The organism is Streptomyces sp. NPDC058812 (assembly GCF_042744565.1).
In the GTDB taxonomy this organism is placed as follows: Bacteria; Actinomycetota; Actinomycetes; order Streptomycetales; family Streptomycetaceae; genus Streptomyces; species Streptomyces thinghirensis.
Genome location: NZ_JBHYOB010000004.1, coordinates 282,958 through 474,321, shown reverse-complemented (window position 1 = coordinate 474,321; position 191,364 = coordinate 282,958). Strand labels below are relative to the sequence as shown.

Annotated in this window: 182 protein-coding genes and 2 pseudogenes (1 of these 184 only partly in view); 117 read left to right on the top strand and 67 right to left on the bottom strand. The window is 71.0% G+C overall.

Annotated elements, in window-relative coordinates; genetic code table 11:
• Positions 1-107 precede the first annotated feature (107 nt).
• From ACFW48_RS11775 to ACFW48_RS11740, 8 genes are all read left to right on the top strand, one after another.
• A complete protein-coding gene (locus tag ACFW48_RS11775; RefSeq protein WP_386313033.1) occupies positions 108-755 on the top strand; it encodes an HAD family hydrolase in 648 nt (215 codons plus the stop codon).
• Between the two features lie 79 nt (positions 756-834).
• Positions 835-2,079: an MFS transporter gene (locus tag ACFW48_RS11770; RefSeq protein WP_386313031.1), complete on the top strand. Its 1,245-nt coding sequence runs from the start codon at positions 835-837 to the stop codon at positions 2,077-2,079.
• A complete protein-coding gene (locus tag ACFW48_RS11765) occupies positions 2,030-3,202 on the top strand; it encodes an acetoin utilization protein AcuC (protein ID WP_386313030.1) in 1,173 nt (390 codons plus the stop codon). Before ACFW48_RS11770 ends, ACFW48_RS11765 begins: the two co-directional genes overlap by 50 nt.
• Positions 3,203-3,422: 220 nt before the next feature.
• Complete coding sequence (locus tag ACFW48_RS11760; RefSeq protein ID WP_386313027.1) at positions 3,423-4,238, top strand: phosphatase; 816 nt, start codon at positions 3,423-3,425, stop codon at positions 4,236-4,238.
• Positions 4,239-4,367: 129 nt separating this feature from the next.
• Complete coding sequence (locus ACFW48_RS11755) at positions 4,368-4,580, top strand: helix-turn-helix domain-containing protein (protein WP_004984898.1); 213 nt, start codon at positions 4,368-4,370, stop codon at positions 4,578-4,580.
• Between the two features lie 108 nt (positions 4,581-4,688).
• The gene (locus tag ACFW48_RS11750; RefSeq protein WP_003948845.1) at positions 4,689-4,787 is read left to right on the top strand and encodes a 30S ribosomal protein bS22; all 99 of its coding nucleotides are present in this window, start codon (positions 4,689-4,691) and stop codon (positions 4,785-4,787) included.
• A 212-nt stretch (positions 4,788-4,999) separates the two neighbouring features.
• Positions 5,000-6,061, top strand: a complete 1,062-nt coding sequence (locus ACFW48_RS11745) for an NAD-dependent epimerase/dehydratase family protein (protein ID WP_386313025.1) — start codon at positions 5,000-5,002, stop codon at positions 6,059-6,061.
• Positions 6,062-6,075: 14 nt separating this feature from the next.
• On the top strand, positions 6,076-7,155 hold the full coding sequence (locus ACFW48_RS11740) for a lysophospholipid acyltransferase family protein (RefSeq protein ID WP_386313023.1): 1,080 nt from the start codon (positions 6,076-6,078) through the stop codon (positions 7,153-7,155).
• Between the two features lie 60 nt (positions 7,156-7,215).
• Here ACFW48_RS11740 and ACFW48_RS11735 read toward each other — a convergent pair whose 3' ends face one another.
• From ACFW48_RS11735 to ACFW48_RS11725, 3 genes are all read right to left on the bottom strand, one after another.
• Positions 7,216-8,460: a DUF5667 domain-containing protein gene (locus ACFW48_RS11735; RefSeq protein WP_386313020.1), complete on the bottom strand. Its 1,245-nt coding sequence runs from the start codon at positions 8,458-8,460 to the stop codon at positions 7,216-7,218.
• Between the two features lie 239 nt (positions 8,461-8,699).
• Positions 8,700-9,497, bottom strand: a complete 798-nt coding sequence (locus ACFW48_RS11730; RefSeq protein ID WP_193776438.1) for an ECF subfamily RNA polymerase sigma factor, BldN family — start codon at positions 9,495-9,497, stop codon at positions 8,700-8,702.
• A gap of 302 nt (positions 9,498-9,799) precedes the next feature.
• Entirely contained in the window at positions 9,800-10,732 is a 933-nt protein-coding gene (locus ACFW48_RS11725) for an HAD family hydrolase (protein ID WP_386313017.1), read from the bottom strand.
• A gap of 174 nt (positions 10,733-10,906) precedes the next feature.
• Between ACFW48_RS11725 and ACFW48_RS11720 the strand changes: the two genes are divergently transcribed.
• The 7 genes from ACFW48_RS11720 to hemB all read left to right on the top strand — a co-directional run bounded on the left by ACFW48_RS11720 (position 10,907) and on the right by hemB (position 19,050).
• On the top strand, positions 10,907-11,239 hold the full coding sequence (locus tag ACFW48_RS11720; protein ID WP_386313014.1) for a glutaredoxin family protein: 333 nt from the start codon (positions 10,907-10,909) through the stop codon (positions 11,237-11,239).
• 274 nt (positions 11,240-11,513) lie between these two features.
• Positions 11,514-12,284, top strand: coding sequence for a redox-sensing transcriptional repressor Rex (locus ACFW48_RS11715; protein ID WP_386313012.1), 771 nt, complete (start codon positions 11,514-11,516; stop codon positions 12,282-12,284).
• Complete coding sequence (locus tag ACFW48_RS11710; protein ID WP_386313011.1) at positions 12,281-14,017, top strand: glutamyl-tRNA reductase; 1,737 nt, start codon at positions 12,281-12,283, stop codon at positions 14,015-14,017. Before ACFW48_RS11715 ends, ACFW48_RS11710 begins: the two co-directional genes overlap by 4 nt.
• On the top strand, positions 14,014-14,985 hold the full coding sequence (hemC, locus tag ACFW48_RS11705; RefSeq protein WP_386313009.1) for a hydroxymethylbilane synthase: 972 nt from the start codon (positions 14,014-14,016) through the stop codon (positions 14,983-14,985). The genes ACFW48_RS11710 and hemC overlap by 4 nt, the downstream gene beginning before the upstream one ends.
• On the top strand, positions 14,982-16,679 hold the full coding sequence (locus ACFW48_RS11700; protein WP_386313007.1) for a uroporphyrinogen-III synthase: 1,698 nt from the start codon (positions 14,982-14,984) through the stop codon (positions 16,677-16,679). The genes hemC and ACFW48_RS11700 overlap by 4 nt, the downstream gene beginning before the upstream one ends.
• 302 nt (positions 16,680-16,981) lie before the next feature.
• Positions 16,982-17,950 carry a nitroreductase/quinone reductase family protein gene (locus ACFW48_RS11695; RefSeq protein ID WP_386313004.1) on the top strand — a complete coding sequence of 323 codons (969 nt, stop codon included), beginning with the start codon at positions 16,982-16,984 and terminating at the stop codon, positions 17,948-17,950.
• A 107-nt stretch (positions 17,951-18,057) separates the two neighbouring features.
• Positions 18,058-19,050 carry a porphobilinogen synthase gene (gene hemB / locus ACFW48_RS11690; RefSeq protein WP_386313002.1) on the top strand — a complete coding sequence of 331 codons (993 nt, stop codon included), beginning with the start codon at positions 18,058-18,060 and terminating at the stop codon, positions 19,048-19,050.
• Between the two features lie 46 nt (positions 19,051-19,096).
• Here hemB and ACFW48_RS11685 read toward each other — a convergent pair whose 3' ends face one another.
• Entirely contained in the window at positions 19,097-19,825 is a 729-nt protein-coding gene (locus ACFW48_RS11685) for a DUF4232 domain-containing protein (RefSeq protein ID WP_386312999.1), read from the bottom strand.
• A gap of 210 nt (positions 19,826-20,035) precedes the next feature.
• On the opposite strand from ACFW48_RS11685, the gene ACFW48_RS11680 reads away from it, so the two are divergent.
• From ACFW48_RS11680 to ACFW48_RS11665, 4 genes are all read left to right on the top strand, one after another.
• Entirely contained in the window at positions 20,036-21,451 is a 1,416-nt protein-coding gene (locus ACFW48_RS11680) for a helix-turn-helix domain-containing protein (protein WP_386312997.1), read from the top strand.
• A 93-nt stretch (positions 21,452-21,544) separates the two neighbouring features.
• Complete coding sequence (locus ACFW48_RS11675; protein WP_386312995.1) at positions 21,545-22,447, top strand: SAM-dependent methyltransferase; 903 nt, start codon at positions 21,545-21,547, stop codon at positions 22,445-22,447.
• 76 nt (positions 22,448-22,523) lie between these two features.
• Positions 22,524-23,762 (top strand): PLP-dependent aminotransferase family protein, encoded by a 1,239-nt coding sequence (locus ACFW48_RS11670; protein WP_386312993.1) that lies wholly within the window; start codon positions 22,524-22,526, stop codon positions 23,760-23,762.
• Between the two features lie 60 nt (positions 23,763-23,822).
• Positions 23,823-24,674 (top strand): arylamine N-acetyltransferase, encoded by an 852-nt coding sequence (locus ACFW48_RS11665; RefSeq protein ID WP_386312991.1) that lies wholly within the window; start codon positions 23,823-23,825, stop codon positions 24,672-24,674.
• Here ACFW48_RS11665 and ACFW48_RS11660 read toward each other — a convergent pair.
• Positions 24,663-25,526: a helix-turn-helix domain-containing protein gene (locus ACFW48_RS11660; protein WP_386312989.1), complete on the bottom strand. Its 864-nt coding sequence runs from the start codon at positions 25,524-25,526 to the stop codon at positions 24,663-24,665. The two genes, ACFW48_RS11665 and ACFW48_RS11660, sit on opposite strands and share 12 nt — an antisense overlap.
• On the bottom strand, positions 25,523-26,329 hold the full coding sequence (locus ACFW48_RS11655; RefSeq protein WP_386312986.1) for a peptidoglycan-binding protein: 807 nt from the start codon (positions 26,327-26,329) through the stop codon (positions 25,523-25,525). The genes ACFW48_RS11660 and ACFW48_RS11655 overlap by 4 nt, the downstream gene beginning before the upstream one ends.
• A gap of 300 nt (positions 26,330-26,629) precedes the next feature.
• On the opposite strand from ACFW48_RS11655, the gene ACFW48_RS11650 reads away from it, so the two are divergent.
• Positions 26,630-27,082, top strand: a complete 453-nt coding sequence (locus ACFW48_RS11650) for a peptidoglycan-binding protein (protein WP_386312985.1) — start codon at positions 26,630-26,632, stop codon at positions 27,080-27,082.
• A gap of 93 nt (positions 27,083-27,175) precedes the next feature.
• Here the strand turns inward: ACFW48_RS11650 and argS are convergent, their stop codons facing one another.
• Positions 27,176-28,942, bottom strand: coding sequence for an arginine--tRNA ligase (gene argS, locus ACFW48_RS11645; RefSeq protein ID WP_386312983.1), 1,767 nt, complete (start codon positions 28,940-28,942; stop codon positions 27,176-27,178).
• Positions 28,943-29,110: 168 nt separating this feature from the next.
• Here argS and lysS point away from each other — a divergent pair, with 168 nt between their 5' ends.
• The gene (lysS, locus tag ACFW48_RS11640) at positions 29,111-30,853 is read left to right on the top strand and encodes a lysine--tRNA ligase (RefSeq protein ID WP_386312980.1); all 1,743 of its coding nucleotides are present in this window, start codon (positions 29,111-29,113) and stop codon (positions 30,851-30,853) included.
• A 91-nt stretch (positions 30,854-30,944) separates the two neighbouring features.
• Here the strand turns inward: lysS and ACFW48_RS11635 are convergent, their stop codons facing one another.
• The 3 genes from ACFW48_RS11635 to ACFW48_RS11625 form a co-directional block, all read right to left on the bottom strand.
• Positions 30,945-31,436, bottom strand: coding sequence for a hypothetical protein (locus tag ACFW48_RS11635; protein ID WP_386312977.1), 492 nt, complete (start codon positions 31,434-31,436; stop codon positions 30,945-30,947).
• A gap of 37 nt (positions 31,437-31,473) precedes the next feature.
• Positions 31,474-31,854 carry a hypothetical protein gene (locus ACFW48_RS11630; RefSeq protein ID WP_386312975.1) on the bottom strand — a complete coding sequence of 127 codons (381 nt, stop codon included), beginning with the start codon at positions 31,852-31,854 and terminating at the stop codon, positions 31,474-31,476.
• A 178-nt stretch (positions 31,855-32,032) separates the two neighbouring features.
• Positions 32,033-35,425 carry an ALF repeat-containing protein gene (locus ACFW48_RS11625; RefSeq protein ID WP_386312972.1) on the bottom strand — a complete coding sequence of 1,131 codons (3,393 nt, stop codon included), beginning with the start codon at positions 35,423-35,425 and terminating at the stop codon, positions 32,033-32,035.
• Between the two features lie 517 nt (positions 35,426-35,942).
• Here ACFW48_RS11625 and ACFW48_RS11620 point away from each other — a divergent pair.
• Together ACFW48_RS11620 and ACFW48_RS11615 are read left to right on the top strand one after the other, a co-directional pair.
• Positions 35,943-36,488 carry a hypothetical protein gene (locus ACFW48_RS11620; protein WP_386312969.1) on the top strand — a complete coding sequence of 182 codons (546 nt, stop codon included), beginning with the start codon at positions 35,943-35,945 and terminating at the stop codon, positions 36,486-36,488.
• A 47-nt stretch (positions 36,489-36,535) separates the two neighbouring features.
• On the top strand, positions 36,536-38,749 hold the full coding sequence (locus tag ACFW48_RS11615; RefSeq protein WP_386312966.1) for a trypsin-like serine protease: 2,214 nt from the start codon (positions 36,536-36,538) through the stop codon (positions 38,747-38,749).
• Between the two features lie 84 nt (positions 38,750-38,833).
• On the opposite strand, the gene ACFW48_RS11610 is transcribed toward ACFW48_RS11615, so the two are convergent.
• The 3 genes from ACFW48_RS11610 to ACFW48_RS11600 all read right to left on the bottom strand — a co-directional run bounded on the left by ACFW48_RS11610 (position 38,834) and on the right by ACFW48_RS11600 (position 42,243).
• On the bottom strand, positions 38,834-40,279 hold the full coding sequence (locus ACFW48_RS11610) for a DUF2637 domain-containing protein (RefSeq protein WP_386312964.1): 1,446 nt from the start codon (positions 40,277-40,279) through the stop codon (positions 38,834-38,836).
• Positions 40,280-40,368: 89 nt separating this feature from the next.
• Positions 40,369-41,250, bottom strand: coding sequence for a DUF3558 family protein (locus ACFW48_RS11605; RefSeq protein ID WP_386312962.1), 882 nt, complete (start codon positions 41,248-41,250; stop codon positions 40,369-40,371).
• Positions 41,251-41,367: 117 nt separating this feature from the next.
• Positions 41,368-42,243 carry a DUF3558 domain-containing protein gene (locus ACFW48_RS11600; RefSeq protein WP_386312959.1) on the bottom strand — a complete coding sequence of 292 codons (876 nt, stop codon included), beginning with the start codon at positions 42,241-42,243 and terminating at the stop codon, positions 41,368-41,370.
• A 205-nt stretch (positions 42,244-42,448) separates the two neighbouring features.
• On the opposite strand from ACFW48_RS11600, the gene ACFW48_RS11595 reads away from it, so the two are divergent.
• Complete coding sequence (locus ACFW48_RS11595) at positions 42,449-43,642, top strand: RtcB family protein (protein ID WP_386312957.1); 1,194 nt, start codon at positions 42,449-42,451, stop codon at positions 43,640-43,642.
• Positions 43,643-43,663: 21 nt separating this feature from the next.
• On the opposite strand, the gene ACFW48_RS11590 is transcribed toward ACFW48_RS11595, so the two are convergent.
• Together ACFW48_RS11590 and ACFW48_RS11585 are read right to left on the bottom strand one after the other, a co-directional pair.
• Complete coding sequence (locus ACFW48_RS11590) at positions 43,664-44,443, bottom strand: SDR family NAD(P)-dependent oxidoreductase (protein WP_386312955.1); 780 nt, start codon at positions 44,441-44,443, stop codon at positions 43,664-43,666.
• 54 nt (positions 44,444-44,497) lie between these two features.
• On the bottom strand, positions 44,498-44,836 hold the full coding sequence (locus tag ACFW48_RS11585) for a YnfA family protein (protein ID WP_386312953.1): 339 nt from the start codon (positions 44,834-44,836) through the stop codon (positions 44,498-44,500).
• A gap of 170 nt (positions 44,837-45,006) precedes the next feature.
• Between ACFW48_RS11585 and ACFW48_RS11580 the strand changes: the two genes are divergently transcribed.
• The 4 genes from ACFW48_RS11580 (at position 45,007) to ACFW48_RS11565 (ending at position 48,993) form a co-directional block, all read left to right on the top strand.
• Positions 45,007-46,107 carry an LLM class flavin-dependent oxidoreductase gene (locus ACFW48_RS11580; protein WP_386312951.1) on the top strand — a complete coding sequence of 367 codons (1,101 nt, stop codon included), beginning with the start codon at positions 45,007-45,009 and terminating at the stop codon, positions 46,105-46,107.
• Positions 46,104-46,754, top strand: coding sequence for a CE1759 family FMN reductase (locus tag ACFW48_RS11575; protein ID WP_386312949.1), 651 nt, complete (start codon positions 46,104-46,106; stop codon positions 46,752-46,754). The genes ACFW48_RS11580 and ACFW48_RS11575 overlap by 4 nt, the downstream gene beginning before the upstream one ends.
• Before the next feature lie 61 nt (positions 46,755-46,815).
• On the top strand, positions 46,816-47,559 hold the full coding sequence (locus tag ACFW48_RS11570) for a response regulator transcription factor (RefSeq protein ID WP_386312947.1): 744 nt from the start codon (positions 46,816-46,818) through the stop codon (positions 47,557-47,559).
• Complete coding sequence (locus ACFW48_RS11565) at positions 47,560-48,993, top strand: ATP-binding protein (protein ID WP_386312944.1); 1,434 nt, start codon at positions 47,560-47,562, stop codon at positions 48,991-48,993.
• Positions 48,994-49,148: 155 nt separating this feature from the next.
• Here the strand turns inward: ACFW48_RS11565 and ACFW48_RS11560 are convergent, their stop codons facing one another.
• Positions 49,149-50,063: a sigma-70 family RNA polymerase sigma factor gene (locus ACFW48_RS11560; protein ID WP_386312941.1), complete on the bottom strand. Its 915-nt coding sequence runs from the start codon at positions 50,061-50,063 to the stop codon at positions 49,149-49,151.
• A gap of 85 nt (positions 50,064-50,148) precedes the next feature.
• Between ACFW48_RS11560 and ACFW48_RS11555 the strand changes: the two genes are divergently transcribed.
• A complete protein-coding gene (locus ACFW48_RS11555) occupies positions 50,149-50,607 on the top strand; it encodes a carboxymuconolactone decarboxylase family protein (protein ID WP_386312939.1) in 459 nt (152 codons plus the stop codon).
• Between the two features lie 95 nt (positions 50,608-50,702).
• Here the strand turns inward: ACFW48_RS11555 and ACFW48_RS11550 are convergent, their stop codons facing one another.
• A complete protein-coding gene (locus tag ACFW48_RS11550) occupies positions 50,703-52,226 on the bottom strand; it encodes an alanine/glycine:cation symporter family protein (protein ID WP_386312936.1) in 1,524 nt (507 codons plus the stop codon).
• 578 nt (positions 52,227-52,804) lie between these two features.
• Here ACFW48_RS11550 and ACFW48_RS11545 point away from each other — a divergent pair.
• Positions 52,805-53,575 (top strand): SDR family oxidoreductase, encoded by a 771-nt coding sequence (locus tag ACFW48_RS11545; RefSeq protein WP_386312933.1) that lies wholly within the window; start codon positions 52,805-52,807, stop codon positions 53,573-53,575.
• A gap of 75 nt (positions 53,576-53,650) precedes the next feature.
• On the opposite strand, the gene ACFW48_RS11540 is transcribed toward ACFW48_RS11545, so the two are convergent.
• The 9 genes and pseudogenes from ACFW48_RS11540 to ACFW48_RS11500 form a co-directional block, all read right to left on the bottom strand.
• Positions 53,651-54,550 (bottom strand): LysR family transcriptional regulator, encoded by a 900-nt coding sequence (locus tag ACFW48_RS11540; protein ID WP_386312930.1) that lies wholly within the window; start codon positions 54,548-54,550, stop codon positions 53,651-53,653.
• A gap of 152 nt (positions 54,551-54,702) precedes the next feature.
• Positions 54,703-54,966, bottom strand: coding sequence for a DUF1049 domain-containing protein (locus ACFW48_RS11535; protein WP_386312928.1), 264 nt, complete (start codon positions 54,964-54,966; stop codon positions 54,703-54,705).
• An 82-nt stretch (positions 54,967-55,048) separates the two neighbouring features.
• A complete protein-coding gene (locus ACFW48_RS11530; protein WP_386312925.1) occupies positions 55,049-56,068 on the bottom strand; it encodes a DUF389 domain-containing protein in 1,020 nt (339 codons plus the stop codon).
• A 13-nt stretch (positions 56,069-56,081) separates the two neighbouring features.
• Complete coding sequence (locus ACFW48_RS11525) at positions 56,082-56,519, bottom strand: hypothetical protein (protein ID WP_386312922.1); 438 nt, start codon at positions 56,517-56,519, stop codon at positions 56,082-56,084.
• Between the two features lie 139 nt (positions 56,520-56,658).
• Positions 56,659-58,433 (bottom strand): annotated as a pseudogene (locus ACFW48_RS11520) (alkyl/aryl-sulfatase).
• 423 nt (positions 58,434-58,856) lie between these two features.
• Positions 58,857-60,203 carry a glycosyltransferase gene (locus tag ACFW48_RS11515; protein ID WP_386312919.1) on the bottom strand — a complete coding sequence of 449 codons (1,347 nt, stop codon included), beginning with the start codon at positions 60,201-60,203 and terminating at the stop codon, positions 58,857-58,859.
• A gap of 67 nt (positions 60,204-60,270) precedes the next feature.
• Positions 60,271-60,432 carry a hypothetical protein gene (locus ACFW48_RS11510; RefSeq protein ID WP_386312916.1) on the bottom strand — a complete coding sequence of 54 codons (162 nt, stop codon included), beginning with the start codon at positions 60,430-60,432 and terminating at the stop codon, positions 60,271-60,273.
• A gap of 250 nt (positions 60,433-60,682) precedes the next feature.
• Positions 60,683-61,102, bottom strand: a complete 420-nt coding sequence (locus ACFW48_RS11505; protein WP_386312913.1) for an arsenate reductase ArsC — start codon at positions 61,100-61,102, stop codon at positions 60,683-60,685.
• 41 nt (positions 61,103-61,143) lie between these two features.
• Complete coding sequence (locus ACFW48_RS11500) at positions 61,144-61,803, bottom strand: low molecular weight phosphatase family protein (protein WP_386312911.1); 660 nt, start codon at positions 61,801-61,803, stop codon at positions 61,144-61,146.
• A gap of 75 nt (positions 61,804-61,878) precedes the next feature.
• Here ACFW48_RS11500 and ACFW48_RS11495 point away from each other — a divergent pair, with 75 nt between their 5' ends.
• The 3 genes from ACFW48_RS11495 to ACFW48_RS11485 are packed head-to-tail and all read left to right on the top strand — an operon-like array spanning position 61,879 to position 64,384.
• Positions 61,879-62,187: an ArsR/SmtB family transcription factor gene (locus ACFW48_RS11495; RefSeq protein WP_386312908.1), complete on the top strand. Its 309-nt coding sequence runs from the start codon at positions 61,879-61,881 to the stop codon at positions 62,185-62,187.
• On the top strand, positions 62,184-63,296 hold the full coding sequence (gene arsB / locus ACFW48_RS11490) for an ACR3 family arsenite efflux transporter (protein ID WP_386312906.1): 1,113 nt from the start codon (positions 62,184-62,186) through the stop codon (positions 63,294-63,296). The genes ACFW48_RS11495 and arsB overlap by 4 nt, the downstream gene beginning before the upstream one ends.
• Positions 63,293-64,384: an ArsO family NAD(P)H-dependent flavin-containing monooxygenase gene (locus ACFW48_RS11485; protein WP_386312903.1), complete on the top strand. Its 1,092-nt coding sequence runs from the start codon at positions 63,293-63,295 to the stop codon at positions 64,382-64,384. The genes arsB and ACFW48_RS11485 overlap by 4 nt, the downstream gene beginning before the upstream one ends.
• A 139-nt stretch (positions 64,385-64,523) precedes the next feature.
• Here ACFW48_RS11485 and ACFW48_RS11480 read toward each other — a convergent pair whose 3' ends face one another.
• Positions 64,524-64,889 carry an ArsR/SmtB family transcription factor gene (locus ACFW48_RS11480; protein ID WP_386312900.1) on the bottom strand — a complete coding sequence of 122 codons (366 nt, stop codon included), beginning with the start codon at positions 64,887-64,889 and terminating at the stop codon, positions 64,524-64,526.
• Between the two features lie 83 nt (positions 64,890-64,972).
• Here ACFW48_RS11480 and ACFW48_RS11475 point away from each other — a divergent pair, with 83 nt between their 5' ends.
• The 3 genes from ACFW48_RS11475 to ACFW48_RS11465 all read left to right on the top strand — a co-directional run bounded on the left by ACFW48_RS11475 (position 64,973) and on the right by ACFW48_RS11465 (position 67,023).
• A complete protein-coding gene (locus ACFW48_RS11475; protein ID WP_386312897.1) occupies positions 64,973-65,143 on the top strand; it encodes a hypothetical protein in 171 nt (56 codons plus the stop codon).
• Positions 65,144-65,172: 29 nt separating this feature from the next.
• Complete coding sequence (locus ACFW48_RS11470) at positions 65,173-66,570, top strand: NAD(P)-binding domain-containing protein (RefSeq protein ID WP_386312894.1); 1,398 nt, start codon at positions 65,173-65,175, stop codon at positions 66,568-66,570.
• 162 nt (positions 66,571-66,732) lie between these two features.
• Positions 66,733-67,023, top strand: coding sequence for a heavy-metal-associated domain-containing protein (locus tag ACFW48_RS11465; RefSeq protein ID WP_386312891.1), 291 nt, complete (start codon positions 66,733-66,735; stop codon positions 67,021-67,023).
• Positions 67,024-67,200: 177 nt separating this feature from the next.
• Here ACFW48_RS11465 and ACFW48_RS11460 read toward each other — a convergent pair whose 3' ends face one another.
• The 4 genes from ACFW48_RS11460 to ACFW48_RS11445 form a co-directional block, all read right to left on the bottom strand.
• Positions 67,201-67,761: a DUF4396 domain-containing protein gene (locus ACFW48_RS11460; RefSeq protein ID WP_386312889.1), complete on the bottom strand. Its 561-nt coding sequence runs from the start codon at positions 67,759-67,761 to the stop codon at positions 67,201-67,203.
• Between the two features lie 80 nt (positions 67,762-67,841).
• Positions 67,842-68,744, bottom strand: coding sequence for a F510_1955 family glycosylhydrolase (locus ACFW48_RS11455; protein ID WP_386312886.1), 903 nt, complete (start codon positions 68,742-68,744; stop codon positions 67,842-67,844).
• 111 nt (positions 68,745-68,855) lie between these two features.
• Complete coding sequence (locus ACFW48_RS11450; RefSeq protein WP_386312883.1) at positions 68,856-69,509, bottom strand: DUF305 domain-containing protein; 654 nt, start codon at positions 69,507-69,509, stop codon at positions 68,856-68,858.
• A gap of 123 nt (positions 69,510-69,632) precedes the next feature.
• The gene (locus ACFW48_RS11445; protein ID WP_386312882.1) at positions 69,633-70,034 is read right to left on the bottom strand and encodes a DUF6153 family protein; all 402 of its coding nucleotides are present in this window, start codon (positions 70,032-70,034) and stop codon (positions 69,633-69,635) included.
• Positions 70,035-70,527: 493 nt separating this feature from the next.
• On the opposite strand from ACFW48_RS11445, the gene ACFW48_RS11440 reads away from it, so the two are divergent.
• The 8 genes from ACFW48_RS11440 to ACFW48_RS11405 are packed head-to-tail and all read left to right on the top strand — an operon-like array spanning position 70,528 to position 78,787.
• On the top strand, positions 70,528-70,878 hold the full coding sequence (locus tag ACFW48_RS11440; RefSeq protein ID WP_386312881.1) for an NADH-quinone oxidoreductase subunit A: 351 nt from the start codon (positions 70,528-70,530) through the stop codon (positions 70,876-70,878).
• A complete protein-coding gene (locus ACFW48_RS11435; protein ID WP_386312879.1) occupies positions 70,869-72,182 on the top strand; it encodes a hypothetical protein in 1,314 nt (437 codons plus the stop codon). The genes ACFW48_RS11440 and ACFW48_RS11435 overlap by 10 nt, the downstream gene beginning before the upstream one ends.
• A complete protein-coding gene (locus tag ACFW48_RS11430) occupies positions 72,175-73,119 on the top strand; it encodes an NADH-quinone oxidoreductase subunit H (protein WP_386312877.1) in 945 nt (314 codons plus the stop codon). The genes ACFW48_RS11435 and ACFW48_RS11430 overlap by 8 nt, the downstream gene beginning before the upstream one ends.
• Positions 73,119-73,688, top strand: a complete 570-nt coding sequence (locus ACFW48_RS11425) for an NADH-quinone oxidoreductase subunit J (protein ID WP_386312875.1) — start codon at positions 73,119-73,121, stop codon at positions 73,686-73,688. Before ACFW48_RS11430 ends, ACFW48_RS11425 begins: the two co-directional genes overlap by 1 nt.
• A complete protein-coding gene (locus tag ACFW48_RS11420; RefSeq protein ID WP_386312872.1) occupies positions 73,685-73,990 on the top strand; it encodes an NADH-quinone oxidoreductase subunit NuoK in 306 nt (101 codons plus the stop codon). Before ACFW48_RS11425 ends, ACFW48_RS11420 begins: the two co-directional genes overlap by 4 nt.
• The gene (locus tag ACFW48_RS11415; protein WP_386312870.1) at positions 73,987-75,858 is read left to right on the top strand and encodes an NADH-quinone oxidoreductase subunit L; all 1,872 of its coding nucleotides are present in this window, start codon (positions 73,987-73,989) and stop codon (positions 75,856-75,858) included. Before ACFW48_RS11420 ends, ACFW48_RS11415 begins: the two co-directional genes overlap by 4 nt.
• 5 nt (positions 75,859-75,863) lie before the next feature.
• Positions 75,864-77,369 carry a NuoM family protein gene (locus ACFW48_RS11410; RefSeq protein ID WP_386312868.1) on the top strand — a complete coding sequence of 502 codons (1,506 nt, stop codon included), beginning with the start codon at positions 75,864-75,866 and terminating at the stop codon, positions 77,367-77,369.
• On the top strand, positions 77,366-78,787 hold the full coding sequence (locus tag ACFW48_RS11405) for an NADH-quinone oxidoreductase subunit N (protein ID WP_386312865.1): 1,422 nt from the start codon (positions 77,366-77,368) through the stop codon (positions 78,785-78,787). Before ACFW48_RS11410 ends, ACFW48_RS11405 begins: the two co-directional genes overlap by 4 nt.
• Positions 78,788-78,889: 102 nt before the next feature.
• On the opposite strand, the gene ACFW48_RS11400 is transcribed toward ACFW48_RS11405, so the two are convergent.
• On the bottom strand, positions 78,890-79,327 hold the full coding sequence (locus tag ACFW48_RS11400; RefSeq protein WP_003974483.1) for a hypothetical protein: 438 nt from the start codon (positions 79,325-79,327) through the stop codon (positions 78,890-78,892).
• Positions 79,328-79,856: 529 nt separating this feature from the next.
• Here ACFW48_RS11400 and hemL point away from each other — a divergent pair.
• From hemL to ACFW48_RS11355, 9 genes are all read left to right on the top strand, one after another.
• Entirely contained in the window at positions 79,857-81,173 is a 1,317-nt protein-coding gene (hemL, locus tag ACFW48_RS11395) for a glutamate-1-semialdehyde 2,1-aminomutase (RefSeq protein ID WP_386312863.1), read from the top strand.
• A gap of 41 nt (positions 81,174-81,214) precedes the next feature.
• Entirely contained in the window at positions 81,215-81,862 is a 648-nt protein-coding gene (locus ACFW48_RS11390; protein WP_386313073.1) for a histidine phosphatase family protein, read from the top strand.
• A gap of 139 nt (positions 81,863-82,001) precedes the next feature.
• The gene (locus ACFW48_RS11385; RefSeq protein WP_386312861.1) at positions 82,002-83,291 is read left to right on the top strand and encodes a hypothetical protein; all 1,290 of its coding nucleotides are present in this window, start codon (positions 82,002-82,004) and stop codon (positions 83,289-83,291) included.
• A 66-nt stretch (positions 83,292-83,357) separates the two neighbouring features.
• Entirely contained in the window at positions 83,358-84,053 is a 696-nt protein-coding gene (locus ACFW48_RS11380; RefSeq protein WP_386312859.1) for a TlpA family protein disulfide reductase, read from the top strand.
• 1 nt (position 84,054) lies between these two features.
• Positions 84,055-84,825, top strand: a complete 771-nt coding sequence (locus ACFW48_RS11375; protein ID WP_386312856.1) for a cytochrome c biogenesis CcdA family protein — start codon at positions 84,055-84,057, stop codon at positions 84,823-84,825.
• Between the two features lie 3 nt (positions 84,826-84,828).
• Positions 84,829-86,610, top strand: coding sequence for a cytochrome c biogenesis protein ResB (locus ACFW48_RS11370; protein WP_386312853.1), 1,782 nt, complete (start codon positions 84,829-84,831; stop codon positions 86,608-86,610).
• The gene (gene ccsB, locus ACFW48_RS11365; protein ID WP_386312851.1) at positions 86,607-87,746 is read left to right on the top strand and encodes a c-type cytochrome biogenesis protein CcsB; all 1,140 of its coding nucleotides are present in this window, start codon (positions 86,607-86,609) and stop codon (positions 87,744-87,746) included. The genes ACFW48_RS11370 and ccsB overlap by 4 nt, the downstream gene beginning before the upstream one ends.
• Positions 87,747-87,852: 106 nt before the next feature.
• On the top strand, positions 87,853-88,446 hold the full coding sequence (locus tag ACFW48_RS11360) for an RNA polymerase sigma factor (protein WP_386313070.1): 594 nt from the start codon (positions 87,853-87,855) through the stop codon (positions 88,444-88,446).
• Complete coding sequence (locus ACFW48_RS11355) at positions 88,443-89,372, top strand: CU044_5270 family protein (protein ID WP_386312849.1); 930 nt, start codon at positions 88,443-88,445, stop codon at positions 89,370-89,372. The genes ACFW48_RS11360 and ACFW48_RS11355 overlap by 4 nt, the downstream gene beginning before the upstream one ends.
• Here the strand turns inward: ACFW48_RS11355 and ACFW48_RS11350 are convergent.
• The 4 genes from ACFW48_RS11350 to ACFW48_RS11335 all read right to left on the bottom strand — a co-directional run bounded on the left by ACFW48_RS11350 (position 89,369) and on the right by ACFW48_RS11335 (position 92,725).
• Positions 89,369-90,784, bottom strand: coding sequence for a condensation domain-containing protein (locus ACFW48_RS11350; RefSeq protein WP_386312846.1), 1,416 nt, complete (start codon positions 90,782-90,784; stop codon positions 89,369-89,371). The genes ACFW48_RS11355 and ACFW48_RS11350 overlap by 4 nt on opposite strands.
• A gap of 129 nt (positions 90,785-90,913) precedes the next feature.
• On the bottom strand, positions 90,914-91,267 hold the full coding sequence (locus tag ACFW48_RS11345; protein WP_386312843.1) for a hypothetical protein: 354 nt from the start codon (positions 91,265-91,267) through the stop codon (positions 90,914-90,916).
• A complete protein-coding gene (locus ACFW48_RS11340; protein WP_386312841.1) occupies positions 91,264-91,818 on the bottom strand; it encodes a DUF6232 family protein in 555 nt (184 codons plus the stop codon). The genes ACFW48_RS11345 and ACFW48_RS11340 overlap by 4 nt, the downstream gene beginning before the upstream one ends.
• A gap of 181 nt (positions 91,819-91,999) precedes the next feature.
• Positions 92,000-92,725, bottom strand: a complete 726-nt coding sequence (locus ACFW48_RS11335; RefSeq protein WP_386312838.1) for a MerR family transcriptional regulator — start codon at positions 92,723-92,725, stop codon at positions 92,000-92,002.
• A gap of 200 nt (positions 92,726-92,925) precedes the next feature.
• Between ACFW48_RS11335 and ACFW48_RS11330 the strand changes: the two genes are divergently transcribed.
• The gene (locus ACFW48_RS11330; protein ID WP_386312835.1) at positions 92,926-94,458 is read left to right on the top strand and encodes a carboxylesterase/lipase family protein; all 1,533 of its coding nucleotides are present in this window, start codon (positions 92,926-92,928) and stop codon (positions 94,456-94,458) included.
• On the opposite strand, the gene ACFW48_RS11325 is transcribed toward ACFW48_RS11330, so the two are convergent.
• Positions 94,385-95,080, bottom strand: coding sequence for a hypothetical protein (locus ACFW48_RS11325; RefSeq protein ID WP_386313067.1), 696 nt, complete (start codon positions 95,078-95,080; stop codon positions 94,385-94,387). The two genes, ACFW48_RS11330 and ACFW48_RS11325, sit on opposite strands and share 74 nt — an antisense overlap.
• Positions 95,081-95,185: 105 nt before the next feature.
• On the opposite strand from ACFW48_RS11325, the gene ACFW48_RS11320 reads away from it, so the two are divergent.
• The 4 genes and pseudogenes from ACFW48_RS11320 to ACFW48_RS11305 all read left to right on the top strand — a co-directional run bounded on the left by ACFW48_RS11320 (position 95,186) and on the right by ACFW48_RS11305 (position 97,368).
• On the top strand, positions 95,186-96,142 hold the full coding sequence (locus ACFW48_RS11320) for a Scr1 family TA system antitoxin-like transcriptional regulator (protein WP_386312833.1): 957 nt from the start codon (positions 95,186-95,188) through the stop codon (positions 96,140-96,142).
• Positions 96,090-96,203, top strand: coding sequence for a DUF397 domain-containing protein (locus ACFW48_RS11315; protein ID WP_386313065.1), 114 nt, complete (start codon positions 96,090-96,092; stop codon positions 96,201-96,203). The genes ACFW48_RS11320 and ACFW48_RS11315 overlap by 53 nt, the downstream gene beginning before the upstream one ends.
• Positions 96,204-96,449: 246 nt before the next feature.
• Positions 96,450-96,695, top strand: a pseudogene (locus ACFW48_RS11310) (hypothetical protein); the annotation flags it as partial.
• 277 nt (positions 96,696-96,972) lie between these two features.
• Positions 96,973-97,368: a VOC family protein gene (locus ACFW48_RS11305; protein ID WP_386312832.1), complete on the top strand. Its 396-nt coding sequence runs from the start codon at positions 96,973-96,975 to the stop codon at positions 97,366-97,368.
• Positions 97,369-97,502: 134 nt separating this feature from the next.
• Here the strand turns inward: ACFW48_RS11305 and ACFW48_RS11300 are convergent, their stop codons facing one another.
• Complete coding sequence (locus ACFW48_RS11300; RefSeq protein WP_386312829.1) at positions 97,503-97,883, bottom strand: PLD nuclease N-terminal domain-containing protein; 381 nt, start codon at positions 97,881-97,883, stop codon at positions 97,503-97,505.
• Between the two features lie 88 nt (positions 97,884-97,971).
• On the opposite strand from ACFW48_RS11300, the gene ACFW48_RS11295 reads away from it, so the two are divergent.
• The 10 genes from ACFW48_RS11295 to ACFW48_RS11250 all read left to right on the top strand — a co-directional run bounded on the left by ACFW48_RS11295 (position 97,972) and on the right by ACFW48_RS11250 (position 106,950).
• On the top strand, positions 97,972-99,429 hold the full coding sequence (locus ACFW48_RS11295; RefSeq protein WP_386312826.1) for a menaquinone biosynthesis decarboxylase: 1,458 nt from the start codon (positions 97,972-97,974) through the stop codon (positions 99,427-99,429).
• Complete coding sequence (mqnP, locus tag ACFW48_RS11290; RefSeq protein ID WP_386312823.1) at positions 99,426-100,331, top strand: menaquinone biosynthesis prenyltransferase MqnP; 906 nt, start codon at positions 99,426-99,428, stop codon at positions 100,329-100,331. Before ACFW48_RS11295 ends, mqnP begins: the two co-directional genes overlap by 4 nt.
• Before the next feature lie 31 nt (positions 100,332-100,362).
• Complete coding sequence (locus ACFW48_RS11285) at positions 100,363-101,043, top strand: UbiX family flavin prenyltransferase (protein ID WP_386312822.1); 681 nt, start codon at positions 100,363-100,365, stop codon at positions 101,041-101,043.
• 67 nt (positions 101,044-101,110) lie between these two features.
• Positions 101,111-101,569, top strand: coding sequence for an Lrp/AsnC family transcriptional regulator (locus ACFW48_RS11280; RefSeq protein ID WP_121748517.1), 459 nt, complete (start codon positions 101,111-101,113; stop codon positions 101,567-101,569).
• 72 nt (positions 101,570-101,641) lie between these two features.
• Positions 101,642-102,805, top strand: a complete 1,164-nt coding sequence (gene mqnE, locus ACFW48_RS11275) for an aminofutalosine synthase MqnE (RefSeq protein ID WP_386312819.1) — start codon at positions 101,642-101,644, stop codon at positions 102,803-102,805.
• 150 nt (positions 102,806-102,955) lie between these two features.
• On the top strand, positions 102,956-103,597 hold the full coding sequence (locus tag ACFW48_RS11270) for a UdgX family uracil-DNA binding protein (RefSeq protein ID WP_386312816.1): 642 nt from the start codon (positions 102,956-102,958) through the stop codon (positions 103,595-103,597).
• Between the two features lie 16 nt (positions 103,598-103,613).
• Positions 103,614-104,138, top strand: coding sequence for a GNAT family N-acetyltransferase (locus tag ACFW48_RS11265; RefSeq protein ID WP_386312813.1), 525 nt, complete (start codon positions 103,614-103,616; stop codon positions 104,136-104,138).
• Positions 104,139-104,239: 101 nt separating this feature from the next.
• Complete coding sequence (locus ACFW48_RS11260) at positions 104,240-104,539, top strand: DUF4229 domain-containing protein (protein WP_386313062.1); 300 nt, start codon at positions 104,240-104,242, stop codon at positions 104,537-104,539.
• 315 nt (positions 104,540-104,854) lie between these two features.
• Entirely contained in the window at positions 104,855-106,189 is a 1,335-nt protein-coding gene (locus tag ACFW48_RS11255) for a dicarboxylate/amino acid:cation symporter (protein WP_386313059.1), read from the top strand.
• Positions 106,190-106,260: 71 nt separating this feature from the next.
• Positions 106,261-106,950: a TetR/AcrR family transcriptional regulator gene (locus tag ACFW48_RS11250; protein WP_386312810.1), complete on the top strand. Its 690-nt coding sequence runs from the start codon at positions 106,261-106,263 to the stop codon at positions 106,948-106,950.
• On the opposite strand, the gene ACFW48_RS11245 is transcribed toward ACFW48_RS11250, so the two are convergent.
• Complete coding sequence (locus ACFW48_RS11245) at positions 106,938-107,999, bottom strand: MaoC/PaaZ C-terminal domain-containing protein (RefSeq protein WP_386312808.1); 1,062 nt, start codon at positions 107,997-107,999, stop codon at positions 106,938-106,940. The two genes, ACFW48_RS11250 and ACFW48_RS11245, sit on opposite strands and share 13 nt — an antisense overlap.
• Complete coding sequence (locus ACFW48_RS11240) at positions 107,999-109,300, bottom strand: 3-oxoacyl-ACP reductase (protein ID WP_386312806.1); 1,302 nt, start codon at positions 109,298-109,300, stop codon at positions 107,999-108,001. Before ACFW48_RS11240 ends, ACFW48_RS11245 begins: the two co-directional genes overlap by 1 nt.
• A gap of 140 nt (positions 109,301-109,440) precedes the next feature.
• Between ACFW48_RS11240 and ACFW48_RS11235 the strand changes: the two genes are divergently transcribed.
• Positions 109,441-110,727 (top strand): acetyl-CoA C-acetyltransferase, encoded by a 1,287-nt coding sequence (locus ACFW48_RS11235; RefSeq protein WP_386312803.1) that lies wholly within the window; start codon positions 109,441-109,443, stop codon positions 110,725-110,727.
• Between the two features lie 254 nt (positions 110,728-110,981).
• Entirely contained in the window at positions 110,982-112,907 is a 1,926-nt protein-coding gene (locus ACFW48_RS11230; RefSeq protein ID WP_386312801.1) for an AMP-dependent synthetase/ligase, read from the top strand.
• Between the two features lie 25 nt (positions 112,908-112,932).
• Here ACFW48_RS11230 and ACFW48_RS11225 read toward each other — a convergent pair whose 3' ends face one another.
• Together ACFW48_RS11225 and ACFW48_RS11220 are read right to left on the bottom strand one after the other, a co-directional pair.
• Entirely contained in the window at positions 112,933-113,601 is a 669-nt protein-coding gene (locus tag ACFW48_RS11225) for a class I SAM-dependent methyltransferase (protein WP_386312798.1), read from the bottom strand.
• 132 nt (positions 113,602-113,733) lie between these two features.
• Positions 113,734-113,937, bottom strand: coding sequence for a cold-shock protein (locus ACFW48_RS11220; RefSeq protein ID WP_003974443.1), 204 nt, complete (start codon positions 113,935-113,937; stop codon positions 113,734-113,736).
• Positions 113,938-114,227: 290 nt separating this feature from the next.
• Here ACFW48_RS11220 and ACFW48_RS11215 point away from each other — a divergent pair, with 290 nt between their 5' ends.
• Together ACFW48_RS11215 and ACFW48_RS11210 are read left to right on the top strand one after the other, a co-directional pair.
• A complete protein-coding gene (locus ACFW48_RS11215) occupies positions 114,228-115,076 on the top strand; it encodes a menaquinone biosynthetic enzyme MqnA/MqnD family protein (RefSeq protein ID WP_386312795.1) in 849 nt (282 codons plus the stop codon).
• Positions 115,077-115,151: 75 nt separating this feature from the next.
• Positions 115,152-116,900, top strand: a complete 1,749-nt coding sequence (locus ACFW48_RS11210; protein WP_386312793.1) for a protein kinase — start codon at positions 115,152-115,154, stop codon at positions 116,898-116,900.
• A 97-nt stretch (positions 116,901-116,997) separates the two neighbouring features.
• Here ACFW48_RS11210 and ACFW48_RS11205 read toward each other — a convergent pair whose 3' ends face one another.
• Positions 116,998-121,656, bottom strand: a complete 4,659-nt coding sequence (locus ACFW48_RS11205) for an FtsK/SpoIIIE domain-containing protein (protein ID WP_386312791.1) — start codon at positions 121,654-121,656, stop codon at positions 116,998-117,000.
• A 285-nt stretch (positions 121,657-121,941) separates the two neighbouring features.
• Between ACFW48_RS11205 and ACFW48_RS11200 the strand changes: the two genes are divergently transcribed.
• A complete protein-coding gene (locus ACFW48_RS11200) occupies positions 121,942-122,241 on the top strand; it encodes a WXG100 family type VII secretion target (RefSeq protein WP_386312789.1) in 300 nt (99 codons plus the stop codon).
• 96 nt (positions 122,242-122,337) lie between these two features.
• Here the strand turns inward: ACFW48_RS11200 and ACFW48_RS11195 are convergent, their stop codons facing one another.
• From ACFW48_RS11195 to ACFW48_RS11145, 11 genes are all read right to left on the bottom strand, one after another.
• Positions 122,338-123,642, bottom strand: coding sequence for a hypothetical protein (locus tag ACFW48_RS11195; RefSeq protein WP_386312787.1), 1,305 nt, complete (start codon positions 123,640-123,642; stop codon positions 122,338-122,340).
• A 26-nt stretch (positions 123,643-123,668) separates the two neighbouring features.
• A complete protein-coding gene (locus tag ACFW48_RS11190) occupies positions 123,669-124,319 on the bottom strand; it encodes a hypothetical protein (protein ID WP_386312785.1) in 651 nt (216 codons plus the stop codon).
• The gene (locus ACFW48_RS11185) at positions 124,316-125,479 is read right to left on the bottom strand and encodes a putative T7SS-secreted protein (RefSeq protein ID WP_386312784.1); all 1,164 of its coding nucleotides are present in this window, start codon (positions 125,477-125,479) and stop codon (positions 124,316-124,318) included. Before ACFW48_RS11185 ends, ACFW48_RS11190 begins: the two co-directional genes overlap by 4 nt.
• Positions 125,476-125,775 carry a hypothetical protein gene (locus ACFW48_RS11180; protein ID WP_386312783.1) on the bottom strand — a complete coding sequence of 100 codons (300 nt, stop codon included), beginning with the start codon at positions 125,773-125,775 and terminating at the stop codon, positions 125,476-125,478. The genes ACFW48_RS11185 and ACFW48_RS11180 overlap by 4 nt, the downstream gene beginning before the upstream one ends.
• 305 nt (positions 125,776-126,080) lie before the next feature.
• A complete protein-coding gene (locus tag ACFW48_RS11175) occupies positions 126,081-126,719 on the bottom strand; it encodes a hypothetical protein (protein ID WP_386312781.1) in 639 nt (212 codons plus the stop codon).
• Positions 126,720-126,763: 44 nt separating this feature from the next.
• Complete coding sequence (locus ACFW48_RS11170; protein WP_386312780.1) at positions 126,764-127,396, bottom strand: hypothetical protein; 633 nt, start codon at positions 127,394-127,396, stop codon at positions 126,764-126,766.
• Positions 127,383-127,796 (bottom strand): hypothetical protein, encoded by a 414-nt coding sequence (locus tag ACFW48_RS11165; RefSeq protein WP_386312778.1) that lies wholly within the window; start codon positions 127,794-127,796, stop codon positions 127,383-127,385. The genes ACFW48_RS11170 and ACFW48_RS11165 overlap by 14 nt, the downstream gene beginning before the upstream one ends.
• Before the next feature lie 9 nt (positions 127,797-127,805).
• A complete protein-coding gene (locus ACFW48_RS11160) occupies positions 127,806-129,161 on the bottom strand; it encodes a hypothetical protein (protein WP_386312776.1) in 1,356 nt (451 codons plus the stop codon).
• Between the two features lie 4 nt (positions 129,162-129,165).
• Positions 129,166-129,465 (bottom strand): hypothetical protein, encoded by a 300-nt coding sequence (locus ACFW48_RS11155; protein WP_386312774.1) that lies wholly within the window; start codon positions 129,463-129,465, stop codon positions 129,166-129,168.
• A 275-nt stretch (positions 129,466-129,740) separates the two neighbouring features.
• On the bottom strand, positions 129,741-130,745 hold the full coding sequence (locus tag ACFW48_RS11150) for a hypothetical protein (RefSeq protein WP_386312772.1): 1,005 nt from the start codon (positions 130,743-130,745) through the stop codon (positions 129,741-129,743).
• A 14-nt stretch (positions 130,746-130,759) separates the two neighbouring features.
• Entirely contained in the window at positions 130,760-131,419 is a 660-nt protein-coding gene (locus tag ACFW48_RS11145) for a hypothetical protein (protein WP_386312771.1), read from the bottom strand.
• A gap of 784 nt (positions 131,420-132,203) precedes the next feature.
• Between ACFW48_RS11145 and ACFW48_RS11140 the strand changes: the two genes are divergently transcribed.
• Positions 132,204-132,899 carry a hypothetical protein gene (locus ACFW48_RS11140; protein WP_386312768.1) on the top strand — a complete coding sequence of 232 codons (696 nt, stop codon included), beginning with the start codon at positions 132,204-132,206 and terminating at the stop codon, positions 132,897-132,899.
• A 314-nt stretch (positions 132,900-133,213) separates the two neighbouring features.
• Positions 133,214-133,453, top strand: coding sequence for a hypothetical protein (locus tag ACFW48_RS11135; protein ID WP_386312766.1), 240 nt, complete (start codon positions 133,214-133,216; stop codon positions 133,451-133,453).
• Between the two features lie 246 nt (positions 133,454-133,699).
• On the opposite strand, the gene ACFW48_RS11130 is transcribed toward ACFW48_RS11135, so the two are convergent.
• Positions 133,700-134,440 carry a hypothetical protein gene (locus ACFW48_RS11130; protein WP_386312763.1) on the bottom strand — a complete coding sequence of 247 codons (741 nt, stop codon included), beginning with the start codon at positions 134,438-134,440 and terminating at the stop codon, positions 133,700-133,702.
• 635 nt (positions 134,441-135,075) lie between these two features.
• Between ACFW48_RS11130 and ACFW48_RS11125 the strand changes: the two genes are divergently transcribed.
• From ACFW48_RS11125 to ACFW48_RS11050, 16 genes are all read left to right on the top strand, one after another.
• The gene (locus tag ACFW48_RS11125) at positions 135,076-135,786 is read left to right on the top strand and encodes a hypothetical protein (protein WP_386312761.1); all 711 of its coding nucleotides are present in this window, start codon (positions 135,076-135,078) and stop codon (positions 135,784-135,786) included.
• A gap of 18 nt (positions 135,787-135,804) precedes the next feature.
• Entirely contained in the window at positions 135,805-136,662 is an 858-nt protein-coding gene (locus ACFW48_RS11120) for a hypothetical protein (protein ID WP_386312760.1), read from the top strand.
• Positions 136,659-137,966, top strand: coding sequence for a CpaF family protein (locus ACFW48_RS11115; protein WP_386312757.1), 1,308 nt, complete (start codon positions 136,659-136,661; stop codon positions 137,964-137,966). The genes ACFW48_RS11120 and ACFW48_RS11115 overlap by 4 nt, the downstream gene beginning before the upstream one ends.
• A 7-nt stretch (positions 137,967-137,973) precedes the next feature.
• Entirely contained in the window at positions 137,974-139,023 is a 1,050-nt protein-coding gene (locus ACFW48_RS11110; protein WP_386312754.1) for a type II secretion system F family protein, read from the top strand.
• The gene (locus ACFW48_RS11105) at positions 139,020-139,940 is read left to right on the top strand and encodes a type II secretion system F family protein (protein WP_386312752.1); all 921 of its coding nucleotides are present in this window, start codon (positions 139,020-139,022) and stop codon (positions 139,938-139,940) included. The genes ACFW48_RS11110 and ACFW48_RS11105 overlap by 4 nt, the downstream gene beginning before the upstream one ends.
• A gap of 88 nt (positions 139,941-140,028) precedes the next feature.
• Positions 140,029-140,289, top strand: coding sequence for a hypothetical protein (locus ACFW48_RS11100; RefSeq protein WP_043381290.1), 261 nt, complete (start codon positions 140,029-140,031; stop codon positions 140,287-140,289).
• Between the two features lie 47 nt (positions 140,290-140,336).
• Positions 140,337-140,786, top strand: a complete 450-nt coding sequence (locus ACFW48_RS11095) for a TadE family protein (RefSeq protein WP_121748547.1) — start codon at positions 140,337-140,339, stop codon at positions 140,784-140,786.
• Positions 140,787-141,236: a TadE/TadG family type IV pilus assembly protein gene (locus tag ACFW48_RS11090; protein ID WP_386312748.1), complete on the top strand. Its 450-nt coding sequence runs from the start codon at positions 140,787-140,789 to the stop codon at positions 141,234-141,236. It abuts the gene before it with no gap.
• The gene (locus tag ACFW48_RS11085; RefSeq protein ID WP_386312746.1) at positions 141,233-141,694 is read left to right on the top strand and encodes a pilus assembly protein TadG-related protein; all 462 of its coding nucleotides are present in this window, start codon (positions 141,233-141,235) and stop codon (positions 141,692-141,694) included. The genes ACFW48_RS11090 and ACFW48_RS11085 overlap by 4 nt, the downstream gene beginning before the upstream one ends.
• 62 nt (positions 141,695-141,756) lie before the next feature.
• Complete coding sequence (locus ACFW48_RS11080) at positions 141,757-142,425, top strand: hypothetical protein (RefSeq protein ID WP_386312743.1); 669 nt, start codon at positions 141,757-141,759, stop codon at positions 142,423-142,425.
• Positions 142,425-143,474 (top strand): hypothetical protein, encoded by a 1,050-nt coding sequence (locus ACFW48_RS11075; RefSeq protein ID WP_386312740.1) that lies wholly within the window; start codon positions 142,425-142,427, stop codon positions 143,472-143,474. The genes ACFW48_RS11080 and ACFW48_RS11075 overlap by 1 nt, the downstream gene beginning before the upstream one ends.
• 25 nt (positions 143,475-143,499) lie before the next feature.
• Positions 143,500-143,826, top strand: coding sequence for a hypothetical protein (locus ACFW48_RS11070; protein WP_337304357.1), 327 nt, complete (start codon positions 143,500-143,502; stop codon positions 143,824-143,826).
• A complete protein-coding gene (locus ACFW48_RS11065) occupies positions 143,823-145,247 on the top strand; it encodes a putative T7SS-secreted protein (protein WP_386312737.1) in 1,425 nt (474 codons plus the stop codon). The genes ACFW48_RS11070 and ACFW48_RS11065 overlap by 4 nt, the downstream gene beginning before the upstream one ends.
• A complete protein-coding gene (locus tag ACFW48_RS11060; RefSeq protein ID WP_386312735.1) occupies positions 145,244-146,566 on the top strand; it encodes a hypothetical protein in 1,323 nt (440 codons plus the stop codon). Before ACFW48_RS11065 ends, ACFW48_RS11060 begins: the two co-directional genes overlap by 4 nt.
• Entirely contained in the window at positions 146,563-147,249 is a 687-nt protein-coding gene (locus tag ACFW48_RS11055; RefSeq protein ID WP_386312732.1) for a hypothetical protein, read from the top strand. Before ACFW48_RS11060 ends, ACFW48_RS11055 begins: the two co-directional genes overlap by 4 nt.
• An 8-nt stretch (positions 147,250-147,257) precedes the next feature.
• Positions 147,258-147,851, top strand: a complete 594-nt coding sequence (locus ACFW48_RS11050) for a hypothetical protein (RefSeq protein ID WP_386312729.1) — start codon at positions 147,258-147,260, stop codon at positions 147,849-147,851.
• 40 nt (positions 147,852-147,891) lie between these two features.
• On the opposite strand, the gene ACFW48_RS11045 is transcribed toward ACFW48_RS11050, so the two are convergent.
• From ACFW48_RS11045 to ACFW48_RS11025, 5 genes are all read right to left on the bottom strand, one after another.
• Positions 147,892-148,035, bottom strand: coding sequence for a hypothetical protein (locus tag ACFW48_RS11045; protein ID WP_386312727.1), 144 nt, complete (start codon positions 148,033-148,035; stop codon positions 147,892-147,894).
• On the bottom strand, positions 148,019-148,354 hold the full coding sequence (locus ACFW48_RS11040; RefSeq protein WP_386312724.1) for a hypothetical protein: 336 nt from the start codon (positions 148,352-148,354) through the stop codon (positions 148,019-148,021). Before ACFW48_RS11040 ends, ACFW48_RS11045 begins: the two co-directional genes overlap by 17 nt.
• A gap of 57 nt (positions 148,355-148,411) precedes the next feature.
• Entirely contained in the window at positions 148,412-148,606 is a 195-nt protein-coding gene (locus tag ACFW48_RS11035) for a DUF397 domain-containing protein (RefSeq protein WP_386312721.1), read from the bottom strand.
• A 163-nt stretch (positions 148,607-148,769) separates the two neighbouring features.
• On the bottom strand, positions 148,770-149,819 hold the full coding sequence (locus tag ACFW48_RS11030; protein WP_386313058.1) for a hypothetical protein: 1,050 nt from the start codon (positions 149,817-149,819) through the stop codon (positions 148,770-148,772).
• Positions 149,816-150,475: a hypothetical protein gene (locus ACFW48_RS11025; protein ID WP_386312719.1), complete on the bottom strand. Its 660-nt coding sequence runs from the start codon at positions 150,473-150,475 to the stop codon at positions 149,816-149,818. Before ACFW48_RS11025 ends, ACFW48_RS11030 begins: the two co-directional genes overlap by 4 nt.
• 310 nt (positions 150,476-150,785) lie before the next feature.
• Between ACFW48_RS11025 and ACFW48_RS11020 the strand changes: the two genes are divergently transcribed.
• From ACFW48_RS11020 to ACFW48_RS11005, 4 genes are all read left to right on the top strand, one after another.
• On the top strand, positions 150,786-153,782 hold the full coding sequence (locus ACFW48_RS11020) for a BTAD domain-containing putative transcriptional regulator (protein WP_386312716.1): 2,997 nt from the start codon (positions 150,786-150,788) through the stop codon (positions 153,780-153,782).
• Positions 153,783-153,814: 32 nt separating this feature from the next.
• Positions 153,815-154,654: a prepilin peptidase gene (locus tag ACFW48_RS11015; protein ID WP_386312714.1), complete on the top strand. Its 840-nt coding sequence runs from the start codon at positions 153,815-153,817 to the stop codon at positions 154,652-154,654.
• Between the two features lie 78 nt (positions 154,655-154,732).
• Entirely contained in the window at positions 154,733-155,932 is a 1,200-nt protein-coding gene (gene mqnC / locus ACFW48_RS11010) for a cyclic dehypoxanthinyl futalosine synthase (RefSeq protein WP_386312711.1), read from the top strand.
• Positions 155,933-155,939: 7 nt separating this feature from the next.
• Complete coding sequence (locus ACFW48_RS11005) at positions 155,940-156,389, top strand: hypothetical protein (protein ID WP_386312708.1); 450 nt, start codon at positions 155,940-155,942, stop codon at positions 156,387-156,389.
• 13 nt (positions 156,390-156,402) lie between these two features.
• Here ACFW48_RS11005 and ACFW48_RS11000 read toward each other — a convergent pair whose 3' ends face one another.
• Complete coding sequence (locus tag ACFW48_RS11000) at positions 156,403-157,428, bottom strand: chitinase (protein WP_386312705.1); 1,026 nt, start codon at positions 157,426-157,428, stop codon at positions 156,403-156,405.
• A gap of 267 nt (positions 157,429-157,695) precedes the next feature.
• Between ACFW48_RS11000 and ACFW48_RS10995 the strand changes: the two genes are divergently transcribed.
• From ACFW48_RS10995 to ACFW48_RS10980, 4 genes are read left to right on the top strand one after another with little or no spacing between them, the layout of a single operon-like run.
• A complete protein-coding gene (locus ACFW48_RS10995; RefSeq protein ID WP_386312702.1) occupies positions 157,696-158,028 on the top strand; it encodes a hypothetical protein in 333 nt (110 codons plus the stop codon).
• A gap of 19 nt (positions 158,029-158,047) precedes the next feature.
• Positions 158,048-160,345 carry a bifunctional polysaccharide deacetylase/glycosyltransferase family 2 protein gene (locus tag ACFW48_RS10990; RefSeq protein WP_386312699.1) on the top strand — a complete coding sequence of 766 codons (2,298 nt, stop codon included), beginning with the start codon at positions 158,048-158,050 and terminating at the stop codon, positions 160,343-160,345.
• Complete coding sequence (locus tag ACFW48_RS10985) at positions 160,345-161,499, top strand: acyltransferase (protein ID WP_386312696.1); 1,155 nt, start codon at positions 160,345-160,347, stop codon at positions 161,497-161,499. The genes ACFW48_RS10990 and ACFW48_RS10985 overlap by 1 nt, the downstream gene beginning before the upstream one ends.
• Before the next feature lie 43 nt (positions 161,500-161,542).
• Positions 161,543-162,238 carry a demethylmenaquinone methyltransferase gene (locus tag ACFW48_RS10980; protein WP_386312694.1) on the top strand — a complete coding sequence of 232 codons (696 nt, stop codon included), beginning with the start codon at positions 161,543-161,545 and terminating at the stop codon, positions 162,236-162,238.
• On the opposite strand, the gene ACFW48_RS10975 is transcribed toward ACFW48_RS10980, so the two are convergent.
• Both ACFW48_RS10975 and ACFW48_RS10970 read right to left on the bottom strand, forming a co-directional pair.
• Complete coding sequence (locus ACFW48_RS10975; RefSeq protein WP_386312691.1) at positions 162,225-162,569, bottom strand: PASTA domain-containing protein; 345 nt, start codon at positions 162,567-162,569, stop codon at positions 162,225-162,227. The genes ACFW48_RS10980 and ACFW48_RS10975 overlap by 14 nt on opposite strands.
• A 97-nt stretch (positions 162,570-162,666) precedes the next feature.
• Positions 162,667-163,179 (bottom strand): GNAT family N-acetyltransferase, encoded by a 513-nt coding sequence (locus ACFW48_RS10970; RefSeq protein WP_386312688.1) that lies wholly within the window; start codon positions 163,177-163,179, stop codon positions 162,667-162,669.
• A gap of 47 nt (positions 163,180-163,226) precedes the next feature.
• Between ACFW48_RS10970 and ACFW48_RS10965 the strand changes: the two genes are divergently transcribed.
• Positions 163,227-164,561, top strand: a complete 1,335-nt coding sequence (locus ACFW48_RS10965) for a geranylgeranyl reductase family protein (RefSeq protein WP_386312685.1) — start codon at positions 163,227-163,229, stop codon at positions 164,559-164,561.
• Between the two features lie 18 nt (positions 164,562-164,579).
• Here ACFW48_RS10965 and def read toward each other — a convergent pair whose 3' ends face one another.
• Together def and ACFW48_RS10955 are read right to left on the bottom strand one after the other, a co-directional pair.
• Positions 164,580-165,242: a peptide deformylase gene (def, locus tag ACFW48_RS10960; RefSeq protein ID WP_386312682.1), complete on the bottom strand. Its 663-nt coding sequence runs from the start codon at positions 165,240-165,242 to the stop codon at positions 164,580-164,582.
• Positions 165,243-165,448: 206 nt separating this feature from the next.
• Positions 165,449-166,294, bottom strand: coding sequence for a C40 family peptidase (locus tag ACFW48_RS10955; protein ID WP_386312679.1), 846 nt, complete (start codon positions 166,292-166,294; stop codon positions 165,449-165,451).
• Positions 166,295-167,047: 753 nt separating this feature from the next.
• Here ACFW48_RS10955 and ACFW48_RS10950 point away from each other — a divergent pair.
• The 15 genes from ACFW48_RS10950 (at position 167,048) to recQ (ending at position 185,508) form a co-directional block, all read left to right on the top strand.
• Positions 167,048-167,407 (top strand): NADH-quinone oxidoreductase subunit A, encoded by a 360-nt coding sequence (locus tag ACFW48_RS10950; protein ID WP_114531077.1) that lies wholly within the window; start codon positions 167,048-167,050, stop codon positions 167,405-167,407.
• A 12-nt stretch (positions 167,408-167,419) separates the two neighbouring features.
• Positions 167,420-167,974 carry an NADH-quinone oxidoreductase subunit B family protein gene (locus ACFW48_RS10945; RefSeq protein ID WP_018528252.1) on the top strand — a complete coding sequence of 185 codons (555 nt, stop codon included), beginning with the start codon at positions 167,420-167,422 and terminating at the stop codon, positions 167,972-167,974.
• The gene (locus tag ACFW48_RS10940) at positions 167,971-168,720 is read left to right on the top strand and encodes an NADH-quinone oxidoreductase subunit C (protein WP_386312675.1); all 750 of its coding nucleotides are present in this window, start codon (positions 167,971-167,973) and stop codon (positions 168,718-168,720) included. The genes ACFW48_RS10945 and ACFW48_RS10940 overlap by 4 nt, the downstream gene beginning before the upstream one ends.
• The gene (locus tag ACFW48_RS10935; RefSeq protein WP_386312672.1) at positions 168,717-170,051 is read left to right on the top strand and encodes an NADH-quinone oxidoreductase subunit D; all 1,335 of its coding nucleotides are present in this window, start codon (positions 168,717-168,719) and stop codon (positions 170,049-170,051) included. The genes ACFW48_RS10940 and ACFW48_RS10935 overlap by 4 nt, the downstream gene beginning before the upstream one ends.
• Positions 170,048-170,920 carry an NADH-quinone oxidoreductase subunit NuoE gene (gene nuoE, locus ACFW48_RS10930; RefSeq protein ID WP_386312669.1) on the top strand — a complete coding sequence of 291 codons (873 nt, stop codon included), beginning with the start codon at positions 170,048-170,050 and terminating at the stop codon, positions 170,918-170,920. The genes ACFW48_RS10935 and nuoE overlap by 4 nt, the downstream gene beginning before the upstream one ends.
• The gene (nuoF, locus tag ACFW48_RS10925; protein ID WP_310871812.1) at positions 170,917-172,266 is read left to right on the top strand and encodes an NADH-quinone oxidoreductase subunit NuoF; all 1,350 of its coding nucleotides are present in this window, start codon (positions 170,917-170,919) and stop codon (positions 172,264-172,266) included. Before nuoE ends, nuoF begins: the two co-directional genes overlap by 4 nt.
• Positions 172,263-174,767 carry an NADH-quinone oxidoreductase subunit G gene (locus tag ACFW48_RS10920; protein ID WP_386312666.1) on the top strand — a complete coding sequence of 835 codons (2,505 nt, stop codon included), beginning with the start codon at positions 172,263-172,265 and terminating at the stop codon, positions 174,765-174,767. The genes nuoF and ACFW48_RS10920 overlap by 4 nt, the downstream gene beginning before the upstream one ends.
• Positions 174,764-176,140 (top strand): NADH-quinone oxidoreductase subunit NuoH, encoded by a 1,377-nt coding sequence (gene nuoH / locus ACFW48_RS10915; protein ID WP_386312663.1) that lies wholly within the window; start codon positions 174,764-174,766, stop codon positions 176,138-176,140. Before ACFW48_RS10920 ends, nuoH begins: the two co-directional genes overlap by 4 nt.
• The gene (gene nuoI / locus ACFW48_RS10910) at positions 176,133-176,774 is read left to right on the top strand and encodes an NADH-quinone oxidoreductase subunit NuoI (protein ID WP_386312660.1); all 642 of its coding nucleotides are present in this window, start codon (positions 176,133-176,135) and stop codon (positions 176,772-176,774) included. The genes nuoH and nuoI overlap by 8 nt, the downstream gene beginning before the upstream one ends.
• Positions 176,771-177,613: an NADH-quinone oxidoreductase subunit J gene (locus ACFW48_RS10905; protein ID WP_386312657.1), complete on the top strand. Its 843-nt coding sequence runs from the start codon at positions 176,771-176,773 to the stop codon at positions 177,611-177,613. Before nuoI ends, ACFW48_RS10905 begins: the two co-directional genes overlap by 4 nt.
• Positions 177,610-177,909: an NADH-quinone oxidoreductase subunit NuoK gene (gene nuoK / locus ACFW48_RS10900; RefSeq protein WP_003974374.1), complete on the top strand. Its 300-nt coding sequence runs from the start codon at positions 177,610-177,612 to the stop codon at positions 177,907-177,909. Before ACFW48_RS10905 ends, nuoK begins: the two co-directional genes overlap by 4 nt.
• Before the next feature lie 15 nt (positions 177,910-177,924).
• A complete protein-coding gene (nuoL, locus tag ACFW48_RS10895) occupies positions 177,925-179,898 on the top strand; it encodes an NADH-quinone oxidoreductase subunit L (RefSeq protein ID WP_386312654.1) in 1,974 nt (657 codons plus the stop codon).
• Positions 179,899-179,903: 5 nt separating this feature from the next.
• A complete protein-coding gene (locus ACFW48_RS10890) occupies positions 179,904-181,475 on the top strand; it encodes an NADH-quinone oxidoreductase subunit M (RefSeq protein WP_386312651.1) in 1,572 nt (523 codons plus the stop codon).
• The gene (gene nuoN, locus ACFW48_RS10885; protein ID WP_376669888.1) at positions 181,472-183,130 is read left to right on the top strand and encodes an NADH-quinone oxidoreductase subunit NuoN; all 1,659 of its coding nucleotides are present in this window, start codon (positions 181,472-181,474) and stop codon (positions 183,128-183,130) included. The genes ACFW48_RS10890 and nuoN overlap by 4 nt, the downstream gene beginning before the upstream one ends.
• Positions 183,131-183,486: 356 nt before the next feature.
• A complete protein-coding gene (recQ, locus tag ACFW48_RS10880) occupies positions 183,487-185,508 on the top strand; it encodes a DNA helicase RecQ (protein WP_386312648.1) in 2,022 nt (673 codons plus the stop codon).
• Positions 185,509-185,529: 21 nt separating this feature from the next.
• Here recQ and ACFW48_RS10875 read toward each other — a convergent pair whose 3' ends face one another.
• Entirely contained in the window at positions 185,530-186,468 is a 939-nt protein-coding gene (locus ACFW48_RS10875; RefSeq protein ID WP_386312645.1) for a M56 family metallopeptidase, read from the bottom strand.
• Between the two features lie 244 nt (positions 186,469-186,712).
• Entirely contained in the window at positions 186,713-187,945 is a 1,233-nt protein-coding gene (gene fahA / locus ACFW48_RS10870; protein WP_386312642.1) for a fumarylacetoacetase, read from the bottom strand.
• 404 nt (positions 187,946-188,349) lie between these two features.
• Here fahA and ACFW48_RS10865 point away from each other — a divergent pair, with 404 nt between their 5' ends.
• Both ACFW48_RS10865 and ACFW48_RS10860 read left to right on the top strand, forming a co-directional pair.
• Entirely contained in the window at positions 188,350-189,624 is a 1,275-nt protein-coding gene (locus tag ACFW48_RS10865; RefSeq protein ID WP_386312639.1) for a DegT/DnrJ/EryC1/StrS family aminotransferase, read from the top strand.
• Positions 189,617-191,364: the 5' portion of a lipopolysaccharide biosynthesis protein gene (locus ACFW48_RS10860; protein ID WP_386312636.1), read on the top strand. The gene runs 784 nt beyond the window's last position; only the first 1,748 of its 2,532 coding nucleotides appear in the window; its start codon is at positions 189,617-189,619; its stop codon lies off the right edge, out of view. Before ACFW48_RS10865 ends, ACFW48_RS10860 begins: the two co-directional genes overlap by 8 nt.

Here is a 191,364-nt window from a genome sequence, read left to right as displayed (position 1 = left end):
GTACTGCAGGGGGGACCCTGTGGGAGAGTAGGACGCCGCCGAACAATCATTGCGAGGAAACCCCGCACCGGGAACGGTGCGGGGTTTTCTGCGTTTACTGTCTTTGTATGCGCTACGACCTGGTTATCTTCGACAACGACGGCGTGCTCGTCGACAGCGAGCCGATCTCCAATCGGTTGCTGGCCGGCTATCTGACCGAGCTGGGGCACCCCACGTCGTACGACGAGTCGCTTCGGGACTACATGGGTGCCGCGATGCACCGCGTTCATGACCTCATCCTGGAGCGGACGGGCCGGCGGCTGCCCGGGGACTTCGACGACGTCTTCCACAGCCGGGTGTTCGCCGCCTTCGAACGGGACCTGGAGCCGGTGCCCGGGGCGGTCGGTGTGCTCGAGAAGCTCGCGGCGGACGGGGTGGCGTACTGCGTGGCCTCGTCCGGGAGTCATGAGCGGATCCGGGTGGGACATCGGAAGACCGGGCTGGACCGGTGGTTCGACGACGAGCGGATCTTCAGTTCCCAGGACGTGGGGCGGGGGAAGCCCGCGCCGGATCTGTTCCTGCACGCCGCCGAGCGGATGGGGGTCGCGCCGGAGCGGTGTGTCGTGATCGAGGACAGCCCGCTCGGGGTGCGGGCGGCTGTCGCGGCCGGAATGGATGTGTACGGGTTCACCGCCATGACACCGTCGGCGAAGCTCGCCGGGGCCAGCCGGCTCTTCGGCGACATGGGGGAGCTGGCCGATCTGCTGGTGCGCTGACAGGACTGGGCAGAGCTGAGCCGAATTCACCTTTGGCTGGATCTACCCACGGGTAGGCCGGAGCCCTACGCTCGCCGCCATGACTGATGTGCTGCGGCGCGGCAGGGTCTCGCTGGCGTTCGGCTTCTTCGCTCAGGGTGTCGCGTTCGCTCTGCTCGTGACGCGCATCCCGGCCATCCAGGAGCGGTACGGCGTTTCCGACGCGCTGCTGCCCGTCTTCCTGGCCGCCGTGCCGGTTCTGGCCGGTGTGGGGAGTGTGGTGACCGGGCGCCTGGTGCGGCGGGTACGGCCGAGTCGGTTGCTGCGCTGGTCCCAGCCCGTGGTGCTGTTGGCGCTGCTCGGTGTCGGGGCGGGGGACCGGGTGGCGGTGCTGGCCGTCGCGCTGGCCGTGTTCGGGCTTGCCGTGGGTGTGTTGGACGCGTCGATGAACATGCTCGGAGTGAGCCTGCAGCGGTCGTACGGGCGCAGCATCATGCTGGGGTTCCACGCGGTGTACAGCCTCGGCGGGATTCTGGGGGCCTCGCTGGCCTGGGCGGGGGCGCACTGGGACCTGGCGTTGTGGGTGTCGTATCTGCCGGTCGTGGCGGTGCTGGTGCCGGCCGCCTTGGTGGGCAGCCGGTGGTACGTCGACGGGGAGGTCCGTGGCGGGGAGCCCGGTGCGGTGGGGGCGCGGAAGGGGGAGGGCGCGGGCGTCGGGTTCAAGGTGCTGCTGCCGCTGTGTCTGGTGATGACGTTCGCGTACATCGGGGACTCGACCGTCTCCAACTGGAGCGCGAAGTACCTCCAGGACGTGCTGGGGAGTTCGGAACAGCTGGCCACTGTGCCGTACAACGTGTACATGGTGACCACGCTGGTGGGGCGTGCCGTCGGGGACTTCGGGGTGCGGCGGTTCGGGGCCGTGGCGGTGGTGCGGGGCGGGGCGGTCGTCGCGGCGGGTGGGTTCGCCGTGGTGGCGGGGGCGCCGGGGGCTTGGGTGGGGATGCTCGGGTTCATGTTGCTGGGGCTGGGGCTGTGTGTGCTGGTGCCGCAGACGTTCGCGGCGGCGGGGCGGCTGGCTGCGGAGAGGGACGGCCGGCCTGGGGCTTCCGATGCTGCGGTGGCGCGGCTCAATGTCTTCAACTACGTCGGATTTCTGGTCGGTTCACCGTTGGTGGGGGCGCTGGGGGATGCCTGGAGCTACCGGGGCGCCATGCTCGTGCCGATGGTGTTGGTGCTGGTGACGGTCGTGTACGCCCGGTCGTTCGAGGCTCAACCGGACCGATACGGTGGCGGGCATGAGCGGCCGCGCACAGCTGATGTGGGACGAGGCAGTAACGGGCTATGACTTCGGCCCGGATCACCCGATGGATCCGGTCCGGCTCGCCCTGACGCGAGGACTGGTCGGTGCCCTCGGGCTCGACCGGGAACTGGAGGTCGTCGCGGCGCGGCCGGCCGGGGAGTCGACGCTGCGGCTCGTGCACCGGGAGGACTACATCGGCGCGGTGAAGGCGGCGTCGGTGGATCCGGGGGCGGCGGACGGGTCGTACGGGCTGGGGACGATCGACGATCCGGCCTTCGCGGGGATGCACGAGGCGTCCTCGCTGATCGCCGGGCAGTCGGTGGGGGCGGCGGAGGCGGTGTGGCGCGGTGACGCGCTGCACGCGGTGAACTTCGCGGGCGGGCTGCACCATGCGATGCCGGGCGCGGCTTCGGGGTTCTGCGTGTACAACGACGCGGCGCTGGCGATCGCGCGGTTGCTGGAGCTGGGAGCCGAGCGGGTCGCGTACGTGGACGTGGACGTCCATCACGGGGACGGGGTGCAGGCGGCGTTCTGGGAGGATCCGCGGGTTCTGACGGTCTCGCTGCACGAGCATCCGCGGACGCTGTTTCCGCAGACCGGGTGGCCGGAGGAGACCGGCGCGGACTGCGCGGAGGGGTCGGCGGTGAACGTCGCGCTGCCGGCGGGGACCGGGGACGCGGGGTGGCTGCGGGCGTTCCACGCGGTGGTGCCGGAGGTGATCGCGGACTTCCGGCCGCAGGTGCTGGTGACGCAGCACGGTGCGGACACGCACTTCGAGGATCCGCTGGCGCACCTGGCGGTGTCGCTGGACGCGCAGCGGGCGGTGCAGGTGGCGTGTCACGAGCTGGCGCACGAGTATGCCGGGGGGCGGTGGGTGGCGCTGGGGGGCGGGGGATACGCGGTGGTGGATGTGGTGCCGCGGTCGTGGACGCATCTGGTGGGGATCGCGGCGGGGCGGCCGGTGGAGCCGGAGACGGTGATTCCGGAGGGGTGGCGGCAGGAGGTGTTCGCGCGGACGCGGCAGCTCGGGCCGATGCGGATGACTGATGGGCGGTGGCCGGTGGGGTGGGCGGCGTGGGAGGCGGGGTACGACCCCGCGGATCGGTTGGACCAGGCGGTGGTGGCGGCTCGGCGGGCGGTGTTTCCGTTGCGGGGGTTGTTGGCGTAGCGGGCTTGCCCATTCGGTTGCCGGGGTTGGTGCCGGCCGGGGTCGGGCGTCGCGGCCCGGCGTTGCGGGGTGCCTCCCCCACGCTCGGCTGCGCTCGCGCGGGAGGTGCTCCCACCGCCCACCCGTGCCGCCCCTGGGGGCGCGCAAGTGTTACGCCGGTCGTGGGTAAGTTCTCGCGTTCCTCGGTCCGGAGGTGGGAGGACCCGGCAGCATCGTTTCTGTGCTGACCCGTGGAGCTCTTCGGGCTCATCTTCTGGACGTTCGTCTTGCCGGGGTCGTGGCGACTTCCCGGGAGGTGAGTCTGCGGAGTTACCGGTTGTTCGCCGCACGGGATCCGCGGGTGCTGATCGGGATCGATCCGGCAGGGGGCTGGGGGCAGCGGGACCTGCTCGGGCTGATGGCGGATAGGTGTGGGGTTTCGGCCGATCCGCACGATACTTCGGGCCAGGATGTGATTGATCCCGATCGGACACTGGCCGCGCTGGATGCCTTCGCCGGCCGGCTCGCCGCGGTCGCTCAGCGTCGCGCACCGGTCCTCCTCGGCACCGGGCACCCTCATCGACTGCTCGGCTTCTACGCCGCCTTGGCCGAGGCGCTGTCGGCGGCGGGATGTGCTGTCCTCACCCCGGCGCAGGGTCACTGTGTCGACATAACGACCCGGTTCGGTCTACGCACGTACAACCTCGACTACGTACGGGGAGTCGCGTTGGTGCGGGAACCCGGCGCCGGGCGCGCCGGTGGTGAGCCCGGCGCACACACGCATTCGCCGCTCCCGGTTCGTACCGTGCTGGCTGCCGCGGCCGACGCCGGCGGGCCGCTTCCCGAGCTGGTGATCGGTGACCATGGCTGGGTCTGCGGAGCAGGTCAGCTGGGGTTCGAGGCCATCGGGCCGGCCGATACGGACGATCCCGCGCTCTTCGTCGGTGAGGCGGAGGGGACCGTGTCCGTCGTCGTTCCACTCGATGACGCCGTGCGGTCTGAGTACTACCGGCCGCTTACCCGCTACGTACTCAATCGGGCGTGTCTGTCACGGTAGGGAAGCGATGGGTGCACCTCTTCCCCATTCGCATCACCCGCCCCTACATTGGGGAGTGAGCACGCAGCGACGAAGAGTCACCGGAAGGGGAAGCCGGTGGCCGTCGAGTGCGGAAGGTTCAGGTGTGTCATGGCTGCAGCTGGCGAGAGGCCTCTGAACGAGGTTCAGTTCCTTACCGTGGCGGAGGTCGCCTCGGTGATGCGCGTGTCCAAGATGACCGTGTACCGGTTGGTGCACAGCGGTCATCTGCCCGCGATCCGGGTGGGACGGTCGTTCCGCGTCCCGGAGCAAGCGGTTCACGAGTACCTCCGCGAGAGCTACGTGGGGGTGGAAACGGCCTGACGACCTCGATTACGACCTCAGCGCTCGGGCGGGTAGGCTAGCCCCTCGTAGGTCGTGTGGGCCCATGGCGCCCAACAACCGAGTGATGAGAAGTGAGCGAGGGTAGTCGTGGGCTCTGTTATCAAGAAGCGGCGCAAGCGGATGGCCAAGAAGAAGCACCGCAAGCTGCTCAAGCGCACGCGCGTTCAGCGTCGCAACAAGAAGTAAGCGACGCTGCGCCGTCAGCGTGTCCTGTGGCCCCCCACCGCATCCGGTGGGGGGCCACAGTCGTATCCGGGGAGCCGGGGACGCGTACGACCGCGAATTCTCGTCACTTGCTGCATCCGGCGGTCATCACAGCGCGACACCGACCGGCTAAGTTGGCCCGCAGACGGGGAACGCGGCAGGCTACGGAGTAGGGCGGAAGGAAGGCGCTGATCTTGGGCAAGGTCGTGCTCGTGACCGGAGTGGCCCGTCAGCTGGGGGGCCGGTTCGTGCGGCGCATCCAGCGTGACCCCGACGTGGACCGGGTCGTCGGCGTGGACGCCGTCGCGCCGGAGCACCATCTGGGCGGCGCGGATTTCGTCCAGGCCGACATCCGGCAGTCGGCCATCGGGCGCATCCTCGCCGAGACGGGGGCCGACACGGTCGTCCACCTGGACGTCACGGGCACGCCGCTGGGCAGCGGCAGCCGTACGTCGGTCAAGGAGACCAACGTCATCGGCACGATGCAGCTGCTCGGTGCCTGCCAGAAGTCGCCGTCCGTGCAGCGGCTCGTGGTGAAGTCCAGTACGAACGTCTACGGGTCCGCGCCGCGTGACCCGGCCGTCTGCACCGAGACCACCGCGCCCAAGTCGCTGCCGAGCGGCGGCTTCGCCAAGGACGCGGTCGAGGTCGAGGGGTACGTACGGGGGTTCGCGCGGCGCCGGCCCGACGTGGCGGTGACCGTGCTGCGGTTCGCCAACATCCTCGGCCCTGGCGCGGACACGCCGCTCGCCTCGTACTTCGGGCTGCCGGTGCTGCCGACGGTGTTCGGCTACGACCCGCGGTTGCAGTTCGTGCACGAGGACGACGTGATCGAGGTGCTGCGGATCTCCTCGCACGAGCCGCGGCGGGGCACGCTGAACAGCGGCACCTTCAACATCGCCGGTGACGGCGTTCTGCTGCTCTCCCAGTGCTCGCGCCGGCTGGGCCGCCCCACGGTGCCGCTGCTGCTGCCCGCGGTCACCTGGGCGGGCTCTCTCGTGCGTACGCTGGGGATGACGGACTTCTCCCCCGAGCAGATCCGACTGCTCACCCACGGGCGGGCGGTGGACACCACGCAGATGCGCGAGACCCTGGGTTTCCGGCCGAAGTACACGACGGCCGGTGCGTTCGCGGACTTCGCGCGCGGTCGCGGTGCCGGGCTGCTGCCGCCCGAGGCCCTCGCGGGGGCCGTCGACCGGATCGCGGAGCTGTCCCTGCGGGGCAGTGGCCACCTCCCGACGCAGAGCGCCAACTGAGGAGCGCATCAACGATGGCGGACGCCAAGGTCATTCCGTTCGACGACGACCGGTCGCGGGGGAGCGGTGGGAACGCGGCGCGGCGCCGCGGCGCGGGGAGCCGCCGCAAGAGCACGGCGGAGTCCGTGCCGGTGCGTGAGGTGCAGCCCCTGCCGGTGCGGGGGGCCGCGCAGGATGATGTGCCGGTGACACATGAGTCATCCGAGTCATCCGAGTCGGCCGGGGCGCCCGAGCCGCGGGCACAGGATGCGGACGGTGGCCTGGAGCGGCGTATCGCGGGTGGTCTGGCCTTCCTGCGCCGCCGGCTCACCGGTGACTACGAGGTCGACGACTTCGGTTACGACGCCGAACTCACCGATCAGGTGCTGATGTCCCTGCTGCGGCCGGTGTACGAGAAGTACTTCCGGGTCGAGGTGAAGGGCGTGGAGAACATCCCGTCCGAGGGCGGCGCGCTGATCGTCGCCAACCACTCCGGGACGCTGCCGCTGGACGGGCTGATGATGCAGGTCGCCGTGCACGACCATCATCCGGCCGACCGGCATCTGCGCCTGTTGGCGGCGGACCTGGTGTTCGTGCTGCCGGTGGTCAACGAGCTGGCGCGCAAGCTCGGGCACACGCTGGCCTGTGCGGAGGACGCCGAACGGCTGCTCGGTCAGGGCGAGCTGGTCGGGGTGATGCCGGAGGGCTTCAAGGGCGTCGGCAAGCCGTTCAGCGAGCGCTACAAGCTCCAGCGCTTCGGGCGCGGCGGCTTCGTGTCCACGGCGCTGCGGCAGGGTGCGCCGATCGTTCCGTGCTCGATCGTCGGGGCGGAGGAGATCTACCCGATGATCGGCAACGCCAAGACGGTGGCGCGGTTGCTGGGCTTTCCGTACTTCCCGCTGACGCCGACCTTCCCGTGGCTGGGGCCGCTGGGTGCGGTGCCGTTGCCGACGAAGTGGACGATCCAGTTCGGTGAGCCGATCCCGACGGACGGCTATCCGCCGGAGGCGGCCGAGGACCCGATGCTGATGTTCAACCTGACCGACCAGGTGAGGGAGCAGATTCAGCACACGCTCTACAAGCTGCTGGTGCAGCGGAGGTCGGTGTTCTTCTGACGTGCGTCGGCGCGTCGGTGGGGGTGCCCTCTGTGCAACGCAGGGGGCACCCCCACCGGCTCAGTCGGCGTCCTCGCCCTCGATGCCCAGGCCTGGCAGGAGGCCCGGCAGGAGGGGCGGGAGGGTGACGTCCGGCTCGGCGGGCAGGGTGTTGTCGCCCGTCGGCGGGGAGGCGGTGCCGGTGTCCTTCGGCGGGTCGAGCAGGCCGCCTGTGCCGCCGCCGAGCAGGCCGTCGTCCTCCTTGCCGGAGTCGGCCGACTCGCTGGGGCTGCCGCTGTCCGTGCGTCCGCGCTCGGACGTACCGTCGTCGCCGTTGCCGGGGGCCGACGTGTGGCCGGAGCCGGGGGTGTCGGTGGTCGTCGACTCGGAGCCGCCCTGCCGGCCGCCGTCTCCGGTGTCGTCGTCCCGGGTGGGCGGCTGCGGCAGCATGGACTGCAGCGGTGCCACGTCGTCCTCTATGGCGTCGAAGACCGACGACACCTGCTCGCTGACGTCCCCGAGCTGCACGGGCAGGCGCTCGCGCAGTGCTCCCCAGGTCTCCCGGTGGGAGTGGGAGAAGGCGGAGAGAGCCTGCATGGGGGCCAGTGAGTCGGGGTCGCGGGCGTAGGCCGCGCTGAGTAGGCGATGGCCCTCGGACGCGTCGTGCCGCATGCCGGACAGGGCGCGACGGACCTCGCCGAGGGACTCGTGGTCGAGGGGCCCGCTGCGGTCGCGTTCCATCAGCCGACGGGCTTCGTTCAGCCGGGTGGACGCCAGGTCCAGGTAGGCCCGGCCGCGCTCGTCGTCCCCTTCGGCGAGGCCGAGGCGGAAGTCCTCTATGCCGCGCTTGAGGCCGTAGAGCGAGTCGCCGGGCAGGGCGTCCGAACTGGCGGCGGCGACTCCGCCGAAGGCTCCCGCGGCCACGCTCACGCTCAGTCCGCCCGCGGTGAGGCCCTTGGCCAGCCGCGAGCGCGGCCGGAACCTCTTCAGCGGGGCCGCCCGGTGGGTGCCGCGCGCCCGGCGTTGCTCCGGGACCGAAGTGTCCGCCGCCCCGCCGCCCGCGGTGCCCTCTTGCAGCATGGCCTCGAACGCGGCCACCAGCTGGGCTCGCTGGACGACCTTGACCTCGGGATCCAGCTGGGGTCGGGGCAGCGTCTCCAGACCGGTGGCGAGGGTCAACAGACGACCCTGCTCGGTCGGTTCCGCGGTGGCCCCGGCAGCTGCCGGTCCTCCGGACTGCTCGGCCGCCGCCCCGGGATCGGACTGCTCCTCCAGAGCCTGGGCGAAGGCGTTCGCCCGCCGGTGTGCCGATACGTTCGCGATCACTGGCGGCACCTCCTCTCGTCATGACGGTCGACTCCCCAGGGGGTCCTGAGGGTTGCACCCCCTGATCGGAATCACCCGATCGTGTGATCGGAGTCGGTCGGGGAGCGACCACAGGGAGCCTGCATCCCGCACAACGAGCGGCGCGGCACTTGGGTTACGGACGGTGGATGATCGGACCGCGAACCCAACCGACTTTCACCGACGGTGATTTGGAAAACGCGGAGGGTCGCGGTGGTGGGTCAGCGTGCGTCGTCCGGCAGCAGCCGGGCGAGGGTGCGCACGGCCCGGTACTGGAGCGTCTTGATGGCGCCCTCGTTCTTGCCCATGACGCGCGCGGTCTCGGCGACCGAGAGGCCCTGGAGGAAGCGCAGGGTCACGCACTCCTGCTGCTGCGGGTTGAGTCGGCGTACGGCGTCCAGCAGGGCGGCGTTGGAGAGCGATTCGAGGACGGAGTCCTCGGGGGACCGCTCGACCTCGTTGGCGTCGAGCATCTCGCCGGTGGTGACCTCCAGCCGGAAGCGGCTGGACTTGAAGTGGTCGGCGACGAGGTTGCGGGCGATGGTCACCAGCCAGGCGCCGAAGTCGCGGCCCTGCCAGGTGAAGGTGCCGATGCGCCGCAGGGCCCGCAGGAAGGTCTCGCTGGTGAGGTCCTCGGCGGTCGCCTTGCCGCCCACGCGGTAGTAGATGTAGCGGTACACGGTGTCGCTGTACTGGTCGTAGAGCCGCCCGAAGGCGTCGGCCTCGCCCGCCTGGGCGCGTTCGACCAGGTCCATCATGCGGGCGCTGTCGCTGTCCGCGGCGGGGCGGCGGTGGGTGGTTGCGGCGGCGGTCCCGGACGAGGACGACCGCGCGCGTCTGCCGACGGCGGCGCTTCCGTCGGCCAGTGCGTAGCACGGGCCGACGGGGGCGGTGGCCGCGGCGAGGGCGGGGACGGCATACGCGGTGGGGACGAAACCGCGCAACAGGTCTTGGGCTGATTTGACCGTTGCGCGCAGCGTAGCCAGGCCCGAGGCGTCAACCCCGACGTGTGGGTACACGGGACTCCCAGAGGCAGAGCTTCCATCACGTGCAGTACGGAACCATTCACCCGTCGTAGCGAAGGTGGGGCACCGGAATGCGTCTGAGGAGAATAACGCTTCGTGCAGGCACTGCTACGCCCAGTTGCTCAAATCATCGATTACGTCGCTTCTGTGCCCGATTGACGCTCGATCAGATGCTGCAGAGTGATCAATTAATGACCGGAACGGTTCGGGTTCCTGGTGACTACAGAGCGTGTTGTGGTCGATGTGAGGAAAGTGGACTGGAGAGGGTGTCCCGCGGGTACGTCACATCGATTGGGTCAACGGCGGCGGCGGTGCAGCGCGATGGCCGCCGCGGTGCCGCCGGCCACCGCGCCGACGCCCGCGGCCGCGGGGATGCCGACCTTGGCCGCCTTGCGGCCGGTGCGGTAGTCGCGCAGGCGCCACTCCAGTTCGCGGGCGTGCTTGCGCAGCTTGGAGTCCGGGTTGATCGCGTAGGGGTGGCCGACCAGCGACAGCATCGGGATGTCGTTGTGGGAGTCGCTGTAGGCGGCGCAGCGGGTCAGGTCCAGGCACTCCGCCGTCGCCAGTGCGCGTACCGCCTCGGCCTTCGCGGGGCCGTGCAGTGGTTCGCCGACCAGCTTTCCCGTGTAGACGCCGCCGATCGACTCGGCCACCGTGCCCAGCGCGCCGGTCAGGCCCAGGCGGCGGGCGATCACCTGGGCGATCTCCACCGGGGCGGCCGTGACCAGCCAGACCTTCTGGCCCGCGTCCAGGTGGGCCTGGGCGAGGGCGCGGGTGCCGGGCCAGATCCGCTCGGCCATGTACTCGTCGTAGATCTCCTCGCCGATCGACTTCAGCTCGGAGACGCGGTGGCCCTTGACGATCGACAGGGCGGAGTCGCGGGCGTCCTGCATGTGCTCCGGGTCCTCGAGCCCGGCCAGCCGGAAGTACGCCTGCTGCCAGGCGAACCGGGCGAGGTCGCGGGTCTCGAAGAACTTCCGCTTGTACAGGCCCCGGCCGAAGTGGAAGATCGCGGCGCCCTGCATCACGGTGTTGTCGAGGTCGAAGAAGGCGGCTGCCCTGTCGTCGCCGTGGACCGGGAACTCCGCTTCCGCGCCCGTGTCGGGGGCGGACGTGTCCTGTGCGGACTGTGCGGATTTACGGGCTGCCTCCGCCGAGGCCTCGCCTGCCAACACGCTCCGCGCCGTGGCGGAGCGCCTACGGGGGGTGAGCCATCGAAGAGCGGCCATGTCCGTGAGCATAGCCAGTTTGTTCGGAGGCTTCGGAGTCGAGAGGTTCGCAGGCTGTGAACTCTGGGCGACCGTGTCGTTAAAGAGCCGCCCGCGCGGGCGCGTCGGCCTTTCGGCCCGGCAGGCGGTCCGCCCGCCGCCGAGGGGTCGGCGTACGCCGCCGCGCGCGCGAGAATGGCCGGCATGAGTCCCCTCTTCCGCCGAAAGCCCTCGCAGCCCCCGGGGGCCCCGCAGCCCGCGCAGTCTCATGAGCACTCCGAGAACCATCTCGTCACCCTCATCCGCAAACCCGGCTGTCATCTGTGTGATGACGCACAGCTCGTCGTCGAGAAGGTGTGTGCCGACCTCGGTGTCCCCTGGGAGGGGAAGGACATCACCCAGGACCGCCAACTCCACGACGAGTACTGGGAACAGATCCCGGTCGTCCTCGTCGACGGCAGGCAGCACACCTTCTGGCGTGTGAACGAGGAACGGCTGCGCAAGGCACTGACCGAGCAGTCCAAGTAGTCCGGATGGTCGCTTAGGATCGATGGTGACTTGGTCTCGGGGGCGTTGATCGTGAGGAGCGTGTGCGGCTTTGCCCCCGATGGGAGAGGAACGCGTGCGCGTATGCGCCGGTTCCCGGTTCGTGCGCCGGGCGCGCGTGAGCCCGGTCACGTTGGCCGGGCAAATCGGACACCATCTTTGTGCACGCGTTCACAAAGACATAGCCTGCATTCGACGGGGCGGTCATGTAGGGACGTATGACCGCCTACAGCCCCGCTCTACCCGCAGGAGCACCGTGGCAACTGGCCGAACACACCGACCGGCGACCCGCAGCCGAGGGATTCCCGAGGCCACCGTCGCCAGGCTTCCGCTGTACCTCCGCGCCCTCACCGCGCTCTCCGAGCGCTCGGTGCCCACGGTCTCCTCCGAGGAGCTGGCGGCCGCGGCGGGAGTCAACTCCGCGAAGCTGCGCAAGGACTTCTCCTACCTCGGCTCCTACGGGACCCGGGGCGTCGGCTACGACGTCGAGTATCTCGTCTACCAGATCTCCCGCGAGCTGGGGCTCACCCAGGACTGGCCGGTAGTGATCGTCGGTATCGGTAACCTCGGCGCCGCGCTCGCCAACTACGGCGGCTTCGCCTCCCGCGGTTTCCGCGTCGCCGCGCTGATCGACGCCGATCCGGGAATGGCCGGAAAGCCCGTCGCCGGTATCCCGGTGCAGCACACCGACGAGCTGGAGAAGATCATCCAGGACGACGGTGTCTCGATCGGCGTGATCGCGACCCCCGCCGGTGCCGCCCAGCAGGTCTGCGACCGGCTCGTGGCCGCCGGTGTCACCTCCATCCTCAACTTCGCGCCGACCGTGCTGAACGTCCCCGAGGGCGTCGACGTGCGCAAGGTCGACCTCTCCATCGAGCTGCAGATCCTCGCCTTCCACGAGCAGCGCAAGGCGGGCGAGGAGGCCGCGGCCGACGCCGGCGTCGTACCGCCCGCCGTCGCCCGCAAGCAGCGGCCCGCCACCGACCAGGGACCCGACGGGGACGTGCCCGCCGTGATGCCGGCATGAGCCTCCTCGTCGTCGGACTGAGCCACCGCAGCGCGCCCGTCAGCGTCCTGGAGCGGGCGTCCCTGAGTGCGGACGCGCAGTTCAAGCTGTTGCAGGACACGGTCGCCGCCGAACCGGCCACCGAGGCCGCGGTCCTGGCCACCTGCAACCGCATCGAGCTGTACGCCGACGTGGACAAGTTCCACGCCGGCGTCGCCGAGCTGTCCACGCTGCTCGCCCAGCACAGCGGGGTCGGCCTGGAGGAGCTCACTCCTTATCTTTATGTGCACTACGAGGACCGGGCCGTCCACCACCTGTTCTCGGTGGCCTGCGGGCTCGACTCGATGGTGGTCGGCGAGGGCCAGATCCTCGGCCAGATAAAGGACTCCCTGGCCCGGGCGCAGGACCTGCACACCGCCGGCCGGCTCCTGAACGACCTGTTCCAGCAGGCGCTGCGCGTCGGCAAGCGGGCCCACTCCGAGACCGGCATCGACCGCGCCGGGCAGTCCCTGGTCACCTTCGGCCTGGAGCAGCTCTCCGCGGGAGCCGACGTCCAGCGGTGGGCGCGGGGCAAGAAGGCCCTGGTCATCGGCGCCGGCTCGATGTCCTCGCTGGCCGCCGCCACGCTGGCGCGGGCCGGGGTCGCCGAGATCGTCGTAGCGAACCGCACCTTCGAACGCGCCGAGCGCCTCGCACAGATCCTGACCGAGGGCGACGACACGGACGTGCTGGCCCGCGCGGTACCGATGGACTCGGTGCCGGTCGAGCTGACACGTGCCGACGTGGCCGTCTCCTGCACCGGCGCGACCGGGATCGTCCTCACGGCCGGAGCCGTGGCGGCCACGGTGGAGCGCCGGACCGGCGCCCCCGCCGCCGCGCTCGGCGACGCGCACTCCGACGCGCACGCCGAGGCGGACGCCGCCGTCGGCGTCGTACGGGAGGCGGCCGAGACGTCGCTGCCGGGCGCCGGTACGGACGAGAACTGTCCGCTCGACCTGTCCCCCATGCCGACCGGCTTCTCCGTCATGGGTGAGGCCGCGGTGGCCGGGATGGACGCGGCGACGCTGGAGCAGCACGGGGCCTGGGCCGCGGGCGGTGCGGTCGTGGACCGGACGCGTGAGGCCGGGCGGCCGGGCGCCGAGGCGGACGCCGAGCTGATCTCCGCGCTCGCCGCGACGGCCGCGAGTGTCGGGCGCATCCCCGAGCGGCGGCGGCCCGAGCCGGTCGCCGAGGTGCCGCGCCCGCAGCCCGTGCTCTTCCTGCTCGACCTCGCCATGCCACGCGACATCGACGCCGCCGTGCACCGGCTGGCCGGGGTACGCCTGGTGGACATCGAGTCGCTCGCCGACGCGTCGGCCGACGCACCGATGGCCGCCGACGTCGACATGGTCCGCCGGATCGTCACCGACGAGGTCGCCGCGTTCGGGGCGGCCCAGCGGGCCGCGCACATCACGCCCACCGTGGTCGCGCTGCGCAGCATGGCCGCCGACGTCGTGGCGGGCGAGATCGCCCGGCTGGAGGGGCGGCTGCCGGGCCTGGACGACAAACACCGCGCCGAGATCACCCAGACCGTCAAGCGTGTGGTCGACAAGCTGCTGCACGCGCCGACGGTACGGGTCAAGCAGCTCGCCGCCGAGCCCGGCGGTGCCGGGTACGCGGACGCGCTGCGCACCCTGTTCGACCTCGACCCCGAGACGGTGGCCTCCGTCTCCCGCGCCGAGAACAGCACTGAGAAGAACCGAGGGCCGGCATGACTGAGAAGGCACTGAGGCTGGGGACCAGGCGAAGTAAGCTCGCCATGGCCCAGTCCGGGCAGGTGGCGGACGCCGTGAGCCAGGTGACCGGTCGGCCCGTTGAGCTGGTCGAGATCACCACGTACGGGGATGTCTCCCGCGAGGCGCTCGCGCAGATCGGCGGCACGGGCGTGTTCGTGGCCGCGCTGCGCGAGGCGCTGCTGCGGGGTGAGGTGGACTTCGCGGTTCACTCGCTCAAGGACCTCCCCACCGCGCAGCACGAGGGCCTGGTGGTGGCCGCCGTACCGGAGCGGGAGGACCCGCGGGACGTGGTCGTCGCCCGGGACGCGCGCAAGCTCACCGACCTGCCCCGCGGGGCGCGGATAGGTACGGGTGCGCCGCGGCGCATGGCGCAGCTGAACGCGTACGCCCGCACCCACGGGATGGAGATCGAGACGGTCCCGATCCGGGGCAACGTCGACACCCGCATCGGATACGTCCGCAGCGGCGAGCTGGATGCCGTCGTGCTGGCCGCCGCCGGGCTGAACCGGGTGGGCCGCATCGACGAGGTGACCGACTTCCTGTCGGTCGACACGGTTCTGCCCGCCCCCGGCCAGGGGGCACTGGCGATCGAGTGCAGGGCGGGGAACACCGCCCAAGACGCTGACCTCGTCGCCGCGCTCGGCGAACTCGACGACCCGTTCACGCGGGTCGCCGTAACGGCCGAGCGGTCACTGCTCGCCGCCCTGGAGGCCGGCTGCAGCGCCCCGGTGGGCGCGCTGGCCGACCTCCTGGCCGACGGGCAGATTGTCAAGGAAATGCGCCTGCGCGGCGTCGTCGGCACGACCGACGGCTCGACGCTGGTGCAGCTGTCCACCACCGGTCCCGTGCCTGAAACGCACGAGGCGGCGATGGCACTCGGTCGCGAACTCGCCACCGAGATGCTCGCCCAGGGCGCGGCCGGTCTGATGGGGGAGCGAGCACATTGAGCCCCACCACCTTTCCCGCCGGTCCGGAACAAGGGCACGTCACCTTCCTCGGTGCCGGACCCGGAGATCCGGGACTGCTGACTCTGCGCGCCGTGGAGGCACTGGCGCACGCGGACGTCCTCGTCGCCGAGCACGAGGTGCTCGACGTCGTACGCACGCACGCGAGGCAGGGCGTGTCGGAAGTGCACACGGATACCGATCCGTCGGATCCGGGCACGAACGCGCCCCAGCTGAAGGTAGTTGACGGAGCGTCAACGACCTCGGGCGTCCCCGCCGTGCGGGATGCCGCACATCTTGTCATGGAGGCCGCGCGGGGCGGCAGGCGGGTCGTGCGTGCCGTGACCGGGGACCCCGGACTCGACGCGTACGCCGCCGAGGAGATGCTGGCGTGCGCCGCGGCGGGCGTGCCCTTCGAGGTCGTCCCCGGTATCGCGAACGCCGTCGGCGTGCCCGCGTACGCCGGTGTGCCGCTGCGGGACGCCGAGGGCGCGGACGTTCGGTTCGTGGACGCCCGTACGGCGTCGGACCGCTGCTGGACCGAGGTGGGCGCCTCCGACGGGACGGTCGTCGTGTCGACGACGCTCGACTCGGTGGCCGCGGCCGCCGGTGAGCTGGTGTCGGCCGGACGCAAGCCGGACACCCCGATGACGGTGACGATCGCCGGTACGACGACCCGGCAGCGCACCTGGTCCGCCACCCTCGGCACGGTCGCGCAGACGCTGAAGCAGGCGAAGGTGCTGCCGTCCCCGGACGGTGGCCGGCCGGTGATAGCCGTGGTCGGCGAGCGCTCCGCCTCCGCCCGGCGCGACCAGCTGTCGTGGTTCGAGTCCAAGCCGCTGTTCGGCTGGAAGGTCCTCGTGCCGCGCACGAAGGAGCAGGCGGCGTCGCTCTCCGACCAGCTGCGCTCGTACGGGGCGGTGCCGAGCGAGGTCCCGACCATCGCGGTGGAGCCGCCGCGCACCCCGCAGCAGATGGAGCGGGCGGTCAAGGGCCTGGTGACGGGCCGGTACGAGTGGATCGCGTTCACGTCGGTCAACGCGGTGAAGGCGGTCCGGGAGAAGTTCGAGGAGTACGGGCTGGACGCCCGTGCCTTCGCGGGCATCAAGGTCGCCGCGGTGGGCGAGCAGACGGCGAAGGCACTCATCGCCTTCGGCGTGAAGCCCGACCTGGTGCCGAGCGGTGAGCAGTCGGCCGCCGGTCTGCTGGAGGACTGGCCGCCGTACGACCCGGTCTTCGACCCGATCGACCGTGTCTTCCTGCCCCGCGCCGACATCGCGACCGAGACGCTGGTCGCCGGGCTGATCGAGCTGGGCTGGGAGGTCGACGACGTCACCGCCTACCGGACGGTGCGCGCCTCGCCGCCGCCGGCCACGACGCGGGAGGCCATCAAGGGCGGTGGCTTCGACGCGGTGCTGTTCACGTCGTCGTCCACGGTGCGGAACCTGGTCGGTATCGCGGGCAAGCCGCACAACGTGACGGTGATCGCGTGTATCGGCCCGGCGACCGCCAAGACGGCCGAGGAGCACGGTCTGCGGGTGGACGTCATGGCTCCCGAGCCGTCCGTCCACAAGCTGGCGGAGGCCCTGGCCGACTTCGGCCTGCGGCGCCGCGCGTCGGCTCTGGAGGCCGGGGACCCGGTGACGCGGCCGAGCGAGCGGCGGCCGGGGGCGCGGAGGCGGCGGTCCTCCACGTGAGGTGAAGCGAGGTGAGGCGGGGCGTTCCTTCGGGAGCGCCCCGCCTCGCTGTCGCCACCGCCGGGCGTTGACAGGCGGCGGGAGGGTGCGTGTAATGAGGGCGGTGCCGCGTGGCGCCGGTCAAAGAGCAGTGGGCCGGCCGGCGATCGGGCGAGCGCCCTCATTCAAGGGGTACGTGATGAGTTCCTGCTCCGCGCCCTGACATGACGTAGCGCATTCGCACGTCATCGTCCTTCTCGCTTCGCCCTTTTCCGGCACCGTGCCGCACGCCGCGGCCTGCCGTCATGGAGACACAGAACCGTATGCCCACGTCTTTTCGGCCTTCCCCGTCTTCCGAGCCTTCCGAGCTTTCCGAGCCTTCGGAGCCTTCCGAGTCTTTTCAGCAGTCCGTCATCGACGAGTTCCGCGCCAACGGGGGGAAGGTCGGCGGCCCCTTCGAGGGTGGGGACCTGCTCCTGCTGACGACCACCGGCGCCCGGTCGGGTGCCGCGCGGACCACGCCCCTCGGTTACGTCCGGCACGGGGACTCCTTCCTCGTCGTCGGGTCCAACCTCGGTGGCCCGCGGCATCCCGGCTGGTACCACAACCTGCTCGCCCGTCCCATGGTCGAGGTGGAGGTCGGCACACAGGCCTTCCAGGCCCTCGCCGTGCCCGCCGAGGGCGACCGGCGCGAGGAGTTGTTCGCGCACGTCGTGCGGGCGTCGCCCGGCTACGGCGACTACCAGGCCGGGACCGGCCGGCTGCTGCCGGTCGTGGCGCTGGAGCGCGCCGAGCCCGACGGCTGGGAGGGGCCCGCCGAGGTCCGCACCCTCGCCGACAAGCTCATGGAGGTCCACACCTGGCTGCGTGGCCAGTTGCGCCAGGTGCGGGCGGAGACCGACGCCCATTTCGCCGCACGCGCCGCGCACCGGGGGGCCGGTGAGGCGCCGGTGCCGGGGCTCGGGTTGCAGATCCGGCAGCGGTGCCTGGCGTTCTGTCAGGCGCTGGAGTTCCACCACGCCAGTGAGGACGGGCACCTGTTCCCGGGCATCGCCCGCCACCACCCCCACCTGACCGACGTCTTCGACCGGCTCGACGCCGAACACCGCACGGTCGCCCGCATCCAGGGCGACCTGGCGGCCCTGCTGGCCGGCCTCGCCATCGCCGACCCGCGGCGCTTCCGCACGGAACTTGCGGCGATGTCGGCCGAACTGAACGCGCACCTCGACTACGAGGAGGACGCGCTGCTCCCCTTGCTGGCCGATGTGCCGTGGCCGCCGGTCATGCCCTGACCCGGACGTCCGGGCCCTCGCGGTGACTGTCGGCTTCAGGACAAGGGCCGCGTGGGCCGACTGCCCGTCGGCAAAGGCACGGGTGGGGCGGGCGTAGCGTAGGAGGTATGTCGACGTACGGATCCTTTCCCGGCACCCGGCCCCGGCGGCTGAGGACCACTCCCGTCATGCGTCGGATGGTCGCCGAGACCCGGTTGCACCCCGCCGACCTCATCCTCCCGGCCTTCGTACGCGAGGGGGTGAGCGAGCCGGTGCCGATCGCGGCGATGCCCGGGGTCGTGCAGCACACCCGGGACACGCTGAAGAAGGCCGCCGCGGAGGCGGTCGAGGCGGGGGTCTCCGGGATCATGCTCTTCGGGGTGCCGGAGGACGGCAAGAAGGACGCGGCCGGGACGGCGGGGACCGACCCGGACGGGATTCTGCAGGTCGCGCTGCGGGACGTGCGGGCCGAGGTCGGGGACGAGCTGCTCGTCATGTCCGACCTGTGCCTCGACGAGTTCACCGACCACGGGCACTGCGGGGTGCTGGACGCCCAGGGGCGGGTCGACAACGACGCCACCCTTGAGCGGTACGCCGAGATGGCGCAGGTCCAGGCCGACGCGGGCGCCCATGTGGTCGGGCCCAGCGGGATGATGGACGGTCAGGTCGGGGTCGTCCGCGACGCCCTCGATCAGATCGGGCGCGAGGACGTCGCGATCCTCGCCTACACCGTCAAGTACGCGTCCGCCTTCTACGGGCCCTTCCGGGAGGCCGTCGGTTCCTCGCTCAAGGGGGACCGGAAGACCTACCAGCAGGACGCCGCCAACGTGCGGGACGCGATGCGGGAGCTGGCCCTCGACCTGGAGGAGGGCGCCGACATGGTGATGGTCAAGCCGGCCGGCCCCTACCTCGACATCCTGGCCAAGGTCGCCGAGGCCGCGGACGTGCCCGTCGCCGCCTACCAGATCTCCGGCGAGTACTCGATGATCGAGGCCGCCGCCGAGAAGGGCTGGATCGACCGCGACCGGGCCATCCTGGAGGCGCTCACCGGCATCAAGCGGGCCGGCGCGCGCAACATCCTGACCTACTGGGCCACCGAGGTCGCTCGCACGCTGCGCTGAGCGACGGCCTCGCCCGGTGCTTCGTGCAAGGGGTGCGGGCACCCCTTCAGTACCCGAGGGCACCGTCCATGCTGGTCTGCCAGTAGGTGACCGTCAGCGCGGTGTCGACGTACACGCCGCCGGACGGCAGGGCGACCGTGGCGATGGAGCCGTCCTCGAAGGGGATCGTGAGGGTGTTCGTCTCGTAGCCGTTCTCGCCGCTGCCGTCGCCGGACGACAGCACCACGCCGGCGTAGCCGGACTTGCCGGGCTCGACGCCGGTCAGCGACTGCGGCTTGGTCGCCTCCGCGACCGGCGGCACGGACTGGGCCTCACCGAAGCGCGCCGCCGGGTACGGCGGGAGCATGCAGGTCTTCGAGCCGGAGTTGGTGGCGGTCAGCAGGAGGTGGTTGAGGGGGCGGGACACCTTCGTCGCGGTGATCTTCACGTCGGAGGCGGAGCACTTTCCGGGCATGTCCCCGTCGTCCTGGCCGCCGGAGTCCGACGCGCCGGTGTTCGACGCGCCGGTGTTCGAGCCGGAGCCCGACGACCCGGAGTCCGACGACCCGGAGTCCGACGAGCCGGACCCCGACGAGTCCGAGCCCGACGAGTCCGAGCGCGTGGCGTCGCCGCCGCCGGTGGAGGGCTTGGCCTGTTCGCCGGCCGGGACGGAGGAGGACCCGGCCGGGGCGCCCGTGTCCGATCCGTCGCCCTCGCAGGCCGTCAGGGCGAGTGCGGCCAGCGCGACCGTGGTGGCGGCGAACAGGCGGGTGCGGCGGGTGGTGCGTGCGGACATGAGGGATCCCCTTCGGGTGGAGTCGAGGTGAGCCGCTCGACCGTTCGCCGGGAGCGGCTGCTTGGATGACCACAGCTTGGGTCCGGGGCCGTCCCGGTCGCCAGTGGTGCCGGGACATGCGGGACACTGGGACGCCGGGAGTGGCTCTGACCTGCAGGAACGGTGTCCCGCTGGGATGCCGTACGGGGATACGGGAAGAGGGGGAAACGGGTGGCGGGGGATGACTTCGCGGTACTGCTGCGGGAGCTGAAGGAGCGGTCCGGGCTCAGCTACGGGGCGCTGGGCAAGCGGCTGCACATGAGTGCGTCGACCCTCCACCGATACGTCAGTGGGGAGGTCGTGCCCACGGAGTTCGCCCCCGTCGAACGCCTCGCGCGCGTATGCCGGGCGACCCCCGAGGAACTGCTCGAACTCCACCGCCGCTGGATCCGCGCGGACGCGCTGCGCGGCGTGAAGAAGGAGGAGACCGAGGAGAAGGGGACCGAGGAGAAGGGGACCGAGGGGGAGGGGGAGGAGGCGCGGGAGGAGACGCCGGGGGAAAAGCAGGAGGAGGCCGCCGTCTCCGTCGCGGCGGAGAACGCACCGCCCGCACCGACCACGCCGCACGCCCCGACCGCCCCCGGCGCCTCGACCGCCCCGACCGCCCCCGGCGCCTCGACCGCCCCGACCGCCCCCGGCGCCTCGACCGCCCCGACCGCCCCGCCCACACCCGCCGAACCCGGTCCGCCCCGTCGCCGGGTCCCGCGCGCCGCGCTCTACGCCGCGACCGGCGTCGTCGCCGTCGGTGCCGCCGTGGCGCTCGTGGCGAACCTCGTGTCGGGCACCGACGACGGCGGGCGGCACGGTCCGGCCGGGGCGGCGGCGGGGACCTCCGCGTCGGTGTCCGGGACCGCGACCACCGGGTCGGCGTCCCCGGGCGCGAGCGCCTCCTCGTCGCCGTCCGGGTCCGCGTCCTCGTCCGGGCCACCCTCCGCGTCCGCGTCGCACCCGGGCACGGCCACGCCGAGCCGTCGCGCACCCGCCGACGGTCCCGTGCTCACCGTGTCGACCACCCCGTACCACTGGGACGTGCCCTGCGAGCACGCCTTCCTGATCGACCGCAGCCCGCAGAACGTGCCGGAGCCTCCCGCCCAGCAGGACGCGGTCGGCTGGGCCACCCCCCTCGGTGCGGTCTCCGCGAACCGGCAGACGGCCGTCCTCACCGTGCAGGGCACCGGTGCGGAGACGGTGGTCCTGAAGGACCTGCACGTCCGCGTGGTGAGCAGCAAGCCGGCGCTGGACTGGAAGCAGTACGTGATGGGCAACGGCTGCGGCGGCCAGGTGAACACCGGGTCCTTCGACGTCTCCCTCGACCTGGCCAACCCCCTGGTGACGCCGGTCTCCGGACAGCGCGACTTCCCGTACAGCGTCAGCGAGTCCGACCCCGAGGTCTTCAAGGTCAACGCGCACACCAGCGGCCACGACGTCAGCTGGTACCTGGAGCTGGAGTGGTCCAGCGGCGCCCGGCAGGGCACCATGCGCGTCGACGACCACGGCAAGCCGTTCCGCACCAGCGCCTCCCGGGACAGCTCCTACTACGCCTACCCCCTCGGCGGCGACGGCTGGGAGCGGGTCGAGGGCGACTGAGGCGGGCTGGGTACGGATGCCGGATCGCCGCCAAGTCGAGGCGGCGGCTAGGTTGTTGGCCACCACTCCGGTTCCCTTCGTCAGGAGACGCCCATGCCCGGTGACGCCCTCAGCCAGGACCCCGCGGAGCTGAGAAGGAGGATCGACAGCAGCAAGGCGCACCCGGCCCGCGTCTACGACGTCTTCCTCGGCGGCAAGGACCACTACCCCGCGGACCGCGACGCGGCCGCCGCCGGGCTCGCCGCCAACCCGCGCGGCTACCTGGACGTACGGCACAACCGCGACTTCCTGCGCCGCGCGGTCACCGCGCTGGCCGAGGAGCACGGCATCCGCCAGTTCCTCGACATCGGCACCGGCCTGCCGACCGCGGAGAACGTGCACCAGATCGCCCAGCGCACCGCACCCGAGTCGAGGGTGGTCTACGTCGACAACGACCCGGTCGTCCTCGCCCACGCCCGCGCCCTGCTCACCAGCGGTCCCGAGGGACGTACGGACTACGTCGACGCCGACCTGAAGAGCCCGGCGCGGATCCTCGAACAGGCCGCGCGGACCCTCGACTTCGACCGGCCCGTCGCCCTCTGCCTCGTCGCCATCCTGCACTTCGTCGAGGACGAGGAGGCGTACCCGATCGTCCGCGAGCTGATGGACGCGCTGCCCGCCGGCAGCCGGCTCGTCCTCAGCCACCTCACCGAGGACCTCAACCCGGAGAACATCCGCGCGGTCCAGCGGACGTACACCGAGCGGGGCTTCACCTTCGTGCTGCGCTCCCACAAGGACGTCGAGCGCTTCTTCACGGAGACCGGGCTGGAGCTCGCCGAGCCGGGTGTCGTACCGGTGCACCACTGGCGCCCGGACCACGCGGCGCCGGTGCCCGAGCAGCCCGAGGAGGCCTACCTCGCGGGTCTCGACGACATCGAGAAGGTCCGGTACAAGGACATCAACGACGTCACGGACGCCGACATCAACGTGTACGGGGGGCTCGCCGCCAAGGGCTGACCGCCCGGCGGTCGCACGGGTGTCCGGATCGCGGAAAGTCGCCTGTAGGCGGCACGTACTTCCCTAGGGTGCGGGCATGACCGTGACTGAGAACGCGTCCGCCCCGTCCGCCTCCCTGCCGCCCTTCGCCGCGCGGGCCCGGTCGATCGGCGGTTCGCCCGTACGGGACATCCTCGCCGTCACCGCCCGCCCCGAAGTGATCAACTTCGCCGGCGGGCTGCCGGCCCCGGAGCTGTTCGACGCGGAGGGCATCGCCGCCGCGTACCGGGCCGTCCTCACCGAGGCGCCCGCGCGGGCGCTGCAGTACTCCACCACCGAGGGCGAGCCCGTCCTGCGGGCCGTGCTCGCCGCCCGCACCTCCGCGCGCGGACTGGACACCGACGCCGACGACATCCTCGTCACCACCGGCTCGCAGCAGGCGCTGTCGCTCCTCGCCACCGCCCTGCTCGAACCCGGCGACACCGTCCTCGTCGAGAGCCCCTGCTACCTGGCCGCGCTCCAGGCCTTCGGCTTCGCGGGCGCCCGGGTCGTCGCCGTGCCCGGGGACGAGGACGGGATCGACCCCGAGGCGCTGGAGGAGCTGGTGCTGCGCGAGTGCCCCAAGCTGCTCTACACCGTCCCCACCTTCCAGAACCCCACCGGCCGCACCATGCCCGCCGCCCGCCGTGCCGCCGTGGCCGAGGTCGCCGTCCGGCGCGGACTGTGGATCGTCGAGGACGACCCGTACGGCGAGCTGCGCTTCGAAGGCGAGCGGGTGCCGTGGATCGCGTCGTACGGCGGCGCCCGGGACCGGACCGTGCTGCTGGGGTCCTTCTCCAAGGTCATGGCGCCCGGCCTGCGCCTCGGCTGGCTGCGGGCGCCCGCCGAACTGCGCCGGGCCTGCGCGGTGGCCAAGCAGGCCGCCGACCTGCACACCCCGACGGTCAACCAGCTTGCCGCCGCCCGGTACCTGGCCGACCGGGACCTGGACGCCCACGTCGCGCGGGTCGCCGCCGCCTACGGCGCACGCCGGGACGCCATGCTCGCCGGGCTGGCGGACGCGCTCCCGGCGGGGTCGGCGTGGACCCGTCCGGAGGGAGGCATGTTCCTGTGGGCGCGCCTTCCGGAGCGGTACGACACCACCGCCCTGCTCCCCGAGGTGGTCCGGCACGACGTCGCGTACGTCCCCGGCGCCCCCTTCCACGCCGGTGAGCCGGACCGCGCCACGCTGCGGCTGTGCTTCGTCACGCAGACGCCGGACGAGATCGCGGAGGGACTGCGGCGGCTGGGGGAGGGACTGCGGGAGGCAGGGCGGGAGGCGTCGCGGGAGGCGTAGGCCCCGGCCTAGGACCAAAAGCCGAGGCGTGGGCGCCGCAGCCGCGCATACGGTGAGGCCATGCCTGACAGAGCACGGACGACGACCGACTTCGACCTCGACGCCTACCTCGACCGGATCGGGTGGGAGGGGAAGCGGCTCGCCGCCGACGCGGACACGTTGAGCGGCATACAGCTCGCCCACCTGAGAGCTGTCCCGTTCGAGAACCTCGACGCCCTCGCCGGCACGGCACCCTCCCTCGAACTCGCCGACCTGACGGCCAAGCTGGTCCACGGCCGTCGGCGCGGCGGCTACTGCTACGAGCACAACACGCTGTTCGCGGCGGCCCTGGAGGCGCTGGGGTTCCGGGTGACCCGGCTGACCGCCCGGGTCGTCGTCGGTGCGGACCGCTTCGAGGACCGCCCGCGCACCCACATGGCCCTCCTGGTCGAGATCCCCGGCGACCCGCGGCCGTACCTGGCCGACGTCGGTTTCGGAGCCATCGGTTCCTTGCTGGAGCCGGTGCCGCTGACGGCGGACACGGAGTTCCACGACGCCGGCCGCCGGCACCGGCTGGTGCACGTACCGCACCGCGGGCCGCTGGAGATGTGGGTACTGGAGGCGTACCGGCAGGAGGCCACGGGAGGTTGGGAGGCCCAGTACGCCTTCACCCTGGAGCCCTTCGAGCGCTCCGACTACGAGATGATCAACTGGCACATCGCCACGAACCCGCGCTCTCCGTTCTCCCGGCGCCCGTACGTACAGCGCCTCACGCCGGACCGGCACGTGCTGCTCGACGGCGACCGCGTCACGGAGACCCGCGACGACGGCACGGTCACCGAGCGGAAGCTGACGGACGAGGCCGAGGCCCGCCGGGTGCTGGCGGAGGACTTCGGCATCGACGTGCCCGAGGGCCTGACGCTACTGGGGTGAGGGCGGCCGGGGTGTGCCGGACGGCTGCACGCGCGCGTCCACGCACTCCCGTTCACCGCCGCCGGACGCCGCCGGCCGGAAGCAGGTCCGGACCACGGCTCCGGGGCGGGTCTCCGTCATGGCGGTGTAGACGTAGGATTCCGCGTCGACGTCGTCCTCGATCTCCACGCGGCGGGTCGGGCCGCCCGCCGTCATCTCCAGCCGGTCGCCGACGTGCGTGCCCCACATACGGGCCCAACTGGCCCCGCACTTCTCGCTGTAGCGCACCTCGACCCGGGCCCCCGTGGTGGTGCGGTGCGTGGTGAGGGTGTCGGGGCCGCCGCCGCAGACCATGTGCATCGGGTCCTGGCCCTCGCAGGCGGTGCCTCGGCAGCGGGGGCCGGCGACGGACGGGGAGGAGGACGGACGGGGGTCGCCCTCGCGGTGCGGGAGCAGGAGGAGCGCCGACGTGACGCCGCCGACGGTCACGGCGCAGACCGACACGAGCACCGCCACGAGTCGGCCCCGGCCGCGGGTCGGCCGCCCGGCCCCGCTCGGCGGTGTCGCCTCCTGCCGTTGTGGTTGTGGTTGTGGTTCGGGTGGGGCAGGGACGGGGACCGCGGGTTCCCCCGCGCGTCCGCTCCACTCCGACTCCGCGATCTCCCACAGCGCCAGCAGCCGCCCGTCCGGTTCCCGGGCGAGCCGGCACAGGTCGTGCACGGCCTGGCGCGGCGGCATGGTCCTGCCGTTGAGATAGCGCTCCCACGACGACTTGCTGTACGCCGTGCGCTCCGCCAGCCCCGCCAGGCTCAGCCCCGTACGCGTCCGCAACTCCCGCAGCGCCGTGGTCAGCCGGGTGCGCGCCGGCGTCACGTCGGGGTCATCTCCCGCAGCGCCTTCCAGGTGTGCGGGCCGATGATGCCGTCCACGACCAGCCCGCCCCGCTTCTGGACCCGCTTGACCGCGCGCTGCGTCAGCGGACCGTAGATTCCGTCGACCTCCCCCGGCGAGAGGCCCGCCCGGCGCAGCAGACACTGCGCCTCGGCCACCTCCGGCCCGGCGTGACCGTACGCCAGGATGGCGTCCTGGGTGCGGCTGTTGCCCGCGTACCAGCGGCCGTCGGTCCGTTCCACCCGGCAGGTGTACGTCGCCGGTGACCGGGACGCCGACGCGGCGGTCGGGGCGGGGGACGCCGCCGTCGCACTGGCGCCGCGGTCACCGTCGCCGGAACCGGAGGTGCCGGTGAACCGGACGGTGAGCACGAGAGCCGCCGCCACGGCCAGCACCAGGGTCACCGTCCCCGCCACGACCGCGACGCGCTGCGACCGCCCGGTCGGCCGCTCCTCCTTGCGCTCGGGGCCCGGCGCGTCCGGGGTGCTCGCGGACTCGGCGGGCGCGGCGCCGCGTGTCCGCCCCCACCGTTCGGCGGCGACCTCGTGCAGCGCCAGCAGCCGGGCCGGATCGTCACCGGCGACGCGGGCCATCGCCTCGACGGCCTCCCGGGGCGGCAGCGATCTGCCGTTCAGATACCGCTCCCACGACTTCGCGCTGTATCCGGTCTTCGCGGCCAGTTGCCGCATGCTCAGGCCGCCGTGGTCCTTCAGCCTGCGTAAGCGCACCACCAACTGGCGAACGTGCGGGTGCAGTTCGGTGGGCAGCTCTTTCCAACGCGACATGTTCCCCCCACACGCGTCCGGGCTCGCTGGTCCAGGTCCCCCTCGATCTCATTCTGCATCAGTGACCACGCCGCAAACCGGACGGCGGTTCCGTACCCGTACGGAATCGGCCGCCGCCACAGCCGTCCCGCGGCACCGACTCCGCGGACGGCGTCCCCGCAGGTCAGGGGGTGGGACGTCCCGTGGGTGCGTCAGTTCTGCGGCAACTGTGGAGACTCGTGTCGCCGGGGCCGCAGTCTTGTCGCGGAGCCGGCCGGTGCGGTCGGCCCGACCGTCGCAAGCAATTCGGAGGGGAACAGCATGCGAGCTCTCACGAAGACACTCGTCGGTGTCACCACCGCCGTCGGGATCGCCGCGGGCGGCCTGGCCACCGCGGGCACCGCGATGGCGGCGCCCGCGCCGGCCCAGCAGGAGGCGGTGAGCGCCCAGGCCGTCGCCCCGCTCGCGGTGAACAACCTCGGCCTGAGCACCGCGGAGGCCAAGAAGGTCCAGGACTGGCTGAAGCGGTACTGGGGCTACACCGGTGCGCGGGACGGACAGCTGGGCACCAACAGCTGGAAGGCGTTCCAGCGCGGCCTCACGAAGTACTGGGGCTACCGGGACTCGATCGACGGGGTCGTCGGGCCGAACACGGTGAAGGCGCTGCAGCGTCTGCTCAAGGAGCACTGGGGCTACAAGGGCGCGATCGACGGTATCGCCGGTTCGGGAACCAAGGCCGCGTTCAAGCGGTTCGCCAACGGCAACCCCACCTGAGCACTTGCCCGACCACACCACCCGTACACGCCGCGGCCCGTCCTCCCACGGGGGAGAGGACGGGCCGCGTGCCGTGCGCCGAGGGGGACGGCGTCAGAGCCGCTCGGGCGTCCGGATACCCAGCAGAGCCATGCCCTGGTGCAGGGTGCGGGCCGTGACGTCGGACAGGAACAGGCGGTTCTCCGCCACGTCCCGCGGCGGCGCCGGCTTGATCACCGGGCACTTGTCGTAGAACGACGTGAACAGGGACGCCAGCTGGTAGAGATACGCCGTCAGCTTGTGCGGGGCGTACTCGCGGGCCGCCTCCGCCACCGTCTCCGCGAAGGCGTCGAGGTGCAGGCCGAGGGCACGCTCCGCCTCGTGCAGCTCCAGCTCCGGGTGGGCCCCGGGGCGTACGTCGCCGGCCTTGCGCAGGATCGACTGGATCCGGGCGTAGGCGTACTGGAGGTAGACGGACGTGTCGCCGTTCAGCGAGACCATCTGGTCCAGGTCGAACTTGTAGTCCCGGTTCGCCGACGTCGACAGGTCCGCGTACTTCACCGCGCCGATGCCCACCTGGGTGCCCCGCTCGGCGATCTCCTGCTCGGACAGGTCCTGCGCCTTCTCCCGGACGACGGCGGACGCGCGGTCGATCGCCTCGTCGAGGAGGTCGACCAGGCGGACCGTCTCGCCCGCACGGGTCTTGAACGGCTTGCCGTCCTTGCCGAGGACCGTGCCGAAGGCCAACTGCTGCGCCGTCACCTCGTCGTTCAGCCAGCCGGCCCGGCGGGCGGTCTCGAAGACCATCTTGAAGTGCAGGGACTGGCGGGCGTCGACCACGTACAGCAGCGTGTCCGCCTTCAGGTTGAAGACGCGGTCGCGGATCGCGGAGAGGTCGGTGGCCGCGTAGCCGTAGCCGCCGTCCGACTTCTGCACGATCAACGGGACCTGGTTGCCGTCCGGGCCCTTGACGTCCTCGAAGAAGACGCACAGCGCACCCTCGGAGCGGACGGCGACGCCCGACTCCTCCAGCATCCGGCAGGTCTCGGCCAGCATGTCGTTGTAGCCGGACTCGCCGACGATGTCGGGGTCGCGGATCTCCATGTCCAGCTTCTCGAAGACGGAGAAGAAGTAGATCTTCGACTCGTCGACGAACTTCTGCCACGCGGCGAGTGTCTTCGGGTCCCCTGCCTGGAGGTCGACCACCCGGCGCCGCGCCCGTGTCTTGAACTCCTCGTCGGAGTCGAAGTGCCTGCGCGCGGCCTTGTAGAGGCGGTCGAGGTTGGACATCGCCTCCTCGCCGCTCACCTCGCCGGCCTCGTGGTCCAGCTCGTGCGGGTGCTCCTCCAGGTACTGGATGAGCATGCCGAACTGGGTGCCCCAGTCGCCGATGTGGTGCCGGCGCACGACGCTCTCGCCGGTGAACTCCAGCAGCTGGGCGACCGAGTCGCCGATCACCGCGGAGCGCAGGTGGCCGACGTGCATCTCCTTCGCCACGTTCGGCTGGGCGTAGTCGATCACCGTCGTGCCGGGGTGCTCGGCGTGCGGGACGCCGAGGCGGCCGGTGTCGTCCGCGTACCGCGCGGCGAGGTTCCCGGTGATCGCCCGGTCGCCGATCGTGATGTTCAGGAAGCCGGGCCCGGAGACCTCCACGTCCTTGATCAGGTCGCCGGTGACGATGTGCGAGACGACCTCGGTCGCCAGCTCCCGCGGGTTCGCCTTCGCCTTCTTGGCCAGGGCGAGGATGCCGTTGGCCTGGTAGTCCGCCCGGTCGCTTCGTCGCAGCAGCGGGTCCGCGCCGGTGGCCTCCGGCCGAGTGGCCGTGAGCGCGGACGCGAGGTGCTGCTGGACGGAGTCGCTGAGGGACGTGACCGAGGCCATGGAGTGGTTCGCCGTTCTGCTCGGGGTTCCGGGAGTGACGCTAGCTACAGGAACCGAGTATCCCACGCGGTGAAAAGCGGTTTTCGCGGATGCGGGCCGGGCTGGGAGAATGGAGCGGTCAGCCGTGCGACCGTCCGGCTGCTCAGCAGAACTTTCAGGGAAGAGGACGTGCCGATCGTGGCTCAGAGCACAGAGACCACCGACTGGGTCTCCCGTTTCGCGGACGAGGTCATCGCCGAGTCGGAGCGCCGTGCCCCGGGCAAACCCGTCGTCGTCGCGTCCGGACTGTCGCCGTCCGGTCCCATCCACCTGGGCAACCTGCGCGAGGTCATGACCCCGCACCTGGTCGCCGACGAGGTGCGCCGCCGGGGCCACCAGGTGCGGCACCTCATCTCCTGGGACGACTACGACCGCTACCGCAAGGTGCCGGCCGGCATCTCCGGGGTCGACGACTCGTGGGCCGAGCACATCGGCAAGCCGCTGACCTCCGTCCCGGCCCCCAAGGGCTCTGCGCACCCGAACTGGGCCGAGCACTTCAAGGCCGCTATGACCACCTCGCTCGCCGAGATGGGCGTGGAGTTCGACGGGATCAGCCAGACGGCGCAGTACACCTCCGGTGTCTACCGCGAGCAGATCCTGCACGCCATGAAGCACCGGCGGGACATCGACGCGATCCTCGCCCAGTACCGGACCAAGCCGAAGACGGCCGGCAAGAAGTCGCAGAAGCCCGTCGACGAGGCCGAGCTGGAGGCCGCCGAGGGTTCCGGCGCCGCGGCCGAGGACGACGGCTCGGGCTCGGCCGCCGGGTACTTCCCGTACAAGCCGTACTGCGGCAACTGCGAGAAGGACCTGACCACGGTCACCGCGTACGACGACGACTCGACCGAGCTGACCTACGCCTGCACCGCCTGCGGCTTCTCCGAGACGGTCCGGCTCAGCGAGTTCAACCGCGGCAAGCTGGTCTGGAAGGTCGACTGGCCGATGCGCTGGGCCTACGAGGGGGTCGTCTTCGAGCCCAGCGGCGTGGACCACTCGTCTCCCGGGTCGTCGTTCCAGGTCGGCGGGCAGATCGTCGGCATCTTCGACGGCGAGCAGCCCATCGGGCCGATGTACGCCTTCGTCGGCATCAGCGGCATGGCCAAGATGTCCTCGTCGAAGGGCGGGGTGCCCACCCCGGCCGACGCGCTGGAGATCATGGAGCCGCAGCTGCTGCGCTGGCTGTACGCCCGCCGCAGGCCCAACCAGTCCTTCAAGATCGCCTTCGACCAGGAGATCCAGCGCCTGTACGACGAGTGGGACCGCCTCGACGCCAAGGTGGCCGACGGCAGCGCCCTGCCCGCCGACATCGCCGCCCACTCGCGCGCCGTCCGCACGGCCGCCGGTGAGCTGCCGAGGACGCCCCGGCCGCTGCCGTACCGCACGCTCGCCTCCGTGGCCGACATCACCGCCGGACACGAGGACCAGGCACTGCGCATCCTCAGCGAGCTGGACCCGGCCAACCCGCTGGGGGCGCTGGAGGAGGCCCGGCCGCGGTACGACAAGGCCGAGGCGTGGATCAACACCCACGTCCCCGCCGACCAGCGCACCATCGTGCGCGCCGAGCCGGACGCCGAGCTGCTGAAGTCCCTCGACGAACGGGACCGGGCCTCGCTGCGGCTGCTGCTCGACGGGCTCGCCGACCACTGGTCGCTGGACGGGCTCACCCACCTCGTCTACGGCGTGCCCAAGGTCCAGGCCGGCTTCTCAGCCGACGCCACCCCCAAGGAACTGCCGCCGGAGATCAAGACCGCCCAGCGGTCCTTCTTCGCGCTGCTCTACCACCTGCTCGTCGGCCGTGACACCGGCCCGCGCCTGCCCACGCTGCTGCTGGCGGTGGGCCAGGAGCGGGTGCGGGCCCTGCTCGGGGAGTAGGACCCGCTCCGACGGATACGGCGACGGGGGCGTCCGGCTTCGGCCGGGCGCCCCCGTCGCCACGCGGAGGAGGGGACGCGGCGGAGCGGTGTCACGGTGACGGCGTGCCGGCCGCCCACCCCGAGCCCACCGCGGCCAGTGCCGGCAGCAGGAAGAGCGCCAGGCCCATCGACCGGGGGAACCGCCCCCGGTCCCGTTCCACCTCGCGTGCCGTGAACGCCTTGCGCTGCGCCGCGTCCGTCCGCTTCGTGGACAGCGGGGTCAGCGAGCCCAGCAGCACCAGTCCCGCTTCCGGCCACCGCAGACGCGCGTCGCCGTGCACCGGGAGCGTCCACGACGAGACCCAGCCGCGGAACGGCAGCAGCGCCGCGACGGTCCCCCACACGAACCCGGTGCACGCGGCGAACGCGGCCGTCCACGACACCTGGGCGCCGAACCGGAGGAGCAGCGCCAGCACCGCGAGTACCGGCAGGGTGACCGCCGCCACCCACCGCTCCCGCCGCTGCGGCAGCCACCGCATCAACACGCAGGTGAGCACGAGATCGGACACCAGGAGGGCGAACACCCAGAGGGGCAGAACCACCGCGGTCTCCTCAGTTGTCGAAAGGGTCCGTCATCGCTCAGCCGATGAGGAAGGCCACCAGGACGGCCGTGGCGACGAAGGCGAGCAAGAAGACGGCAAGTTGTTTCTTCGTCACCTCGTCCGCGGGCTCGCCCGCGCGGTACAGAGCCATCTGGCGTGCCAGGTACCTGCCGTAGACCAGCCGGAGGATCACCAGGACGAGGGCGACCAGGGTGAACAGGAAGAGAGGTTGCTTCCCCTCGTAGCCGCGGGCCGCGGACTGCCCGACGACGGCGACGGCACCCGCCAGCGGGACGAGCACGGAGGAGATCCGCTGTGCGGTCGTGGCGGCCAGGGACTGCGCGGCCAACGCGAGGGCGACACCGGAGACGATGGCGAACACCCACCACTGGGTGACCGACATATCGGGTGTCAGCATGAGACCTCCTCTGTTGCCTGCGGTCCTCTGTTGCCTGCGGACCCTCTGTGCCAGGCGGTCTTCTGTGCCAGGCGGTCCTCTGTGCAGGCGGTCCTCCCGACCGCTCCGTGCTTCTCCGTGCGGGGCGAGGCGGAACAGGGGAACGCCCCGTTCCGCCCCGCCGGTGTGCGCTGCCTTTCTACCAGGTGAGCCAGCCGACGACCGTGGTCACCGAGTCCCCCACCACACTGGAGATCTTGGAACCGACCTCCTCGGCCACGGGGCGCAGTGCGTCGTCGACGCCGCCGAACTTGCTGAGCAGCGCGCCCTTGCCCAGGAAGATCCCGCCGACCGCGAACATGCCGAGCGCGCTGTGGAAGTCGCTGCCCTGCCAGTTGTCGGCGATGCCGTGCAGCAGGGCGCTCGCTCCCTGGAGGCCCCAGGAGACCAGGCCGACCGCGCCGGCGGCCGCCAGCAGGGCCGGGGCGGCGGGCGGGAACAGCAGGGCGCCCACGCCCAGTACGACGCCGGCCGTGCCGACGATCGCGCTCCAGTGCCCGGTGACCTTCGCCCACTGCTTGGCGGAGCCGATGTCCTCCGGCCACAGCTCCCAGTCCCAGTACCAGGGCTTGTCCTCGTCGGAGTTCTGGGAGGGGTTGGTCCCGTTCTCCTCGTCCTGCCTCGCCTTCTCGGCGGCCTGGCGCGCGGCTTCGGCGGCCTCGGCCCGCCGCTTCGCGGCCACGATGGAACGTGCCTCGCTGGCTGCCGCGGCGGCGGCCTGCTCGTCCTTTCCGGCTTCGATCGCCGAGGCCCGGGCGCTGGCCGCGGACGCCTGCGCTTCCGCCGCGTACGAGACCGCCTGCCGGGCGGACGCCGACGCCTGCCGCATCGAGTAGTTCGCCGTCCGGGCCGCGCCGCGGGCCACCGAGGCCGCCTGCTTGGCGCTGGCGGCGGACTTGGCGGCGTCGGCCGCGGACTGGTCGGCGGCGTCCGCGTTCGCCTTCGCCTCGATGGCGGATTCGGAGGCGTCCGAGGCGTATCCCTTGGCCTTCTCCGCCCACTCCGTCGCCTCCGACGCGGCCTGCCGGGCCTCGGCCGCCGCCTTGGAGGCGAGCGCGGCGTCCGCGAGGGCCTGCGCGGCCACCTTCGCGGCGTGTGCGATGGCCGCGCGGATGGCGGCGACGTGGGTGGCGTGGTCCTGGTCGAGGCGGGCGACGTTGTACTTGTCGCGGGCGACGAAGTACCGCCGCATACGGGCGGAGCCCTCGAGGACGATCTGCGCGGCCGACTTCATGTAGGGGCCGCCGGAGTCGAGGAGACGGAAGATCTCGACCTGGTCGTCCTGCTTGACCGCCTCAGCCAGTTCCACGTTGAGGAAGCGGTGCAGGGCCAGGGCGCTGCCGTCGTTCAGCGCCGCCTCGGCCTTCGCCTTGACGGCCTTGCCCGGGTCCTCGTTCAGGATCGAGAACACGGTGACGCGGTTGTCGGTGGCCGCCGCCTCGATGACGCCGGTGGCGAGGAAGTCGCCCGCGGCGTCCGGGTCCTCACTGGCCAGCGCCAGGTGCGCGGCCTCGGCGACCGCGGGCTTGGCCGCCTGGGCGATGGTCAGGACCGTCTCGCGGTCGTCCTGCCGCTGGGCGAGGAGGCGGTCGGTGTCGATCCAGTTGACGACGTCCTCGTCCGCCCCGGAGAGGGCGAACTCGGCGGCCTCCCGCGTCCAGCTGCCGGTGGCGTTCAGAAGCTGGACGGCGGCCTTGCGGCCCTCGATGACGGCCTTGGCGGTGTCCCCGCCCTTCAGTGCCGTCTCGGCCGCGGCGATGAGGTCCTTGATCTCCGTGCTGGTCTTGTCCGCCTGGGTGCGCTGGTTCTCGGCCCGGGCGGCGTCGTCGGTCTCGGCCTTCGCCCTCAGGCGGGCCTCCTCGACGCCGAGTTCGGTGTCCTGGGCGATGCGGGCCGTTTCCGCGGCGCGCGCCGCGGCCTCCACCTCCTGGGCCTCCTTGACGGCGTCGGCGGCCGTCGTGGCCGCCTCGACCGCCGCCTCCGCGTAGGCGGTGGACCGCTTGGCGTACTCGACGGCCTCGCCGGCGGCGTCGGCCGCCTCGTTCGCGGCGGCGGCCGCCTTGTCGGCGTGGTCGGCGGCGCTGTTCGCGGCGTCGCGTGCCACGCGCGCCGCGGCGGCGGCCCGGTTGGCGAGGGTCTGGGCGGTGCCGGCGGCGCGGGTGGCCCTCGCGGCTGCGGCGTTCGCCTCGGCGGCGGCCTGCCGGGCCTTGGCGGCCTGGGACTGGGCCACGCCCGCCGAGGCGGCGGCGTCGGCGGCGGCGTTGGCGGCCGCGGCGGCGTTCTGGGCGGCGCCGGCGGCGGCGGAACCGGCCGCCGACGCCTGCTGGGAGGCGATCGCGGCCTGGTCGGCGGCCTTCGCGGCGGTACGCGCCCGGTCGGCGGCACGGGTGGCGCCCTCGGCGGCGCGGCGGGCGGCGTCCGCCTTGTTCGCGTCCTTGGACGCGGCGATGGCGGCACCGTAGGCGCGGGAAGCGGCGTTGCCGGCAGCGGCGGCGGCAGCGGCGGCGGCCTGCGCGGCGCGGGCGGCGCGGGCGGACGCCGCCTGCGCGGTGCGGGAGGCGGAGATCGCCGTGTTCGCGGCCGAGGCGGCGCCGCGGGCGGCGTTCGCGGCGTCGTTCGCGGCCCGGGCCGACTTGCGGACGTCCTCCTTGGCGGCCCGCGCCTCCTCGGCCGCCTTCAGCGCGGCGGCCTTCGCCTCCTCCGCCGCCTTCTTGGCGTGGTCGGAGGCGGCCACCGCCTGCTCGGTCTTGAGCTTCGCCTGCTTGCCCTCCCGCTCGACGACGGCGACCAGCTGGTCGATCGTCGCGGCCTCCTCGTCGCGGGCCCGGGCGATGAACTGGCCCGAGACGAGGAACTGGTGGACGGCCGCGGCCGACCCGTCGCTCAGAGCCTGCTCGGCGTACTTCTTCACCTCGGGGGAGGCGGTGTTGAGGATCGTGAAGAGCTCGACCCGCTCGTCCTCCGCCCGCGCCGTGTACTGGGTGTCGTCCAGGAACGTGCGCAGAGCCTTCGTGGTGCCCAGGTCCAGAGCCTTGGTGGCCTCGCGCCTGACGCCCGGTCCGCTGTTGTTCAGCACGGTGAGCACCGCGACGCGCAGGTCCGTGGTGACGGGCTCGGCGTAGCCGGTGCTCAGGTAGGTGGCGATGGCCTCGTCGCCGGCGGTCAGGGCGGCCTGGGCCGATTCCTGCGTGGACTTGCCCGCGTGGGGCAGGCCCGTGAGAACGGCGAAGCGGTTGTCCTCCGCCTGCGCCACCGGGAGTTCACCGGTGAGGAAGGTGGACACGGCGGTCGAGGAGCCGACCAGGGCCGCGGCGGCGGCCTCGCGGACCGCGGTGCCGCCGATCTTGTACTGCCAGACCGCCTTGCCCCGGTCCGTGTCGGGCAGCCCGGTGTCCGACACGTCGGTGTCCGTCCCGGCGGCCCGGGCGGGTGTGGCGGTCAGGGTGGCGATGGCCGGCAGGGCGGGAACGGCCGCCGCCGCCCCGGCGGCGGTCGTGAGTATGCGGCGTCTGCTCCACAGTGACGCTGACAAAGTGAGCATCCTTCCCGGGATACGACGGTGCAGCTACGGATGCGACGGCCCGACCCCCCGCCGGTCGGCGGGCGGTGAAGGGCCGTCATCTGATTGCGGGTACGGACCGGAACATTACCCGGACAACACGAATTCGCCATTGGTTGGCCAGAAGATGAAAATTTCGGGAAGGGTAAGCGATCGAGCGCGAATTCTTCGAAGGAATGACAAGGGGTTATGAGGGATTTATAGAGCATTCACGCTTCCTTCACGGTGGCCCGTACAACCTTTTCGCGAGTGGTGTACGTCACGTCCGATCCGAGCCGGGTAACCCATTTATGTCGATTGGACCGTTGGACAAACGTCGAAGTGACGACTTCCATGCAGCAGGTCAATGGGGGTGGGGGTGCGGCGTGAGTGCTCGCCCTGTTCGCGGGGGATGTGCTTCAAGTGTTGAGCGATATCTGACTCTGTGTCCTTCCCGCCCTTTTTTGAACATGTTCCGGATATACGGTTCGAATCGACCACAAGGACTGTCATGAAGGCAAAGGCACGTAGCAGAATCGCGTCCGGAACCGGGCGCCTCATAGCGCGGACGGCCGCTGCCGCCGCCGCGGCGGGCGCGCTGGCCTGGCTCGTCGCCGCAGGCGGCGCGGGGGCCTCCGAAAAGGGGGACACCGCCGCGACGCGGGCGGTCGCCGAAGAAGCACCGGGATACGCCGTCGAGAACTTCGCCTACCCGCAGGCGGACAAGGTCCTCGAGGAGCAGGGCATCCTCCTCAAGCGCGGTGACGGCCACATCGTCCTCGCCGAGTGCGCCTCCGGCACCGGCCAGTTGGAGATCTACTCCCGGCAGGCGTCGAGTGTCTGCTTCGAGGTCACCGGCGCCAGCGGCTGGCTGACGATGGAGATTCCGTCGGTCTACGGCGTGAAGGCGAACGAGTACGAGACCGAGGTCGACATGACCGTCGGTGACGAGGAGAAGTCCTTCGACGTCCCCGCCAACTCCTGGAAGGCAGTGGGCGAGAGCGCCGACGAACAGGGGCGCCCGCACATGCTGGTGGAGATCAGGACCTCCAAGTAGCGACCAGCCGACCCAACCTGCCGGATCTGCCACCAAGGAACAGACACATGTCGCATACCAGACCCGTGCGCCTCGCCGCACTGGCCGCCTCGCTGATCGCCGGGCCGATCGCGCTGACCGCCGTACCCGCCGCCGCCGTGACGGGCCCCGCCGTTCCCGACTCCGACACCACCCGCGCCTACGCCGCCCAGGTCATCGTCGGCGACCACGACCGCGGCTGCTCCGGCGTCCTGGTCGACACCGAATGGCTGCTCACCGCGGCCAGTTGCTTCGCCGAGAACCCCGCCGAGAGCCTCGCGGTGCCCTCCGGGAAGCCGGCGCTGAAGACCACCGCCACCATCGGCCGCTCGAACCTCACCGGCACCGGCGGCGCGGTCCGCGACATCGTGGAACTCGTGCCCCGCACCGACCGGGACGTGGTCCTGGCCCGGCTGAACCGCCCGGTCACCGGCGTCGCCCCGATCGGTCTGGCCGCCACCGCGCCGACCGCGGGCGAGGAGCTCACACTCGCCGGTTACGGCCGCTCCACGACCGAGTGGGCACCGCTCAACCTGCACACCGGCACCTTCTCGGTGGACGCGGCCGACGCGACCACGGCCACGGTCACCGGCCAGGACGGCGTCGCCGCCTGCATGGGCGACACCGGCGGCCCCCTGGTGCGCACCGTGAACGGCACCCCGCAGCTGGTCGCCCTCGGCAGCCGCTCGTACCAGGGCGGCTGCTACGGCATCGACGAGACCGAGACCCGCACCGGCGGAGTCGTCGCCCGCGTCGACGACCTGGCCTCCTGGGTGCGGTCCAAGACCGGCGCCAACCGCATCACCGACTTCAACTGCGACGGCGCCGAGGACATCGCCATCGCCGACCCGCAGGCCACCGTCGGCGGCGACGCCAAGGCGGGCCTGGTCCGGATCGTGTACGGCGGGGGCAAGGGCACCGCCGAGATCTCCCAGGACCTCGACTGGGTGGGCGGCGGTTCGGAGGCCAACGACCAGTTCGGCGAGACCATCGCCACCGTCGACTACGACCAGGACGGCTGCACCGACCTTCTGGTCGGCATCCCCCGCGAGAACCTCGGCGACGCCGTCGACGCCGGAATGGTCGACCTCCTGCACGGCGCCCCCGGCGGCCTGGGCACGGGAGCGACCAAGGACACCAACTTCCAGCAGGCCACCGGCAACGGCTCCATCTCCGCCTCCACCCCCGAGACCGGCGACCTCATGGGCGCGGCCCTCGCCGCCGGCACCTCCGCCGCCGGCGAGCCCTTCCTGGTGATCGGCACGCCCGGTGAGGGCCTCAGCGGCGCCGCCAAGGCGGGCCAGGCGTTCTACGTGAGCCGCGGCACCAACGTCTCCGTCCACCAGGACAAGCTGAACGTGCCCGGCGCCGTGCAGGCGAACGACGGCTTCGGCGCCTCCGTCGCGGCCGACGCCAACCACATCGCGATCGGTGCCCCCGCCGAGAGCATCAACGGCGACGGGGCCGCCGGCAACCTCGCGGTCTTCTCCCACGAACTGAACTCCGAGAAGCGGCCCACCCCGCTCTTCGGCCTCGACCAGGACCTGGACACGGTCTCCGGCGGCGCCGAGGCCGGCGACCGCTTCGGCGCGGCCCTGGCCCTGGCCCCCTACCGCGCCTCGGGCTCGGCGACCGCCGACGGGTCGATCCTCGCGGTCGGCACGCCGGGTGAGGCCCTGAACGTGGAGGGCGTGAGCAAGGCGGAGACCGGCGCGGTCCTCACCTTCCGCGTCACCGCGTCCGGCTCCTACACCCAGCTCAACGGCCTCTCCTCCGGCACCGGCACCGACGACGTCTCCGGCACCTCCGAGGCCGGCGACCACTTCGGCACCACTGTGACGGCCATCAACACCGCACCGCGGGCGGTCAGCACCGAGGCGACCATGAAGCTGGCCGTGGGCATCCCGGACGAGGCACTCGGTTCGGTGCCGAAGGCCGGCGCCGTGCACATCTTCTCGCTGCTGGGCTCGCCCGGCGCCAACGACAAGTGGGTGGAGTCGGGCGACGGCGACGGCATCCCCGGGGCCCCCGGAGCCGACCAGCGGCTCGGTTCCAGCATCCACTTCACCGGCACCCACCTGTACGTCGGCATGCCGTACGGTCCGAGCAGCACCGGCGCCCTCCACGCGCTGCCGATGTCCAACGTGACCCTCGGTGAGCCGACCGCCCCGGTCACCGTGTACCGGCCGGGGCAGGGCGGCCTCCCGCCGGTCGGCACCGCCTTCGGCTACGCGGCCCGCTAGGGCCGGGCAGACCCTGGTACCACGGCACCGCGAAGGGGCGTCCGGTGAACCCACCGGGCGCCCCTTCGTCGTGCTCACCGCCGGTCAGGCGATGTGCTCGTCCTCCAGCTCCGCGCTGTGGCGGTTGGTGAAACGGCTCACCAGCCGCTTGGCCTCGGGGTCGGCGAGCGGCGTGCCGAACGTCGCCTCCACGTTGTCGCCGAACTCGCGGGGCGTCGGGTAGCTGCCGTTGATCGACTGCTTGAAGACCTGGTAGTAGGCGTCCTCGTCCGGGCCCTGCGGCTCCGGCGTGCCGCCACCCTCCCCCAGCTCACGGGTGCGGTGGGGGCCCACCGGTATGGGGAAACTGCCGGTGTCCTCCGGAGAGGGCTCCCGCACGGGCGGCTCCTCCTCGAACTGCTGCCGGTACTGCTCGGCCTGCCGCTGTTCCGCCTCCCACCGGGCGTACTCGTCCGGGTCGTACGCGGGGTCGTAGCCGCCGTGGTACTCGACGGACTGCGGGTCCCGGGCGTGCAGCCACAGGTTCTGGTTCTGGTTGTGGTTCTGGTCCACGGCGGGGTCCTGGTCCGCCGCCGGGTTCCGAACCGCCGCGGGGTCTTGGCTCGCTACCGGGTTTTGGCCCGCCGCGAGGTTTTGACCCACCGGGTTCTGGTTCACCGCGGAGTTCTGGCTCACCGCGGCCTCCTCCCGCCCGGGCTCCGGCGCCGGCTCCCGGCCGCCGACCAGCTCGGGGCGCTGCCCACCGGCGGGCTCCGCCTTCCGCAGGGAGTGCGCCGCCCCGGTGGGGACCCCGTCGTCCGCGAGCGCGTCGGCCTGCGGCGCCGGCGGCAGCAGCGCCGGTTCGATGCCCGCCGCAGCCAGGCCCGCCGGGGCAGTCTGCGCCAGGGGCACGCCGTAGCGGGCCAGGCGCAGCGGCATCAGCGACTCCACGGGCGCCTTGCGGCGCCAGCCACGCCCGAACCGCGAGCGCAGCCGGGCCTGGTACACCAGACGCTCCTGCTCCAGCTTGATCACCTGCTCGTAGGAGCGCAGCTCCCACAGCTTCATACGGCGCCACAGCAGGAAGGTCGGACCCGGCGAGAGCAGCCAGCGGGTGAGGCGGACACCCTCCATGTGTTTGTCGGCGGTGATGTCGGCGATCCGGCCGATCGCGTGCCGGGCGGCCTCGACCGACACCACGAACAGGATCGGGATCACCCCGTGCATGCCCACACCCAGCGGGTCCGGCCACGCCGCCGCGCCGTTGAACGCGATCGTCGCCGCCGTCAGCAGCCAGGCCGTCTGCCGCAGCAGCGGGAAGGGGATGCGGATCCAGGTCAGCAGCAGGTCCAGGGCCAGCAGCACGCAGATGCCCGCGTCGATGCCGATCGGGAAGACGTAGCTGAAGTTCCCGAAGCCCTTCTGCAGGGCCAGTTCCCGCACCGCCGCGTAGGAACCCGCGAAGCCGATCCCGGCGATGATGACGGCACCGAAGACGACCATGCCGATGAGGACGCGATGCGTCCGTGTCAGCTGTAGTGGCGCGGCCACCCGTACTCCCCTCCCAGTGCCTGTTGTTGCGCGCAACAGAGTGGCACATGTGTGCGGGGGACGGGTGGCCGGTGGGTCGATACGGTCCGTCAGCTCGACTTCGACGACGACTTGGACGAGGACTTCGACGACTTGGACGGCGACTTCGCGTCCGAGTCCGACGCCGGCTTGGACGGCGACGACGAGGTGCCCGACTTGCCGCCGCCGGTGTCGGCGGTGTTGGCCTTCGTCACCGCGGCCACCGCCTCCTTGGCCGCCTTCTGCGCGTCCTTGGCCAGGTCGTCGGCGTCCGGTGTCTTGTCGCCGGCCAGGCCCGCGCCGTTGTAGTCGACGGTGACGACGACGTTCTCGACGCGCGCCACGACCGTCTGCTGCTTGAAGGTGCCTTCCTTCTTCTTCAGGTCGTAGCGCACGGCCGACGCCTCGTCGCCCGTGCCGCTCACCGGCGCGGTCTTCACGCCCTTCGCGCCCTGCACGGCCTGGGCGTCCTTCAGCTGCTTCGCGTAGTAGTCGCGCGCCAGCTTGTCGCCCTCGCCGCGAGACGCGACCGACTCGAAGCGCAGCATCGACACGCTCAGCCAGCGGAACTGAGAGCCCTTCACGCCATTGTCGTCCAGGCTGTCCCAGGAGCAACCGGCGCGCGTCGCCGTGTCGTTGGACGCGCCCTCCTTGCCGGAGTCGGCCTTCGGCACCAAGTCTTCCAGCGTCTTCTTCGTCACCACCGAACACGGCTCCGGAAGCTTCCCGTACGCCGCGGCCCGGACCGTGGGGGAGGGCTTCGCGGACTTGGACGCGGCCGTCTTGTCCGCGGCCTTGTCCTTGCCGTCGTCGGAGCCGGAGTCCGAGGAGCAGCCGGCTGCCACCAGCATCACGGGGACGGCGGCCGCACCGACAAAGGCGCGGCGGAGTCGCTTCGCTCGCTGGTCTCGCTGGTCACGCTGGGCTCGTCGCTGCATGGTTCCTTCACTCATGGCACTCGTGGTTCCTGCGGTCGGAACGGGTCCGAGGGGCCACCGTACGCGGTGGGAAAACCACACGACCCTGCTTCAGGTGCATCGCGCGCGGACGCGGTTGAGCCCGAACCGGGCTCAACCGCTCAGTGAATCCGCCAGCTGGGAAGCCAGTTTCCGTGCCATGTCCTGCATTTCCTCGCTGTCCGGCACGACTCCGAGAGTCGCCGACTGCTCCGCGTACTCGATGGTCACCACGACGTTGGACGTGCGGAACGCCACAGTCACCGTGCGCCGCTTCGCCGTCGAACCGGAACTGCTCAGCTCGTCGTCCACGAACGCCTCGTCTCCCAGATCGTCGAGGAGCCGGGGCTGGAGTTCGGCGGGCGTGGCACCGGACGCGCTCGACGAGGGGGCGGCGGACGACGCGGAGCCGGAGGCCGAGGCGGAGGGCGTGCCGGACGGCGCGGTGGCGGACGGTGACCCGGATTCCGGCGCGGAACCGGACGCGGAAGCCGACTCGGACCCCGGCTCCGACTCGGACCCCGACTCCGACTCGACCGGTTCGGGCAGGTCGGCCGCTTCCACCTGCTTGGCGAAGAGCGTCTCGGCCTCGCTGTCGTCGCTCACGGAGGTGTCGTACGACACCACACGCTCGAAGTCGACGAAGAGGTGGTTGGTGGCGTCCGCCGAATCCACCTTCCAACGGCAGCCGACCTTGCGGTCGGTGTCGTACGCGAGTGTCGCCTCGCCCGCGTACGCCTTCTCCCGCTGCTCCTCGTCCGCGATCTCCTCGAGGCCGGGCAGGAGCGAGCCGAGCGCCTTGTCGCCGACCGCACCGCACGGCTCCGGAAGGGTGCGGTACTTGCCGGGCTCGGCCGCCTCGGTCGCGACACCGGGCCGGCCCGGGTTGGAGTCGTCCGCCGTGGCGCCGTCGCCCGAGCCGCCGGTGCAGCCGGCCAGCAACGCCGCCAGGACGGCGGCGACGCCGGGTACGTAGGCCTTCCGCTGCACGGTGCGGCTCCTCTCGCCGGGTGAGGCTGTGGTCGGTACTCCAGTGTCCCCGCTGGTTATTCGCTTGCCGCACGGGGGCGACCCCTGCAGACAATGTGTATCGCACGCGCTGCCGTGAACGCCGGTCGGTCGTCCCTTTGACTGCCCTTGGCGCCGGTTTTGCGCTTTGAGACTTCTGTTTGTTTTCCGGGGGAATGAGGGCGATATGTCGTACGTGGAGATGCCGGGCGCGAAGGTGCCGATCCGGCTGTGGACCGACCCCGCGACGGTCGAGGAGGGTGCGCTCCAGCAGCTGCGCAACGTCGCGACCCTGCCGTGGATCAAGGGCCTCGCGGTCATGCCGGACGTGCACTACGGCAAGGGTGCGACGGTCGGGTCCGTGATCGCGATGCGGGGCGCCGTGTGCCCGGCGGCGGTGGGGGTCGACATCGGCTGCGGGGTGTCGGCGGTGAAGACGTCCCTGACGGCGAACGACCTCCCGGGCGACCTGTCGCGGCTGCGCTCGAAGATCGAGCAGGCGATTCCGGTGGGGCGGGGGATGCATGACAGTCCCGTCGAGCCGGGACGGTTCCACGGACTGGCGACGGCGGGGTGGGACGACTTCTGGGGGCGGTTCGACGGGGTGGCGGAGGCGGTGAGGTTTCGGCGGGAGCGGGCGGCTCTGCAGATGGGGTCACTCGGATCGGGCAACCACTTCTGCGAATTTTGCGTAGATACGTCCGGTTCTGTATGGCTCATGCTCCACTCCGGCTCCCGCAACATCGGCAAGGAACTCGCCGAACACCACATGGGCGTCGCCCAGAAGCTCCCGCACAATCAGGGCTTGGTCGACCGTGACCTCGCGGTGTTCGTCGCGGACACCCCGCAGATGGCGGCGTACCGCAATGACCTGTTCTGGGCGCAGGAGTACGCGAAGTACAACCGCACGATCATGATGGCGCTCTTCAAGGACGTGATCCGGAGGGAGTTCAAGAAGGCCAAGCCGGTCTTCGAGCCGGAGATCTCCTGTCACCACAACTACGTGGCCGAGGAACGGTACGACGGCATGGACCTGCTGGTGACCCGCAAGGGCGCGATCCGCGCGGGTTCCGGGGACTACGGGATCATCCCCGGCTCCATGGGCACGGGTTCGTACATCGTGAAGGGCCTCGGGAACGCCGATTCCTTCAACTCCGCCTCTCACGGCGCCGGCCGGCGTATGAGCCGGAGCGCGGCCAAGCGCCGCTTCTCCACGAAGGACCTGGAGGAGCAGACGCGGGGCGTGGAGTGCCGCAAGGACTCGGGTGTCGTGGACGAGATCCCGGGCGCCTACAAGCCGATCGATCAGGTCATCGACCAGCAGCGCGACCTCGTGGAGGTCGTGGCGAAGCTGAAGCAGGTCGTCTGCGTGAAGGGCTGACGCCGGGGACGCCGTCCGGCGTCAGCCCTCCCGGTGCACCTTCGTGTTCGACGCCTGGGCGCGGGGGCGGACGACCAGGAGGTCGATGTTGACGTGGGCGGGGCGGGTGACCGCCCAGGTGATGGTGTCGGCGACGTCGTCGGCGGTCAGGGGGTCGGGGACGCCGGCGTAGACCTTGGCCGCCTTGTCCTCGTCGCCGCCGAAGCGGGTCAGGGCGAACTCGTCGGTCTTCACCATGCCCGGTGCGATCTCGACGACGCGGACCGGGCGGCCGACGATCTCCAGGCGGAGGGTCTCGGTGAGGACGTGTTCGGCGTGCTTGGCGGCGACGTAGCCCCCGCCGCCCTCGTAGGTGGCGAAGCCCGCGGTCGAGGAGACGACGACGATCGTGCCGTCGCCGCTCGCCTCCAGCTTGGGGAGCAGGGCCTGGGTGAGGTTGAGGGTGCCGAGGACGTTCGTCTCGTACATGCGGCGCCAGTCGTCCGGGTCGCCGGTGGCCACCGGGTCGGCGCCGAGCGCGCCGCCCGCGTTGTTGACCAGGACGCCGACCGTCTTGAAGGCGGTCGCGAACTCGTCGACGGCCTCGCGGTCGGTGACGTCCAGGGGGTACGCCGTCGCCTTGTGGCCGGCCGTCTGGATCTCCTCCGCCAGCGCCTCGACGCGGTCCTTGCGGCGGGCCGTGAGGACGACGCGGTAGCCGGCCGCGGCGAGCTGCCGGGCCGTGGCGGCGCCGATGCCGCTGCTCGCACCGGTGACGACGGCGATGCGGGAGGCGGCGGACGGGGCGGCTGCGGTGGCCATGGGCTGCTCCTGGTGCGTGATGAGGGCGGTGCGACCGGTCGCCGCCCAGCGTAGTCAGCCGCCGTTGCGCGGCGCCCACATGATCACGGCCATCCCGGCCAGGCAGATCAGCGCGCCGGTGACGTCCCAGCGGTCGGGGCGGTAGCCGTCCGCGACCATGCCCCACAGGATCGAGCCGGCCACGAAGATCCCGCCGTACGCGGCGAGGACGCGGCCGAAGTGGGCGTCGGGCTGGAAGGTGGCGACGAAGCCGTACGCGCCCAGGGCGAGGACGCCGCCGGTGGCCCACAGCCAGCCGCGCTGTTCGCGTACGCCCTGCCAGACCAGCCAGGCGCCGCCGATCTCGAAGAGGGCGGCGACGACGAAGAGGGCGGCGGAGCGGAGCACGAGCATGCGAGCAGCCTCGCACGGCGGGGCCGGGGCGCTCGCGTCCCCTTCGGCCGTTGCGTCACCTGCTGAGGCTGCTGGTGGCTGCTGGTGGCTGCTGGGGGCCGGAATAACGACTGCGGGCCGACCGTTGGGCGGTATAGTTGAACCGTCAACAACTCGGAGGTTGAGCGACCATGCAGTTCGGCATCTTCACCGTCGGCGACGTCACGCCGGACCCGGCCACGGGGCGTACGCCGACCGAGCGTGAGCGCATCAAGGCCATGGTCGCCATCGCGCTGAAGGCCGAGGAGGTCGGCCTCGACGTCTTCGCGACCGGCGAGCACCACAACCCGCCCTTCGTGCCGTCCTCGCCGACCACCATGCTCGGCTACATCGCGGCACGCACCGAGCGGCTGGTCCTCTCCACCTCCACCACCCTCATCACCACCAACGACCCGGTGAAGATCGCCGAGGACTTCGCGATGCTCCAGCACCTGGCCGACGGCCGGGTGGACCTGATGATGGGGCGCGGAAACACCGGCCCGGTCTATCCGTGGTTCGGCAAGGACATCCGCGAGGGCATCAACCTCGCCGTCGAGAACTACGCCCTGCTGCACCGCCTGTGGCGCGAGGACGTCGTGAACTGGGAGGGGAAGTTCCGTACGCCCCTGCAAGGGTTCACGTCCACGCCCCGGCCGCTGGACGGGGTCGCGCCGTTCGTCTGGCACGGGTCCATCCGGTCGCCGGAGATCGCCGAGCAGGCGGCCTACTACGGCGACGGCTTCTTTCACAACAACATCTTCTGGCCCGCCGACCACACCAAGCGCATGGTCGAGCTGTATCGGAACCGCTACGCCCACTACGGGCACGGCACCCCCGAGCAGGCGATCGTCGGCCTCGGCGGGCAGGTGTTCATGCGGAGGAACAGCCAGGACGCGGTGCGCGAGTTCCGGCCCTACTTCGACGTCGCGCCGGTGTACGGGCACGGGCCGTCGCTGGAGGACTTCACCGAGCAGACGCCGCTCACCGTCGGCTCGCCGCAGCAGGTGATCGAGAAGACGCTGGCCTTCCGCGAGTACGCCGGTGACTACCAGCGCCAGCTGTTCCTGATGGACCACGCGGGGCTGCCCCTGAAGACCGTGCTGGAGCAGCTCGACCTGCTCGGCGAGGAGGTCGTGCCGGCGCTGCGCGAGGAGTTCGCCAAGGACCGCCCGGCGAACGTGCCGGACGCGCCGACCCACGCGTCCCTGCTTGCCACCCGCGAGGACCCGGCCGAGGAAGGAGTACGGGCATGAAGCTCGTCGTCGTCTCCGCGGGACTGAGCGTCCCGTCGTCCACCCGGCTGCTGGCCGACCGGCTGGCCACCGCCACGGCCGGGCGGGCCGGCACCGACGTCCAGGTGGTCGAGGTGCGCGAGCTCGCCGTGGAGATCGCGCACACCTTCACCAACGGGTTCCCGGGGCGGAACCTGTCCGCCGCCTTCGACGCGGTGCGCGAGGCCGACGGCCTGGTCGTCGTGACTCCAGTGGTCTCGGCCTCGTACAGCGGGCTGTTCAAGTCGTTCTTCGACACGCTGAGCGCGACCGACGAGGACGCCCTCGCCGGGAAGCCCGTGCTGATCGGCGCGACCGGCGGCACGGCCCGGCACTCCCTGGTCCTGGACCACGCCCTGCGTCCGCTCTTCGCCCACCTCAAGGCCGTCGTCGTCCCGACCGGCGTCTACGCCGCCTCCGAGGACTGGGGCGCCGAGGGGCTGGACGGGCGGATCGAGCGGGCGGCGGGGGAGCTGGCGGGGCTGATGGCCGGGCTGTCGGGCGGGCTGTCGGGTGGGTTGTCGGGCGAGCTGCCGGCGGCCCGGGAACCGGCCGGGAAGCCGGCGGGCGACGCCTTCGAGGTCGTGCCCTTCGAGGAGCGGCTCGCCGCGCTGCGGACCGCCGGGTGAGATCTCGGTAAGAAGCCCGGCCGTCCGGTCGCGGGGCCCCTGGCCTTGGCAGACTGGACGCGTGCCCCGGACTGTTCTGCTCGCCGAAGACGACCGCGCGATCCGGCACGCCCTGGAGCGCGCCCTCACCCTGGAGGGCTACCGGGTCACCGCGGTCGCCGACGGCACCGAGGCGCTGGCGCGGGCCCACAGCGGCCGGCCGGACGTGCTCGTGCTGGACGTGATGATGCCGGGCATCGACGGCCTCCAGGTCTGCCGGGAACTGCGCGCCGAGGGCGATGCCACGCCGATCCTGATGCTGACGGCGCTGGTGGAGACCGCCGACCGGATCGCGGGCCTGGACGCGGGCGCCGACGACTACGTGGTGAAGCCCTTCGACGTCGAGGAGGTCTTCGCCCGCCTGCGCGCCCTGCTGCGCCGCACCGACCGTGAGGAGGCGGGCACCCCGGACGCCTCCGCCCCCGCCTCCGCCGCGGCCGACGCGCCGGAGGAGCCGGACGCCGCCCGCTACCTGGAGGCGGCCGGGCTGCGCATGGATCCGCGGGCCCGCCGTGCCTGGCGGGGCGGGCGCGAACTGGAGCTGACCCGCACCGAGTTCGAGCTGCTGGAGCTGCTGGTCCGCAACGTCGGCATCGTGCTCGACCACTCCACCATCTACGACCGTATCTGGGGCTACGACTTCGGTCCCGGCTCCAAGAACCTCGCCGTCTACGTCGGCTACCTGCGTCGCAAGCTCGACCAGCCGGGCGCGCCGCAGCTGATCCAGACCGTGCGCGGCGTGGGTTACGTGCTGCGGGAGGACTGAGTGGGCCCCTCCCCGCTCGGGCGCCGGCCCCGGCTGCTGTCGCTGCGGACGACGTTCGCGGTGTCGTTCGCGACGGTCACCGCCGTGGTCACGGTCCTCGTCGGAGTGCTGTCGTACAACGCCGCGGCCCGGCTGGTCCGGGTGGATCAGGAGTCCGTCTTCGCGCAGGTCGTGCAGGACCTGCGGGCCGAGGTGCGCGAGCGGCGGCTGTCGCCCGGCGACTTCTCCTCCTCCGCGCCCGGCCACGACATCGTGCGCCCGGCCCGTACGGATGTGCAGGTGCTCGGACCGGACGGCAAGGTGTCCGACCCGGCCGGTCCGCCGCTGCCGGTCACCGACGCCGACCGGCGGACCGCGCACGCCGCCGTGGCCGGGCGGACGGTCCAGCACGAGGACGTCGGGGTCGGGCGGGACGTCTTCCGGGTCGCCACCGTGTCGCTGGGCGGTGGCCGGGGCGCGGTGCAGGTGGCGCAGGAGTTCAGCGACACCGAGGACCTGCTGCGGGCGCTGCAGCGGCGGACGCTGCTGCTGATGGCCGCGGTGGTGACGGCCGCCGGGCTGTTCGGCTGGTGGCTGGCGCGGCGCATCACCCGGCGGCTGGTGCTCCTGACCTCCGCCGCCGAGGACGTGGCCCGCACCCGCCGGCTGGGCGTCCAGGTGCCGGTCACCGGGCCCGACGAGGTGGGCCGCCTCGGCCGCGCCATCGATCTGATGCTGGTCCGCCTCGCCCAGTCGGAGGAGGACCAGCGGCGGCTGGTCCAGGACGCGGGGCACGAGCTGCGGACGCCGCTCACCTCACTGCGGACCAACATCTCGCTGCTGCGCCGGATCGACGAGCTGCCGTCCGGCGCCCGCGAGGAACTGGTCGCGGACCTGGGCCAGGAGGCCCGCGAGCTGACCGACCTGGTCAACGAACTGGTCGAGCTGGCGGCCGGGCAGTCCGCCGGGGAGCCCCCGCAGCGGGTCGACCTGGCGCGGGTCGCGCGCGACGTGGCGAGCCTGGCCCGGCGCCGCACCGGGCGGGAGATCGGCGTGAGCGTCCGCGGCGAGACGGTGACGGAAGGCCGGCCCGCCATGCTGACCCGTGCGCTGTCCAACCTGGTGGAGAACGCCGCCAAGTTCGACCCGGGCGGCACCGGACCCATCGAGGTGGCCGTCGCCGGGCCCGCCCTGGAGGGCCCGATCCGCGTCGAGGTCCGCGACCGCGGTCCGGGCATCGCCGAAGCCGACCTGACCCGGGTCTTCGACCGCTTCTTCCGCACCGCCGACGCCCGTTCGCGGCCCGGTTCCGGCCTCGGCCTGTCCATCGTGCGGGAGGTGGCGCTGGCGCACGGGGGAGCGCCGTTCGCCTTCCGGCGGGACGGGGGCGGGTCGGTGATCGGGTTCACGGTGGGCGGAGGGGGCGCGGAGGAGGGGGACGACGGGCGTACGTAGCGTCCCACCGGGCGCGTGAGGGGTCCGGAAGCGGTCCGGAAGCGGTCCGGAAGCGGTGCGGAAGCGGGTGCGCGGCCGGCACCGGAAGGAAGGCCGCTGATGCCCGCTGACGTCCGCTGATGCCCTGGGGCAGGACGACGTCGGGGTGGGTTTCCTCACCTCTCCTCGGCCGGGGCCTTGCCGAGGCCGTCGCCCGGCACCGGGCCCGGCAGGTCCATGAGCGCGAGTTCGGCCGGGTCGACCACAGCGGTGATCGCGGTGATGCGGCCGTCGGCGACGGTGAAGTCGAGGAGGGAGAGCGGAGTGCCGTCCGCGCTCCAGGAGATGACGCCGGGGCGGCCGTCGACGGTCGCCGCATGTGCTCGTGCCCCGCCGCGGGCCAGGCGCGCGCGGGTGGCGACTTCGGTGGCGCCGATCGTGACGAACCGACCGGCCGGGGTGTGGACGGTGAACTCCACTTCGGGGTGGAGAACCTGCAGCAGCCGCTCGAACCGACCGTCGCGGGCCGCGGCCAGGAACGCCTGGACCACCTCGCGTTGCTGTCGTCCGGCGCTCGCCGGCTGCTGGGCGGTCTGTACTTTCCTGCGGGCGCGGCTGGTGAGCATCTTGGTCGCGTCGGCGGACTTGCCGAGAATCGTGCCTATCTCCCTGTGGGGCACGGCGAACACGTCGTGCAGCACGAAAGCCAGTCGTTCGTCCGGGCGCAGCGAGTCGAGGACCGTGCGGAGCGCGAGGCCGACGGAGTCACCGAGCGCCACGAGGTCGTCCGGTGCAGGGGCGTCGTCGAGCGTCACGGTGGATTCGGGCAGCCGGTCGTCGAGGGCGACCTCCGGGCGGGTCCGGCCGGACCGCAGGACATCGAGGCTGATGCGGCCGACCACGGTGGTCAGCCAGCCGCCGAGGTTGTCGATGGTGCCGGTGTCCTGGCGGGAGAGGCGCAGCCACGCCTCTTGGACCACGTCCTCCGCGTCGGCGTGTGATCCGAGGATGCGGTGGGCGACGGCTCGGAGCCGGTCGCGGTGGGACTCGAAGTCATCGACGCTCGGATCCAGGGGGTGGGCGTCGGCCATGTCGTTACCTTCCTGGGAGCTGCTCCGTCGTAGGGGTGACGGGCACCAGCCCCGGAACGTAACCCCGATCAAGGAGCACGCTCAGATGGAGAACCGGCTCAAGAACAAGAACACGAACAACCCCGATGTGTGGACCGCGATCCAACACCTCCACAAGGCGATCGCCGCCGGGGGCGTCGACCCGAAGCTGCTCGCGCTGCTCCACCTGCGCGCCAGCCAGATCAACGGCTGCTCGGCGTGCGTCCACGCCAGTGTCGCAGGAGGGAAGAAGGCGGGGGAGACCGACGAGCGGCTGCACAACGTAGCGGCGTGGCGTGAGGCGCCGTTCTACACCGATGCGGAGCGCGCGGCACTGGCGCTGGCCGAGGGCGCCACCCGGCTGCAGGATGGTGCGCAGGGCGTCACCGACGAGATCTGGGAAGAGGTCAACGCCCATTTCACCGAGGAGGAGATCGGCGCGATCAACCTGGAGATCGCGCTGACCAACTTCTTCAACCGGCTCAACCGCACCGTCAAGGAACCGGCCGGCCAGACCTGGGGCTGAGTCCGCGCGGCTCCTGCCCGCGAACAGGCTGGGAGACGGCGAAACGGGCCCGGCTCACCGAGGCGCGAGGTGAGCACGGACCCGTTCGTGGTCGGTCAGACGGTGGTCTTCACCGAGTCCTGGTCTTCGTCGTCGCCTCCGGTGCTCCCACCGGCGTTCCTGGCGCGGACGTACTCCAGGAAGGTGTTGAGTTCGCGCTTGACGAGGGGGGCGAGGAGGTAGAGGCCGATGATGTTGATGACGGCGAGGGAGAAGAGGACCGCGTCGGCCAGGTCGATCAGGGTCTGCAGCGTCAGCAGCGAGCCCGCGATGGCGAAGACGGTGTAGATGACCTTGTACGTCACCTCGCTGGTCCGGCTGCGGCCGAAGAGGTACGTCCACGCCTTGAGGCCGTAGTAGCCCCAGGTCAGCACCGTGGAGACCGCGAACAGCAGCACCGCGACGGTCAGGATGTACGGGAACCAGGGCATGACCGTCTCGAAGGCGTCGGAGGTGATCGTGACGCCGCCGATGTCCTTGCCCAGGCTGTCCGGGTTGGCGATGACGATGGTCAGGGCCGTCATCGTGCAGATGACCACGGTGTCGATGAACGGCTCCAGCAGCGCGACCAGACCCTCACTGGCGGGGTGCTTGGTCTTGACCGCCGAGTGGGCGATCGGTGCGGAGCCGAGACCGGCCTCGTTGGAGAAGGCGGCCCGCTTGAAGCCGATGATCAGCGCGCCGAGCACACCGCCGGCGACCCCTTCGGGGTTGAACGCGCCCTCGACGATGGTGGCGACGGCGTCCGGGACGGCGGTGACGTTGACCAGGATCACGACCAGGCACGCGACGATGTAGATGCCGGCCATGGCGGGCACGAGCCTGCTGGTGACGTTGGCGATGGAGCGGATGCCGCCGAGGAGCACGATGCCGACGAGCGCGGCGATCAGGATGCCGAAGAACAGGGCGCCGGCGGAGGAGCCGAGCGCGCCGTCCTCGCCGCCGGTGACCGAGACCAGCTGCGCGTAGGACTGGTTGACCTGGAAGAGGTTGCCGCCGAAGAGGCCGAAGAAGAGGATCATGAAGGAGGCGAGGACCGCGAGGACCTTGCCGAGGGTCTTGCCGTTCTTGCCGAATCGCTCGGCGAGGCCCTTGGGGAGGTAGTGCATCGGGCCGCCGGAGACGGTGCCGTCCTCGTGCACCTCGCGGTACCTCACGCCGAGGGTGACCTCGACGAACTTGGTGGCCATGCCGAGCAGGCCGCACAGGATCATCCAGAACGTGGCGCCCGGACCGCCGATGGAGACGGCGACGGCCACACCCGCGATGTTGCCGAGGCCGACCGTGCCGGAGACGGCGGCGGTCAGCGCCTGGAAGTGGTTGACCTCGCCGGCCGACCCCTTCTCGTCGAACTTCCCTCGTACGACGTCCACGGCGAGCTTGAACTTGCGGACCTGGACGAATCCGAACCAGCCGGTGAAGACCAGACCGGCGACGACGAGCCAGGCGACGATGAGGGGCAGGTCGGTCCCGCCGACGGGGACGGCGTAGAAGACCACCTCCCCCAGCCACTTGGCTATGGGCTCGAAGAATCCGCTGACTGCTTCGTCTACGGACTGGGTGACGGAGTCGAGTGACACTTTGCTACCTCGATGACGCGGGGCTGGCGGGCTGGGGAGTCTCGCCGGGATGAGCGGTCTCTGAGTCTCTGAGCGAACGTCGTTGTCCGGTGGGCGAACCCGTGCGCACGGCCTGGTTTCGGACCGTGATCGTTCCGGGCGGTGATGCGTGTGCGGGCCGCCCCCTCCGCAGGACGACAGTCAGCCGATCCACCTGCGGAGTTGCGCTGTTCTACCACGTCTTTGCCGGACCTTTGGTGACGTATCTCACGTGACGGTTCGTGACCAGCGAAAGTCCCAGCAGGTGAGACCGGACCGTTATCCGGGGTGCGGGATACGTGTTATGGGCACGTATGTGCGGGCCCGGCCGGCGTCCCCGGGGGAGGGGGACGGGGCGACGCCCGCGGGGGCGCGCGGCGTACTGCCGTAGGTAGTTGCCGTAGGTGGCTGCCATAGGAAGCCCCTATAGCAGCCGCTTGAATTTCGTCTTTGCCTCCCATTCTTTTTCGAACGTACCGTGAAGCGACTCGACGAGGTGCGATTTCCCGTCGAGCGGGCGAATTCAGAATGCGAACGCAAAATTGAGAGGACTGGTGGGCGTGAACGCGATCGGGAAGGGATCCGAAACGCGAGAACTCGCGGGAAAGCGGGCCCTGGTGACAGGTGGTACTCGCGGAATCGGAGCGGCCGTCGTGCGCCGGCTCCTCGACGCGGGCGCGGAGGTGCTCACGACCGCCCGGTCGGCGACGAGCACGGTGCCGGAGGGAGCCACCTTCGTGGCGGCCGACGTGCGGACCCGGGCCGGAGCGGAGGCGCTCGCCGCGGCCGCGCAGGAGGTGTACGGGGGAGTGGACCTCCTGGTCCACAACGCGGGCGGGGCGCGACCGCACGAGAGCGCCTCGGTCATCCCGGACGAGGAGTGGCAGGACGCGCTGGACCTGAACTACCTGGCGTCGGTGCGGCTGGACTCGCTGCTGGCACCGGGGATGCGGGAACGGCGTTCGGGAGTGATCGTGCACGTCTCCTCGGCCGCGGTGCCCCTCGCGCCACCGCCGTTCCTGCACTACACGGCGGCGAAGGCGGCACTGGAGAACTACAGCCGGGGTCTGGCCGCGGAGCTGGCCCCGTTCGGAGTCCGGGTCAACACCGTGACCCCCGGCAGAGTCGCCACTCCCGGCGGCGAACAGACGCGGGAGCAGTGGGCGCGCCTGGACCCGTCGCAGGGCGGGAACAGCACCGCCGTGCCGCTGGGGCGCGATGGTCAGCCCGACGACATCGCCCACGCGGTGCTGTTCCTCATGTCCGACCGGGCGAGCTGGCTGACCGGAAGTAATCTCGTCGTGGACGGCGGTGAATTCCCCAGGGGGTGACGCCGAATTCGGGGCGCCCGTCTCTTTCCCGCCGTCTCTTTCCCACCGTCTCCTTTCCGCCGTCCCTTCCCGCCGTCAGGAAACCGGTGAGAAGAAAGCGGATTTGTGCCAGGTCTCCTGACGCAGGAGTTCGAGCAGGGCCGTCTCCGCCGGGCCCGCGCCGTGCCGGAGCGCGGCGACGACGGGCTGGGACACGAGCGGGAACACCGGGCGCACGAGGTGATCGTGGCCGTGGGGCACGGCGGAGGCCGGAACGAGCGTCACCCCCAGCCCGTGGGCGGCCCAGCGCACGGCCGTCGCCGTCTGGGACACGCGGGCGACGGTGGTCGGAGTCAGCTCGTTGTCCCGCAGCACGTCCCGCAGCACGCCGTCGAGCGCGCTGTCGCGGTCGAACCTCACCCACGGCTCCCCTTCCAGTTCCCACAGCTCGACCCGGTCCGCGGCGAGCAGCCGGTGCCCGGCGCCCAGCACCACGACGAACTCCTCGTCGCCGAGGTGGTGGGCGTCGGCGGCACCCTCCTCGCACGGCGCGGCGACCAGGGCGAGGTCCACCACGCCCCGGCGCCCCAGCCGCTCCAGTTCGGCGCGGTTCGGCTCCTCGAAGACGGTGACCTCCAGCCGCGGGAACCGGCGCCGCAGCGCGCCCAGGGCGCCCGGCAACTGCCGCGTGCCCAGGCCCTCCTGCGCCGCGACCACCAGCTCGCCCACCAGCTCACCGGCCCCGGCCCGCGCGGTCGCCCTCGCCCGCCGCGACGCGCTCACCGCGATCTCCGCCTCCCGCAGGAACGCGCGGCCGACCACCGTGGGCACCAGACCGGTGGGCGTGCGGCTGAACAGTTCGACTCCGAGGTCCCGTTCCAGACCGCGGATCTGCTGGGACACCGACGGCTGAGCGACGTGCAGCAACTCCGCCGCCGCCGTCACCGAGCCCTCCTCGGCAACGGCCAGGGCGTACTCGTACTGACGAAGGCTCATCGGCTCCGGTCCCCTCCCTGCGGTGGACCGCGGTGCCGTGGTCCGCGGTCCATCCCGTGCGGTGATGAGTCCCACAACACGGGAGGAGGTGCCTTTACTCCTTTGGTCAGTGCGTCGATGCGGGCCTGGCGCGTTCCGCGACGTCACTTGCCTTACTTGCCCTTGCCGCGCAGCAGGAGCGCCCCGCAGAGGCCGCCGAGCACGAACATGATGAGGAGCGCCAGGTACAGGGGCATGGTGACCACGGGCACCACGAGCCGGATCCTGACCTCTCGGGTGTTCTCGGCGATGAGGACGATCGCGAGGGCGGCGAGGACCAGCACGGTGATCCGGGACGGGGTCAGGGCGGAGCCGCGTCCGGCGCTCTTGTGCCCATCGGCCCGGCCGGGCGGCTCCCGGGTGTCCTCTCGGCTCATGGTGCCAGGATCGGCGTGATCGGCCCGTGAGGCTCCGGTGGGTACGGCCACTCGGGTGACCGGCTGGACGGTCGGGCCGCCGTCAGTCGCGCCTGGACTGTCGCACGCTGCACGTGTCGGTGTCCGCCGGACACCAGTGGGTCCGGCCGCCCACGAGGTGGAGTTCGAGGTCGGCGTCGCGCATGCCGTGGGCGTCGAGCGCCTCGCGCAGGGCGGCGGGGGCGGGGTGCGGGGGCAGGCCGAGTACGCCGATGACGACGATGCCGTTGCGTGCCTCGACGGAGGCGATCTGCCACCTGCCCGTGGCGGCCCAGCGTTCGGCGACCGGCTCGGCCTCGGCGGCCAGCCAGCGGTCGCGGGCGACGCTGATCGTGCCGGTGGTGAGGGGGACGGCGACGAGCAGCAGGACGCAGGTCACCGCGGCCAGTGTGCGCCCACGGAAGCGGCCCACGTGGAGTGCCGCTTCCTCGGCCCCCGTGCGCACTCCGTAGCGCAGGAAGACGATCGTGCCGGTGGCGACGATCGCGGCGACGTTGGTGACGAAGAGCAGGGCCGACTCACCGGCGTCGTGGTAGCGGTGCACCGTGAGCAGCAGGCCGGTGACGGCCAGGGGCGGCACCAGTGAGATGGCGATCGCGACCCCGGGCAGGGCGTCGGAGATGTCGGCGCGTACGAGGGCGAATGCGCCGACCGTGCCCGTGGCCAGGGCGGCGAGCAGGTCGATGAGGCGGGGGCTGATGCGGGAGGACACCTGGCTGTTGGAGGCGAAGGCGTCCGGCGGGGAGACGATCCAGCCGAGCAGCATGCCGATCACCACGACGGTCAGCGCGCCGCCGAGTACCAGGAGCACGCTGCGGATCATCTGGTGGCGGTCGGCCAGCACCAGGGCGAGGGCACAGCCGAGGATCGGCGTCATCAGCGGTGCGACGATCATCGCGCCGATCACGGTGGCGCTGGAGTCGCCGACCACGCCGGCACTCGCGATGACGGCGGCGAGGACGAGCAGCCCCCAGAAGCGGGTCGAACCGGGGCTGCGCAGGTCGCGTTCGATGAACAGGGTGCCGGTCATCCGCCGGGCCGCGACGGCGTCGACGCGCGCCATGCCGGGTGCCCTCCTATCTGGCGCGGTCGGGGCGGTAGGCCGCGAGCGCCCAGATGACGAACACGTGGAGCGCCATCAGGACGAAGGACCATACGGGGGCGTACGGCAGGAACAGGAACTGCGCCACCAGGCCGAGCGCGGCCAGCGCGATGCCCGTGACGCGGGCCCAGGTCCGGCCGCCGAGGATGCCACAGCCGATGGCCACGGCGATGAGGCCCAGGACGAGCAGGATCCAGCCCCAGCCGGTGAGGCTGATCCGGTAGATGTAGCTGTCGAGACGGGCGTAGACGTCGTCCTCGGCGATCGCCGAGATGCCCTGGAAGACGTAGAGCACTCCGTTGACCAGCATGAGGATGCCCGCCAGAGCGATGCCGCCGGTGACCCAGGCGCTGTTGCCGGGAGGGCCGGAGGGCGTCGCGTACCGCTGCGCCGTGGACGGCTCGTCGCTCATGGTCGTACCCCTTCGGTCCGACGACCCGGAGGCCGCAGCCTGCCTCGACCCTGGCAGGCACCGTCGGCCGGTCACCACAGGGCCTGCGCCGTACGGGTGAAGGCGGTTCGCCGACACACCGCGTCACCGCGAGTTCGCGTCAGGGGGTGACGACGGCGAAGTCGGGGTCCGGTGCGCTGAGGTGGCCGAGGAGTGCGGACAGCTTCGCCGGGTCGCCGGTGACCGTGACGCCTGCCTGGCCGGCCAGCTCGTCGGGGGCTGTGGCGCCGAGGAGGACCGCGCGCAGGGCGGCTTCGGCGAGGGTGATCTCGACGTCCGGGCCGTCCGCGTCGAGTCCGTCGCCGGTGGTGTGGGTGAGAACGCCGTTGCGCAGTCGGAGGACGACGGAGCCCGCGTCCAGGAGGTTGAAGCGGACGGCGATGTCCGCGTCCCAGCTGCGTGGTCCGTCCACCCGGATGGCCAGCGAGTCGAAGGGGTGCTCCAGCGTCAGGGCGGCGAGCAGGTCGGGCGCGACGGTCGAGGTCGGCGTTCCGACCGGGCCTCGGCGCAGCTCCAGGGCGCCCATCAGGTAGGAGTTCCGCCAGGTCCCGTTCTCACTGCCGTAGCCGAGCTGCTCCAGGGCGTCGGCCTGGAGCTGCCGGGCCCGCGCGTGGTGCGGGTCGGCGAACAGGACGTGGTTGACGACCCGGGCCACCCACCGGGAGTCGCCCGCGGCGAAGGACTGCTCGGCGCGCCGCAGGACCTCGTCCGAGCCGCCCATGAACTCGACGTACCGCCGCGCCGCCGCCGGCGGGTGCTCCCACAGGTGGGCCGGATTGCCGTCGAACCAGCCCAGATACCGCTGGTAGACGGCCTTGGTGTTGTGGCTGACCGAGCCGTAGCCGTGGGTGTGCCAGGCCCGCTCCAGGGCCGGGGGCATCTCGATCTCCTCGGCGATCTCCAGCGCCGTCATGCCCTGGTTGAGCATGCGCAGCGTCTGGTCGTGCAGGTAGGCGTACAGGTCGCGCTGTTCGGACAGGAACGCCAGGACGTGGTCGCGGCCCCGGACCGGCCAGTGGTGGGAGGCGAAGGCGACGTCCGAGGTGTCGACGAAGAGCGTGATCGCCTCGGTCGGGTAGCGGGCCCACACCCGCGGGTCGCGGACCTGGGCGCCGCGCAGGGTCAGCAGATTGTGCAGGTTGTGGGTGGCGTTCTCCGCCATGCACAGCGCGGCGTGGTCGGGGAAGTGGATGTTCAGCTCCGCCGGGGCCTCGGTGCCGGGCGTGCGCTGGAAGACCATGCGGATGCCGTCGACCGTCTCCGTCTGCCCGGTGCGGGTGATGTCCAGCGTCGGCGGGATCAGACCGACCGTGCCGGTGGAGAGGGTCTGCCCGAGTCCCGCGCCGATCTGCCCGCGCTCGCCTTTCGGGAGGGCGGCGCCGTACATGTAGGCGGCGCGGCGGTTCATCGCCGTCCCCGCGTAGACGTTCTCGCTGACGGCGTGTTCCAGGAAGCCGTCGGGCGCGATCACCGGGACGCCGGCCGCGACGTCCTCGTCGGTGATGACGCCGCGTACGCCGCCGAAGTGGTCGGCGTGGCTGTGGGTGTAGAGCACGCCGGTGACGGGCCGGTCACCGCGGTGGGCGCGGTAGAGGGCGAGGCCCGCGGCAGCGGTCTCGGCACACAGCAGCGGGTCGATGACGAAGACGCCCCGCTCGCCCTCCACCAGGGTCATGTTCGACAGATCGAAACCGCGAACCTGGTAGATGCCTTCGACGACCTCGAACAAGCCGCGTCGGCGGCCAGTCCGCTCTGCCGCCACAGACTCGGATTCGCCGTGTCCGGGCACTCCTGCTCAAGGAACCCGTACGCGTCGAGGTCCCACACCACGCCGCCGTCGGCGGAGCGGATCAGGTTCTCGCCCGCGGTGCCCATGAAACCGCGCCGAGCGTCCTAGAGGTCCCGCGTGTCGGCGAAGGGGAAACGGTCCCGGACCGCCTTGTTGGCTTCCGCGATCACCGGCTCGGCGGGCTTGGACGCCGTGTTCCGGAGCATCGGCATCTCCCTCGCGGACGGCGTGCGGAGGCCGTCGGTACGCGCGGCCACTGCCACTGTCACCCGCCGGGTCGGCCCGGACCACCGGTTGTACGCCGTCAGAGGGAAGGCGTGCGTGCGCGGGCGGCCGCGCCGCCTCACCCGAGCGGTCCTCGTCGGCTCGCACGGACGCCGTGGCCGATCTGCCGACCCGGCACCGGGTGCGCCGAGCGGGCAGACGAGGGCGAGCGTGTCCCCGGTCACCGCCCCGGCGCGGCACCAGGCAGTGGCCCCCCGGCCGCGACCACGACCACCGCACACGGGTCAGCGGGCGGGAGCCACACGCACCTCCACCCGGGCGCGGGTGCCCCAGCTGCCGATCTGCCAGCACGTCGCCACGGCGTACAGGTACAGGGGGCGGAGCACCATCAGCCGCCACAGCCCGGCCACGGGGGAGAGGGCGAACATGAGGACCTGGTGGCCCAGCGTCTCGTCGGTTCTCCGGATGGCGAACAGGCGCAGGCTGACGAGATAGTTCATGGCGCAGCCAAGGATCAGCGTGTACCAGGCCAGCGGCCCCGACTGCTCACGCAGCTGCGGGTCGGCGAGCACAGCGACGGGCACGAGCAGGGCCAGGACGAGGTGGGCGTACTCGACCACGGGCATCCAGAAGGCCAGTGAGCGCACCGGCATGTGACGCAGCCACCACAGGTGTCGCACGGTGGTACCGCGCATCCAGCGAAGCTGCTGACGGAAGTAGTGCCGCGCCCTGTCCGGAACGAGGGTGAAGCACACGGCGGACGGCTGGTGCACCGTCCTGCCCTCCAGGCGCGCGTACATGGTCAGCATCGAGTCGTCGTTCATCTGCATCGGAACACCGCGGAAGGTCTCCCGCTCGTAGACGCCGGCATGCTCGCGCACGACGTCGGCACGGTAGAAGGCGAGCGTGCCGGAGTTGATCAGAACGGAGCCGAGCACCGACTGCGCGCTGCGCAGGCCCCGGGTGAAGGGGACGTACAGCACCGTGGTGAGCCGGGTCAGGATGTTGGTCTTCACGTTGAGCGGGACGACGAGTCCCGCGACGGACTTCACCCGCGGATCGGCGAACGGCTTCAACCCTTCCGCCACCGCGTGCTCGTCGAGAACGGAGTCGCTGTCGAGGGTGACGAAGACATCGGCGTCGTCCTCGCTCAGGACGTGCATCTGAGCCCACCGCTTGCCGCGGTTGGGGGTCCGGTCCCAGGTCGCTTCGATGCCGAGCCCTTTGGCGCGGCGGAGGAGATGGTCACGTTCGGCGTCGTAGAGCAGTGGTTCGCCCGTCACGCCGTCGACAGAGCCGTCGTCGACGACACGCACCCGCTGCACACGGCGGGACTGGGCGAACACGGACTCCAGGCAGGCGCGGAGCGCATGAGGGTCCTCGTTGTAGACGGGGATCTGGACGGTCACCCGTAGCGCGTCGATGCCTGGCCGCTCGGGTTCCGTGACGGTGGCCGGACGCTCCAGCCAGCACATGGGCAGCCACCACAGCAGGAGGAAGGACACCAGCCAGACGAAACCCAGGCCCGGATCGGTGCCGTCGCGCCACACGGTGAGCTGAAGCAGATGCCAGGTGGCCCAGCCGACGACGACCGCGAAGGGCAACCCGCCGAGCGCGCCCTTTCCGCCCACGCGGACATACCGTGCCCCAGGCAGACGAAGTCGGGCCTCAGCCGCCCGGGCGCAGGAGGCCCGATCGCTACGCCTCATTCGCGCTCTTGCCTCGCCGGAACGTGGCCCGGACCAGGAGCGCGCCCGCGAGCGTGAGGGCGAAGGCGACGGCCACCAGCCAGGTCTGGCCCAGTGCGATACCGAAGAGGGACAGGCCGGAACCTGTCGTGGCCAGTTCGTTGTAGGTCATGCCGCAACCTCTCAGTAAGGGGGCTTTTGCGGCATACGATACAAATATGTGTTGATTTGATCGGGTAGGCGTGGGAAGTGTCGCGTCACGAGCAGGGATGCCCGGCGTCCTGATGGGCGAGGCCCGAAGACCCCGCCCACGACCATCGGACCCCGACCCAGGGCCGCACCAGGCAGTACGGCTGACGCCCCGCCTCATGCGGCCGGTGCGAGAAGTCCTGCCTCGCGTACTCCGTTGCCGGTAGCCGAGGTCACGCCTCCCGCTTCGCGTCGATCTCGGCGATGAGGGCCTCGACGCGCGTCTTGATCTCGTCGCGGATGGGGCGGACGGCCTCGACGCCCTTGCCGGCCGGGTCCTCCAGGGCCCAGTCGAGGTACCTCTTGCCGGGGAAGATCGGGCAGGCGTCGCCGCAGCCCATGGTGATGACGTAGTCGGACGCCTGGACGGCCTCGGTGGTGAGGATCTTCGGTCTGGCGCCGGTGATGTCGACGCCGACTTCCTTCATCGCCTCGACAGCGGCCGGGTTGACCTGGTCGCCGGGGACGGAGCCGGCGGAGCGGACCTCGACGCGGTCGCCCGCGAGGTGCTGGAGGAATCCGGCGGCCATCTGGGAGCGGCCGGCGTTGTGGACGCAGACGAAGAGCACGGAGGCGAGCGGAGCGGAGGACATGCGTTCTTCCTTCACGAAGTGGTGGCAGGTGCTGAGGGGTTTCAGGTGCTCGGCAGGCCGGCGAGGAGGTCGGAGATCCGATGGTCGGTGTCGTCGCGGATTCGGCGGACGGCTCCGAGCGCGGCGCCCTCGGGGTCGGCCACCGGCCAGTCCGGGTAACAGCGGCCGGACACGATCGGGCAGGCGTCCCCGCACCCTCTGGTGATCACGATGTCGGCGGCCCGCACGACCTCGTCGGTCAGCGGCTTGGGAAATGCCCCGGCCGGATCGGCGCCGGCCTCGATGAGGACCTGCGCGACGTGCGGCTCGGCCCCGGACCCTGGGTGGGTTCCCGCGGAGGAGACGGTGGCCCGGCCGGCCGCCCGATGCTGCGGCAGCGCGGCGGCGGGCTGGGAGCGGCCCGAGTTGTGGCTGCCCACGAACGGCACCCGCGGCGGCCCGATGCCCGGTGCGCCCTGGACGTGGGCGAGAGCGTCGAGGCGTTCGGCGCCGAAACGCTCGGCCGGTACCGCCAGGTGCGTGGTGACCTGCGCGGTGGCGGCCGGACGCCGGCAGGAGTCGGCGAGCAGGCGCTGCACGGTCTCGGCGGCGAAGCGACCGGCGTGCCGGGTGGCGAGGCGGGCCGTGCCGGCGGCAAGGCGCTCGTCGGGCAGGTCGGGAGCGGGAGCGGGAGCGGGAACGGGAGCGGGAACGGCGGACATGGAGAGACCCTTTCGACGGGCCCATGGGTCAGCCCCGGCTGGTATCAGTGTCGGGTGATGTGAGAGTATCAGCCCATGATGACGTCAGTCGACGCTGACCTGATCCGGGTGCTGGCCGACCCGCTCAGGCTCCGGATCGTGACCCTGCTCGCCCGCGAGACGCTGTGCACCACCCACCTCGTCGAGGAGACCGGTGCCCGGCAGACGAACCTCTCCAACCACCTCCGGGTGCTGCGCGAGGCCGGGGTCGTGGAGACCGAGCCGTGCGGCCGCTTCACGTACTACAAGCTGCGCCCCGACGTCATCGCCCAGCTCGCCGGGCAGTTCGCCGACCTGGCCGAACACGCCCGCACCGCCGCCGACAACAAGAGGGCCTGCCCGTGACCTCCACCGAGCCCACCGCCGCCTCCGCTCAGGCCGGGGGCGGGGACGACTCGATCGTCAGGAAACTCTCCACCCTCGACCGCTACCTGGCGGTGTGGATCCTCATCGCCATGGCCGTCGGCCTCGGCCTCGGCCGGGTCGTCCCAGGGCTGAACGACGCGCTGGCGAAGGTGGAGGTCGGCGGGATCTCCCTGCCGATCGCGCTCGGCCTGCTGGTCATGATGTATCCGGTCCTGGCGAAGGTCCGCTACGACAGGCTGGACGCCGTCACCGGCGACCGGAAGCTGATGATCTCCTCCCTGGTCATCAACTGGATCCTCGGGCCCGCGGTCATGTTCGCCCTGGCGTGGATCTTCCTGCCGGACCTGCCCGAGTACCGCACCGGGCTGATCATCGTCGGCCTGGCCCGCTGCATCGCCATGGTCATCATCTGGAACGACCTCGCCTGCGGCGACCGCGAGGCCGCGGCCGTGCTGGTCGCGCTCAACTCGGTTTTCCAGGTCCTGGCGTTCGGCCTGCTGGGCTGGTTCTACCTCGACCTGCTGCCCGGCTGGCTCGGCCTGGGCGACGGCGAGCACCTGGACATCTCCATGTGGGAGATCGCGCTGAACGTGGTCATCTTCCTCGGTGTCCCGCTGCTGGCCGGCTTCCTGACCCGACGGCTCGGCGAGAAGAAGATGGGCCGCGAGAGTTACGAGCAGCGCTTCCTGCCGAAGATCGGGCCGTGGGCGCTGTACGGGCTGCTGTTCACGATCGTCGTCCTCTTCGCCCTGCAGGGGAAGACGATCACCTCGCAGCCGCTGGACGTCGCCCGGATCGCGCTGCCGCTGCTGGTCTATTTCGCGGTCATGTTCTTCGGCACCTTCCTCCTCGGCAAGGGCCTGGGGCTCGCCTACGACCGCACCACCACCCTGGCGTTCACCGCGGCGGGCAACAACTTCGAGCTGGCCATCGCGGTCGCCATCGCCACCTTCGGCGTCACCTCCGGCCAGGCCCTGTCCGGCGTCGTCGGACCGCTCATCGAAGTCCCGGTGCTGATCGGCCTGGTCTACGTCGCGCTCGCCTGGCGCAGGAAGTTCGCCGCCGACGCGGTGACCACGGCCCCGTGACGCAGCGCGTGGACGTGGTGGTGGTCGGCGGCGGCCAGGCAGGGCTCGCCGCCGGCTACCACCTGCGTCGCCAGGGCCTCGACTGCACGATTCTCGACGCCGATCCGGCGCCGGGCGGGTCCTGGCAGCACATGTGGGACTCGCTGCACCTGTTCTCCCCGGCCGGCCGTTCCTCCCTGCCCGGCCGGCTCATGCCTGCCCAGCCCGGCGAGACCTACCCGGACGCCGGGCACGTGGTGGACTACCTCACCGACTACGAGAAGCGCTACGACCTGCCCGTCCAGCACGGCACCCGGGTCGACGCCGTGCACCGCGACGGGGACCGGCTCCGGGTGCAGGCCGACTCCGGCACCTGGCGGGCCCGCGCCGTCATCAGTGCCACCGGCACCTGGTCGCGGCCTTTCGTCCCCGCCCTCACGGGCAGCGGCGACTTCACCGGACGGCAGCTGCACACCGCGCACTACCGCCGTCCGGCCGACTTCGCCGGTCCGGGGGTCCCCCCGGCCGGAGGCCCAAGGAGCGTCCTCGTGGTCGGTGGAGGGAACTCCGGCGCCCAGATCGCCGCCGACCTCAGTCTGGACGGCCGCGTCGAGACGACGTGGGTGACCCGGCGTCCACCCCGCTTCCTCCCCGACGACATCGACGGCCGCGTCCTGTTCGACGTCGCCACCGCCCGCCGCCGCGCCCTCGACGAAGGCCGCGGCGACACCGGCGGAGTCGCCTCACTCGGAGACGTCGTCGCCGTCCCGCCCGTCCGCGCCGCTCGGGACGCCGGGCTCCTGAGAGCCCGGCCGATGTTCCGCCGGCTGACCGCCACCGGCGTCCAATGGGCGGACGGCAGCCGGTCGGAGGCGGACGTGATCGTCTGGGCCACCGGATTTCGGCCGGCCCTGGCTCACCTCGCCCCGCTCGGGCTGCGCGGCCCGCGTGGCCACGTCGAGACTGCCGGGACCCGAGCGGTCGGTGAGCCGCGCCTGCACCTGCTCGGCTACGGCGACTGGACCGGTCCCGCCTCCGCCACCCTCATCGGCGTGGGCCGCCCCGCCCGCGAGGCTGCCCACCAGATCGCGCGTCATCTGGACACCTGACCCCGCAACCGGCCGGTACGGCGCGCCGAGGCCGGCTGCTGGGCGTGCTGCCGCTTCCCTGGACGCCCTCAAGGAGTACCTGCCGCGCTGCTGCCCGCCCGGCCGCGGTGCCTGATCGCAGGCCCGGCTCGGGCGGTGGTCAGACGCGCAGGTCGAGCATGGCGGACATGGCCGCCACCACGGACGGGGCGACCTGGTAGTAGACCCAGGTGCCGCGTCGTTCGGAGGTCAGCAGGCCGGCTTCACGGAGTTTCTTGAGGTGGTGGGAGACGGTCGGCTGGGAGACGCCGACGTCGGCGATGTCGCACACGCACGCCTCTCCGCCCGGGTGCGAGGCGATCTTGGAGAACAGGCGCAGGCGCACGGGGTCCGACAGGGCCTTGAACATGGCGGCCATCTTCTCCGCGTCCGTCTGGGACAGCTCGCCGGCGGTGATCGGCGGGCAGCACGGCACGACGTCACCGTCCTGCGGGACGGACAGTTCCACGGCCTCTGATTTCGACATGTGTCTATGTTGACACTCGTCGATACGGGTGGCAAGCTCCGAGGCGTAGGCAGTATCGACAGACATCGAAGCAAGGAGTCGGCGTGACCACCACCCTCCGTACCGTGCTCACCGCGGCCCGGGCCCGCCGCACCGCCCGTCACCTGGCCGGCATCAGCTTCTGCGACGGCTGCGCCCAGGTCGGCGACAGCGCCGGCCGGGCGGCCGAACGCCGACAGCACACGCGGCTGACCGCCTTCACCCACGCGCGCTGACCCCTTCGCCCTCAAGGAGGCCGAGCATCATGAGCACCCAGCAGCTCCCCGTCGTCGTCATCGGAGCCGGTCCCGTCGGACTCGCCGCCGCCGCCCACCTCGTCGAGCGCGGCATCGAGCCCCTCGTCCTGGAAGCGGGCGGCCGGGCCGGCGCGGCCGTGCGCGAGTGGAGCCACGTACGCCTGTTCTCCACGTGGGGCGAGGTCGTCGACCCGGCCGCCGAGAAGCTCCTGGCCCCTACCGGCTGGACGCGTCCCGACCCGGCGACGTACCCGTCCGGCGGCGACTGGGCCGAGCGCTACGTCCAGCCGCTCGCCGACGCCCTCGGCGACCGCGTCCGCACCGGCGCCACCGTCACCGGCGTCTCCCGGGCCGGCCGCGACCGGCTCGTCGACGCCGACCGGGAGCAGCAGCCGTTCGTCGTCCACGTCGAGTACGCCGACGGCCGCGAGGAGCGCGTCCACGCCCGCGCCGTGATCGACGCCTCCGGCACCTGGACCACGCCCTCCCCGGCCGGCGGCAGCGGCCTGCCCGCGCTCGGCGAGAAGGCGGCGGCCGACCGCATCACCTACCAGGTGCCGGACTTCAAGGACCCGGCCGTCCGCGCCCGGTACGCGGGCAGGCGCACGGCCGTCATCGGCGCGGGAGCCTCCGCCTTCACCGCGCTCGCGTATCTCGCCGAGCTGGCCGAGTCCGAGGACGGCGCGGGGACGAAGGGGGTGTGGATCCTGCGCCGGGGCATCTCCGGCTCCACCTTCGGCGGCGGCACCGCCGACCAGCTCCCCGCCCGAGGGGCCCTCGGCCTCGCCGCCAAGGCCGCCGTCGACAAGGGGCACGCGGACGCGGTCACCGGCTTCCGCACCGAGGCGTTCGAACGCGACGCCGACGGACGGCTCGTGCTCCTCGGAGAGGACGGACGCCGTCTGGGCGCGGTGGACGAGGTGATCGTCCTGACCGGCTTCCGCCCCGACCTGTCCTTCCTCTCCGAGCTGCGCCTGGGCCTGGACGAGCGCCTCCAGGCCCCGGTGGAACTCGCCCCGCTGATCGACCCCAACCAGCACTCCTGCGGCACTGTCTACCCGCACGGCCACCGCGAGCTCTCCCACCCCGAGCGGGGCGTCTACCTGGTCGGCATGAAGTCCTACGGCCGCGCCCCCACCTTCCTGGCCATGACCGGGTACGAGCAGGTCCGCTCCGTCGTCTCCGCGATCGCCGGCGACCTCGACTCCGCCGACCGCGTCGAACTCACCCTCCCCGAGACCGGAGTCTGCGGCGGCGCGGGCCTCTTCGATACCCCCGACCCCCAGCAGACCGACGCCGGCGGCTGCTGCGCCGCACCGGAACCCCAGCTCGTACAGCTCGCCACGCCCGCGGCGGTAGGCGCGGCCGCCGAAGAAGCCCCGGCGGGCGGCTGCTGCGGCTCGTGACCGACCTGGGCACTCGCGACAGCGGGGCCGCGACCGGAACAGGGGACCGGTCGCGGCCCCGCGGGTCCGTCGACGTTTGCCATGGATACCCCTGCGGGGTATATCTAGTGGAGCGACAGCAGTACCCCCCTGGGGTACGGATCAGCTCATCTAGGAGGAACCATGTCCTGCTGCACCCCTGACGGAAGCTGCTCCACCGGCACCGGCACCGGCACTGCCGCGGCGACGGTCACCGAGGGCGCCACCACCGTCTACAACGTCTCCGGGATGACCTGCGGGCACTGCAAGGCCACGCTCACCAAGGAGATCGGTGCTCTTGACGGTGTCCTGGCGGTCGAAGTCGACCTGGAGGCGGGCCAGGTCACCGTCACCACGGCGGACGAGCCCGACGACGCACTGCTGGCCAAGGTCGTCGACGACGCCGGGTACGAGCTCACCGGCCGCGCTGCCTGAAAGGCCCGCACACCGGCCGGGCCCACTCGCGGGCCCGGCCCTTTCTCTCCCGGGCTTCCGCTGCTGCTTGCTCGCCGGCCTGGGCTGGAACAAGGGCAGCACGCCGTCATGGCAGGGCAACGCCGGGCGGCCCCCAGGTCTTCTGGGGGCCGCCCGGCGCTGTAGTGGTGGTGCGGATCAGTGGTAGGCGTGGACGACGGCGTGGCCCTTGCCGCGGCCGATCATCCACTTGTTGACCGGCGTGGTGATCACGAAGGCGACGGCGAAGCCACCGAGCAGCGCGTACCAGAACAGTCCGTCCGACAGGTGCGCGTCCATCGCGCCCGGCGTCAGCGCGATGATCCCGTTGTCGACCAGTTCCATCACCGCGATGGAGACGGTGTCGGCGGCCAGCGCGACCTTGATCGCCGCCTTCAGGGACACCCCGGCGCGCACCACCGCGAAGAGGGTGAAGGAGTAGCCGAAGACGAAGGCCAGGCTGATGGCCAGGGCCATCGTCGCTACGTTGCCCCACATCAGCGCGGTGCCGATGACCATGCCGAGGATCTCACCGATGGCACACCCGGTGAGGCAGTGCAGCGTCGCCTTCATCGCCGTCGCCCAGGTGGTGCCGTGGCCTCCGTGCTGCCCGCCGTGCCCCTCGTGCCCCTCGTGCCCCTCGTGTTCCCCGTGGCCGTGGCCGCCCGCAGGGGTGGCGTGGTCGTGCGCGGTACCGGAGTGGTGCGTGCTGTGGTCCATGACCTTCATCCCCATTCGACGTCCCGCAAGGCCCCTCGCGGCCCCACAACCGAAACCATATACCCCCGGGGGGTATAGCGCTAGGTGTGATCGGAATCCGTTGCCGGGTGATGGAGGGTCATCCAGGTCCGCCCGCCATCGACGGACTCGTAGACGGCGTCGGCGCTGTCTGCCGCCAGCAGGCGCTGAGCGGTCACCGCGGTCAGCACCCTGCCCCCCTCACCCGCGGGCAAGCGGCCCTGCTCCGTCCAGGTCCGGCCATCGCGGCCGGCGACGACCCGGCCGTCGGCCGTGAGCGCCAGCAGCCTGCCGGGCTCGGGTTCCTCCACCGCGACCAGGCCGGGCGCCGAGGGGACGGCGCGGAAGGTCCGCGCACCGTCGTCACTGCGGGACAGGCCCGTGCCGGTGGCCGCCCACACGGTGGCCGCGCTGCCCGGGTGGGAGGCGAGGTCAAGCGCCTTCACTTTCGCTCGCCTGGCCCAGGTGCGGCCCCCGTCGGTACTGGCCCACACCCTCTCGCTCCGGCTGTCGAACCCGTACAGCGAATTACCGGCCTCCTCCAGCGCGTGGAAGTCGGCCTCGCCTTCGGCGGAGAGCGTCTGCCAGGTGCGGCCGGCGTCCGTGCTGCGGATGAGGCCCAGGTGAGCGGGCCGAGTGCCGGCATCCGCGGGGCCGGGATGACCGCTGGCCAAGAACGTGGACGGGCCGGTCACGGTAAAGCCCATCGTGTCCTGATAGCGGTCGGCCACCCGGGCCGCGGCCCCGTCCTCCAGGCGGAAGACGCCGTGGTGGCCGGCGGCGTAGACCGTGCCGTCGGCCGGGTCGACGCCCAGGCCGTGCAGGTGTCCGGTCCCCGGGTCGGGGGTCGCCCCGTTCCTACCGGTTCTCGTGGTGGTGTCGGTGGCGGAACAGGAGGCGAGGAGCAGGCCGGCGGCCGCGAGCAGGATCAAGGCACGCGGACGGTGCCCCGGTATGCGAATCATGGTGTGAGGTCCAAGAAGGGAGAAGGGAGAAGGGAGGAGCGAGATGAGGCGTGGCAGGCCGGTGCGGGGGTGGACGCCCTCGGCGCCCGCCCCCGCACCGGCGTGATGCGGTCAGCCCTTGCCGAGCAGCTCGTTCATTTGCTCGATCTCCGTGCTCTGCGAGGTGATGATCTCGCCGGCCATCTTGGTGGCCGGTCCGTAGGCACCGTCGGCCTGTTCGGTCTTCGCCATCTCGACCGCGCCCTCGTGGTGCTTGATCATCATCTCCATGAAGGCGGTGTCGAACGCCTTGCCCGAGGCGTCCTCGAGCTCGGTCATCTCCTCGGCCGTCATCATGCCGCCCATGTCATGCATGGAGTGGTCCATGGCGCCCTCGGCGGGCACTTCCTCGCCCCAGGAGGTCAGCCAGCCGGAGAGCGTCTTGATCTCCGGGTCCTGGGCCTTCTTGATGTCCGCGGCGAGCTTCTTGACGTCGGCCGACTGCGCGCGGTCGGGCGCGAGGTCGGCCATCTCGACGGCCTGGCGGTGGTGGGGGATCATCCCCTTCGCGAAGGCGACGTCGGCAGCGTTGTGCTGCCCCTGCGACGCCGACGCCGACCCCGACGCGGATGCCGGGGCGGACGAGGAGGTGGTGGCGGCGTGGCCGCCGTGTCCGGCCGAGCTGTCGCCGTCGCCGCTGCCGCCGCAGGCGGCAAGGACGAGTGCTGCCGCACCTGCGGCAGCGACGGCGGCGGTACGGCGGATGAGGGAGCGCTTGCGGATCATGGTGGTGCAACTCCTTGGCGCGCGCCGTTTCGCGGCGCGCGATGGGAAGGGAGGTCAGGGCGTGCGAGAGCACGGCACCCGTCACCGGGAAACACCGGTTGGAGGGACGCCGAGCGGGCCGCTCTATATCCGCAGGAGTTGCAGCTCGGAAAGGTCGGGCGGGGCCCGGCCGTCGTGCGGCGTCCCCGGGGACGCCGCAGCGGGCGCGGGGGCCGCGGGCATGTTCAGTGGAGCGCCGGTCAGCGTGGGCGGCGTGTACGCCGAACCGATGCCGGCGGCCGCACACGTCCCATCGGCGTGATCGAGATGATTCGAACCGCCATCCGTGTGCGTACATCCCCCGCCCGCGTGCGGAACGCCGTCCGCCGCGGCCACCACCATCTCGTGGCCGGCGCCCGCCTGCACCGCCGGTGTCGCACCGGGGGCGAGGCCGTGCATGCCCAGCACACCGGCCAGCACCGCCAGCACCAGCAGCACGAACAGCCGCCCGCCCGGGCGGCTGCTTGATCGGGAGCTGCTGGTCACGCCCCCATCGTACGGGCCCCTCGCGACAGCGCAGCGGTGACGGCGCGATCGGCGGCTGTCCCCGCTCGTACGCCTCCGCGCACGCCTCCCGCCCAGCAGGTGCTGACGTTCACCCGGTCCGGTGATCAGCGGCACTCGCGTGCACGGGCAGCCAAGGCCGCCGCGGGTCGCACCGCCCGACGCGCGGACTCACCCGCGGGGCCCCGATGGACCCGGCCGTCTCGCGCGGGGTGTGGACGTCGGGCACCGTGGCCGTAGCACTCGACGCCGGGTGATCGAGCGTGCCGACTGCCGTTCCGGGGTCCACGCCGCGGTGCGGCTCGTGCCTTCGGGACTGCGTATGCCGCCGGGGGGTACACAACGCTTCCGGCGCGGTGGAAACGGAGCGGCAGATGTGTTCGACGCGGAGTGCGTGCGGGAGAGCGCCCGCCGACGGGCGTCCCGACGTACGAGTGGCGGGGCGTGGGACGGACCTCCTGGGTGGTGGCCTCCGGTGAGCGGCTTCACCGCCGCGCTGTCTTTGCTGGGCCTGGCTCTGCTGGCGGTGGCCGGAGCGTACGGAGCGGCCTGGGCGCTCCGGATCTCGTCCGGTCCGCTGCCCGCGCAGCCGTTCGGGTCGGGGCTGGAACCGACGGAACACGCGGTCAGCCGTTTCCACGTGCGCTGGTACACGGTGACGATGCTCTTCCTCGCCTTCGACATGGAGATGGTCTTCATGTACCCGTGGACGCTCGTGATCTCCGCGATGGGGCCCAGCGCGGTGATCGAGATGTTCGTCTTCCTCGCCGTCCTGCTCGCCGGAGTGGTCTACGCATGGCGGGAAGGGGCACTGCGGTGGGCCTGACCGCCGTCCTGACCCGCGCGGCGGCCGTCCGGCCACGCGTCCTGCTGGTGACCACGCCGGGCGGTACGCCGGTGCGGCTGGCCGCGGAGAAGGAACTGCGGTCGCGTGACTGGCCGTCGGCGTCGACCCCGGCGGGAGCCGACTTGCTGCTGGTAGCGGGTCCTGACTGCTCGCGGCTGGGTCCGGCGCTGGACCGGTTGTGGCAGGACATGCCTCGGCCACGTGTGCGCGTGCGGGCGGTGACGGCCGACGAGGTGGCATCGGTTCTCGAAACCGGCCGCGCCCGGCTCGCTACACCAGAGGGAGACCACGGCGAGTCCGACCGCGAGGAGTCCGACCGCGGCGACCCCGCGTGGCAGCACGACGAAGGCCCGAAGGGCGGCGATCACGACGGTGAGCGCGACAGCCGTGACGGCCCTGGGCACCGGGGCAGCGACGACGACCACGCCGGTCACGCCGGTCACGGTCACGCCGGTCACGGTCACGCCGGTCACGGCCATGGCGACACGGAGATGCCGGGCGGACTGCCCATGGCCGAACAGGGGGAAGACCGCGACGGTCTGACGCTGGACCGTCTGCACGTGCCGTTGGGCCCGTTTCTGGCCGACTGGCCCGCCGGTCTGACCCTGCGTGTGGTGCTTCAGGGCGATGTCATCCAACGCGCCGACCTCGACGAGCCGCCCGCCGGCGGGCCGGCCGATCCCTTCTGGAGCCGGCCGTGGATCCGGGCCGCCAAGGGCGAGCCGGTGGGCGTGGGGGAGGCCGCCCGGCGGCGGGCGGCGGCGCACCTGGACAGCCTGGGCCGACTGCTGTCGGTGGCCGGCTGGCCCGCCGAGGCGGTGACGGCCCGGCGCCTGCGCGACGACCTGCTGGAGGAGGCGCCCGCCTCGGCGGTTCTGCCCCGGGTGGAGCGCTTCGCCCGGCGGGTCGGGCGGTCACGGACCCTGTACTGGCTGACGCGAGGCGTCGGCCTGCTGGGCGCGGCCGACGCCCGAGCCGCCGGCGTCACCGGTCCCGCCGTACGGGCGGCCGGCGGGGACGTACCGGCCCGCTACCGCCAGTGGCTCATCGATGTCATGGACGACGTACAGCAGTTGGACGCGACCGCCCCCCTCGATCCGGTGGCGCAGGAGAGCCCGCGCGGCCGGTGGGACGCCGAGCACCCGCCGTCGGCCGCCCTGGCGAGGCTGCTTCCCCGCCTGCTGGTGGGAGCCGAGCTGGGCGCGGCCCGTCTCGTCGTCGCCGGCCTCGACCCGGACCCGGACGAACTGGCCGCGTGCCGGCTGGAGGTGACCCGTGGCTGAGGCGGGGACGTGGTGGGTGCTGCTGGCCGCCCCGGCGATGCTGCTCGGCTTCGCGGTGCTGGCCGTGGCGGCCGACGCGGCTCTGGACGCCCGGAACGCGGGTCGTCGGATCACCGCCGGCACCGCCGTACGGCCGCTTCTCGCCGTGCCGCGGGCGTTGGTGGCGCAGCCGCGGCGGTTGCCCGCGGCGGACCGGCTGCTGTGGCGGGCGGGCGTGATCACCGTACCGGTGGCGGCCGTACTGTCCACGCTGGTCATCCCGTTCGGCAGCCGCGTCGTCGCCGATCTGTCCGTCGGGGTGGTGTGGTTCAACGCCATGGAGGTGCTGACCTGGGCCGGGCTGTGGCTGGCCGGCTGGGGCCCGAACGCCGCGTTCTCCCTGGTCGGCGGCTACCGTTTCCTCGCCCTGGGCCTGGCCTACGAGCTGCCGCTGATGTTCGCGCTGATCTCGGCCGCCACGGGCGCCCAGTCGCTGCGGGTGACCGACATCGCCGGCGCCCAACACGGCCTGTGGTACGCGGTGTGGATGCCGTTCGCCTTCGTCGTCTACCTGGCGGGTGTACTGGCCTTCAGTTTCCTGGGCCCGTTCGCGTACCCGGCCGGGGCCGACGTCGCCGACGGCGTACTGGGGGAGACGTCCGGGGTGGACCGGCTGCTGCTGCAGGCCGGGCGGTGGCTGTGGCTGGCGGCCGGGGCCGCGATGGCGGTGCCGCTGTTCCTGGGCGGTGGCGCCGGGCCGGGGCTGCCGCCGTGGGCCTGGTCGCTGGTCAAGACGCTGCTGGTACTCGCGGTGCTGGTGTGGGTGCTGCGGCGGCTGCCCGTCATCCGCGCCGACCGTTACGTGGAACTGGCCTGGGTGGTGCTCCTGCCGCTCTCCGTCCTCCAGGCCCTGGTTCCGGCCCTGGTCAATCTCAGCTTCCAGGAAAGGATCGCGTGATGGGCACGACGGGCACGGTGCTGCTGTGGGTACTGGGCGTGCTCGCCCTGGCCGGTGGGGTCCTGGTGTTCACCCTGAACTCCATGGCCCGGGTCACCTTCGCGCTCCTGGCCTCCCTGGTGTGCGTGGGCGGGGTGGTGACCGTGCTGCGGTTGCCGTATCTCGGCGTGGTGATCGTGCTGATGATGGTCATGGAGATGGTGATCATGGCGGTGTTCATGATCGCGTACATGATGAATCCGGCCGGTCTGATGCCGATGTCGATGCTGCACAACAAGCGCGGCTCACTGGTCGTCAGCGGTCTCGTGTTCGTCGCCCTGGTCGCCGGGATCTTCCTGGTCCGCTGGCCCGACCGCACCGGAGCGCGGCCCGGGGACACCACCTTCCAGGTCGGGATGTCGTTGATGGGCGACCAGATGCTGACCATGGTCACGCTCGGGTTCGTACTGCTGGCCACCATGGTGGGCGCCACCGTCCTCGCCACCCACCGCGGACGGTACGACCGTTTCGGAGACGACCTCGATCAGCGGCCCGCGAAGGACCCGGGCGGCGGGGGAGCGGGCCGATGACGTTCGAACTCCTGCTGGTCCTCGCGGCCGGGCTCTTCTGCACCGGCCTGTTCGGTGCCCTCTCCCAGCAGTCCATCGTGATGATCATGATGGGTATCGAGTTGATGATCGGCGGGGTCATCGTCGCCGCCGCCGACTTCTGGTACTTCCTCGCCCCGGCCGTCGGCGGTGGCCAGGTGGTGATCGTGGCGGCCGTGGTGGCGATGGCCGTGGAGATGGCCATGGGCTTCGCCGTCACCACCGCCATCTACCGCGCCCGTCAGGTCGACATGACCGACATGGCCGAGGACCTGAAGGGGTGAGCGCGGTGCTCTGGCTGCTCATCGCGCTCCCTCTGGGCGGGGGAGCGGTGCTTGCCCTCACCGGACCCCGCGCGGGCCGCCTGGTCCCCGCCCTCGGTGTGACGGTCGCCGTGGCCACGCTCGGTGCGGCGGTCGCCGCCGCGCTGACCCGGCCGGACGCGAGCGCGCCGCTGTTCGCCGGGATGGACGCGGGGCTGGCGGTGGACGGCCTGTCCGCGGTGATGGTGGTCACCGTCGCCGCGGTCACCACCGCCGTGCTGGCCTTCGCACGGGGGGAGTTCGCCGCCCACGAGAACAGGGGCCGCTTCTTCGGGCTCATGCTGCTCTTCGCCGGCGCCATGCTCGTCACCGTCACGGCGACCACCCTGCCGCTGCTGCTGATGGCCTGGGAGGTGATGGGCGCCACCAGCTGGGCACTGATCGGCCACTGGTGGCGGCAGCCGGAGCGGGCGGAAGCCGCCGACGTCGCGTTCCTCACCACCCGCGCCGCCGACCTCGGCCTGTACCTGGCAGCCGGCGCAGCCGTGGCCGGCGGCGTCGGCTCGCTGAGCCTGGACGCGCTGCCGCACGCTGCCGCGCCCTGGCTGCACCTGCTCACCGCGGGCATCGTGGTCGCCGCCCTCGGCAAGTCCGCGCAACTGCCGTTCTCCTTCTGGCTGTCGCGCGCCATGCAGGGCCCCAGCCCCGTCTCCGCGCTGCTGCACTCGGCGACCATGGTCGCCGCGGGCGCGTACCTGCTGCTGCGAGTCGCTCCGCTCCTCGACGCCACGGTCTGGGCGGGGCCACTGGTCGCCTGGACCGGCGCGGCCACCGCCCTGGTCCTGGGGCTGGTCGCGGTGGCCCAGACCGACCTCAAGCAGCTCCTCGCGGCCTCCACCTCGGCGCAGATCGGCTTCATGGTGCTGGCCGCGGGCAGCGGCGGCGTCGCCGCGGGCACCACGCAGCTCGTCGCACACGCCGCCACCAAGTCGGGTCTGTTCCTTGCCGCGGGCGCCTGGCTGACCGCGCTGGGCACCAAGCGGTTGACCGCGCTGCGCGGGGCGGCCCGCGCTCACCGACTGGTCGGCGTGGCCTTCACGGTGGGCGCGCTCACCCTGGCCGGGCTGCCGCCCCTGTCCCTGTGGGCGGCCAAGGACGAAGTGCTCACCGCCGCCCGCACCGAGGGAACCGCGCTGTACGCGGTGGGCCTCGCGGCGGCGGCCGTCGCCGCCGGGTACAGCGTCAAGGCCGTCTGGTACGTCACCCGTCCCCTCCCGGACGACGCGGAGGCCGGATACGACACCGAGGGACGCGGCACCCGGCGCGTCGCCCGTACGACACCGGCCCCACTCCTCGCCCTCACCCTGGCCGCGGCGGTACTGGGAGTGCTGGCCCTGCCGGGACCGGCGTCCTGGCTGAAACGGCTGGTCGGCGCCGAGGGCGAACCGTCCCCCGAGCCGTGGGAGCTGGGTCTGTCCGCCGGCGTGGCGCTCGCCGCCGCCGGCCTGGCCTGGCGGTGGGCGTCCCGCCCGGCACCCGTACCACGCGCCGCCGTCCGAGGGGCGCACGGGTGGCTGCACCTGGAGCAGGCCGCGCGGCTCGTCGTGGTCCGCCCGGTGCTGGGCCTCGCGCGCACGCTGGCCGCCGTCGACGACCGCCTCGTCGACGGCGCCGTACGGCAGACCGCCCGGGGCGGCCTCGCGGCGTCCCGACTCGCGCGCCGTCTGGACGACGGCGGCATCGACGCCGCCGTCCGTGCCGTCGCTTCCGGCGCGCGGAGCCTGGGCCGATGGGCGCGCCGCCCGCAGACCGGACTGCTGCACCAGTACTACGCACAGGCCGCCATGGGCTTCGCCGTACTGGTCCTGATCATCCTGTTGGTGAGGTAACCCCTGTGCTGAGCGTCGTCACGTTCCTGCCGCTGCTGGTGTGCGCCGTACTGCCGCTCCTGCCGCGCACCCTCCCCGAGCGGGTGTACGTGTGGGTGTGGATCGCCACCGCCGCCGTGGACCTGGCCCTGGTCATCGGCCTGTGGGCCGGCTACGACCCCGACGGCGGGATGCAGTACGAGCAGCGGGCGCGCTGGATCCCCAGCGCGGGAGTCGGGTACCACGTGGGCGTCGACGGCCTGTCCCTGCCCCTGGTCGCCATGACCTGCCTGCTGTTCCTGGCCGTCGCCGTCCACTCCCTGCGCGAAAGGCGGCGAGTACGCTCCTACGTCTGCCTCTTCCTGTTCCTGCAGACCGTCAGCATCGGTCTGTTCGTCGCCCTCGATCTCATCCTGTTCTTCGTCTTCTTCGACCTGTCGATCGTCGGCATGTTCTTCGTCATCGCGGGCTGGGGACACGGCGAACGGGCCCGGGCCGCGGCGCTGAGGTTCTTCCTCTACACCTTCGTCGGCTCTCTCGCCCTCCTGCTCGGCTTCATCGGCCTCTACCTGGCGGCCGACCCGCACACCTTCGACATCGTCGACCTCACGCGCGTCAACCCGCTGGCCGGACGCGGCCTGTACGCGGGCCTGGTACTGCTGGCCATCGGCGTCGGACTGGCGATCAAAACGCCGACCGTGCCCTTCCACACCTGGCTGCCGCCCGCCCACACCGACGCCCCCGCCACCGGCTCGGCGATCCTCGCCGGGGTCCTGCTGAAAATGGGCACCTACGGGTTCGTCCGCATCGCCATGCCCCTGCTGCCCGGCAGCTGGCGCCACTACGCGCTCGTCATCGTGATCGTCGGAGCCGTGTCCGTCGTCTACGGGGCCCTGGTGGCGTTGGCACAGACGGACTTCAAACGCATGATCGCCTACACGTCGGTCAACCACATGGGCTACATCGTCCTGGCCGTCGGCGCCGCCGGGACACTCGCGGGCAGCGACGCCCAGGCGCGCACCTTGGCGGTGACCGGAGCGGTCACCCAGATGGTCAGCCACGGACTGATCACAGCCGCCCTCTTCCTGCTCGCCGGTGTGCTCTACGACCGCGGACGCACCTACACGATGGACTCGTACTCGGGCCTGGCCGCTCACGCCCCGCGCTTCGCGGCGGTCACCGCGGTCGCCGCGTTCGCCAGCCTCGGCATTCCCGGCTTCTCCGGCTTCATCGCCGAATTCCAGATCTTCACCGGTAGCCTGGCCTCCCACGCGATCGCCACCGCCGTCGCCGTGACCGGCATCCTGATCACCGCCGGCCTGTTCCTGATCGCGCTGCGGCGCATGTTCCTCGGCGCCCCGCGCCTGCCCGAGACCGTTCCCACCGGCGGTATCCGCGACCTGAGAAAGGCCGAGGCGCTGTCCACGGTGCCGCTGCTCGCGGTGGCCTTCGTGATCGGCGTCGCACCGCGCTGGCTGCTGGACGTCATCGAACCGGCCGGCCGTACCCTGACGGGCCTGGTGGCGCGGTGAACGAGAACCTCGCCGCCCTCGTCCCCGAGATCGCCCTCCTCGGCGCCGCCGTCGTCGGCCTCCTGACCGGCTCCTGGCTGCCCCGCCGGCGCCAGTGGGTCGTGGCCGTGCTCGCGGCTTCCGCCTGCGCGGTCGGCCTGGCGGCAACCGCCGTCACCATGACCACCGGCCGCGAACAAACCGTCTTCGCCGCCGCGTTCGCCGTCGACACCGCCACCGACACCGGCCGGCTCATCGTTCTCGTCGCCCTGTTGCTGGTCATCGGCATGTCGGTGGAGACCGTGAGGGGCCACAAACGCGAAACCGAGTACTGGGTACTGCTCCTGATGACCGGAGCCGGCACCCTCGTCCTCATCGGCGCGAACGACCTGCTGACGCTCTTCGCCGCCTACCTGCTGGCCGGCGTCCCCGCCTACGCGCTCGCCGGTTTCGCGAAGGACGCCCCCGGCACCGAAGCCGCGCTGAAGTACTACCTGATGGGCGCGCTGCTGGGCATCATCATGCTCGCCGGCACCGCGCTCCTCTACGGCGCCGGTCACGCCACCCACTACAGCGAGCTCGCCACGACCCTGCCGTCCGCCCCCTACGGACTCGTCGCCGTCGGACTCGTCGGCGTTCTCGCCGGCCTGCTCTTCAAGATCGGCGCGGTACCGGCCCACTTCTGGGTGCCCGACGTCACCGACGGGGCTCCGGCACCCGTCGCCGCGTACGTCACGACCCTGCCCAAAGTCGGTGGCCTGATCGCCGGTTACCGACTGCTGCACCAGGCATTTGCCGACAGCGACGTCAACTGGTCATTGCTCATCGCGATCCTCGCCGCGGTCACCATGACCCTGGGCAACCTCGCGGCGTTCTTCCAGACCTCTGTCAAACGCCTGCTCGCCTACTCCACGATCAGCCAGGTCGGCTACCTCCTCATGGCTCTGGCCGTCACCACCCGCAGCGACACCGCCCAGCGGAGCCTGCTGCTCTATCTGGCCGCCTACGCCGCCACCAACCTCGGCGCCTTCGCCGTCGTCACGACGCTTCCCCAGGCCCGTGCTCTCGCCGACTACCGCGGCCTCGCCCGCCGCCGCCCCGGCCTCGCGGCCGTGCTCGTCGTCTGTCTGCTGGGCCTGGTCGGCACGCCGCCCACCGGCGTCTTCCTCGGCAAGCTGGAGATCTTCAGCGCGACCATCGACGGCGGCTACACCTGGCTCGCCGCCCTCGCCGTCGCCAACACCGTCGCCTCTCTCTTCTACTACCTGCGCTGGCTCGGCCCGCTGTTCCTCACCACCGACACGGCACCCGCCGACACGCATGCGGGCTCAGGACGTTGGCCCGCCGTCACCGCACACCTGGCAGCCGCCCTCTCCCTCTCGCTCGGCATCGCCGGACAGGCCGTCCTCACCGTCGCCGAGGGACCGCTGCTGCGGTGAAGCAGACGCGTCTCATCCTTCGGGTGGCGGTCCCCGTCCGCCGAGATGGCGATTCCCGTCCACCGAGATGGCGACTCCCGCCCACGCCCCCGGAATCCCGGCTCAGGGCCACACCAGGCAGTACGGCTGATGCCCCGCCTCATGCAGCCGATGGCTGAAGTCCTGCCACTCGTGCAGCAACTGGTACACATTGAACGCATCCCGGGGCCCGCCCCGGTCCGGCACCGTCGACCAGATGAAGGCCGCCGCGCCGACCGCTTCCTCGCCGATGCCGCGCAGGGGGTCGACGACGGTCATCGGGAGTTTCACGACCGCGTAGTCGGGGTGCAGGACGACCAGTTCCAGCGGCGGGACCTTGTGCAGGGGGACGCCCTCGATGCCGGTGAGGACCATGGCGGCCATGGTCTCCGGCTTGATCTTGGTGAACATGCCGTTCATCCCGAGCTCGTCGCCGCCGAGTTCCTCGGGGCGCATCGAGATCGGGACGCGGGCCGCGGTCGCGCCGTCGGGCGCGCCGAAGTACTTGTAGGTCACCCCCACCCGACCACCATTCCTGCTCCCCGCCCCCAGCCGGTCGGCCCGCCCTTCGAGCCGGTCCGGCTCGCTCGGGGTGCCGTGTGCCTGGCGTGCTTCGGTCGATTCCGCCGCCTCGCGTCGGTGCCTTCCCCGCCGGGCACGTCGAGGACCCAGGCCGTCGGTCCCCTCGCCCAGTCCGCCACCGCGATGCATATCTCCACCCGACTGCTTTTCTAGGACGCGTGGCCCCCGCCGCGCAACCCGATCATCGTGTCAGTGACCTCCCCCACGGCCGCTTGCCGAAACGTGCCGTGAAACATATGTCCGTCATATGTCCCGGGACGGTCGGCGGCCCTTCTCCGCGCCGTCTGCGTGAGCTGCGCGGACGGGCTCCAGTCTGGCAGACGGCGCGGCGGCCGGGGTGGTTGTCTACCCTGAATGAGGTCACCCTGGGCAACCAGAGGTCGGGCCGGGTCCGAACAGGGACCGAGCGGGGTCCGAGCGGAGTCCGATACGTCGGAGAAGGTCGAGAAGGTCGGAGAAGTCGCAGGTCATGAGCGAATTGGCATATCCATACGAAGCACCGGCCTCGCAGGCTCTGTTCGACCGCGCGGCGGCCGTCACGCCCGGCGGCGTCAACTCCCCGGTGCGGGCCTTCCGCGCCGTGGGCGGCACGCCCCGGTTCATGGTGTCCGGCACCGGGCCGTACCTGACCGACGCCGACGGCCGGGAGTACGTCGACCTCGTCTGCTCCTGGGGGCCGATGATCCTCGGGCACGCCCACCCCGAGGTGATCGCCGCCGTGCAGGACGCGGTCGCGCGCGGGACGTCGTTCGGCACGCCCGCCGAGGGCGAGGTCGCCCTCGCGGAGGCGATGGTCGAGCGGGTCGCCCCGCTGGAGCAGGTGCGGCTGGTGTCCAGCGGGACCGAGGCCACCATGTCGGCCATCCGGCTCGCCCGCGGGTTCACGCGGCGCACCAAGGTGATCAAGTTCGCCGGGTGTTACCACGGTCACGTCGACTCGCTCCTCGCCGCCGCCGGTTCCGGCCTCGCCACCTTCGCGCTGCCCGACACGCCCGGTGTCACCGGCGCCCAGGCGAGCGACACGATCGTGCTGCCGTACAACGACATCGACGCCGTGCGCGCCGCCTTCGCCGCCCACCCCGGCGAGATCGCCTGCGTGATCACGGAGGCCTCGCCCGGCAACATGGGCGTCGTGCCGCCGCTGCCCGGGTTCAACCAGGGGCTGAAGGACGCGTGCGCGGACAACGGCGCGCTCTTCGTCTCCGACGAGGTCATGACCGGATTCCGGACCAGCCGCGCCGGGTGGTACGGGGTCGAGGGCGTCGTCCCCGATCTGATGACCTTCGGGAAGGTCATGGGGGGCGGGTTCCCCGCCGCCGCGTTCGGCGGGCGCGGCGATGTCATGGCGCACCTCGCCCCGGCCGGGCCCGTCTACCAGGCCGGCACCCTCTCCGGGAACCCGGTCGCCACCGCCGCCGGGCTCGCCCAGCTGCGGCTCCTCGACGACGCGGCGTACGAGACCGTCGACGCGGTGTCGAAGCAGATCCAGGGCCTCGTCACCGAGGCGCTCGGCAAGGAGGGCGTCGCGCACACGCTGCAGACCGCCTCCAACATGTTCTCCGTCTTCTTCACCGACGGCCCGGTGCGGAACTACGAGGACGCCAAGGCGCAGGAGTCCTTCCGGTTCACCGCCTTCTTCCACTCGCTGCTGGAGAACGGCGTCTATCTGCCGCCGTCCTCCTTCGAGTCCTGGTTCGTGTCCACCGCGCACGACGAGCGGGCCGTCCAGCGCATCGCCGACGCCCTCCCGGCGGCGGCCCGCGCGGCTGCGGAGGCGACCGCGTGAGCGCCGGGGACGACAAGGACGACATCACCGTCGTCCACGTGATGCGGCACGGCGAGGTCGAGAACCCCACCGGCGTCCTCTACGGCCGGCTGCCCGGCTACCACCTCTCCGAGCTGGGCCGGCGCATGGCCGACCGGGTCGCCGAGCATCTCGCCCCGCGCGACATCACCTACGTCGTGGCCTCCCCGCTGGAGCGGGCGCAGGAGACGGCGACGCCGATCGCCAAGGCGCACGGACTCGACCTCGGCACCGACGCCCGGCTCATCGAGGCCGACAACGTCTTCCAGGGCAAGACCTTCGGCATCGGCGACGGCGCGCTGCGCCGGCCCGCCAACTGGAAGCACGTGGTCAACCCCTTCAAGCCGTCCTGGGGCGAGCCCTATGTCGACCAGGTCGTGCGCATGATGGGCGCGCTGGACGCGGCCCGGGACCGGGCTCGCGGGCACGAGGCCGTGGTCGTCAGCCATCAGCTGCCGATCTGGACCCTGCGGTCGTACGTCGAACGGCGGCGGCTGTGGCACGACCCGCGCAAGCGGCAGTGCACGCTGGCGTCCCTGACGACGTTCACGTACCGGGGCGACCGGATCGTGTCCGTCGGCTACACCGAGCCCGCCCGTGACCTCGTCCCGGCCCACCTCCTCGCCGGGGCGAAGCCGGTCAAGGGGCAGGGCAAGGCGTACGGGGCCTGACGGTCGGTCCGGCCCTCCCACCCGCGCAGCCGCCCATACGTGACGCTCGTTACGGAATCCGCACAGATTTCCGGAACCCGCACGTTCGTCACGTCCTCTGACTGGGTGACCACCAGAGGACGTGACGAACGAGGTTGCGATGCGCACTTCCACCCGCACTCTCACCCGCAGGGGGATGCTCGGACTCGGCGCGGGCGCCGCGGCCGCGGTCGGGCTCGCGGGCTGCGGTTCCGGCTCCCACACATCGTCGGACGGCTCGCACGAGGCCGGCGGTTCCGGGAAGCCCTCGCCTTCCGGCAGCAGCAAGGCCCCGGCCCGGCCCATCGGCGACGGCTCCACGTCGTACACCGGCAAGCAGCCGCACCAGCCGGACGCGCCCGTGCCGCTGGAGCCCGGCCAGACCCCGCCGCAGTTCGTCGTCTTCTCCTGGGACGGGGCGGGGGAGGTCGGCAACGGGCTCTTCCCGCGCTTCCTCGACCTGGCGAAGGAGCACGGCGCGCACATGACCTTCTTCCTCTCGGGCCTGTACCTGCTGCCCGAGTCGAAGAAGCGCCTCTACGAGCCGCCGAACAACCCGCGCGGGGCCTCCGACATCGGCTACCTCACCGACGCCCACGTCAAGGACACGCTCACCAACGTCCGCCGGGCCTGGCTGGACGGGCACGAGATCGGCACCCACTTCAACGGGCACTTCTGCGCCGGGAGCGGCTCGGTCGGGAACTGGACGCGGGCGCAGTGGCGCAGCGAGATCGACCAGGCGAAGGCCTTCGTGAAGGAGTGGCGCACCAACACCGGCTGGACCGACCTGCCGTCCCTGCCCTTCGACTACGACAAGGAACTCGTCGGCGGCCGTACGCCCTGTCTGCTCGGCCAGGACAATCTGCTGCCCACCGCCCGCGAACTCGGCTGGCGCTACGACGCCTCCTCTCCCGGCGGCCGTCAGGTGTGGCCGGCGAAGAAGGACGGGATCTGGGACCTGCCGTTGCAGCAGATACCTTTCCCCGGCCACTCCTTCGAGGTGCTGTCCATGGACTACAACATCCTCGCCAACCAGTCGGTCAACTCGACGAAGGCGCCCGCGCACAACTACCCGGGCTGGCGCGAACAGGCCACGAACTCGTACATATCGGGCTTCAAGCGGGCGTACGAGTCGAACCGGGCGCCCTTCTTCATCGGCAACCACTTCGAGGAGTGGAACGGCGGCATCTACATGGACGCCGTCGAGAACGCCCTCGAGCACATCGCGCGGGAGAAGGAGAAGGGCGAGGACATCCGGCTCGTCTCCTTCCGCCAGTTCACCGACTGGCTGGACGCGCAGAAGCCGGAGGTGCTGGCCAAGCTCCGTACCGTCGAGGTCGGGCAGCGGCCGGCCGGCGGCTGGCAGACCTTCCTGAAGGAGGCACCGGCTTCCTCCGGAAACGCCGCCTGAAATGCGGGTTTCCGCCCGTGAGGGGGGTGCGCAAGATCCCCGGAACGGACATGCGAAACTTTTCACATGAGTGCCGCCAGCCGCGCCCCCCTGCGCTCGAACCGCACCGCCGACCGCGCCCGTCGCCGCGTCGCCCTGACCACCGGCGCCGCCGCGGTCGCGCTGCTCGCCACCGCCTGCGGCTCCGGCGGCACCTCGGGCGGCGGTGGCAACACCGGCTTCGTCACCGGCGCGGACGGCATCTCCACCGTGGACAAGGGGGAGCGGGCCGACGCCCCCGACCTGTCCGGCGAGACGGTCGACGGCGGACAGCTCGACGTCGACGACTACAAGGGCAAGGTCGTCGTCCTCAACGTGTGGGGCTCCTGGTGCCCGCCCTGCCGCGCCGAGGCCAAGAACTTCGAGAAGGTCTACCAGGACGTCAAGGACCAGGGCGTCCAGTTCGTCGGCATCAACACCCGCGACACCTCCACCGGCCCGGCCCGCGCCTTCGAGGAGGAGTTCGGGATCAGCTACCCGAGCCTGTACGACCCGACCGGCAAGCTGATGCTCCGCTTCGAGAAGGGCACGCTCAACCCGCAGGCCATCCCCTCCACGCTCATCATCGACCGGGAGGGCAAGGTCGCCGCGCGCACCCTCCAGGCGCTGAGCGAGGAGAAGCTCCGCAAGATGCTGGAGCCGTTCCTCACCGACGGGTCCGGCGAGTCCGCCAAGTCCGGCGAGTCCGCGAAATCCGCCAAGTCCGGCGAGTCGGGGAAGTGACGTGAGCGCACTGTCCACGCTCGCCGTGGCGGGCACCAACGGCACCGTGCTCAACGGCGCCCTGCTGGTGGCCCTGCCCATCGCGTTGCTCGGCGGCCTCGTCTCCTTCTTCTCACCCTGCGTCCTGCCGCTCGTCCCCGGCTACCTCTCCTACGTGACCGGCGTCACCGGTACCGACCTCGAAGAGGCCCGGCGCGGCCGGATGGTCGCGGGCGCGTCGCTCTTCGTCCTCGGCTTCACCGCCGTGTTCGTCTCCAGCGGTGCGCTGTTCGGCTACTTCGGCCAGACGCTCCAGGAGAGCCAGGGCGTCCTGACCAAGGTGCTGGGCGTCTTCATGATCCTCATGGGCGTCTTCTTCATGGGCCTGATGCCCTGGCTCACCCAGCGCGAGTTCCGCTTCCACAAGAAGCCCGTGAACGGCCTGATCGGCGCCCCCGTGCTGGGCGCCCTGTTCGGCATCGGCTGGACGCCCTGCATCGGCCCGACCCTCGCGTCCGTCCTGGCGCTCTCCGCCGACCAGGGCACCGCCGGCCGCGGCGCCATACTGACCGTCGCCTACTGCGTCGGCCTCGGCGTGCCCTTCGTGCTCGCCGCGGTCGCCTTCCGCAAGGCGCTCGGCGCCTTCGGCTGGATCAAGCGCCACTATGTCTGGGTGATGCGGGTCGGCGGCATCATGATGATCGCGACCGGGCTGCTGCTCCTCACCGGCGTGTGGGACAGCATCGTGCAGGACATGCAGACCTGGTCCAACGGCTTCACTGTAGGGATCTGACCGATGAGCAAGACCACCACGGGCAAGACCCCGACGGACGCCTCGAAGGGCACCCCGACGGACACCTCGGCGGGCGAGGACCAGGACCTCGGCGCCGCCGGCTCCCAGCTCTCCACCGCCCCCAAGGAGGAGGCGCCCAACCTCCCCGCCCTCGGCGTCATCGGCTGGGCCCGCTGGTTCTGGCGGCAGCTCACCTCCATGCGGGTGGCGCTGCTGCTGCTCCTGCTGCTCTCGCTGGGCGCGATCCCCGGCTCGCTGATTCCGCAGGAGGGCGTCGACGCCCTGAAGGTCGAGGACTTCCGCGAGAAGCACGACATCCTCGGGCCCCTCTACGACACGCTCGGCCTCTTCCACGTCTACAGCTCGGTGTGGTTCTCCGCGATCTACATCCTGCTGTTCGTCTCCCTCATCGGCTGCATCGTCCCGCGCACCTGGCAGTTCGTCGGCCAGCTCCGCGGCCGCCCCCCCGGCGCCCCCCGGCGCCTGACCCGGCTCCCGGCGTACACCACCTGGCGCACCGGGGCCGAGCCCGAGCAGGTCCGCGAGGCCGCGCTCACGCTGCTGAAGAAGCGCCGCTTCCGCGCCCACACCGTCGGTGACGCCGTCGCCGCGGAGAAGGGCTACGCGCGCGAGGTGGGCAACCTGGCCTTCCACATCGCACTGATCGTGATGCTGATCGCCTTCGCCTGGGGCCAGCTGTTCAAGTACGAGGGCAACAAGCTGATCCTGGAGGGCGACGGCTTCTCCAACACCCTCACCCAGTACGACGACTTCAAGTCCGGCAACCTCTTCGACCCGGACCACGACCTCGCCCCCTTCAGCTTCTCCCTGAAGAACTTCCGCGGCACCTACGAGGCGACGGGCCCCAACCGAGGCACCCCGCGCGTCTACGAGGCCAAGGTCGACTACAGCGAAGGCGCCTACGGCGAGGAGAAGACGACCACCATCAAGGTCAACGAGCCGCTGGAGATCGACGGCTCCAAGGTCTACCTCGTCAGCCACGGCTACGCGCCCGTCCTCACCATCAGGGACGCCAAGGGCAACGTCGTCATGGACAAGGAGGCGACCGCCCTGCTGCCGCTGGACTCCAACGTCACCTCCTCCGGTGCCGTCATGGTCAGGGACGGCTACCGCAACGCCGAGGGCGAGAAGGAACAGCTCGGCTTCAACGCCTTCTTCCTGCCCACCTACGGCGGCGAGGGCAGCACGATGCTGTCCACCTTCCCCGCGCTGACCAACCCGATGCTGGCGCTCTCCGCCTACCACGGCGACCTCGGTGTCGACGCGGGCTTCGCGAAGAGCATCTACCAGCTCGACAAGAAGAACCTGAAGGAGTTCAAGGACTCCGACGGCGAGCTGTTCAAGAAGCAGCTCAAGATCGGCGAGACCATGACGCTCCCGAACGGTGCCGGCACGGTCACCTTCGACGGCGTCCAGGAGTGGGCCGGTTTCCAGGTCACCCAGCAGCCCGCCAGCGGCTGGGCGCTCGCCGGTGCGGTCGCCGCCATCTTCGGCCTCGCCGGCTCCCTGTTCATCCAGCGCCGCCGCGTCTGGGTCCGGGCCGTCAAGGGCGCCGACGGCGTGACGGTCGTCGAGATGGCCGGTCTCGGGCGCAGTGAGTCCGCGAAGGTCCCCGAGGAGCTGGGCGACCTCGCCGCGCTCCTGCACGAGCAGGCGCCCGGCGCACCGAACACCTCCGGCGCGCCCGACGCACCGAAGAACGACGACGACACCCCCGATTCCCCCGACACCCACGTCGTACCTGCCGAAGGGGCTGAGAAGTGACTCTCGCCACCGCAACCCAACTGGCCGCCGCGGCCAACGAGAACCTCGCGAACCTCAGCAACACGCTGATCTACTCCGCGATGGCGGTCTACACCCTCGCGTTCTTCGCCCACATCGCCGAGTGGCTCTTCGGCAGCCGCAGCAAGGTCGGCCGCACCGCCGCCGCGCTCACCGCGACCGCCGAGGGGAAGGCGAACGCGAAGGGCGCCCCGGCCGTCACCGTGCAGAAGGCCGGCGGCACCGCCGTACTGGAGCGGCCGAAGGTCGTCGTCCGCGCCGCGGCCGGCTCCCGCGACGTGCCCGACGGGCCCGGCGCGCACGGCGGCACCGAGAAGGGCGACCTCTACGGCCGTATCGCCATCTCGCTCACCGTGCTCGCCTTCGCCATCGAGGCGGGCGGCGTGCTCACCCGCGCCCTGTCCGTGAAGCGGGCGCCGTGGGGCAACATGTACGAGTTCAATATCACGTTCACGACGGTCGCCGCCGGCGTGTACCTGGTGCTGCTCGCCCTGAAGAAGAACGTCCGCTGGCTGGGCCTGCCGCTGACCACCACCGTCCTGCTCGACCTCGGTCTCGCGGTGACGGTCCTCTACACCGCCAGCGACCAGCTGGTCCCGGCCCTGCACTCGTACTGGCTGTACATCCACGTCTCCACGGCGATCTTCTGCGGCGCGGTCTTCTACGTCGGCGCGGTCGGCACGATCCTGTACCTCTTCAAGGACAGCTTCGAGAACAAGCTCGCGACCGGCGGCGAGCCCGGCCGCTTCGCCAGCTCCGTCCTGGACCGGCTGCCCGCCGCCGCCTCCCTCGACAAGTTCTCCTACCGCGTCAACGCCGCGATCTTCCCGCTGTGGACGTTCACGATCATCGCGGGGGCGATCTGGGCGGGCGACGCGTGGGGCCGCTACTGGGGCTGGGACCCCAAGGAGGTCTGGTCCTTCATCACCTGGGTCGCCTACGCCTGCTACCTGCACGCCCGCGCCACGGCCGGCTGGAAGGGCCGCAAGGCCGCCTACCTGGCACTGGCCGCCTTCGGCTGCTGGCTGTTCAACTACTACGGCGTCAACATCTTCGTCTCCGGCAAGCACTCCTACGCGGACGTGGGCCTGGGCGCCCTCCAGTCCGTCGGGTTCTGAACCGGACGCCCCACCAGGCGCCCGCCCCGCCAGGCCGGTTCCCATGACGCACGTCACGGGAACCGGCCTTCGCCGTGCGGACAGGCAAGGGGATGTGGACACGAATCTGCGGAAACGCATCCGCGCGGGGGACCACGACGCCTTCGGCGATCTCTTCGACGCGTACGCGCGCTCCGTCTACAACCACGCCTTCCGGCTCACCGGCGACTGGGCGAGTGCCGAGGACGTCGTCTCGCTGACGTTCCTGGACGCCTGGCGGCTGCGCGGGCGCCTCGACGAGGAGGGCGGATCCCTGCGGCCCTGGCTGCTGGGCATCGCCACCAACGTCACGCGCAACACCCGTCGCGCCGCCCGTCGGCACGCCGCCGCCGTCGCCCGCCTGCCTCGCGACGAGGCCGTGCGCGACTTCGCCGACGAGGTCGCGGGCCGCGTGGACGACACCGCGCAGCTGGCCCTCGTCCGCACCGCGCTGGAGCGGTTGCGGCGGCCGGAGCGGGAGGTACTGGCGCTGTGCGTGTGGTCGGGGCTCGACTACCGGGCGGCGGCCGAGGCGCTCGGGGTGCCCGTCGGCACCGTACGGTCCCGGCTCTCCCGTGCCCGGACAAAGCTCGCGAAGTACATGGAACCCGCCGGCGGGCGCGGACAGATGAAAGGTGACCGCACCACCGCGGTCGGGCCCATGAGGGAGGGAAACCGATGAAGCAGCTTCCCGAGAAGGACCTTCCGCCGGGCCGTCACCGACTCCTCAGGGAGCGTCTGATGACCGAGATCCGACGGGACGAAGAAGAGATCGCCCGCACCCCACGCCGGTGGCCGCGCCCCGCGCTCGCCGCCGCGGCCGTCGCCACCGCCGCCGCCGTCACCGTCGTGCTCCTGCCGTCCGGCGACGGCGACGCGAGCACCAAGGCACCCAGCAGGGCCACGGTCGCCCTGCTGGAGGACATCGCGCTGGCGGCCGAGCACCAGGACGGCTACGGCACCCTCCGCGACGACCAGTTCGTGTACGTGGACAGCCAGGTGTCCTACGCGCAGACCGGAGAGGGCGTGAAGACGAAGATCCCGCCCCTGCACCGGCTGGAGAGCTGGCACTCGGTGGACGGCACCCGCAAGGGGCTGATGCGGGAGACAGGCCGGGGCGAGTGGACCACGGACGCCGACGCGCGGCCGGGCGAGCCCGGCTACGAGGTCGCCACCAACCACAAGCACCTGTCCACCCTGCCCACCGACCCCGACGCGATGTACGAGTGGCTGCGGAAGACGGCCCCCGAGTACAGCGGCCAGGAGACCAACCAGGCCATGTTCGTCCTCGTCGCCGACCTGATCCGGGACGCCATCGTGCCCCCGGAGCAGAGCGCCGCCCTCTACCGGGCGGTCGCCCGCATCCCCGGCGTCACGATCGTCGAGAACGCGGTCGACGCCGCCGGACGCAAGGGCGTCGCGATCACCCGCGAGGACCCGGACAACCCCACCCGCGACGAGTGGATCTTCGACAAGGAGACCCACCGGTTCCTCGGCGAGCGCAGTGTGGCCGACGAGGACTACTCGGATGTGGAGGAGGGCACCGTCACCAGCAATACGGCTGTGCTGCGCCGGGCGGTGGTGGACGAGCCGGGCGAGCGCCCCTAGGACCTGTCGGCCTGGGGCCGGGAACGGGCGACGCTCGTGACGACGTCTCGCAGCCGCTCCACGTACAGGCGCAGGTTCTTGTGCGCCACGTCGGTGTCCGGGTACCGGGCGGCGAACCACAGGCCCTCCGGGAGCCGGGTCACCCACGCGCACACCTGGTCGCCGTACGACACCCTGAGCAGCGCGTAGGCCGACAGGTCCGGCCAGCGGGCGGAGCCCGGGACGTCGCGGGCGTCGACGTACGACACGATCGAGTACAGGTCGGGGGAGGTGGGGCGGAAGTCCGTGCCGAGCAGGCGCAGCACCCGGTCGATCGGCATGCGGGACAGCCGTCGGTTGGCCTGGAGTTCGGCGCGGACCGTGCGCAGGGCGCCGGGGAAGTCCTGGGCCTCCGCCACGGGGATCTCGATCGGCGCGCCGCCCACGTACCAGCCCACGGACTCCGACCACTGGGACCGCGACCGGGTGTGGAACGGCACGACGGTGCGGTAGACGGGGTCCCCGCCGATCTCGTGGACGACCAGCGCGGTGGCGGCCAGGACGCCGACCAGGCTGCCGCCGTAGGGACGGCAGTACGCCTCGAACGCGGCGGCGTCGGACGCGTCCACCAGCGGCTCGCACAGCAGCTTCTGCTCGGGCAGCGGGCCGCCGCCCTCCAGGCCGAGGTCGAGGGGGAAGGACGGCAGCCGCCCGTCGCACCGCCGGATGAACTCCCGCCAGCGGCCCACGATGTCGTGCTCGCCGTCGATCCGGTCGGCGTCCGCCCGCTCGGCCACGCAGAAGTCGACGTAGCTGCCGACCCGCGGACGCGGCACGGACCGGCCCTCGACGCCGGCCGCGTACAACTCGTTGATCTCGGCGGGGATGCGGTAGATGGAGTAGGCGTCGACGTTGCTGTGGTCGAAGGCCATGTAGACGCCGGCGCCGTCCTCGCGGACGACCGCCGTGTAGATGAGGTTGGGCCAGCGCAGCGCGTCGGCGACGCCGTCGAAGCGGTCCTGGAGGTGCCGGGCCAGTTCCGTCGCGTCCGGGAAGTCGCCGACGTCCTCGCGGTGCAGGGACACCGCGTCCGCCTCCAGCGTGAACCGGCGCATCGCGTCACCGGTCCCGCCGCTCCAGCGGAAGCCGCTGCGCAGCGTTTCGTGGCGCAGGGTCCAGGCGCGCAGCGCCTCCTGCAGCGCGTCCAGGTCGACCGGGCCCGGGATGTCGAAGGCCGTGCCGAGCCAGGTCGGCACGAACAGACCGTCGTCGCGGACCGACCGGGCCGTCCGGATGTGCGACTCCTGGATGTACGCCGGTGGCCGCGCGTCCTCGGGCAGCGCCGCCGCGACCTCGACGGTCGCCGGACTGAGCGTCCACTCGACGAGGCGCCCGGGCCGGATCTCGCAGCGGTGGATATCGGTCAGTCGCACGAGGGGTCTCCGTTCGCAGATGTACAGACCCGACCAAGGGAATGCCGAGCCCGCGACCGCGCACCTGGTGTGTCGGCACGGTTCAACGGAACGGATGGCCCCTCGAACTGCGGTACGGGGGCCGCGCCGTCAGCCGCCGAGCAGCGCGAGGACGCTGTTCACGGCCTCGACGACGGGCTGGCCGACAGCTCCCACCGTGGCGGCGATGCCCGCCACCGCCATCAGGGCGCGGTGCCGTTGCTGCGGCGGGGTGTCGGCGGCCGTGGTGATGTCGGGCAGGCAGTCGTCGATGGACTGCGCGCTGGCCGGTGGCACCTCGTTGCGCAGCTCGCGTACCAGCTCGACGAGTTGCTGGATCGCCGCCTCAAGGGCGGGAGAGGCCTCGGGCGCGGCGGGCGCCGCCTGGTTCTTGACGATGCCGGTGTTGCCGAGGCCGCCGTGCATCGAGACGCTGTCGCCGAAGTAGTAGTTGTCGCCGCTCATGAGTGACCCACCCCCACGTTTCCCGATCCGCCGTACATGTTGACGTTGTCGCCGAAGTAGTAGTTCCTGGGGTTGACCAGGAGTTGTTCCACTTGGACGTGGAACTCCGCCTCGGGGTTCTCGATGGCCTGCACGATGGGCGCGACGAGTTGGTCGAGATGGCGCGGGTCGGCACTGGTCACCATGGCGATGGACGGGCCGGACGTCTCCACCGCCAGGACGTAGTGGGGTGGTGCCGTCAGTACGGAGAACAGCTCCACGACGCAGAACACCAGTGCCGCGATGGCCCCCAGCCAGACGATGGTGAGGATGCCGCCGGCCGTCGAACTGTCCGCGAGTGCCGTCAGCCCGGCGACGATCGTCAGGCCGAAGGCCACCGACAGGATCAGCGCCGTGCGCTTGAGGAACAGCAGCGTGGCTTCCTTGCGCCGGGGCGTCAGGGTGAAGGTGTAGACCCGCGTGATGTTCCGCAGCGGGTACGCCGCCGCGCCGACCCACAGCAGGCGCTTGCTGACCCGCAGGTCGATACCGCGTACGGCCTGCGGCGGCACGGCGGGCGGTGGCGGGATGTCGTACTGACCCGGTGGCTGCGTTCTCTGGCCCGGCGGCTGCGTTGTCTGGCCCGGTGGCTGGGTTCTCTGGCCGGGTGGCTGGAATTCCTGATGCGGGGTGTTCTCCATCGCCTTCCTGACCCTCCGTAGGCTGATGAGCCGTCAGTGAGTGACCCATTAATCACGCGGGGTGTCCCTGGTGCAAGTCGCTTAGATACACGTGCAGTCGGCCGGCCCCCGCGAGCATGGCGCGCGTGCGCGCCGTGAGCGCCTGCTCCCGGGCGGCGATCGCCGCCCGCAGTGCCTCGCTGCCGCCCTCCCGCCGCAGGCCGTCCAGGACGGGCCGGATGTGGTCGAACAGATAGTGGCTGCGGCGCAGCGTGCGCACGACCCGCGCGTCGCGCACGTCGGCGGGACCGTACAGCCGGTACCCGGTGCCGCGTTCCCGCCCGGGCGCGAGCAGCCCCGCCGCCTCCCACACCCGCAGCGCGGACGTCCGTACGCCGATCAGCGCGGCCACCTCGCCGATGCGCAGACCGCCGGGGCCCGGAAGCGGTTCGAGCCCCTGATCGGCCAGCGCCTCCAGCGCCTCGCTCGCGGCCCGCAGCGAGCCCCGCTCCTCGTGCAGGGCGGCGTGCGCGGCGTCGACGAGGGCGAGCGCGCCGGGCACGTCCCCCTCGTGCACGGCCCGCATGACCCGCGTCGCCGGCACCGGCCCGTACCCCTCCCGGAGCTTTCGGTACGTCATCAGGGCCTGTCGGTGCCGCTCGCCGAAGACCCGGTAGCCGGACTCGGTCCGCCCGGCCGGAGGAAGGACACCGGCGTCCTCGTAGTTGCGGATCTGCTGGGTCGACAGCCCGGCCTGGCGGGCCAGGTCGACGGTGCGCAGACGGCGGTCGTTCGTCATCGGGCCGAGGGTATGGCCTGGAAACACGACCGGGACTGGTGATTTACGCGATGTGGAGGACGCGCGAGGGGTCCGACACTGCGGTGACCGTGCCACTACCCGACCCGTACACGGAGGTGCCGATGTCCGGTCCGCACGAGAGAGACAGGACGAGGACGGCGCAAGGCCCGTCATCGTCCTGGACGCGCCGCTTACGAGGAGTGCTGGCCGGCACTCTCCTGCTGTCGGCGGCCGGTCTGGGCGCCGCGCCCGCCGCGACCGCGGGCGACACGACCGTCACCACCCGGTACGGGCAGGTGCGGGGCGGGGCGGGCGAGTCCGCGAACGCCTACCTCGGCATCCCCTACGCCGCCCCGCCGGTCGGAGACCGGCGGTGGAAGCCGCCCTCCCCGCCCGAGCGCTGGACGGGCGTCCGGAACGCCACGACCCCCGGCGACCCCTGCATGCAGGCGGAGTCGTCCTCCCCCTGGGGCGACCTGGCCGGTCCCGGCACCCCCAGCGAGGACTGCCTCTACCTGAACGTCCACACGCCCGCCGACCGCTCCCCGCGCGAGCGGCCCGTAATGGTCTGGATGCACGGAGGCGGCTTCACGATCGGCTCCGGGGCGTTCTACGACGGCGGTGACCTCGCCGCCCGGGGTGACGTGGTCGTCGTCACCCTCAACTACCGCCTCGGCGCCTTCGGATACCTCGCCCACCCGGGCCTGGCCGGAGAATCGCGGGAGGGCGTCTCCGGCAACTACGGCCTGCTCGACCAGCAGGCGGCCCTGCGCTGGGTGCGGCAGAACATCGCGGCGTTCGGCGGCGACCCGGGCAACGTGACGATCTTCGGCGAGTCGGCGGGCGGCGGCAGCGTCTGTCAGCACCTCGTCTCACCGCGCACGCTCGGACTGTACGACCGTGCCATCGCCCAGTCCGGCTGTGGCTTCCCCCTGCCCACCCAGGAGTCCCAGCAGCGCACCGGCGCGTCCTGGGCCGACTCCCTGGGCTGCGCCGACGTGGCCTGTCTGCGCGGCAAGCCCGCCGACGAGCTCCTCGCCGCCTCGCTGAGTCCCACGGCCCGCTGGGTCCCGAACGTCGACGGCCGGGTCCTGCCGCTGCAGATCACGGACGCGCTGGAGAGCGGCCGGTTCCACCGGGTCCCCGTCCTCCAGGGCACCACCGCCGACGAAGGCCGCCTCACCGTGGCGTCCATGTACGACCTGGCCGGCCGCCAACTGACGGCGGCCGGATACCCGGTCGCCGTCCGTACCCTCTACGGCGACCGCTCCGACGCGATCCTCGCCCGCTACCCGCTGACGGATTACGGCACCCCCGCCGAGGCCCTCGGCGCGGTCCTCACCGACTCCCAGTTCGCCTGTCTCCAGTCCCGCACGGCGGAGCTGATGGCCGACCACACCCGTTCCTACCAGTACGAGTTCGCCGACCGCCACGCCATGGACTACCTCGACCTGCCGGTCGGTTTCCCCCTCGGCGCCCCGCACGGCTCCGAGATCCGGTACGTCTTCGGCGGCGTCTCGGGCACTCCCGCCCAGAACGCCCTGGCGGCGAAGATACTCGGATACTGGACCAACTTCGCGCACACCGGCGTCCCGTACGCGGCGGACGCCCCGCACTGGAACCAGTACCCGAAGGTGCAGGTACTCGCTCCCGAGGCGATCACGGTGTCGACGACCTTCCCCGAGGACCACAAGTGCGACCTGTGGCTCCAGGAGGACCCGGCCGGCTCCTGACCGCCGGCTCCAGCACCGCGTAGTCCGCGAAGCAGCGCCGGTAGCGCAGGTGCCGGGTCTCCTGGGTGTGCCCGCGCTGCCACTCCTCCACCTCCTCCGGCCCCTGACACGGTCCGGAGGAGGCGCCGCAGTCGGCCTCGTCCCCCGAAACGCAGCGCGCTTCGTACTCCGGCTGTGCCGTGGGGTCCTGGACGATCGTGAACGGTACGTACCGGAAGACACGGCGCCCGGCGTGCTCCTGGCGCTGGTGCCGGGCCAGCAGCACGTCGGCATCCGTCTCCGCGCTGCCGTCCCCGGCGGCCCGTGCGTGTGCGCGCCGCTCGGCCAGCCGGGCGCAGGTGTCGCAGCCGGTGACCGGCTCGGGCGGCGGTCCCACATCGACCAGCGGCGGTTCCGCCAACAGGCCGCCGCACGAACGGCCGTTGGCCGCCCGCACGCCGGCGCTCAGCCGTTCCCCGGCCGTCGCCGCCCGGATCAGCGCCGGGTCGGCCTGCCACTCCCGGCCGCCGCCGACGGGGCGCAGCATCGCGCAGGGCCCCGCCTCGCCCCGGTACTCACCGACCTCGCGGGTGCGCGGGTCGTAGACGAGCGTTCCCGGTTCCACCGGATCCACCGGTCCCATCATCAGCCTCCGTCACTCTGGGTGTATCGAGAGTCGCCGAGGGGAACCTTCGGTATCAACGTCTGACGCGTGACACTCGTCCACTGTCACAAAGGGGGAGAGGCCGTGGGCCGACGCAACGCCGGTGGCCCGGGCGTGAGTACGGCCGCCGTGTTCGGCGAGGTGCTGCGGCATTTCCGGGAGGCCGCGGCGCTCACGCAGGAGGGGCTGGCGGTCCGCATCCCCTGCGACCGGTCGCACGTCGCCCGGGTCGAGGCGGGGACACGGGTGCCGCAGGACACGTTCGCGAAGACGTGCGACGAACTGCTGGGCACGGGTGGGGTGCTGGCGCGGTTGTGGGGGCGGATCGACTGGTATCCGGAGGTGGAGCACCCGGACTGGTTCCAGCGCCGGGCCGACATGGACGCGGAGGCGGTGGCGCTGCGGGAGTACCAGGAGCGGGTCATGCCGGGGCTGTTGCAGACGGAGGAGTATGCGCGGGCGTTGTTCTCGCGACTCGTCAGCGGTGAGGCGCTGGAGGAGCGTGTTCGTGCCAGGTTGAGTCGACAGCGGCGTTTGTGGTGCGACGACGGCCCGCTGTACGTCGTCGTTCTCGACGAGAGCTGCTTGCGCAACATCATGGGCGGATACGCCGTCATGCGCGATCAGTGTGCGCACCTGCTCCGCATCGGACGCCGACCCAACGTCCGTGTCCAGGTCGCTCTCGCCGACCGTCCCGGACTGCTTCGACCCAGTGGCTCGATGTCGCTGCTCAGGCTGCCTGATGGCCACGAGTGGGTCTACTCGGAGTCCCTTGACCGTGGCCATTTCAATGACGATCCAGCCGTCTACGCCCGCCATAGCCAGACATATGATGTGCTCAGGGCGGATGCTTTGTCGGCCCCCGAGTCCGCCGCCTTGATCAGCGACGCGATGGAGAGGTACGAGGGTCATGGACAGGCACGAACTCAGCGCGGCGTCCTGGATCAAGAGCAGCTACAGCGACGCCAACGGCGGCAACTGCGTCGAAATCGCCCCCGATATCCCCGGCGCCGTCCCCGTCCGCGACAGCAAGAACCCTGACGGCCCCGCCCTGTTCGTCGGCCACGCAGCCTGGTCCGCCTTCACCTCGGCCCTGCGCTGACACCGGAACCCGGGTTCTCGTGCTCCGGGATCGCGGGTGATCCCTCCAAGGACTACTCGGGGAAAAGACCACCACCAAGCCCCACCCCACCCGCCCACGGCGTCGGCTCACTCGCCTGGGTGTACATCACCGGTTGGGCTGGCTTTCGGGTCCCCCAACTCCCTTACGCTCAGCGCATTAACCGCTGACATATGTCAGCCCCCGTCGATGAGTAGCGTCGCCGACGGGGGCCTGACCACCGAGGAAGTGGCCGTGGACCTCTCCTTCTACAAGTCCTACATTTCCGAAGAAATCCGCGACGAAGGCCGCGCACAAGGCGAGACGCGCCGCGCCGCTCAGGACGTCCTGCTGGTCCTGGAGCAGCGCGGCCTCGACGTCTCCGACGACGTCCGCCTGCGCGTCACGGAGTGCGGCGACCCCGAGGTCCTCAGCCGCTGGCTCGCCCGCGCCGTCACCGCGTCAACCGCCGAGGCGATCTTCGAAGGCGAGTGACCCGGCGGGAGCCGGTGGGTCGCGGCGAGCGCGGTGCCGAGGTCGAGCCGCTGCTCGGGCAGGAAGGTCGGAGTGCCCGCGGGGGCGTCCGGCAGTACCCGATCGACCGCGACGTGGTTCGGGCGGCCCCTTCTCGTCGCCGCGTCCGGCACCGTCCCGCTCGCCCCGACCCGGCTGTAAGCCGCCGCACTCCGCCGGAAAGCGGCCGGGCGGTGACCTACATCGCTCCTAGCGTGCGGTCACGTCAGCCCAGCCCCACCGATTTAGGAGTGACCCCATGAACCTCGTCTCGATCCGCATCATCACGGGCGACGTCGCCCGCCTTGTCGACTTCTACGAGCACGCCACCGGAGTCCGCGCGAACTGGGCCACCGAGGACTTCGCCGAACTCCGCACCGGCTCCGGCACGCTCGCGATCGGCAGCACCCGGACGGTGCCGCTCTTCGCCCCCGGCTCCGCCCACCCGGCCGACAACCGCAGCGTCATCATCGAGTTCCGCGTCGACGACGTGGACGGCGTGCACCGCAACCTGGTCGGCTTCGTGGACGACATCGTCAAGGAGCCCACGACGATGCCCTGGGGCAACCGTGCCTTCCTCTTCCGCGACCCCGACGGCAACCTGGTCAACTTCTTCACCCCGGTGACTCCGGAAGCCGTGGAGCGGGCCGGGTGACGAGGCCTCACCAGGGGGACAAAGTTGAACGGGGAAGCCGAGTACTCCCTGCATCGGCCTGACGACCACGACCTGCCCCGGCTCCGCCTCCCAGCGCTGGGTCAGGATCCGACGGCAGAGAGGATCGGGGAGGCTCAGGCCTCGTCCCGCTTGCCGCCCCTGCGGTCCTCGTCGTCGTCGGGGCCGCTCCGGCCGGTGTCCCGCGGGCCGTCCTCGCCCCGGTCCTTGTCCGCGTCGCCGGGCTGGTCGCCCAGCGACTTGAGGAACTCCGGATTGTCGTCCGGCGCGACGAACTGCCGCCGCCCGCCGCCCTGCCAAAGCGAAGCGCCCGCCGCCTGCCGCTTCTTTCCGGCGATGAGCCAGGAGATCGAGCCGACCAGCGGGAAGAGCAGCACGAGGATCGCCCACAGCGGCTTGGGGATGTGGCGGATGTCGGCATCCTTCGTGCTGATGCAGTCGATGAACGCGTAGACGCTCAGTGCCAGTGGCACGAGGAACATCAGCACCCGGAGCATGGGCCTCTCCAGCGGAAGCGGTGGGCTGGGGACGCGTCACGGCCCCCAGGTACAGGGCCAGGGTAGCCGCTCGGGGATACTGGACCGCATGGCTTACGACGATCTTCGCTCGCTGCTCCGGGCACTGGAGCGCGAGGGCGACCTCAAGCGCATCAAGGCCGAGGTGGACCCGTACCTGGAGGTCGGGGAGATCGTCGACCGGGTGAACAAGGCCGGCGGCCCCGCCCTGCTCTTCGAGAACGTGAAGGGCTCCGACATGCCCCTCGCGATGAACGTCTTCGGGACCGACCGGCGCCTGCTCAAGGCCCTCGGGCTCAAGTCGTACTCCGACATCTCCGACAAGATCGGCGGCCTGCTGCGCCCCGAACTGCCCCAGGGCTTCGTCGGCATGCGCGAGGCATTCGGGAAGCTCGGCGCCATGACGCACGTACCGCCGAAGAAGGTGAAGCCGGGCTCCGCGCCCGTCCAGGAGGTCGTCCTGCACGGGGACGACGTGGACCTCGACCGGCTCCCCGCCCTCTTCACCTGGCCGGACGACGGTGGCTCCTTCTTCAACCTGGGCCTCACCCACACCAAGGACCCCGAGACGGGCATCCGCAACCTGGGCCTGTACCGGCTCCAGCGCCACGACAAGCGCACCATCGGCATGCACTGGCAGATCCACAAGGACAGCCGCAACCACTACCGGGTCGCCGCCCGACGCGGCGAGCGCCTGCCGGTCGCCATCGCCTTCGGCTGCCCGCCCGCCGTGACGTACGCCTCCACCGCCCCGCTCCCCGGCGACATCGACGAGTACCTGTTCGCCGGGTTCCTCCAGGGCAAGCGGATCGAGATGGTCGACTGCAAGACCGTCCCGCTCCAGGTCCCGGCGCAGGCGGAGGTCGTCATCGAGGGCTGGCTGGAGCCCGGCGAGATGCTCCCCGAGGGCCCCTTCGGCGACCACACCGGCTTCTACACGCCGCAGGAGCCGTTCCCCGCCCTGAAGATCGACTGCGTGACGATGCGGAAGCGCCCGCTGCTCCAGTCGATCGTGGTCGGTCGCCCGCCGACGGAGGACGGCCCGCTGGGGAAGGCCACCGAGCGCTTCTTCCTGCCCCTGCTGAAGATCATCGTTCCGGACATCGTGGACTACCACCTCCCCGAGGCCGGCGGCTTCCACAACTGCGCGATCGTCTCGATCGACAAGAAGTACCCCAAGCACGCCCAGAAGGTGATGCACGCCATCTGGGGCGCCCACATGATGTCCCTGACCAAGCTGATCGTCGTCGTCGACTCCGACTGCGACGTCCACGACCTGCACGAGGTCGCCTGGCGCGCGCTGGGCAACACCGACTACGCCCGCGACCTCACCGTCGTCGAAGGCCCGGTCGACCACCTCGACCACGCCTCCTACCAGCAGTTCTGGGGCGGCAAGGCGGGCATCGACGCCACGAAGAAGCTGCCCGAGGAGGGGTACACGCGGGACGGGGGCTGGCCGGACATGGTGCTGTCCGACCCGGATACGGCGGCGAAGGTCGACCGCCGCTGGAAGGAGTACGGACTGTGACGTCGGCTTCCGCCGCGCTACCGCAGCAGCCGGGGCGCACCAAGGCGTTCCTGCGCCTGGTGATGATCGAGCACTCGGTCTTCGCGCTGCCCTTCGCCTACATCGCCGCCCTCACCGCGATGTACGAGTGGGACGAGAACATCCACTGGGGCCGGCTGCTCCTGGTCACCGTCGCGATGGTCGGCCTGCGCACCTTCGCGATGGCCGTCAACCGGATCATCGACCGCGAGATCGACGCCCGCAACCCGCGCACCGCCCACCGCGAACTGGTCACCGGCGCCATGTCGGTCAAGCACGCCTGGACCGGCGCGCTGATCGCCCTCGTCGTCTTCCTGGGCGCCGCCGCCCTGCTCAACCCGCTCTGCCTCGCCCTCGCCCCCATCGCGGTGATCCCGATGGTGGTCTACCCGTACGGCAAGCGGTTCACGAACTTCCCGCAGGCCATCCTCGGCCTCGCCCAGGCGATGGGTCCGATCGGCGGCTGGCTGGCGATCACCGGCAGCTGGTCCTGGGAGGCCGTGATCCTCGGTCTCGCGGTCGGCATCTGGATCGGCGGCTTCGACCTGATCTACGCCTGCCAGGACGTCGAGACCGACCGGCAGGTCGGCGTGAAGTCGGTCCCGGCCCGCTTCGGCGTCCCGGCGGCCATCTGGGGCGCCCGCGTCTGCCACACGGTCACCACGGCGCTGTTCGCCTGGTACGCCGTCGCCACCGACGCCGGCGTCCTCTTCTGGCTGGGCCTGCTGATCGTCGCGGGCGCGTTCGTCTACGAGCACACCATCGTGCGCCCGACCGACCTGTCCCGCCTGAACAGGGCGTTCTTCTCGGTCAACGGCTTCATCGGCATCGCCCTGTTCGCGTGCGCGCTGCTGGACCTGCTGGTGCGGGGCCTCACTGTCTGAAAACCCTGAGCCTGCGACTAGGCTCGGCATCATGAAGCCAGGACAGACGCAGCGCACGCCTTGGATCGTGGGGGTGTCGGGGGCATCCGGTACGCCGTACGCGGCGGCGGTGCTGCGGGCGCTGCTCGCCGCGGGCGAGAGCGTCGACCTGGTGGTCAGCCGGGCCTCGCGGCTCACCCTGCTCGACGAGACCGGCATCTCCTTCCGGGACGCCCACTGGCGGACCGACCTGCACACATGGCTGTCCCGGGGCGCCGACGGCAAGCCCGGCACCTTCGACGTCGACCTGGCCGGCGACCGGGTACGGCACTGGAGCGCGGGCGACCTCGCGGCCGGGCCGTCCTCGGGGTCGTATCCGGCCAAGGGCATGCTGATCGTGCCCGCGTCGACGGCCTCGGTCGCGGGCGTCGCGCTCGGGCTCTCGAAGGACCTGTTGCAGCGGTCGGCGAGCGTGACCCTGAAGGAGGGGCGCAAGCTGGTCGTGGCCGTACGGGAGACCCCGCTGGACGGCCGGACGCTGCGGCACCTGGTGACCCTGGACGACGCGGGCGCGACCGTGGTGCCCGCCTCGCCGGCCTTCTACGCGGGGGCGACGCACATCCAGGACCTGGTGGACTTCGTCGCCGGACGCGTCCTCGACGCGGCGGGCGTCGAGCACGACCTCTACCGCCGCTGGCGCGGCGACCTCGGCGGGGCCCGCCCCACCACCTGAGCACCACCTCCCCCCACACGTTTGTTACCCACATCTTCAGAACTCTTCAGTGGAAGGCTTCGATCGCATGGACGCGGTGGACAGGCAGCTCATCCAGGCCCTGAGGGAGAACGGCCGGGCCTCCTACGCCGAGCTGGGGCGCCTCGTCGGACTGTCGGGACCCAGCGTCACCGACCGCATCAACCGGCTGGAGGCGGCCGGCGTCATCACCGGTTACCGGGCCACCGTGGACGCCGCCTCGCTCGGCCTCGGCGTCACCGCCCTGATCGGCGTCTCGCTCTCCGACGCCGCCGACCACGAGGACGTCGCGCAGCGCCTGCGGGACCTGCGGGAGATCGAGGACTGCTGGTTCATCGCCGGCGACGACTCCTACATGCTCAAGGTGCGCGCGGCCGACGTGGACGGCCTGGAGAGCATCATCCGCCGGCTGTCGGGCACGAAGGGCGTGTCCAGGACCCGTACCACCATCGTGCTCTCCACCAAGTGGGAGAACCGGGTGGGCGAGCTGCCGGAAGAGGTTCAGTAGAAGAGGTCCAGCAGAAGAGGTCCAGTAGTCGGGGCGTACGGTTTACGAGTCAGTCTCAGAAAGAGGTATCGCATGGACGCCGGGCTCAAGCGGGAGCTGGAGCAGAAGGTCCGCTCCGGGGAGCGGCTGACCCGCGAGGACGGCATCGCGCTGTACGAGTCGGACGATCTGGCCTGGCTCGGCGGCCTCGCGCACGAGGTGCGGACGCGGAAGAACGGCGACGTCGTCCACTTCAACGTCAACCGCCACCTCAACATGACCAACGTGTGCACCGCCTCCTGCGCGTACTGCTCCTTCCAGCGCAAGCCGGGGGAGAAGGACGCGTACACGATGCGCATCGAGGAGGCGGTGAAGCTCGCCAAGTCGATGGAGGGCGAGAACCTCACCGAGCTGCACATCGTCAACGGCCTGCACCCGAACCTGCCGTGGCGCTACTACCCGCGCTCGCTGCGGGAGCTGAAGGCCGCGCTGCCCGACGTGTCGCTCAAGGCGTTCACGGCCACCGAGATCCACCACTTCGAGACCATCTCCGGGATGTCCGCCTCCGACATCCTCGACGAGCTGATCGACGCCGGTCTGGAGTCCCTGACCGGCGGCGGCGCCGAGATCTTCGACTGGGAGGTGCGGCAGCACATCGTCGACCACCGCACCCACTGGGAGGACTGGTCGCGCATCCACCGCCTGGCGCACGAGAAGGGTCTGAAGACCCCGTGCACCATGCTCTACGGCCACATCGAGGAGCCGCGCCACCGCGTGGACCACGTACTGCGCCTGCGCGAGCTCCAGGACGAGACGGGCGGCTTCCAGGTCTTCATTCCGCTGCGCTACCAGCACGACTTCGTGGACATGCAGGACGGCAAGGTCCGCAACCGGCTCCAGGCCCGCACCCAGATGGCGACCGGCGCGGAGGCGCTGAAGACCTTCGCGGTGTCGCGACTGCTGTTCGACAACGTCCCGCACGTCAAGGTCTTCTGGGTCATGCACGGCGTCCAGACCGCCCAGCTGGCCCTCCAGCACGGCGCCGACGACATGGACGGCTCGGTCGTCGAGTACAAGATCACGCACGACGCGGACGACTTCGGCACGCCGAACAAGCTGACCCGCGAGGATCTGCTCGACCTGATCCGCGACGCGGGCTTCCGGCCGGTCGAGCGCAACACGCGGTACGAGGTCCTTCGGGAGTTCGAGGGGCCCGACCTGGAGCGTCGGGAGTCGCCGCAGCCGATGCGGGTCTGATTTCCGCGGTTGTTCTTCGACTGCGGGCCGGTGGGGGCCGTTCGCGCAGTTCCCCGCGCCCCTTTCAGGGGCGCGGGGAACTGCGCGAGCAACCACAGACCACCCGCACCCGACACGGGTCCGACCCCCCGCGGCGGGTAGTCGGACCACATGGCCGGTACCGAGGACGCTTACACTGCCGAACCCTTCGTTCCGAAGCGCGGCGGCCTCCCCGCCCTGCGCAGGGCGGCCGCCGACTGCCGCGGCTGCCCCCTGCACCGGGATGCCACGCAGACCGTCTTCGGCGCCGGCACGGCGACCGCCCGCGTGATGCTGATCGGCGAGCAGCCCGGCGACCAGGAGGACCGGCAGGGCAAGCCCTTCGTCGGCCCCGCCGGGAGCCTGCTCGACCGGGCGCTGGCGGACGCCGGCATCGACCCGGCGGACGCCTACGTCACCAACGCCGTCAAGCACTTCAAGTTCACGCGGGCAGAGCCGCGCAAGCGCCGTATCCACAAGGCGCCCACCCTGCGCGAGATGACCGCCTGCGGCCCCTGGCTGGCCGCCGAGCTGGCCCGCGTGGAACCCGAACTGATCGTGGTGCTCGGCGCCACGGCCGGCAAGGCGCTGCTCGGTTCCTCCTTCCGGGTCACGCAGGTGCGCGGCACGGTGCTGGAGGAGGAGATCCACGGGCGCCCGGAACGACTGGTGCCGACCGTGCATCCGTCGGCGGTGCTGCGGGCCGAGGACCGGGACGCGGCGTACCGGGGTCTGGTCTCGGATCTGCGGGTGGCGGCACAGACACTCGCGTAATGGTTACTATGGATGAGTGTCCCTTACTTTCACTTTCGATCCGGCCGTCACCCCCGACCTCCGCGACGGCGTACTCGACCTGTGGACCGACGTCTCCAACGCGGGCGGTTCCGTGGGCTTCGTACCGCCGGTGACGCGGGAGGACATCCGCCCCGAACTGGTCAGGCACATGGTGGGCATGGCCGAGGGCCGCACCCGCCTGCTCGTCGGCCACGACGAGGCGGGGCGAGTGGCCGCCACCGCGTTCCTCGTCCTGAACACGCACCGCCTGATGACCCACTGGCTGTGGCTCTACACGGTGATGGTCCACCCGCGCCACCAGGGCCTGGGCTACGGCCGGGACCTGATGACCGCGGCCGCGGACGCGGCCCGCACCGTGGACGGCATCGGAGCGATCCGGCTCACCTGCCGGGGCGGCCGCGGCCTGGAGCGGTTCTACGAGTCCTGCGGCTACAAGGAGGTCGGCCGGGTGCCCGGCGCGATCCGCGTGGCGCCGGGCGACGACCGGGACGACGTCTTCATGCTGCTGCCGCTGACCTGAGCACGTACCCGTCGCGGGCCCGACCCCCCTGAAAGATCGGCGACCCGGCATGCTTCACTGGACAGTGCCTCTTTGTGCCAGAAACGGAAGAGTGGATTGAGATGCTCCGCTACACGCTGATGCGCCTCGGAATCTTCGTGGGCTGCCTCGTAGCAGTCTGGGGGCTCGTCTACGTCGGCGTGTTCCCGCGCGGCCTCGGTGACTCCAACGGTATGTGGATCATCCTGCTCTCCCTGCTGATCTCGGCCCCCATCAGCTACGTCGCGCTGCGCAAGGAGCGGGACCGGGCCTCGGTCCAGGTCGTGAGCCGCGTGGAGCGGATGAAGGCCAACCTCGACGCCAGTCGCGGCCAGGAGGACACCGCCGACGACACCGCACGGGCGCAGGGCCAGACCTCGTAACGTCCGTCACGCACGCGCAAGCCCCGGTTTCCGAATCCACAGGAAACCGGGGCCATCTGCGTTTTACGGGCAGTAGGCGTCTCCTACCTCTCAAAGCGAGGCTTTGGGGGTCTCAAAGCACAGGTGTTAAAGTCGTGTGCATGAAGCACGCAGCCGCGCCCCACACACCGCCGAGCCTCGCGCTCGTGGCGCGTCTGCACGTGGACCTCTGTCGGTGCGCGTCCGCGAACTGTCGCCCCTGACGTTCCCCCCTCATCCGTCGTTCTCCACGTCAGCCCTGCGCGTCCGTCCCCGCGTCCCGTCCCCCTACGGAGCCTGTCCGTGTCTTCAGTCACGAGCGTCAAGAAGTACTTCAAGGTGCCCTTCTGGGCCCAGATACTCGCCGGTCTCGTCCTCGGTGTGCTGCTGGGCTGGCTGGCCCGCAGCCAGGACATATCCTGGCTGGTCACCACCCTGGAGAAGGTCGGTGACACCTTCATCGGCCTGCTGAAGCTGGCCGTCGCACCGCTCGTCTTCTTCGCGATCCTGGTGTCGATCACCAACCTGCGGAAGGTCAACAACGCGGCCCGCCTGGCGTCCCGCACCCTTCTCTGGTTCATGATCACGTCGCTGATCGCGGTGGCCATCGGCCTGACCATCGGCCTGCTCACCAACCCCGGCGCCGGCACTGGCCTCACCCCGGCCGACGGCGCGAAGCCCGAGAACACCGGGTCCTGGATCGACTTCCTGACCGGCATCGTGCCGACCGACGTCATCACGCCGTTCACCGAGCTGAACGTCCTCCAGATCGTCTTCATGGCCGCTGTCGCCGGCATCGCCGCCCTCCAGCTCGGCGAGAAGGCCCAGCCGATCCTGAACCTGAGCGAGTCCGTCCTCGCCCTCCTCCAGAAGGCCCTGTGGTGGGTCATCCGCCTCGCCCCGCTCGGCACCGTCGGCCTCATCGGCAAGGCCATCGCCACCTACGGCTGGGACCTCATCGGCAAGTACGCCACCTTCACCGCCGACATCTACGTCGGCTGCGCGATCGTGATGTTCGTGGTCTACCCGGTGCTGCTCGCCACGGTCGCCAAGGCCAGCCCGCTCCAGTTCTTCAAGGGCGCCTGGCCCGCGATCCAGCTGGCCTTCGTCTCCCGCTCCTCCGTCGGCACCATGCCGCTGACCCAGAAGGTCACCGAGCGCCTCGGCGTGCCGAAGGAGTACGCCTCCTTCGCGGTGCCGTTCGGCGCGACGACCAAGATGGACGGCTGCGCCGCGATCTACCCGGCGATCGCCGCGATCTTCGTCGCGCAGATCTTCGACATCCAGCTGGGTATCGGCGACTACCTGCTGATCGCCTTCGTCTCGGTGGTCGGCTCGGCCGCCACGGCCGGCCTCACCGGCGCCACGGTCATGCTGACCCTGACCCTGTCCACGCTGGGCCTGCCCATGGAGGGCGTCGGCCTGCTCCTCGCGATCGACCCGATCCTGGACATGATGCGCACGGCGACGAACGTGGCCGGCCAGGCGCTGGTCCCGGTCCTCGTCTCGGCCCGCGAGGGACTGCTCGACCGCAAGGCCTACGACGCGGCGCACAGCTCGCCGATCGACGAGCCGGAGCGGGAGCGGGAGCAGGAGAAGCAGGCGTCGGAGCCGGTTCCGGCCGCCGCCTGACCGTCGTGTGCCAGGCGTCGGCGTCGCGCTGACGTCCTGATCACCGCCGCACGGACCGTACGCTGATTCGCATGGGTGCAGGGAAGACCAAGCGGATGCCGCGTGCGGTCCGTGAGCAGCAGATGCTGGACGCCGCCGTGAGCGTCTTCGGGCAACGCGGGTACATGGCGGCGTCGATGGACGAGATCGCCGAACTGGCGGGTGTTTCCAAGCCGCTGGTGTATCTGTACCTGAACTCGAAGGACGACCTCTTCACCGCCTGCATCCGCCGCGAGGCCCGCGCCCTCACCGAGGCGGTGCGGGCCGGTGTGCGTCCGGGACTGTCCGCCGACGGGCAACTCTGGTCGGGGCTGCGGGCTTTCTTCACGCACACCGCGCGGAACCCGGACGCCTGGCGGGTGCTCCACCTCCATGCCCGTACCCACGGCGAGCGGTTCGCGGCCGAGGTGGCGGCGATGCGGGAGGAGATCGTCGCGTTCGTGACGCAGCTGATCGCCGCGGCGGCGCGGGACGCGCACCGGGACCCGCACCTGCCCGAGGACGAGGTCGCCGGGCTGGCCGAGGCGCTGGTCGGCGCCGCCGAGTCGCTCGCCGACTGGGCCGGCGCCACGGAGGGTGTCACCGCCAAACAGGCGGCGGCGACCCTGATGAACTTCGCCTGGGCGGGCCTGGGCGACCTGATGGGGGGCCGGCCCTGGTCCCCGCCGGAGGACTCCGGGCCGGAGCCGCCGGCGCAGGCCGTCCCGGTTCAGGCCGGGTAGGGCCGGACCTCGCCGGACAGGTGCAGCCGCCGCCCCTCACCGTCGCGCAGCTCGAACCGCCCGTCCCCGGCCCCGTACGCCACCGTGCCCGGCAGCAGCACCGGCGCCCGGAAGTCCGCCCGCACCACGGCCGCGTCCGGCGTCCCGTGCTCGGCGAGGCACCGGGCCACGGTCCACATGCCGTGCGCGATGGCCCGCGGGAAACCGAACAGGCGGGCGGTGAGCGGGTGCAGATGGATGGGGTTGCGGTCACCGGACGCGGCACCGTAGCGCCGCCCGACGTCACCGGCGAGGCGCCATTCGGCGCGGGTCGGCAGAGGGGCGTGCACGGGCGCCGGTTCCCGGTCCCGGGCGGGCTTCCGGTCTTGGCCGGGCTCGGGGTCTTGGGCGGGCTTCCGGTCTTGGATGGGCTCGGGGTCTTGGGCGGGCCCCCGGTCCTGGCCGGACTCGGGGTACTGGCCGGACTCGGGACCCTGGGCGGGCCCCCGGTCCCGGCCGGGCTCCCCGCCCAGCGGTTCGCCGTCCCGGCCGGATGCCCCGGCAGGGGCGTCCCCGTCCGTGCGGTGCCTGGCCAGGTAGGTGCTGCGTGACTCCCACACGAGGTCCGCGCCGGCCCGCAGCTCCGTCACGACCGTGGCCTCGGTCCCGCGCCGGTGCGGCGCCAGGCCCTCGACGTACGTGGTGAGTTCGTACTCGGCGGTCGCGGGCATGGTGGCCCGCCGGGTGATGCCGATCGACGTGTGGACGAGCCCGGGCAGCGGCAGCGGGAAGTCCCGGCCGCTCATCAGCCGCATGGCCATCGGGAAGGCCAGCACGTGCGGGTACGTCACCGGAAGCGCGTCCGCCCCGGTCGGGAATCCGCACACCCTCTCGTAGGCGGCCAGGCGCGCGAGGTCCACGCGCAGGCCGGGCAGCACCAGCCGGGTACGGGAGAAGTCCGCGCCCGGACGGGGCCGCTTGAGGGGCGACAGCAGGGCGCCGCGCAGGAGGAGCGGCGGGAGGGCGGGGACGCCGGTCAGCGTGTGCGTCGTGCGGGCCGCGCTGGTCATCACGCCCCCAGCAGGCTCTGGCCGCAGACCCGGACGACCTGGCCGTTGACCGCGCCCGAGGCCGGGTGCGCGAGCCAGGCGGTGGTCTCGGCGACGTCGGCCGGCAGGCCGCCCTGGGCGAGCGAGTTCATGCGGCGGCCGGCCTCGCGGATGAACAGCGGGACCGCCGCGGTCATCCTCGTCTCGATGAAGCCCGGCGCGACCGCGTTCACCGTCACCCCGTGTTCGGCGAGCGCGCGCGGGGCGAGGGAGCGGACCAGACCGACGATCCCGGCCTTGCTGGCGCCGTAGTTGGTCTGGCCCGCGTTGCCCGCGATACCGGCGATCGAGGCCGTCGCCACGATCCGGCCGCCCCGGTTCAGCGTGCCGGCCGCGAGCAGCGCGTCCGTGGTGCGCAGGACGCTCGCCAGGTTGACGTCGAGGACGGAACTCCAGCGTTCGGCGGGCATGTTGGCCAGGCGCCGGTCGCGGGTGATGCCCGCGTTGTGGATCAGGACGTCGAGCCCGCCGGGCAGGGCGGCGGCGACGCGTTCGCCCGCGTCGGCGGCGGTGATGTCGAGCGCGAGGGCGGAGCCGCCGAGGCGCTCGGCGACCTTCCGGGCCTCCTCCTCGGCCCGCGGCACGTCCAGGACGACGACGTGGGCGCCCTGCCCGGCCAGTGTCGCGGCGACCGCCGCGCCGATGCCGCGTGCGGCGCCGGTGACCAGCGCGGTGCGTCCGGCCAGGGGGAGGTCCCAGTCGTCGGGGGCGGTGACCGGGGTGTCGGCCGCCCCGACCTCGATCACCTGGCCGCTGACGTAGGCGGAGGCGGGGGAGAGGAGGAAGCGCAGGGTGGACTCGGCGGCGTCGGCGTCGGCGTCGCCGAGCCGGACGATGTTGACCGTCCTGCCCCGTCCGATCTCCTTGCCGAGCGAGCGCGTGAAGCCCTCCAGCGCCTGCTGGGCGGCCGCCTGATGGTGGTCGGCGGGGTCGAGCGGGGCGCCGAGCACCACTACCCGGCCGCTCGCGGTGACGGACCGTACGACGGGGTGCAGTGCGGCGTGCACCTCGGCGAGGGAGCCGACGTCCCGGACGCCGGTGGCGTCGAGGACGACGGCAGCGGGGCGCCCGGCGCCGTCCTCGCCGAGTCCTGTGCGGGTCAGGACGGACGCGAGGTCGAGGTCCGACTTGCCCGCGGTGAGGTGCAGCAGGCCGCCGGTGAGTGAGCGGCGTTCGAGTGGCGCGGGCTGTGGGAGTCCCAGCCGGCGGGTGAGGAAGCGGCCGGGCGCGGTGCCCGTGAAGCTGAGATAGCGGTCGGCCATGGCCTGTCTCCCCAACGACTCTGTCGTGCCCACAGTGCTCACAAGTGCTCACCACAAGTGCCCACCGGCGCTCACTCTTGCTTACTCTGGAGTAAGGTTACCGAAGGTAAGCCTACGTCACGGGTGAGGAGCAGGTCGAGATGAGCCCTCTGGCACCGCAGCCGGCGCGCCGCGTAGCCGTCATCGGCGGCGCACGCGTCCCCTTCGCCCGCTCCGACGGGCCGTACGCCACCGCCTCCAACCAGGAGATGCTCACCGCGGCCCTCGACGGCCTGGTCGAGCGCCACGGCCTCCAGGAGCCGGGTGCCGTCGGCGAGTTCGTCGCCGGCGCGGTCCTCAAGCACAGCCGCGACTTCAACCTCGCCCGCGAGACGGTCCTCGGCTCGGCCCTGCACCCGCGCACCCCCGCGTACGACATCCAGCAGGCCTGCGGCACCGGCCTCCAGGCCGTGATCGCCGCCGCCAACAAGATCGCCCTCGGCCAGACCGGGTCGGCGATCGCCGGCGGCGCGGACACGGCGAGCGACGCGCCCCTGGGTGTCAACGATCGCCTGCGCCGCATCCTGCTGGAGGCCCGCCGGGCGAAGTCCCTCGGCGGCCGGATGAAAGCGCTGGCCAAGGTCCGCCCGGGCCATCTGGTCCCCGACATCCCGCGCAACGCCGAACCGCGCACCGGTCTGTCGATGGGCGAGCACGCCGCGGTCACCGCCCGGGCCTGGGGCGTCACCCGCGAGGCCCAGGACGAACTGGCCGCCACGAGCCACCGGCGGCTGGCGGCGGCGTACGAACGCGGCTTCTTCCAGGACCTGGTGATCCCCTTCCGGGGCCTGGCCCGCGACCAGAACCTGCGCCCCGGCTCGACGGTCGAGAAACTGGCCGCGCTGCGGCCGGTGTTCGGCCTCTCCGGCGCCGACCCCACGATGACGGCGGGCAACTCGACGCCCCTGACGGACGGCGCGGCGACGGTGCTGCTGGCGAGCGAGGAGTGGGCCGAGGCGCGCGGGCTGGAGCCCCTCGCCTACCTGACGGCGTACGAGACGGCGGCCGTGGACTTCGTCGGCGGCGATGTCGCGGGCGGCGAGGACGGGTTGCTGATGGCCCCGGCGTACGCGGTCCCGCGCATGCTGGAGCGCGCCGGGCTCGGGATCGAGGACTTCGACCTGGTCGAGATCCACGAGGCGTTCGCGTCCCAGGTGCTGGCCACGCTGGCGGCCTGGGAGAAGCGGGGCCTGGCCCCGGTGGACCGGGCCCGCCTGAACGTGGCCGGCTCCTCCCTCGCCACCGGTCACCCCTTCGCCGCGACCGGCGCCCGCATCGTGGCGACGCTGGCCGGGCTGCTCGCCGAGCGGGGCGGTCCCGGGCGCGGCCTGATCTCCGTCTGCGCGGCGGGCGGTCAGGGCGTCACGGCCATATTGGAACGAACGTGACCTACTGGCAGGTAACCCCCGAGACTGCACACGTCCGGCGCGGGACCATCCCCGAACCCGCACCAACTCCCCACGAGGGCCCCGTACGATCCCGACACTGACCGCCGGTAACCCAGGTCCGCGGAACCCGGCGATGAACGCCTCGGCGCGCGAGGCACGTACGTCATGCAGCAGAGCAGCGACAGCCGAGCCAGTGACAGCCGAGCCAGTGACAGCAGAAGCAGTCTCGCCGCTGCACGTCCCAGGAGCCGCCCGTGTCCACCCCGCTTCCCTCCTTCGCCGCATCCGCCGCCTACGCCGACTCGCCCGGCCCCACCCTGGTGGCGCCCGAGACGCGGCGGCTGGACGGGGCCGTACGGGAGGCGTACGTACCACCGTTCGCCGCGCCGGCGCGGCGCGGCTCGCTCGCCGACCTGCCCTTCGACAACGCGGCCGCGGCCGGGGACCAGGTGGTCCTCAGCCGCAGGTCGCCGGACGGGCACTGGTCCGACGTGACGGCGGCCGGGTTCGCCGAACAGGTGCTGGCGGTGGCCAAGGGCATGATCTCCGAGGGCCTGACGCCGGGCGACCGCATCGCGATCATGGCCCGGACGACGTACGAGTGGACGCTGCTCGACTTCGCCGCGTGGGCGGCCGGCCTGGTCACCGTCCCCGTCTACCCGACCTCCTCCCTCTTCCAGACCCGCTGGATCCTCCAGGACTCCGGCGCGGTCACCCTGGTCACCGAGACCACCGCGCAGGCCGCGGCCCTCGGCCCCGAGCTGGACCGCATCCCCGATCTCAAGCACCTGTGGGTCATGGAGAAGGGGCATGTGGAGCGGCTGGCCGAGCTGGGCGAGCGGGTGCCGGACCCGGAGGTGGACGTCCGCCGGGGCATGCTGAGCCCGAGCACGCTCGCCACCCTCATCTACACCTCGGGCACCACCGGCCGCCCGAAGGGCTGCGCGCTGACCCACGGAAACTTCTTCGCCGAGGTCGACAACGCGATCGAGCTGCTCTACCCCGTCTTCAAGGCCAAGACGGACGACGACCCCTCGGTCCTGCTCTTCCTCCCCATGTCCCACGTCTTCGGCCGCATGGTCGCCGTGGCCTGCGTCCGCGCCCGGGTCCGCCTCGGCCACGCGCCGAGCCTGAAGCCGGAGAACCTGCTGCCCGACCTGGCGGCCTTCCGCCCGACCTGCCTCCTCACCATCCCGTACATGCTGGAGAAGGTCTTCAACAGCGCCCGCGCCAAGGCCGAGTCGGGCGGCCGGGCCTCGACCTTCGACCGCGCCGTCTCGGTGGCCGAGCGCTACGGCGAGGCCATGGAGGCCCGCCAGACGGGCGGGAGCGGCCCGGGCCGCGCCCTGAAGACCGCCCGCTCCTTCTACGACCCCCTCGTCTACCGGAAGATCCGCAACGCCATGGGCGGCCGGGTCCGGTACGCCATCTGCGGCGGCTCACCGCTCGGCCGCCGCCTGGCCGCCTTCTACGCCGGAGCCGGCATCGAGATCTTCGAGGGCTACGGCCTCACCGAGACGACGGCCGCGGCGACGGTGACGCCCCCGTTGAAGCCGCGCCTCGGCACGGTCGGCTGGCCGCTGCCCGGCACCCGCATCCGGATCGCCGCCGACGGCGAGATCCTGGTCGCCGGCGACCAGGTCCTGCACGGCTACTGGGACCCGCAGGCGGGCGGCGTCGTCCAGGCCGCTCCCGACGGCTGGTTCGCCACCGGCGACCTCGGCAGCCTGGACGACGAGGGGTACCTGACGATCACCGGCCGCAAGAAGGAGCTGCTGATCACCGCGGGCGGCAAGAGCGTGGCCCCCGCCCCGCTGGAGAACTGGCTGCGCTCCCACCCCCTGATCTCCCAGTGCATCGTGCTGGGCGACCGCCGCCCCTACGTCAGCGCCCTGTTCACCCTCGACCCCGACGGCCTCACCCACTGGCGCCGCATGAACGGCAAGCACCCGGTGCCGCCGGAGCTGCTGACCGACGACGAGGAGGTACTGGCGGTGCTCCAGCGCGCGGTCGACGAGGCCAACAAGCTCGTCTCCCGCCCGGAGTCCATCCGCCGTTTCGCCGTCCTGCCGAGGGACTTCACGGAGTGGGAGGGCCATCTGACCCCCTCGATGAAGCTCCGGCGCGACGTGATCATGCGGGACTTCGCGGGGGCGGTGGAGGGACTGTACGAGGGGTAGGGGAGGGGCGGGCGCCGACAGGGGCTCAGCGGCGGGCGATCAGGCACGCCTGCGGGACCTTCGCGGAGGTGTCCTCCTCCTGCACGCGCACCGTCCGCGACAGCACGGTGAAACCGGCCTCCTCCAGCAGCTCCGCCATCGGCTCGGGCCGCCGCCGTTCGAAGTCCAGGGCGACCGGATGGCCGAACGGGCGGTCGAAGTGGCGGGGCTCGTCGCCGACCTGGAAGGCGAGGAGCAGGTGCCCGCCGGGGGCCAGCACGCGCTTTGTTTCCGCGAAGAGGTCCGGCAGCCGGTCCCACGGCGTGTGGATCGACGAGTACCAGGAGACGGCCCCCGCGAGGGTGCCGTCGGGCAGGTCCAGCTCCAGCATGGAGCCCTGCTCGAACCGCAGGCCGGGATTCTCGCGGCGCGCGATGGCGAGCATCGAGGCGGAGAGGTCGAGACCGAACACCCGCAGGCCCAGCGAGGCGAGGTGGGCGGTGACCCGGCCGGGCCCGCAGCCGAGGTCGGCCACCTCGCCCTCCGGTCCCACCAGCTCGGCGAAGGCGCCCATCAGCGCCCGGTCCAGCGGGGTGCCGGCGCCCATGGGGCGGAAGCGGTCCGCGTAGTCCTCGGCGATGGCGTCGTAGAAGGTCCGGGTGGTGTCCAGGAAGCCGCTGTCGTGGCGAGTGTCGTGTCCGCTGTCGTGGGTCATGGCGGGACCCTAGTGCCCGGCACTGACAGTCGGCCGGGACCGGAATTCACCGAGAATTCAGAAAGGGAGGCCCGGAAAGGGCAGGAGCCCCGTCGCCGAAACGGCGCGGGGCTCCTTGGGTACTGCTGTCAATCAGACAGGAGTGACATTCTCCGCCTGCGGGCCCTTCGGACCCTGCGTGACGTCGAAGGACACCTGCTGGTTCTCCTCGAGGGAACGGAATCCCTGAGCGTTGATCGCGGAGTAGTGGACGAAGACGTCCGGGCCGCCGCCTTCCTGGGCGATGAAACCAAAGCCCTTTTCGGCGTTGAACCACTTCACGGTTCCGGTAGCCATAAGCCCTCCTTGGGCCCAAAGGGTTGCCCTGCTCCAGAACCAGCAAGTGTGAAGACTGGAATGCTGCACAACTGCATACGTCTGAGAACGACGAGAGCCCGCGGTCACATGCTCCGCAGGCTCTGTACTGCAAGGGAAACCAAACTGCAACTTGCTGTGAGCCTAGCACGCGGGCACCCGAGCGCAACAGAGGCCAAGATCACTTCACCCGAATGTTTGAACGCCTCCGCCGTTCGGCCGACGCCGGGGGCGGCGGCGGGCGGATGCCGGGACAGGGCTAGCCTCGCGATGTGGACAATTCTCGCACCCGGCCGCGCGTCGGCCACATCCAGTTCCTGAACTGCCTGCCCCTGTACTGGGGGCTCGCGAGAACAGGCACGCTCCTCGACTTCGAGCTCACGAAGGACACCCCGGAGAAGCTCAGCGAGCAGCTGGTGCGGGGCGACCTCGACATCGGCCCCGTCACCCTGGTCGAATTCCTCAAGAACGCCGAAGACCTGGTCGCCTTCCCCGACATCGCCGTCGGCTGCGACGGCCCGGTGATGTCGTGCGTGATCGTCTCGCAGGTCCCGCTGGAGCGGCTGGACGGCGCCCGCGTCGCCCTCGGCTCCACCTCGCGCACCTCCGTCCGCCTCGCCCAGCTGCTGCTCGCCGAGCGCTTCGGCGTCCAGCCGGACTACTACTCCTGCCCGCCCGACCTGAGCCTGATGATGCGGGAGGCCGACGCGGCCGTCCTCATCGGCGACGCGGCCCTGCGCGCGAACATGATCGACGGCCCGCGCTACGGCCTCGAAGTGCACGACCTGGGCGCGCTGTGGAAGGAGTGGACGGGCCTGCCGTTCGTCTTCGCGGTCTGGGCGGCCCGGCGCGACTACGCGGAGCGCGAGCCGGTCATCACCCGCAAGGTGCACGAGGCCTTCCTCGCCTCCCGCAACCTCTCCCTGGAGGAGGTCGGCAAGGTCGCCGAGCAGGCGGCCCGCTGGGAGGCCTTCGACGAGGAGACCCTCGCGCGGTACTTCACCACCCTCGACTTCCGCTTCGGCGCGCCGCAGCTGGAGGCGGTCACCGAGTTCGCCCGCCGCGTGGGCCCGACCACCGGCTTCCCGGCGGACGTGAAGGTGGACCTGCTCCAGCCCTGATGCACAGGGGCCCCGCGCGCGGGCGGCGCACTACCCTGCTCCCAGGTACTGGCGTACGGGGGAGGGGTGGGCGTCATGCGGCCGCTCGATGTCGACGAACCCACCGTGGTGGGGCCCTACCGGCTGCTCGGCCGGCTGGGTTCCGGCGGCATGGGCAGGGTCTACCTGGGCCGCAGCGCCGGCGGCCGCACGGTCGCCGTGAAGATCGTGCACCCGCACTTCGCGCTCGACGAGGAGTTCCGGGCCCGCTTCCGGCGCGAGGTGGACGCCGCGCGCAGGGTGGGCGGCGCCTGGACCGCGCCCGTACTGGACGCGGACCCCGAGGCGCGCGTGCCGTGGGTCGCCACGGCGTACGCGGCCGGTCCGTCCCTGACGGCGGCCGTCGCGGACGGCGGCCCGCTGCCGGCCCACTCGGTACGGGCGCTCGGCGCTGGCCTCGGCGAGGCGCTGGCGGCGGTGCACGAGCTGGGCCTGGTCCACCGTGACGTGAAGCCGTCCAACGTCCTCCTCACCCTCGACGGTCCCCTCCTGATCGACTTCGGCATCGTCCGCGCGACTGGGGGCACCTCCCGGACGGAGTCTGGGGGAGGCACCGCCTCCCTGACCTCGACGGGCGTCTCGATCGGCTCGCCCGGCTACATGTCCCCCGAGCAGATACTCGGCAGGGGCGTCACGGGCGCGGCCGACGTGTTCTCGCTGGGCGCCGTCCTCGCCTTCGCGGCGATGGGCGCGCCGCCCTTCCCGGGGGACTCCTCGGCCGCCCTCCTCTACAAGGTCGTCCACGAGGAGCCGCAGCTCGGCGCCCTGGACGGCGGGACGGGCGGGGCGACGGACGCGGAGCTGCGGGACCTGGTGGCGGCGTGCCTGGCCAAGGACCCGGCCGCCCGGCCGTCCCCCGGGGAGGTGGCCCGGCGCCTCGCACCCGAGGGCGCGGCCCGCCTGGTGACCGGCGGCTGGCTGCCGGGGGCACTGGTGGAGCGGGTCAGCCGGAGCGCCGTACAGCTGCTGAACCTGGAGGCGGCGGAGTCGTCGGCGGGGGCGGGACTCGTGTCAGGGCCGGGGCCCGTGTCGGGGCCGGTGGGGTTCAGCCGGCCGTCGGTCACGGCGGGAGCGGACGGGGCGGCGGGGCCGGAGGGGCCGGCGAGGGCGGCGGGGCCGGCGGGGACGGCGGGGCCCGTCGCCGGTGCCTTCGGACCACCCCCGGTGATGCCCGCACCGGTCACTTCCCTCCCCGGGCCGAGGGACGGCGACGACTCGCCGGGCAAGCTCGCCCTGTCCGTCGCGGCGACCTCCACACGGGGCGCCGGTGGCCGCGGCCGGCGGCTGAGCTGCACCGTGGCGCTCGCGGTGGCGGGGGCGCTGGCGGCGGTGACGGTCGGCTCGGTGTTCGTCCTGGACCTGCTGCCGGGCGAGGGCGGCAAGAACAGCCCGGACGGTCAGGCCACCGCCACCCAGACACCCTCCGCCCCCCGCGCCGTTCCCGATCGCTACGTCGGCACCTGGGAGGGCCAGGCCGTCGCCGTCGAGGGCAACCTGCCCCTGGGCACCTTCCGCCTGACCGTCCGCGAGGCCGCGGTGGGCGAGAATATGGGCACCCTGCGCCACACCGACCTCTTCGGCGGCACCTGTGACGACGTACTGACCCTGAAGAAGGTGACGGAGAAGCAGGTCGTCGCCGGCGCCGTGGGAGCCGAGGGCAACCGCGACGTCTGCAACCAGGCCCTCCACACCGTCCGCCTCACACCCGTCGGCGACGACCTCCAGTACGAGTCCGACAGCAAGGACTCGGGGCGGCCGAAGGCGCGGTTGTCGAAGGTCGAGTAGGCGAGGGCTTCGCTTCCTCGGGTCAGAACCCCGCCCACAAGGCGAAGCACCGCCCCCGCCGCCCTCCTCCGCTTCGGCCGGCCCGGACCGCCGCCACTCACCCCGGCACCACGACCGTACGCAGCTCACCGTCCCCGAGGTGCAGCATGCCCTTGCCCGGGGCGATCTGGCCGCCGACCATGCCGCGGGAGACGCGCAGGCCGATGAGGTCGCCGCTGGAGGACTCCTGCGGACAGAGCAGGATGCCGCGGCGGGCCTTCTTGGCGTCGACCTGCCAGCCGGAGAAGCCGCTGCACACGTCCTCCTCGTCACCGGCGATGACGAGGGCGAGACCGCGTTCGGCGCCCCGGGAGACGATCTTCTTCATCTGGCTCTCGGCGTCGCAGTCCTCGAGGATCTCGCCGTCGTCGACGAGCACGGCGATCGGCTCCTCCAGGCTGGCCTGGTCGATGAGCTCCTCGAACTCGTCCTCATCGATGTCGTCACCGGTGAAGACCTTCAGCACGCCCTCCGCACCGTCCAGTCGACGCAACGGCGACTGGCGGGGCGCGGCGACGACGAGGCGGGTGCCCTGGGCGAGGAAGGAGTTCGCGACGTTCATCAGCACCGTGGAGCGGCCCGACTTGGCCGGCCCCGCGATGACGAACGCCGGGACACCGACCGCGAGGTCGGGGCCGAAGCCGACGATCTCGTCGCCGCCGATGCCGACCATCGCCCACAGCTTGGAACGGGACGCCTGCGGGTCGCGCAGCTCCCACGCCTCCGTGAAGGAGATACGGCTGGGCAGGCTGTCGACGCGGAACGGCCGCCGGGTGCGCGGCACATCCGCGTCCCGGGCCGCGGCCGCCTCGCCGATCGCGGTGATCGCCGCCGCCTGCCCCTGACCGGTGGTGTCCTCGGCGAGCAGCGCGAACTGCGTCTCCGTACCGGCCTCGTTGCGGAAGGCGCGGCCCGGCGGGATCTCCTCGGGCACCTTGCGGGCCGGGATGCCGAGCGAGGAGAAGTCGCTGCGGTCGGCGAGACGCAGGCCGTACTTGTCCTCGGTGAGCGTCGCGATACGCCCGACGAGGAGCGTGCGGTCACCCGTGAGCACCAGGTGGATGCCGACGCTGGCGCCCTCCCGCATCATCGTCTGCAACTCGTCGGTGAGCGAGCCGTGGTCGACCTCGCCGAGGGTGGGCACCCAGCCCTCCCAGCGGTCCAGCAGCACGACGATGTGCGGCAGCCGTTCGTCCTCCGCCACCGCCGCCCGCTGCTCGCCGATGTCGGCGAAACCCTTGTCGGCCAGCAGATCCTGCCGCCGGGACAGCTCACCCTTGAGCCGGTTGACGAGCCGCACCACCCGCTCGGTCTGATTGCGGCCGACGACCGCGCCGCAGTGCGGCAGCCGGGTCAGCGCGTTGAGCGCGCCGTTGCCGCAGTCGATGCCGTACAGGTGCACGTCGGCGACGGAGTGCGTACGGGCCAGCGAACCCGCGATGGTGCGCAGCACCTGGGACCGGCCGCTGCGCGGGGCGCCGCCGATCATCAGGTGGCCGAAGCTCGCGAAGTCGACGACGACCGGGCGGCGCGCCTGGTCGGAGGGCAGGTCCTCGATGCCGAACGGGGCGGGCGGCAGCTTGCCCGGGGCGGCGCCGGTGAGGGCCGGGACCTCGATCTCGTCCAGCAGCAGGGTCTCGTCGAGCGCCGGCAGCCAGGGGCTGTGCTGGGCGGGGATGCCGAGCGAGCTGTTGGCGTCGCGCACCGCGTCGACGAGCACCTTGAGATCGGTGATCTCGTCGTCCTCGCGGGACTCGGTCTTCGGCTTGGCCAGCGCCGCCCGGCCCAGATCCTCCCAGCCCAGCGGCCCGACCCAGGGCGCGAGCGCGGCCGGGTCGGCGGCACCGGGTCGCCGGCCCCCGACCCGCCCCGACTGGAAGGGAACGAGGGAGGAGTGACCCAGCCGCACGTAGGCGCGGCCCGGGGTGCTCTTGGAGATGTGCCCGGCCTCCGGGGAGTCGATGACGTCGCTCGACTCGCCCCCGTCGGTCACCCGCAGCGCGATACGGAGGTTGGTGTTGGCGCGGATCTCGGGCGACACGACACCGCTCGGCCGCTGCGTGGCGAGCAGCAGATGGATGCCGAGGGACCGCCCTCGCTGGGCGATGTTCACCAGGCCGGTCACGAAGTCGGGCAGGTCCCGCACCATGGACGCGAACTCGTCGATGACGATGAGCAGCCGCGGCACGGGAGCATGCGAGGGGTCTCGTCTGACGAGGTCCTGGTAGTCCTCGATGTCCTTGGCGTCGGCGGCGGCGAGGATGTGCTCGCGCCGCTTCAGCTCGGCGCCCAGCGACTCCAGGGCGCGTTCGACGAGGTGTGCGTCGAGGTCGGTGACCATGCCGACGGTGTGCGGCAGCTTCACGCAGTCCTTGAACGCGGAGCCGCCCTTGTAGTCGACGAGGACGAAGGTCATGTTCTCGGGCGTGTTCGCGACGGCCAGGGCCGCCACGATGGTCTGCAGCAGTTCGGACTTACCCGAACCGGTCGTACCGGCGATGAGCCCGTGCGGACCGTCCTTGCGCATGTCGATGCCGAAGGGACCGTCGTACGACTCACCGATGACGGCCATCGTCGACTGCCCGCCCATCCGCCAGCGCGCGCTGATCGCGTCGGCCGTCGGCGGCTCCAGCTGGAGCACGTCGAGGAGCCGGCTGGAGCCGGGCAGCGCGGAGTCCTCGGTCTCGCCGCTGATGTCCCGCAGCGCGGACAGCGAACGCGCGAGCCGCAGACACCAGGCAGGGGTCACGAAGTCGGGCCGCACATCCGCGATCCGCTCGGCCCCCGCCTCCTCCACCCGCAGCCGCAGCTTCTCGGTCCGCGCCCGCTGCTCGGGCTGGGCGGCGGCACCGGTGTGCCAGGCCTGGAAGGACGGAAACCCACCGGCGACCGGCTGCGCCTGGTGCTGCTCGCTCTCCTGCCGCCGCCCCGTCTCCTCGACCTTGGGCTCGGCGACGACGAACGCCTGGCACTCACCGGGCAGGAACCGCTCCTCGGCGTCGAGGCAGACGGCGTACATGGACACGGACGGCCCCTCACGCAGCAGCCGTACGACCCCCGGCAGGGACCGCAGCCGCCGCGACCCGTCCCACACCACGACGATGTCCGGATCGCTGAAGGTCGACGCCTGCCCGCCGCCACCCTTCTGCTGGGCGGCCTTCTTGCGCGCGTCGAGGATCTGCGTCAGCTCACCGATGCGGGCGCCGACGGTCTCGGCGTCGGTGCCGATGAGGACGTTGACGTCCTGGCCGCCGGAGGGCCGGGAGTGCGGCAGCCAGCGCACCCAGTCCCACTCGGCCTGGGCGGAGTTCTCGCTCAGCACGTAGAACTGCACGTCCATGGGGCTGTGCAGCGCGGCGGTCTGCGCGACGGCCCACCGCCCCAGCGACCGGGCGGAGTCCCCGGGCCCCGCGATGCCGATGACCCCGAGGCCGCGCAGGGAGAGGGCGACGGGGGCGTCCTCGATCTTCCAGGTGACCTGCCGGCGGTGGTCGTCCTGCTCGGGATCGTCGAGCACGACCTCGGAGGGCAACTGCCCCGTACCGACCCTCAGCAGCAGATGATCCCGATCCGTCCGCCGCCGCTCCCACAACCGCGTCCGCGGCCCCGTCCCCACGGACAGCACGACCGCCGGATCCGGGATGGCGTGCCGCCGGTCGTTCCGCTCGGTGACAAGGGCGTCCTGAGCGTCCTTCTCAATCCTCTCCTTCTGCTCCTCGTACTCCTTGACCTGCTTGGCGTGGGACTTGCGCCCGTGCTTCTTGTCGTTGAAATAGTTGGCGAAGAGCAGAATGGGACTGAGTCCCGCCATGATCAGGTAGTACCAGCGCCCGAAGATCGCCACGGCCACGACCGCGCCGACGATCGGCGTGAACGCCATCAGCCAGGGCAGCGGCCGCGGTTCGTACTCGCGAGGCGGCGACGGCAACCGGAAACTCGTCTGCCGCTCCGGCGGACGAAGCCGCGGCGGCCGGTTGTAGTCGAGCCCGACGCCGTCCTCGGACCACTTCAGTGCCGCGTTGGGCGGTGCATACCGGGCGAGTTCGAGGAGCGAGTTCCCGACCGCTATCTGAGCCCCGAGCGGCCACTCGTCACGGCCCCTGCCCTTGTCCCGGTCCTTGTCCCGATCCTTGTCCCGGCCCTTGGCTCGGTCCTTGTCCCGGCCCTTGTCCCCGTCCTTGTCCGGGTCCTTCATGGCCTCGCCGTCGAGGGTGACGCCTTCCTTGTCGGCGTGCACGGCGACCTTGCAGGTGCCGTCGGTGGCCACGGAGAGGGTGAGGGCACGCGCGTCGACTTCCGGATCGTCGATACGGATGTACGACGCCGCCCCGCTGCCGATGTCGTACTTCCCCACGCCGAGCCGGTGCACGAACCCGGCGCCCGGCCCGCCGACGACACGCAACTCGACCAGCCCGCTGGGCTCCCCGGGCAGGCACCCTGACGGATCCTGGAGCGAGACGACCGCGCCTTCGCGGAGTGGCGACCCGATGACCGTGGCCGACGGATCGACGGGATACCCGTCGACGTAGACGAGCGGCGCGTTGCCCGCGCCCCCCTGCCGCTGATGCCCGATGGGAATGACCTGCGCACCCGCGACGCCGACCTGCTTGGCCAGCTCCTCGGCGATGTCCCCCACGGTGGACTCGGGATCGGCATCGAGGACGACGTCGGCGGTGCCCCCGCCGAACGGGTCGACGACGGTCAGGCTCAGTCGCACGCTTGTCCTCCCCAAACGGCCCCTGCGGCCGCTTCCGCAACACGGCTCACAGTTCAAGCGACGATATCCGTTGGGTGTCGCGGTGCGGCAACAGGGAGGTGACCGAACGTTCCCGAAGGCAATGCAGGGATGTGACACCACAAGCCACCCCCGTAAGCTGCTGCCACAAGAGCGGACGATCACACCGGTCGCTACACGCGCCCGGTTTGACCGGTGCGCCGGTTCGATCCGCAAACAAGGAGCCACGGGGGTTGGCCCTGCGGCATTGTGAGAGGAAGCGGCTTCATGGCCAAAGACCTTGACATCACATACCAGGACATGCGGGATGCGGCCAAGCATGTCGTGAAGGAGAAGGAAAAGCTCCAGGAGAAGCTCGACGGCCTCCGCAAGTACATCGCCAACCTGGTCGAGTCGGGCTACGTCACGAAGTCCTCCTCCAAGGCCTTCGACGAGAACTTCGACGAGTTCACCAAGGGCGCCAAGACCACCCTCGACGGCCTCGACGGCATGGGCGACTACCTCACCACGGCCGCCGACAAGTTCGAGCAGATCGACGAGGAACTGGCGAAGCAGGCGCGGAAGTGACGCTCGCCTGAAGCGTTGTACGACGGTGTGGCGAGGCATTACGCGTGCTTCGCCGCACCGAAGTCGGTAGGCCTCAACCGTGAATCAATACGCGACTCAGGGCTCCAGCACCTGCACACCGGCACCGGCGAGTGTGTCGACGATGGACCCCGCCCGCGGAGACCGGAACTCGATCGCCTCTCCAGAGCGAAGGAGAACATCCACCGAGTCCGCGGCCCACGCCACGCCGCTGGGGGTAAGGATCACACCCTCCACTTCGCCGAGCGAAACGTCGAGAGCCGCCCCGTCCGTACCCCGCAGGCGCAGCGCTCCGCCGTCGACCGCCAGGGCACCCGTACGGGAGGGCCCGGCGTCCCAACTGGACGGCCCGGCGGTGTCGGCTGCCCCGGGATGCGTCTCCGCCAGTCCGTAGCGCACCGGGTGCACAGCGGTCCCGGGAGGGAAGGACGACGTGAGGGCGCGTGCCGCAACATCGAGTTCGGTCCGCTCACGGCGGCGCGTGAGCAAGACCTTGGGCAACCCCAGTGCCAGCACGGCTGCAGCGAGCGCGGCCGCGACCGCGAGGCTGAGGGCCTCCTTGGGACGTACGACGACGAAGACCAGGGTGACGATGACGGTCGGCGCCAAGAGCGCGGCGTAGATCAGCGCCGGGTGGACGCCGGGCGGACGCGTCACCGTGCCGCCGGCGGCCGTCGGTCCTTGTCCGAGCCGCGCGCGCTGCTGTTGCCGCCGGGCCCGGATTCGCTCCAGCCGCTCGCGCGTGGACCAGCCGTAACGTCCGGCGTACTTCCTGGCAGTACTCCAGGCGAGGAGCCCAGCCACGACAAGGCAGGGCAGCAGGGCCAGGACCTTGGGGTCGGACACGTCGGCGAGGACGGCCACTGAGAGGACGACCACGAGGACGAGCATGACGGCCGCGTAGAAGAAGCGGCCGTGCGGATACCCCTGTACGCCGTACTGGGTGGGGAATTCCGCATCGTGTCCGCGTTCCACGGCAGCCCACTGCCGCATCAGCGTGAAGCGCCGGCTCGAGCGCCTCCGCAGCCCGCGCAGTACAGCCGAGGCCGGTAGGGCGAGGACGGCGAGCAGTACGAGGCCCAGCACCAGCGACACCGCGACGTCGGTGGTCTCGCTGCCCTCTGCCTCCGCGGCATCGACGACCATCACCGGCACCACCCCGGCGACGAACGTCACCACGACAGCACAGACGAGGAAGGTGAGAGCCCGGGCACGCGAGAGGTCCTCGCGGACCAGAGCGGCGAGGGCTTCCTGCTGATCTCGTACACGTGAGGCACGATCCGGCCAGTCGGCGACCGCCCGAGGCGCATCCGGCAGTGGGGCGGCCCGGAAGCGTGAGGGGCGGTTCTGCCCTGTCTGGTGACTGTTCGTGGTGTTCGTCATGTCCGTTCCCGTGGTGTCCGCGCGCGTCACTCAGTACTCGAAGGGATGAAGACCGAGTGGCCGGCGATGACCGCGACCAGGCCGGCCAGCTCTCGGACCTGATCCGGGTCCAGGCAGGTTCCGATGACAAGGAGGCCTCTGCCGCCGTCGGACGGGCAGGAGAGCACTCCTGCGAGACCGGTCCGCACATCCGGAGCGGACTCGCCCTCCCAGTCGCTCGGTGGCCGTACCGGCGGCTGCGCGATGAAACCGAAGCCGAGGCCCATGTCCGTGGAAAAGCGCTCGACATACGAGGTCGCGCCGGCGAATTGCTCGTCGAACACCTTCGACAGCAGCGCGCCGAGATCCAGTTCGTCGGGGCGGCCAGGCACGGCCGCCACCCCACCGTAGACCTGCCAGACCGCCTGGGCGCCGGTATTGGGGAGAGGGGCGGTGATAACCCCGTACATGACCACACCGTCGGCGAAATAGCGGTCGTAGCAGTAGAGCAGGCCGTCCGTAAATTCTTCCCTGCGCTCGGCCGAAGTGTCCGGATAGGTACGACGGACGAGATCGGCGCACCGCTCCCGCGTGGCGTCCCTGTCCGTTCCGTCGGCCATCAGGTCGAACCAGTCCGGTGGGACGAAGAGCTGGATCTCTCCAGGTTCGATGTCCGGTGCCTCGGTGTCAGTACTCAATTGGAGACCTTGGGCTTCTGAGCCAGAGGACCGAAGTCCAACGAGAAGATCTTGCCGAGCGTTTCGACGCTGTCACCGCTGCCCTCTGCCGTCATGACATTGCCGGTCCACGTGGTGGAGTAGCCGCCCGTTCGCCACAGGAATTCGGTGTGCCCCATGGCGTACGACGTGGAAGCCAACTGGAAATAACCCATGGGCAGTTCCTGCGCCGGACCGATCAGCTGAGGCACCATGCGCGTGGGGGCTCCGGAAGCCTTGGCCGCGGCGAGCACGCCTTCACCGATCTTCGCCCCGACCTTGCCCAGCCCGAATCCGACGGCGTCCATGATGACGTCCTTGGTTAGCAGCGCCTTCCCGAAGCTGCCTGTCGTGCCTACGGCGGAGAGATAGTGGGCACCGAGTGCGACACCGGCGAGGACGAGAGATGCCGCGCCGAGGAACTGGAGGCCTGGCACAAGCGCCAGCAGTCCCGTGACCGCGCTCAACAGGCCGGCGATGTCGCCGATGAGGTCCAGGAGGGGAGCCAGCTTGCCCAGCAGCTCGATCGCCTGGTCGTGCAGCCACGCCGCCGCATCGGCGATGGAGTCAAGCGCGTTCCCGATGGCCTCGCCGAGATTGTCCCAGAATCCCGGTTCGTTCGGCGCGATGTCGATGGCCTTCTGTAACCGCTTGGCGGCGTTACGGCCCTCTTCCTCGTAGTCGGAATGAAGAGTGCGGGCGCGCTTGCGCACGTCTTCGACGGGGTCCGTGCCGTCGGCGCTTCCGGACGAGGGCTTCTTCTCCGCCTCGGAACGGCCCTTGTCCTTGGACTTGTCCGCAGCCGACTTGGCCTCGGCGGCCTCTCGCTCGAGACTGCGGGCCTTCTTCTGCTTGTCCTCCATATAGCTGGACCAGCCCTGGAGGACACCCTTCGCCTTGTCGAAGGAGTCGTAGGCATCCACGACTTTCGGTCGGAAGTCGTCGTCGAGCAGTTCCCGGAAGGCGATGGCGGCCTTTCCACGCCAGTCGCCCTTGGCTGCTCCGTCCAGGACCTTTTTGATCTCGCCGAGTGCTTCTGCCGTGTGGCGAATGGAGTCGGAGACCTCGTCCACGGCGATGTGGTCCCCGGGGCACGGAACGAAACCCAGCGCCGGGAAGTCATCGAGGGTAGGCGCGCTCACTTCTTCTTGGCCGCCTTGGAAAGAGCGTCGGCAAGGTCCAAGTCGAGTTGGGTGAACGTCTTCTCGATCGTGTCAAGAGTCTTAGCAGCGCCCTTGGAGAACTTGCGCAGCTGCTTGATTTCGTAATCCCACTCCTCGCCGAACTCCTCCATGCGATGCTCGAGCTGAGAGGCGCCCATCGCCTTCGCATCGATGTCCGCCATCGCGCGGATCGGCTTGGCGAAGAGGTCGTCGATGTGTCCGAGGTTGTAACGCACCCGGTCCAGCATCTCGCCGTCGATGTACAAGTCACTCATGGCTCCCCCGCGGAGATGTCAGCTGCACTGCAGTGCCGCCCTTCTGCTCTCACCGCAAGCACGGGGGCGGGAGGACAGGCGCTGGTGGCGGTAGCGCTGACATGCGGTGTTTCGCCACTGCGAAGTTCCTTGCAAATCTGGCTTAAAGGGTGAATACATCCCAAGCGGGGTGTCGTCGAAGTGCTCACACGTTGGCTGACTTCCGCAACCGAACACTCCTCGCGACGTGGCCGTCACGACCACACGGCAGAGCACACACGGCGCCGCTCAGGTCACGAGGTTGCATCCACCCCCAGCGGTGCCGGTCAATGAGGCGCTCCAGGAAGCCGGAGCGTCCGCGCGAAGTCGTCCAGGGGCTCCATGGCCGCGGCGATCACTTCCGGATCGTCGTGGTGCCCGCGGAGGCAGACGTCGGGGATGCCGGGCGGGGTGTGCCAGTGATACGTCACCGAAGTCATCATGATGCTGCTGTCTGCGGGGTAGGAGCGAGTGACTCGGACTCCGTCCGCGCCCAGGTGTGGAGAGGCGAACGGAATACTGCCGGTTCGCTGCTGCCACTCGGGGATCTCCGGGTGCGGCACCGTGAGTGCGGTGCTTCCCTCGCAGGAAGCCGCGTTACCGGCCTCGCAGTGGATGCGGGTGGCGTGCATTACCAGTGGCATGTAGGTCAGTGGAACGGGGTGGTAGATGAACGCCTCGTCGACCTGGAGTTTGTCCCGGAGCGTGACGATCGTCTGCTCGTAGAAGGTCTTGTGGAAGCGGCGGAGTTTGCGGGTGAGTTCGATGTCGTGCGCGGCGGCCAGGTCGGCCAGAGTCGCGTCCAGCCATTCCTTGAAGGTCTTCTTGTCCATCTGGAGCCAGAGATAGCCCCAGAGGCCCTTGTTGGCATCCGTATCGACGTGGAGCGCACCGAGGTCGTCGCTCCACAGGGTGCCTTCGGACATCAGAGGTCTCCTTCGTCAGGGCGCGGGCAGTGAGAGGGGCGCCATCAGGCGTAGGCCCAGCGGAACGTGCTCATCACAGCGTCGAACAGCTCCACGAGCGTGTCATAGAAGGCGGGGTCCGAGCCCGGCGCGATCAGCGCGCTGAAGGAGAAGGTGAGGTACTGGTCCGGGGCGCTGTCCGGGACAGGTACGAAGTACTCGACCCGGCGGTGAGCGACGTCGACGCCCTGGGCGGCATCGGCGGGTACGTCTCGCTCCGAGCGCAGGGCCGCGGTGTCGTCGAGCTCCCGCGTCTCGGCACCGGGAGTCACGGAGGCGAGCGCGGCGAGGACCGCTTCCGGGCCGCTTTCGGGCCTGACCCGCGGAATCTCGATCGGCTCCGAAGCCACGAGCGAGACGGGCAGAGCGACGCCGTGAAGACGTTCGGTGGGGAGGTAGAGGGTCATACCCCCCTTGGCCCTTGCCCGGCGGACGACCTTCTTCATCTCCTGGTTGAGTTTCAGGCGGGCTCTCGGAATGTCGTCCTTGGGAAAGCCGACGGGCAGTTGTGCGACAGCCTTGCGGACGATGTGGTCCATCGCTTCCCTGGTGCCGTTGCGTAGCGGAATCACATCCCAGCCGGGTGGCGGCACCAAGTTGAAGCCGTTCGGGGCCCGGCGGGTCTCAGCGGCGGCCATGGCGCTCCCGCATCCCTTCCACTGCATAGGAAACGCCAACGAAGAGCGCCCACGCCGGGGCGGCGATCATGCCCGGCCAGAAGCCGAGCAGCAAGGAAGGCAGGTAGAAGCCGCCGCCCATGGCGAGATCTCGGGTGAGGTAGGGCGGACGGCCCGCGTACCGGGGGTACTTCGCGAAGACCCAGGCATAGTGGAGAAGACAGCCGATGATCCCGGCCTCATAGACGTGAAGAACCTCGTCTCTCAGAAATTCCGGCACGAGAATCATGACTCCGATCACCGGAAAGACCAGTGGCATGCCGATCAGCATAGTCAACCGGAGTCGCCGGTTCGGGCCGGTGCCGAGCCCCGTGCGGGCGGCTTCGGCTTCGGTAATGCGTTGCGCTGAGTGCAGGTCCACGATCGTTCCTCACCAGTGGGTGTCGGGAGCGGGCTTAAGAGTGTTGTCCTTCCAGTCGGAATACCCCTCGTTGTACGGCTTTTCTCCGGTTCCGAGGTGTTCGTGAGTCCAGCTCGTCAGGTCGCTCTTGCCCAGCGTCTTGTCCATGACGTCCATCCCCATGCCGGTCCATGCGATGCCGAGGCCTACCTGGTAGGACTTGTACGCCTTGTCCGCGGCGGCCCCAGCGGCCGCAGGGAAGGTGGCCTTGTTCGCCTGCAGCATCTTGGCCATGCCGGCCATTTCCTTGTCGCCGAGGTGCAGCAGGGTCGACAGCGGGCTGACCCGCAGAGGCGCCTTGGCCACCAGACCGACGTTTTGAGAGATGGACTTCCGTATGCCGTTACGGGCCGCACTGACTACCTGTCGCCCCGCCCCTTCCGGCATTTTGGACATCACCCGCCCCATGTCATCCATGATGCCCTTGACGCCTCTGAGCCCTCGGCTCAGGCCGGCTGTTCGGGCGGCCTGAGCAGCGCCCACGGTGGCCTTGGCGCCGCTTGCGAGCTTCGCGGCGGCTCCGATGCCACCCACGACGAGCAGCCCTCCCACGACGTCGAAGATGACATCCGTCCAGGTGGCGTCGCCGGATGCCACCAGCAGGAGTCTGAGCCCGATCGTGAGCGCCGCGATGCCAAGGACGAGCAAGTTCAAGCCGGGAATGGCGAGCGCCAGAAAGCCGGCGAACGTGGCGACCCAGCCGAGGACGTCTATAAAGGCTTTGATCCCGTCCGCGTGGTCATGGACCCAGCCCTTGATGTTGTCCCAGGTCGAGTCCTCGATGACGTCGTCGATCTCGTCGCGGATCTTCCCGGCATAGTGATTGGCACGAGTGATCCGGTTGCCGGTCAGGGTGTGCAGGGTGATTCGATACGGCTGGATGGGGTCGTCGGCGGGGCTGGTGCCGCTGGGGGACGTCTGCGGGACGTCCTTGTCCTCCGACGCGGCTTTCTTGGCCTTGTCGGCCTCGACCTCCTCCTGCTTCTCCTTGGCCTGGCGCAGGAGTTTGTCGGCGTCGCTCTGGAAATCCTCCAGTTCGTTCGACCACTTGGTCAGGTGGCCGTGCACCCGCTCGTATCGTCCGGCCACCTCCCGCATGTGCTTCTCCAGCGTGGAGGACTCGTCGCGCAGGGTCTTTACGTATTTACCCTTGAGAGTCTCGTCGTCGCTGATCGCCTTGAGGTTCTTGGCCTGGTCCCGGAGCTTCTCGGCCACCGAGATCATGTGCTTGACCTCGGCACGGATCTCCTCCGGATCGCCGGGAACGGGATCGGATGCGCACAGCGGCTGCCAGTCCACCGGACGGCGCTTGGATGTCGGTGTCATGGCGTCACTTCTTCTGCTTCTTCTTGTTCGCCTTGGCCAGCTCGTCGTCGAGATCCTCGAACGCCTTCTTGCTGCCGGCCACGAGCTTGCCGACCGATTCGATGGACTCGACGAGCCTGGTGCGGTAGTCGTCCCAGTTGTCGACGAACTTTTCCATGGCCCCGGCCACGGCACCGGAGCCCCAGTGCTCCTTCATGTCGTCCCGGCGGTTCTCGATGTCCTCGAAGGTCTTCTTGAGCTGGCCGAGCTTGCGCTCGCAGTCTGCGAGGAAGTCGTAGTCGACCGTCAGGTCCGGCTCACCCATGCAGTTTTCTTCCCCCGTGTTTGATCATGCGGCCGTGATGGCCATCTTCCGCTTCTCGTCGTCCCGGTCCCGAGCGCGGTCCCAAGCACGCTCCTGGGAGCTCAGAAACCACTCCACGAAGTTCTCAAGGCGGCGAGTAACGTACGGCGCTCTGCCCGCAGCCTTGCGCACTTCCCCGGGCGGATCCGGCATTCTACTGAGCCGGCACCAGGCGGAGTAGCCGGCCTCAAAGCCGAGTCTCGTCTTCGCGGTCTTCGCGAGGCCTGCGGATCTCATCAGCGATTGACCGCCTGGATCTCCTGGACGGTGACCGCCTGGTCGTTGCCGAAGGTCCCGTCGGGCAGATCGCCGCCCGCGCCGCCGCTGCCGGTCCAGGCGACCTCCCAGGTGACCGTGGCCTGGAGCTTGAAGGTGCCGTCTCCCGAGGAGCGGAGGTACTTGATGCCGCAGGGCGGGTTCTGGTCGGCCTTGCCCTTGGCGTACGGCTCCCCGATCGAATCGTCGTCGTTGATCGTGCACTCGCCGGAGGCGGGATAGGTCTCGGCGTCCGGGGTGCCGGGCTCCAGCTTGAGGGAGACTGGGGTGGCGGTGGTGGTGGCCTGGATGTTCACGCCGCCGACGTCGAGCGAGGCTGTGACCGACACCTCTTTGAACGTGGCCTTGTCCAGCCACGCCCAGGTCGGGAGGTTGACCTTGGTGGTATCGGCGGGGGCGAGCGACACCTCGGTGGTCGGCAAGCGGACGCGGTTGTAGGCGAGTTCGGCGAGGACCTCCGGCGTCACGGCGTTCTCGACCGGCGGAGCGTCCCCGTTTTCGACCCAGAAGGGCTCCTCGTCGCAGAGCTGCGCCTCGGGCTCCATCCAGCGGTCCTCGTCCTGGACTGCGACCCACCAGTTGCCCTCATCCTTCACGTCCAGGTTGTAGTTCTCGTACTCGCCGTCCTTGTACTTTTCCCGGAACATGCCCACGGAGGTCTTGGCATAGCTGTGCTGACCCGGCGTGTTCACCGTCTCGCTGTACATGTCCTCCACGTACTGCGAGAACTCCTTGGCGGAGCGGGGCTCGTACCAACAGGCAGGCGGCGTCCAGTCGCCGACGGGGGTGACGTTGCCGCCGGTGTCCCCGCCGCCCGGGGAAGTGGTGGTGTAGGTGATCCTTGAGACCAGGTCGCCACCGGATCTGGTGCCCTCGGTGTCGATCTCGGACTCGGAGGCGCCAGGCCCCTTCGCCTGCGCGGTTCCGGCGGCCAGGGCCAGCGCCGTGACGAGAGCGCTTGTCACGGCTATGCCTCGGGTCAGGGCGCGCACGACTTGTCCCCCCTCTTCGACTGCACTTCCGTGGTCTGCCAGACGCCCTTGTCGTTCTTCTTCAACTGCGTGCTGTAAGTGACGTACGGACTCTCGTCGGAGGGCGTCTTGTCCACCTTGCCGGTCTCGCGGTCCTTGTTGTACGCCTTGCTCTCGTCGGCGCAGTACACGACCGCGGCCGTGTCCTTGTCGGCGACCTTGATGTCGGGCTTGAAGTAGCGGGTGACGCCTGTCCAGGTGAGGCCCTCGTCCAGCCAGGCCTGGATCCACTTCTGGGCGCTCACCAGGGCGTCGCCCTGGCGGTAGTACGCGACGGACGCCGAGTCCGCGTTGCCCCGAAGGATGGCGTCGTCGACCGCGTTCACGGTCTGGGCCACGTCGGAGAGCACCGCGTTCTCGGTGGGGTCGCCCGTCTCCCAGTTCTCGAACTTGTTCTCCACGCCCTTGGGAAACGTGATCCTCGGCCGGTCGGCCGGTCCGGGAGGAGTGCTCTTGTCCGGCGAAGCCGGCTCTGTCGACTTGTCCGTGTCCGCACCAGCGATCTTGTCGTTCTCCTCGGACTTGCCGTCCCCGCCGCCGCAGGCGGTGAGGAGTAGCGCTGCCGTTGCAGCTAGCGCGGTGGCAACGGGCAAAGAACGGCGCTTCACAGTGGGCTCCCCGTGAGACAAAGCTTCGGTCAAGAGATCTGACGGTAGTGGTGGGGTTATTGGTTTCGCCAGAGCGAACTTCCGCGAAAACGCGGACAATGCTGGGCGTACCGTGCGCTCGGGGGAGTGGTCGTGTCCTGTCCGTGTCCCGATCGGTGACGGTTCAAGACACGGGGAGCCCTGTCCGGGACAGGGAGGAAGTGGGCCGACGGAGGAGAACTCAGTTCAAGAGGAGCAAAGCCGATACCAGGGCCAACCGTTTCTTCGGGGGTGTGGCGGAGGGGAGCCTTCAGGCGTAGGTCCAGCGGAAGGTGCTCATGACGGTGGCGAAGGTCCGCGAGGGTGACACTGCACAGTGTTGTCGCCGTTGTTCAGTCGCCGGCGAGGACTGGGGGCGCTGGGCGTCGGTGCTGCCGAGGCGGGGCAGTCGCATCCTGTGCTTGTGGATCTCGCGGGTGGCGGGTCCCAGCTGACATCGGCGGACGTGACGTTTCCCGCGCTGCCGTCCTTGGTGACGGATCCGGGTTTGGTCACCTTGATGTCGGAGCCGTACGCCTCGGGGTATGGGCGAGTCGTCGAGATCCCGTACGGCGAGCCGGTCTGCTCCACGCCGGCCATCGGGGGAGCGGATTGAGATCGACACGGGGACCTTCCGAGGCGCCCCAAGCGGGTCGAGCGTGATCTCTGACTGACGCCTCTGTTCCCGCTGGCAATTGCCACGACGTCGTGCTCGTTAGGGTGGGCCCCCGGACACGCGCGGTGCGACTGAGGGGCGAGGGGCCACGTGGCAGACGACATATCCGGAACCGGGGCCGCTGTTCGGCCGGAGCGGGGCGGTACGGGCGTGTGGTGGCGGGCGGATTGGGTGCGGTGGCTGCTGGTCAGTCTGGTGCGCGCCGGCGGTTCGCTGGGGCTCTCCTGGCTGGGGCCTGTTGTGCCGTTGCCGTCTGTGGTGCGGGGCGTAGGGCTCTTGCTCGCGCTACTGGTGCTCCCACTGGCGTCGGTGCTGATTCCGGTGCTCTTGTTGCGGCGGGTGCCGCGCAAGAAGAGGAAAGTCGCGTGGCAGCTTGTCGTGCCGGTCATCGCGGGGGTTGCCTTGGGGGTGGTCGGCAAGTTCGCCGGTGATCAAGCCGCCTTGGCGGACCGGGGCGCGTGGACCGACGCGGTGGTCGTCGGCATGGACGACAGCGGAACCAACCACTGCGACCTGCGCTCGGTCGACGGGCGGACGATATCCCCCTCGCTCTCGGAGGGCGGCGGCTGCGAAGACTGGGTGTCGAAGGGCGACAAGCTGCGCGTGCGTTACGACCCCGAGGGCCTTGCCAGTCCGACTGAGGACAGGGACAGCAGCTCGTACGGAGGGTTCCTCGCGACGCTCTTCGGGGCGGCCGTCGTGATGGGCACCTGGGGTGGAGTGCGTCAGAGCAAGTGGGACCGGGAGTATGACGAGGGCCGGCCGAGAGTGGGGCGACGCGGGTGAAGGCGCGCGACGATCGGTTTCGGGCGCGGGACGGGGCCGGGCTTCTGCTGTTCGTCGTGATCGCCGGAGCCGCGCTTGTCCATACCGTCGGGGGCACGAGGTGGTTCGCGCGCGAGAGTGCTCCCGTCTTCTATGACCTGCCCGGAGGGGCCTGGGCAGTGGGCGGTGCTCTCGGACTGGTCAGCGTGCTCGGGTGGGCCGGCGCTGTGTCGGACCGGCTCCAGTGTTCCTCCGCAGTACGCACTGGCAGGCTGCCGCGTGTGGCTCGGACGGTTGCCCGTGGTGTCCGTTGGGTGGCTGCGATCGGGCCGGTCGTGTTTCTTTTCAGTGGCCTGCGGGGCAAGAACTGCCGCTCGTACGAACCGGGTTGCGCCTACATTCCGGGGACCGGTCCGGTGCTGCTCGCGTACGTCGGCTGTGTGGCCCTCCTGGGTCGGCTCTGTTACCGGTGGCGCAGTGCCGTTGTGGCCGAGCGCAACGCTCGGGAGCGGGAGTGGCTGCGGAAGCTGCGCAAGAAGGGCAAGGAGAAGAGCCGCGCCGCCCGGCAGCGGTAGGTAGGCCTGGGCCTGTCGGGTCTCAGGCGAACGCCCCCTTCCCAGTGGACGTGCGCCGACTCCCTCACCCGGTCCGCCATCCGGGAGATGCCGTCGCCGAGCGCTTAGAGCGGGCTGCCCTCCGGCTCCTCGTACGGCACCCGTGCATCCCCCGTCTCCCGGTCCCGTGTCCCGGTCCCTGATCCCCGTCATTCCCGCCCGCGGCACTCTAGTGGCGGCTTCGCTGCCGCGAGACCGCCCGCTCCCTCACCCCAGCTTCCCGTTCTGCGCCTCCACCACCGCCGCCGGCAGCTTCGCGTCGCTCGGCCTGGCGTTCGCGATGGCGCTGCCGTCGACCGAGAAGTACACGGCGAGGACGTCGCCGCTGCGCACGGCCTGGGTGTGCACGGTGTGGGTGACGCCACGGAACGTCAGCGTGGAACGGAACCCGAGGAACTCGTCGCCGGCCGCCGCCACGGGCTTCTCGGCGGTCACCGAGTCGTACGCGCTCGTGTTCTCGTCGGACTTGGCCGTGAAGCCATCACCGCAGGCGTCCACCGCCTTCGACAGCCCGGACATCGCGGACTCAGCGCTGCCGGACTCGTACGCCGTGAGCGTTACGTACGTGAACGCGCCGATGTTCGCGCCACCGCTGTCGACGACGCGCGTGAGGTCGGCCTGGGGTTCTCCGAGGGGGAGTTGGTTCATGGCCAGGGCCAGCGGTGCGCAGACGGGCTTGTCCACCGTGACCTCCTTGGCCGACTTGGCGAGGACGAACTCGTCGTCGGGCTCCGTGACCTTCCTGTCGCCGGGGGCGTCCGCCTGCGTGATGGCGAGCTGCTTCAGCCGCTCCTCCGGCGTCGCCTGCTTCTCCTGCTGTTCCTGCGACGCGGTCGCCGTCGGCTTGTCCGCGTCCGAACCGGAGCCGGAGTCCCCGCCGCAGGCGGTGAGCGCGGCGAGGGAGAGCAGGGAGAGGGCGGAGAGGGCTGCCGTGGTGGGTCGGTTCATGGGGGTTCCTTGATGTGTGGGGGGAGAGGGGGGGGGCGGCCGGTCGGCTGGGGGCGGCGGTTCGACCAGGAACTGCAGGAACTGTCCGGGTCCGGGCGATGACTGTTAGATGCCCGAGGTCCCCCCGGCGTTGCCCTCGTGCTGCTGCCCCGGGTCACTGATCCGAGCGAAGATCATGGCATGGGGGATCCGGTCCCCCGCGGGCTCTCTCGTGAGTGAATCGTGCAGGCATCATGGCCGCGCCGTGACGAACGGTACGCGGGAGCTGTCCGGTCGCACCGGTAATGAATTCGCACCCGCACAGTCGAGTTGCCTGGCCCGCGGGCCGTCCCCAAAGGGGTTGCCAGGTCGCGAAGTTGCAGATGAGTAACGGTGAGCAGGGTGTGGGGTCAGGGGGCGGGCACGCCTTGAGGGGCTTATGTGCGGCTGATACGGTGCGATGGCTTGACACTCGCCTCACTGCTGGTTATTCGCCCAGGTCGGGCGGGTGCGTCAGGGGATGTCCCTGGGCGCCACCGGTCGGGCGGGCACGGGTGGAGTGTCCGAATGTGCAGATGATTCTGCGTACTTGAGTGATACGTGCTCAAGAGCAATTACGTGGCAGACAATTTCTTGGGTGTACGGGGAGCGGTTGCGTGAAGATCCAGGAGCGTACGGGGGCGGGCGCGGGACGTTCCGCGGCTCCGGCTCAGCCGTCGGTCGGTGACCGGCTTCCCAGCCCTCCTCGCGAGCGCAAACCGGCGCTGGCCGCGCTGGCGGTGCTGCTGATCCTGCTGGGCGCGCTGGGCGCGACGACGCTGGTGCTGCGGGTCGGGGACCGGGTGGAGGTCATCCAGCTGACCGGTCAGGTCCCGGCCGGCTCGGCGATCACCAAGGACAAGATCAAGCCCGTGATGGTGAGCGACGACTCCGGCGCCGACTTCGTGCCGTGGTCGCAGTGGGAGTCCCTCAAGAAGCTCCAGGCCAAGTCCACTCTCTACCCCGGCACAGTGGTCGTGGGGCAGATGTTCGGCGGCAAGGCCGGTATGGAGCAGGGCAAGGCATACGTCGGTCTGGCTCTCAAGGAGGGTCAGTACTACGACGACATCAAGAACGGTGACGCCGTCGCCGCCTACCGGGTCGGCTCCGGCTCCGCCGGCGACTCGTCGGACAAGAACTCCTCGTCCGCCTCCGACAACTCCCTCATCGCGAACACCCAGGTGCACAACGTCAAGAAGGACGGCGACGCCACCCTGAACACGGGCAGCCTCTCCGTCACCCTCCTCGTCGACGAGGGCGACGCGGCGGCCCTCGCCTCGGCGGCCTCCGCCGGCGAAGTGGCTCTCGTGCGCGTCCCCGGCAAGTAGAAGGCGACCCCCGCAGCCATGGCCCTCATCGCCCTCGCCGCTGACAAGGGTTCCCCCGGCGTCACCACCGCGGCCGTCGCCCTCGCGGCGGTCTGGCCGCGCCGCGTCCTGCTCGCCGAGACCGACCCGGCGGGCGGCGACCTGGTGTACAGGTCCGCGGCCGCGCACGGCGGTCCGCTCAACCCCAACACCGGTATGCTGTCGATCGCCGCCACCGCGCGGCGCGGCCTCGTGCCCGACCAGCTCTGGGACCACGTACAGCCGCTCAGCGGCGGCCTCGAAGTACTCGTCGGTCTCGGCATCTCCGAGCAGGCCGCCGGCCTCGCGGGCCTGTGGCCCACCCTCGGCCGGGCCTTCGCCTCCCTCGCCGACTCCCCGAACGCGCCCGCCGACGTCATCGCCGACTGCGGCCGCGTCAGCGGGGACACCCCGGCCGCGGAGCTGTTCCCGCACGCCGCGCTCGTACTCCTCATCTCCCGTACCGAGCCGGAGGCCATCGCCCGCGTCCGCGACCGCGCCGCCGCCCTCTCCGCCAAGCTGCACGGCGGCCCGCGCGGTGCCGCGAGCCTCGGCATGCCGATGATCGGCGTCGTCCTCGTCGCCGACACGAACAACGCCGCCAAGCTCTCCGGCCAGGTCAACGACATGCTCGTGCACGCCCAGACCGGCGCCCGCGTGGTCGGCACGATCGCCGACGACCCGGCCGGCGCCGACCAGCTGGCCGGACGCAAGCGCGGGCGGCTGGAGAAGTCGCTGCTCATCCGCTCCGCCCGCAAGGTCACCTCGGACCTGTACCAGCAGTTCGGCGCCGCCTGGTCCGTGCCCACCGGACCCGCCGGCACCGGCATGACCGGCCACGCGGGGGCCGGCCGATGACCGCTGTCGACCACTCGTTGGTCAAGCGGTTCCGGCAGGACGCCGGCGACCGCATCTCCGAGCAGCGCCGCCAGGACCAGGTCAGCGGCGTCACGCCGATGTCCACCGAGGACGAGCGGCAGTACGCGCGCGCCGTCATCGCGCAGATCCTGGAGGAGTACGCCCGCGCCGAGATCAACGCCGGGCGTACGCCGCTGGACGCGGAGACGGAGGAGCAGTACGCCGCCGCCGTGCACGCCGCGCTGTTCGGCGTCGGGCGGCTCCAGCCGCTCCTCGACGACCCCGAGGTCGAGAACATCGACATCAACGGCTGCGACCACGTCTTCGTCGGCTACTCCGACGGGCGCGAGGAGCGCGGTGAGCCGGTCGCCGAGACCGACGAGGAACTCATCGAGCTGATCCAGATCCTCGGCGCCTACTCGGGTCTGTCGTCCCGCCCCTTCGACTCCGCCAACCCGCAGCTGGACCTGAGACTGCCGGACGGTTCGCGTCTGTCGGCGGTCATGGACGTCGCCCGTCGCCCGGCGCTGTCCATCCGCCGCGCGCGCATGGGCAAGGTCTTCATCTCCGACCTGGTCGGCAACGGCACCCTCGCCCCCGAGCTGGGCCACTTCCTGGCCTGCGCGGTACGCGCCCGCAAGAACATCATGATCGCGGGCGCCACGAACGCCGGCAAGACGACGCTGCTGCGCGCCCTCGCCAACGAGATCCCCCCGCACGAGCGGCTCATCACGGTCGAGCGAGCCCTGGAGCTCGGCCTCGACACCTTCCCCGACCTCCACCCCAACGTGGTGGCGTTCGAGGAGCGGCTGCCCAACTCCGAGGGCCAGGGCACGATCAGCATGGCGGAACTGGTCCGCCGTTCCCTCCGTATGAACCCCTCCCGCGTCATCGTCGGTGAGGTGCTCGGCGACGAGATCGTGACCATGCTGAACGCGATGTCGCAGGGCAACGACGGCTCGCTGTCCACGATCCACGCCAACAGCTCGCACGAGGTCTTCAACCGTATTTCGACGTACGCCCTCCAGGCCACGGAGCGGCTGCCGATCGAGGCCAGCCAGATGCTGGTGGCCGGCGCCGTCAACTTCGTCGTCTTCATCCAGCGGCGCAACAACTTCCAGAGCGGCGGGCGCCTCCAGCGCGTGGTCACCTCGGTCCGTGAGGTGAACGGCGTCGACGGCCGCGTGCTGTCCAGCGAGGTCTTCGCCGAAACGCCCGACGGCCGGGTCGTACCGCACGCCCCCATAGCCTGCCTGGAGGAACTCATCGCCTACGGCTACCGGCCCAACGGAACGTGGGGGTGAGACGGACATGACGACCCCCACGACCTCTCTCGCGGCACTGGACTCCCTCGGATCCATGGGCGGCCTGTTCTCCACCACGGTCCTGTACGCGCTCGGCTGCGGCGTCGCCGTCGGCGGCGGACTCGCCCTCTTCCTGGTCGCCGTACGCGGACTGCCCGCCAAGCCCGAGCACGAGAAGCGCCAGGCCAGCGAGCGGGCCAACGAGCTGATCCGGTGGGCGGGTCGGCGCGGCTCCCTCGCGGCCATCGTCGGCCTCGTCGTCCTGCTCCTCACCCGCTGGGCGGTGCTCGGCATCGCGGCCGGCATCCTCGTCTTCTTCTGGGACCGCCTCTTCGGCGGCGCCGCCGAGGAACGCGCCGCCATGAAGCGGGTGGAGGCCCTCGCCTCCTGGACGGAGTCGCTGCGCGACACCATCGCGGGCGCGGTCGGCCTGGAGCAGGCCATCCCGGCCTCGGCACGCGCCGCCGCCCCGGTCCTGCGCCCGCACCTGGACGCCCTGGTCGACCGGCTGCGCTCCCGCACCCCGCTGCCCGAGGCGCTCCAGCACCTCGCCGACGAGATCGACGACGCTTCCGCCGACATCATCGTCGCCGCGCTGATCCTCAACGCGCGGCTGCGCGGTCCGGGCCTGCGCCAGGTCCTCGGCGCGCTCGCCAAGTCGGCGCGCGAGGAGGTCGACATGCGCCAGCGCGTGATGGCCCAGCGCGCCTCGACCCGCCGGTCCGTCCAGATCGTCGTGGCGGTGTCGGTCCTCTTCGTCCTCGGCCTGTCCATCTTCAACCGGGACTTCGTCGAGCCGTACGGCTCGCCCGTCGGCCAGCTCGTACTGGCCTGCGTGTGCGGCCTGTTCGCGCTGGGGTTCTGGTGGCTGCGCAAGCTGTCGACCATCGAGACCCCGGAACGCTTCCTGGTGCGGGACGGTTCCGAGGTCCAGTTCGTTCGTCCCCGTACCTCGGACCGGACGGGCCAGCAGGGCCAGCAGGGCCAGCCCGCGCAGCGGTTGCCGCAACCGTCCCAGCCGTCGCAGGCGTCTGGAGACGAGGGGGTACGACGATGAACCTGACAATGCCGGTACTGGTCGGCGCCGTCATCGGCCTGGGCGTCTACGCCCTGGTCCGTGCCCTGATGCCGAGCAGACGGAGCCCGATCCAGCAGGTCGCGCGGATCGACGCGATGCGGGCGCGCGGAACGGCGTACGAGTCGGCCCGCGCGGCGAAGGACACCAGCCGCCTCGGCTCGCTGCGTGCCCAGGTCGGCGCTCGCGTCGCCGAGTTGTACATGCAGCAGGGCTGGGAGCTGCGATCGCTGCGCGCGGACCTGGCGGTGCTGGACCGGAGCTGGGAGAAGTTCCTGGCGACGAAGGCGCTGCTGGCCGCGGGCGGTCTGTTCTTCGGACCGTTCCTGTTCGCGATCGTCTGGACGCTGGGCTTCGGCGACAGCCCGATCATCCCGGTCTGGCTGGCCCTGCTCTGCGCGGCGCTCTTCTTCTTCCTCCCCGACCTGGAGGTGCGCCGGGACGCGGCCGACAAGCGCCGTGACCTGCGGCGCGTGATCGGCGCGTACCTGGACCTGGTCTCCATGAGCCTGGCCGGCGGGCGCGGCCTGCCCGAGGCCCTGATGGCGGCGGCGGAGGTGTCGGACGGCTGGGCGACCCACCGCATCCGCAACGCCCTGGCCGACGCGCGCATCACGGGCATCAGCCAGTGGCAGGCACTCGGCCAGCTCGGCGAGGACCTCGGCGTCGAGGAGCTCAAGGACCTCTCCGCCTCGCTCGCCCTGGTGGCCGACGACGGCGCCAAGGTCCGCGAGTCCCTCGCCTCCCGCGCCGAGACCATGCGGCACCGCGAACTCGCCGAGATCGAGGGCAGCGCGGGTGAGAAGTCCCAGTCGATGCTCGTGGCCCAGCTCCTGCTGTGCGCCGGGTTCCTGGTGTTCCTGATCTACCCGGCGGCGATGCGGGTGTTTCAGGTGTGACGCAGCTTTTGACGCAGCTATCTCAGCTCCGATTCAGCAGCTCCGAGCCGCTTCGCTCCCAGAACTGATACGAGAGGACAGACTCACCATGAACGGACGGAACCTCCGCACCGGCACCACGGGCATCGTGCCCGTGGACTTCCTGATCACCTTCCTGCGGGCCCGCGTGGACCGCGCCCGCTCCGGCGAACTGGACCGGGGCGCGTCCGCGGTCGAGTGGGTCATCATCTCCGCGGTCGTCGTCGCGATCGTCGGCGTGGTGGCCGCCATCATCAACGCCGCGCTCAGCGAGGGCGCCAACAAGGTCGGCGACTGCATCAAGGGCGCGGACGCGGGCAGCACCTGCTGACCGCGGGTACGGGTTCCGCTGCTACGGGGAGTACGGGGAGTACGGGGGTGTCAGTGCGCGTACGTGGTTGGGTGCGCCGCCGCGTGGAGGCTGCCTCCGCGCGTGGCGATTCCGGCATGACCGCGATCGAGTTCGTGCTGCTCACGCCGGTCCTCTTCTTCATGATCTTCGCGACGGTGCAGTTCGGGCTGTACTTCTTCGCCGACCACGTGGCACAGGCCGCGGCCCAGGCGGGCGCACGCAAGGCCCGCGCGACGGCCGACGCCCAGCCCGGCGGCTGGCGGGGCGAGGCACAGGACGTGGTCGACAGCTACATCCGCCAGCTGGGCCCCCAACTGGTCCTGTCACCGGACGTGAAGATGCTCCAGCCGGAACAGGACACGGTCGGCGTGGAGATCACGGCCCGCATCCCGACGGTGTTCCCGGGCCTGGACCTGACGGTGCACGCGCAGTCGATGGGGCCGGTGGAGCGTTTCGTGCAGGAGGGAGAGAACTAGATGGACCTCTCCCGCATCACACCCCGCACCACATCCCGCGTGCGGCAGGCCGAGGCCGGCGGCGACCGGGGCCTGTCCACCATCGAAGTGGTGATCCTGGCCCCGGTGATGATCCTCTTCATCCTCGTCCTCGTGGCCTTCGGCCAGCTGGTCGACGGCCGCGGCGCCCTCGACGGCGCGGCCCGGGACGCGGCACGCGCGGGCTCGATCCAGAAGGACCACGGCACGGCGATCGCGGAGGCGAAAAGGGCGGCCGAGTCCAACCTGGCGGACGTCTGCTCCGGCCCGGTCTCCGTCGTCCAGAAGAGCGCCGGCTTCGAGCCCGACACCCTCTTCACGGTCGAGGTGAGCTGCGAGGTACGGGGCCTGGCCTCGCTCGGCCTCAACATCCCGACGACCCTCTCGGCGAGCTTCAGCTCCCCGCTGGACCCGTACCGGAGGACGGCGTGAGATCCCTCGCACGCGCGTGGCTCGCGGACCGGAGCGCCCGGCTGGACGACCGGGGCTCGGGCGCCGGCGCGGTCATCATCTTCGCCCTCGTCTTCCTCTCCCTCTCCGCCTTCGTCATCGACGGCGGCATGTCCATCTCCAAGCGCGAACGCGCCGCGGACATCGCCGAACAGGCCGCCCGCTACGCCGCCCAGGACATCGACCGCGAGGCCCTCTACGACGACGTGGGCGGCCCCGCCCCCATCAACTACGAGAACTGCGACGCGAGGGTCAAGGCCTTCGCCGCCGAGATGGACATGACCGGCCAGGACATCGCCGCGACGCACTGCGTGGCAGCCGACGCCGCACAGGTGGAGGTCGAGGTCCAGCTCACCTACTCCCCGGTCTTCACGGGGATGTTCTACGGCGGCGACGTGGTCGTCCACGGGCAGGCGGTGGCGGAGAACGAGGTGGGCTGACCCGACGCCATCCCCGCCTCTGGCCGTTCCCCATCCCCCCACCAACGGAGGTATGACTTCCCATGCGCACACGCCCGACCACCGCCACCACTGCCACCGCTGCGGCCCTGACGACGGCGGTGGCCCTGCTGCTGTCCGGCTGCGGAGGCTCGGACAGCGAGGACTCCGGCAAGGACAAGATCGCGGGCGCGGACACGGGCGCTTCGGCGTCCGCGTCGCCGTCCGCGTCCGCGAGCGAGGACAGCGTCGAGCGGCCGGTCATCAAGCTGCCGAAGGACATCGACAACGTCTTCGAGGGCGGTTCGACCGGTGACGCGAAGAAGGACGCCGTACTGGCCGACAACGAGAGGCGCGTCAACTCGATCGACGAGGCGATCGTCGTGGATGCGGAGAAGCACCCGGCGCTGGAGTTCTACTCGAAGGGTGACGCGCTCATGTCGGCCGCCACCTACGTGAAGTCCTTCTACGACAACGGCCGCAGCTTCACCGGCAAGACCCGTTACTACGAGCGTGAGGTCACGTTCGCGAAGGACGGATCGGCGTCGGTCACGTACTGCATGGACGCGACCGGAACCTACCCGAAGGATCGCGCGACCGGCAAGGTGGACCGGTCGGTCAAGGCGTCGCCCAGTGACTACGTCTTCTACAACACCCGGCTGGAGAAGAACTCCGAAGGCGTGTGGCAGACCACGAGCGTGTCCTCGACCGAGGCGGCGAAGAGGTGCATGTGATGCGTCCTACGACCGCCACACGCAGGTTCCTCGTCCCGGCCCTGGCCCTCGCCGTGACAGCCGTACCGTCCGTGGCCGTCGCCGGCGGCGGCCGCGACGGGGGCGGCGGAGCAGAGGGCAGCGGGAGCGGTTCCGCCCAGGACGGCGTCATCAGGGCGGAGACCAAGGTCACGACCAGTGTGAACGGCAGTTCCGAGCCGACCGGCACGGGAACCCTCACGCCGGAGAACAGCAACTGGACGCCACCGGCCTGCTGGTACGAGCCCGCCTTCTCGCCCAAGGAGATCGAGAAGACCGTAAAGCTGTGGCGGAGCATCGACGGTCTGCCGTTCCTGGGTGGCGTAGGGGAGTTCGTCGGTGACTCGCTGGACGCGTATTACAAGGATGGCGACCCGTACGAGAACTACAACCTCGACAAAGAGGGCGAGGGGATGTTCTGGGCGGCGGTGAAGAACCCCAATCGCGAGGACGACCCCGAGGCCAACTCCTGCAACAAGCAGCCGTTCTGGGTGGACGAGGGCGACGTCCCCGAAGAGCCCCTCGCCCTCACTCCCCAGATCCTCGCCGAATACGCCTACGACGAACTCCCGGTCCCCGGCACCGAGATCGAGATGAAGCCGGCCGGGACGACGAAGGTCAACCTCCCCACCTGGGTCTGGCTGGACAAGGCGAAGTTCAGGAAGATCTCGGTCACCGCAAGCCTCCCCGGCACGGGTCTCTCCGCGACCACCACCGCCGAACCCGTCTCCCTGCACATCGACCCGGGCACGGGCGACGCCCAGACGTACCCCGCCTCGGGCGACTGCGAGATCAACGCCGACGGCGGCATCGGCGAGCCGTACGCGAAGGGCAAGGCGGACGACACCCCGCCCTGCGGCGTCACCTATCTCCGCGCCTCCGGCTCCGACGGTGCGTACCCGCTGCAAGCCACCGTCACCTGGAAGATCTCGTGGACCAGCACCACGGGCGAGGGCGGCGACCTTCCCGAGGGCACGTTCGGCGCGACGCAGGACGTGACGGTGCAGGAGATCCAGTCGGTGAACCGCTGACACGACGGCAAGGGAGGGAACAGCCATGGGTGACCAGGAAGCGGACATCGACCGGATCCGGGAAAGCGCCCGGGCGCTGAAGCGGATCCGGGGCACCTTCGCCGAGCGCGCCAACCCGGCCGAGGGATACGGAGTGGGCGAGATCGGGTCGGAGAAGATCCTGGACGCCTTCGAGAAGTTCGGCAGTAATTGGAAGATCCACCGTAGACAGCTGACCGACGAGTTGGAGAAGCTCCACGGGATCACCAAGGGCGCGGCAGATTCGTACGACAAGATCGACCACGAACTGGCCGAGGCGCTGCGCCGCGCGGACGAGAAGGCCAAGGGCGGCAAGAAGGGGGACGGGAAGTGACGCGTCCCGCAAGCCACCGCTGGGCCGTTCTCGACGAGGGCTCCGATCCGATACCGGGCGACCCGGAGGAGGTGGCGCGGCTCGGCCGGCAGCTGCGCAAGACCGCCGAGGCCATCGAGAAGGAGGCTCGCGAGATCAAGGAGCTGGCCTCCGTCGAGAACTGGAAGGGCAAGGCCGCCACCGAGTTCCGGGGAGCGGCCGAAGGCGCCGGGGACAAGCTCCGCAAGGCGTTCAAGCGGTACGACGAGGCAGCCGACGCGCTCGGCACGCGTGTCGTGGACGGGGTGTGCAGCACCGAGTACGCCTCCGAACTCCACCGCGCGCAGCAGATGGCCGACAAGGCGCTGCGCGACGCGGAGGCCGCGGACGGCGACCTCGGAGCCGCCCAGCGCTCGCTCGACGGGCAGCCCGACGACACGCCGAAGGACGACCCGGACACCAAGAAGTACAAGGAGCAGAAGGAGAACGCGTCGTCGGCTCTGTCGGCGGCCAAGGACGCTCTGCGGACCGCCAAGGAGGTCCGTGACACGGCAGCGCGCCGGGCGGCGGACGCGATCCACGACGTCATCGAGAACGACGGGCTCAAGGACGGCTGGACGGACAAGTTCAAGAACTGGGTCCACGAGAACGCGGGCTGGCTCACCCAGATCTCCAAATGGGCGGGACGTATCGCGCTGTGGGCGGGGGTGGCGGCGCTCGCTCTGGGCTGGATCCCGGTGATCGGGCAGGCCATCGCGGTCGTCGCGAACGCCGTGGCGCTCCTGGCCGGCGTCGTCGCGCTCGCCACCGACCTGGTGCTGGCACTGGGCGGAGAGGGCAGCTGGAAGTCCGTGATGCTGGACGCCGTCGGGGTCGCCACCTTCGGCCTCGGCCGGGCGGCGATGGCGGGAGCCAAGGGGGTGGCCGCCGGCAGCAAGGCGCTCGCCCGGAGCAACCTCTACAAGAACGCCGTCGCCTCCGGAATGAAGTCCAACAAGGCGTGGAACCTCGCCAACCGGGGAGCCCAGGGTTCCGTCCGGGGCAAGGACGCCGCACGGGCGATGGCCGACATGCCGAAGGGGAAGTTGCCCAGCTGGAGCAACCTCAAGGAGGGGTTCAGCCCCGTCTCCATGTACCGCGATAGCGTCGACGGCGTGAAGTCCATCGCCAACGCGTTCTCCAAGCAGGGCTGGCGGGACGGTCTCCGGGGGATGGCCGCGCCCCGTTCGGCGGGCACCCTCGATCCCGACCTGGCCAGGGCCGCCGCCGGCCTCGACGGCATCGCGCCCGCCGCGACGCAGATGCCGGCGGTCAGCAGTGCGCTGGGCAACTTCTCCGGCCAGACCAACGTCTGGGCGGGGGCGACCGCCACCGGCGTGGCCGCCGGTTCCGAGGGCGCCTACGGCGCCGTCACTTCCCTGTACGACGGAGCCACGGGATGACGACCCCCGAGCCCGCGCTCAGACCCGCCGCATCGCGCGGCCCCGGCCTCGAGCGGTGCCATGTCTCCCGGCTCTACGCACAGGACGGCGAGCTGGTGCTGCGTACCCGCCGTCGCACCACCCGCTGTCCGGTGGGCGGGAACGGCATCGCGCGAGCGGTGTTCGTCGACGCTCCCGGCGAGGACGGGGAACGCATGGGGCCGACTCTCCCGGGCTCCTGGGGAGAGGTGCAGCTGCAGGACGCGGAGGGAGCGTTGATCGGCCGGTTCGACGTCGAGGACTGGCTGCCCGAGTCGTCCGTGCTGCCCAAACGGTCCGTCCAGGGCGAGCAGCTCCTCAGCCGCTCGGGTGTGGCCGGCCTGCTCAATGCGGCGGGCATCCCCCTGCACGTGGTGCGGGACAGAAACGATCCGCTGGTGGCCTCGGACGGCAGGGGCACGGTGCTCGGGCCGGGTGGCGTCTTCCCGTCCTGGTACTGGGGCGTCCGTGCCGCCGCGGGAGGCGCGTGGTTCGCCGCGTTCACGATCGTCGTCTTCTCCGCCACCACAGCGCCCTGGGCCATCCTCCTGCTGGCCGCCACCGCCTTCGTCGCCCCCGTGGCACGGCTGGTGCTGCGCGCCTGGACCCGGCTGCGCCTCGGACGCCACGATCCGGTCGTCCGTGCGCGTGTCGGTCCCTCGCCGGCGAAGGGCGTCGGCGCGACGGTCAGGTTCTGCCGGGACACCGAGGTGCGGGTGCAGGACCACGACCTCGTCCTGCGTGACCTGGGCGGGCAGGAGTACTGGTTCCCGCTGGCCGGCCCGCACGCGGTGACCTCGCTGGTCCGGGTGAGCGACCGCACCGGCGCCGTGATCGGGGCGGAACTGCGAGGACCGGGGGAGCAGGTGCGGGCCGTGTTCCCCTGGGCCGCCTGGTTCGGCGGCGAGACGGGCGCCGACGGATGGGCACGGCTGTGCCGTGCCGCCGGGCTGGCGGTGTCCGAACGCCGGCTGAGCGGAAAGGCCGTCTGGCCCAAGGGGCCGGTGCTGGGGCTGCGCCTGCTGCCCGAGTCGGGCCGGGCGGCCCGCCGCGTGTCGCGGTTCCCCGGGACCATCGCGGGAATGTCGTCCACTGCCGTTATGGCCTTCGGTTCCGTGTTCTCCGTGGTCCAGGGACTGCGGATCACGGACACGCACCCCGGCGCGTCGCTCACCGCGGTGCTCATGGGGGCGGTCGGCCTGGTCCTGCAGGGCACGCCGTACGCGGTCCACCAACTGCGCAGTCGCCTCCGGCTCGACCGGCGGGCCCCGGAACGGACGTCCAGGGAGGATGCAACGTGACCTCTGCCGAGAAGCCCGTGGACTCCGCCGAGAATCCCGCGGCTCCTGCCGACTACCGCCTGCTGCTGCCCGAGGGCTGGTTCCGGATCCTGCTCGACCCCGACCAGCGGAACAGGTCCGTCGACGCGCTGGTGGAGCGTCAGTTCCACGGCATCGACAACGCCCCGCACCTCAAGGAGGAGCTGCGCGCCGACCTGCGCCGCCGTGCCGCCAAGGCGCACCGCAGCGGTGGGATCGAGCTCTACCTGAGCCTCCAGGAGGTGGGCCCCTTCACCATCCCCGCCTCGCTGCTGGTCAGCCTGGCGCCGCTGCGCCACGCCGAGCCGTTGCCCGCGGAGGACCTGGCGCGGGCCTTCGCCGAGGACGCGGAAGAGGCGGGTCCGGGCGAGGCACCGGAGATCACTGTCGAGGAACTGGCCGCTGGTACCGCCGTACGGGTCCGCAGACTGTCGCGGCAACCCGGCGAGAACGGGCCGGACGGAGGGCCGGGCGGAGGGCCGGGCGGAGGGCCGGGCGGAGGGCCGGGCGGAGAGCACGTCTCCGTCTCGGTGGAGTACCACTTGCCCGTTCCCGGTACGACGGCGTTCCTGCTGCTCACCTTCTCCACGCCCCTGGAGCCGATCGCCGACGCCATGGCCGGCCTCTTCGACGCGATCGCCGGCTCGCTGACCTGGACGGAGTGACCACGGACATGACCACCGACGACCTGTCGAACCTCGGCCTGGAATGCTCGGAGGACTGGGTGCCGTTCCCCGTCGCCGGCACGCTGGACCTGGACTACTGGGCGAAACACCAGGCGGGGGGCCTCGTCGAACGGTACGAGCGTGACGGGGAGAAGGGGAACACCCGTCTCCTGGCCCGCGACCTCAAGCGCGCCGCGGCCGACAGCCGTACGCGTGAGCCCCTCGGTGCCTTCGGCTGGTACATCAGCGGTCATCACACCGTCGCGGCCGTCCTCGAACTCGACGCGATCCATCCGGACGGCACCTTTCCCGAGGTCACCCTCCCGCTCCTCACCGAGCACATGTCGGCGCGCGACTTCGGTGAACCGGACGTCCGAGAGGTCCGGCTGCCGCTGGGCGACGCGGTCCGCATCCGGCAGAACCTGATCGAGGAGAAGAAACGCCTCCTCGGCCCGCGCCCCGTTGTCCGCACCCTCTTCTACGGCGTCCGCCCACCGGCGACGGACGCCGCCGTCACCCTGCTGGTCTCCTGGACGGAGCCGGTGCTGGACGAGCCGCTGGAAGACATCGTGGACGGCATCGCGCAGACGCTGTCCCTGTGAGGCCCGCGCGGCGCTTCCACCGGCATGCCCACCCCGCCCTTCAGCCGTCCCGCCGCACCCTGCCGTATCGCTCCTCGGCGAGGCCGGCCTCCGCTCCCAGCAGGCCGAGGGCCTTGCGGCGCCGGTAGCCGGAGAACGCGCCGGTCACCGCGCCGGTCGCGATCGCGTCACGTGCCGCCGCCACCCTTGCCGCCCCGCTTGTCCTCCGTCTTCACGGCCTTGTTGACCTGCTTGGTGAGCTCGTCGTCGAGCTTCTTGAACTCCCGGACGACGGCGTCCGACATGTCGCCGAGCGCGTCGAGCTGCTGGGTGATGTCCTCGCGGCCGTCCTCCCAGTTGGACTCGAAGTCGTCGAGGGCGTCGTTGACGCTGCCGTCGCCGATGTCGTCCTTGTACGACTCGAAGAGCTTCTTGGTGTGGTTCAGCCGCGTCTTCAGCGACCGCAGCCGGCGCCCGTAGTCCTCCAGCTCGGTCAACGGCAGTGCGAGGTCGCTCTTGCCCATGGCTCGGGAGTTCCTCTCTTCCGGGATGCCGGAGTCGTGCGCGTCCTTCGACCCCTGTCAGGTCGCGCTCGTCGTCTTGTGGCTCTGAATCAGGGCGGTGAAGGACCCGGCCGGGACGGTCACCATGCCCTTGGACGGGTCCTTCGAGTCGCGAATCGCGACGCGGGTTCGCAGAGGCGCGACCTCCACGCAGGTGTTGCCGTCGCCTCCCCCCGAGTAGGAGGACTTCTGCCAGTGGTTGGGTCCGGTCACGCCTCTTGCCTCACAGTTCCTTCGCCGCTTTCTCCACCTTACGGAAGAGCGTTCTGAAGCGCTCCAGTCGGGATTCGGCGTCCAGGAATGCCGTGCCGCTGGGGGAGTCGCGGAGCAGGGAGGGGCTCGTGCCCAGGGGCGGTGGAGCGGGCCGAGGATCTGTTCAGCGGTTGATGGACTGGATCTCCTGGACTGCCATGTCCTGCGTCGTCTCGAAGGTGCCGTCGGGCAGGTCGCCCGCGGCTCCGCCGTTGCCCACCCAGGAGATCTCCCAGGTGACCGATGCCTTCAGCTGGTACGGCTCCCCGTTCGACGCGCGGAGGTAGCGGATGCCGCAGGGCGGGGTCTCGTCGGCCTTGCCCTTCGTGTACGGCGTGCCGATGGAGCCGTCGGCGTCGATCTCGCAGTCGCCGGAGGCGGGGAAGGTCTCCGCGTCGTCCGTGCCGGGTTCCAGGTGGAGGGCGACGGGCTTCGCGGTCGTCTCGGCCCACAGGCCCGTGTTGGGCAGCTCGGCGCGGACCTTGACCTCCTTGAAGGTGCCCTTGTCCAGCCAGACCCAGGTGGGGAGGTTGACGGTGGACTTGGCCGCCGGTTTCGCCTCGATCTCGGTCGAGGGGACCTCGACCTTGTCGTAGGCGTACTCGGCGAGGATCTCCGGGGTCGGAGCATTCGGCACGTCGGGGATCTCGCCGGCGTCCTGCCAGAACATGAGCCTGTTGCAGAGGGACGTATCGTCGAGAGCTGAGAGGCTCGGGGCGACTCCGCGCCAGAAGAACCCCTTCTCCCCGAGGTTGTAGTCCTTGTAGCCCTTCACGGACGACGGGGTGCCGAAGTAGTTGGTGGCGGCCTTGCCGTCCTTGAAGTGGTCGGTCCACAGCTCGGATCCGTACCACCCCTGACGGAGGCTGACGTCACCGCCACCGTCGTTCTCCGCGAAGTCCTTCAGCTGTTCGGGTGTGAACACCGGCTCGTACCAGCAGGGCGGCGGCTCCCAGTTGACGTCGGTCGACGCCAGGTTGCCCCGCTGCCCGCCGCCAGGGCCACTTTCCTGCGTGATCTTGATGCTCGTGTGCTGGGCCGAAGCGGACAGTTCACTGCCCTCGGCTTCGCCTCTCGTGCCGGAGCCGCCGAAGGCGTGGGCAGGAGCGGAGCAGCAGAGTGCGGTGACCAGTGACGCCGTGATCGCGGTCAGTCCCCTGTGGTGAGCCCTCACTTCGCGCACTTGCCCCGCTCCGAGCGGACGGAGGTGTTCTGCCACACCCCCTGGCTACTCTTCCTGAGTGTGACCAGGTAGTACACCTCGGGGTCCATGTCCGCGGGGTTCCCTTCGACCTTGCCGGTCTTCCGGTGCTTGGTGAACGCCTCGCTTTCGTTCGTGCAGTAACCGAGAGACGCCGTCGTGCCGCCGTCGAGCACGGTGACCTTGGGGTCGAAGACCGGGAGCTTGCCGATGACCGTCACGTTCTTGTCCGTGTACGACTTGATCCACTCCTTGCTCTGCGAGCGACCGGAATCGGTGTCGTAGAAGGCGACGGCTTCGCTGTCGGGATCGTTGGCGATGATCGCGGCGTACCCCGCCCGGAGCTCTTCCTTGGCGTCGTTGAGCACGGCCTGTTGCTGAGCGTCGCTGCTCGTCCAGTCTTCGAAGGTCAGTTGGAAGCTGCTGGGGAGCTTGATCACCGGTCGCTCGACGCCGGGCGGCGTTGATGAGGATGCCGTAGCCGACGGCGCGGAGCTGCCCGCCCCCGTCTCCGCCCCCTTGATGTCGTCCGACGACGAGTCGTCGCCGCCTCCGCCGCAGGCGGTCAGCAGCAGGGCCGCTGTCGCGGTGAAGGCGGCGGCGGTGATCGTGAGGGCGCTGCGGGCCACGGTTGGTTCCCCCCGGGGTACGGCGTGTGCGACAGGGAACGAAGCTATCAGGGCGAGGTGCAGGGGCCCTGGGCGGTTTCCGGGGATTGTGTGGGGGACGTGAAGGGGCGGTCGACGTCCTGGGGCAAAGGTCGTAAAGGGGGCGGGGGTTGCGGGGGTGTCTCGCGGTGGGCCTTCGACGGTGTCGGTGTGAGTCCATAAGATCTCTGTAGGCTCAGCACACCCCTCATACCGGACGCTCCGGCCGCCCATCACATACGTCCACATACACCCACACACGACACACGACACACGACCCGGGAAACCCGCCATGCCTCGACGCCGCACCACCAGCTCGTCAAGCTCGACGGGCTCGACGGGAAGTTCGCCGGCTCCGAGGAACCGGACGCCCCAACCGGTCCGGGTGCGGCGGCGGTCGTTCGGGGACTTCGTCAAGGCGTTCCTCGCCTTCGTGGTGCTGCTCGGGCTGGTCGTCGGGGTGCCCCTCGCACTGGCCATGACTGCCGGGTGGCCGTTGCCCAACGGAGCCCCCGGCCTCGACTGGCTGCAGCGTGAGATCACCGTCAACACCTTCCTGCACATCCTGACCGTCGTCGTCTGGTTCGCGTGGGCGCAGTTCACCGCCTGCGTGCTCGTCGAGGTCAAGGCCGCGCTGTCCGGTGTCGGGGTGCCGGGACGGGTGCCGGGGTCCGGGCCCAGTCAGCTGCTCGCCCGGCAGCTCGTCGCCGCCCTGCTGCTCGTCGGTGCGACCGCGGCGAGCCTCACGCCGGGGCTGTCGCAGCTCGGGCAGAGCCTGGAGGGGAACCAGAAGCCCTCCGTGGCGGCGGCGCAGCAGACGCCGGGGATCTTCGCCCAGCAGCAGGAGCAGGCCGCCAGTACGGCGAACGCCCTCGCCGAGCAGGCCGGGCAGGCAGCGGCCCGTGCCGACAGCGGCTCCGCCGCGCACGGCGACACGAAGTACTACCGGATCCAGCCGCCCGAGGGACGCCACCACGACTCCCTCTGGGAGATCGCCGACCGGCACCTCGGCGACGGACGCCGGTACAAGGAGATCTTCGAGCTCAACAAGGACCGCGTGCAGCCGGACGGGTCCAAGCTGTCCGAGGCGTCCCTCATCCGGCCCGGGTGGATCATGGAGATGCCCGGTGACGCCCGCGGCGGCGAGCTCGTCGAGTTGCCCGACGAGGCGCCGAACGTCTCCGAACAGGTGCAGCAGCAAATCAGCGACTACGCCCAGACCGGCGACCACGCGCAGGGAGGCGGCGGGTCCGGGGCCCAGGGGGACGGCGACGCCCAGGTCTCCCTCCCCGAGCAGCGGCCCGCGCCCGGCCCCGCCACCCCCGTGACGCCCGCGACCCCGGCCCCCGCACCCGACGCCGGTCAGGAGCACGCCACCCCCGCCGCACGGTCCGAGCACTCCTTCGGGCTCCCCGAGGCACTCCTCGCCGCGCCCCTCCTCGCCGCCGGTCTCCTCGGCGCCCTCGGCCGCCGGCGCCGGCAGGCACTGTGGCAGTCGGCGCTCGGCAGTGTCGGCGGACGGCGCGGCATGGAGCCGCCCACGCCGACCGGCGACGCCCAGGACGCCCAGGACGCGCTCCTCGTCGGCGCCGACCCCGAAGGCGTTCGCCTGCTCGACCGGTCGCTGCGCGGGCTGGCCGCCGCCCTCGCCGCCGAGTCGCGGCCGTTGCCCGTCGTGTACGCGGCCTGGATGAGCAGCAACGGCGACCTGCACCTCCAGCTCGCCCAGCCGGCCGGCAAGCCGCCGACGCCCTGGCAGCTCGGGCAGGACCAGACCTTCTGGATGCTGGCCCGCGCCGACGCCGAGGGGTACGAGGACGCCGACACGGCCGCGCCCTACCCGGGTCTCGTCAGCCTCGGCACCATGGACGACTCCCGGCTGCTGCTCAACCTGGAGGCCGTGCCCGGCCTCGTCTCGCTCAGCGGTACGGAGGCCGACCGGGCCGCCGTGTTCGCGTCGGTCGCCGCCGAACTGGCCACCAACGGCTGGTCGGACCGTATGACCATCACGCTCGTCGGGTTCGGGGACGACCTCACGCCCCTCGCGCCCAACCGGATCCGCCACCTCGACGGTTTCGAGGACCTCTTCGAGACCATGTCCGCCGAGACCCGGCAGCGGCGCGGCGCGTTGGGGGCCGCAGGCCACGACTCCGTCCTCACCGGCCGTACCGGGCCCGCCCAGCACACGCGTTGGGCGCCGCACCTCGTCCTGCTCGCGGCCCAGCCGTCCGACGAGGACGCCCTGCGGCTCGCGGAACTCGCGGCCGACGCCAGTCGCCTCGGCATCGGCTACCTCGTCGGCACCGAGGGCACCGATCTGCCCGGCGCCGCCTGGGAGATGGAGATCACCGGCGAGGGCCGGCTGCTCGCGCCGCTCCTCGGGCTGGAGCTGGAGGCCCAGTTGCTGCCGGCCGCGCAGCAGCGGGCCGTCGTCGAGCTGTTCACCGAGGCCGACCCCGAGCGCGGGTCGGGCGGACCGGCCAACACCCCGCCGTTCCTCGTCGACATCAGCGAGCAGGGGCGGCCCGCGGTCTACGCCCGCCTCGTCGGGTCGTACGAGATCATCGGCCTGGACGCGCCCGACGGCGACCGGAGTGCCCAGCTCCACGAGGCGCTCGCGCTGCTCCTGCTGCACCGCGAGGGCGTCCACCCGCGCGTGCTGGCCTCGGCGCTGTGGCCGCGCGGTGTGACGGCGGACGTGCGCGACGCGCTGCTCGAGCGGCTGCGGGCCTGGCTCGGTACCGACCCCGACGGCAGCGCACGACTGCGTACCGACGCCGGCGGACGGCTCACCCTCGCCAAGTCCGTCGTCTCCGACCTGGACGTACTGCGTTCCCTCTACTACGAGGCCACGCAGGGCCGGGGCGTCGGCAGCCGCCAGGTGCGCGGGCGGCTGCTCACCGACGCGCTGGTGCTGGTGCGGGGGCCGCTGCTCGCCGACCGGCCCGAGGGCCGCTACCGCTGGCTCACCCACGAGATCATCGACGCCCAGCTCCCGTTGCTCGTCGCGGACACCGGCCTCGCACTCTCCGAGTTCCACCTGGAGAAGAACCGCGCGGAGAAGGCCATCGAGGCGCTGAACGCGGCGCTGCGCACGGCCCCCGCCGACGAGCGCCTGTGGCACGAACTGCTGCGCGCCACGCACACCACCGGCGACACCGGCCGGCTCCACACGCTCGCCGCCGACCTCATCGGCCGCAGCGGTGCGCGCGGCCTGCCGCCGCGCACCGAGGCACTGCTCGACGAGCTGCTGCCGACCTGGCGCGACGGCGTCGCCGCCGCCGGGTGAACATCGGTCTCCGGGTGAATACCGGTCTCGGTATGGACATCGGTCACGGTGTGGACGTCGGTCTCGGTACGGACATCGGTCACGATGCGGACGTCGGTCTCGGTGCGGAGGTCGGTCTCGGTACGGACATCGATCTTCTGTTCGTTCTGATCGTCCTGGTCGCCGCGCTCTGGGGCGCGGCGACCGGCACGCTGCTGCCCCGCGCGGCCTACCGGTTCTCCGCCCCCTCGGGGGAGGCGTGGCGCGGACGGTGCCCGGAGGGCGCGCATCCCGTCCGGGGCTGGCTCGGGCGGGCTCGGTGCGGGCAGTGCGAGGCCGGGGCCGCCTGCTACGGCCCTCGCACCGCCGCCCTCGCCACCGTCACCGCCCTCGTCTGCGCCGCCCTCGCCGCCGCCACCGGGACCCGCCCCGAGTTGGCGGTCTGGCTGCTGCTCGCCCCGGCCGGTGTGCTCCTCGCGGCCGTCGACCTCCGGGTACGGCGGCTGCCCGACCCCCTCACCCTGCCCCTCGCCGGCGCCGCACTCGTCCTCCTCGGCCTCACCGCCCTCGTGCCCGGACACGCCGGGGAGTGGACCACCGCCCTGCTGGGCGCCCTCGCCCTCGGCGCCGGTTATCTCGTGCTGTTCCTCATCAACCCGGCCGGCATGGGCTTCGGCGACGTGAAACTGGCCCTCACAGCCGGTGCGGTCCTCGGCTGGTACGGCTGGCCGACGGTGATGCTCGGCACCTTCGCCGGGTTCCTGCTCGGCGCGCTCTACGGCGGCGCCCTCGTCGTCGCCCGGCGGGCCGGGCGCAAGACGGCCATCCCGTTCGGGCCGTTCCTCATCGCGGGTGCCTTCCTCGGCGTCCTCGCGGGCGCCTACGCGGCCTGAGCGCCGACCCGTGAAGGGCCTGGCGTACGCTGGCCTGGTCCGTCCACAACCCTTACGAACTCTGCGAAAGGGACGCCGGTGACCGAGAAGGCCGACCTTCAGCCCATCCTCGACCGCGCCGCCGCCGGTGGGCGGATCACCCCCGAGGAGGCGCTCGTCCTCTACCGCGACGCCCCGCTGCACGCACTGGGCGCCGCAGCCGACGCCGTGCGCAGGCGCAGGTACGCCGGTACCGAGCACATCGCGACGTACATCATCGAGCGCAACATCAACTACACGAACGTGTGCGTCACGGCGTGCAAGTTCTGCGCCTTCTACGCGGCCCCCAAGGACACCAAGAAGGGCTGGAGCCGCGACCTCGACGACATCCTGCGCCGTTGCGCGGAGACCGTCGAGCTGGGCGGCACGCAGATCATGTTCCAGGGCGGCCACCACCCGGACTACGGCGTCGAGTACTACGAGAAGCACTTCGCCGCCATCAAGAAGGAGTTCCCGCAGCTCGTCATCCACAGCCTGGGGGCGAGCGAGGTCGAGCACATGGCGCGGATCTCGAAGGTGTCGGTCGAGGAGGCGATCCAGCGCATCCACGCCGCCGGGCTCGACTCCTTCGCCGGAGCCGGTGCCGAGCTGCTGCCCGAGCGGCCGCGCAAGGCCATCGCGCCGCTGAAGGAGTCCGGCGAGCGCTGGCTGGAGATCATGGAGATCGCGCACCGGCTGGGTGTCGAGTCGACCTCCACCATGCTCATGGGCACCGGCGAGACCAACGCCGAGCGCATCGAGCACCTGCGCATGATCCGGGACGTGCAGGACCGCACCGGCGGCTTCCGCGCCTTCATCCCGTACACCTACCAGCCCGAGAACAACCACCTGAAGGGCCGCACGCAGGCCACGCTCTTCGAGTACCTGCGGATGATCGCCATCGCCCGGCTGTTCATGGACAACGTCGCCCACATCCAGGGCTCCTGGCTCACGACGGGCAAGGAGGTCGGCCAGCTCTCCCTGCACTACGGCGCCGACGACCTCGGCTCGATCATGCTGGAGGAGAACGTCGTGTCGTCGGCCGGTGCCAAGCACCGCTCCAACCGGCTGGAGATCATCGACCTGATCCGCAAGGCGGGACGGGTACCGGCGCAGCGTGCCACCACGTACGAGCACCTCGTCGTGCACGACGACCCGGCGAACGACCCCGTCGACGAGCGCGTCGTGTCCCACATCTCGTCCACCGCCATCGAGGGCGGCACGGCCCATCCGGAACTGAAGCTGCTCGCCTCCAACTGACGCCGCCGTGCTGACGATCCACGCCGCCGACGAGGTCCGGTACGTCTGGGACGATCCGGAACCGGTCGAGGACGGTGCCGTCGCCGTCGAGGGCGCCCGGATCGCCGCCGTGGGGCCGCTCGCCGAACTGGTGGCGCGGTTCCCGGCGGCGCGCGTGCGGCGCTGGCCGGGTGTGCTCGGGCCCGCGCGGGTCCATGAGGGCCCACTGCCGGACGCCCCCACGCCGCGCGAGCGGATCCACGCCGTGCTGAAGCTGGGCGCGGTGGCCGTCCTGGAGGAGCACGCCGGCACGCCCGGACTGCGGGCGGCGGCCGAACGCAACGACGTCGTGGTGCTCGCCCGGCCTCGTCCCACCGCCCTCGTCGACCTCGGCCGGGCGGACCTCGCCGTGCTCGACGACAGCGGCGCGTGCGTCGCCACGGTGTGCGCGGGGCGTCTGGTGCACCGCCGCCGTTGAACGCGGCCACCCGTCAGCCCCCGAACGCCTCCCCGAACGCCCCCGCCTCCTGCGTCACGCCACTGCAGTCGGTCGCCGCGTCGTCCGTGTCGGCCTCGTCCGTGCACTGCTGGTCGCGGAAGGCCGCCCACATCGACACCCAGGCGATCCCCTTCTCGTCCGCGAAGGCCCGGACCTCGGTCGCGTCCGCGAGCGTGAACGTCTCACCGGCGACGTCGTTGACACCGAGCATCGAGGTGACCGCCATGCCCCGCCAGGCGTCCGCGTCCGACGTCCCGAAGACCTCCTTGAGCTGGGTGTGGGCGGCGCCGGCCGAGGCAAGGGCGTAGTCGCCCATGTCGCCGTCGTACGACTCGCCGTAGTTCATGGTCATGAGGTTGACCGTGGAGACCTGTACGCCGTACTCGTTGGCGGACGCCAGCAGCGCCGTGGAGTCGGAGCCCAGGCCCGAGGGCATCACCGGGAGGGTGAAGGAGACCTCCAGGTCACTCCGCTCCTCCTGGAGCAGCGCGATCGCCTCCGAGCGCAGGGCGACGGAACCGGCGTCGGTCAGCTCGTCGCCCTCGATGTCGAAGTCCGCCTGCGTGGAACCGGCCGCGTCCAGCGCCTCGCCGTACGCCTCCGCCAGGTCCGACGCGCTGTCGCAGGCCGCCGCCAGCTCCTTGCCGGAGGCGCCGCCGAAGGAGACGCGGACGGTGGCGCCGGACTCCTTGAGCCGGGCGACGCGGGCGGCGACCGTGGCGTCGCCGATGTCCTGGTCGCCGTTCCAGCGGGGGGTGCAGCCGTTGCCCGAGGAGAGGACGAACGCGAGGTTGTACGTCGTCGGGGAGCCCGCCGAGTCGTGGTCGGAGGACGTGGTGGCGCTGACGTAGGGGGCGTAGGCGGTGACCCGCGCGGACGCCCCGGACGTCGCGGATGATTCGGACGGGTCCGCGGGCGCCGCGTCGGTCGTGCCGTTCCCGCCCGGCCCGGAACACCCGGCGGTGGCCAGGGCGAGCAGCAGGGCGCACCCGGCAGCCGCCTTCCGGTAAGCCCTCATGTGCGTACGCTCCCGTTCTCGTCGTCGGACGAGTGAACGTCTCACGCGTGGCTGGGCCGTTCCTGAGAAAGGTGCGCGGTCTTCCGCGGTCCCACAGGACACCGACAGGCTGCGTCACCATTCACGGGGATCTCATGACGGAGCCCCAGTTCGCGACAGGGAAAGCCCTCTAACGTCCGGGGAATGCACTCCGAGCCTGCCTTCGAATCCCGCGCCGCAGCGCGTGGTCGCCGTCGCAAACGCGGTAACGGGTCCGTCGAAGGGCCCGTGTTCGTCGACAACTCCGGGCGCCGGGCCAGGCTGCTGCGCCGGCTGGGTCTCCTGGTCGGGGCGGTCTGCGTCGGCTACGCGGCCGTCCTGGGCCTGGCCTTCATGGGGATCGGGACCTCGGTCGGCCCGGCCTCGCTGCTGCCCTTCGGAGGCGGGCAGGACGGCCCCGGGCGGGGCGGTGGCGCGCGCCCGGAGGGCGGCCTCGTCCCCACGGGCGCTCCGCCCACCGGCGTGGGAAGCCCGTCCACCGGCGCGGGGAGCCCGTCCACCGGCGCGGGCGAGCCAAGTGGCGCCCCCACCGCTTCCTCCAGCGCCGCCACCACCGACTGACCGGAACGCCCTCACCTCCATGACCACGCCCACACCTCCCCCCTCGCCTTCATCGTCCGCACGGGGCCGACGCCGCGCCCCCTCCCGTATCGAGCGGGCCGCAGGCCGGGCCGCCGCGCTCCAGCGGCCGCGGGTCCTTCTCGCCCTGCTGCTCCTGCTCGCGCTGACCTGCGTGATGCTGCTCGACGGCTATCTGCGCGCGGAGGTCGGCGGCGACCAGCGCGTACGCACCGGCGCCAGCGCGAGCGACGTACCCGACGAGGTCCTCGACGGCGGGCCGATCCTCACCTTCCGCGGCGGACAGGCCACGACCGTCTCCGTCCCGGACAAGACGATCGCCCTGACCTTCGACGACGGCCCGAACCCCACCTGGACACCGCAGGTGCTGGAGATCCTCGAGAAGTACGACGTGCCCGGCACGTTCTTCCTGGTCGGATCGATGGTCTCGCGCTACCCGGACATCGTGGAGGACCTGGTCGAGCAGGGCAACGAGGTGGGCATCCACACCTTCACCCACGTCGACCTCTCCTACCAGAGCGACGCCCGCGTCACGCGCGAGATCGAGCAGACCCAGCTCGCCCTCGCGGGCGCGGCCGGCATCACCACCACGCTGTTCCGGGCGCCGTACTCCTCCGAGACGGACGCCATCGACAACTACAGCTGGCCCGTCTACGAGGAGCTCGGCGAGGACGGCTACACCAGCGTCTTCGTCGACACGGACAGCGACGACTGGAAGCGGCCCGGCGTCTCGGACATCGTCAAGCAGGCCACGCCGGAGGACGACGAGGGCGCCTCCGTCCTCTTCCACGACGCCGGAGGCGAGCGTTCGCAGACGATCGAGGCGCTGCCGAAGTACATCGAGAAGATGAAGGCGAAGGGCTACACCTTCACCACCATCAGCGGCGTCATGGCCGAACAGCAGCCCTCCGACGGGTCCGCGGCCCAGGACCAGGACCACGCCCAGGCCCAGACCCAGGACCAGGCCCGGGCGTCCGGCTCCGAAGGCGGCGAACTCCAGGCCGCCCACCACCGGGCCACCGGCGCGACCCTCTACGAGGGCAAGGCGCTCATCGCGGCCGTCGCGGTCGCCGAGTGGACGGTCCCCGCGCTGTCGATCGGACTCATGATCGTGGGCGTGGCCGTCATGGGCCGGTTCGGGATGATGCTGATCCTCGCCCGCCGCCACTACAGACAGCGCAACAGACGCCGCTTCAGCTGGGGCCCGCCCGTCACAGGGCCGGTGAGCGTGATCGTCCCGGCGTACAACGAGAAGGAGTGCATAGCGGGCACCCTCCGGTCACTGGCGCGCAGCACCCACCCGATCGAGATCATCGTCGTGGACGACGGCTCGACGGACGGTACCGCCGAGATCGCCGCATCCCTGGGACTGCCCAACGTCCGCGTCGTCCGGCAGGCCAACGCGGGCAAGCCCGCCGCCCTCAACAACGGTGTCCGGCACGCCCGGTACGACATCGTCGTGATGATGGACGGCGACACCGTCTTCGAGCCGGACACCGTACGGCACCTGGTGCAGCCCTTCGCCGACCCTGGCGTCGGCGCGGTCGCGGGCAACGCCAAGGTCGGCAACCGGCGCACCCTCATCGGCGCCTGGCAGCACATCGAGTACGTGATGGGCTTCAACCTCGACCGGCGCATGTACGACCTGCTGCGCTGCATGCCGACCATCCCCGGCGCGATCGGTGCGTTCCGGAGGGAGGCCGTGACGCGGGCCGGCGGCATGAGCGACGACACCCTCGCCGAGGACACCGACATCACCATCGCCCTGCACCGCGCCGGATGGCGGGTCGTCTACCAGGAGCACGCCCGGGCCTGGACGGAGGCGCCGGGCTCGCTCAAACAGCTCTGGTCCCAGCGCTACCGCTGGTCCTACGGCACCATGCAGGCGCTCTGGAAGCACCGCCGTTCCCTGACGGACAAGGGGCCCTCGGGCCGCTTCGGGCGGGTCGGCATGCCGCTGGTCGTGCTCTTCCAGGTGGTCACGCCGGTCTTCGCCCCGCTCATCGACGTGTTCACCGCCTACTCGATGATCTTCGTCGACTTCCGGGCGGCACTGCTCGCGTGGCTGGCGGTGCTGGGCGTCCAGCTCGTGTGCGCGGCCTACGCCTTCCGGCTCGACCGGGAGAAGTACCGGTACCTGCTGATGATGCCGCTCCAGCAGCTGGCGTACCGGCAGATGATGTACCTCGTCCTCATCCACTCCTGCGTCACCGCCCTCACCGGCGGCCGGCTGCGCTGGCAGAAACTGAAGCGGACGGGTGAGGTGGGGACGCCGACGGGGACCGTGGGGACCGGGTGATGGGCGCGCACAGCAAGAGGGCGGTGCGCCGCGCTCCCGACGTGAGCGCGGCACCGGCGGAAGCCCCGGCGGCGGGTGCCACGGCGGGTGCCACGGCGGGGGCCGCGGCGGGGATCGCGATCCGTGGACGGGACCGCTACTTCGACACCCTGCGCGCGCTCGCCCTCGTCCGGGTCGTCGCGTACCACGTCTTCTGCTGGCCCTGGGCCGGGCTGGTCTTCCCCTCCATGGGGGTCATGTTCGCCCTGGCCGGCACCCTGATGGCCAAGTCGCTGGGACGCCCGGCCCCGGCGGTGATCCGGGGCAGGCTGCGCCGCCTGCTCCCGCCGTTCTGGTGCTGGGGCTTCTTCGTGGTGGTCGCGATGCTGCTGCGCGGCTGGATGCCGGGGTGGCAGATCGTCTTCTGGGTCGTGCCGCTCGGCGACCCGCCGGGCAGTGCCTGGGGCGAGCAGGCCTGGGAGATCCTCTGGTACCTGCGGACGTACCTGTGGCTGGTCCTGCTCTCCCCGCTGCTGCTGCGGGTCTTCCGGCTCGCTCCCGCGCCGGTGCTGCTGCTGTCCCTCGTCCCGATCGTGGTCCTCCAGTTCGTCCGCCAGCCGCCGGACAACCGTCTCGGCGCCGGACTGCTGGACCTGGCGACGTACCTCTTCTGCTGGGTCCTGGGCTTCGCACACCGCGACGGCGTGCTGGGGCGACTGAAGCCGGGCGCGGTCGTCGCCCTGTCGTTCGCCGCGCTCTCCTACGGCGGCTGGTACGCGTTCGCGCACCGGGCCGAGTACGGCACCTACGACCTCGACGACATTCCGCTCGCCCAGGCCTTCTGGTCGGCCGGCTTCGTGACGCCGCTGATGTACGCCAAGGCCCGGTTCGGCACCGGCTTCGCGGGACTCGCACGGTCGCGGCGGCTGGACCGGCTGGTGACCGTCCTCAACGCCCGTGCGGTGACGATCTACCTCTGGCATGAGCTCGCCCTCGTCCTGGCCGTTCCGCTGATCGACCGGTTCTGGGAGGTGCCCGCCTTCGAGGCGTACCTGCCGCTGGACAGCCAGTGGTTCCTGCTGGGGGTGGGCTGGGCCCTGGTCGCGGCGTTCGTGCTGCTGTTCGGCTGGGTGGAGGACGTCGCCGCGCGGAAGAGGCCGCGCCTGCTGCCGTGAGCCCGTCCGCGCCGGAAGGGGCCCGTGCTGCAACAATGGGCCCGTGACCCGCGCTTCCCTGAACAAGCAGCCGCACGAAGTCGCCTCGATGTTCGACCACGTCGCGGAACGGTACGACCTGACGAACGCCGTGCTCTCGCTCGGCCAGGACCGGGCGTGGCGCAAGGAGGTCGCCAGAGCCGTCGACGCCCGTCCCGCGCAGAAGATCCTGGACCTCGCGGCCGGCACCGCGACCTCGTCCCTGCCCTTCGCCCGCACCGGCGCCTACGTCGTCCCCTGCGACTTCTCCCTCGGCATGCTCCAGGTCGGCAAGGAGCGGCACAGCTGGCTGCCGTTCACCGCGGGCGACGCGACGAGGCTGCCGTTCAAGGACGACGTCTTCGACGCGGTCACCATCTCCTTCGGGCTGCGCAACGTACAGGACACGGACGCCGCGCTGCGTGAGATGCACCGGGTGACGCGGCCCGGCGGCCGGGTCGTCATCTGCGAGTTCTCGCACCCGACCTGGACGCCCTTCCGGACCGTCTACACCGAGTACCTGATGCGTGCCCTGCCGCCGGTGGCCCGCGCGGTGTCGTCCAACCCCGACGCGTACGTCTACCTCGCCGAGTCCATCCGCGCCTGGCCCGACCAGCCGGCGCTCGCGGAGCGGCTGGGCAAGGCCGGCTGGTCCAAGGTGGCGTACCGGAACCTGACGGGCGGCGTGGTGGCGCTGCACCGGGGGTTCAAGGAGAGCTGAGGGCCGTGCGGCGGGGCGGCTCGCCCGGCTCGGTCAGCTCCCGCCGGAGCCCGCCCCGGGGCGGACCCGGCACCCGCGGCTCCCGGATGCCCCCGCCGCCCTCGCCCTCCCCGAAGTCGAACCACACGTACACCTGTGACTCCCGCGGCACCTGCGCGCCGGGTTGCGGGTACTGGCGTACGACGTAGTCGACGACGACGAGGTGGAGATCGGGCCGGTCCGGCGCGAGCAGGGACAGGCCCTGCGCCCCGGCCGCCTCCCGCGCGTCCACAGCCATCAGGCCGACCAGGCGCGGTACACGTACGTCGGATTTCTTGGGTACCAGGCGCACGGGCGTCACCCCCCAGCGGTACCCGGCAGAGTAGCTCCGCGGGGCACTGCCGGGAAGCGCCAAGTGGCTTACTGTGACAGTAGGTTACTTTCTGTCACTAACTTTGCAGGGGGAGCCGGTAGCAGTGCCCCTGCTGCTGCGAGACCGGGGTCGTGAAGACCTCGTCGAGCCGCATGCCCAGTCGCTCCGTGACCGCGATGGACCGGGTGTTGCGCGCGTTGACCATCGCGACCACCTCCGCCACACCCGCCGCCCGCACCCGCTCCAGGGTCTGCCGGGCCGCCGCCGTGACGTACCCCTTGCCCCAGTGCGCCCGCCCGAGGCGCCAGCCGATCTCGATGTCGCCCTTGGGGCCCCAGTCCTGCGGCCACGGCTGGGCGCCGGTGAAGCCGATGACCCGGCCGTCCTCGTCCACCATGGTCCACAGGCAGAAGCCGTGTTCGGCGTCGTGCCGGCGCTGGCGGGCGGTGAGTTCCTCGTAGACGGACAGTTCCGCGGACCTCCCGCCGTGGAACTCCATGACGTCCGGGTCGTCGAAGATCCGGTGCCAGGCGACGGCGTCCTCGTCGGTGGGGACGCGCAACCGTACAACGGGGAGAGCTCGGTTCACTGGGCAGCCCTTCAGCCGGGTGATCGGTGACGCTGAATAGACTGCCCATGTCCAGTGCCCGTCGGCACGCAGATTTTCGAACCTGGGGAGATCCCGCCGTGACCGAGCCCCTCTCCGACAACACCGCCGATGTGATCGTCGTGGGCGCGGGGCCAGCCGGCTCCACGACCGCGTACCACCTGGCCAAGGCCGGGCTCGACGTCCTCCTGCTGGAGAAGACCGCGTTTCCCCGGGAGAAGGTCTGCGGTGACGGCCTGACCCCTCGCGCGGTCAAGCAACTCGTCGCCATGGGCATCGACATCTCCGAGGAGGCCGGCTGGCTGCGCAACAAGGGCCTGCGCATCATCGGCGGCGGCTCCCGTCTCCAGCTGGACTGGCCGGATCTGGCCTCCTTCCCGGACTACGGACTCGTCCGCAAGCGCGACGACTTCGACGACCAGCTCGCCCGGCAGGCCCAGAAGGCCGGCGCGCGCCTGTACGAGCGCTGCAACGTCGGCGCCCCGGTCGTGGACGACCGCACCGGCCGCATCACCGGCGTGCACGCCAAGCTGGGGGAGGACAAGCGCGAGGTCACCTTCCACGCCCCGCTGGTCGTGGCCGCCGACGGCAACTCCACGCGGCTGTCGCTGGCGATGGGCCTGCACCGCCGCGAGGACCGTCCGATGGGCGTCGCGGTCCGCACGTACTTCACCTCGCCCCGCCACGACGACGACTACCTGGAGTCCTGGCTGGAGCTGTGGGACCGCCGCGGCGCCCAGGACCGCCTCCTGCCGGGCTACGGCTGGATCTTCGGCATGGGCGACGGCACCTCGAACGTCGGCCTGGGCGTGCTGAACACCTCCAGCTCCTTCAAGGAGATCGACTGGCGCGAGATCCTGAAGGCCTGGTGCGCCTCCATGCCGGAGGACTGGGGCTACACCCCGGGCAACATGACCGGCCCGATCCGCGGCGCCGCCCTGCCCATGGCCTTCAACCGCCAGCCGCACTACACCAAGGGCCTGCTGCTCGTCGGCGACGCCGGCGGCCTGGTGAACCCCTTCAACGGCGAGGGCATCGCCTACGCCATGGAGTCCGGCCAGATCGCCGCCGACGTCATCGTCCAGGCACACGCGCGGGCCACGCCGTCCCAGCGCGAGATCGCCCTCCAGCGCTACCCGCGCGTCCTGAAGGACACCTACGGCGGCTACTACACGCTGGGCCGCGCCTTCGTGAAGCTCATCGGCAACCCGAAGGTCATGCAGATCGCGACCCAGCGCGGCCTCACCCACCCCATCCTGATGAAGTTCACCCTCAAGATGCTCGCCAACCTGACGGACCCGACGGGCGGCGACGCGATGGACCGCATCATCAACGGACTGAGCAAGGTCGCGCCGAAGGCGTGACGGGCCTCGCGGCTCCGGTCAGCGCCGGGGCCCGGTGAGGCCGCCGGAGTCCCCATCGAGTTCGAGGGACCGGGCGTTGGCGGCCCGGCGCGCGAGGACCTCCTCGCGCCGGTCCGCCGACTGCCGCAGCGCCGCCTTCCGCTCCCGGCCGGAGAGCCGGTCCAGGTAGACGTGCCCGTTCACGTGGTCGGTCTCGTGGGCGAGGCAGCGCGCGAAGTAGCCGGTGCCCTCGACGAGCAGCGGTTCGCCGTCCCTGTCGAGGCCCCGCACGACGGCCCGGTCGGGCCGCGGTACGGCCATGACGGCCCCCGGTACCGACAGACACCCCTCACCCTCGTCGAGCAGCCGCCGCGCGGCCGGATCGAGGGGCTCCAGCACCGGGTTGACGATATGCCCGACATGTCGGATGCCGTCGTCATCCGGGCAGTCGTACACGAACAGGCGCAGATCGACGCCCACCTGATTCGCCGCCAGCCCGCAGCCGTCGGCGACGTACATCGTGCGGAACATGTCGTCGATGAGCGCGGCGAGGTCGGGCCCGAACTCGGTGACGTCCCGGCACGGTTTGTGCAGTACTTCTTCGCCGGCCTCGGTGACACGCCGCACCGACCCGCGCCGGGCCTCCGGGGCGAGAGGGGGATAGGCGGCGGTGGGCCGCCCCTGTACGAACACACTGGGCATGGCGTTCTCTCCTTCGGCTCGTGGACGGGCCGGTGGAGATCCGGCCCGCGCCGAGCATGCCAGGAGACGCCGGAGTGCCGCGAGAGCCCCCGGAAGCCGCGAGAGTCCCGGAAGCCGCCAGAGTCCCGAGAGCCCCGAAGCCTGGAGAGCCCGAAGGGCCGCAGCCCCCGAGCGGCTGCGGCCCTTCGTACGGATATGCCCGCGCTCTACAGCACGCGCACCGCGCCGCTCGGCGGGTCGTAGTCCAGCGACGCCTTGACGACGCCGGTGGACGAGTTCTGCGCGCCGACGAACATGCCGTCGCCGACGTAGACGCCGACGTGGTACGCGCTGCCCGCGCCGCCCCAGTACAGGATGTCGCCCGGCTGGAGGTTGCCCAGCCCGACCTGGGTGCCTGCGGTCGACTGGGACTGGGAGACGCGCGGCAGGTCGACGCCGACCGACTTGAAGGCCGCCTGCACCAGGCCGGAGCAGTCCCACGAGTTGGGGCCGGTGCCGCCGGAGACGTAGGCGTCGCCGACCTGGGACTGCACGAAGGAGACGACCGCGGCGGCCGAACCGGTGGCCGTGGACGTGGACGTGGACGTGCTGCTGCCGGCGCTGCTGCCCGAGCTGTCGGAGGACCCGGTGTCCGCCGAAGCGCTCAGGGTGGCGCGCTCGGCGCTGCGCGAGGCGCGCTCGGCGGCCGCCTTGCGCGCGGCCTCCTCAGCCTTCTTCTTCTCCTCCGCGGCCTTCTTCTTGGCCTCGGCGAGGTCGGCCTTGGCTTCCTTGGCGGCCTTCGCGGCGGCCGCGTCACGCTCGGCCTGCAGCTCGTAGCTCGCGGCCGCCTGCTGCGTGACGTCCGCGGACTGGGCGACCTGAGCGGCCAGGTCGGCCGTCAGGGTGGGCAGTTCAAGGGTCTGCGTCACCGGTTCGGCCGCGTGGGCCGAACCCGACGCCCCGGCCACTGCCAGGGTGCTGAGGACGCCACCGGCAACTCCGGCCCGCATCGCGATGGTCGACGCGCTGCGGCGGGGTTTCCGGTGGCTGCGTATGTGAGCGGTGTGGGACATAGGGACAACCGGTATCAGGAGCTCCTCCATACCTTCAAGAAACGTGTGCTGCGCCACAGTTGTTCAATCGGGCCTCGAATCCCGGGCGTGTCGCTCCTTATTGACGCCCTAACGGACATTGCGGGCGGCCCGTAACCGGCCTGTGATCACGCACTTTGATCGTTACGCCCGAATTGCCCCGCGCTTACCACTCGTTGGGACAGTTGGCCAAGCCCGGTTCTCAGACGTCTCTCATGAATGTGGCGCAGGTCACGGAACGGTTGCCCCGTCGACCGCGTCCGTGGCGCGCGACCGGCCTCGCGGCGCTCGTGAACGCGTGCACGTGTCCACATCGCACCCCGCCCCTCCCTCTGATGTGTGAACGCGCCCTCTATCAAGGGTTCGCGTCCAGCACCAATTTGCATGCAAGAGAACCATCTTGATATTGAGACGCCCGCCCCTCGCGCCCTCTGGCCAGCGGCGACGAGCGAAAATGTCACCTCTGGTGATCACCTGAACGCTTCTTGTGTGAAGATCACCGCTCATCCGACTTCATGATCGTTCGTCAGGTGGTGGAGATCACAAAGCTTGTGCAATACCCCGTGTCGCAGATCACAGAGCGGCAGGCATAGGATGCGAGGCAGTTGGGCTTGTGACCTGCTTCACATGTTCGCGATCTTCGCCGGGACGAGCGGGGCTCGTGGGGCTGTTGGGGCGGCCGTGAGTCCGATGCAACCGCCAGCAGTCAGTGCCGACTGAGAGGAGCGAGGAGCGGTGAACGCGTATGCGCCCATCCTCGTACTGGGAGCCCTCGGGGCAGGCTTTGCGATCTTCTCCGTGGTCATGGCCACGCTGATCGGTCCGAAGCGGTACAACCGGGCGAAGCTCGACGCCTACGAGTGCGGCATCGAGCCGACCCCCACGCCGGCCGGCGGCGGGCGCTTCCCCATCAAGTACTACCTGACGGCGATGCTCTTCATCATCTTCGATATCGAGATCGTCTTCCTCTACCCCTGGGCCGTCACCTTCGACGCCCTGGGGATTTTCGGGCTCGTGGAGATGCTGCTCTTCGTGCTCACCGTCTTCGTCGCGTACGCGTACGTATGGCGGCGCGGCGGCCTGGAATGGGACTGAGGGGCCTTTGACATGGGACTCGAAGAAAAACTGCCGAGCGGCTTCCTGCTGACCACCGTCGAGCAGGCCGCGGGCTGGGTGCGCAAGTCGTCCGTCTTCCCCGCCACGTTCGGCCTCGCATGCTGTGCCATCGAGATGATGACCACCGGCGCCGGCCGCTACGACCTGGCGCGGTTCGGCATGGAGGTCTTCCGCGGCTCACCGAGGCAGGCGGACCTGATGATCGTCGCGGGCCGGGTCAGCCAGAAGATGGCGCCGGTGCTGCGGCAGGTCTACGACCAGATGCCGAACCCGAAATGGGTGATCTCCATGGGGGTCTGCGCCTCCTCGGGCGGCATGTTCAACAACTACGCCATCGTCCAGGGCGTCGACCACATCGTTCCGGTCGACATCTACCTCCCCGGCTGCCCGCCGCGGCCCGAGATGCTGATGGACGCCATCCTCAAGCTCCACCAGAAGATCCAGAGCTCCAAGCTCGGGGTGAACGCCGAGGAGGCGGCCCGCGAGGCGGAGGAAGCGGCGCTCAAGGCCCTGCCCACCATCGAGATGAAGGGGCTGCTGCGGTGAGCGACGCGAACAACACGGCAGGTGACGGGGTGAACCCCGAGAAGGACCTGTCCGCCGAGAACCTCCCCGGCCAGCGCGGTCAGGGCGGTGAGGAGATCCGCGTCCAGCGCGGAATGTTCGGCGCCGACAACGGCGGCGACACCTCCGGCTACGGCGGACTGGTCCGCTCCGTCCGGCTCCCCGGGCCGGCGAGCAGGCCCTACGGCGGTTGGTTCGACGAGGTCGCCGACGAGCTCGAGGGCGCGCTCGAGGAGCAGGGACTCCTGCCCGACAACGCCATCGGGAAGACGGTCGTCGACCGCGACGAGCTGACCTTCCACATCGAGCGCGAGCACCTGGTCCGCGTCGCCCGCACCCTGCGCGACGACCCGGCCCTGCGCTTCGAGCTCTGCACCGGCGTCAGCGGCGTCCACTACCCGCACGACAAGGGCCGCGAGCTGCACGCCGTCTACCACCTGCGCTCGATCACCCACAACCGGCTGATCCGCCTCGAAGTCAGCGCGCCCGACAGCGACCCGCACATCCCGTCGCTGTGCTCCGTCTATCCGACGAACGACTGGCACGAGCGCGAGACGTACGACTTCTTCGGCATCGTCTTCGACGGTCACCCGGCCCTGACCCGGATCATGATGCCGGACGACTGGCAGGGCTTCCCGCAGCGCAAGGACTACCCCCTCGGCGGCATCCCCGTCGAGTACAAGGGCGCCCAGATCCCGGCTCCGGACCAGCGGAGGTCGTACTCGTGAGCAACACACAGTCAGCGTCCGCGGCTTCGGCGCGCGAGACGACCGAGGGCACCGTCTACACGGTCACCGGCGGCGACTGGGACGAGGTCGTCCAGTCCGCGGCCCGCGCCGACGACGAGCGCATCGTCGTCAACATGGGTCCGCAGCACCCGTCCACGCACGGCGTGCTCCGCCTGATCCTGGAGATCGACGGCGAGACGGTCACCGAGGCCCGCTGCGGCATCGGCTACCTGCACACCGGCATCGAGAAGAACCTCGAGTACCGGACCTGGACGCAGGGCACCACCTTCGTGACGCGCATGGACTACCTGACGTCGTTCTTCAACGAGACGGCGTACTGCCTGGGCGTCGAGAAGCTGCTCGGCATCGAGGACGAGATCCCGGACCGCGCCACGATCATCCGGGTCCTGCTGATGGAGCTGAACCGGCTCTCCTCCCACCTGGTGTGCATCGCCACCGGCGGCATGGAACTCGGCGCCACCACGATCATGATCTACGGCTTCCGTGATCGTGAACTGGTTCTCGACATCTACGAGCTGATCACCGGCCTGCGGATGAACCACGCGTTCATCCGCCCGGGCGGAGTCGCCCAGGACCTGCCGCCCGGCGCGGTGGACCACATCCGCGAGTTCGTGAAGAAGATGAAGAAGAACCTCCCGGAGTACGACAAGCTCGCCACCGGGAACCCCATCTTCAAGGCGCGCATGCAGGACGTCGGCTATCTCGACCTGGCCGGCTGCATGGCCCTCGGCGCCACCGGCCCCGTCCTCCGGTCCACCGGCCTGCCGCACGACCTGCGCAAGGCCCAGCCGTACTGCGGCTACGAGTCGTACGACTTCGACATCCCGACCGCCGACACCTGCGACGCCTACGGCCGCTTCCTGATCCGGCTGGAGGAGATGCGCCAGTCGCTCCGGATCGTCGAGCAGTGCCTGGACCGGCTCGAGCCCGGCCCGGTCATGGTCGCCGACAAGAAGATCGCCTGGCCCGCCCAGCTCGCCCTGGGCCCGGACGGACTGGGCAACTCCCTCGACCACATCAAAAAGATCATGGGCACCTCCATGGAGGCCCTGATCCACCACTTCAAGCTGGTCACCGAGGGCTTCCGCGTGCCGCCGGGCCAGACCTACGCGGCGGTGGAATCGCCCAAGGGCGAGCTCGGGGTGCACGTCGTCTCCGACGGCGGCACCCGCCCCTTCCGGGTCCACTTCCGGGACCCGTCCTTCACCAACCTGCAGGCCATGGCGGCGATGTGCGAGGGCGGCCAGGTCGCCGACGTCATCGTCGCCGTGGCGTCCCTCGACCCCGTGATGGGAGGCGTCGACCGGTGACCACCTCTTCTTCGGAGCGGGGCGTCAGCCTGGGCATGCCGGAACTGCCCGCGCCCGCCTACCCGGACGACGTCCGGGCCCGGCTGGAGACCGACGCGCGCGAGGTCATCGCCCGCTACCCGGACTCCCGGTCCGCCCTCCTGCCGCTGCTGCACCTCGTGCAGTCCCAGGAGGGGCACGTCACGCGCACCGGGATGCGGTTCTGCGCGGACATGCTGGACCTGACCACGGCCGAGGTCACCGCGGTCGCCACCTTCTACACCATGTACCGGCGCAGGCCGAGCGGCGACTACCAGGTCGGCGTCTGCACCAACACGCTGTGCGCGGTCATGGGCGGCGACGCGATCTTCGAGTCCCTCCAGGAGCACCTCGGTGTCGGCAACGGCGAGACCACCGAGGACGGCAAGGTCACCCTGGAGCACATCGAGTGCAACGCGGCCTGCGACTTCGCACCGGTCGTGATGGTCAACTGGGAGTTCTTCGACGACCAGACCCCCGCGAGCGCCCGCCGCCTCGTCGACGACCTGCGCGCGGGACGGCCGGTGACGCCCACGCGCGGCGCGCCGATCTGCACCTTCAAGGAGACCGCCCGGATCCTGGCGGGCTTCCCCGACGAGCGGGACGGCGCCGTCGCGGCCGGCGGCAGCGCGGGTCCCGCCTCCCTGGCCGGTCTGAAGCTGGCCAAGGGCGAGGTGCCCGCCGCGCGCGTGGTGCACCCGCGGGACGGCGGACCGCACGACGCTCCGCAGGACCGGGCCGTGCACGACCCGTCCCCGACGGAACACCTCAGCTCGCACGACGCGCCGCAGGACACATCGGCCTCCGACCCAGCCAACCCGGCAGGGCCTACCGCCGAGGAGGGGGAGTGATGACCGTGGCAGCCGAGATCAAGGGCACCAGCCCGGAGAAGCTGCTCGCACCCGTGCTGTCGGCCTTCTGGGACGAGGACGAGTCCTGGACTCTGGACGTCTACCGGAGGCACGAGGGGTACGAGGGGCTCCGCAAGGCGCTGGCGATGTCGCCGGACGACCTGATCGCGTACGTCAAGGACTCCGGTCTGCGCGGACGCGGCGGCGCGGGGTTCCCGACGGGGATGAAGTGGCAGTTCATTCCCCAGGGGGACGGCAAGCCTCACTATCTAGTTGTCAACGCCGACGAGTCGGAGCCGGGGACCTGCAAGGACATCCCGCTCCTCTTCGCGAACCCGCACAGCCTCATCGAGGGCATCGTCATCGCGTGTTACGCCATCAGGTCTTCGCATGCCTTCATCTACCTGCGTGGTGAAGTCGTCCCAGTGCTGCGGCGGCTGCACGAGGCCGTGCGCGAGGCCTACGCGGCCGGCTTCCTCGGCGAGAACATCCTGGGCAGCGGACTCGACCTCACACTCACCGTGCACGCGGGCGCGGGCGCGTACATCTGCGGTGAGGAGACCGCACTGCTCGACTCGCTCGAAGGCCGCCGGGGTCAACCGCGGCTCCGTCCCCCCTTCCCTGCTGTGGCCGGCCTCTATGCCTGCCCGACTGTGGTGAATAACGTCGAGTCGATCGCGTCGGTTCCCGCGATCCTGAACAAGGGCAAGGACTGGTTCAGGTCGATGGGCAGCGAGAAGTCCCCGGGCTTCACGCTCTACTCGCTCAGCGGGCACGTCGCGGGCCCCGGCCAGTACGAGGCCCCGCTCGGCATCACGCTGCGCCAGCTCCTCGACATGAGCGGCGGCATGCGCCCCGGTCACCGGCTGAAGTTCTGGACACCGGGCGGCTCCTCGACGCCGATGTTCACCGACGAGCACCTCGACGTCCCCCTTGACTACGAAGGAGTGGGCGCCGCGGGTTCCATGCTCGGCACGAAGGCACTCCAGTGCTTCGACGAGACGACCTGCGTCGTGCGGGCCGTCACCCGCTGGACCGAGTTCTACGCGCACGAGTCCTGCGGCAAGTGCACGCCGTGCCGCGAAGGCACGTACTGGCTCGTCCAGTTGCTGCGCGACATCGAGGCCGGCAAGGGCTCGATGAGCGACCTCGACAAGCTGAACGACATCGCCGACAACATCAACGGCAAGTCCTTCTGTGCCCTCGGCGACGGTGCCGCCTCGCCGATCTTCTCCTCGCTCAAGTACTTCCGCGAGGAGTACGAGCAGCACATCACGGGCCGCGGCTGCCCCTTCGACCCGGCCAAGTCGACGGCCTGGGCCGACCGCACGGAGGTGAACGCATGACCGTGACCAGCAATGCTCCCTCGGGAGGGGGAGAGGCGGCGGTCCCCCCGGAGGACCTCGTCTCGCTGACGATCGACGGCGCCGAGATCAGCGTGCCCAAGGGCACCCTGGTCATCCGGGCCGCCGAACAACTCGGCATCGAGATCCCCCGGTTCTGCGACCACCCACTCCTCGATCCGGCCGGCGCCTGCCGTCAGTGCATCGTCGAGGTCGAGGGCCAGCGCAAGCCCATGGCGTCGTGCACCATCACCTGCACCGACGGCATGGTGGTGAAGACCCACCTCACCTCGCCCGTCGCCGAGAAGGCCCAGCACGGCGTGATGGAGCTGCTGCTCATCAACCACCCGCTGGACTGCCCGGTCTGCGACAAGGGCGGCGAGTGCCCGCTGCAGAACCAGGCGATGTCGCACGGCCAGTCCGAGTCCCGCTTCGAGGGCAGGAAGCGGACCTACGAGAAGCCCGTGCCGATCTCCACGCAGGTGCTGCTCGACCGCGAGCGGTGCGTGCTGTGCGCCCGCTGCACCCGGTTCTCCAACCAGGTAGCGGGCGACCCGATGATCGAGCTGATCGAGCGGGGCGCGCTCCAGCAGGTCGGCACCGGCGAGGGCGACCCCTTCGAGTCGTACTTCTCCGGCAACACCATCCAGATCTGCCCGGTCGGCGCGCTCACCTCGGCGGCGTACCGGTTCCGCTCCCGCCCCTTCGACCTGATCTCCTCGCCGTCCGTCTGCGAGCACTGCGCCGGCGGCTGCGCGACGCGCACCGACCACCGGCGCGGCAAGGTCATGCGGCGCCTCGCGGCCAACGAGCCCGAGGTCAACGAGGAGTGGATCTGCGACAAGGGACGCTTCGCGTTCCGGTACGCGCAGCAGCGGGACCGGCTGACGACGCCCCTGGTGCGCAACGCCGAGGGCGAGCTGGAGCCGGCCTCCTGGCCGGAAGCCCTGCAGATCGCCGCGCAGGGACTGCTCGCCTCGAAGGGCCGGACCGGTGTCCTGACCGGCGGGCGGCTGACGGTGGAGGACGCCTACGCGTACAGCAAGTTCGCGCGCGTGGCGCTGGACACCAACGACATCGACTTCCGCGCGCGCGTGCACAGCACCGAGGAGGCCGACTTCCTGGCTTCCCGGATCGCCGGACGCGGCCGGGACCTCGACGGCACGGGAGTCACGTACACCGCGCTGGAGAAGGCGCCCGCCGTCCTGCTGGTCGGGTTCGAGGCCGAGGAGGAGGCGCCCGGTGTCTTCCTGCGGCTGCGCAAGGCCTGGCGGGGGCACGGGCAGAAGGTCTTCTCGCTGGCCACGCACGCCACGCGGGGCCTGGAGAAGGCCGGCGGCACGCTGCTGCCCGCCGCTCCCGGCACCGAGACCGAGTGGCTGGACGCGCTCGCGAGCGGCGTCGGCCTGGAGACCGGGGGAGCCCAGGCCGCCGAGGCACTGCGCGCCGAGGGCGCCGTGATCGTCGTCGGCGAGCGCCTGGCGTCCGTGGCCGGTGGCCTCACCTCCGCCGTACGGACCGCCTCCGCGACCGGCGCCCGGCTGGTGTGGATCCCGCGCCGGGCCGGGGAGCGCGGCGCGATCGAGGCGGGTGCGCTGCCGTCGCTGCTGCCGGGCGGGCGCCCGGCGACCGACCCGCGCGCGCGTGAGGAGGTCGCCGCGGTCTGGGGCCTGGCCGACCTGCCGCACCGCTACGGCCGCGACACCGGCGAGATCGTCGAGGCCGCGGCCCGGGGCGAGCTGCAGGCGCTGCTGGTGGCGGGCGTCGAGGTCGCCGACCTGCCCGATCCGGCACGCGCGCGTGCGGCACTCGCCGAGGCCGGCTTCGTGGTGTCGCTGGAACTGCGGCCCAGCGAGGTCACCGAACTCGCCGACGTCGTCCTGCCCGTCGCCGCGGTCGCCGAGAAGGCCGGGACCTTCCTGAACTGGGAGGGCAGGGCGCGCCTCTTCGAGGCCGCGCTCAAGCCGGACCAGATGACCCGCCGACTCGCGCCCGCCGACGCCCGCGTACTCCAGATGCTGGCCGACGCCATGGACGTACACCTGGGCCTGCCGGATCTGCGCACCACACGGGCGGAGATCGACCGGCTCGGCGCCTGGGACGGGCCGCGGGCCGGCGAACCGCTGGGGACCGCGAGCGCGCTGCCGCGGCCGGCCGCCGGAGAGGCCGTACTGGCCGGGCACCGGCTGCTGCTCGACCAGGGCCTCCTCCAGCAGGGTGACGAGGCACTCGCCGGCACCCGGCATGCCGCACGCGCGCGCGTGTCGGCCGCCACGGCCGCCGAGGCGGGCGTCAAGGACGGTGACCTCCTGGCCGTGACCGGCCCCGCCGGGGTCGTCGAACTCCCGCTGCGGATCACCGAGATGCCCGACCGGGTGGTCTGGCTCCCGCTGAACTCGGCCGGCACCGGCGTCGCCTCCGACGCCGGGGTGCTGCCCGGAACCCTCGTCCGCATCGGACCGGCGACGCTCGCGGGCGTGGCCCCCAAGGAGGTGGAGGCATGAGCCCGTACCTCGCCGCTGAAGACCTCTCGATGTTCGGCACCGACCCGTGGTGGCTGGTCGTCATCAAGGCGGTCTTCTGCTTCGCCTTCCTGATGGTGACCGTGCTGTTCTCCATCGTGTGGGAGCGCAAGGTCGTCGCCTGGATGCAGCTGCGCGTCGGCCCGAACCGGCACGGCCCCTGGGGCATGCTCCAGTCGCTCGCCGACGGCATCAAGCTGATGCTCAAGGAAGACGTCATCGTCAAGCGCGCCGACAAGGTGGTGTACGTCCTCGCGCCGATCGTCGCGGCCATCCCGGCCTTCATGGCGATCGCGGTGATTCCCTTCGGGCCGGCCGGCAACGAGATCTCGATCTTCGGCCAGCGCACCACCATGCAGCTCACCGACCTGCCGATCGCGTTGCTGTACATCCTCGCGGTCGCCTCGATCGGCATCTACGGCATGGTGCTGGCGGGCTGGAGCTCCGGCTCGACCTATCCGCTGCTCGGCGGGCTGCGGTCCTGCGCGCAGATGATCTCCTACGAGATCGCGATGGGCGCCGCCTTCGCCTCGGTGTTCCTCTACTCGGGATCGATGTCGACCTCGGCGATCGTCGAGCAGCAGAACGACCGCTGGTACATCGTGCTGCTGCCGGTCTCCTTCATCATCTACATCGTCACCATGGTCGGCGAGACCAACCGAGCCCCCTTCGACATGCCGGAGTCCGAGGGCGACCTGGTGGGCGGCTTCAACACCGAGTACTCGTCGATCAAGTTCGCGATGTTCATGCTCGCCGAGTACGTGAACATGGTGACGGTCTCGGCGGTCGCCATCACCCTGTTCCTCGGCGGCTGGCGGGCCCCGTGGCCGATCAGCACCTTCTGGGAGGGCGCCAACCACGGCTGGTGGCCGCTGCTCTGGTTCGTGCTCAAGGTCCAGTTGCTCTTGTTCTTCTTCATCTGGCTGCGCGGCACGCTTCCCCGGGTCCGCTACGACCAGCTGATGAAGCTCGGCTGGAAGGTCCTGATCCCGGTCTCCCTGGTCTGGCTGATGCTGGTCGCGACGGTGCGGGCGCTCAGGAACGAGAACTACGGCTTCGCCGACATCGCCCTCTACATCGGCGGCGGTGTCCTGGCCCTGCTGCTGTTGTCGATCGTCGTGGACATGTACCGCGAGAAGGGCAAGCAGGCCGCGGCCCCGGTCGAGGAGCCGGCCGCCTTCGATCCGATGGCCGGCGGATTCCCCGTGCCGCCGAAACCCGGACAGGAGCTGCCACCGGTGCCACGGCGCCGTGCGCGCCGGGAGCGGGAGCTGATTGTCAGTGGTGGGCCCGATACTCAGAGTGACGAATCTCTGGGCGGATCTACGGATGGAAAGGAGGCGTCCGATGGCTGAGGAACCGAAGGAGACCAACCCCGGTTTCCTGAACCCCGTGGCCGGCTTCGGCGTGACCTTCAAGGCCATGTTCAAGAAGCGGCTGACCGAGCAGTACCCGGAGCAGCAGAAGACCACCGCTCCGCGCTTCCACGGACGGCACCAGCTCAACCGCCATCCGGACGGCCTGGAGAAGTGCGTCGGCTGCGAGCTGTGCGCCTGGGCGTGTCCCGCCGACGCCATCTATGTGGAGGGCGCGGACAACACCGACGAGGAGCGCTACTCGCCGGGCGAGCGGTACGGCCGCGTCTACCAGATCAACTACGCCCGCTGCATCCTGTGCGGCCTGTGCATCGAGGCGTGCCCCACGCGCGCGCTGACGATGACCAACGAGTTCGAGCTGGCCGACTCCAGCCGCGCCAACCTCATCTTCACCAAGGACCAGCTGCTCGCCGGCCTGGAGGAGGGCATGGTCGACTCGCCCCACGCCATCTACCCGGGGACGGACGAGCAGGACTACTACCGGGGTCTGGTCACCGAGGCCGCCCCCGGCACCGAGCAGCAGGTCGCCCACTCCGAGGGGGAGGTCGTCCAGGAGGCCGACTCGACCTTCGGCGGGACCGAACCGGCGTCGGAGGAGGTGATCCGCCGATGACCGAGCAGCTCGCCGCGTACTCCACGTCCACCGGAGAGGCCGTCCAGTTCTGGATCCTCGGCACGGTCGCGGTGATCGGCGCTCTGTGCACCGTCTTCATGAAGAAGGCCGTGCACAGCGCGCTCTGCCTCGCCGGGACCATGATCGTTCTGGCGGTGTTCTACCTCGCCAACGGCGCCTACTTCCTCGGCGTGGTGCAGATCATCGTCTACACCGGCGCGATCATGATGCTGTTCCTGTTCGTGGTGATGCTCGTCGGTGTCACCGCGGCGGACTCCCTGAAGGAGACCATCAAGGGCCAGCGCTGGCTGGCCCTGCTGTCCGGGCTCGGCTTCGGCATCCTGCTGATCGCCGGCATCGGCAACGCGTCCGTCACGGAGTTCAGCGGACTGGCCCAGGCGAACGCGAACGGCAATGTGGAGGGCATCGCGTCCCTCATCTTCACCAAGTACGTCTTCGCCTTCGAGATCACCGGCGCCCTGCTCATCACGGCCGCCGTCGGCGCCATGGTGCTCACCCACCGCGAGCGCACCGAACGGGCGGCGACCCAGCGCGAACTGGCCGAGCGGCGCGTCCGCGAGGGCAAGCAGCTGCCGCCGCTCCCGGCGCCCGGCGTGTACGCCCGGCACAACGCGGTCGACATCGCGGGCCTGCTGCCCGACGGCACCCCGTCCGAGCTGACCGTCAGCAAGACGCTGCGCGAGCGGGGCCAGATCCGCGACGTGTCGATGGGGGCGCTCAATGATCTGAAGGCGCTGGAGCAGCGGGCCGAGGAGCGCCTCGAGCGCAAGGCGGTCGAGCCGGGCAACTCCAAGCGGTCCGAGGAGGCGCCGAAGTGAACCCCGTCAACTACCTCTACCTCGCGGCCCTGTTGTTCACGATCGGCGCCACCGGCGTGCTGATCAGGCGCAACGCGATCGTGGTCTTCATGTGCATCGAGCTGATGCTCAACGCCTGCAACCTCGCGTTCGTCGCCTTCTCCCGGATGCACGGCAACCTCGACGGCCAGATCATCGCCTTCTTCACGATGGTCGTCGCCGCCGCGGAGGTCGTGGTCGGGCTCGCGATCATCGTGTCCCTGTTCCGTTCCCGCCACTCGGCCTCGGTCGACGACGCCAGCCTGATGAAGCTGTGAGGGGTCGCTAGAACCGTGACTAACGCAGAGAACTTTATTGCGCTGCTGGTGGCGGCGCCCTTGCTCGGAGCCGCGGTCCTGCTGTGCGGCGGACGCCGGCTGGACGCCGTCGGTCACTGGATCGGTACGCTGCTGGCCGCCGCGTCCTTCGTGATCGGTGTCGTCCTCTTCACCGACATGCTCGGCAACGGCGCCGAGGACCGCACCCTGACGCAGCACCTGTTCAGCTGGATCCCGGTCGAGGGTTTCCAGGCCGACGTCGCCTTCCGCCTCGATCAGTTGTCGATGACGTTCGTCCTGCTGATCACCGGCGTCGGCTCGCTCATCCATCTGTACTCGGTCGCGTACATGGAGCACGACGAGCGCCGCCGCCGCTTCTTCGGCTATCTGAACCTGTTCCTCGCGGCGATGCTGCTGCTCGTCCTCGCCGACAACTACCTGCTGCTGTACGTCGGCTGGGAGGGCGTCGGACTCGCCTCCTACCTGCTGATCGGCTTCTGGCAGCACAAGCCCAGCGCCGCCACCGCCGCGAAGAAGGCCTTCCTGGTCAACCGCGTCGGCGACATGGGCCTGTCCATCGCGATCATGCTGATGTTCCTGTGGTTCGGCACCTTCGCCTTCGGCCCGGTGCTCGGCGGCCACGGGGAGGCCGGACTGGCAGGCTCGGCAGACGAGGGCAAGCTCACCGCGATCGCGCTGATGCTGCTGCTCGCCGCCTGCGGCAAGTCCGCCCAGGTACCGCTGCAGTCCTGGCTCGGGGACGCGATGGAGGGTCCGACTCCGGTCTCCGCCCTCATCCACGCCGCGACCATGGTGACGGCGGGCGTGTACCTGATCGTCCGCTCCGGCGCCATCTTCAACGGCGCGCCGGACGCGCAGCTGGTGGTCACCATCGTCGGCGCGGTCACGCTGCTGTTCGGTGCGATCGTCGGTTGCGCCAAGGACGACATCAAGAAGGCGCTGGCCGGTTCGACGATGTCGCAGATCGGCTACATGGTGCTGGCGGCCGGCCTGGGACCGATCGGCTACGTCTTCGCGATCATGCACCTGGTGACGCACGGCTTCTTCAAGGCCGGGCTGTTCCTCGGCGCCGGTTCGGTCATGCACGGCATGAACGACGAGGTCGACATGCGCCGCTACGGCGGACTGCGCAAGTACATGCCCGTCACGTTCATCACCTTCGGCCTCGGCTATCTCGCCATCATCGGCTTCCCGGGGCTGTCCGGCTTCTTCTCCAAGGACAAGATCATCGAGTCGGCGTTCGCCAAGGGCGGCACCGAGGGCTGGATCCTCGGCGCCTGTGCCCTGCTGGGCGCGGCCATCACGGCGTACTACATGACGCGCGTGATGCTGATGACGTTCTTCGGCGAGGAGCGCTGGCGCAACGCCCCGACGCCGTCGCCCGCGAAGCCCGACGTGGAGCCCGCTGCCGAGACGCGCGGCGAGTACACCCCGCCGCACCCGCACGAGTCGCCGAAGATCATGACGATCCCGATGATCGTGCTGGCCGTCGGCTCGGTGTTCGGCGGTGCGTTCTTCAGCATCGGTGACCGCTTCGTGCACTGGCTGGAACCCATCACCGGGCACGACCACGGCCACGCGCCGATCAGCGCCCTGACGGTCACGATCTCCACGGTCGCCGTGATGGTGATCGGCGTGGCGGCCGCCTGGGCGCAGTACGGCCGCCGTCCGGTCCCGGCCGTCGCCCCGCGCGGGTCGCTGCTCACCCGGGCCGCCCGGCGCGACCTGCTCCAGGACGACTTCAACCACGTCGTCCTGGTCCGCGGCGGCGAGCACCTCACGCGCTCCCTGGTCTACGTCGACCACACCCTGGTCGACGGGGTCGTCAACGGCACGGCGGCCTCGGTCGGCGGCCTGTCCGGGCGGATGCGCAAGCTGCAGAACGGCTTCGCGCGCTCGTACGCGGTCTCGATGTTCGGCGGTGCGGCGGTCCTCGTCGCCGCGACCCTGCTGATGAGGGCGGTCTGATACCGATGTCCTTTCCCCTGCTGACAGTCACGGCGGCCCTGCCGGCCGTCGGGGCGATCGCGACGGCAGCCGTGCCGGCCACGAAACGCACCGCGGCCAAGTGGCTGGCGCTGCTGGTCTCGCTGGCCACGCTCGCGCTGGCGATCGCGGTCCTGGTCCGTTTCGACCCCGGCGGCGACCGCTACCAGCTCACCGAGTCCCACTCCTGGATCGCGGACTTCGGCGTCCGGTACGAACTGGGCGTGGACGGCATCGCGGTGGCGCTGATCGCGCTGACCGCCCTGCTGATTCCGTTCATCATCCTGGCGGGCTGGCACGACGCCGACCCGCTGGAGACCGGCAGCAGCCGGTGGCGGCCGACGCAGGGCTTCTTCGCCCTGATCCTGGCCGTCGAGGCGATGGTGATCATCTCCTTCGAGGCCACCGACGTCTTCCTCTTCTACATCTTCTTCGAAGCCATGCTCATCCCGATGTACTTCCTCATCGGCGGCTTCGGGGACCGGGCCCACGAGCACGGCGAGAAGACGGCGGCGACGCAGCGGTCGTACGCCGCCGTGAAGTTCCTCCTCTACAACCTGGCCGGCGGCCTGATCATGCTGGCCGCGGTGATCGGGCTCTACGTGGTCGCCGGGAACTTCTCCCTCACCGAGATCGCCGAGGCACGGGCGAGCGGCGAGCTGAACATGGCGACCAGCACGGAGCGCTGGCTGTTCCTCGGCTTCTTCTTCGCCTTCGCGGTGAAGGCGCCGCTGTGGCCGCTGCACACCTGGCTGCCCAACGCCATGCAGGAGTCCACCGCCCCGGTCGCCGTGCTCATCACGGCGGTCGTCGACAAGGTCGGCACCTTCGCCATGCTGCGCTTCTGCCTCCAGCTCTTCCCGGAGGCGAGCAAGTGGGCGACACCGGTCGTCCTCGTCCTGGCGGTCATCAGCATCATCTACGGAGCGCTGCTCGCGGTCGGCCAGCGCGACATCAAGCGGCTGATCGCCTACGCGTCGATCTCGCACTTCGGCTTCATCATCATGGGCATCTTCGCGATGACCAGCCAGGGCCAGTCCGGCGCGACGCTCTACATGGTCAACCACGGGATCTCGACCGCCGTGCTGATGCTGATCGCCGGATTCCTGATCTCGCGGCGCGGCTCGCGGCTCATCGCCGACTACGGCGGAGTGCAGAAGGTCGCCCCGGTCCTCGCCGGCACCTTCCTGATCGGCGGCCTGGCGACCCTCTCCCTGCCGGGCCTCGCGCCCTTCATCAGTGAGTTCCTGGTCCTGGTCGGGACGTTCACGCGCTACCCGGTGATCGGCATCATCGCGACCTTCGGCATCGTGCTCGCCGCGCTCTACACCCTCGTCCTCTACCAGCGGACGATGACGGGCCCGGTGAAGCCGGAGGTGTCCGCGATGCCCGACCTGCGGGTGCGCGAGCTGGTGGTTGTGGGGCCGCTGGTGGCGCTGCTGATCTTCCTGGGCGTCTTCCCGAAGCCCCTCACGGACATCGTCAACCCCGCGGTGGAGCAGACCATGTCCGACGTACACAAGAAGGACCCCCAGCCTGAGGTGGAGGCGGCCAAGTGAGCGCAACAGCCGTCCACAGCCTGTGGACAACGGCGGCAACGGCGGCCGACCCGATTGGGAAGATCGACGCGCCGAAGATCGAGTACGGGCAGCTGTCGCCCGTGCTCATCGTCCTCGGTGCGGCGATCATCGGAATCCTGATCGAGGCCTTCGTGCCGCGCAGGTCCCGCTACTACGTACAGACGTTCGTGTCCGCCGTCGCGCTCGTCGCCGCCTTCGCCGCGGTCGTCGCGCTCGCGGCGGGCGGATACGGCACGACCAAGGCGGGTATCGCGGCGATGGGCGCCATCGCCGTCGACGGACCGGCCCTCTTCCTGCAGGGCACCATCCTGCTGGCGAGCCTGGTCGGCCTGTTCACCTTCGCCGAGCGGCGCCTCGACCCGGAGGCGCACGGCAACCGCGTCGACTCCTTCGCCGCGCAGGCCGCGTCCGTACCGGGCAGCGAGAGCGAGCAGAAGGCGGTGAAGGCCGGGTTCACCACTACGGAGGTCTTCCCGCTCCTCCTCTTCGCCGTCGCCGGCATGTTGGTCTTCCCGGCGGCCAACGACCTGCTGACGCTCTTCGTGGCGCTGGAGGTCTTCTCCCTCCCGCTGTACCTGCTGTGCGCGCTGGCCCGTCGCAAGCGGCTGATGTCGCAGGAGGCGGCGGTCAAGTACTTCCTGCTCGGCGCGTTCGCCTCCGCCTTCACCCTGTTCGGCATCGCCCTGCTCTACGGCTACGCGGGCTCGATGTCGTACGGCACGATCGCGCAGGTCGTCGACGGCACCGTCCAGAACGTCACCCCGGCGCTCGCCGACACGATGGGCAACGACGCGCTGCTCCTGGTCGGGGCCGCGCTGATCGTCATGGGCCTGCTGTTCAAGGTGGGTGCGGTGCCGTTCCACATGTGGACGCCGGACGTGTACCAGGGCGCGCCGACGCCGGTGACCGGCTTCATGGCGGCGGCGACCAAGGTGGCGGCCTTCGGTGCCCTGCTCCGCATCCTCTACGTCGTCCTGCCCGGCCTGCGCTGGGACTGGCGGCCGGTGATGTGGGCCGTGGCGATCGTCACCATGCTGGCCGGCGCGATCGTCGCGATCACTCAGACCGACATCAAGCGGCTGCTGGCGTACTCGTCGATCGCGCACGCGGGCTTCATCCTCGCCGGTGTCATCGCGACCACGCCGGACGGCATCTCGTCCGTCCTCTTCTACCTGGCCGCGTACTCCTTCGTCACGATCGGCGCCTTCGCGGTCGTGACACTGGTGCGCGACGCGGGCGGTGAGGCGACCCACCTGTCGAAGTGGGCCGGGCTCGGACGCAGGTCACCGCTGGTGGCGGCCGTGTTCGCGGTGTTCCTGCTGGCGTTCGCGGGTATTCCGCTCACCTCCGGCTTCTCGGGCAAGTTCGCCGTCTTCAAGGCGGCGGCGGAGGGCGGCGCGGCTCCGCTGGTCGTGATCGGCGTGATCTCGTCGGCGATCGCGGCGTTCTTCTACATCCGCGTGATCGTGCTGATGTTCTTCAGCGAGCCGAGGCCGGAGGGCCCGACCGTCGCGGTGCCGTCACCGCTGACGATGACGGCGATCGGCGTGGGTGTGGCGGTCACGGTGGTGCTCGGTGTGGCGCCGCAGTACTTCCTGGACCTGGCGGGTCAGGCGGGGGTGTTCGTGCGCTGACGCGGCGCTCGCCGGTACGGAGTCGGCGGCCCGGCACTCTTCGGGGGGAGCCGGGCCGCCGCCGTGTGTGCGCGGGCCACTCGCCGCCGCGGCGTGCCTTGATGGCCGTCAGGTCCGGATCCTCGGGAAGGGCGCGCTCAGCTTCATGCGCTCACGGAAGATGTCGACGCCGACGTAGGCGGGTGACGATGGTTACGGCGGGCGAGCCTGTGGATAACTCCGGCGCTGTCGGCGCGGACCCCTATCGTTGAGGCAGTGGTCGGGACAGGACGGACCAGACAGACCGGAAGGACCGGAAGGACCGGAAGGACCGGAAGGACCGGACGGGCGCGGCAGGACGTACGGGGGACGGGACGATGGGCGGGACGGGCGTGATCGGCGAGATGGCAGAGGCGGCACAGGCCAGCGGCGTGGGCGTGGACAGCGAGGCGCTGGCCACGCTGCACCGGGTCTTCGGGTACGAGGCCTTCCGCGGCGAGCAGGAGGCGGTCGTCGACCACGTGGTGGCGGGTGGCGACGCCGTCGTGCTCATGCCGACCGGTGGCGGCAAGTCGCTGTGCTACCAGATCCCCTCCCTGGTCCGGCCCGGCACGGGCATCGTGGTCTCGCCGCTGATCGCGCTGATGCAGGACCAGGTGGACGCGCTGCGGGCGCTCGGTGTGCGGTCCGGTTTCATGAATTCCACGCAGGACTTCGACGAGCGGCGCGTGGTGGAGGCCGAGTTCCTCGCCGGCGAGCTGGACCTGCTGTACCTGGCCCCCGAGCGGCTGCGGCTGGAGGGCACCCTCGATCTGCTCTCCCGGGGCAAGATCTCCCTCTTCGCGATCGACGAGGCGCACTGCGTCTCCCAGTGGGGCCACGACTTCCGGCCCGACTACCTGACCCTGTCCCTGCTCGGCGAGCGCTGGCCGGACGTGCCCCGGCTCGCGCTCACGGCGACGGCCACGCACGCGACGCACCGCGAGATCACCGAGCGGTTGAACATGCCGGCGGCGCGGCACTTCGTGGCGAGCTTCGACCGGCCCAACATCCAGTACCGGGTCGTGCCGAAGTCCGACCCCAAGAAGCAGCTGCTGAACTTCCTGCGTGAGGAGCACCCCGGCGACGCGGGCATCGTGTACTGCCTCTCGCGCAACTCCGTCGACAAGACCGCCGAGTTCCTGTCGAGCAACGGCATCGAGGCCGTGCCGTACCACGCGGGCCTGGACGCGGGCACCCGAGCCGCGCACCAGTCCCGGTTCCTCCGGGAGGAGGGCCTGGTGGTCGTGGCGACCATCGCCTTCGGCATGGGCATCGACAAGCCGGACGTGCGATTCGTCGCCCACCTGGACCTTCCCAAGTCGGTCGAGGGCTACTACCAGGAGACCGGTCGTGCCGGGCGGGACGGCCTGCCGTCGACCGCCTGGATGGCGTACGGCCTCAACGACGTCATACAGCAGCGCAAACTGATCCAGTCCGGCGAGGGGGACGAGGCCTTCCGCCGCCGGGCCCAGTCCCACCTGGACGCGATGCTCGCCCTGTGCGAGACCGCCCAGTGCCGCCGCGGCCAGCTCCTCGCCTACTTCGGGCAGGACCCGGACCCGGCCGGCTGCGGCAACTGCGACACCTGCGTCACACCCCCGGAGACCTGGGACGGCACGGTCCCGGCACAGAAGCTGCTGTCGACGGTGGTGCGGCTGAAGCGGGAGCGCGGGCAGAAGTTCGGCGCGGGGCAGATCATCGACATCCTGCTGGGCAAGCGCACCGCCAAGGTGATCCAGTTCGACCACGACCAGCTCTCCGTGTTCGGCATCGGCGAGGAGCTGACCGAGGGCGAGTGGCGGGGCGTCGCCCGCCAGCTGCTGGCCCAGGGACTGCTCGCGGTCGAGGGCGAGTACGGCACGCTGGTGCTGACCGAGACCAGCGGGTCGGTGCTGCGTCGCGAGCGGGAGGTGCCGCTGCGCAAGGAGCCCAAGAAGCCGGCCACGGTCCGGTCGGCAGGCGGTGGACGAGGGGACCGCAAGCCCAAGGCCGCCGCGGCCGAACTGCCCGAGGAACTGCTCCCCGCCTTCGAGGCGCTGCGCGCCTGGCGCGCGGAGCAGGCTCGCGAGCAGGGCGTTCCGGCGTATGTCATCTTCCACGACGCCACGCTCCGGGAGATCGCCACCGCCTGGCCCACCTCGATCGGGCAGCTCGGAGGCATCAGCGGGGTCGGCGAGAAGAAGCTGGCGACGTACGGGGAGGGCGTGCTCGCGGTGCTGGCGGGGCTGAACGGACCGGCCGAGGCCACGGCGCCCGTGTCGGGCCGCCCGTCAGCCGGGTCAGGCTCCGGTTCTGGTTCCGGCGCGGACGACTGGCCCGAGACCGAGCCGGAGCCCGAGCCCGACGACTGGATGTAGGCGACGGGCGCGCGCGGCTCCCTACGTCAGCGCCGTCAGACCCGGGGCGAAGGTGATCAGCAGCGGGAGGAGGGGGACCAGAGCGGCTGTCGCCGAGGTCAGAGCCCTGTGCCGGGGGAGCAGGCGGGGCGGGGGTTCCAGGAGGCGGTCGACTCGTTCGCCGAGGAGTCGGTGGCTGGAGGAGCAGGACAGGACACCGCGGTGCTGGTTCAGCTCGATCAGGGCCAGTGCCGTGGTCAGGTGACCGCAGCGGCGGGAGGCGGTGTCGTCGGCGGCGAGTTCGACCAGGCGGTGGGTCTGGTCGCAGAAGTGGGCGAACAGCGGGACCCGCGGGAAGCCGGTGGCCAGGGCGCTGGAGAGGTGCAGCAGCCAGTCGTGGCGGGCCCGGGCGTGGCCCCGCTCGTGGGTGAGGACGGCGTCGAGCTGATGGTCGGTGAGGCGTTGCAGGGCACCGGTGGTGACGATCAGCTGGGGCGGGTTGCCGGGCATCCACCAGGCGTCCGGGTACTCGTCCTCCAGGACCAGCAGGGGACCGCGGGCGGCGGGTAGTCCGGCGGGCAGGTCAGGGGCGCGTTCGCGCAGGTGGGCGCGTGAGTGGGCGCGCCGTCGGCGGGCCTCGACGAGTTCGCGGGCCAGCATGGCGGTCGTCCAGGCGGCACCGCCGGCCAGCAGGAGGGTGAGGGCGGCCGCCCACGGCGGGCCCGCGGAGAGGTTGTAGGCCTCGGTCACCGCCGGCGGCGCCGGCGCGAAGAGCTGGGCGCGCACGGTGCCGAAGACGGCGGCGGCGCCGAGGACGAGGGCCGTCAGACAGCACAGCAGGACGGTGGCGACCAGGCACTGCCACACCCAGAGCGCGACCACGGGATCCCGCTCGGGCCACGCGGAACGGGTCAGCGCGCGCGGTACCGGTACCGCGGCGGTCACGGCGACGACGAACAGCAGGAGCAGGCAGACGGTCATGCCACGGGCTCCGGATCCTGGTCGGAAGGGGCGGCTCTGGCTGTGGTGGGCTGTGGTGCGGGCAGTGGTGCGTCTGGAGTGCGACTGTGGTCGGGCCGGCGTGACGGTGCTCGCCGCGCGGGCGCGGACATGCCGCACACACCGCCCGACGCCAGTATGACGGTGACGGGCGGCGTGAGTCAGGCCCCGGCGGGCAACGGATCCGAGTGCGGGGGAGTCGCGGGAGCCGCGGGAGCCGTGGTGGTTACCGTCCGGTCCGCGGCGGGGCCACCTGGCCGGTCACCTCGCCCAGCCCCACCCGGGTGCCGCCCGGCCCCGGTGCCCAGGCCGACAGGGTCACCACGTCCCCGTCCTCCAGGAACGTCCGCTTGCCGTCAGGGAGTTCAAGGGGATCGCGTCCGTTCCAGGTCAGCTCCAGCAGGGACCCGCGCTCCCGGTCGGCAGGTCCGCTCACCGTGCCGGAGCCGTAGAGGTCGCCGGTACGCAGCGAGGCGCCGTTGACGGTCATGTGGGCCAGTTGCTGGGCGGCCGTCCAGTACATGGTGGAGAACGGCGGCTCGGAGACGACGTGGCCGTTGACGGCGACGGAGATCCGCAGGTCGTAGCCTCCGGGTTCGTCGAGTTCCCCGTCCGTGTCGTCGAGGTAGGGCAGCAGCTCGTGCGTGCGCTCCGGCGGGGCCACCCGTGCCTCCTCCAGGGCGTCCAGCGGTGTGATCCACGCCGACACCGACGTGGCGAAGGACTTGCCGAGGAACGGGCCGAGGGGGACGTACTCCCAGGCCTGGACGTCCCGCGCGGACCAGTCGTTGAGCAGGCAGAGTCCGAAGACGTGCTCGCGGAAGTCGCCGAGCGCCACCGGGCTGCCCAGCTCGGACGGCACGCCCACCACGAAGCCGACCTCGGCCTCGATGTCGAGGCGGACGGACGGGCCGAACACGGGAGCGGCGTCGGTGGGGGCCTTGCGCTGCCCGGACGGCCGTACGACGTCCGTGCCGGACACGACCACCGTGCCGGAGCGGCCGTGGTAGCCGATGGGGAGGTGCTTCCAGTTGGGGGTGAGGGAGTCGGCGGCGTCGGGGCGGAAGATCTGGCCGACGTTCCGGGCGTGGTTCTCGGAGGCGTAGAAGTCGACGTAGTCCGCGACCTCGAAGGGCAGGTGCAGCGTCACCGAGGAGAGGGGGTGGAAGAGGGGCTCCAGGGTTTCGCGGTGGGCGGGGACCGTCACCCAGGCCGTCAGCGCGCGCCGTACGTCGGACCAGGCGGTGCGGCCGGCGGCCAGCAGCGGGTTCAGGGTGGGCCGTGCGAGCAGGGAGGCGTACGGCGATCCGAGTGCGTGGGCCGCCGCGCCGGCGTCGAGGACGTGGTCGCCGAGCCGGACGCCCACCGTCCGCTCCTGCGTGCCGGGGATCGAGAACACGCCGTACGGAAGGTTGTGCGGGCCGAAGGGGTCGCCCTCGGGGACATCGAAGGGGGGCATCGGGTGCTGCCTCGCTTTCGTGCTCGCCATGTGCGCCGTGCGCGCCGGGTGCGCCACGTGGTTCGTGGCCGGGCCACACGTTACGGGTGACGTACCGGTCTTGGGCAGTGTGTCAGGAGGTGGCGGTGCGTGGCGGGGGAGGCGCGTTCAGGCGTGCTGACGTGCGGGGAGTGGTTCGGGCGCCGGTGCGGGGAGGCGGGGGAGTGACCGGTGCGGCGGCTCCTTCGCCGCCCGCGTACGCCCGCGTGAACGGCCGGGGATGTGGCGCTCCGCTTCCGCTTGTGTGCGGGAAGTTGTCCACAGGCCGGTACGCAATCTTGACGGAGCGGTGCGAACGGGGTGACTCTGGGCGGGTGCCGGAAGGCCTCGGGGAGGGGGCTTTCGATGGCACACCAGGGGGGCGGATGGCCATCGGGGAGGCCGGTCCGGGTTCGGTGCGGGATGGTTCGCGGCCGAGGAAGCGGCTGGAAGAGACCATGCGCAGCCGACTCGGCCGGGAATGCGTGTACGTACCGTCATGCCGTTTCGGGCTGTACGCGGCACTGCGTCACTGGTGCCCGCCGGGCGGCCGGGTGCTGATGTCGCCGGTCAACGACGACGTCGTCTTCTTCGTCGTGCTCGCGGCCGGACTGCGGCCGGTGCAGGCGCCGTTGAATCCGTCGGACGCGTCCATCGACATCGATGCCGTGCCCGAGGAGGTGTGGGGTTCGCTGTCCGCCGTAGTGACGACCAACCTGTACGGCAACCCGGACCCGGCGCCCGGACTGCGGGCCCGTTGCGACGCGTTGGGCATCCCGCTGTTCGAGGACGCGGCGCACGCCATTGGCAGCGAGGTGGGCGGGCGGCCGGTCGGCGCTTGGGGCGACGCCTCCGTTTTCAGCCTGTCCAAGCACGTCGGTGCCAAGGCCGGGGGAATCCTCGCGGTCGCCGACCCGGGGCTGCGGGACGCGTTGGAGAAGACCTGCGACGACCTGCTGCTGCCGCGCCGTACGAGGGCCGAACTCGCCTACGCCGTACGGCCGTACGCGGAGGCGGCCGTACGAGGGCTGCGGCTGCGGCGGGCCGCCTGGGCCGCGATGCGGCTGCTGGGGCTGATGGAGCGGGAGGAGATCCGGATGCCGCTGCGTCCGGAGGAGCTGACCCGCGCGGTCGCCTCGGCCCCCGGCCTCGACGCCCAGGACTCCCTTGACGCCCACGACCCCTGGGTCCGCGTCGACATGCACGACTACCGGCTGCGCGCCGGCCGGTTCCGGCTCGGGCGCATCGGACGCGGGCTCGACCGGCTGGACGACGTACTCGCCGACTGCCGTGCGGGTACGGAGCTGCTGCTGTCGACGCGTTGGGCGGGACCGGCCGGGTGGGAGGGCGCGAGGAGCCGGTCACCGGGCGCGGCGCAACCGTTGTTCCGCGTGCCGTTGCTCGTGGCGGACCGGGACGCGGCGGTGCGGGCGCTGGCCCGGCGCGGCATCGTCGTCGGCTACCTCTACGACCCGCCGCTGGACGACTACGCGGGCGCCGCCTTCACCGACCCGTCACCCTCTCCGGAGGGGGCGCGCTGGTTCGCGCGGCACGCGCTGCCCGTGGATCCGCTGCGCGCCCGTGCGGCCGTCGCCGCCCTGGAGGAGTCCGGAGTACGGCCGGCCGAGGCACCCGAAGGGCTGGTTCCGACCGGTGGCTGAGACCCGGGTGCACGAGACAGCGGCGGCACCCGCGGGCGGTGGCCCGACGCCGTCCGGGAGCGGGCACGGAGGCGACTCGCTCTTCAAGAACGCCTACTTCCTGATGCTCAGCACCGGCGTCTCCGCCGTGCTCGGCCTCGGCTTCTGGCTCGTGGCCGCCCGCTACTACTCGGAGGAGGCCGTCGGGCAGGGCTCCGCCGCCATCGCCGCCATGCGGCTGCTCGCCAGCATCACGGCGACCACGATGATCGGCGCCGTGGTCCGTTTCGTACCGAGGGCCGGCCGCGCGACCGGCCCCCTGGTGTGGCGGGCGTACGCGGCCAGTTCGGTGGTCGTCGCCGTGGCCGCCGTCGTCTTCCTGCTCACCCTCGACCTGTGGGGCGCGTCGTACGCCCCGCTGGGCACCGCCGAGGCGGGGGCGCTGTTCGTCGCGGCGTGCGTGGCCTGGGCGCTGCTCACCCTCCAGGACGGCGTGCTGACCGGGCTGCGCAAGGCGGAGTGGGTGCCCGCCGGGAACGCGGTGTTCTCGGTCGGGAAGCTGATCCTGCTGGCCGTCTTCGCCACCACGCTGCCGGTGCTCGGCATCTTCGTGTCCTGGGCCGTGGCCATCGCCTTCTCCACCCTGCCGCTCGGCTGGCTGATCTTCCGCAGACTCATCCCGCGCCAGGCCGCCGCCGACCACGACGTGGAGCCGCCCAAGGTCCGCGAGATGGGGCGGTTCCTGGCCGGGGACTCACTGGGCGCGGTGTTCAGCCTGGCGATGATCAACCTGCTCCCGGTGATGGTCGCGGTCAACTTCAGCGCCGCGGAGAACGGCTACTTCTACGTGGCGTACACCGTCGGCGGCACGATGGAGTTCATGGCCATCAACATGGCCTCCTCCCTCACCGCGCACGCCTCGCACGACCCGCGCCGCCTCGCCGACGGCGTCCGTGGAGCACTGCGCCGCATGACGCTGCTGCTCGTGCCGGTGGTGCTCTTCCTGGTCGTCTTCGCGCCGCAGATCCTCGCGCCCTTCGACGAGGACTACGCCGAGCACGGTTCCACGGTGCTGCGGCTCCTGGCCATCGGGGCGCTGCCGAGGATCGTGGTCGAGCTGTACATCGGCGTGCTGCGCGTCCAGGGGCGTACCGGCGTGCTCGCCGCCGTGCAGGGCACCATGTGCGTCCTCGTGCTGGGCAGCGCGGCGATGCTGTTCAGCCCGGCCGGGATCGCGGGCGCCGGCTGGGCGGTGCTCGGGGGCATGACGGTGGTCGCCGTCGGCTGCGTGCCCGGCCTGCGGGCCACCCTGCGCGGCAGTGACGGAGCCGGTCGTTCCGGCGGGCCCCGGGGCTCGGACACCTCCTGCGGCATCGGGCCGCGGGGCGTTCGGAAGCCGGGACCCGGCAACTCCTACGGCACCCACTGGGCCCGGTTGAACGCCACCGCCGGGTACGGCACGAGCTGGGCGCGGCGAGCGGCGTACGAGCACGGGCAGTCCGACGAGGCGCCACGGGACGACACCGTCACCCTGTTCATAGGGCGTCCGGGGTACGAACGGGAGGCCCTGGAGGCGGACACCCTCGCGGTGATCGTCCGGCGGCCCCGGAATCCCGACGCCGAGACCGGACTGCCGTCCGGTCGGGACCGGACACCGGACTCGGCCGGTGCGACCGTTGCGACCGCTGCGTCCGACGCGCCCCACGCGCCCCACGCGCCCGATGCGCTTGAGGTGCTCGAGGTGCTCGACGCGAACTCGGG

Bases quoted from the DNA above. Each gene is read 5' to 3' on its own strand.
- ACFW48_RS11775 (WP_386313033.1), top strand. From the start codon at position 108: ATGCGCTACGACCTGGTTATCTTCGACAACGACGGCGTGCTCGTCGAC.
- ACFW48_RS11770 (WP_386313031.1), top strand. From the start codon at position 835: ATGACTGATGTGCTGCGGCGCGGCAGGGTCTCGCTGGCGTTCGGCTTC.
- ACFW48_RS11765 (WP_386313030.1), top strand. From the start codon at position 2,030: ATGAGCGGCCGCGCACAGCTGATGTGGGACGAGGCAGTAACGGGCTAT.
- ACFW48_RS11755 (WP_004984898.1), top strand. From the start codon at position 4,368: ATGGCTGCAGCTGGCGAGAGGCCTCTGAACGAGGTTCAGTTCCTTACC.
- ACFW48_RS11740 (WP_386313023.1), top strand. From the start codon at position 6,076: ATGGCGGACGCCAAGGTCATTCCGTTCGACGACGACCGGTCGCGGGGG.
- ACFW48_RS11725 (WP_386313017.1), bottom strand. From the start codon at position 10,732: ATGGCCGCTCTTCGATGGCTCACCCCCCGTAGGCGCTCCGCCACGGCG.
- ACFW48_RS11720 (WP_386313014.1), top strand. From the start codon at position 10,907: ATGGCCGGCATGAGTCCCCTCTTCCGCCGAAAGCCCTCGCAGCCCCCG.
- ACFW48_RS11710 (WP_386313011.1), top strand. From the start codon at position 12,281: ATGAGCCTCCTCGTCGTCGGACTGAGCCACCGCAGCGCGCCCGTCAGC.
- hemC (WP_386313009.1), top strand. From the start codon at position 14,014: ATGACTGAGAAGGCACTGAGGCTGGGGACCAGGCGAAGTAAGCTCGCC.
- ACFW48_RS11695 (WP_386313004.1), top strand. From the start codon at position 16,982: ATGCCCACGTCTTTTCGGCCTTCCCCGTCTTCCGAGCCTTCCGAGCTT.
- hemB (WP_386313002.1), top strand. From the start codon at position 18,058: ATGTCGACGTACGGATCCTTTCCCGGCACCCGGCCCCGGCGGCTGAGG.
- ACFW48_RS11685 (WP_386312999.1), bottom strand. From the start codon at position 19,825: ATGTCCGCACGCACCACCCGCCGCACCCGCCTGTTCGCCGCCACCACG.
- ACFW48_RS11675 (WP_386312995.1), top strand. From the start codon at position 21,545: ATGCCCGGTGACGCCCTCAGCCAGGACCCCGCGGAGCTGAGAAGGAGG.
- ACFW48_RS11670 (WP_386312993.1), top strand. From the start codon at position 22,524: ATGACCGTGACTGAGAACGCGTCCGCCCCGTCCGCCTCCCTGCCGCCC.
- ACFW48_RS11665 (WP_386312991.1), top strand. From the start codon at position 23,823: ATGCCTGACAGAGCACGGACGACGACCGACTTCGACCTCGACGCCTAC.
- ACFW48_RS11655 (WP_386312986.1), bottom strand. From the start codon at position 26,329: ATGTCGCGTTGGAAAGAGCTGCCCACCGAACTGCACCCGCACGTTCGC.
- ACFW48_RS11650 (WP_386312985.1), top strand. From the start codon at position 26,630: ATGCGAGCTCTCACGAAGACACTCGTCGGTGTCACCACCGCCGTCGGG.
- argS (WP_386312983.1), bottom strand. From the start codon at position 28,942: ATGGCCTCGGTCACGTCCCTCAGCGACTCCGTCCAGCAGCACCTCGCG.
- ACFW48_RS11630 (WP_386312975.1), bottom strand. From the start codon at position 31,854: ATGCTGACACCCGATATGTCGGTCACCCAGTGGTGGGTGTTCGCCATC.
- ACFW48_RS11620 (WP_386312969.1), top strand. From the start codon at position 35,943: ATGAAGGCAAAGGCACGTAGCAGAATCGCGTCCGGAACCGGGCGCCTC.
- ACFW48_RS11615 (WP_386312966.1), top strand. From the start codon at position 36,536: ATGTCGCATACCAGACCCGTGCGCCTCGCCGCACTGGCCGCCTCGCTG.
- ACFW48_RS11605 (WP_386312962.1), bottom strand. From the start codon at position 41,250: ATGAGTGAAGGAACCATGCAGCGACGAGCCCAGCGTGACCAGCGAGAC.
- ACFW48_RS11595 (WP_386312957.1), top strand. From the start codon at position 42,449: ATGTCGTACGTGGAGATGCCGGGCGCGAAGGTGCCGATCCGGCTGTGG.
- ACFW48_RS11590 (WP_386312955.1), bottom strand. From the start codon at position 44,443: ATGGCCACCGCAGCCGCCCCGTCCGCCGCCTCCCGCATCGCCGTCGTC.
- ACFW48_RS11585 (WP_386312953.1), bottom strand. From the start codon at position 44,836: ATGCTCGTGCTCCGCTCCGCCGCCCTCTTCGTCGTCGCCGCCCTCTTC.
- ACFW48_RS11580 (WP_386312951.1), top strand. From the start codon at position 45,007: ATGCAGTTCGGCATCTTCACCGTCGGCGACGTCACGCCGGACCCGGCC.
- ACFW48_RS11575 (WP_386312949.1), top strand. From the start codon at position 46,104: ATGAAGCTCGTCGTCGTCTCCGCGGGACTGAGCGTCCCGTCGTCCACC.
- ACFW48_RS11560 (WP_386312941.1), bottom strand. From the start codon at position 50,063: ATGGCCGACGCCCACCCCCTGGATCCGAGCGTCGATGACTTCGAGTCC.
- ACFW48_RS11555 (WP_386312939.1), top strand. From the start codon at position 50,149: ATGGAGAACCGGCTCAAGAACAAGAACACGAACAACCCCGATGTGTGG.
- ACFW48_RS11540 (WP_386312930.1), bottom strand. From the start codon at position 54,550: ATGAGCCTTCGTCAGTACGAGTACGCCCTGGCCGTTGCCGAGGAGGGC.
- ACFW48_RS11535 (WP_386312928.1), bottom strand. From the start codon at position 54,966: ATGAGCCGAGAGGACACCCGGGAGCCGCCCGGCCGGGCCGATGGGCAC.
- ACFW48_RS11530 (WP_386312925.1), bottom strand. From the start codon at position 56,068: ATGGCGCGCGTCGACGCCGTCGCGGCCCGGCGGATGACCGGCACCCTG.
- ACFW48_RS11525 (WP_386312922.1), bottom strand. From the start codon at position 56,519: ATGAGCGACGAGCCGTCCACGGCGCAGCGGTACGCGACGCCCTCCGGC.
- ACFW48_RS11510 (WP_386312916.1), bottom strand. From the start codon at position 60,432: ATGACCTACAACGAACTGGCCACGACAGGTTCCGGCCTGTCCCTCTTC.
- ACFW48_RS11505 (WP_386312913.1), bottom strand. From the start codon at position 61,102: ATGTCCTCCGCTCCGCTCGCCTCCGTGCTCTTCGTCTGCGTCCACAAC.
- ACFW48_RS11500 (WP_386312911.1), bottom strand. From the start codon at position 61,803: ATGTCCGCCGTTCCCGCTCCCGTTCCCGCTCCCGCTCCCGCTCCCGAC.
- ACFW48_RS11495 (WP_386312908.1), top strand. From the start codon at position 61,879: ATGATGACGTCAGTCGACGCTGACCTGATCCGGGTGCTGGCCGACCCG.
- ACFW48_RS11480 (WP_386312900.1), bottom strand. From the start codon at position 64,889: ATGTCGAAATCAGAGGCCGTGGAACTGTCCGTCCCGCAGGACGGTGAC.
- ACFW48_RS11470 (WP_386312894.1), top strand. From the start codon at position 65,173: ATGAGCACCCAGCAGCTCCCCGTCGTCGTCATCGGAGCCGGTCCCGTC.
- ACFW48_RS11465 (WP_386312891.1), top strand. From the start codon at position 66,733: ATGTCCTGCTGCACCCCTGACGGAAGCTGCTCCACCGGCACCGGCACC.
- ACFW48_RS11460 (WP_386312889.1), bottom strand. From the start codon at position 67,761: ATGGACCACAGCACGCACCACTCCGGTACCGCGCACGACCACGCCACC.
- ACFW48_RS11455 (WP_386312886.1), bottom strand. From the start codon at position 68,744: ATGATTCGCATACCGGGGCACCGTCCGCGTGCCTTGATCCTGCTCGCG.
- ACFW48_RS11450 (WP_386312883.1), bottom strand. From the start codon at position 69,509: ATGATCCGCAAGCGCTCCCTCATCCGCCGTACCGCCGCCGTCGCTGCC.
- ACFW48_RS11425 (WP_386312875.1), top strand. From the start codon at position 73,119: ATGGGCACGACGGGCACGGTGCTGCTGTGGGTACTGGGCGTGCTCGCC.
- ACFW48_RS11420 (WP_386312872.1), top strand. From the start codon at position 73,685: ATGACGTTCGAACTCCTGCTGGTCCTCGCGGCCGGGCTCTTCTGCACC.
- hemL (WP_386312863.1), top strand. From the start codon at position 79,857: ATGAGCGAATTGGCATATCCATACGAAGCACCGGCCTCGCAGGCTCTG.
- ACFW48_RS11390 (WP_386313073.1), top strand. From the start codon at position 81,215: ATGCGGCACGGCGAGGTCGAGAACCCCACCGGCGTCCTCTACGGCCGG.
- ACFW48_RS11385 (WP_386312861.1), top strand. From the start codon at position 82,002: ATGCGCACTTCCACCCGCACTCTCACCCGCAGGGGGATGCTCGGACTC.
- ACFW48_RS11380 (WP_386312859.1), top strand. From the start codon at position 83,358: ATGAGTGCCGCCAGCCGCGCCCCCCTGCGCTCGAACCGCACCGCCGAC.
- ACFW48_RS11370 (WP_386312853.1), top strand. From the start codon at position 84,829: ATGAGCAAGACCACCACGGGCAAGACCCCGACGGACGCCTCGAAGGGC.
- ACFW48_RS11355 (WP_386312849.1), top strand. From the start codon at position 88,443: ATGAAGCAGCTTCCCGAGAAGGACCTTCCGCCGGGCCGTCACCGACTC.
- ACFW48_RS11345 (WP_386312843.1), bottom strand. From the start codon at position 91,267: ATGAGCGGCGACAACTACTACTTCGGCGACAGCGTCTCGATGCACGGC.
- ACFW48_RS11335 (WP_386312838.1), bottom strand. From the start codon at position 92,725: ATGACGAACGACCGCCGTCTGCGCACCGTCGACCTGGCCCGCCAGGCC.
- ACFW48_RS11325 (WP_386313067.1), bottom strand. From the start codon at position 95,080: ATGGGACCGGTGGATCCGGTGGAACCGGGAACGCTCGTCTACGACCCG.
- ACFW48_RS11305 (WP_386312832.1), top strand. From the start codon at position 96,973: ATGAACCTCGTCTCGATCCGCATCATCACGGGCGACGTCGCCCGCCTT.
- ACFW48_RS11300 (WP_386312829.1), bottom strand. From the start codon at position 97,883: ATGCTCCGGGTGCTGATGTTCCTCGTGCCACTGGCACTGAGCGTCTAC.
- ACFW48_RS11295 (WP_386312826.1), top strand. From the start codon at position 97,972: ATGGCTTACGACGATCTTCGCTCGCTGCTCCGGGCACTGGAGCGCGAG.
- ACFW48_RS11285 (WP_386312822.1), top strand. From the start codon at position 100,363: ATGAAGCCAGGACAGACGCAGCGCACGCCTTGGATCGTGGGGGTGTCG.
- ACFW48_RS11280 (WP_121748517.1), top strand. From the start codon at position 101,111: ATGGACGCGGTGGACAGGCAGCTCATCCAGGCCCTGAGGGAGAACGGC.
- mqnE (WP_386312819.1), top strand. From the start codon at position 101,642: ATGGACGCCGGGCTCAAGCGGGAGCTGGAGCAGAAGGTCCGCTCCGGG.
- ACFW48_RS11270 (WP_386312816.1), top strand. From the start codon at position 102,956: ATGGCCGGTACCGAGGACGCTTACACTGCCGAACCCTTCGTTCCGAAG.
- ACFW48_RS11260 (WP_386313062.1), top strand. From the start codon at position 104,240: ATGCTCCGCTACACGCTGATGCGCCTCGGAATCTTCGTGGGCTGCCTC.
- ACFW48_RS11250 (WP_386312810.1), top strand. From the start codon at position 106,261: ATGGGTGCAGGGAAGACCAAGCGGATGCCGCGTGCGGTCCGTGAGCAG.
- ACFW48_RS11245 (WP_386312808.1), bottom strand. From the start codon at position 107,999: ATGACCAGCGCGGCCCGCACGACGCACACGCTGACCGGCGTCCCCGCC.
- ACFW48_RS11240 (WP_386312806.1), bottom strand. From the start codon at position 109,300: ATGGCCGACCGCTATCTCAGCTTCACGGGCACCGCGCCCGGCCGCTTC.
- ACFW48_RS11235 (WP_386312803.1), top strand. From the start codon at position 109,441: ATGAGCCCTCTGGCACCGCAGCCGGCGCGCCGCGTAGCCGTCATCGGC.
- ACFW48_RS11225 (WP_386312798.1), bottom strand. From the start codon at position 113,601: ATGACCCACGACAGCGGACACGACACTCGCCACGACAGCGGCTTCCTG.
- ACFW48_RS11220 (WP_003974443.1), bottom strand. From the start codon at position 113,937: ATGGCTACCGGAACCGTGAAGTGGTTCAACGCCGAAAAGGGCTTTGGT.
- ACFW48_RS11210 (WP_386312793.1), top strand. From the start codon at position 115,152: ATGCGGCCGCTCGATGTCGACGAACCCACCGTGGTGGGGCCCTACCGG.
- ACFW48_RS11200 (WP_386312789.1), top strand. From the start codon at position 121,942: ATGGCCAAAGACCTTGACATCACATACCAGGACATGCGGGATGCGGCC.
- ACFW48_RS11195 (WP_386312787.1), bottom strand. From the start codon at position 123,642: ATGACGAACACCACGAACAGTCACCAGACAGGGCAGAACCGCCCCTCA.
- ACFW48_RS11180 (WP_386312783.1), bottom strand. From the start codon at position 125,775: ATGAGTGACTTGTACATCGACGGCGAGATGCTGGACCGGGTGCGTTAC.
- ACFW48_RS11175 (WP_386312781.1), bottom strand. From the start codon at position 126,719: ATGTCCGAAGGCACCCTGTGGAGCGACGACCTCGGTGCGCTCCACGTC.
- ACFW48_RS11170 (WP_386312780.1), bottom strand. From the start codon at position 127,396: ATGGCCGCCGCTGAGACCCGCCGGGCCCCGAACGGCTTCAACTTGGTG.
- ACFW48_RS11160 (WP_386312776.1), bottom strand. From the start codon at position 129,161: ATGACACCGACATCCAAGCGCCGTCCGGTGGACTGGCAGCCGCTGTGC.
- ACFW48_RS11155 (WP_386312774.1), bottom strand. From the start codon at position 129,465: ATGGGTGAGCCGGACCTGACGGTCGACTACGACTTCCTCGCAGACTGC.
- ACFW48_RS11130 (WP_386312763.1), bottom strand. From the start codon at position 134,440: ATGAACCGACCCACCACGGCAGCCCTCTCCGCCCTCTCCCTGCTCTCC.
- ACFW48_RS11120 (WP_386312760.1), top strand. From the start codon at position 135,805: ATGGCCCTCATCGCCCTCGCCGCTGACAAGGGTTCCCCCGGCGTCACC.
- ACFW48_RS11115 (WP_386312757.1), top strand. From the start codon at position 136,659: ATGACCGCTGTCGACCACTCGTTGGTCAAGCGGTTCCGGCAGGACGCC.
- ACFW48_RS11110 (WP_386312754.1), top strand. From the start codon at position 137,974: ATGACGACCCCCACGACCTCTCTCGCGGCACTGGACTCCCTCGGATCC.
- ACFW48_RS11105 (WP_386312752.1), top strand. From the start codon at position 139,020: ATGAACCTGACAATGCCGGTACTGGTCGGCGCCGTCATCGGCCTGGGC.
- ACFW48_RS11100 (WP_043381290.1), top strand. From the start codon at position 140,029: ATGAACGGACGGAACCTCCGCACCGGCACCACGGGCATCGTGCCCGTG.
- ACFW48_RS11090 (WP_386312748.1), top strand. From the start codon at position 140,787: ATGGACCTCTCCCGCATCACACCCCGCACCACATCCCGCGTGCGGCAG.
- ACFW48_RS11080 (WP_386312743.1), top strand. From the start codon at position 141,757: ATGCGCACACGCCCGACCACCGCCACCACTGCCACCGCTGCGGCCCTG.
- ACFW48_RS11075 (WP_386312740.1), top strand. From the start codon at position 142,425: ATGCGTCCTACGACCGCCACACGCAGGTTCCTCGTCCCGGCCCTGGCC.
- ACFW48_RS11070 (WP_337304357.1), top strand. From the start codon at position 143,500: ATGGGTGACCAGGAAGCGGACATCGACCGGATCCGGGAAAGCGCCCGG.
- ACFW48_RS11060 (WP_386312735.1), top strand. From the start codon at position 145,244: ATGACGACCCCCGAGCCCGCGCTCAGACCCGCCGCATCGCGCGGCCCC.
- ACFW48_RS11050 (WP_386312729.1), top strand. From the start codon at position 147,258: ATGACCACCGACGACCTGTCGAACCTCGGCCTGGAATGCTCGGAGGAC.
- ACFW48_RS11040 (WP_386312724.1), bottom strand. From the start codon at position 148,354: ATGGGCAAGAGCGACCTCGCACTGCCGTTGACCGAGCTGGAGGACTAC.
- ACFW48_RS11020 (WP_386312716.1), top strand. From the start codon at position 150,786: ATGCCTCGACGCCGCACCACCAGCTCGTCAAGCTCGACGGGCTCGACG.
- ACFW48_RS11015 (WP_386312714.1), top strand. From the start codon at position 153,815: ATGGACATCGGTCACGGTGTGGACGTCGGTCTCGGTACGGACATCGGT.
- ACFW48_RS11000 (WP_386312705.1), bottom strand. From the start codon at position 157,428: ATGAGGGCTTACCGGAAGGCGGCTGCCGGGTGCGCCCTGCTGCTCGCC.
- ACFW48_RS10990 (WP_386312699.1), top strand. From the start codon at position 158,048: ATGACCACGCCCACACCTCCCCCCTCGCCTTCATCGTCCGCACGGGGC.
- ACFW48_RS10985 (WP_386312696.1), top strand. From the start codon at position 160,345: ATGGGCGCGCACAGCAAGAGGGCGGTGCGCCGCGCTCCCGACGTGAGC.
- ACFW48_RS10965 (WP_386312685.1), top strand. From the start codon at position 163,227: ATGTCCAGTGCCCGTCGGCACGCAGATTTTCGAACCTGGGGAGATCCC.
- def (WP_386312682.1), bottom strand. From the start codon at position 165,242: ATGCCCAGTGTGTTCGTACAGGGGCGGCCCACCGCCGCCTATCCCCCT.
- ACFW48_RS10955 (WP_386312679.1), bottom strand. From the start codon at position 166,294: ATGTCCCACACCGCTCACATACGCAGCCACCGGAAACCCCGCCGCAGC.
- ACFW48_RS10945 (WP_018528252.1), top strand. From the start codon at position 167,420: ATGGGACTCGAAGAAAAACTGCCGAGCGGCTTCCTGCTGACCACCGTC.
- ACFW48_RS10920 (WP_386312666.1), top strand. From the start codon at position 172,263: ATGACCGTGACCAGCAATGCTCCCTCGGGAGGGGGAGAGGCGGCGGTC.
- nuoH (WP_386312663.1), top strand. From the start codon at position 174,764: ATGAGCCCGTACCTCGCCGCTGAAGACCTCTCGATGTTCGGCACCGAC.
- nuoI (WP_386312660.1), top strand. From the start codon at position 176,133: ATGGCTGAGGAACCGAAGGAGACCAACCCCGGTTTCCTGAACCCCGTG.
- ACFW48_RS10905 (WP_386312657.1), top strand. From the start codon at position 176,771: ATGACCGAGCAGCTCGCCGCGTACTCCACGTCCACCGGAGAGGCCGTC.
- ACFW48_RS10890 (WP_386312651.1), top strand. From the start codon at position 179,904: ATGTCCTTTCCCCTGCTGACAGTCACGGCGGCCCTGCCGGCCGTCGGG.
- recQ (WP_386312648.1), top strand. From the start codon at position 183,487: ATGGGCGGGACGGGCGTGATCGGCGAGATGGCAGAGGCGGCACAGGCC.
- ACFW48_RS10875 (WP_386312645.1), bottom strand. From the start codon at position 186,468: ATGACCGTCTGCCTGCTCCTGCTGTTCGTCGTCGCCGTGACCGCCGCG.
- fahA (WP_386312642.1), bottom strand. From the start codon at position 187,945: ATGCCCCCCTTCGATGTCCCCGAGGGCGACCCCTTCGGCCCGCACAAC.
- ACFW48_RS10865 (WP_386312639.1), top strand. From the start codon at position 188,350: ATGGCCATCGGGGAGGCCGGTCCGGGTTCGGTGCGGGATGGTTCGCGG.